Annotated in this window: 207 protein-coding genes, 4 tRNA genes, 1 rRNA gene, 1 other RNA gene and 3 pseudogenes (1 of these 216 running past the window's edge); 85 read left to right on the top strand and 131 right to left on the bottom strand. The window is 71.5% G+C overall.

What is annotated here, in order from left to right; genetic code table 11:
• Window positions 1-719: the beginning of a potassium channel family protein gene (locus ACIA47_RS12505; RefSeq protein ID WP_396707643.1), read on the bottom strand. Its footprint begins 1252 nt before the window's first position; only the first 719 of its 1971 coding nucleotides appear in the window; the start codon lies at window positions 717-719; its stop codon lies beyond the left edge, outside the window.
• A gap of 95 nt (window positions 720-814) precedes the next feature.
• Between ACIA47_RS12505 and ACIA47_RS12500 the strand changes: the two genes are divergently transcribed.
• From ACIA47_RS12500 to ACIA47_RS12485, 4 genes are all read left to right on the top strand, one after another.
• A complete protein-coding gene (locus ACIA47_RS12500) occupies window positions 815-1303 on the top strand; it encodes an MSMEG_6728 family protein (RefSeq protein WP_203123288.1) in 489 nt (162 codons plus the stop codon).
• Window positions 1304-1348: 45 nt separating this feature from the next.
• Window positions 1349-2896, top strand: coding sequence for an FAD-dependent oxidoreductase (locus ACIA47_RS12495; RefSeq protein WP_396707641.1), 1548 nt, complete (start codon window positions 1349-1351; stop codon window positions 2894-2896).
• 67 nt (window positions 2897-2963) lie between these two features.
• The gene (locus tag ACIA47_RS12490) at window positions 2964-4172 is read left to right on the top strand and encodes a hypothetical protein (protein ID WP_203123284.1); all 1209 of its coding nucleotides are present in this window, start codon (window positions 2964-2966) and stop codon (window positions 4170-4172) included.
• A 246-nt stretch (window positions 4173-4418) separates the two neighbouring features.
• Entirely contained in the window at window positions 4419-4862 is a 444-nt protein-coding gene (locus ACIA47_RS12485; RefSeq protein WP_396707639.1) for an HNH endonuclease, read from the top strand.
• A 70-nt stretch (window positions 4863-4932) separates the two neighbouring features.
• Here ACIA47_RS12485 and ACIA47_RS12480 read toward each other — a convergent pair whose 3' ends face one another.
• From ACIA47_RS12480 to ACIA47_RS12465, 4 genes are all read right to left on the bottom strand, one after another.
• Complete coding sequence (locus tag ACIA47_RS12480) at window positions 4933-6483, bottom strand: serine/threonine-protein kinase (protein ID WP_396707637.1); 1551 nt, start codon at window positions 6481-6483, stop codon at window positions 4933-4935.
• Window positions 6484-6561: 78 nt separating this feature from the next.
• Entirely contained in the window at window positions 6562-7077 is a 516-nt protein-coding gene (locus ACIA47_RS12475) for a hypothetical protein (protein ID WP_203123281.1), read from the bottom strand.
• 185 nt (window positions 7078-7262) lie between these two features.
• Window positions 7263-7970, bottom strand: a complete 708-nt coding sequence (locus tag ACIA47_RS12470; protein ID WP_396707635.1) for a hypothetical protein — start codon at window positions 7968-7970, stop codon at window positions 7263-7265.
• 23 nt (window positions 7971-7993) lie between these two features.
• Window positions 7994-8761 carry an enoyl-CoA hydratase/isomerase family protein gene (locus ACIA47_RS12465; RefSeq protein WP_396707633.1) on the bottom strand — a complete coding sequence of 256 codons (768 nt, stop codon included), beginning with the start codon at window positions 8759-8761 and terminating at the stop codon, window positions 7994-7996.
• Window positions 8762-8902: 141 nt separating this feature from the next.
• Between ACIA47_RS12465 and ACIA47_RS12460 the strand changes: the two genes are divergently transcribed.
• Window positions 8903-9454: a hypothetical protein gene (locus ACIA47_RS12460; RefSeq protein WP_396707631.1), complete on the top strand. Its 552-nt coding sequence runs from the start codon at window positions 8903-8905 to the stop codon at window positions 9452-9454.
• Here ACIA47_RS12460 and ACIA47_RS12455 read toward each other — a convergent pair.
• The 5 genes from ACIA47_RS12455 to ACIA47_RS12435 form a co-directional block, all read right to left on the bottom strand.
• Entirely contained in the window at window positions 9442-10086 is a 645-nt protein-coding gene (locus ACIA47_RS12455) for a histidine phosphatase family protein (RefSeq protein ID WP_396707630.1), read from the bottom strand. The two genes, ACIA47_RS12460 and ACIA47_RS12455, sit on opposite strands and share 13 nt — an antisense overlap.
• Before the next feature lie 68 nt (window positions 10087-10154).
• The gene (locus tag ACIA47_RS12450) at window positions 10155-10826 is read right to left on the bottom strand and encodes a DUF998 domain-containing protein (protein ID WP_396707628.1); all 672 of its coding nucleotides are present in this window, start codon (window positions 10824-10826) and stop codon (window positions 10155-10157) included.
• 10 nt (window positions 10827-10836) lie between these two features.
• Complete coding sequence (locus ACIA47_RS12445) at window positions 10837-11256, bottom strand: VOC family protein (RefSeq protein WP_088952055.1); 420 nt, start codon at window positions 11254-11256, stop codon at window positions 10837-10839.
• A gap of 35 nt (window positions 11257-11291) precedes the next feature.
• Window positions 11292-11693: a helix-turn-helix domain-containing protein gene (locus tag ACIA47_RS12440; protein WP_396707626.1), complete on the bottom strand. Its 402-nt coding sequence runs from the start codon at window positions 11691-11693 to the stop codon at window positions 11292-11294.
• Window positions 11694-11874: 181 nt separating this feature from the next.
• On the bottom strand, window positions 11875-12075 hold the full coding sequence (locus ACIA47_RS12435) for a hypothetical protein (protein ID WP_396707624.1): 201 nt from the start codon (window positions 12073-12075) through the stop codon (window positions 11875-11877).
• Between the two features lie 227 nt (window positions 12076-12302).
• On the opposite strand from ACIA47_RS12435, the gene ACIA47_RS12430 reads away from it, so the two are divergent.
• On the top strand, window positions 12303-12926 hold the full coding sequence (locus tag ACIA47_RS12430; RefSeq protein WP_396707622.1) for an ATP-grasp domain-containing protein: 624 nt from the start codon (window positions 12303-12305) through the stop codon (window positions 12924-12926).
• A 6-nt stretch (window positions 12927-12932) separates the two neighbouring features.
• Here ACIA47_RS12430 and ACIA47_RS12425 read toward each other — a convergent pair.
• Window positions 12933-13009: transfer RNA gene (locus ACIA47_RS12425), tRNA-Thr, on the bottom strand.
• Between the two features lie 341 nt (window positions 13010-13350).
• Here ACIA47_RS12425 and ACIA47_RS12420 point away from each other — a divergent pair.
• Entirely contained in the window at window positions 13351-14442 is a 1092-nt protein-coding gene (locus tag ACIA47_RS12420) for a sn-glycerol-3-phosphate ABC transporter ATP-binding protein UgpC (RefSeq protein WP_203123262.1), read from the top strand.
• 143 nt (window positions 14443-14585) lie between these two features.
• On the opposite strand, the gene rlmB is transcribed toward ACIA47_RS12420, so the two are convergent.
• Together rlmB and cysS are read right to left on the bottom strand one after the other, a co-directional pair.
• A complete protein-coding gene (rlmB, locus tag ACIA47_RS12415) occupies window positions 14586-15719 on the bottom strand; it encodes a 23S rRNA (guanosine(2251)-2'-O)-methyltransferase RlmB (protein WP_112582882.1) in 1134 nt (377 codons plus the stop codon).
• Window positions 15719-17134, bottom strand: coding sequence for a cysteine--tRNA ligase (gene cysS, locus ACIA47_RS12410; protein ID WP_396707619.1), 1416 nt, complete (start codon window positions 17132-17134; stop codon window positions 15719-15721). Before cysS ends, rlmB begins: the two co-directional genes overlap by 1 nt.
• A 348-nt stretch (window positions 17135-17482) precedes the next feature.
• Between cysS and ACIA47_RS12405 the strand changes: the two genes are divergently transcribed.
• The gene (locus ACIA47_RS12405) at window positions 17483-18091 is read left to right on the top strand and encodes an IclR family transcriptional regulator (RefSeq protein ID WP_396708222.1); all 609 of its coding nucleotides are present in this window, start codon (window positions 17483-17485) and stop codon (window positions 18089-18091) included.
• A 1129-nt stretch (window positions 18092-19220) separates the two neighbouring features.
• On the top strand, window positions 19221-19631 hold the full coding sequence (locus ACIA47_RS12400) for an endonuclease domain-containing protein (protein WP_396707617.1): 411 nt from the start codon (window positions 19221-19223) through the stop codon (window positions 19629-19631).
• 199 nt (window positions 19632-19830) lie between these two features.
• Here ACIA47_RS12400 and ACIA47_RS12395 read toward each other — a convergent pair whose 3' ends face one another.
• The 3 genes from ACIA47_RS12395 to ACIA47_RS12385 all read right to left on the bottom strand — a co-directional run bounded on the left by ACIA47_RS12395 (window position 19831) and on the right by ACIA47_RS12385 (window position 23448).
• Window positions 19831-21549, bottom strand: coding sequence for a S8 family serine peptidase (locus tag ACIA47_RS12395; RefSeq protein ID WP_396707615.1), 1719 nt, complete (start codon window positions 21547-21549; stop codon window positions 19831-19833).
• Window positions 21550-21740: 191 nt separating this feature from the next.
• Complete coding sequence (locus tag ACIA47_RS12390) at window positions 21741-22436, bottom strand: HAD family hydrolase (protein WP_396708220.1); 696 nt, start codon at window positions 22434-22436, stop codon at window positions 21741-21743.
• Window positions 22437-22482: 46 nt separating this feature from the next.
• A complete protein-coding gene (locus ACIA47_RS12385) occupies window positions 22483-23448 on the bottom strand; it encodes an EamA family transporter (RefSeq protein WP_396707613.1) in 966 nt (321 codons plus the stop codon).
• Between the two features lie 86 nt (window positions 23449-23534).
• On the opposite strand from ACIA47_RS12385, the gene ACIA47_RS12380 reads away from it, so the two are divergent.
• The gene (locus tag ACIA47_RS12380) at window positions 23535-24080 is read left to right on the top strand and encodes a CGNR zinc finger domain-containing protein (protein ID WP_396707611.1); all 546 of its coding nucleotides are present in this window, start codon (window positions 23535-23537) and stop codon (window positions 24078-24080) included.
• On the opposite strand, the gene ACIA47_RS12375 is transcribed toward ACIA47_RS12380, so the two are convergent.
• From ACIA47_RS12375 to ACIA47_RS12365, 3 genes are all read right to left on the bottom strand, one after another.
• A complete protein-coding gene (locus ACIA47_RS12375) occupies window positions 24047-24646 on the bottom strand; it encodes a GNAT family N-acetyltransferase (RefSeq protein WP_396707609.1) in 600 nt (199 codons plus the stop codon). The two genes, ACIA47_RS12380 and ACIA47_RS12375, sit on opposite strands and share 34 nt — an antisense overlap.
• Before the next feature lie 96 nt (window positions 24647-24742).
• Window positions 24743-24925 carry a DUF397 domain-containing protein gene (locus ACIA47_RS12370; RefSeq protein WP_124818937.1) on the bottom strand — a complete coding sequence of 61 codons (183 nt, stop codon included), beginning with the start codon at window positions 24923-24925 and terminating at the stop codon, window positions 24743-24745.
• Window positions 24916-25728 (bottom strand): Scr1 family TA system antitoxin-like transcriptional regulator, encoded by an 813-nt coding sequence (locus ACIA47_RS12365; RefSeq protein ID WP_396707606.1) that lies wholly within the window; start codon window positions 25726-25728, stop codon window positions 24916-24918. The genes ACIA47_RS12370 and ACIA47_RS12365 overlap by 10 nt, the downstream gene beginning before the upstream one ends.
• Before the next feature lie 635 nt (window positions 25729-26363).
• On the opposite strand from ACIA47_RS12365, the gene ACIA47_RS12360 reads away from it, so the two are divergent.
• Window positions 26364-26654 (top strand): hypothetical protein, encoded by a 291-nt coding sequence (locus ACIA47_RS12360; RefSeq protein ID WP_396707604.1) that lies wholly within the window; start codon window positions 26364-26366, stop codon window positions 26652-26654.
• Window positions 26655-26674: 20 nt separating this feature from the next.
• Here the strand turns inward: ACIA47_RS12360 and ACIA47_RS12355 are convergent, their stop codons facing one another.
• From ACIA47_RS12355 to ACIA47_RS12335, 5 genes are all read right to left on the bottom strand, one after another.
• Window positions 26675-28084: a class II fumarate hydratase gene (locus ACIA47_RS12355; protein WP_203122085.1), complete on the bottom strand. Its 1410-nt coding sequence runs from the start codon at window positions 28082-28084 to the stop codon at window positions 26675-26677.
• A 35-nt stretch (window positions 28085-28119) separates the two neighbouring features.
• Window positions 28120-31098, bottom strand: a complete 2979-nt coding sequence (locus ACIA47_RS12350) for an AfsR/SARP family transcriptional regulator (RefSeq protein WP_203122082.1) — start codon at window positions 31096-31098, stop codon at window positions 28120-28122.
• Window positions 31099-31356: 258 nt separating this feature from the next.
• A complete protein-coding gene (locus ACIA47_RS12345; protein WP_203122081.1) occupies window positions 31357-33024 on the bottom strand; it encodes a fumarate hydratase in 1668 nt (555 codons plus the stop codon).
• 125 nt (window positions 33025-33149) lie between these two features.
• Window positions 33150-34598 (bottom strand): PQQ-binding-like beta-propeller repeat protein, encoded by a 1449-nt coding sequence (locus tag ACIA47_RS12340; protein WP_396707601.1) that lies wholly within the window; start codon window positions 34596-34598, stop codon window positions 33150-33152.
• Between the two features lie 72 nt (window positions 34599-34670).
• A complete protein-coding gene (locus ACIA47_RS12335; protein WP_396707599.1) occupies window positions 34671-35174 on the bottom strand; it encodes an Lrp/AsnC family transcriptional regulator in 504 nt (167 codons plus the stop codon).
• Window positions 35175-35313: 139 nt separating this feature from the next.
• On the opposite strand from ACIA47_RS12335, the gene hppD reads away from it, so the two are divergent.
• From hppD to hisC, 3 genes are all read left to right on the top strand, one after another.
• Entirely contained in the window at window positions 35314-36519 is a 1206-nt protein-coding gene (gene hppD / locus ACIA47_RS12330) for a 4-hydroxyphenylpyruvate dioxygenase (RefSeq protein WP_112588126.1), read from the top strand.
• A gap of 195 nt (window positions 36520-36714) precedes the next feature.
• Window positions 36715-37695 carry an RDD family protein gene (locus ACIA47_RS12325; RefSeq protein ID WP_396707596.1) on the top strand — a complete coding sequence of 327 codons (981 nt, stop codon included), beginning with the start codon at window positions 36715-36717 and terminating at the stop codon, window positions 37693-37695.
• The gene (gene hisC / locus ACIA47_RS12320; protein ID WP_203122077.1) at window positions 37692-38795 is read left to right on the top strand and encodes a histidinol-phosphate transaminase; all 1104 of its coding nucleotides are present in this window, start codon (window positions 37692-37694) and stop codon (window positions 38793-38795) included. Before ACIA47_RS12325 ends, hisC begins: the two co-directional genes overlap by 4 nt.
• A 54-nt stretch (window positions 38796-38849) precedes the next feature.
• Here the strand turns inward: hisC and ACIA47_RS12315 are convergent, their stop codons facing one another.
• From ACIA47_RS12315 to ACIA47_RS12275, 9 genes are all read right to left on the bottom strand, one after another.
• On the bottom strand, window positions 38850-39920 hold the full coding sequence (locus ACIA47_RS12315; RefSeq protein WP_396707594.1) for a hypothetical protein: 1071 nt from the start codon (window positions 39918-39920) through the stop codon (window positions 38850-38852).
• A 25-nt stretch (window positions 39921-39945) separates the two neighbouring features.
• Window positions 39946-40488, bottom strand: a complete 543-nt coding sequence (locus ACIA47_RS12310; protein WP_203122075.1) for a hypothetical protein — start codon at window positions 40486-40488, stop codon at window positions 39946-39948.
• A 59-nt stretch (window positions 40489-40547) separates the two neighbouring features.
• The gene (locus tag ACIA47_RS12305; protein ID WP_203122074.1) at window positions 40548-41081 is read right to left on the bottom strand and encodes a hypothetical protein; all 534 of its coding nucleotides are present in this window, start codon (window positions 41079-41081) and stop codon (window positions 40548-40550) included.
• A gap of 69 nt (window positions 41082-41150) precedes the next feature.
• Complete coding sequence (locus ACIA47_RS12300; protein WP_396707591.1) at window positions 41151-41468, bottom strand: LPXTG cell wall anchor domain-containing protein; 318 nt, start codon at window positions 41466-41468, stop codon at window positions 41151-41153.
• A gap of 126 nt (window positions 41469-41594) precedes the next feature.
• Window positions 41595-42851, bottom strand: a complete 1257-nt coding sequence (locus ACIA47_RS12295; protein WP_396707589.1) for a PQQ-binding-like beta-propeller repeat protein — start codon at window positions 42849-42851, stop codon at window positions 41595-41597.
• A 102-nt stretch (window positions 42852-42953) separates the two neighbouring features.
• Entirely contained in the window at window positions 42954-43436 is a 483-nt protein-coding gene (locus tag ACIA47_RS12290; RefSeq protein WP_396707587.1) for an SRPBCC family protein, read from the bottom strand.
• 146 nt (window positions 43437-43582) lie between these two features.
• Window positions 43583-43792 carry a DUF397 domain-containing protein gene (locus tag ACIA47_RS12285; RefSeq protein ID WP_030327888.1) on the bottom strand — a complete coding sequence of 70 codons (210 nt, stop codon included), beginning with the start codon at window positions 43790-43792 and terminating at the stop codon, window positions 43583-43585.
• Window positions 43793-43966: 174 nt separating this feature from the next.
• Window positions 43967-45163, bottom strand: a complete 1197-nt coding sequence (gene fahA / locus ACIA47_RS12280) for a fumarylacetoacetase (protein WP_396707585.1) — start codon at window positions 45161-45163, stop codon at window positions 43967-43969.
• Entirely contained in the window at window positions 45160-46029 is an 870-nt protein-coding gene (locus ACIA47_RS12275; protein ID WP_396707583.1) for a hypothetical protein, read from the bottom strand. Before ACIA47_RS12275 ends, fahA begins: the two co-directional genes overlap by 4 nt.
• Window positions 46030-46123: 94 nt before the next feature.
• Here ACIA47_RS12275 and ACIA47_RS12270 point away from each other — a divergent pair, with 94 nt between their 5' ends.
• Window positions 46124-47290, top strand: a complete 1167-nt coding sequence (locus tag ACIA47_RS12270) for a cupin domain-containing protein (protein WP_203121646.1) — start codon at window positions 46124-46126, stop codon at window positions 47288-47290.
• Between the two features lie 141 nt (window positions 47291-47431).
• On the opposite strand, the gene ACIA47_RS12265 is transcribed toward ACIA47_RS12270, so the two are convergent.
• Genes ACIA47_RS12265 through ACIA47_RS12250 form a run of 4 tightly spaced genes read right to left on the bottom strand, consistent with a single transcriptional unit; the run spans window position 47432 to window position 50207 of the window.
• Window positions 47432-48460, bottom strand: coding sequence for a tetratricopeptide repeat protein (locus ACIA47_RS12265; protein ID WP_396707581.1), 1029 nt, complete (start codon window positions 48458-48460; stop codon window positions 47432-47434).
• Window positions 48461-48470: 10 nt separating this feature from the next.
• Window positions 48471-48956, bottom strand: coding sequence for a 2-C-methyl-D-erythritol 2,4-cyclodiphosphate synthase (ispF, locus tag ACIA47_RS12260; RefSeq protein ID WP_196924679.1), 486 nt, complete (start codon window positions 48954-48956; stop codon window positions 48471-48473).
• 13 nt (window positions 48957-48969) lie between these two features.
• On the bottom strand, window positions 48970-49665 hold the full coding sequence (gene ispD / locus ACIA47_RS12255) for a 2-C-methyl-D-erythritol 4-phosphate cytidylyltransferase (protein WP_203121648.1): 696 nt from the start codon (window positions 49663-49665) through the stop codon (window positions 48970-48972).
• Window positions 49666-49721: 56 nt separating this feature from the next.
• A complete protein-coding gene (locus ACIA47_RS12250) occupies window positions 49722-50207 on the bottom strand; it encodes a CarD family transcriptional regulator (RefSeq protein WP_007073334.1) in 486 nt (161 codons plus the stop codon).
• Between the two features lie 328 nt (window positions 50208-50535).
• Here ACIA47_RS12250 and ACIA47_RS12245 point away from each other — a divergent pair, with 328 nt between their 5' ends.
• Window positions 50536-51228, top strand: coding sequence for a hypothetical protein (locus ACIA47_RS12245; RefSeq protein WP_396707578.1), 693 nt, complete (start codon window positions 50536-50538; stop codon window positions 51226-51228).
• Window positions 51229-51237: 9 nt separating this feature from the next.
• Here ACIA47_RS12245 and ACIA47_RS12240 read toward each other — a convergent pair whose 3' ends face one another.
• The 4 genes from ACIA47_RS12240 to ACIA47_RS12225 all read right to left on the bottom strand — a co-directional run bounded on the left by ACIA47_RS12240 (window position 51238) and on the right by ACIA47_RS12225 (window position 55047).
• The gene (locus ACIA47_RS12240; RefSeq protein ID WP_203121650.1) at window positions 51238-51888 is read right to left on the bottom strand and encodes a hypothetical protein; all 651 of its coding nucleotides are present in this window, start codon (window positions 51886-51888) and stop codon (window positions 51238-51240) included.
• A gap of 31 nt (window positions 51889-51919) precedes the next feature.
• A complete protein-coding gene (locus tag ACIA47_RS12235; protein WP_396707576.1) occupies window positions 51920-52978 on the bottom strand; it encodes a type III polyketide synthase in 1059 nt (352 codons plus the stop codon).
• Window positions 52979-53063: 85 nt separating this feature from the next.
• Window positions 53064-54230, bottom strand: coding sequence for an acyl-CoA dehydrogenase family protein (locus ACIA47_RS12230; RefSeq protein WP_396707574.1), 1167 nt, complete (start codon window positions 54228-54230; stop codon window positions 53064-53066).
• Between the two features lie 43 nt (window positions 54231-54273).
• The gene (locus ACIA47_RS12225; protein WP_396707572.1) at window positions 54274-55047 is read right to left on the bottom strand and encodes a class I SAM-dependent methyltransferase; all 774 of its coding nucleotides are present in this window, start codon (window positions 55045-55047) and stop codon (window positions 54274-54276) included.
• A 46-nt stretch (window positions 55048-55093) separates the two neighbouring features.
• On the opposite strand from ACIA47_RS12225, the gene ACIA47_RS12220 reads away from it, so the two are divergent.
• From ACIA47_RS12220 to disA, 4 genes are all read left to right on the top strand, one after another.
• Complete coding sequence (locus ACIA47_RS12220) at window positions 55094-55933, top strand: UbiA family prenyltransferase (RefSeq protein ID WP_396707570.1); 840 nt, start codon at window positions 55094-55096, stop codon at window positions 55931-55933.
• Window positions 55934-56073: 140 nt separating this feature from the next.
• The gene (locus ACIA47_RS12215; RefSeq protein WP_203121654.1) at window positions 56074-56853 is read left to right on the top strand and encodes a hypothetical protein; all 780 of its coding nucleotides are present in this window, start codon (window positions 56074-56076) and stop codon (window positions 56851-56853) included.
• Window positions 56854-56938: 85 nt separating this feature from the next.
• Window positions 56939-58396, top strand: a complete 1458-nt coding sequence (radA, locus tag ACIA47_RS12210) for a DNA repair protein RadA (RefSeq protein ID WP_203121656.1) — start codon at window positions 56939-56941, stop codon at window positions 58394-58396.
• A gap of 131 nt (window positions 58397-58527) precedes the next feature.
• Window positions 58528-59712, top strand: coding sequence for a DNA integrity scanning diadenylate cyclase DisA (gene disA, locus ACIA47_RS12205; RefSeq protein WP_030327921.1), 1185 nt, complete (start codon window positions 58528-58530; stop codon window positions 59710-59712).
• A gap of 6 nt (window positions 59713-59718) precedes the next feature.
• Here the strand turns inward: disA and ACIA47_RS12200 are convergent, their stop codons facing one another.
• From ACIA47_RS12200 to ACIA47_RS12190, 3 genes are all read right to left on the bottom strand, one after another.
• Window positions 59719-60435, bottom strand: a complete 717-nt coding sequence (locus ACIA47_RS12200; protein WP_396707567.1) for a hypothetical protein — start codon at window positions 60433-60435, stop codon at window positions 59719-59721.
• Window positions 60436-60541: 106 nt separating this feature from the next.
• The gene (locus ACIA47_RS12195) at window positions 60542-61114 is read right to left on the bottom strand and encodes a peptide deformylase (protein ID WP_396707565.1); all 573 of its coding nucleotides are present in this window, start codon (window positions 61112-61114) and stop codon (window positions 60542-60544) included.
• Window positions 61111-61623 (bottom strand): glycine cleavage system protein R, encoded by a 513-nt coding sequence (locus ACIA47_RS12190; RefSeq protein ID WP_396707563.1) that lies wholly within the window; start codon window positions 61621-61623, stop codon window positions 61111-61113. The genes ACIA47_RS12195 and ACIA47_RS12190 overlap by 4 nt, the downstream gene beginning before the upstream one ends.
• Window positions 61624-61719: 96 nt before the next feature.
• On the opposite strand from ACIA47_RS12190, the gene ACIA47_RS12185 reads away from it, so the two are divergent.
• Complete coding sequence (locus ACIA47_RS12185) at window positions 61720-62631, top strand: A/G-specific adenine glycosylase (protein WP_396707561.1); 912 nt, start codon at window positions 61720-61722, stop codon at window positions 62629-62631.
• 191 nt (window positions 62632-62822) lie between these two features.
• Here the strand turns inward: ACIA47_RS12185 and ACIA47_RS12180 are convergent, their stop codons facing one another.
• The 3 genes from ACIA47_RS12180 to lysS all read right to left on the bottom strand — a co-directional run bounded on the left by ACIA47_RS12180 (window position 62823) and on the right by lysS (window position 67846).
• On the bottom strand, window positions 62823-65366 hold the full coding sequence (locus tag ACIA47_RS12180; protein ID WP_203125971.1) for an ATP-dependent Clp protease ATP-binding subunit: 2544 nt from the start codon (window positions 65364-65366) through the stop codon (window positions 62823-62825).
• A gap of 514 nt (window positions 65367-65880) precedes the next feature.
• Window positions 65881-66225: an Lsr2 family protein gene (locus ACIA47_RS12175; protein ID WP_036392792.1), complete on the bottom strand. Its 345-nt coding sequence runs from the start codon at window positions 66223-66225 to the stop codon at window positions 65881-65883.
• A gap of 112 nt (window positions 66226-66337) precedes the next feature.
• The gene (gene lysS, locus ACIA47_RS12170; RefSeq protein WP_396707558.1) at window positions 66338-67846 is read right to left on the bottom strand and encodes a lysine--tRNA ligase; all 1509 of its coding nucleotides are present in this window, start codon (window positions 67844-67846) and stop codon (window positions 66338-66340) included.
• An 88-nt stretch (window positions 67847-67934) separates the two neighbouring features.
• Here lysS and ACIA47_RS12165 point away from each other — a divergent pair, with 88 nt between their 5' ends.
• Window positions 67935-68675 carry a class I SAM-dependent methyltransferase gene (locus tag ACIA47_RS12165; RefSeq protein WP_203125972.1) on the top strand — a complete coding sequence of 247 codons (741 nt, stop codon included), beginning with the start codon at window positions 67935-67937 and terminating at the stop codon, window positions 68673-68675.
• A gap of 24 nt (window positions 68676-68699) precedes the next feature.
• Here the strand turns inward: ACIA47_RS12165 and ACIA47_RS12160 are convergent, their stop codons facing one another.
• From ACIA47_RS12160 to ACIA47_RS12130, 7 genes are all read right to left on the bottom strand, one after another.
• Window positions 68700-69458, bottom strand: a complete 759-nt coding sequence (locus ACIA47_RS12160; protein ID WP_396707556.1) for a type III pantothenate kinase — start codon at window positions 69456-69458, stop codon at window positions 68700-68702.
• Window positions 69459-69475: 17 nt separating this feature from the next.
• Complete coding sequence (nadC, locus tag ACIA47_RS12155) at window positions 69476-70372, bottom strand: carboxylating nicotinate-nucleotide diphosphorylase (protein WP_203125973.1); 897 nt, start codon at window positions 70370-70372, stop codon at window positions 69476-69478.
• Window positions 70369-72063, bottom strand: coding sequence for an L-aspartate oxidase (locus ACIA47_RS12150; protein WP_396707554.1), 1695 nt, complete (start codon window positions 72061-72063; stop codon window positions 70369-70371). Before ACIA47_RS12150 ends, nadC begins: the two co-directional genes overlap by 4 nt.
• A 108-nt stretch (window positions 72064-72171) precedes the next feature.
• Complete coding sequence (locus ACIA47_RS12145) at window positions 72172-73068, bottom strand: septum formation family protein (RefSeq protein WP_203125975.1); 897 nt, start codon at window positions 73066-73068, stop codon at window positions 72172-72174.
• A gap of 96 nt (window positions 73069-73164) precedes the next feature.
• Window positions 73165-73593 (bottom strand): aspartate 1-decarboxylase, encoded by a 429-nt coding sequence (gene panD / locus ACIA47_RS12140; RefSeq protein ID WP_112674301.1) that lies wholly within the window; start codon window positions 73591-73593, stop codon window positions 73165-73167.
• Window positions 73594-73637: 44 nt separating this feature from the next.
• Entirely contained in the window at window positions 73638-74486 is an 849-nt protein-coding gene (panC, locus tag ACIA47_RS12135; protein ID WP_396707551.1) for a pantoate--beta-alanine ligase, read from the bottom strand.
• A complete protein-coding gene (locus ACIA47_RS12130) occupies window positions 74483-75457 on the bottom strand; it encodes a Rossmann-like and DUF2520 domain-containing protein (RefSeq protein ID WP_396707549.1) in 975 nt (324 codons plus the stop codon). Before ACIA47_RS12130 ends, panC begins: the two co-directional genes overlap by 4 nt.
• 298 nt (window positions 75458-75755) lie before the next feature.
• Here ACIA47_RS12130 and ACIA47_RS12125 point away from each other — a divergent pair, with 298 nt between their 5' ends.
• The gene (locus ACIA47_RS12125; RefSeq protein ID WP_396707547.1) at window positions 75756-77042 is read left to right on the top strand and encodes an SAM-dependent methyltransferase; all 1287 of its coding nucleotides are present in this window, start codon (window positions 75756-75758) and stop codon (window positions 77040-77042) included.
• Window positions 77039-78226, top strand: coding sequence for an NADH-quinone oxidoreductase subunit D (locus ACIA47_RS12120; RefSeq protein WP_396707545.1), 1188 nt, complete (start codon window positions 77039-77041; stop codon window positions 78224-78226). The genes ACIA47_RS12125 and ACIA47_RS12120 overlap by 4 nt, the downstream gene beginning before the upstream one ends.
• 18 nt (window positions 78227-78244) lie before the next feature.
• On the opposite strand, the gene ACIA47_RS12115 is transcribed toward ACIA47_RS12120, so the two are convergent.
• The 4 genes from ACIA47_RS12115 to ACIA47_RS12100 form a co-directional block, all read right to left on the bottom strand.
• A complete protein-coding gene (locus ACIA47_RS12115; protein WP_396707544.1) occupies window positions 78245-79852 on the bottom strand; it encodes a hypothetical protein in 1608 nt (535 codons plus the stop codon).
• A gap of 109 nt (window positions 79853-79961) precedes the next feature.
• On the bottom strand, window positions 79962-80966 hold the full coding sequence (locus ACIA47_RS12110) for a glycine betaine ABC transporter substrate-binding protein (RefSeq protein ID WP_203121494.1): 1005 nt from the start codon (window positions 80964-80966) through the stop codon (window positions 79962-79964).
• 200 nt (window positions 80967-81166) lie between these two features.
• On the bottom strand, window positions 81167-81907 hold the full coding sequence (locus ACIA47_RS12105) for an ABC transporter permease (protein ID WP_203121492.1): 741 nt from the start codon (window positions 81905-81907) through the stop codon (window positions 81167-81169).
• Window positions 81904-82590, bottom strand: coding sequence for an ABC transporter permease (locus ACIA47_RS12100; protein WP_203121490.1), 687 nt, complete (start codon window positions 82588-82590; stop codon window positions 81904-81906). The genes ACIA47_RS12105 and ACIA47_RS12100 overlap by 4 nt, the downstream gene beginning before the upstream one ends.
• A gap of 2 nt (window positions 82591-82592) precedes the next feature.
• Between ACIA47_RS12100 and ACIA47_RS12095 the strand changes: the two genes are divergently transcribed.
• Window positions 82593-83597, top strand: a complete 1005-nt coding sequence (locus ACIA47_RS12095) for an ABC transporter ATP-binding protein (RefSeq protein ID WP_203121488.1) — start codon at window positions 82593-82595, stop codon at window positions 83595-83597.
• A gap of 37 nt (window positions 83598-83634) precedes the next feature.
• Here ACIA47_RS12095 and ACIA47_RS12090 read toward each other — a convergent pair whose 3' ends face one another.
• From ACIA47_RS12090 to folP, 7 genes are all read right to left on the bottom strand, one after another.
• Window positions 83635-84066: a hypothetical protein gene (locus ACIA47_RS12090; protein ID WP_396707540.1), complete on the bottom strand. Its 432-nt coding sequence runs from the start codon at window positions 84064-84066 to the stop codon at window positions 83635-83637.
• Window positions 84067-84191: 125 nt separating this feature from the next.
• Window positions 84192-84500, bottom strand: a complete 309-nt coding sequence (locus ACIA47_RS12085; protein WP_203121486.1) for a hypothetical protein — start codon at window positions 84498-84500, stop codon at window positions 84192-84194.
• Window positions 84501-84553: 53 nt separating this feature from the next.
• Entirely contained in the window at window positions 84554-85768 is a 1215-nt protein-coding gene (locus tag ACIA47_RS12080) for an ABC transporter permease (RefSeq protein WP_396707538.1), read from the bottom strand.
• A gap of 119 nt (window positions 85769-85887) precedes the next feature.
• Window positions 85888-86424, bottom strand: a complete 537-nt coding sequence (locus ACIA47_RS12075; RefSeq protein ID WP_203121482.1) for a DUF3180 domain-containing protein — start codon at window positions 86422-86424, stop codon at window positions 85888-85890.
• Between the two features lie 19 nt (window positions 86425-86443).
• A complete protein-coding gene (folK, locus tag ACIA47_RS12070) occupies window positions 86444-86971 on the bottom strand; it encodes a 2-amino-4-hydroxy-6-hydroxymethyldihydropteridine diphosphokinase (RefSeq protein ID WP_396707536.1) in 528 nt (175 codons plus the stop codon).
• Entirely contained in the window at window positions 86968-87336 is a 369-nt protein-coding gene (folB, locus tag ACIA47_RS12065; RefSeq protein ID WP_203121478.1) for a dihydroneopterin aldolase, read from the bottom strand. Before folB ends, folK begins: the two co-directional genes overlap by 4 nt.
• A complete protein-coding gene (gene folP / locus ACIA47_RS12060) occupies window positions 87333-88229 on the bottom strand; it encodes a dihydropteroate synthase (protein ID WP_396707533.1) in 897 nt (298 codons plus the stop codon). Before folP ends, folB begins: the two co-directional genes overlap by 4 nt.
• 345 nt (window positions 88230-88574) lie before the next feature.
• On the opposite strand from folP, the gene ACIA47_RS12055 reads away from it, so the two are divergent.
• The 7 genes from ACIA47_RS12055 to ACIA47_RS12025 all read left to right on the top strand — a co-directional run bounded on the left by ACIA47_RS12055 (window position 88575) and on the right by ACIA47_RS12025 (window position 97072).
• On the top strand, window positions 88575-88889 hold the full coding sequence (locus ACIA47_RS12055; RefSeq protein ID WP_074315118.1) for a hypothetical protein: 315 nt from the start codon (window positions 88575-88577) through the stop codon (window positions 88887-88889).
• A 13-nt stretch (window positions 88890-88902) separates the two neighbouring features.
• Complete coding sequence (locus ACIA47_RS12050) at window positions 88903-89265, top strand: hypothetical protein (protein WP_053654782.1); 363 nt, start codon at window positions 88903-88905, stop codon at window positions 89263-89265.
• A gap of 70 nt (window positions 89266-89335) precedes the next feature.
• Entirely contained in the window at window positions 89336-92776 is a 3441-nt protein-coding gene (locus ACIA47_RS12045) for an ATP-binding protein (protein ID WP_396707531.1), read from the top strand.
• Between the two features lies 1 nt (window position 92777).
• On the top strand, window positions 92778-94730 hold the full coding sequence (locus tag ACIA47_RS12040; protein ID WP_396707529.1) for an MFS transporter: 1953 nt from the start codon (window positions 92778-92780) through the stop codon (window positions 94728-94730).
• Window positions 94731-94735: 5 nt separating this feature from the next.
• Window positions 94736-95284 carry a hypothetical protein gene (locus tag ACIA47_RS12035; protein WP_396707527.1) on the top strand — a complete coding sequence of 183 codons (549 nt, stop codon included), beginning with the start codon at window positions 94736-94738 and terminating at the stop codon, window positions 95282-95284.
• Entirely contained in the window at window positions 95281-96459 is a 1179-nt protein-coding gene (locus ACIA47_RS12030; protein ID WP_396707525.1) for a M23 family metallopeptidase, read from the top strand. Before ACIA47_RS12035 ends, ACIA47_RS12030 begins: the two co-directional genes overlap by 4 nt.
• A gap of 13 nt (window positions 96460-96472) precedes the next feature.
• Window positions 96473-97072 (top strand): hypothetical protein, encoded by a 600-nt coding sequence (locus ACIA47_RS12025; RefSeq protein WP_396707523.1) that lies wholly within the window; start codon window positions 96473-96475, stop codon window positions 97070-97072.
• A gap of 3 nt (window positions 97073-97075) precedes the next feature.
• Here ACIA47_RS12025 and ACIA47_RS12020 read toward each other — a convergent pair whose 3' ends face one another.
• Window positions 97076-97519, bottom strand: a complete 444-nt coding sequence (locus ACIA47_RS12020; RefSeq protein WP_238411090.1) for a hypothetical protein — start codon at window positions 97517-97519, stop codon at window positions 97076-97078.
• Between the two features lie 306 nt (window positions 97520-97825).
• On the opposite strand from ACIA47_RS12020, the gene ACIA47_RS12015 reads away from it, so the two are divergent.
• Both ACIA47_RS12015 and ACIA47_RS12010 read left to right on the top strand, forming a co-directional pair.
• The gene (locus ACIA47_RS12015; protein ID WP_396707521.1) at window positions 97826-100387 is read left to right on the top strand and encodes an FtsK/SpoIIIE domain-containing protein; all 2562 of its coding nucleotides are present in this window, start codon (window positions 97826-97828) and stop codon (window positions 100385-100387) included.
• 37 nt (window positions 100388-100424) lie between these two features.
• A complete protein-coding gene (locus ACIA47_RS12010; RefSeq protein WP_396708217.1) occupies window positions 100425-101135 on the top strand; it encodes a hypothetical protein in 711 nt (236 codons plus the stop codon).
• Between the two features lie 82 nt (window positions 101136-101217).
• Here the strand turns inward: ACIA47_RS12010 and folE are convergent, their stop codons facing one another.
• From folE to ACIA47_RS11990, 4 genes are all read right to left on the bottom strand, one after another.
• Window positions 101218-101883, bottom strand: a complete 666-nt coding sequence (folE, locus tag ACIA47_RS12005) for a GTP cyclohydrolase I FolE (RefSeq protein WP_030328001.1) — start codon at window positions 101881-101883, stop codon at window positions 101218-101220.
• Window positions 101884-101918: 35 nt separating this feature from the next.
• On the bottom strand, window positions 101919-103937 hold the full coding sequence (gene ftsH / locus ACIA47_RS12000; RefSeq protein ID WP_396707519.1) for an ATP-dependent zinc metalloprotease FtsH: 2019 nt from the start codon (window positions 103935-103937) through the stop codon (window positions 101919-101921).
• Window positions 103938-104467: 530 nt separating this feature from the next.
• Entirely contained in the window at window positions 104468-105043 is a 576-nt protein-coding gene (hpt, locus tag ACIA47_RS11995) for a hypoxanthine phosphoribosyltransferase (RefSeq protein WP_112582849.1), read from the bottom strand.
• A 100-nt stretch (window positions 105044-105143) separates the two neighbouring features.
• Window positions 105144-105332 carry a hypothetical protein gene (locus tag ACIA47_RS11990; protein WP_146755403.1) on the bottom strand — a complete coding sequence of 63 codons (189 nt, stop codon included), beginning with the start codon at window positions 105330-105332 and terminating at the stop codon, window positions 105144-105146.
• Between the two features lie 99 nt (window positions 105333-105431).
• Between ACIA47_RS11990 and ACIA47_RS11985 the strand changes: the two genes are divergently transcribed.
• Entirely contained in the window at window positions 105432-106394 is a 963-nt protein-coding gene (locus tag ACIA47_RS11985) for a GlxA family transcriptional regulator (protein ID WP_203121473.1), read from the top strand.
• A gap of 13 nt (window positions 106395-106407) precedes the next feature.
• Here ACIA47_RS11985 and tilS read toward each other — a convergent pair whose 3' ends face one another.
• From tilS to dacB, 3 genes are all read right to left on the bottom strand, one after another.
• Window positions 106408-107400, bottom strand: coding sequence for a tRNA lysidine(34) synthetase TilS (gene tilS, locus ACIA47_RS11980; protein ID WP_396707516.1), 993 nt, complete (start codon window positions 107398-107400; stop codon window positions 106408-106410).
• Between the two features lie 10 nt (window positions 107401-107410).
• Complete coding sequence (locus ACIA47_RS11975; protein ID WP_396707514.1) at window positions 107411-108481, bottom strand: zinc-dependent metalloprotease; 1071 nt, start codon at window positions 108479-108481, stop codon at window positions 107411-107413.
• A gap of 94 nt (window positions 108482-108575) precedes the next feature.
• On the bottom strand, window positions 108576-110045 hold the full coding sequence (gene dacB, locus ACIA47_RS11970) for a D-alanyl-D-alanine carboxypeptidase/D-alanyl-D-alanine-endopeptidase (protein WP_396708215.1): 1470 nt from the start codon (window positions 110043-110045) through the stop codon (window positions 108576-108578).
• Between the two features lie 527 nt (window positions 110046-110572).
• Here dacB and ACIA47_RS11965 point away from each other — a divergent pair.
• On the top strand, window positions 110573-111079 hold the full coding sequence (locus tag ACIA47_RS11965) for an inorganic diphosphatase (RefSeq protein ID WP_091403280.1): 507 nt from the start codon (window positions 110573-110575) through the stop codon (window positions 111077-111079).
• Between the two features lie 31 nt (window positions 111080-111110).
• Here the strand turns inward: ACIA47_RS11965 and eccD are convergent, their stop codons facing one another.
• A complete protein-coding gene (gene eccD, locus ACIA47_RS11960; RefSeq protein WP_396707511.1) occupies window positions 111111-112514 on the bottom strand; it encodes a type VII secretion integral membrane protein EccD in 1404 nt (467 codons plus the stop codon).
• Window positions 112515-112615: 101 nt separating this feature from the next.
• On the opposite strand from eccD, the gene eccCa reads away from it, so the two are divergent.
• The 4 genes from eccCa to ACIA47_RS11940 all read left to right on the top strand — a co-directional run bounded on the left by eccCa (window position 112616) and on the right by ACIA47_RS11940 (window position 119603).
• Complete coding sequence (eccCa, locus tag ACIA47_RS11955) at window positions 112616-116599, top strand: type VII secretion protein EccCa (RefSeq protein ID WP_396707509.1); 3984 nt, start codon at window positions 112616-112618, stop codon at window positions 116597-116599.
• A gap of 74 nt (window positions 116600-116673) precedes the next feature.
• Window positions 116674-118014: a type VII secretion-associated serine protease mycosin gene (gene mycP, locus ACIA47_RS11950; RefSeq protein WP_396707507.1), complete on the top strand. Its 1341-nt coding sequence runs from the start codon at window positions 116674-116676 to the stop codon at window positions 118012-118014.
• A 52-nt stretch (window positions 118015-118066) separates the two neighbouring features.
• Complete coding sequence (locus tag ACIA47_RS11945; RefSeq protein ID WP_203122966.1) at window positions 118067-118858, top strand: phosphatase PAP2 family protein; 792 nt, start codon at window positions 118067-118069, stop codon at window positions 118856-118858.
• Window positions 118859-118895: 37 nt separating this feature from the next.
• Entirely contained in the window at window positions 118896-119603 is a 708-nt protein-coding gene (locus tag ACIA47_RS11940) for a phosphatase PAP2 family protein (protein WP_203122964.1), read from the top strand.
• 19 nt (window positions 119604-119622) lie between these two features.
• Here the strand turns inward: ACIA47_RS11940 and ACIA47_RS11935 are convergent, their stop codons facing one another.
• The 6 genes from ACIA47_RS11935 to ACIA47_RS11910 all read right to left on the bottom strand — a co-directional run bounded on the left by ACIA47_RS11935 (window position 119623) and on the right by ACIA47_RS11910 (window position 124949).
• Window positions 119623-120801, bottom strand: a complete 1179-nt coding sequence (locus tag ACIA47_RS11935) for a MarP family serine protease (RefSeq protein WP_124853405.1) — start codon at window positions 120799-120801, stop codon at window positions 119623-119625.
• A 63-nt stretch (window positions 120802-120864) separates the two neighbouring features.
• The gene (locus tag ACIA47_RS11930) at window positions 120865-121557 is read right to left on the bottom strand and encodes a CoA pyrophosphatase (RefSeq protein WP_203122963.1); all 693 of its coding nucleotides are present in this window, start codon (window positions 121555-121557) and stop codon (window positions 120865-120867) included.
• Window positions 121554-122225, bottom strand: a complete 672-nt coding sequence (locus ACIA47_RS11925; protein ID WP_396707503.1) for a TlpA family protein disulfide reductase — start codon at window positions 122223-122225, stop codon at window positions 121554-121556. Before ACIA47_RS11925 ends, ACIA47_RS11930 begins: the two co-directional genes overlap by 4 nt.
• Window positions 122222-123010 carry an endonuclease III gene (nth, locus tag ACIA47_RS11920; RefSeq protein WP_145789750.1) on the bottom strand — a complete coding sequence of 263 codons (789 nt, stop codon included), beginning with the start codon at window positions 123008-123010 and terminating at the stop codon, window positions 122222-122224. The genes ACIA47_RS11925 and nth overlap by 4 nt, the downstream gene beginning before the upstream one ends.
• Before the next feature lie 41 nt (window positions 123011-123051).
• Complete coding sequence (locus ACIA47_RS11915; protein WP_396707500.1) at window positions 123052-124230, bottom strand: CapA family protein; 1179 nt, start codon at window positions 124228-124230, stop codon at window positions 123052-123054.
• A gap of 11 nt (window positions 124231-124241) precedes the next feature.
• Window positions 124242-124949, bottom strand: a complete 708-nt coding sequence (locus ACIA47_RS11910) for an adenosylcobinamide amidohydrolase (RefSeq protein WP_203122961.1) — start codon at window positions 124947-124949, stop codon at window positions 124242-124244.
• Window positions 124950-125092: 143 nt separating this feature from the next.
• On the opposite strand from ACIA47_RS11910, the gene ACIA47_RS11905 reads away from it, so the two are divergent.
• The 9 genes from ACIA47_RS11905 to ACIA47_RS11865 all read left to right on the top strand — a co-directional run bounded on the left by ACIA47_RS11905 (window position 125093) and on the right by ACIA47_RS11865 (window position 135924).
• A complete protein-coding gene (locus ACIA47_RS11905) occupies window positions 125093-125770 on the top strand; it encodes a Crp/Fnr family transcriptional regulator (protein WP_007466162.1) in 678 nt (225 codons plus the stop codon).
• Window positions 125771-125881: 111 nt separating this feature from the next.
• Window positions 125882-126625 carry a metallophosphoesterase family protein gene (locus ACIA47_RS11900; RefSeq protein WP_396707498.1) on the top strand — a complete coding sequence of 248 codons (744 nt, stop codon included), beginning with the start codon at window positions 125882-125884 and terminating at the stop codon, window positions 126623-126625.
• 198 nt (window positions 126626-126823) lie between these two features.
• Complete coding sequence (locus ACIA47_RS11895) at window positions 126824-127429, top strand: TetR/AcrR family transcriptional regulator (protein WP_396707496.1); 606 nt, start codon at window positions 126824-126826, stop codon at window positions 127427-127429.
• Between the two features lie 37 nt (window positions 127430-127466).
• Window positions 127467-128264, top strand: coding sequence for a TIGR03084 family metal-binding protein (locus tag ACIA47_RS11890; RefSeq protein ID WP_396707494.1), 798 nt, complete (start codon window positions 127467-127469; stop codon window positions 128262-128264).
• The gene (locus tag ACIA47_RS11885) at window positions 128261-129937 is read left to right on the top strand and encodes an acyclic terpene utilization AtuA family protein (protein ID WP_396707492.1); all 1677 of its coding nucleotides are present in this window, start codon (window positions 128261-128263) and stop codon (window positions 129935-129937) included. Before ACIA47_RS11890 ends, ACIA47_RS11885 begins: the two co-directional genes overlap by 4 nt.
• The gene (locus ACIA47_RS11880) at window positions 129934-131130 is read left to right on the top strand and encodes an acyl-CoA dehydrogenase family protein (RefSeq protein ID WP_396707490.1); all 1197 of its coding nucleotides are present in this window, start codon (window positions 129934-129936) and stop codon (window positions 131128-131130) included. The genes ACIA47_RS11885 and ACIA47_RS11880 overlap by 4 nt, the downstream gene beginning before the upstream one ends.
• Window positions 131127-132728 (top strand): acyl-CoA carboxylase subunit beta, encoded by a 1602-nt coding sequence (locus tag ACIA47_RS11875; protein WP_396707488.1) that lies wholly within the window; start codon window positions 131127-131129, stop codon window positions 132726-132728. Before ACIA47_RS11880 ends, ACIA47_RS11875 begins: the two co-directional genes overlap by 4 nt.
• 11 nt (window positions 132729-132739) lie before the next feature.
• Window positions 132740-134737: a biotin carboxylase N-terminal domain-containing protein gene (locus ACIA47_RS11870; protein ID WP_396707486.1), complete on the top strand. Its 1998-nt coding sequence runs from the start codon at window positions 132740-132742 to the stop codon at window positions 134735-134737.
• On the top strand, window positions 134734-135924 hold the full coding sequence (locus tag ACIA47_RS11865; protein ID WP_396707484.1) for an acyl-CoA dehydrogenase family protein: 1191 nt from the start codon (window positions 134734-134736) through the stop codon (window positions 135922-135924). The genes ACIA47_RS11870 and ACIA47_RS11865 overlap by 4 nt, the downstream gene beginning before the upstream one ends.
• 165 nt (window positions 135925-136089) lie before the next feature.
• On the opposite strand, the gene ACIA47_RS11860 is transcribed toward ACIA47_RS11865, so the two are convergent.
• The gene (locus tag ACIA47_RS11860) at window positions 136090-137133 is read right to left on the bottom strand and encodes a hypothetical protein (RefSeq protein ID WP_396707482.1); all 1044 of its coding nucleotides are present in this window, start codon (window positions 137131-137133) and stop codon (window positions 136090-136092) included.
• Window positions 137134-137294: 161 nt separating this feature from the next.
• Window positions 137295-138236 carry a transporter substrate-binding domain-containing protein gene (locus ACIA47_RS11855; RefSeq protein ID WP_396707480.1) on the bottom strand — a complete coding sequence of 314 codons (942 nt, stop codon included), beginning with the start codon at window positions 138234-138236 and terminating at the stop codon, window positions 137295-137297.
• Window positions 138237-138404: 168 nt separating this feature from the next.
• Here ACIA47_RS11855 and ACIA47_RS11850 point away from each other — a divergent pair, with 168 nt between their 5' ends.
• The gene (locus tag ACIA47_RS11850; RefSeq protein ID WP_396707478.1) at window positions 138405-138746 is read left to right on the top strand and encodes a hypothetical protein; all 342 of its coding nucleotides are present in this window, start codon (window positions 138405-138407) and stop codon (window positions 138744-138746) included.
• Here the strand turns inward: ACIA47_RS11850 and ACIA47_RS11845 are convergent.
• The 7 genes from ACIA47_RS11845 to ACIA47_RS11815 all read right to left on the bottom strand — a co-directional run bounded on the left by ACIA47_RS11845 (window position 138733) and on the right by ACIA47_RS11815 (window position 146635).
• Window positions 138733-140229 carry a serine/threonine-protein kinase gene (locus ACIA47_RS11845; RefSeq protein ID WP_396707476.1) on the bottom strand — a complete coding sequence of 499 codons (1497 nt, stop codon included), beginning with the start codon at window positions 140227-140229 and terminating at the stop codon, window positions 138733-138735. The two genes, ACIA47_RS11850 and ACIA47_RS11845, sit on opposite strands and share 14 nt — an antisense overlap.
• 30 nt (window positions 140230-140259) lie before the next feature.
• Complete coding sequence (locus tag ACIA47_RS11840; RefSeq protein WP_203119768.1) at window positions 140260-140763, bottom strand: hypothetical protein; 504 nt, start codon at window positions 140761-140763, stop codon at window positions 140260-140262.
• 126 nt (window positions 140764-140889) lie between these two features.
• Entirely contained in the window at window positions 140890-144537 is a 3648-nt protein-coding gene (locus ACIA47_RS11835) for an adenylate/guanylate cyclase domain-containing protein (protein WP_396707474.1), read from the bottom strand.
• Complete coding sequence (locus tag ACIA47_RS11830; protein WP_396707472.1) at window positions 144534-145370, bottom strand: MBL fold metallo-hydrolase; 837 nt, start codon at window positions 145368-145370, stop codon at window positions 144534-144536. The genes ACIA47_RS11835 and ACIA47_RS11830 overlap by 4 nt, the downstream gene beginning before the upstream one ends.
• Before the next feature lie 124 nt (window positions 145371-145494).
• Window positions 145495-145956: a RidA family protein gene (locus ACIA47_RS11825; RefSeq protein ID WP_396707470.1), complete on the bottom strand. Its 462-nt coding sequence runs from the start codon at window positions 145954-145956 to the stop codon at window positions 145495-145497.
• Window positions 145953-146108, bottom strand: coding sequence for a DUF4177 domain-containing protein (locus tag ACIA47_RS11820; protein WP_007466198.1), 156 nt, complete (start codon window positions 146106-146108; stop codon window positions 145953-145955). Before ACIA47_RS11820 ends, ACIA47_RS11825 begins: the two co-directional genes overlap by 4 nt.
• Before the next feature lie 44 nt (window positions 146109-146152).
• A complete protein-coding gene (locus ACIA47_RS11815) occupies window positions 146153-146635 on the bottom strand; it encodes a hypothetical protein (protein ID WP_396707468.1) in 483 nt (160 codons plus the stop codon).
• Window positions 146636-147216: 581 nt separating this feature from the next.
• On the opposite strand from ACIA47_RS11815, the pseudogene ACIA47_RS11810 reads away from it, so the two are divergent.
• The 3 genes and pseudogenes from ACIA47_RS11810 to ACIA47_RS11800 all read left to right on the top strand — a co-directional run.
• Window positions 147217-147807, top strand: a pseudogene (locus ACIA47_RS11810) (hypothetical protein); the annotation flags it as partial.
• Window positions 147808-147833: 26 nt separating this feature from the next.
• Complete coding sequence (locus ACIA47_RS11805) at window positions 147834-148811, top strand: ArsA-related P-loop ATPase (protein WP_091403358.1); 978 nt, start codon at window positions 147834-147836, stop codon at window positions 148809-148811.
• Between the two features lie 53 nt (window positions 148812-148864).
• Window positions 148865-150016, top strand: a complete 1152-nt coding sequence (locus ACIA47_RS11800; RefSeq protein ID WP_396707466.1) for an ArsA family ATPase — start codon at window positions 148865-148867, stop codon at window positions 150014-150016.
• A 6-nt stretch (window positions 150017-150022) separates the two neighbouring features.
• Here the strand turns inward: ACIA47_RS11800 and ACIA47_RS11795 are convergent, their stop codons facing one another.
• Window positions 150023-150343 (bottom strand): WhiB family transcriptional regulator, encoded by a 321-nt coding sequence (locus ACIA47_RS11795; RefSeq protein ID WP_030328078.1) that lies wholly within the window; start codon window positions 150341-150343, stop codon window positions 150023-150025.
• 407 nt (window positions 150344-150750) lie between these two features.
• Between ACIA47_RS11795 and ACIA47_RS11790 the strand changes: the two genes are divergently transcribed.
• Entirely contained in the window at window positions 150751-153195 is a 2445-nt protein-coding gene (locus tag ACIA47_RS11790) for a penicillin-binding protein (protein WP_396707464.1), read from the top strand.
• 112 nt (window positions 153196-153307) lie between these two features.
• Here ACIA47_RS11790 and ACIA47_RS11785 read toward each other — a convergent pair whose 3' ends face one another.
• A complete protein-coding gene (locus ACIA47_RS11785; RefSeq protein ID WP_396707462.1) occupies window positions 153308-153763 on the bottom strand; it encodes a GatB/YqeY domain-containing protein in 456 nt (151 codons plus the stop codon).
• A gap of 25 nt (window positions 153764-153788) precedes the next feature.
• Between ACIA47_RS11785 and ACIA47_RS11780 the strand changes: the two genes are divergently transcribed.
• Window positions 153789-154682: a metallophosphoesterase gene (locus tag ACIA47_RS11780; protein ID WP_396707460.1), complete on the top strand. Its 894-nt coding sequence runs from the start codon at window positions 153789-153791 to the stop codon at window positions 154680-154682.
• 198 nt (window positions 154683-154880) lie between these two features.
• Window positions 154881-154957: transfer RNA gene (locus ACIA47_RS11775), tRNA-Pro, on the top strand.
• A gap of 72 nt (window positions 154958-155029) precedes the next feature.
• Here the strand turns inward: ACIA47_RS11775 and ACIA47_RS11770 are convergent.
• A pseudogene (locus ACIA47_RS11770) lies at window positions 155030-155504 on the bottom strand (site-specific integrase); the annotation flags it as partial.
• A gap of 1079 nt (window positions 155505-156583) precedes the next feature.
• On the bottom strand, window positions 156584-156976 hold the full coding sequence (locus ACIA47_RS11765; protein ID WP_396707458.1) for a VOC family protein: 393 nt from the start codon (window positions 156974-156976) through the stop codon (window positions 156584-156586).
• A 345-nt stretch (window positions 156977-157321) separates the two neighbouring features.
• Here ACIA47_RS11765 and ACIA47_RS11760 point away from each other — a divergent pair, with 345 nt between their 5' ends.
• The 3 genes from ACIA47_RS11760 to ACIA47_RS11750 all read left to right on the top strand — a co-directional run bounded on the left by ACIA47_RS11760 (window position 157322) and on the right by ACIA47_RS11750 (window position 159590).
• Window positions 157322-157939, top strand: a complete 618-nt coding sequence (locus ACIA47_RS11760; protein WP_396707456.1) for a DUF2625 family protein — start codon at window positions 157322-157324, stop codon at window positions 157937-157939.
• Window positions 157940-158322: 383 nt separating this feature from the next.
• The gene (locus ACIA47_RS11755) at window positions 158323-158616 is read left to right on the top strand and encodes a hypothetical protein (protein ID WP_396707454.1); all 294 of its coding nucleotides are present in this window, start codon (window positions 158323-158325) and stop codon (window positions 158614-158616) included.
• 149 nt (window positions 158617-158765) lie between these two features.
• Window positions 158766-159590 carry a class I SAM-dependent methyltransferase gene (locus ACIA47_RS11750; protein WP_396707452.1) on the top strand — a complete coding sequence of 275 codons (825 nt, stop codon included), beginning with the start codon at window positions 158766-158768 and terminating at the stop codon, window positions 159588-159590.
• A gap of 40 nt (window positions 159591-159630) precedes the next feature.
• Here the strand turns inward: ACIA47_RS11750 and ACIA47_RS11745 are convergent, their stop codons facing one another.
• On the bottom strand, window positions 159631-160104 hold the full coding sequence (locus tag ACIA47_RS11745) for a hypothetical protein (RefSeq protein ID WP_396707450.1): 474 nt from the start codon (window positions 160102-160104) through the stop codon (window positions 159631-159633).
• Window positions 160105-160255: 151 nt separating this feature from the next.
• On the opposite strand from ACIA47_RS11745, the gene ACIA47_RS11740 reads away from it, so the two are divergent.
• A complete protein-coding gene (locus ACIA47_RS11740) occupies window positions 160256-161539 on the top strand; it encodes an MFS transporter (RefSeq protein WP_396707448.1) in 1284 nt (427 codons plus the stop codon).
• 115 nt (window positions 161540-161654) lie between these two features.
• Here ACIA47_RS11740 and ACIA47_RS11735 read toward each other — a convergent pair whose 3' ends face one another.
• Window positions 161655-163361 carry a bifunctional metallophosphatase/5'-nucleotidase gene (locus ACIA47_RS11735; RefSeq protein WP_396707446.1) on the bottom strand — a complete coding sequence of 569 codons (1707 nt, stop codon included), beginning with the start codon at window positions 163359-163361 and terminating at the stop codon, window positions 161655-161657.
• Between the two features lie 279 nt (window positions 163362-163640).
• Here ACIA47_RS11735 and ACIA47_RS11730 point away from each other — a divergent pair, with 279 nt between their 5' ends.
• Complete coding sequence (locus ACIA47_RS11730) at window positions 163641-164438, top strand: alpha/beta fold hydrolase (protein ID WP_396707444.1); 798 nt, start codon at window positions 163641-163643, stop codon at window positions 164436-164438.
• Window positions 164439-164473: 35 nt separating this feature from the next.
• Here the strand turns inward: ACIA47_RS11730 and ACIA47_RS11725 are convergent, their stop codons facing one another.
• Entirely contained in the window at window positions 164474-165124 is a 651-nt protein-coding gene (locus tag ACIA47_RS11725; RefSeq protein WP_396707442.1) for a histone deacetylase, read from the bottom strand.
• 8 nt (window positions 165125-165132) lie between these two features.
• Window positions 165133-165912 carry a phosphodiesterase gene (locus ACIA47_RS11720; protein ID WP_396707440.1) on the bottom strand — a complete coding sequence of 260 codons (780 nt, stop codon included), beginning with the start codon at window positions 165910-165912 and terminating at the stop codon, window positions 165133-165135.
• A gap of 198 nt (window positions 165913-166110) precedes the next feature.
• Here ACIA47_RS11720 and ACIA47_RS11715 point away from each other — a divergent pair, with 198 nt between their 5' ends.
• Complete coding sequence (locus ACIA47_RS11715; RefSeq protein ID WP_396707438.1) at window positions 166111-167520, top strand: diguanylate cyclase; 1410 nt, start codon at window positions 166111-166113, stop codon at window positions 167518-167520.
• 204 nt (window positions 167521-167724) lie between these two features.
• Here ACIA47_RS11715 and ACIA47_RS11710 read toward each other — a convergent pair whose 3' ends face one another.
• A complete protein-coding gene (locus ACIA47_RS11710; RefSeq protein ID WP_203122943.1) occupies window positions 167725-168786 on the bottom strand; it encodes an aspartate-semialdehyde dehydrogenase in 1062 nt (353 codons plus the stop codon).
• A 5-nt stretch (window positions 168787-168791) separates the two neighbouring features.
• A complete protein-coding gene (locus tag ACIA47_RS11705) occupies window positions 168792-170057 on the bottom strand; it encodes an aspartate kinase (protein ID WP_030489892.1) in 1266 nt (421 codons plus the stop codon).
• 259 nt (window positions 170058-170316) lie between these two features.
• Between ACIA47_RS11705 and ACIA47_RS11700 the strand changes: the two genes are divergently transcribed.
• Together ACIA47_RS11700 and ACIA47_RS11695 are read left to right on the top strand one after the other, a co-directional pair.
• Window positions 170317-171105: a hypothetical protein gene (locus ACIA47_RS11700; protein ID WP_396707435.1), complete on the top strand. Its 789-nt coding sequence runs from the start codon at window positions 170317-170319 to the stop codon at window positions 171103-171105.
• Between the two features lie 84 nt (window positions 171106-171189).
• Window positions 171190-171720 (top strand): nitroreductase family protein, encoded by a 531-nt coding sequence (locus tag ACIA47_RS11695; RefSeq protein WP_396707433.1) that lies wholly within the window; start codon window positions 171190-171192, stop codon window positions 171718-171720.
• A 6-nt stretch (window positions 171721-171726) separates the two neighbouring features.
• Here the strand turns inward: ACIA47_RS11695 and ACIA47_RS11690 are convergent, their stop codons facing one another.
• Window positions 171727-172713, bottom strand: a complete 987-nt coding sequence (locus ACIA47_RS11690; RefSeq protein WP_203122944.1) for a DUF5937 family protein — start codon at window positions 172711-172713, stop codon at window positions 171727-171729.
• 77 nt (window positions 172714-172790) lie between these two features.
• Here ACIA47_RS11690 and ACIA47_RS11685 point away from each other — a divergent pair, with 77 nt between their 5' ends.
• Together ACIA47_RS11685 and leuA are read left to right on the top strand one after the other, a co-directional pair.
• Window positions 172791-174062 (top strand): MFS transporter, encoded by a 1272-nt coding sequence (locus tag ACIA47_RS11685; RefSeq protein WP_396707430.1) that lies wholly within the window; start codon window positions 172791-172793, stop codon window positions 174060-174062.
• Between the two features lie 237 nt (window positions 174063-174299).
• The gene (gene leuA, locus ACIA47_RS11680) at window positions 174300-176051 is read left to right on the top strand and encodes a 2-isopropylmalate synthase (protein ID WP_203122946.1); all 1752 of its coding nucleotides are present in this window, start codon (window positions 174300-174302) and stop codon (window positions 176049-176051) included.
• 29 nt (window positions 176052-176080) lie between these two features.
• Here the strand turns inward: leuA and ACIA47_RS11675 are convergent, their stop codons facing one another.
• Window positions 176081-177574: an MFS transporter gene (locus ACIA47_RS11675; RefSeq protein WP_203122947.1), complete on the bottom strand. Its 1494-nt coding sequence runs from the start codon at window positions 177572-177574 to the stop codon at window positions 176081-176083.
• A 107-nt stretch (window positions 177575-177681) separates the two neighbouring features.
• On the opposite strand from ACIA47_RS11675, the gene ACIA47_RS11670 reads away from it, so the two are divergent.
• Both ACIA47_RS11670 and ACIA47_RS11665 read left to right on the top strand, forming a co-directional pair.
• Window positions 177682-178338 (top strand): HNH endonuclease family protein, encoded by a 657-nt coding sequence (locus ACIA47_RS11670; RefSeq protein WP_203122948.1) that lies wholly within the window; start codon window positions 177682-177684, stop codon window positions 178336-178338.
• Window positions 178314-178703, top strand: coding sequence for a hypothetical protein (locus ACIA47_RS11665; RefSeq protein ID WP_396708213.1), 390 nt, complete (start codon window positions 178314-178316; stop codon window positions 178701-178703). Before ACIA47_RS11670 ends, ACIA47_RS11665 begins: the two co-directional genes overlap by 25 nt.
• Window positions 178704-178727: 24 nt before the next feature.
• Here ACIA47_RS11665 and ACIA47_RS11660 read toward each other — a convergent pair whose 3' ends face one another.
• From ACIA47_RS11660 to ACIA47_RS11630, 7 genes are all read right to left on the bottom strand, one after another.
• Window positions 178728-179831 (bottom strand): ABC transporter ATP-binding protein, encoded by a 1104-nt coding sequence (locus ACIA47_RS11660; RefSeq protein ID WP_396707427.1) that lies wholly within the window; start codon window positions 179829-179831, stop codon window positions 178728-178730.
• A gap of 76 nt (window positions 179832-179907) precedes the next feature.
• Window positions 179908-180921 carry an ABC transporter ATP-binding protein gene (locus ACIA47_RS11655; protein ID WP_196920181.1) on the bottom strand — a complete coding sequence of 338 codons (1014 nt, stop codon included), beginning with the start codon at window positions 180919-180921 and terminating at the stop codon, window positions 179908-179910.
• A 66-nt stretch (window positions 180922-180987) separates the two neighbouring features.
• On the bottom strand, window positions 180988-181950 hold the full coding sequence (locus ACIA47_RS11650; RefSeq protein WP_203122952.1) for an ABC transporter permease: 963 nt from the start codon (window positions 181948-181950) through the stop codon (window positions 180988-180990).
• A complete protein-coding gene (locus ACIA47_RS11645; protein WP_124776655.1) occupies window positions 181947-182951 on the bottom strand; it encodes an ABC transporter permease in 1005 nt (334 codons plus the stop codon). The genes ACIA47_RS11650 and ACIA47_RS11645 overlap by 4 nt, the downstream gene beginning before the upstream one ends.
• 85 nt (window positions 182952-183036) lie before the next feature.
• A complete protein-coding gene (locus ACIA47_RS11640; protein WP_203122954.1) occupies window positions 183037-184698 on the bottom strand; it encodes an ABC transporter substrate-binding protein in 1662 nt (553 codons plus the stop codon).
• A 314-nt stretch (window positions 184699-185012) separates the two neighbouring features.
• Window positions 185013-185606: a recombination mediator RecR gene (recR, locus tag ACIA47_RS11635; RefSeq protein ID WP_091403417.1), complete on the bottom strand. Its 594-nt coding sequence runs from the start codon at window positions 185604-185606 to the stop codon at window positions 185013-185015.
• Between the two features lie 8 nt (window positions 185607-185614).
• A complete protein-coding gene (locus ACIA47_RS11630; protein ID WP_007466279.1) occupies window positions 185615-185923 on the bottom strand; it encodes a YbaB/EbfC family nucleoid-associated protein in 309 nt (102 codons plus the stop codon).
• 201 nt (window positions 185924-186124) lie between these two features.
• Here ACIA47_RS11630 and ACIA47_RS11625 point away from each other — a divergent pair, with 201 nt between their 5' ends.
• Window positions 186125-186796 carry a DUF998 domain-containing protein gene (locus ACIA47_RS11625; RefSeq protein WP_396707423.1) on the top strand — a complete coding sequence of 224 codons (672 nt, stop codon included), beginning with the start codon at window positions 186125-186127 and terminating at the stop codon, window positions 186794-186796.
• A gap of 80 nt (window positions 186797-186876) precedes the next feature.
• Here ACIA47_RS11625 and ACIA47_RS11620 read toward each other — a convergent pair whose 3' ends face one another.
• Together ACIA47_RS11620 and ffs are read right to left on the bottom strand one after the other, a co-directional pair.
• Complete coding sequence (locus ACIA47_RS11620) at window positions 186877-189909, bottom strand: DNA polymerase III subunit gamma and tau (RefSeq protein ID WP_396707421.1); 3033 nt, start codon at window positions 189907-189909, stop codon at window positions 186877-186879.
• A gap of 203 nt (window positions 189910-190112) precedes the next feature.
• An RNA gene (gene ffs / locus ACIA47_RS11615) (signal recognition particle sRNA small type) lies at window positions 190113-190202 on the bottom strand.
• A gap of 82 nt (window positions 190203-190284) precedes the next feature.
• Here ffs and ACIA47_RS11610 point away from each other — a divergent pair.
• Window positions 190285-190369 (top strand) — tRNA-Ser (locus ACIA47_RS11610).
• Window positions 190370-190440: 71 nt separating this feature from the next.
• Here the strand turns inward: ACIA47_RS11610 and ACIA47_RS11605 are convergent.
• Window positions 190441-191073: a pentapeptide repeat-containing protein gene (locus ACIA47_RS11605; protein WP_396707419.1), complete on the bottom strand. Its 633-nt coding sequence runs from the start codon at window positions 191071-191073 to the stop codon at window positions 190441-190443.
• 306 nt (window positions 191074-191379) lie between these two features.
• On the opposite strand from ACIA47_RS11605, the gene ACIA47_RS11600 reads away from it, so the two are divergent.
• The 3 genes from ACIA47_RS11600 to ACIA47_RS11590 all read left to right on the top strand — a co-directional run bounded on the left by ACIA47_RS11600 (window position 191380) and on the right by ACIA47_RS11590 (window position 195104).
• Window positions 191380-191934, top strand: a complete 555-nt coding sequence (locus ACIA47_RS11600) for a hypothetical protein (RefSeq protein WP_396707417.1) — start codon at window positions 191380-191382, stop codon at window positions 191932-191934.
• Window positions 191935-192026: 92 nt separating this feature from the next.
• A complete protein-coding gene (locus ACIA47_RS11595) occupies window positions 192027-192521 on the top strand; it encodes a hypothetical protein (protein WP_396707415.1) in 495 nt (164 codons plus the stop codon).
• A 159-nt stretch (window positions 192522-192680) separates the two neighbouring features.
• The gene (locus tag ACIA47_RS11590) at window positions 192681-195104 is read left to right on the top strand and encodes a hypothetical protein (protein WP_396707413.1); all 2424 of its coding nucleotides are present in this window, start codon (window positions 192681-192683) and stop codon (window positions 195102-195104) included.
• Between the two features lie 124 nt (window positions 195105-195228).
• On the opposite strand, the gene ACIA47_RS11585 is transcribed toward ACIA47_RS11590, so the two are convergent.
• Window positions 195229-195870 (bottom strand): TetR/AcrR family transcriptional regulator, encoded by a 642-nt coding sequence (locus ACIA47_RS11585; protein ID WP_203122430.1) that lies wholly within the window; start codon window positions 195868-195870, stop codon window positions 195229-195231.
• 82 nt (window positions 195871-195952) lie between these two features.
• Here ACIA47_RS11585 and ACIA47_RS11580 point away from each other — a divergent pair, with 82 nt between their 5' ends.
• Window positions 195953-196702, top strand: coding sequence for an SDR family oxidoreductase (locus ACIA47_RS11580; protein WP_396707410.1), 750 nt, complete (start codon window positions 195953-195955; stop codon window positions 196700-196702).
• Window positions 196703-196757: 55 nt separating this feature from the next.
• Here ACIA47_RS11580 and ACIA47_RS11575 read toward each other — a convergent pair.
• Window positions 196758-196844, bottom strand: a tRNA-Ser gene (locus tag ACIA47_RS11575).
• A 75-nt stretch (window positions 196845-196919) separates the two neighbouring features.
• Between ACIA47_RS11575 and deoD the strand changes: the two genes are divergently transcribed.
• A complete protein-coding gene (deoD, locus tag ACIA47_RS11570; RefSeq protein WP_203122422.1) occupies window positions 196920-197627 on the top strand; it encodes a purine-nucleoside phosphorylase in 708 nt (235 codons plus the stop codon).
• Between the two features lie 103 nt (window positions 197628-197730).
• On the opposite strand, the gene ACIA47_RS11565 is transcribed toward deoD, so the two are convergent.
• From ACIA47_RS11565 to ACIA47_RS11550, 4 genes are read right to left on the bottom strand one after another with little or no spacing between them, the layout of a single operon-like run.
• Window positions 197731-198930: an ABC transporter permease gene (locus tag ACIA47_RS11565; RefSeq protein WP_396707405.1), complete on the bottom strand. Its 1200-nt coding sequence runs from the start codon at window positions 198928-198930 to the stop codon at window positions 197731-197733.
• Window positions 198930-199613, bottom strand: coding sequence for an ABC transporter ATP-binding protein (locus tag ACIA47_RS11560; RefSeq protein WP_203122428.1), 684 nt, complete (start codon window positions 199611-199613; stop codon window positions 198930-198932). Before ACIA47_RS11560 ends, ACIA47_RS11565 begins: the two co-directional genes overlap by 1 nt.
• Before the next feature lie 8 nt (window positions 199614-199621).
• Complete coding sequence (locus ACIA47_RS11555) at window positions 199622-200713, bottom strand: peptidoglycan-binding protein (RefSeq protein ID WP_203122420.1); 1092 nt, start codon at window positions 200711-200713, stop codon at window positions 199622-199624.
• Window positions 200710-201222, bottom strand: coding sequence for a hypothetical protein (locus ACIA47_RS11550; RefSeq protein WP_238411296.1), 513 nt, complete (start codon window positions 201220-201222; stop codon window positions 200710-200712). Before ACIA47_RS11550 ends, ACIA47_RS11555 begins: the two co-directional genes overlap by 4 nt.
• A gap of 141 nt (window positions 201223-201363) precedes the next feature.
• Here ACIA47_RS11550 and ACIA47_RS11545 point away from each other — a divergent pair, with 141 nt between their 5' ends.
• A complete protein-coding gene (locus tag ACIA47_RS11545) occupies window positions 201364-202020 on the top strand; it encodes a response regulator transcription factor (protein WP_181518658.1) in 657 nt (218 codons plus the stop codon).
• Complete coding sequence (locus ACIA47_RS11540) at window positions 202017-203171, top strand: HAMP domain-containing sensor histidine kinase (RefSeq protein WP_203122418.1); 1155 nt, start codon at window positions 202017-202019, stop codon at window positions 203169-203171. Before ACIA47_RS11545 ends, ACIA47_RS11540 begins: the two co-directional genes overlap by 4 nt.
• 14 nt (window positions 203172-203185) lie before the next feature.
• Here the strand turns inward: ACIA47_RS11540 and ACIA47_RS11535 are convergent, their stop codons facing one another.
• From ACIA47_RS11535 to ACIA47_RS11520, 4 genes are all read right to left on the bottom strand, one after another.
• Entirely contained in the window at window positions 203186-203632 is a 447-nt protein-coding gene (locus ACIA47_RS11535; RefSeq protein WP_396708210.1) for a nucleoside deaminase, read from the bottom strand.
• Between the two features lie 145 nt (window positions 203633-203777).
• On the bottom strand, window positions 203778-204305 hold the full coding sequence (locus ACIA47_RS11530) for a tRNA adenosine deaminase-associated protein (RefSeq protein ID WP_203122417.1): 528 nt from the start codon (window positions 204303-204305) through the stop codon (window positions 203778-203780).
• 117 nt (window positions 204306-204422) lie between these two features.
• Complete coding sequence (locus ACIA47_RS11525; protein ID WP_167362451.1) at window positions 204423-204590, bottom strand: hypothetical protein; 168 nt, start codon at window positions 204588-204590, stop codon at window positions 204423-204425.
• A 111-nt stretch (window positions 204591-204701) separates the two neighbouring features.
• Window positions 204702-205091 carry a hypothetical protein gene (locus ACIA47_RS11520; protein WP_203122415.1) on the bottom strand — a complete coding sequence of 130 codons (390 nt, stop codon included), beginning with the start codon at window positions 205089-205091 and terminating at the stop codon, window positions 204702-204704.
• A gap of 64 nt (window positions 205092-205155) precedes the next feature.
• Here ACIA47_RS11520 and ACIA47_RS11515 point away from each other — a divergent pair, with 64 nt between their 5' ends.
• Complete coding sequence (locus ACIA47_RS11515; protein WP_396707400.1) at window positions 205156-205917, top strand: M23 family metallopeptidase; 762 nt, start codon at window positions 205156-205158, stop codon at window positions 205915-205917.
• 1 nt (window position 205918) lies between these two features.
• A complete protein-coding gene (locus tag ACIA47_RS11510; RefSeq protein ID WP_396707398.1) occupies window positions 205919-206992 on the top strand; it encodes a PHP domain-containing protein in 1074 nt (357 codons plus the stop codon).
• On the opposite strand, the pseudogene ACIA47_RS11505 reads toward ACIA47_RS11510, so the two are convergent.
• Window positions 206875-208090 (bottom strand): annotated as a pseudogene (locus ACIA47_RS11505) (DMT family transporter); the annotation flags it as partial. The gene ACIA47_RS11510 and the pseudogene ACIA47_RS11505 overlap by 118 nt on opposite strands.
• A gap of 130 nt (window positions 208091-208220) precedes the next feature.
• On the opposite strand from ACIA47_RS11505, the gene ACIA47_RS11500 reads away from it, so the two are divergent.
• On the top strand, window positions 208221-209891 hold the full coding sequence (locus tag ACIA47_RS11500; protein WP_396707396.1) for a DUF885 domain-containing protein: 1671 nt from the start codon (window positions 208221-208223) through the stop codon (window positions 209889-209891).
• 153 nt (window positions 209892-210044) lie between these two features.
• Here ACIA47_RS11500 and ACIA47_RS11495 read toward each other — a convergent pair whose 3' ends face one another.
• The 3 genes from ACIA47_RS11495 to ACIA47_RS11485 all read right to left on the bottom strand — a co-directional run bounded on the left by ACIA47_RS11495 (window position 210045) and on the right by ACIA47_RS11485 (window position 213775).
• The gene (locus ACIA47_RS11495; protein WP_396707394.1) at window positions 210045-211466 is read right to left on the bottom strand and encodes a DUF6114 domain-containing protein; all 1422 of its coding nucleotides are present in this window, start codon (window positions 211464-211466) and stop codon (window positions 210045-210047) included.
• A 92-nt stretch (window positions 211467-211558) separates the two neighbouring features.
• Window positions 211559-212182, bottom strand: a complete 624-nt coding sequence (locus tag ACIA47_RS11490; RefSeq protein ID WP_396707392.1) for a DUF6230 family protein — start codon at window positions 212180-212182, stop codon at window positions 211559-211561.
• A 393-nt stretch (window positions 212183-212575) separates the two neighbouring features.
• Complete coding sequence (locus tag ACIA47_RS11485; RefSeq protein ID WP_396707390.1) at window positions 212576-213775, bottom strand: DUF3068 domain-containing protein; 1200 nt, start codon at window positions 213773-213775, stop codon at window positions 212576-212578.
• 111 nt (window positions 213776-213886) lie between these two features.
• Here ACIA47_RS11485 and ACIA47_RS11480 point away from each other — a divergent pair, with 111 nt between their 5' ends.
• A complete protein-coding gene (locus tag ACIA47_RS11480) occupies window positions 213887-215152 on the top strand; it encodes an acyltransferase family protein (protein ID WP_396707386.1) in 1266 nt (421 codons plus the stop codon).
• A gap of 109 nt (window positions 215153-215261) precedes the next feature.
• Window positions 215262-216440, top strand: a complete 1179-nt coding sequence (locus tag ACIA47_RS11475; RefSeq protein ID WP_396708208.1) for a glycosyltransferase family 4 protein — start codon at window positions 215262-215264, stop codon at window positions 216438-216440.
• Here ACIA47_RS11475 and ACIA47_RS11470 read toward each other — a convergent pair.
• Genes ACIA47_RS11470 through ACIA47_RS11460 form a run of 3 tightly spaced genes read right to left on the bottom strand, consistent with a single transcriptional unit; the run spans window position 216425 to window position 220278 of the window.
• On the bottom strand, window positions 216425-216619 hold the full coding sequence (locus tag ACIA47_RS11470) for a hypothetical protein (protein WP_196920206.1): 195 nt from the start codon (window positions 216617-216619) through the stop codon (window positions 216425-216427). The two genes, ACIA47_RS11475 and ACIA47_RS11470, sit on opposite strands and share 16 nt — an antisense overlap.
• Window positions 216620-216654: 35 nt before the next feature.
• The gene (locus ACIA47_RS11465) at window positions 216655-218400 is read right to left on the bottom strand and encodes a hypothetical protein (RefSeq protein ID WP_396707384.1); all 1746 of its coding nucleotides are present in this window, start codon (window positions 218398-218400) and stop codon (window positions 216655-216657) included.
• Window positions 218401-220278 (bottom strand): hypothetical protein, encoded by a 1878-nt coding sequence (locus ACIA47_RS11460; protein ID WP_396708206.1) that lies wholly within the window; start codon window positions 220276-220278, stop codon window positions 218401-218403.
• Window positions 220279-220445: 167 nt separating this feature from the next.
• On the opposite strand from ACIA47_RS11460, the gene ACIA47_RS11455 reads away from it, so the two are divergent.
• Together ACIA47_RS11455 and ACIA47_RS11450 are read left to right on the top strand one after the other, a co-directional pair.
• Entirely contained in the window at window positions 220446-224906 is a 4461-nt protein-coding gene (locus tag ACIA47_RS11455; RefSeq protein ID WP_396707382.1) for an alpha-(1->3)-arabinofuranosyltransferase, read from the top strand.
• On the top strand, window positions 224903-226144 hold the full coding sequence (locus ACIA47_RS11450) for a polysaccharide biosynthesis protein (protein ID WP_396707380.1): 1242 nt from the start codon (window positions 224903-224905) through the stop codon (window positions 226142-226144). The genes ACIA47_RS11455 and ACIA47_RS11450 overlap by 4 nt, the downstream gene beginning before the upstream one ends.
• Here the strand turns inward: ACIA47_RS11450 and nudC are convergent.
• Window positions 226141-227058, bottom strand: a complete 918-nt coding sequence (nudC, locus tag ACIA47_RS11445; protein ID WP_396707378.1) for an NAD(+) diphosphatase — start codon at window positions 227056-227058, stop codon at window positions 226141-226143. The two genes, ACIA47_RS11450 and nudC, sit on opposite strands and share 4 nt — an antisense overlap.
• A gap of 181 nt (window positions 227059-227239) precedes the next feature.
• Here nudC and ACIA47_RS11440 point away from each other — a divergent pair, with 181 nt between their 5' ends.
• The gene (locus ACIA47_RS11440; protein ID WP_396707376.1) at window positions 227240-229060 is read left to right on the top strand and encodes a VanW family protein; all 1821 of its coding nucleotides are present in this window, start codon (window positions 227240-227242) and stop codon (window positions 229058-229060) included.
• Window positions 229061-229127: 67 nt separating this feature from the next.
• Here the strand turns inward: ACIA47_RS11440 and ACIA47_RS11435 are convergent, their stop codons facing one another.
• A complete protein-coding gene (locus tag ACIA47_RS11435; RefSeq protein WP_396707374.1) occupies window positions 229128-229394 on the bottom strand; it encodes a hypothetical protein in 267 nt (88 codons plus the stop codon).
• Window positions 229395-229897: 503 nt separating this feature from the next.
• Window positions 229898-230014 (bottom strand): 5S ribosomal RNA (gene rrf / locus ACIA47_RS11430).
• Between the last annotated feature and the right edge of the window lie 130 nt (window positions 230015-230144).

The following is a 230144-nucleotide window of genomic DNA, read 5'->3' as shown; positions in this document are numbered from 1 at the left end:
ACCAACCGGCGGGCGGCGACCTCGGTGCCCGGTGGCTGACCGGTCGCCTCGGCGAGCACCAGGTCGGCGCCGGCCTGCTCGGCCGGCAGCAGCTGCACCCCCTGCGTCTCGCTGAGGTGCGCCAACGCACAGACCACGTCCTGCGGTCGGACGTCGGCCCGCCGCGCCACCCGCAGCGTCTTTTCCCGATGCTGGAACGAACTCGGGTCGACCTCGTTGAGCGCGGCGGCCACGAAGGCCGGCGCGGCCATCTCGGCGTCGGAGAGCACCTCGACCGGGGCCTTGAGCAGCTTGCGTACGCCGTCGGCGAGGGTGCCGTTGAACATCCGCAGCACCTGGCGGACCCGCTGGTCGACAGCCTGGGCGCAGAGCGCGGCGTGCAGGTTGCCCACGTCGTCCTGGTGCAACAGGGCCAGCCCGGTGGCGCCGGCCAGACCGGCGGCCTCGAAGGTGGCCACGTCCAGCCGATCCGAGCGGACCACGCGGACGCCGCGCAGCCCGGCCACGTCCGGCCCGTTGCTGCGGTAACGCTCCGGCACCACGACGGTCACCCGGGCCCCACCCGTCGGCAGCTCCGATTCGAGCATCGCCCGGGCCACGTAGTAGGCGAGCGCGTCCTTGCCACAGATGACGTAGTGCGGGCGCGGATCACCGACGGACCGCAGCCGCCAGTTCCACTCGACCGCCCGTCGCGCCCGGTCCCGCCACGGCTCCGCCATGCCCGGATCGTAATCAGCACGGCCACGGTGGGCGACCCCGTCCGGATCATCCCGTGACCAGGTATGTCCGCTCCGGCGACGGGTAGAGCAGCGACATGCAGACGTTCCTCCCGTACCCGGGCTTTCTGGCCAGCGCCCGCACGCTGGACCAGAAGCGGCTCGGCAAGCAGCGGGTGGAGGCCATCCAGGTGCTGCGTGGACTCACCCGACCCGGGTACGGCTGGCGCAACCACCCGGCCGTGAAGATGTGGGCCGGGTACGAGGAGGCGCTCGTCCGCTACGGGCTGGACATGTGCGCGGTCTGGACCGAACCGGGGCGGGCCGACACCTGCGCCACCACGATGACCGTCGACCTCGCCGCCGCCTGCGGGGCCGGCGTGATCCGGACCCAGGACGAGCTGGCCCGGGCCGGTGAGCTGCCACCGTGGCTGGGCCGCGACGACCTGCACCTGAGTCACCGCTCGTCGCTGCTGCGCAAGGACCCGACGCACTACCGCCCGCTGTTCGGCGACGACGTGCCGGAGGATCTGGAGTACGTCTGGCCGGCCTCCGACCGCCCCCGCCGATGCCTACCGACCGACTAGGGCTGTGAACAGGCCCTCGAGCCGAAGGTGGGGCAGACTGGGCCCATGGCGCTGTCGCAAGTGGTAGGTCGGCTGCTCGGCGTACGGCAGCACCAGGTGGACCCGGGCGGCGGTGGCGCCGACCGGGTGCCGCGACCGACCACGGCGCTGGTGGTGGGTGGCGGCATCGCCGGGATGTCGGCGGCGGTGGTGCTGGCCGAGCGGGGTGTGGCGGTCACGGTGCTGGAGGCGGCACCCACGCTCGGTGGTCGACTGGGCGCCTGGCCCGAGGCGCTCGCCGACGGCAGCCAGCAGAACGAGCACGGCTTCCACGCGTTCTTCCGGCAGTACTACAACTGGCGGTCCATCCTCCGCCGGGTCGACAGTGACCTGGGCTTCCTCAAGCCGATTCCGGGCTACCCGATTCTCAGCGGGCAGTGGCCGACCGAGGAGTTCGGCAAGTTGCCGCCCGCGCCGCCGGCGAACCTGCTCGCGTTGCTGTTGCGCAGCCCGAGCCTGCGCCTGGCCGACCTGCGACTGATGGATCGGGACGCGGCGCTGCCGCTGCTCAGCTACGACCCGGTGCGCACCTACGCCGACCTGGACGACACCACAGCCGACGAGTTGCTGGCGTCGCTGCGACTGCCGGACCGGGCGCGGGCGATGCTGTTCGAGGTCTTCTCGCACTCGTTCTTCAACCACGAGGCGGAGATGTCGGCCGCCGAGATGGTCGCCCAGTTCCACTTCTATCTGCTCGGCAACCCGGAAGGGCTGGCCTTCGACTGCCCCGACGAGGACTACGCCACGGCGATCTGGGAGCCGCTGACCCGGCACGTGGAGAAGCACGGCGGCCGGGTCCTCACCAACTGCGCCGCCACCGGGGTGCACCGCGATGCCGAGGGCTGGCGGGTGACGACCACCGACGGCGGCAGCCATCCGGCGGGTCACGTCGTGCTCGCCGTCGACCCGCCGGCGCTCGCCGCGCTGGTCGCGGCCTCCCCGGACCTGGCCGAGCAGGCACCCGAGCTGGCCGCACGGATGCCGGCCTTCGGCACCCCCGGCCCGCCGTACGCCGTGGCGCGGTACTGGTGTGACGGGGACGTCGCCGCCGAACGGGCGGTGTTCAGCGGCGTGTCCCGCCAGCCCACCCTGGACTCGGTGACGCTCTACCACCGGCTGGAGAACGAGCCGCGGCGCTGGGCGCAGCAGACCGGCGGGTCGGTCATCGAGCTGCACGCGTACGCCTGCGAGCCCGGCGTGCCGGCCGAGGAGATGGCCGAGCGGATGCGCCGCGAGCTGGTCGCGCTCTGGCCGGAGGCCGGCGACCTGCGGGTCCGCGAGCTGCGGGCCCGGGTGGAGGCGCAGGCGCCGGCGTTCACGCCGGGCAGCCACGCCTGGCGGCCAGGGGTACGCACCGACGCGAACGGCCTCTACCTGGCCGGCGACGGCATCGCCACGCACTTCCCGAGCGCGTTGATGGAACGCTCGGCGGCCACCGGGATCATCGCCGCGAACCACATCCTGCGCGCCGAGGGTGGCGCGGCCGAGCCGGTGCGCTCGATCCGACCGCGCGGACTGCTCGCCGGCAGGCCAAATCGACAAAACACAACATAAGCCACAGCACGCTCCCGTACGCTCGAATGATCAACCGTCGATCGGCCGGGCGGGAGGGCAGCGGGAGATGTCACCACTGCACCGCGTCGGCGCGGAGAACGGTTCGTCGATCGACGAGATCGGCCGCGACGACGCGTACCCGCTGATCCGCGACGAGCGCGCCTGCATCGTCACCGCGCTCCGGCTGGGTTGGTGGATGGCGGACGCCTACCACCACGGGCAGCACGCGGAGCCGCGCGCCTTCGTCGAGGCCCGCCCGGCCGTACCGCCGGCCAAACTCTCCAACCTCACCGAAATGTCCGTCCACCGTCGGATGCGGATGTACCTCGACGGGGTGGACGTAGCCCTGGCCCAGATCGCCGACCTCACCCGGCACACCGGGCCGGTGCCCGACACGTCGGCCGCCCGGGCGCTGCTACCCGACCTGGCCCAGCCTGACCCCGCCGACCCGGTGCCGCTACTGCTCGCCCTCGACGAGCTCAACGTGGAGGTGCTGCGCTGGGCGATGGCCGCCAACCACCGGGTGGGCCTGGCCTACCGACTGGGCCGTTCAGTGGCCGACACGGTCCGAGCCGGTGACTCCGCCCAGTTGCTGCGGCAGTTCGGCGGCCGGCAGATCCAGATCAGCCGGTGGTTGGACGAGTTGGCCAGCGTGCTGCCGCCGTACTCGGCCGCGGTGGTGCGCCGGTCGCTGGCGACGTGGGCTACCGCAGTCGACCGCGCCGGCCACGGGGACCCGACCGAGCCGACGCCCGCCACCCTGAGCCGGGCCTTGCGCGGCCAGGGTGACCTCTGGCGCGACGTGCTCACCGGCGGCCTGCACCCGCGCGACCTGCTCGACGAGGAGGACTACGCGGTGATCGCCCGGAACTTGATCATTCGGGACCGGCGGCTGGTGGCACAGGCGGCCCGGGGCATCTTCTGGCCGGTGCTCGTACCCCTGCTGTTGGTGCTCTTCGCCGTGGTCGGGGTGAGTGCCGCTGCGGCGGCCGGCTCTCCGACCACCCGGGCCACAGTGGCCCTGGTCGGCCTCGGCGCCGGGCTGGCCGCGATCTGGCGGTCGGTCTCCGGGCCCGCGCTGGCCGTAGCCGGTGAGGTCAACCGGCCGCTGCTGGACAGCGAACTCACCGCGCGGATGGCCCTGCGGCTGAACCGGCCGCTGACCACCGCCCAGGTCTCGGCCAGCGCAGCTCCCCGCACCCGCCGCCAGCGGCGTCCCGAGGAGACCGGCCGATCGAAATACGTTGCCCGTGTCTCCCGCGTCGACCTACCGTGAGCGCGCAAGGTCAACCACCACCGCGGGAGCAGCTCATGACGATGTGGCACGTCAGCACCGTGCTGTCGACGCTGCCCGGTGACGGTTACCGAGCGGAAGGTCCCCAGGCGGGCCGGCCCGACTGACGCGTACCCGTACGCGCTGAGCCGCCCCGTCCGACAGCCGGACCGGGCGGCTTCTCGCTGTCCGTCCCCATCGCCTTGTTCGTCGTCGCCTTGTTCGTCATCAGCACGGAGGGAGATCCCGGTGGACGCCGTCCTCGTCATCAACGCCGACCTCGGCCCGCTGCACCGGGTCACTGTCCAACACGCCGTCCGCATGCTCTGCCGTCGGGTGGCCGAGATCCACGAGGCCGAGCCGGACCGGGTGATCGGGATCTTCCCGATGCCCCGGGTGGTGCGGCTGGTCCGCTTCGTGGTCACCCGGTGGAGGTTCAACTCCGGGCCGGCCTGGTCGCGCGCCGGTGTGCTGCGCCGCGACGGCCGGTGCTGCGCGTACTGCGGTGGCCCGGCCTCCACCATCGACCACATCCTGCCCCGCTCGCGCGGCGGCCGGAACACCTGGCGGAACACCACCGCCGCCTGCTACGCCTGCAACCAGCGCAAGGGGGACCGGACGCCAGCGGAGGCGGGCATGCCGCTGCGCCGTGAGCCGGTGAACCCGGGCTGGGCGGCGCTGGCCGGGCGGTGACGGACCGGCCGGCGGGAACGGGGGGCCGCGTCCCGGGTACGTCCCGGGCGCGGCACCCGCCGGCCCCCGATCAGGCGGCGCGTTCCTTGACCTTCGACTTCAGCTGACCATTGGGGCACTGCACCCGGATCTCGCTGCTGTGCTCCGCGGAGGTCAGCTCGACCACGATCTGCTGCGCCGGCCCCGGGTCGTACTCCTCGACCCGGAAATCGGGCGCGAGCACCACAGTGAGCACCTCGACCGACTTTCCCACGCAGCGAGCGGTGACCGTCCCGCCGCGCGCGTCGACGGGTACGCCGGCGGCAGAGGTGGGAGTCGGCGCGGTCGGGGTCGGGGTTGGGGGCGGGCCAGAAGTGGCGCTCGTCGGGCCCGGGACCACTGTCCCGCCCGGAGCGGCCGGGGGGCTGATCCGGGTAGCGGGTGCGCTGTTCCTGGTCGGCGGCACCGCGGACGGTCCGGCATCGGCCGCGTCGGACGACTCCTCGGTGCGGGGCATCCCCACCGTGGTGGTGCCCGGGCCGCTGCCGGGCGGCTCGGCGCTCTGTCCCTGTCGACGATTGCTGAAGTCGCCGAGCGACCCGGCAAGCGCCACCGCGGCGATCACGGCTCCGCCGACAGTCAGAATGGCTCGCCCTCGACGCCACGGCCCGCGCCTCGTCCGCACCGCGGAATCGCCGGTAGGCCCGGTGTCGGTCGGCTCCTTGCCGGTCGGCTCCTTGCCGGTCGGCTCCTTGCCGGTCGGCTCCTTGCCGGTCGGCTCGGCGACGTTTGTCGCCGGTTGGGCGGCAACGGCAGCCGTCTCGGAGGCGGCGCCGCTCGCGGCGGTGAGCAGGATGCGGGCCGCGTCGGCGGCGGACGGCCGGTCGACGGGGTCGCCGGCCAGGCACCAGCGGTAGAGCCGGTGCACCTCGGGCGGTACGCCGTCGATCGGGGGCAGCGGGTCCGGCTCGACGTGCGTGTGCGCGCGGAGCATTCCGGTCTGCGTCTCGGCGGGCCACGGCAACCGGCCGGTGAGCACCCGGTACAGCAGCAGGCCGAGGGCGTACACGTCGCTGGCCGGCAGCACCTCACCGGCCTGCAACCGTTCCGGCGCCAGGTACGCCGGCGTGCCCAGCAGCCGCCCCTCGAAGTCGATCTCCGGTGCGCCGGCGGCTGCCGCGATGCCGAAGTCGAGCACCTTCGCGCCGGTCGGCGTGAGCATGACGTTGCCCGGCTTGATGTCGCGGTGCACCAACCCCTGCTCATGTGCGGCGCTGAGGGCCGAGGCCACCTCGGCGCACACCCGCAGACCGGCGCGCGGCGGCAACGGCCCGGCCACCAACCGGTGTTCGAGGGTGTGACCGCCGAGCAACTCCATCACCACGAACGGGACCTGGACACCGTCCAGCGCCGACTCGCCGTAGTCGTAGACGCTTGTGACGTGGGGATGCGACAGCCGGGCCGCGGCCTTTGCCTCGCCCCGGATCCGCTGTGGGGCGTTGGTGTCCGAGGCGACCAGCACCTTCACCGCCACGTCCCGTTCGAGCACCTCGTCGTACGCCCGGTGCACCACCGACATGCCCCCACTGCCAAGGCGCTCCAGGAGCCGGTAGCGGCCCGCAAGCAACTGATCACGCTGCACGACGGACAGCCTGCCGTACCGGCCTGAGAACCGGGTACCCGGGATCGAAATATCGCGATGAGCGGGAACGGTTTGCGGCTACCGTCCGCTCAGATCCGGATGGGCGCGCAGGAACGCCTCGCCCCGGCGGGCGTTTCGCAGGACCGACACGGTCAGCACCGCCCAGATCACGAGCAGCAACCCGCCGATCACCGCGAAGAACGGCGCGAACCCCAGGAATGCCTGACCGACGCTCGTCATCGCCAACCCGGCGACCAGCACCACGAACCAGCGCTGGTCGACGAACTGTCGGGCGGTCTCCACGATGAGGGCCGGGTCTTCGTCGGCCTCGGGTGTGCCGCGTCGAACCTGCCGTGCCAGCCGCCGACGGTGCGACCAGCTCAAGGCCAGCAACGGGGACTGTCGGGCCGCCCGGTAGCGCCCGGTGCGTACGACCCAGACGACAGCAGCCACCTCGACGATGACTCCGAGAATCACCAGAACACGTCCGACGTTACTGGCCCAGCCCGGCGGCTCACCGTCGAAGATGCCGGTGTTCTGACCACCCATCGCGACACCGACCGCGAGCGCTCCGACCACGGCAGGCAGCAACACGAAACCAAGGATCAGACGGAGGCGCCGTTGTTTCCGCCCGGCCCGGTCCGGATTCATCCCTGTCTCGTCCATGGTGGTCCCCCTATCACCGCGTGGAGCGGATCTACCCATCGACGACAGCGGCCAAAACGCTTGCCAACCGACGGCCGAGTGGTCGAGGTTGCCGAATCCTGCGGTGAGCCGCGCTAGTCGTGCGACTCATGCTCTTCCAGCTCCGGATGCTCGCGCAGGAACGCCTCGCCCCGGCGCGCGTTACGAAGGGAGAACGCGACGGCACCGACGCCCAGCGACGCCAGTATGGCGAAGAGACCGGTGAACAGCGGTGTGAAGTTCAGCAGCGCCTGACCAGATCCCGTGATCACGAAACCGACCATGATCAGCATCTGCCCACGTTGGTTGATCATCATCCGCGCGGTGGCCCGGAGTAGTCCGAAGTCCGCATCGTCCTGGGGCACGCCCCGCCTGACCTGTTGCTGCAGCCTGCGGCTGTCGGACGGGCTCAGCCGCCGCAGCGACGACTCGCGGTCGGCGCAGAACCGGCCGCTGCGCACCAGCCAGATGATCGTGGCGATCGTCAGGGCGAGCCCGGCGAGTTGCAGGACGCCGCCGAGAGTGTTCACCCAGGCCGGCGGGTCGCCGTCGAGGATGCCGGCGTCGCGGCCAACCACGACCGCGCCGACGATGACGGCAGCCGCCAGAATCGGCAGCAGCACTACGAACATCAACCGTCGACGATTGCGGCTCTGCGGTGAAGTCGACATCTCCATGAAGGCCCCCGCCCCTGTTTGGTCCCGGGATACCCATCGATGGTCGTACGACAAACGCGAGCAGCTGCCTTTGCGCCCAAGGCCGGCAGGATTCAACATCGGCTCGGGTGGCTCTGCAGTTGTCATGACACCCGCAGTAGCCGAGGCGCTCAGGCGTCGGTCGGTGGCCGCCAGGCAAAGCGGGGCTGTCGGCGTTCGGTCATCGCCGCGACCCCCTCCCGGGCCTCGCCGGTCGTCGTCACCTTCCGGTGCCACCAGGCGATCCGCGCGGGCTCGGCCCGCTCCTCGATGATCTCCTTCGCGGCGGCGATGCTCAGCGGCGACCGCTGGGCGATCGTCGCGGTCAGTTCGTCCACCCGTGCGGCGAGCCGGTCGGCCGGCAGCACCTCGTCGACCAGACCGATCCGCAGAGCGCGCTCGGCGTCGATCATCTCGGCGGTGAACAGCAGATGCTTGGCGGCGGACGGGCCGACCAGCCGGGCCAGCCGGCGCGTCGTCGGTGCCGGATAGACCAGCCCGAGCCGGGCCGGCGGTACGCCGAAACGGGAGTCGTCAGCGGCGATCCGCAGGTCGCAGGCGACAGCGAGTTGAGCCCCACCGCCGACGCAGGCGCCCCCGATTGCCGCGATTGTCGGCTTGGCGAACCGGGCCAGCCGTTCCTCGGCGGCCACCGCGATGCTGGCGTCACCGGCGTCCAGCAACTCGGCCAGGTCGCCGAGGTCGGCACCCGCGCAGAAGGCGTCGCCGGCGCCGGTGAGCACCAACGCCCGTACGTCGGGGTCGGGCTCCAGCCGGTCGAGCAGTTCGGGGAGCTGACGCCACATGGCGGCGGTCATCGCGTTGCGCCGGGCCGGGTTGCTGATGACAACGGTGGCGACCGGCCCGGCCACCTCGACGGTCAACTCCGCGTCCGACACGTCCGCTCCTTCCCGCGCCACCTGGAGCGACGCCACCAATCTGGCCGCCGACGCCGCGCGCCGGTGCGGCGACCATAACGGCGCAGCCCGCTTCCGGTCGGACGGGGGGAACCAACGGTTGGGGTCGCGCGTCCGACGAAGATGAAACCCGCATCGACGACCGCCGTCACGGTCGCGCTCCTGGCCGCGCTCCTGACCGGTTGCACCAGCGTCGACCGAGCCCCCACCACCACCCCGACCCAGCCCTCGGCCACCACGGCTACCGGCCCGGCCGCCCCGGCCACCGGCACCTCGCAGCCGACCACCGCCCCCACGGTCAGCGTCGGGGCCAGCGGTGTGGCCCCCCGAGTGACGTTGCGAATCTCCGGCGGCTTCGCCGGGCGCGGGGACTCCATCGTCGTCGAACCGGATGGCCAGTGGACTGTGACGGACCGGGCCGGCAGCCGGCGCAACGGCCGGCTCACCCCTGCCGATCAGGGCATCCTGGCCGGGCTGGCCGCCGACCCCCGGCTCGCCACCGAGGCGCGACAGCCGACCACCGCGACCAACTGCTCGGACGTGATGCACTACCGCCTCACCGTGGCCAGCAACGACACCGGGTACGCCGACTGCCCGGCCGACGGGACCCCGCCGACGGCAACCCAGGCGGTGGTCAAGCTGCTCCTGCGGGTCACCGAGTCCTACGTCAGATAGTCCCGGGGCAGGCCAGTTCCCCGCAGCTCCGGCGGTAGGTGGGCCACGTCGTTGACGGCGATCAGACTCGGCGGACCGGCTGCGCTGTACCGGATGACGGTCAGCCCTGCGTTGTGCGAGTTCAAGCCCAGCCACCGCCACTCCGGCGCGTCGAGGGCGTGCCGCACCAGCCAGGCGATCAGGAAGCTGTGCGTCACGACAAGCTCGCGGACCGGTTCGCCGCCGGCGGGTCCCTCGGCGACCGGGCCGGCGAACCGCCGCACCGCGTCCGCCGTCACTCGCGGCCCGTCGACCCGCTCGGCCACCGAGAACTGCGTCAGGAATTCGGCGTACGCGGGCGGCAGGCCAGCCGGATCCGTGTCGTGTGGGAGGTGGTCTCCGGCCAGCTCCGTCTCGTACACCGGAACGTCGGGCAGCGACTTGGCGACCAGCTCGGCGGTCTGCGCGGCCCGGCGCAGCGGCCCGTGGTGTACGGCGGCGAACCGGCGGGCCCGCAGGCGTTCGCCGAGCAGGGTGGCCTGCCGCCGGCCGCGCTCCGACAGGCCGGTATCCGGTTCGCCGACATCCGACCCACTCGGCTCGGAGAGATCCTGCTCGGCGTGTCGGGTCAGGTACAGCAACCGGGTCACCATGGCGCTCACCTCAACACACCGGGAGGTACGAGTTCGACCCCGCACCTCCCGGTCCTGCGGCCGTCGGCTCAGTCGACCCGACCGGACGCCGCCCGCGCGAAGGTGACCGACACCCACAGCCAGCCGGCCGTCACCGCCAGGCCGAACGCCACCATCACGGCCGGAGCCGGCCGGGCGATCAGCGTCACCCAGGCCGCCGCGAAGAACATCCCGGTCACCAGGCTGTACGCGGCTCGACCGCGCGCCCCCTGCCGGGCGGCCCGACGGGCGGCCACCACCGTCGCCACGATCAGCGACACGAAGGCGACCGCCGCCACCAGGAAGTGCAGGCCCCCGTGCCAACTGATCTCACCGGCGCCCCGAGGCGTACCGGCCGGGAACCCGTCGGCCGGGTCGGCGCTGAAGATCGCCGCCCCGACCAGGCCCAGGCCGTACAGCGCGAGCAGTCGGGGCAGCCAGACCGATCCGCTGCCTTCGCCGGTACGGCGGCGCAACGTTTGGGCGGCCAGCACACAGAGCACCCCGGTGACCAGGAACGTGACGATCTGAATCCAGCCCAGCTCGCCGGTGCTCAACACGCTGACCGGGTGGCGACGAAGGTCGAAGCCGTCCCGGGTCGCCGCCTGCACTATCGCCGAGCCGACGAAGATCGGGCCGGCGAACACCCCGCCGATCAACAGCAGGCGGTCCCGACCGACGGCGGTCGGTCGTACCACGGGAAACGCCGCGGCCTGGCTCATCGCCCGCCCCCTACGCCCGGGGGAACATCTGGCCGATGCGGATCCGGTTGCCGAACGGGTCCCGGATGCCGAAGTCGATCCCGTACGGGCGCTCGGTCGGCTCGTCGGTGATCTCGACGCCCTTCGCCACAAGATCCTCGTGCGTCTTGCGGGCGTCGTCAGTGGTCATGAAGAGGTACCCGCCGAGGGCACCCTTGGTGAGCAGCTCCCGGACCTGCTCGGCGGTGGCCGGGTCCAGCGCGGGCGGGCCCGGCTTCTCCAACAGGATCTCGCGCTCCGGGTCGCCGGGCAGGTTGACAGTGAGCCACCGCATGAAGCCGAGGTCCTGGTCGGTGTTGACCTCCATGCCGAGCTTGTTGACGTAGAAGTCAAGCGCGGCGTCCTGGTCGAGGACGTAGATCTGGGAGCGGCTGATCGCGTTCATCGTCATGCCCATGACGCTAGAGGTAGACCGTGACCTGCGGCTTATCCAAAACTGCTGGGTCGGGTCCAGGCTTTGGTGAAGCACGACGGCACGTTGGCCGGCGCGACGCGTTGACGCCGGAAATCCGAGGGCGACTTTCCGACGATCTGCCGGAACGTCCGGCTGAACGTGCCCAGGCTGCCGAAGCCGACGGCGTAGCAGATGTCCGTCACGTCCCGGTCGGTCTCCACCAGCAACGACATCGCCCGCTCCACCCGGCGGCGTTGCAGGTAGCGGTGCGGGGTCTCACCGAAGGTGGCCCGGAAGGTACGGATGAAGTGCGCCTGCGAGACGTGCGCGATCCTGGCCAACGCGGGAATGTCCAGAGGCTCGGCGTACGCCCGGTCCATCGCGTCCCGGGCGCGCAGCATCGCCCGGTTCGACTCCTCCACCGCCCGACTCATCGGCCCCTGTCCCGCTCGGCGCTGCTCCGGCCCCCAGGTTAGCGCCGGACGCTCCGTCGTCTGGTCGGCGAGACAGGCGATCTCGTGCCGGCACCCCTGCCTACCGGTGCGCCAGGAGTGACACGAGCCCTACCCGCCACTCTTCGCCGTCGTGGCTCGTCACGTTCTGGTGAGCGCCGCCCTACAGGGTCTTGAGGGCGTCGAAGTCGCCCCGCATCCGGTTCTGGAGGTAGATGAAGTTGGCCACCACCATCTCAACGACTTCCTTGAATATCATCGTCTGCTTGAACACCAGGTCGTAGGTGCCAACGATCACGTCCCACACGGTGCTGACAATCTCCCAGAGGGTCGACAGGAACGTCTTCCGAAGACGGGTGGTCATCGTCAATTTCGGGCCGTCGCTCGGGCTCAGTTCCACCTTGATCGAGGTAATCCAGCCCTGGTCCGGCCGTACGTGACTATCGGTGCCAATCACGATCCGGCTTCCCGCCGACGGGTCTTTCCCGCCGGTGACCGAGACCGTGCTCTGGAAACGGCGCTTCTTCGGGTCGAAGGCGCCCGTGCCGGCGCCTTCTGCCCTTCGGGCAGGCCGCCGCGCACCGCGTACCGGTGCGCAACCCCTGCGACCGCTGGAGTCCCGCGACCAGCTCGCCGCGGACGTCGGGCGTCGGAGACGGCGCGGCGGTGGTGGCCTGGACCGGTTTCTCGGCGCGCGTGGGCTCCGTCTCAGGAGTGCATCCGGCAGTCACGAGCAGACCGGCGGTCAAGCCCAGCACGAGCACTGTGGTGCTCTCAGAGCTTGCGCTCCACACCGGCAGCCAGTACGCCGCGCACGGCCGGATGCATCTCGGCCCTCCGTCGCCCGCCGCGTTGGCCTTCGGCACCGGTCTCATCGCCGGATTCGGCCACACCCTGCCCTCCGCCGTCGTCGTAGACGTAGGACTGGTCGACGGCTGCTGGGCCGTGATCGAGGCAAACGCCGCATGGGCCAGCGGCACCTACGTAGCGGAGCCAGACCTGGTGCTCGACGTCGTCCTCCGAGCGGCCAGCCCAACAGCTTCAGTCACCGCCCGCGACCAACAGTTCGTCCGACGGCCTCGGCTGACCATTGACGGTCACCACCGGAACCAGGCAAGGCGTCCGAGACGGGCTACCCACCGGACGTCATGCCCTCGTGAGTGCCGTTGCGGTCAACCGGTCGACTCGTGGCAGCGCCACTCGGGAAAGGTCTGATGTAATTGGAGCCCCCGGCCGGGATCGAACCGGCGACATCTCGCTTACAAGGCGAGTGCTCTGGCCAGCTGAGCTACAGGGGCGCGTGCGTCGAGGTCAGCATAGCGACTGACGTCCGGTAATCCCGATCGCGAGGCCTCCCGAGCACGGGAATCGTCAACATCCCGACGCAGACGCCTTTCACACGGCGTCGATTGATGTCTGACCGTGCCTGAGTGACCGGAATGCGTAGCCCGCCTGATGGGCTGGGCGGCCCCCCGCCTTGGCAGCACGGGTAAACGCGTTTACGGTTCACTGACACGGACGACGACCGGGCGCCCCCGCGACCGGGCCGCCGTCCGCTGAACCGGCACGGACACGTGCCGGTTGCTCCTTCACTCGGATCGTCCGGCACGTTCCTGCCGGTGAAAGGAAGCGCTTCACCATGGCTACGGTCACCTATTCCAAGGCGTCCCGGGTCTACCCGGGCCAAGAGCGTCCCGCCGTCAACGAGCTGGACCTCGAGATCGGCGACGGGGAGTTCCTCGTCCTGGTCGGCCCCTCCGGTTGCGGTAAGTCCACCAGCCTGCGGATGCTCGCCGGCCTGGAGGACGTGGACGCCGGTTCGATCTACATCGACCAGCGTGACGTCACCCACCTCCCCCCGAAGGCCCGCGACATCGCGATGGTCTTCCAGAACTACGCCCTCTACCCGCACATGACGGTGTACGAGAACATGGCGTTCGCCCTCAAGCTGCGCAAGACCTCCAAGTCGGAGATCGACCGTCGGGTCAAGGAGGCGGCCGCGCTGCTCCAGCTGGAGGAGTACCTCGGCCGTAAGCCGAAGGCGCTCTCCGGTGGTCAGCGTCAGCGTGTCGCGATGGGCCGGGCGATCGTCCGCGAGCCGCAGGTCTTCCTCATGGACGAGCCGCTGTCGAACCTCGACGCCAAGCTCCGCGTGCAGACCCGTACCCAGATCGCGTCCCTGCAGGCCAAGCTGGGCGTCACCACCGTCTACGTCACGCACGACCAGGTCGAGGCCATGACCATGGGTCACCGGGTCGCGGTGCTGCTCGACGGTGTCCTTCAGCAGGTGGACACCCCGCGGGCACTCTACGACACCCCGGCCAACGTGTTCGTCGCCGGCTTCATGGGCTCACCCGCCATGAACATCAAGACCGTTGCGCTGAACGAGCGGGGTGCCGAGTTCGCCGAGCTGCAGATCCCGCTGACCCGCGAGCAGGTCGAGGCGGCCCGCGCCGAGGGTGGCGACGGCAAGGTCACCGTGGGCTTCCGCCCGGAGGACTGCGAGCTGGTCAGCCCGACCGAGGGCGGCATGCCGGTCGTGGTCGAGCTGGTCGAGGACCTCGGCTCGGACGCGAACGTCTACGGCCACGCCGCGCTGGGTGGCAACTCGGAGCGCTTCGTCGTCCGCACCGACCGGCGCAACATGCCGAACATGGGTGACACCGTGTTCGTCAAGCCAGTTGTCGGTCGCAGCCACTTCTTCCACGCCGCCACGGGTAGCCGGATCTGACGTAACGCCGTACCGACAGGGGCGGTCCGCTTCGGCGGGCCGCCCCTTCGTCGTACCGAAATTGGCTCTTCACCCTGCCTGGGCGCCTGACGACGAAGGCCCCCTCCCGCGCTCAGCGGAAGGGGGCCTTCGGTCGACGTGCGCTACTGCTCGACGGAGCGCCGGCGGGCGACCTCGGCCAGGGCGACCGCCGCCGCCACGCTGGCGTTGAGCGACTCGACCTCGGAGATCATCGGGATGCTGACGGTCAGGTCGCAGGTCTCCCCGACCAGGCGGGAAAGACCGCGCCCCTCGGAACCGACCACCACCACCAGCGGACCGACAGCGGCCTCCAGGTTGTAGAGGTCGGTGTCGCCGTCGGCATCCAGGCCGACGACCATGAAGCCGGCGTCGCGGCACGCCTTCAGCGACCGGGTCAGGTTGGTCACCTGCGCGACCGGCACCCGCGCGGCCGCGCCGGCACTGGTCCGCCAGGCGGTCGCGGTGATCCCGGCGGCACGACGCTCGGGTACGAAGACACCCTGCGCGCCGAACGCGGCAGCCGACCGGATCACGGCGCCCAGGTTGCGCGGATCGGTGACACCGTCCAGCGCGACCAGCAGCGGGGCCTGCTGCTCCAGGGCAGCGGCGACCATGTCCTCGAACGGCTGGTACGCGAAGGGAGGCACCTGCAAGCCGACGCCCTGGTGCAGCACCCCGCCGGTCATCCGGTCCAATTCGGCGCGGCTGATCTCCAGGTTGGCGATGCCCCGGTCGGCGGCGGTCCGGATGATCTCGTTGATCCGGTCGTCCATGTCGATGCCCTGGGCCGTGTAGAGCGCCGTCGCCGGCACGTTGGCGCGCAGCGCCTCCAGCACCGGGTTACGCCCGACCAGCAGCTCCGGGGTGTCCTTGGACGGGTTGGACTTGCGCCCCGGCGTGACGCGGGGACCGGACCGCCCGGTGGGCTTGCCGCCCCGTCCGCCGGTGGCAGCGCCCCGGCCGACCGGTACGCCCCGACCGCCGCCCCGACCCCAGGTGGTGTCCTTGCTGCCGGGCTGACCGATCTTCGGGGCGCGCCCCTCCTCGGCCGCCGCGCGGCGCTCCTTGTCCTGCTTCCAGGCGGTGCGCTGGGGCAGCTTCTCGGTGCCCGAGTAGCCCTTGTGCCACGGCCGCTCGTCCGCGGGCAGGGTGCGACCCCGCCCGGCCAACGAGTCCTTGTTCTTGCCGCCGGTGCCCTTGGGGGCGCCTGCCTTCGACGTCAGTCGCCGGCCACGGCGCTGCGAGTTGCCGGCCATCAGTCCTGCTCTCCAATAGTCCAACGGGGGCCCTGGGGGGTGTCCTCGACCACCACGCCGGCCAGCTTGAGCTGGTCACGCACGGCGTCCGCGGCGGCCCAGTCCTTGCGGCCCCGCGCCTGCGCACGCTGCTCCAGGGCCAGCGCGATCAGGGAGTCCACCACGGCACGAAGATCGTCCGATCGGCCGCCACCGGTCCAGGCCGGGTCGAGGGGGTCGATCCCGAGAATATCCAGCATTGCCCGCACCACGGCCATCGTGGTGCGGACGGTCACATCGTCGCCGACGCTCAGCGCGGTGTTGCCGTCCCGAATGTGCTGTTGCAGCACGGCCAGCGCGGCGGACGTGTTGAGGTCGTCGTCCATCGCCGCGACGAAGCCGGCGGGCAGCTCACCGAGCTGCCCGGCACCGACCCGCTCGGCGGCCCGCTGCACGAAACCCTCGATCCGCCGGTACGCGGTGGCCGCGTCGCGCAGCGAATCCTCCGAGTAGTCGATCACCGAGCGGTAGTGCGCGGCGGCGTAGTAGTAGCGCAGCTCCACCGGCCGCACCCCGAGCGAGTCCACGTACGCCAGGCCCAGCGCGTTGCCGGCGGACTTGCCCATCTTGGCCCCGCCGATGCTCAGCAGCCCGTGGTGCACCCAGTACCGGGCGAACGGCAACCCGGCCGCCTTGGACTGGGCGATCTCGTTCTCGTGGTGCGGGAACGTCAGATCCAGGCCACCGCCGTGGATGTCGAACTCCGGGCCGAGATAGCGCCAGCACATCGCCGAGCACTCGATGTGCCAGCCGGGACGGCCCAGCCCCCACGGCGAAGGCCAGTAGGCGTCCGCCGGCTCGTCCGGTTTGGCACCCTTCCACAGCGCGAAGTCGCGCGGATCCCGCTTGCCCCGATCCGGGGCGTCCCCGGCCGACTGCATCGCGTCCGGAGACTGACCCGACAGCGACCCGTACGCCGGCCAGGACGTTACGTCGAAGTAGACGTCGCCGGAGCCGTCACTCGCCGGGTACGCGTGCCCGTCGGCGATCAACTTCGTGATCAGCTCATGCATCTCGGGGATGTGCCCGGTGGCGCGCGGCTCGTAGGTGGGCGCCAGCACGTTCAACGACCGGTACGACTCGGCGAGCAGCAGCTCGTTGGCGTACGCGATCGACCAGAACGGTCGGCCCTGCTCACCCGCCTTGACCAGGATCTTGTCGTCGATGTCGGTCAGATTGCGAATGAAGGTGACCTCGTAGCCGGCGGCCAACAACCAACGACGCAGGACGTCATAGTTGACGCCGGAGCGAAGGTGACCGATGTGCGGCGGTGCCTGAAGGGTGAGACCACACAGGTAGACCCCCACCTTGCCGGCTTCCCGCGGGACGAAGTCCCGCACCGATCGGGTGGCGGTGTCATACAGGCGTAGCGTCACCGTACAAGGGTAGCTGTCCGTGCCTGTCCGGGTCCGCCGGTGCCGGGTCGTACGCTGCCAGGCGTGGATGCGACCGCACGCTCCGGTGGCTCCGGTGACCCGCCAGCCAACCCCACCGCCCCCGCCGACCCGTCCTTCGAGCGGGCTTCCGGGCCGACCGACGCAACATTCGGATCGTCCGGCGCAGGTGGAGTGCGGGCCGACGTGCCCTTCGGGCGGGCCTCCGGCTCAGCCGACGCGCCCGTCGGGCGGGCCTCCGGTTCAGCCGACGCGGCCTTCGGGCGGACTGAGGCTGGTGCGGGGCGGGCCGACGCGGTTGCGGGGCGGGGCGGGGAGACGTCGCAGACGCTGGACCGGGGGTTGCGGCTGCTGCACCTGGTCGCTGACGCCTCCGGCGGTCTGACCGTCACCGAAGCCGCGAGTCGGCTCGGCATCGGCCGGGCGGCCGTCTACCGGCTGGTCAGTGCGCTGACCGGGCACGGCATGCTGCGCCGCGACGGAGACGGTCGGCTGCGCCTCGGTGCCGGGTTGCTGCACCTGGCCCGACGGGCCCAGCCGCTGCTCGCCGAGGGTGCGCTGCCCGCGCTACGTCGCCTCGCCGAGCAGGCCGGCGCGACCGCACATCTGACCGTCGTCGACGGTGGCGAGGGCGTCGCCCTGGCCGTGGTCGAGCCGAGCTGGACGTCGTTCCACGTCGCGTACCGGGCCGGGGCACGGCATCCACTGGACCTGGGAGCGGCCGGTCGGGCGATCCTGGCCGGTCGCGCCGGGGTGGCCGAGCCGGTGAGTAGCAGCGGAGAGTTGCAGGCCGGGGCGTACGGGGTGGCCGCACCGGTGCTCGGCGTACCCGGCCTGGAGGCCAGCGTCGGCGTGGTCGCGCTCGCCCCGCTGGACGTCGACACGATCGGCCCCGAGGTGTTGGCCGCCGCCCGAGCCATCACCACCGCCCTCAGCTGACCCCTACCGCCGCCCCCACCCCACCGCCCCGCGCCGCCCTGCCCCCACCGCCCCCGCCGCCCTGCCCCCGTGGCTTGATCGACTCGGGTTCACGGAAGTCGCGGTATCCCGAGGCCGGTGACCGCCCGACTTTCAGAAAGGCGAGTGGATCAGCGCCCGTCGACGGCTCCGATGCCTGATTGGTCGGTCGTTCTGGCCGCTGCCATAGCACGATCGGCAGGCGGATTCGTTGTTGTCCACAGGTACAGCGGCATGCGCGGGCCGGGTTTTCCACAGGGGTTTCGGTGGCCAGTCGGTGGTCGGCAGGCTTCTCGGCATGCCCCCACGTCCGCATCGCCCCGATGCCCTGGCCTGGCAGGTCTTCCGCGGCTCCGACGCTGTCCGGGACGGCCTGCTCACCGAACATCAGCTGCGCAACTCTGCCTGGGTGCGGTTGCGCCACGACATCTACGCCGACTCGCGGCTGGACCGTGATCACGCCCTCGCGTGTCGCGCCGCCCTCCTCCGGCTACCGCCCGGCGTGGTGGTAGGCGGCCCGTCGGCCGCCTACCTGCACGGCGTCCAACACGCCGCGAGCTTTACCGACGATGTGCACGTCCTCGTGCCCCGACCGCTGCGGATCGGCCCACAGCGTGGCCTCCGCGTGCACGTCAACGCCATCACCCCGATCACGGCGAGCGAGACCCTCGAGCTGGCCGCGCCATCCACACGACGACCATCAGGCCGGCCACCGAACGCGAGCCGTCCGCCGACCCGAGGACATCAGTCGGCCGCAATCCGACCGCCGGACACAGGACGACCGTCGAGCGCTGGAACTCCACATGATGCAGCGCGACCTACGGGAGTGGACCGCCCACCTACCGGCGGAATGTCACCACGCCCAGCACGGCGCCTGTCCCGCCCGGCCACGGTGTCCGTCGGAGCAGGGGGCATGGTGGTGGCTGGCCGAGGCGATGGGTGGGCGGCGGCCAGCCCGCCCAGGCCCACGGGGCAAGACCTCCCAATCCCCCGATCCGACCCCGGCCGGGCCGCGTGGGAGACGGCTGTCTGGCTCGACCCGGTCCGGGCGGTCGCCATCGTCGACTCGCTGCTCGGGCAAGGGCTGGCCGATCGCGAGACCTTGGCCGCCATGGCTGCTCACAATGCTGACCGGCCGGGTGCGCGCCGAGCACGCTGGGTGTTCGACCTGGCCGACGGCGGAGCCGAGTCTCCGCCGGAGTCAGAGCTACGTGTGCGGTTGGTGTTGGGTGGGCTGCCGCGCCCAGCGGTTCAACATCCGGTACGCCTGCCCACCGGCATTGTTCTGCACCCCGATCTGGCCTGGCCGCGATATCGGGTAGCGGTGGAGTACGACGGGAAGTGGCACTCCGACGTAGAGCAGCTGCACCGCGACCGCCGTCGGCTGAATCAGCTGGTCGCCGCGGGTTGGCTGGTCCTGCACGTGACCAGCCGCCGGCTGCACGGCGAGTTCCCGTCGGTGCTCCGAGAGGTGCGCGACGCGCTGGTCAGCCGCGGCTGGCGGCAGGGATCGTCCAGATGACCAGGATCAACTCGGGTTCCTGGAAACCGCGCCATCCTTCAGACACCAACACCGCGCTTTCAAGGAAACCGAGTCGATCATGACTGGTACCGGACGACGGCCGGTGACAACAGGCCCGGACGAGCCGGGGCCCGGTCGACGAGGTGTCGACCGGGCCCCGGAGGACGGTGGCGGTTGGGCCACCGCAGTGCGATGTGCGCTACGGGCGGGCGTTCGGCTTGAGCGGGGTCTTCACCGCCGCGTAGGCGTCGACGATCCCGTAGCCGTAGAAGCCGTTGAAGTTGACCCCCCCGGCGCAGTACGCGTCGTAGGTCTCGTCCCGGCCCTCGTTGCGGTACTGCTGGAGGCGCGGCTCCGGGCACGCGTGCTCGGCGGCCGTGCGGTAGAGGTGCTGCTCGACCTGGTCCGGCGACATCCCGAAGCCAGTCCGACCCTGCGCCTTGCCGTGCCGGCTGACGATCAGCGCGGCGACACCGGCGGCGTGCGGGGACGCCATCGAGGTGCCCTGGAGGTACGTGTAGTAGCCGCACTCACCGTTGGTTTTGCACTGCTTGAAGACCTCGTTGGCGATCCGGGGGTCGATGTTGCCATCGGCGTCCACCCGTGGGTCGGGGATGGTCGCCGAGATCGGCTCCTCCTGGAGCACCTTCAGCGGGTACGTGGAGAGGATCATGTTGGCCGGGGTGCGGTGGGTGTCGGTGCCGAAACCGTCCCGGAACCAACCGCCCGGCGCGGCGACCGAGATCTGCTCGGTGCCGTAGTTGGAGAAGTCCGACTTCTTGCCGGACGGGCCGACCGACGACACACCGATCACGTGCGGGCCCTCGGTGGGGAGGTCCCAGCAGCTCTCGTTGTCGATCGGGCGGTCATACGGGGCGGCGCCGTAGTCGGGGCTGGTGACGTCGGTGCGGGGTGCACCCAGGTCCTCGTTGTTGTTGCCGAGCGCACCGACGAGGGTCACGCCCTTGTTGTGCGCGAAGATCAGCGCGCGCTTCATCGCCTTGATGATGGCCCGTTGCTCGGCCTGGTCCTCGGGCGAGTCGGCCGGGTTGGCGGTGCAGTTGTAGAGCCACGGGTCGACATAGAACGACATGTTGACCACGTCGATCCCGGACCGGCCGGCGTAGACCAGGGCGTTGACCACCGGGTCGAGGAAGAAGTAGCCGGAGTCCTGGCCACCCTTGAGCTCGACCAGCGAGACGTTCGGGGCGACGCCGGAGAGACCGAAGCCGTTGGCCGCGGCGCCGATGGTGCCGGCCACGTGGGTGCCGTGCCCGCCGTCGTCGGTGCCGACCGGGTCGAGGCAGCTCGGCACCTCGCAGGGGCCGTCCACATCGGTCAGGTCGGGCGCGAAGTTGCGCGACAGCGACCAGTTGAAGTTCGGCGCGATGTCCGGGTTGCTGGCGTCGACGCCGGTGTCCAGTACGCCGACGGTCACCCGACGGTCGCCCGGCTCGATCTTGCGGGCCTTGTCGGCCCGGATCATCTCCAGGCCCCACAGCTTGTCATCGAGCGGATCGAGCTTGGCGCCCTTCCTGGCAGCACCGGCAGCACCGGCACGAGCACCGGCAGCGGCCAGCAGGTGCTCCTGCTCGACCCGGTCCAGCTTCGGCTTGCGGCCGATGGCCTTCTGCTCGGCGGCGCCGATCAGCGTCGGCGCGGCGGTCGCCCGGGACGCGAAGTCGGCCCGGTCGCTGCTGACCTGGAACATGCCGACCTCATCGGACCGGGACACCACCGTGCCGCCAGCTGCCCGGATCGCGGCGACGGCCGTGTCGGTGGCGACGCCATCCTCGGCGACGACGGTGAAGGTCCTGGAGTTGCTCGGCGCGGCGTTGGCCGGCACACCCAACCCCGTAGCCGTAAGTGCCAGCACAGCCGCGGTCGCGACCGTACGGGCGGTGAAGCGCTTGCTCACCACATCGGATCCTCTCGTTGAGGGACGTGGCAGCCATCACACAACAACGATCCGGATTACGCCAGTTGAGCGCCCGTTATGGCCGTGAATCCCGCCAGTTCGAGCCGCACCCCGGCCGCACAGACACAGGCCGCACAGACACAGGCCGCACAGACACAGGCCGCACAGACACCCGCACCGGCCGCCTCGGCCTACACACCTACCGCGTGGACACCCAGATTCGCCAGCGCGGCCGGCAGGTCGGCCATGCTGGAAACTTCGGCGTCGGGTGGGCATCCGAGAGGGCGAGGCAGGCCGAGCCGGTTCAGCCACACCGATCGCAGGCCGGCCCGCCGAGGCGCCACCACGTCGTGCTCCCACGAGTCGCCGACGTACACGATCTGCCCGGCTGGCACCCCGGCCGCCGCGACCACCGCAGCGTAGAACTCCGGGGCCGGCTTCTTGGGCAGGCCGTTCTCGTGCGCGTACAGCTCGAAGGCGAACTCGCCGGCGAGCCCGCACCGTTCGGCGCGGCTGTTGCCGTTGGTGGCGAAACCCAGCGTGTACCGGCCGCGCAGCGTGGCCAGCGCCGGTGGTACGTCCGGAAACGGTCGGGTGAGAGCGAAGCGCTGGGCGAAGAAGAGGTCCGCGATCTCGTCCAGGTGGTGGGCCAGCGCGGCGCGGGCCAGCGACCGTGCCAGTGCGGCGCGCCGGATCTCCGCCACCGGGGCGGCCTTCAGCTCGCCGAAGACCGCGCCCCAGTCCGACTCCAGTTCGGCGAGCGTCACCCCGGCCGCCGCAGTTGTGCGTCGCCGCATCTCGTCAAGGACCGCCACCAGCCCGCCGGTGACGGCTGGACGCAGGTCCAACAGCGTCTCGTCAGCGTCGAACACCACAGTGGTCAGCACAACACCCACCCTCTCACCGCCCGCAGAACTCACCGACCGCCAAACCTCACCGACCGTCCAGCGCCGGCTCGGGCTCGGGCGTGACCGGCGCGGGCGTCGAGGGTGATCCGCGCAGCTCGTCGAGGCGTACCAGGGCGACGCCGGCGACGATCAGCGCACCGCCGAACAACTGCCAGCCGGTGGGCAGCTCGTTCAGGAACAGCCAGGCGATCAGCACCGCGAAGAGCACCTCGGTCAGCCCGATGAACGACGACAGGCGGGGCCCGAGGATCCGGGTGCCGGCGATGCCGGCGAGGTACGCGATGACGGCGGCCACCAGCGACAGCCCGGCAATGGGCACCAACCAGCTGGTGGGCTGCCCGGCGAAGGTGACCTCGCCGAAGGTGGCGTGCAGCGGCAGCAGCCCGGTCAGCCCGATGAGGAGCAGCATGGCGGCGCCGACGGCCATTCCGCCGCTGGCCATGGCGACCGAGGGCAACCGGGGGTCGACCCGGCCGGCGAGCACGAAGTATCCGGCCAGGCCGAACGCCGCGCCCAGCCCCCAGAGCACGCCCACCGGGTGGAAGTCGGCGGTGCCGGCGAGGTCGAGCACGAACGCCAGCCCGGCCAGCGCGGCCACCGACCCGGCGATGGTGAGTCGGCGGGGCGGCTGCCCGTGCCGCAGCCACATCCAGGCCACGACGAGGATGATGCCCAGGTATTCCAGCAGCAGCGCGACACCGACCGGCAGGTAGCGCACGGCGTTGAAGAAGCACACCTGCGCCAGCCCCACCCCGAGGAGCCCGAACAGCCCGATGGCGGTGGCGTTGCTCCGCAGCACGTCCCATTTGCCGCGCAGCGACAGCACGGCGGGGATCGCCAGCACCAGGGCGGCCACGCCGACGCGGGCGATCACCGCGGACTCGGCTGACCAGCCGGCCTCGATGAGCGAACGGGCGAAGGTTCCGGAGGTGGCGAAGGTGACTGCGGCGAGCAGCGCCAACCCGAGGCCGGCAGCAGATCGTGAGTGCATGTCGCGCTCCTCGGGATGGGCACCGTGTCATGAGCAAACTATCCTTGTACTGATGACGCTAGGCGGAAGCCGTGACAGGAGTCAAGTTGCTATTCGCTCATGACACCGAGTGCTCGCTGATCGCCGCCGCGGCGCTGGTCAACACCGCGGGTCGGGACGGTGAGTTGTTGCCCGACATCGCGGCGCTGGACGCGTTCTTCGTCCGCTACTCCTACAGCGGCCGGCACGAGCACACCGAGGCCGAGCTGCGCGCCGTCCGGGAGCTGCGGCCCCAACTGCGCCGTATCTGGTACGCCGAACCACCCGAGATCGTCGCGGTGGTCAACGGCCTGCTGCTGGAACACAAGGCGCTGCCCCAGCTCATCGAGCACGACGACGAGCCGTACCACCTGCACGCCGTTCCCCGCGACGCGCCGCTGGCCACCCGGATCGCGGTCGAAGCGGCCATGGCGATGGCCGACCTGGTCCGTACCGGCGAGCTGAGCCGGCTGCGGATCTGCGAATACCCGGACTGCGACAACGTCGTCGTCGACCTGTCCCGCAACCGGTCCCGGCGGTTCTGCGAGGCCGGCTGCGGCAACCGCGCCGCGGTGACCGCCTACCGCGCCCGCCGGGCCGCCGGCCGTTCCTGACCGACTGTCGCCCACTCCTCCGCCCGCACCTCGTACTCCACCTCGCCCTGCTCGGTGCCCGGGATCGGATCGTCCCACTTGAGGTGGAAGGTCCGCACGTAGTGCAGCCCGGCCTTCACCATCACCCGCCGGGAGCGTTCGTTGACAGCCATCGTCTCGGCCCAGACCCGACGCACCCCGACGGTGTCGAAGGCGTACCGAACCAGCGCCCGAGACCCCTCGGTGGCCAGCCCTCGCCCCCACGTCGAGCGGCGCAGCCGGTAGCCCAACTCGGCCTCAATACCGTTCTCCGACGGGTCCAGCGCGAACCAACCCAGGAACTCGCCGGACTGCCGATCGTGCGCCGCCCACCGGCCCAGCCCGGGATACCTGTCGTACTGGGCCAGCAGCCTCGGCAACTGCTCGTCGCGCACGGTCGCCAGCGGGGTCGCAACGCCACCGGTGAGGAAACGCATCACCTCGGGGTCGCTGTCCAACTCGACCAGCGCGTCCACGTCGGCCATGGTCAGCCGCCGCAACCGCAGCCGCTCGGTCCCCGCCGGCACACCCGCGCCATCGTCACCCATGGCCCGGATCATCCGTCCTGCTCAGGGCCCCGTCGAGCCGTTTATCAAGGCCGGCTGCGCGGAAACCCGACCGCCGTCGCGGGCGAGGCGGTCGGGTCAGCGCGGGGGCGCGACCACGAAGAGCCGCCAGGAGTACGCGTCGACAACGAGCACGGGCCCGTCCGAGTCCTTGCTGTCTCGCACCCCGACCACGTCCCCAAGATTCGTCGCCACCTCGACGCACTGGTCGTTGGAACCACTCCGGCTGCTCTTACGCCACCGGGCTCGGGTCAACTCCACGACTCTGCCACTTCCCTCAGCAACTCGATCGACTCCTGCGGTGGCAACGCCTGCCCGAGGGTAGCTTCCCAGGTCCGTTGTAGACGCAACAGATCCGCAGGCCGGTCGAGTTCTTGGCCGCCGATCTGGCCACCAAGGTAGGCAAGATCGCTATGGTCGGCCACGGTGGCGAGGATGAATGGCCCGTTCAGGCCGGGATACTCCTCGGCCGAACGAGGCACCACATGGAGCTGAACCCGCGGATGCTCGGTCGCCAAGCGCGCCAGGTGCAGAGACTGCTCGCACATGACCTTTCGGCCGCCGACGCGTCGCCTCAGCACCGACTCGTCGAGCACCGCGACTACGTGCGGCGGGCGATCCCCGTAGAGAACCCGCTGACTATCCATCCGGTCCGTCAGCCGACGCTCGACCTCATCGGCATCGAGTAGTCGGTCCGACTCGAAGATGGCACGGGCATAGCCTTCGGTCTGCAGTAGCCCAGGGACATGCAGCGGGTCGAACCATCGCAGCGCCCGCGCCTCCGCGAGGATCGCACGCCAGCCGCGCAGCCAGACCTGAGCCTTGTCCAGGCTGACCAGTTCGGTGGACATCCGGCCGAAGAGGCCGCCGGTTTCCAGGGCGCGGTCGACGAGTTCCAGGTACTTGGCGGTGGGCGGCTGCTGCCCCAGCTCGACGGCGCTGACCATCGACGCCGAGTAGTTGACCGCCTTGGCCAGCTCGTCCTGGCTCCAGCCGCGCCGAGCCCGCGCCCGCCGCAGCTCCGCGATCAGGAACGCCGCCGCCGTCATCTGTCCATCGGCCATGCCGTGCCCACCCTCCACCCCGCCGACGATCATCTCCAGCCGGCCGCCAGCGGCGGTGACACCCAGAACAGGGCGCCTATGACGACGCGGCCAAACCCTTCCGACCGTAGTCGCCTGATCAGCAGACTGTGAAGCGGCGCCGCTCCCCGTCCCCCGGGATCTGCCGGCGCCGCAGGGGACCGCCCGCTCCCCCGTGCCGGGCGGTCCCACCTCCCAGACAGCCACAACCGGAGCAAGCCACGGCCGGAGTGCACCAACCAGGACAAGCGGAGGCGATGCCACAAACGAGTCAGGTCCAAAGCGGCAGCCGTTACATCCAGGACAACGCCGCCGCGTTGGGCGGAACGGCTGTTCGTCACCCGGCACCGCCTCGCCGATCATGGAGTTGCGGTGGGCCACAAAGCGCCCGCCAAGGGCCAAACCGGGCACCACCACTCCATGATCGCCAAGCCCGACCTGACCCTGCTCCGCGATCTTGCAACTTCTGCCCCGACGCAAGGGGCATATCCCCCATGTCGACAGCAGAAACTGCAAGATCGGCGCCGTCCAGGATCGAGCGCGATCTTGGCGCAGGTCGGGGCAGCCCTGCAGCCGCGTCGCAGGTCGGCGCAGCCCGGTCAACGAAAGGCCACAGCATGTCCCGGATCGCCCCGGACGGCAGCGCGACGACACCACGTCGACCGCACCTGCCGCTGCGACCGCTCTGGCTCTGCCGGGTGTGCGCCGCGCCCTGGCCGTGCCCGGTCGCCCGACTCGCCCTGCGCCAGGAGTACGCGCACGACCGCATCGGGTTGAGCATCTACCTGTGCATGGCCCTGCACGAGGCCGCTGCCGACCTGTACCGACTCAACCCACACGACGGCCCCGACCCCGCCGCGCTCTTCACCCGCTTCCTCGGCTGGGCGAGACCACGGCACCTACCCTGACCAGAGCAGGCGAGCCGCGGTCAGGGGTGGGTCATCCGGAGCAGGTCCAACGTCTCGTCCAGCTGGGTCTCGGTGAGCTTGCCGGAGTCGACGTGGCCCCGGGAGATGACCACCTCGCGGATGGAGGTCTGCTTGGCCAACGCCTCCTTGGCGATCGACGCGGCCTCGTCGTACCCCAGGTAGCGGTTGAGTGGGGTGACGATCGACGGTGAGCCCTCGGCGTACGCCAGGCAGACCTCGGCGTCCGCGACCAGGCCGACCACCAGTCGGTCGGCGAAGAGCCGGCTCACCGCGGAGAGCAGCCGGATCGACTCCAGCAGGTTGCGGCCCATCACCGGGAGCATCACGTTCAGCTCGAAGTCGCCCTGCGAGCCGGCGAACCCGACGGTCGCGTCGTTGCCGATCACCTGGGCGCAGACCTGCCGCATCGCCTCGGCGACCACCGGGTTGACCTTGCCGGGCATGATCGACGAGCCGGGCTGGAGGTCCGGGATACGCAGTTCGCGCAGACCGGCGCGGGGGCCGGAGCCCATCCAGCGGATGTCGTTGGCGACCTTGTAGAGGCCGATCGCCACGGTCCGCAGTTGCCCCGAGGTTTCCACCAGCGCGTCCCGCGCGCCCTGCGCCTCGAAGTGGTTACGCGCCTCGCTCAGCGGCAACCCGGTCGACTCGCGCAGCTTGCCGATCACGGCGGCGGCGAAGCCGAGCGGAGTGTTGATCCCGGTGCCGACGGCGGTGCCGCCCAGCGGCAGCTCGGCCAGTCGGGGCAGCGCGCCCTCCAGCCGTTCGATCCCGTAGCGGACCTGGGCGGCGTAGCCGCCGAATTCCTGGCCGAGGGTGACCGGGGTGGCGTCCATCAGGTGGGTACGCCCGGCCTTGACCACCGTCTCGAACTCGGCGGCCTTGGCTTCCAACGCCGACGCCAGATGGGCCAGCGACGGCAGCAGGTCTTCGACGATGAACTGGGTGGCCGCCAGGTGGATCGAGGACGGGAAGACGTCGTTGCTCGACTGGGAGGCGTTGACGTGGTCGTTCGGGTGCACCGGGGAGCCCAGCTCCCGGCTGGCCAGGGTCGCGATCACCTCGTTGGTGTTCATGTTCGACGAGGTGCCGGAGCCGGTCTGGAACACGTCCACCGGGAACTGGTCGTCGTAACCACCGTCGGCCACGTGCGCGGCGGCAGCGGCGATCGCGGCGGCCACGTTGGCGTCGATCACGCCCAGCTCGCCGTTGACCTCGGCCGCAGCGCCCTTGATCTGGGCGAGGGCCTTGATCTGGGCCGGTTCGAGGCCCCGGCCGGAAATCGGGAAATTCTGCACCGCGCGCTGGGTCTGCGCCCGCCACAGCGCCTCGGCGGGCACCTCCACCTCGCCCATCGAGTCGCGTTCGATGCGGTAACCGGTCGCCTCTGGAGTCGTCACGCGTACCATCCTGCCGCGCCCGTGGCCGACTCGCAGATGATCCGTCAGCCCAACTCGGTGAGCAGCCGTTCCACCTCGTGCTGGTCCGGCGACTCGATCTGCCGGAACAGCGCCAGCGCCCGGGTCAGGTGCACCCGCGCCCCCGCCGGGTCGGTCGCCAGCAAACAGCGGGCGATGCCCTCCAACGCCCGACCCTGCTCGTGTAGGGAGCCCAGCCCGGTGGCGTCGACGAGTACCCGACGATGCAGGTCGAGCGCGCTGCTCACGTCCCCCTGATCCAGGATGGCTCGGGCCAGCAGATTCCGCGAGCCGCACTGGCCGATGCGATCCCCCGCCTCGGTCATCGCGACCAGCGCTGCACGATGCAGATCAGCGGCCTCTTCCGGACGGCCGGCCTCCCGTTCCATCATCCCGATCTCGTTGAGCACCTCACCCTCACCGAACCGGGCGCCCATCTGGCGCTTGAAGCGCAGCGCCACCCGCAACAACCGTGCGGCCGGCACCACGTCGCCCATCCGATGCCGGACCATCCCGAGGTGCCCGAGGGCGTTGCCGAGCCGCCGCGTGTCGCCCACCTCGCGGGCGATCCCTAGGTGCCGCCGAGCGGTGCGCAGCGCCTCGTCGTGCCGTCCCCAGAGCAGCAGGGTGATCGTCAGGTTGTTGAGTTCGTTCGCCAGCGCCGTCGTGTCGCCCATCCGCGTCGCCAGCGCCCGAGCAGCGTCGTAGGACTCGCGAGCCCGGCGGAACTGAAAGTTGGCCGCGTACGCGGTGCCCAGGTTGCCCAGGGTGTTGCGGTATTCGTATTGCAGACCCAGGCGGCGGAAGATGTCGAGTGACCTCTCCATCACCCGGATCGCCGTGGGGAAATCACCCAGCCGGTAATGGGCCGAGGCGAGATAGTTGAGCATCATCCCCACCGCCCTGTCGTCACCCAACTCCTCGGCGGCACGCAGGCCGATGCTGTGTGTCTCAATCAGTTCATCCAGGCGACCGCCCTCGAACTGGGCGTGCCAGCAGGCTCTCGCCAACTGCCAGCAGTAGCGGAGAAAACCCTCGGTCTCCGCCAATCGGACCAGGGCTGCCCAGGCGGCCAGGTTCTCGTCGAGCCAGGCTCGACCCTGCTCGGCGACGAGCATGACCAGGTCAGGACGGAGCGGCTCCCCCACCACGATCAGCGAGCGGAGGGCGGAGAGTTCCCTCTCGCGGGCGATCGCCGTGGCGACGTGGAGGTGGTGATCGAGCAGACGCTCGATGCCGCCCCGTCGCTCGACCGTCCGTTCCGGCTCGGCCACCAGCGTCCGCGCGTACTCCCGGACCAGGTCGTGCAACCGGTACCGGCCCGGCTCCGCCTCCTCCACCAGGTGCGCGTCGACCAACTCGTCCAGCAGGTCCTGGGCCTCGGGTAGGGACAGCTCGGCCAGTACGGCGGTGACCGAGTTGTCGAACCGTACTCCCGGGTGCAGGCCCAGCAACCGGAACGCGCGCTGCGCCACCGGCGACACCTGGGCGTACGACAGGGCGAAGGCCCGACCGACGGACCGTTCGCCGGCTTCGAACTCGGCCAATGGATCCGGCCGGGTGCTCAGCCGCTCGGCCAGGTCGGCGATGCGCCAACGGGGTCGGTGTGCCAGCCGGGCACCGGCCAGCCGGATGGCCAGTGGCAGGTGTCCGCAGCGTCGGACGACCTCGGTGGCCGCCTCCGGCTCCGCCGCCACCCGGCCCACGCCGACGACCCGCCCGAGCAACTCGACCGCCTCGTCGCTGTCGAGCACGGGCAGCGACGACGGTCGGCCCTCATCCACTCCCACCAGCCGGCGGCGGCTGGTGATCAGGATCAGGCAGTGCGAGCCGTTGGGCAGCAGCGGCGTCACCTGGTCGGCGGTCGCCGCGTTGTCGAGCACCAGCAGGGCCCGCCGACCGGCAAGCTCGCTACGCCAGAGCGCCAACCGGTCGTCCTGGCTCGTCGGCACCCTCTCGGCGGGCACACCGAGCTGCCGCAGCAGCGTGGCCACCGCCGCGGCCGGCGTCAACGGAGTGCGCTCGCTGTGCCCGTGCAGGTCGATGTAGAGCTGGGCGTCCGGGTAGTCGTCTGCGAGAGCGGTGGCGAGATGCACCGCAAGGGTGGTCTTGCCGCTGCCAGCCATGCCGTCGATGAGCTGGATCCGGGCCCCGGCCTCCACCTCCTTGATCAGGCGGGCCATCGTCTGCTGCCGGCCGGTGAAGTCGCCGATCGCCCGGGGCAGCGAGCGGACCGGAGCGGTCGGCTGCACCTCCCGACCGGCCAGGGCCAGGTCACCGGCGAGCACCCGCTGGTGCAGCTCCTGCAACTCGGCACCCGGCTCGATGCCAAGCTCGTCGGCGTAGGTCCGCCGACCCTCTCGGTAGACCGCGAGCGCGTCGGCCTGCCGCCCGACCGCGGACAGTGCCAGCATCAGTTGTCCGCGCAGCCGCTCCCGCACCGGGTGCTGGTCGAGGGCCTCGGCGAGTTCGCCGATCAGCTCGGCGGCCCGCCCGAGGCGCAGCTCGACGTCGACGCACTCCTCCAGCGCGGTGAGACGCTGCTCGTCGAGTGCCTGTGCACGGCGGCGGACGCTCCGGCTCGGGATTCCACCCAGCGCCGGCCCGCGCCACAACGCCAAGGCGGCGCGGAATTCGGCACGCGCGTCGACCAGGCGACCGGCCGTCGCGGCGGCTCGGGCCGCCTCCACGCCCCGGGTGAAGACCTCGGCGTCCAGGTCGGTCGGTGCCGTACGCACCCCGTACCCCGCCGGGTCGGTGACGATGAGGTCCGGTGCCAGCGCGAGTTCGGTGAAGCGGCGGCGCAACCGTGACACGCAGGTCTGCAACTGCGCCCGGGCGGTGGCCGGCGGGCGGTCCTCCCACACCGCGTCGACCAGCTCGTCGACCGGCACGAGCCGGCCGGTCCGCAACAAGAGCATGGCGAGCACGATCCGGTCGCGCCCGGCGGTGACAGTGGACTCGCCACCGCCCACCCGCAGGGGCCCCAGGATCCCGAACCGCATCTGCTCTCCCGCGTCAGTGGTGCAACTTCCAGCAGCGTAGTCCGGCGGTAACAGACTGCCTCGGTCAGGCGATAGTGATCTGAGAGCGGATCGACAGCGGTGCGCCGCACACTCATTCCGAGTTGTCGGTGACGGCATCCGACGGGGGCGGTGCGCCCGTCCCACCCCAGGGGGCGGGCGTACCGATGTCGGCAGAGCACGGGCGACAGAACGGGCGCCGGGCGAGTTCGCCCGGCGCCCGTTGGCGTACCTGTCGGGTCAGCGACGGCCGACGGTGAGCACCGGCTTGGTGACCTCGGCGAAGAAGTCGTTGCCCTTGTCGTCGACCACGATGAAGGCGGGGAAGTCCTCCACCTCGATCTTCCAGACCGCCTCCATGCCCAGCTCCGCGTATTCGAGCACCTCGACGTGCTTGATGCAGTCCTGGGCGAGGCGGGCCGCGGGGCCGCCGATCGAGCCGAGGTAGAAGCCGCCGTGCTGCTGGCAGGAGCGGGTCACCTGACCCGACCTGTTGCCCTTGGCCAGCATCACCTGCGAGCCGCCGGCGGCCTGGAACTTCTCCACATAGGCGTCCATCCGGCCGGCGGTGGTCGGGCCGAACGAGCCGGACGCGTACCCCTCGGGGGTCTTCGCCGGGCCGGCGTAGTAGACCGCGTGGTCGCGCAGGTACTGCGGCATCGGCTCACCGGCGTCCAACCGCTCGGCGATCTTGGCGTGCGCGATGTCCCGGGCGACCACGAGCGGCCCGGAGAGCGAGAGGCGCGTCTTCACCGGGTACTTCGACAGCTCGGCGCGGATCTCGTCCATCGGCCGGTTCAGGTCGACCCGGACGACCAGCTCGGCGTCGAGAGATTCGTCGGTGATGTCGGGCAGGAACCGCGCCGGGTCGGTTTCGAGCCGCTCCAGCCACACGCCCGACGGAGTGATCTTGGCGACGGCCTGACGGTCCGCCGAGCAGGAGACGGCGATCGCCACCGGGCATGACGCACCGTGCCGGGGCAACCGGACCACCCGTACGTCGTGGCAGAAGTACCGCCCACCGAACTGCGCGCCGATGCCGAAGTTGCGGGTCAGCTCCAGCACCTCCGCCTCCAACTCCAGGTCACGGAAGCCGTGCGCACTCATCGAACCCGCGGTCGGCAGCGCGTCAAGATACTTGGCGCTGGCGTACTTCGCGGTCTTCAGCGCGTACTCGGCGGAGGTGCCGCCGATGACGATGGCCAGGTGGTACGGCGGGCAGGCGGCGGTGCCGATCAGCCGCAGCTTCTCCTCCAGGAACTGCATCATCCGGGTTGGATTGAGCAGCGCCTTCGTCTCCTGGTAGAGGTACGACTTGTTGGCCGAGCCACCGCCCTTGGCCATGAACAGGAACTTGTACGCGTCGGGGTGCCCGTCCGGGTCCTCGGCGTACAGGTCCACCTGGGCGGGCAGGTTGCTGCCGGTGTTCCGTTCGTCCCACATGGTCAGCGGGGCGAGCTGGGAGTAGCGCAGATTGAGCTTGGTGTACGCCTGGTAGACGCCCCGGGAGATGGCCTCCGCGTCGGCACCGTCGGTCAGCACGTGCCGACCGCGTTTGCCCATCACGATGGCGGTGCCGGTGTCCTGGCACATGGGCAGGACACCGCCGGCGGCGATGTTGGCGTTGCGCAGCAGGTCCAGCGCGACGAACCGGTCGTTCGGCGAGGCGGCCGGATCATCGATGATCGCCCGGAGCTGCGCCAGGTGCGCGGGGCGCAGGAAGTGCGCGATGTCGTGCATCGCCTCGGCGGTCAGCGCGGTGAGCGCGGCCGGCTCCACGGTGAGGAACCGACGACCTCCCGGGCCGTGTACGACGTCCACGCCCTCGTCGGTGACCAGGCGATAGTCCGTCTGGTCCGGACCGGTCGGCAGCAGAGGGGCGTACGAGAATGCGGCGGCACTGCTCATGAGCGGCAAGCCTAGGGCAGACCGGTCGATCACTCCCACCCGCCGGGCGGGTGCTGGGACGCCGCTCTCATCCACCAGGCGTGCCGGGCCCGGCCGCCATCCGGATCATCGGGGGAACCGCCCGCTCAACCGTCCTTGCCACCGCCCGGGTCGGGGCAGAGTTCCCCCTTCGGCCCGCAGTCGCCGTTGTTCGGCCCGCCGGGGCCGGGGCCGGGGCCGCCCGGCCCGGGATTCCCACCATCGCCGGGCGGTCGGGCGGGCGAGCTTCCGGACGCGCCGAAGCGGACGTACCCGATCTCCCGCCCTTCGCCGATGATCATCCCCTGCGACCCGACGGCGAGGACGTTCGCCGAGGTGCGCAGGGCGGCCAACTCCCGGCCGGTGCGCGGGTCCAGTGCCGCCAGCCGGGACGGCTTCTCGTCGGCCACCACAGCCGCGTACGGGGTGAGTGCGGCTCCAGCCTTGCCGCTGGCCTGTCGCGTCCAGAGCACCTTCTCCGTGCCCAGCTCACGGGCGACCACCGAGCGCTTGTCGGCGGCCCGGAACACCGCCGAACGGTCGTCCACCGCGATCAACCTGGTGCCCGGCTCACCGACACAGAGCAGCCGTCCGTCGTACCCGTCGATGACCGCCTCGCGGCCGTCCGGGGCGACGCCGATCAGCACGTTCCGCGCACCCTGCGGGTCCTCACGTTGCACGCAGCCGGCGGAGTCGGCGGTGCGCAGGTTGATGCCCGCCCGCTGCCAGGCCTCCTGCCCGGTCGCCGAGTCCCGGGCGGAGATGGCGAAGTAACAGGTGCCGTCCTGGGAGCGGGCGGCGATCCGCAGCAGCCGGCCGCCCACCACGGAGAGCCGCTCCTCCCGGCCGGGCTCGACGTTCTGCAACACCCGGCCGGTGGCGGTGTCGACCACGTGGACCCGACCGTCGACCGGGAAGCCGAGCAGCGGTGGCGCGGCCTCCGCCCCGGCCACGCCGTCGTCGATCCGGGTGGCGGTGAGCCGGCGGGTGCCGCGCAGACCCGGATTGTCGGCGAGCAGGCCGCTGTGCACCCCGGGCAGGAACGCCGTCCAGAGTGGCGTGGTGCCGCGCGGGTCCCAGGCGCTGAGGGTGCAGTCGGTGGCGTCCGTGCACCTGGCGTCGAGGAGCAGGTTGCGGTACGTCCAGACGGCAACCGCGTCATCGTCACGCCGCCGGGTCACCCCGGTCGTCGGGTCGAGCAGCTCGTACCCCTTGACCAGGAGCTTGCCCACGGCCACGACCGGGTCGCGGTCGCCGCCGGCGACCGCCGCCCAGTCCGCCTTGCGCTCCCAGAGCTGGGCGCCGGTGGCCAGGCTGCGAGCCTCGACCCGGGTGCGCTGCTCGACCACGACGGCGTCGCCGGCGATGGTCACGCTGCGCGGAGTGCCGCCGACCCGTTGCTGCCAGACCACGTCGGGCTCGGAGATGGGTTCGCTGCGGTCCACCCAGTCCCACAGGCCGGGGAACGGATTCCACACGCCGGTGGCGGCGAGCGCGACGACCACGGCGAGGCCGAGCAGCAGCCCACCGCGCACGCTCCCCTTCGCCACCCGCACACCGTAGCCACGATCACGGATCTTCCGTACGCCCGCGCCGCCGTGTCGCCGCGCTTTCTGCGCCCGGAGGTGTTACAGAGCCCTTCCCTCGGCCCGAACAGCGCTGCGCACCAGCGGAAGCGTGCGGTAGGGGATCTGCTCGGCCAGCGCGATGATCGTCGAGGCGCGGGTGATGCCGGCGGACGAGACGATCTGGTCGATGACCCGTTGCAGGTCGGTGTTGGAACGGGCCACGATCCGGCAGAGCAGGTCGCTGGAGCCGGTGATGGTGTGCGCCTCCAGCACCTCGGGGATGGCGGCGAGGTGCGCGGTGACCGGGTCGTGGCCGTGCCGCTGACTGATCTCCAGGGTGACGAAGCTGGTCACCCCGAACCCGATCGCGGCCGGCGCGATCTCGGGGCCGAAGCCCACGATGACCCGCCGCTCGACGAGCTTGTCCAGCCTCGCCTGCACGGTGCCCCGGGCCACCCCGAGCCGCCGGGAGCACTCCAGCACCCCGATCCGCGGCTCCTCGGCGAGCAGTTCGATCAAGCGCACGTCGAGCGCGTCGAGCTGTACATTCTGCTCACCGTTCATGAGTGAAGACCATACCGAATGCGCAACCTGACCAGCATTTCTGCTAACAGTTGCCCACTCGGCGCCGGGGCAGCGATCCTCGCCACAAGAACCGACCACGGCGGCCCACAAGGCCGGCCGGTACGCGAGGGAGCCCACCATGACCCAGGCGATCGACCGACCCCAGTCGACCGAGGACGTCGACGTCGACCGGCTCGTCGGCGCTGTCGACCACGACATCAGCCACGACCCGTTCCCGGTCCGGGGCCTCGACCACGTGCACTTCCTGGTCGGCAACGCCAAGCAGGCCGCGCACTACTACTCCACCGCCTTCGGCATGACCTGCGTGGCGTACCGCGGCCCGGAGCAGGGCTACCGGGACCACGCCCAGTACGTGCTGACCAGCGGCTCGGCCCGGTTCGTGCTGACCGGCGCGGTGCGCCCGGACGCCGAGGGCGCCGAGCACGTGGCCCGGCACAGCGACGGGATCAGCGACATCGCGCTGGAGGTCCCGAACGTGGACGCCGCGTACGCGCACGCCATCGCGCAGGGCGCCGCCAGCGTCGTCGAGCCGCACGAGGTGACCGACGAGCACGGCACCGTCCGGATGGCCGCCATCGCCGCGTACGGCGACACCCGGCACACGCTTGTCGACCGGTCGCGCTACACCGGCCCGTTCCTGCCCGGCTTCGTGGCCCGCGGTCCGATCGTGGACCGGCAGCCGATGATCGACGCCGGCATCCAGCCGAAGCGCTTTTTCCAGGCCGTCGACCACGTGGTCGGCAACGTGGAGCTGGGCCGGATGGACGAGTGGGTCGAGTTCTACAAGCGGGTGATGGGCTTCTCCAACATGGCGGAGTTCGTCGGCGACGACATCGCCACCGACTACTCGGCGCTGATGAGCAAGGTCGTGGCGAACGGCACCCGCAAGGTGAAGTTCCCGCTCAACGAGCCGGCGATCGCCCGCAAGAAGTCCCAGATCGACGAGTACCTGGAGTTCTACCAGGGTCCGGGCGCGCAGCACATCGCTGTCGCCACCAACGACATCCTGGCCAGCGTCGACGCGATGCGCGCCGCCGGCGTGGACTTCCTGGACACCCCCGACTCGTACTACGACGACCCGGAGCTGCGCGAGCGGATTGGCAAGGTGCGGGTGCCGATCGAGGAGCTGAAGGCCCGCAAGATCCTGGTCGACCGGGACGAGGACGGCTACCTGCTCCAGATCTTCACCAAGCCGGTGCAGGACCGCCCCACGGTCTTCTTCGAGCTGATCGAGCGGCACGGCTCGCTGGGCTTCGGCAAGGGCAACTTCAAGGCGCTCTTCCAGGCGATCGAGCGGGAGCAGGAAGCCCGCGGCAACCTGTAACACTTGCCAGTGTGACGCAACCTCCGTCGTACCCGACGCCGCCGGTCGGTGGGCCCCGACCCACCGCCGGTGGCGTCGCGCCGCAGCCCGGACCAAACCGCCAGGGGTACGCCCCGCAGTACCGCCATGCCGAGTTCGCGCGAGCAGTCGTCGTTAAGGTGTCCCCGTGAGCGAGCGAAGCGGACTGGTGGCGGCGTGAGCGTTCAACCTGGTTGGTACGTCGACCCCGCCGACACCGAGACCCGGCGTTACTGGGACGGCGAGGGCTGGCTCGGTGCGCCCATTCCCGTCGACGCGACCCCGCCGGACGGCCCGCCGCCGCCCGAGCCACCGCCCGCGCCGGTCACCCCGGCCGCGCCCGCGGCGTCGACGACCCCCGACTCGGCGACCGGCGCGCCGCCCTGGTCACCGCAGCAGGGCCCACCCCCCGGGTACGGCCCGCAACCGGGCCACGGCCCGGGCTGGGGACCGCAGGCTGGTCCTCCCGGCTGGGGTCCGCCGGGCTGGACCCCGCCGGGTGCCCCTCCCGGCTGGGCGCCGCCGGCCGGTCACCCCGGCTGGCCCGGACGACCGCCCGAGCCGCTACCGCACGGCTTCAGGCTGGCCGGCTACGGCCGTAGGTTGGTCGCCCGGCTGATCGACTTCGGCCTTGTCTTCGCACTGAACGTGGTTGTCAACGGCTGGTTCGTCTGGCGCTGGGCGCAGGAGTGGGCGCCGTACTGGCAGGAGGTCTTCCGGCGCGCGGCGCGCGGCGACACCTCCGCCGACGGCCTGCCGATCCCCAGTGAGCAGGCCAATTCTCTGCTGGTGGCGATCCTGCTGATCGCCACCGCGCTCTGGCTGGCGTACGAGGTGCCGACAATGGCCTCCGGCGGGCAGACCGTCGGCAAGCGGGTGATGCGGATCCGGGCGGTGCCGATGGCCGCCGACCAGCCGCTGGGCGTCCGCCGGGCGCTGAGCCGGTGGAGCACGCTGGGCCTGCCGACTCTGCTCTGGTACTGCGCCGGGCTCGGCCTGGTGCTGCAACTGGTCGACGCTCTCTCCCCCCTCTTCGACCACCCCCTGCGCCAGGCGCTGCACGACAAGCGCGCGCAGACGGTGGTCGTCGAGGTCCCCCACCGCACCGATTCCGCCCCCTCGAACGACAGCAACCAGCCCCCGGGAGACACCCCATGACCGACTCCGGACGTCACCAGCCGGCGCTGCGGCTGACCCGCCTCGACCTGGACGCGCTGCCCAGCTACGTGCCGGGGCGCAGCCCCGCCGACCTGGCCCGCGAGTTGGGCCTGCCGGAGGCCATCAAGCTGGCCAGCAACGAGGTGCCGTACGGGCCGCTGCCCGGCGTGGTGGAGGCGGTCACCGAGGCGATCACCACCTCGCACCGCTACCCGGACATGGGTGTGGTCGCGCTGCGCGACGCGCTGGCCCAGCGGTACGGGGTGGACGCCGACCGGATCGCCACCGGCTGCGGTTCGGTGGCGCTCGCCGAGCACCTGGTGCGGGCGACCTGCCTGCCCGGTGACGAGGTGCTCTACGCGTGGCGGTCGTTCGAGGCGTACCCGATCATCGTGGCGACCAGCGGCGCGACAAGCGTGCGGGTGCCCAACGACGCCGGGCACGGGCACGACCTGGCGGCGATGGCCGCGGCGGTGACCGACCGGACCCGGGTGATCTTCGTCTGCAACCCGAACAACCCCACCGGTACGGCGGTGCGCCGGGCCGAGCTGGACCGGTTCCTCGACGCGGTCCCGGACGACGTGCTGGTGGTGATCGACGAGGCGTACCGGGAGTTCGTCACCGACCCGGAGGTGCCGGACGGTCTCGACTACCTGGACCGGCCGAACGTGGCGGTGTTGCGGACGCTGTCGAAGGCGTGGGGGCTCGCCGGGCTGCGAATGGGCTGGCTGGTTGCCCAGCCGGTGGTGGCGGCCGCCATTCGTAAGGTGGCGACCCCGTTCTCCAGCAGCACGGCAGCCCAGGCGGGAGCGCTCGCCGCGCTGACCCAGGTGGCGGAGATGGAGCGCCGCTGCGCCCTGGTCGTCGCCGAGCGGGACCGGGTCACCGAGGCGCTGCGCAAGTTCGTGCCCGAGGTGCCGACGAGCCAGGCCAATTTCGTCTGGCTGCCGCTGGGCGAGCGGGCGGTGGCATTCGGCAAGGCGTGCGAGGCGCGCGGGGTGATCGTGCGGCCCTTCGCCGGGGACGGGGTCCGGGTCACCATCGGCACCCCGGCCGAGAACGACGCGTTCCTGGCCGCCGCGGAGGCGGCGCTCGCCTGAGACGTGTGGTGCCGGGGCCGGTCCGTCAACCCCTACGGACCGGCCCCGGGCGTCTCAGCCGGTCACCGGTTGCCGGAACCGTCGCCGGTGGGTGTACACCCCGAACAGCAGCAGGATCAGCAGTGAGCCGGCCACACCCGAGCCGAGCACCAGTGCCCCGGCGTCGAACTTCTTCGCCGTGGCCGTGGCCGGGGCCGGGGCCTTGCCGAAGTCGACCGAGCCGGTGGCCGTCCGCTTCGTCCAGCCGCTGGCCAGATCCAGCCGGGCCTTCCACGGGCCGTCGGGCAACTGCCGGTCCAGCTTGACCCGTATGGTCGTCCGCCCTGCGAGCGGCAGTGTCCTGGCCTCGGCCCGCAGCGGACCGGCCGCGAGTCCGCTCGGCCCGTCGGTGAGCCGCAGTTCGCCGGCCAGGTCGAGCGCGCGTTGGCCGGTGTTGCGTACCTCGGTCGTGACGAACGGGGTGCCGTCCGCTTCCCGACCGCCGCTGAGCGGGCCCACCTCGAATCCGGAGGGCGGTTCACCGCCGGGCCCGACCGACAGGTAGACCCGGATACCGGCCCGCGCGATCTGCTCCACCATCCGGTCGTTGCCGCTGGTGGACTGGGCCCACACCACCGCGTACCGCTCGCCGGCCTCGGCCTTCTTCGGCACCCGGATGGTGACCCAGACGGTCGCCTCGTCGTCCGAACCCAGCTTGACCTGCGTCTTGTCGACCTCGATCCAACTGCTGAGTTCGTTCTGGGTCCGGTCGGGCGCGAGCACGAAGCCCTTCTCGGTCACGTCCGCCGCCGCCGGGTAGACGTCGACGAGACGCTTCACCGGCGAGACGTTCTCCACCACGATGCGTCGCCGAATGGTGGTGCCGGGATGCACGTGGTCGACGATGTACTTGTGCGCGCGGGTGTCGTCACGCCGATTGACCGGGGCGTCGAGCAGCCGGACGCCGACCGCGGCCGGCACTCCCTCCGGGCTGGCCGAAGGCTTGGGCGACCCGTCTCCCCGGTCCAGGCCCGGCACGTCCGCCTCCACCAGGGACGGATCCTCGGGCGCCGCGCCCGGGTAGGAGCGCGCGTTGGCCGCCGTTGCGGGCAGGGCCGCCGCCCCGGCGGCGACCACGAGGGTCACCGCCAGGGCGAGGGTACGACATGCGTCATGCCACCGAATGGGTGATCACCCCCGTGTAGGTGCCGCCGACCGCGCTGGCCGGGATCGTGATGCGGAGGGTCGGGTTCCACGTCGCGGAGTTGTTGCCGCTGCCGGAGGTCTTGCTGAACGCCACTCGGGGCAGGTTCAGGACGACGGCGTCGGCGGACGTCAGCTGCCCCGGGACGAAGGTGCCCGTACCGGTCGTGGAGATCGCCGGGCCGGACCAGTACTCCACCAGGTTCGGCAGGATGGTCTCCGTGCCGGTGCCACCACCGGTGGTGAACGCGGTGCTGGTGACCGTGGCGGTCCAGGTGGCACTGAGCGCCGACCGGCTGTCGGTGACGGTGACGTTGCCAAGTTGCCCCTGGATGGTGCTCCCGGCGAAGGCCGCGCCCAGGTTGATCGACGGGGGCACCGAGATGTCCAGGTTGGCGGTCGAGACGGTGAAGGTGACGATGGTGTCGCCGGACGGCGCCGCCGCGGCAGGCGCCGCCAGAGCGAGCACTGCGGCCCCGGCGACCAACAGGGTAAGAAGTGGCTTCCTCATGTGGGTGACGTTACGGACCAGGGTTACCCCGAAACCTGAAATAACGGACGAATCACTCATTAGGCGACAGAGTGGGTGATAGTCCCGGTGTACGTGCCCGCCACCACAGTGGACGGAACGGCGATGCGGATCGTCGGAATCCACGACACCCGGTTGTTGCCGTTGCCGGCGGTCTTACGGAACGCCTCCCGGGCCACGTTCAGGGTGACCGCCTGCGCGGCGGTCGGCTGCCCCGGCACGAGGGTGCCGCCGCCGCTGCTGTTGACCACCGGTCCGGACCAGTACGAGACCTGCCCGTTCGAGATGGTCCGGTTGGTGCCGCCACCTCCGGTGATGAAGACCGTCGCGCTCACGGTGGCGACCCAGAGGTTGGGGTTCACCTGACCCCGCTGGTCACGCACCTCCACTGTGCCCAACTGCCCGGTCAGCACACCACCGACGAATCCGGCGCCGAGGTTGACGGCGGCCGGCACGGTGATGTCGACGCCCACAGTCAGGGCAAGTTCGACGGTGCGGGTAGTGGGCGCTGCCTCGACAGGCAGGGCTCCCCCGAGTGCGAGAAGCAGGCTGAGCGGGACGACAATCGGACGCACGACGGAGAGAATATAGTCGTTTGTCCGTTTTGTCGAATACTGGGGCAGCTCAGGTCGCGGCGGTTCGCCTCACCTCGGTCGCCGGCGGCGTGCGGCCAGCCAACCGATGGCCACGAGCGTCGAGCCCACAGCGACGAGGAGTAGCACCGACCCGTCCGAACCGCCGGTGACGGGCAGCCTTCCACCATGACCCGGAGTCGGCGTGTGCGGGTGCCGGGTGGGTTGGGGCGTGGGCGGGGTGACGGACGGCGAGACCGGCACCACCTCGAAGGTGACACGCATGCCGCCCGAGGGCGCGACCCGCACGGTGGGGAACGCCGTCGCCGGCGTCTCGCCCGACACGAGCGTCGGTGCTGTGAGCACGAGTCCCGCGGTGGCGGCGAGCACGCCGCCAATCCACCATCTGGCTGCCCTGTCGCCCACGCGTCGACCCTTCCACCGGAAACCTGAACCGTGAAAAAACTACCTATTACCGGTCAGGCCTGGCGAAAGTTTCAGGGTCGGGTGCCCCGATCAGGTGGCGGCCAGGATCACCGCCTCCGCGGTCAGGTAGTAGCGCTGGTCGTCGCCGTCCGGATCGACCGGCTCGCGCAGCCGTTCCACAGCGACGTAGCCCGCCTCGGCCCAGACCGCTCCGGGCGCCCAGCCCGTGCCGTCCGAGCCGACGTTCAACGTGCAGCGGGAGAGCAGACGGCCGGTCGCCGGGTCGAGCGTCACCAGGTCGTTCGTCTCGGTCAGCAGATGCACCCGGCCGGGCTGGGTGGCGAGCACCCGCGCAGGGCCCAGGCCGGCGTTGCGCCACACTTCGGCACCCGAACGTGTCGACCGGCCCACCGCCGTCCCGTCGACGACGCCGACGGCCTGTTCGCCGACCACCGCGACACCGGCCGGGTCCAACGCGGGCGCGGCCAGCGGCTCGCCACTGTCCAGCAGCCAACCGCGACCACCGGCGTCGCCCGGGCCGGCCGTCCGCAGGGCCAGGCATTCCGACCGGCCGGTACGACATCCGAGCGGGGTGACGACCAGATTGTTCGGGCCACCCGGCGGTCGCCAGCGCTCGCTGACCAGGCCCGTCACGGGGTCCCGGAACTCGATCGTTGCCGGCCCGGCGCAGGCGTCCAGGCCGATCAACTGCCCGCTCGCTGTGGTGCCGATGTCGCTGCGGCAACGGCCCGGCAGGTCGGTCCGCCACAGCTCCCGACCGCTGGACATCTCCACCCCGCTCGCCTGCCTGTCCCCGGTGACCGTCAGCACCGTACGGCCGCCCGCGCGGTTGGCGAGGAAGAGCCCGCTCGGGTTCCAGACCGTGGCCGCGCCGGTGCGCCGGACCACCGCCGTGCTCCGCGCGGGAGCCGGGCCGTCAGCCCGCCACCGCACCCGACCGGTGGACGCGTCGAGCGCGACAAGCCGACCGTCCGACCAACGGCTGACCACGGTGCTGCCGCTCGCCACCACTCCAGTCAGCTCCGCCGGCCAGCGCCGGTACGACCAGTACGGGCTGGTCCGGTACCGCCCGTCGACCGGCCGGTCGGCGTAGACCTGGCGGTGTGCGGCGTACACCCGCAGTCTCCCGTCGACGATCAACGGGGCGACCGGCAGCCGACCGATCACTCCGGCAGCCGGTCGGGCCGCGGCCGGATACTCGGCTCGGGCCACCGTGCTCACCTCGGCCGGCGCGAGCACCCGGTAACCGATGACCGCGACGGCCACGGTCGCGAGCAGCGCCGCGACCGCCATCGCGAGCCGCCGTCGGCCCCTCGGGATCCCCATGCCGCACCTCCGCCCGGCACCCTACCCAGCGGAACCGGCCGGACCCCGCGCAGGTAGCGGTGGCCACGCGTAGAGGCGGCGGCGGAGCTGACCGGCCGGTGCTCAGGCTGCTTCGACGGAGCCGATGGCACCGGCCGCGACGGCCAGGTCGGTGAGATCACGCCAGAGCGCCGCCTCGACCGCCCGCGCGGCCAGCCCGCCGAGCAGCAGCGCCACCACCCGGCCGTACGGGTCGGTCGGCACCGCCTCGTGGGTGACGGTGATCGCCGTGCAACCCCGACGGCGGCGGCGAACCGGCCGCAGGCTCCAGGTGATCCGGTAGTCGGCGCCGGCGCCGGAGGAGCAGAGCACCAGTCGCTGCGGTGCGAGCGCCTCGACCACCAGGAACTCCTCGGTCAACGTGTCGCCGCCGGGCTGGACCCGTGCCTCGCGCCAGGAGGTGCCCGGCCCGAACGAACCCGGGGTGAGCACTTCGATCGGACCGGCTGCGGTCAACCGTGCGGCTCGGCCGGGCAGGTCGGTCAGCAGACGCCAGACGTCGACAGCGTGCGCCTCGATGATTCCGGTAATCGCCACCGTCGACATGACACCCCTCCCGTGTCCCCGACGGTACGCGGAGTGAGGGCCGGGCGGGGCCCCCGGAGCGGAATTTCCACCACCCCGGAGGCCACGCTGTCCGATTCGGCGAGCGCTTCGGCACCGATCGTCGAGGACCGGTGCCGAAGCGCCGGTCAGCGCTCGAAGCGACCGGCCCGAATCGCGCCGATGAACGCTGTCCACCCCGGCGGGCTGACCGCGAGTGTGGGACCGGCCTGGTCCTTGGAGTCGCGGACCCCGACCAGACCATGGACATCGACCAGGTTGTCCGCCACTTCCACGCAGAGCCCCTGGTCGTTCGAGCGGCTGCTGGTACGCCAGACCGCGCCTGCAAGATCGTGCATCGTCGTTACCTCCGTGTGCGTCGGGATGCCCACCGCTGGCGGCCGGGCAGAGCCCGGCTCGGATTGCGCGGTGCAGCAACGGAATCCGGACGATCAACGGATCAACCAGGGCCGGTGATCGCACAGCCGGTGCGATCACGGGTCCCGTGCACGAGACGGATGGTGGGTGCCCGCTCAGCGGGCCGGACGAACAGTGCCGGACACCTCACCGAGGGCGATGGTGGTGCCGTCCGGACCGGGCGCGGTGGCGGTGATGGTCACCGTGTCGCCGTCGTCGAGGAAGGTGCGGCTCTCGCCGCCCACAGTGACCGGCTCGGCCCCGCCCCAGGTCAGTTCCAGGAAGGAGCCGACCTGTCCCCGGTCCGGGCCGGAGACGGTCCCGGAGGCGTACAGGTCACCGGTGCGCAGCGAAGCACCGTTGACGGTGAGGTGCGCCAACTGCTGGGCGGGGGTCCAGTACATGGTGGCGAACGGGGGCTCGCTGACCTGTTCGCCGTTCCACTCGACCGCCAGGCGCAGGTCCAGGCCCAGGTGCGGCACGTCCCGCAGGTAGTCCACCACCGGCGGATCCTGGTCGGGGGCCGGCACAAAGGCGTCGGCGAGGGCGTCCAGCGGCGTCACCCAGGCCGAGACCGAGGTGGCGAACGACTTGCCGAGGAACGGGCCGAGCGGCTGGTACTCCCAGGCCTGGATGTCCCGGGCCGACCAGTCGTTGACCAGCACCACCCCGAAGACGTGCTCGGCGAAGTCGTCCACGGAAACCCGATCGCCCAATGCGCTGGGTACGCCCACCACGAAGCCGACCTCGGCCTCGATGTCGAGGCGTACCGATGGGCCGGTGACCGGGCCCTCGGCGGAGGCCCGCTGCCCGGTCGGCCGGGTCACCGGCGTGCCGGAGACGACCACGGTGCCAGCCCGCCCGTGGTAGCCGATCGGCAGGTGCTTCCAGTTGGGCAGCAGCGGCGGCTGGCCGGGGCGGAAGATCTGCCCGACGTTCGACGCGTGGTGAACGGATGAGTAGAAGTCGACGTAGTCGGCCACCTCGATGGGAAGCAGCAGTTCCACGTCGGCGAGGGGCACCAGCAGCGGCTCCACCGCGTCCCGGTACGCCGGGTCGGTCAGCAGCTCGGTGAGCCGCTGCCGTACCGCCGTCCACTGCGGACGACCCAGCGCCATGAAGTCGTTGAGCACGGGCCGGCACAGCGTGCCGGCGGCCAGCACCAGCTCGGCGGCCTCGGCCGCCGCGAGGTCGAAGACCCAGGACCCGATCCGTACGCCGATCCGCGACTGACCCCCGTTCTGCCGGAACACCCCGTACGGCAGGTTCGTCACCCCGTACGGCGAACCGTCGGCGCCGGTCACCCAGGTCATGCGTCGTAGCCCCCGTTCACCAGCCCAAGCCGGATCAGATCGGTCAGTGGTTCCAGAATGCTGCACGAGCCGAAGCCCACCCACAGGGGGCGAGGCCCCTCCAGCCGTGCCGTCGTCCGCTCCACCAGGGGGCGCGGGTCGACCACGGTCAGCAGCTCGGCGACGGAGCGCACACCGTCACCGTCGGAGGCGGCCAGGGTCGCGGCCAGCACGTTGGCGTAGCCGTGGTGGGTGAACCCGGTCTCCGGGTCCAGGTGTCGGATCGCCTGGTGCAGCCCGGCGGTGAGCTTGAACGGCAGGCCCCGGTCCCGGCAGGCGCAGATCACCGCGGCCAGCTCGGTCGGGGTGGGGAAGAGTTCGGCGGCCAGGCCCCCGGTGCGGAACTTGGCCGCGATCGGCACCCCGTCGGCCCGCGCCGCGACGAGCGCGTCCAGTGCGCCCATCAGCCCGAAGGTCAGCGGCAGCTCGGCGTAGACGGCCTCCACGCCCGGTAGCTCGTCGGTCAGCCGCAGCAACTCGGCGATACCGGGCAGCGGGTCCTCGCCGCGCTTGGCGACCGCCACCTCGACCTGACGTGCGGTGACGCCGTCCGGGGCGAGAAACGACAGCGCGAACGGCAGGTTCCCGATCCCGGTGTCACCGATCACGCCGACCACCAGGCCCTCGCCCGGGTCGACGAGACCGCTCAGCTCACCGGCGGCCACGTCCGACGCGGGGATCAGCAGTGGGCCGACCAGGTCGGCGTACCAGGCGGCGCGGTGCTGGCGGTGGGCGGCCAGGGCGTCGGGCAGCGCGGCGCTGCCCGGCGGGAAGACGGCGGCGTCGTCGACCAGGCCCTCCAGGAGTGCGGGCAGCTGCGTTGACACGGAACAAGAATGTACGGGACGCTACGAGGAACGGACAACAGCGTCCGATTATCGGACGCCTTCGGCCGGTGAACGGGACATATCGGGAGGCGAGATGCCGTATTACCGCAACGTCGGCGAGGTGCCGCGCAAGCGCCACACCCAGTTCCGGCAGCCCGACGGCAGCCTCTACGCCGAGGAGCTGATGGGCCAGGAGGGCTTCTCCTCCGACTCGTCCCTGCTCTACCACCGGCATGCGCCCACCGCGATCCTGGCCGCCGACGAGTTCACCCCGCCCGCGTTCACCCGGGCGCCGAACCTGCCGCTCAAGCCCCGCCACCTGCGCACCCACAAACTGGACACCGGCGGCTCCGACCCCATCCTCGGCCGGCAGTACCTGCTCGCCAACGACGACGTACGGATCGGGTACGTCCTCGCCGACCGACCCTCACCGCTGTTCCGCGACGCCACCGGCGACCACTGCCTCTACGTCGAGTCGGGCACCCTGCGGGTCGAGTCCCCGTTCGGGGTGTTGGACGCGGTCGCCGGCGACTACGTCGTCATCCCCACCTCGACCATTCACCGGCTGGTGCCCACCGGCGACCAGCCCGTCCGGCTGCTCGCCGTCGAGGCGTCCGGGCACATCGGCCCGCCCAAGCGCTACCTCTCCGTACGCGGCCAGTTCCTGGAGCACTCGCCGTACTGCGAGCGGGACGTCCGCGGTCCCGACGCCCCGCTGCTCGTCGACGGCGAGGAGGTAGAGGTGCTGGTCCGGCACCGGCGCGGCTGGACCCGCTACGTCTACGCCCACCACCCGTTCGACGTGGTCGGCTGGGACGGGCACCTTTACCCGTGGGCGTTCTCCATCCACGACTTCGAGCCGATCACCGGCCGCATCCACCAGCCCCCGCCGGTGCACCAAACCTTCCAGGGGCCCAACTTCGTCATCTGCTCGTTCGTGCCGCGCAAGGTCGACTACCACCCGCAGTCGATTCCGGTGCCGTACAACCACCACAACGTCGACTCCGACGAGATGCTCTTCTACACCGGGGGAAACTACGAGGCGCGGCGCGGCTCCGGCATCGAGCAGGGCTCGATCTCCCTGCACCCGTCCGGTTTCACCCACGGCCCCCAGCCGGGTGCCGCCGAGCGTTCCATCGGCGCGGACCACTTCGACGAGCTGGCCGTCATGGTCGACACCTTCCGCCCACTGGATCTCTGCGACGCCGCCAGCGCCTGCGAAGACGAGGGGTACGCCTGGACCTGGGCGCGTTCTGTCTAGTCGCCCTTGGGGTTTCGCCGGAGCCCGCCTCGCTCCGGGCGGTCAGGCTTGATCCCTGCGCGGGTCGGGCTCCGGCGAAACCCCTGACCTGGTCGAGCTGGGCGACGCTAGGAAAGCTCTTGTGGTGCAGCCAGGGCTGGGTCAGCGGATGGCGGTTCTGGTGAAGACGGCGAACTCGGCTACCGCCGTGGTGGCGATGGCCAGCACCAGGGGCCACGGGGAGCCGACCATGGCGTACACCAGCAGCAGCAGTGGCGCGGCGGCCACGGCGTAGATGGCCAGGGCCATCGCGCGGTCCGAGTGCAGCAGGGCGGGCAGGACGGTCCGGGTCAGCCCGGGCAGCCGAGCCGCGAGCTGCCAGACGATGATCCCGCCGGTCAGGGCGGCGAGCACCGCCAGGACGCGGGAGAACCCGTCACCCGCCGACGCCGCGAACGCGACCAGCACCGCCGCCACCAGCGACCAGCCCGCGCCGTAGAGCACCAGGCGGTGCAGCCCGTAGGCGAGGGTCCGTGGCGAGTCGGTCCGGCTCGGGCTGACCGTCACCGCCTCCGCGACGTGTTCCAACGCCTCCGACCAACGGCGCTGCTCCAGCCGCATGACACCCACGTCGTGGCCGGCCTCGCCGATCCGCGGGTCGAGCCGCAGCGCCTCCCGGTAGGCCCGCTCGGCCAGGTCGAACAGGTCCAGGCGGGCGGCGACCAGGCTGAGCACCAGGTGCGCCTGCGGCTCCTGCGGGGCCAACTCGACACCGCGCCAGGCCGCGTTCAGCGCCGGCTGACCGTTGCGAGCGCCGGCAAGGATGGCCGCCGCGCTCCGCTGGGCGTACGCGTCGGCCGGGCCGAGGGCGAGGATCCGATCGGCGGTGGCCGCCGACTCGCTGTAGCGCTCCAGGTCGGCCAGGGCCATGCCCCTGGCGACCAGTGGCGGCAGGGCCTCCGGTGCAGCGGCTACGGCCGTGTCGGCGGCGGTGAGCGCCTCGGCCGGGCGGCCGGCGGCCAGGTGCACCCGGGCCAGCATGGTGAGCGCGTCGACGTCATCCGGCTGGAGGGCCAACCCGTAGGCCAGCTCCCCGGCCGCCTCGTCGTAGCGGCCGAGTTCGGCGAGGAGTTGGGCCCGCTGGACGTAGCCGTCGGCGGCGGACTGGTCGGGAGCGGGGTCGCTGGACATCGCGGCGAGCTTAGGCGGCCGGCGCGTCGTACACCAGGGCCACCGCAACCCCGGCCAACCCTTCCTCGCGGCCGGCGAAGCCGAGCCCGTCGGTGGTCGCCGCCGAGACCGTGACCGGAGCGCCGACCGCTGCGGAGAGGACCTCCTGCGCCTCCGCGCGGCGCCGGCCGATCTTGGGGCGGTTGCCGATGACCTGCACGGACACGTTGCCGATCTCCAGGCCGGCGGCGCGCACCCGACGGGCCGTCTCGGTCAGCAGAGCCACTCCGGACGCGCCGGCCCACTCCGGCTGGCCCACCCCGAAGGCGGAACCGAGATCACCGAGACCGGCGGCGGAGAGCAGCGCGTTGCAGGCGGCGTGCGCGGCCACGTCGGCGTCCGAGTGCCCGGCGAGGCCGTCCTGATCGGGCCAGAGCAGCCCGGCCACCCAGCAGGGCCGGCCCGGCTCGAACGCGTGCACGTCGGTGCCGATGGCCACCCGGGGAACGATCATGATCAGAGGGTACGCGTCAACCGGTAGCGGCAAGCAGATGCTCGGCCAGAGCCAGGTCGAACGGTCGGGTGATTTTCACTGCGTACTCCGAGCCGGGCACGCAGCTCACCGCGATGCCCTGCTTCTCGACCAGCCCGGCGTCGTCGGTGAGGGAGTCACCGGCGGCGGCGTGGGCGGCGCTGAGCACGGCCCGACGGAAACCCTGCGGGGTCTGCACCGCGCGCAAGGCGGAACGGTCGACGGTGCCGAGCACCACCTCGTCGGCACCGACTTCCTTGATCGTGTCGACGACCGGTAGGACCGGGATCACCGCGTCACGCCCGCCACGCACCGCCGCCGCGACGGATTCGACCAGATCAGGTGGGGTGAGCGCCCGGGCGGCATCGTGCACCAGGACGATGGTCGGGCCGGCGGGGACCGCAGCCAGCGCGGCGGCCACCGACGCCTGCCGTTCGGCACCGCCGGGCACCACGATCACCGGGGCGACCGAGGCCAACAGCTCGCGGACGGCCTGCACCTCGGCGGCCGGCGCGGCCACCACGATGGTGTGCACCGACGGAGCGGCGGCCAGTCGACGCACGGCGTGCACCAGCAGCGGCTCACCGGCGAGCAGGCGCAGCGCCTTGGGTCGGCCGGGCCCGAGGCGTACGCCGGCACCCGCCGCAGGCACGAGGACCGCGACGTCACCGCGCGGATTGAGCTGCGCGGTCACGTCGCGGTCCTCGGTGGTTTCTTCACTACAAAGTGGGTACGACGATGCTGTGCGGACTAGGCCTCGGTGAGGACCTTGTCGAGCAGCGTCTCCGCCTCGTCCTTGGTGCTCTTCTCGGCCAGCGCGACCTCGCCGACGAGAATGTCGCGGGCCTTGGCGAGCATCCGCTTCTCGCCCGCAGAGAGGCCCCGCTCCCGCTCCCGGCGCCACAGGTCACGCACGACCTCGGCGACCTTCAGCGGGTTGCCGGAAGCCAGCTTTTCCAGATTGGCCTTGTAACGCCGCGACCAGTTGGTCGGCTCCTCGGTGTGCGGAGCCCGCAGAACGTCGAAGACCTTCCCGAGGCCCTCTTCGCCGACCACCTCGCGGACGCCCACGATCTCGGCGTTCTCGGCCGGCACCCGGACCGTCAGGTCACCCTGCGCGACCCTCAGGACGAGGTATTGCTTAGGCTCGCCCTTGATGACCCGAGTCTCGATTGCCTCGATGAGTGCGGCCCCGTGGTGGGGGTAAACAACGGTCTCGCCGACACTGAAAACCATAGGTTCGAAACCCCTTTCGCTGTGTCTAGGGTAACACGCTCAGGCACCGATGTCTCACCGATGTCCTGACCGTTGGCGCAGCTCAGGGGCCCTGTGAGAGGTCTTGCTTCAGCTTGACAGGCGGTCAAACCGATGGTTCGAACACGCTCCGTAACGCGGAAATGACTGCCCGGTACGGGTGAACAGAACGTCGAGATCAAGGGCTATGCGCTCCTCCCATGGTAGCCCGGCCAGCAGGACCGCGCCCAGATGTAGCGGCAGGAGCACCTGGTGCGCGACCCTGGAGACCGAGCCGCACTCCGCTCTCGAGACGCTTCCAGGAGGTCCGATGGGCAAGCCGGACGCAGAGGGTCACGGGCCAGCCGACGGCCTGCCCGGCCTTCCGCCCGAATGGGGCCGCGTGGTGGTTCCCGACGACGCCTCCGCGCTGGCCGCCGAGGCCGCTCAGGTTCGCCGTGAGCTGCGCCCGGCCGGTAACCTCCCGGGCGGTTACCGGGCCCTGGGCCTGCCGCTGGTGGTCCTGCTGGTGGCGGTCCTCACCACGTTGGCCGGCCTGGTCGCGGTCACCTGGCCCCGCGCCAACCGCGGCACCGACCGGCCGACCCCGGCTCCCTACTCCCCGCCCGCGACCCTCGCCGGTCAGCCGCTGCCCGCACTGGACCTGGTCGACGCGGACGACGCACCCGTGCCACTGCGCGGCCTGCTGCCCGCCATGATCATCTTGTTGGACGGCTGCCCCTGCCCGGACCGGGTCACCGACGCCCTGGCGGCCGCACCCGCCGGCGTCTCCGTGGTCACCGTCACCGGGGGGAAGGCGGTCCCGGCCGGGCCCACCGTCAAGCGGCAGGCTCGCGCCCTGGCCGACCCCGCCGGAGGCCTGCGTTCGTTCCTGGGCCAGCCGGCCCGCCCCGGCGCCGCGACCGCCCTGCTGGTCGACCGGGCCGGCACAGTGACCCGGGTGCTACCCGAGCTGGGCACGATCGAGTCCTACCGGAGCGACCTGAGGGCCCTGGCCGCCTGAGCGGCCCTACTAGCGAGGGGGCAGGGCGACGAGCTGCGCCTCAATGTCGATGGGCCGGTCGACGGCCGACAGCGACACCTGGAACGGCCCGCCACCGGGCAGCACCTCGGCATTGGCGATCATGCCGTCGCAGTCGATCCGCGGCCGGCCGACGATTCCGGCCCCGGTGCTCGTCACGACCATCGTGCCGGGGCGGGTGCACCGGTACTGGAGCAGGTAGCGCGCACCGTGGTTGCTGGCCTGCCGGGTCACTTCCTGGCCAGGGGCGAGGGCCCGCTGCTCCCGCCAGATCGTCTCTTTGAACGGAGGCAGGTCACCCGCGGAGAAGAGCACCCCGGGATCGCCCTCGATGTCGGTGATCGAGCCCGTCGCTGGGTCGATCACCGCCAGCGGGCCGCTTCGCACCCGGAGGACCTCGCCGGTGTTGGGGTCCATCCGCACCGTCAACCGCTCATCGGGCTGCTCAGCCGCGAGGAGACGTTCCAGTGGGGTGCTGACGCTCGGCCCGACCGATGGCACCGCCGCCGCCGAGGGGACAGCCGTCCCGGCAGTCGACGCGGGTGCGGCGGCACGCCACCACCAGCCGCCGACGACCAGGACGGCCACCGCCGCGCCAAACAGCACCACCGAGCGCAGCCGGTCGTCCGCCGTCGCATCCACCCCCCGAGCGTACCGGCCGGGCCGACGAGGTTCAGTCTTGTCGATCGAGCAGGGCGGCGTACAGGGTGAGGCCGGGGCCGAAGGCCAGCATGACGATGCGCCGAGCTGCCGGTGTCGCCCGACCCAACCGGTCCAGGATCAGCAGCACTGTCGGCGACGAGCAGTTGCCGTGCTCGTCCAACGTCGCCCGGGACGCCGCCAGCCCCAGCGGGGGCAGCGTCAGTTCCCGCTCCACCACGTTGAGGATCCGCGGCCCGCCCGGGTGCACCGCCCAACCGTCCACCTCCGAGCTGGTGACGCCGTGCCGGGCCAACAGGTCGTCGACCAGCCCGCGGACGTGCCTCGACAGCACCTGCGGCACCTTCGGCGACAACCCCATCCGGAACCCGGCGTCGGTGACGTCCCAGGTCATGTGGTCGGCGGTCGAGGTGTCGGTGACGGCTGTGACCTCGCGCAACGCGTACCCCGGGCCGCCCGGCACCACCACGGCGGCGACCGCGGCGTCCGAGAAGAGCGCGTGGGAGACGATCTGCTGCGTGTCCACCCGGGCGCTGGACGGCTGGATGTGCAGGCTGGTCAGCTCCGCGCAGAGCAGCAGCGCCGGTCGCCCCCGGGCGGTGACGAAGTCACTCGCCGCGCCGAGCCCCGGCAAGGCCGCGTAACAGCCCATGTGGCCGATGAACATCCGCTGGGTGTCCGCGGCCATGCCCAGGTCCCGGGCGAGCAGGATGTCCAGCCCCGGGGTGGCGTACCCGGTGCAGGAGCAGACGATGAACAGCCCGATGTCGCCGGCGCTCAGCCCGGCCGCGGTCAACGCCCGACCCACCGCCTCCTTGCCCAGCGGCAGCGCCTCCACCTGGTAGCGGCGCATCCGGCGCTCGGTCGGCCAGTCCGAGACGTCCTCCAGCAGCGGATTGACAGCGGCCTGTCGCCGGGTCACCCCCGAGTTGGCGAAGATTCGCTGGGCCAACGACCGGGTGGTGCCGGAGAAGTGCCGGGAGAAGAAGCCCTCCCACAACTCGTCCTGCGAAGCGGACGGCGGCTGCGCTGTCCCGAGCCCCGCGATCACTGGTACGAACACGATCCCCACCTCTCGTCAGATGCTGTCCTCCCCCTGGCCGTCCCACCAGCCACCTCGGCTGGTCGTTCTTCCGTGCGAGCCCGGTGCGGCGGGCTCACCAACGCGGTGCCGATCCGTCACGATCCGGGTCGCCGCCCAGTGCGGCGATGCCGAGCCAGTCGGCGCAGACATCAGACGTGGCCGGGTGCAGCGAGCCGCAGCGGGCGTCGCGGTAGAGCCGCTCCAGCGGATGTCCACGGCGGGTCGCCGAGGTGCCCGCCGCCTCCAGGACCGACGCCGCCACCTCGGCGGCCGTGGTCCCGGCGAGCAGCTTCGCCCGCCACACCCAGCGGTTGGTCTCCTCGTCACCAGGCGCCTCGTCCACCCGGCGGGCCGCCTCGGCCACCACCAACTGCGCGGCGGCCGTCGCCGCGTCCGCCCGACCCAGCCGGGCCCGCACGGCCGGCAGGCCGGCCAGGTTGCGGGCGTTGAGGTGCTCGGCCGCCGCGTCGATCGCCGCACGGGCGACCCCCACGTAGACGGCGGCATAGCTGGCCACCAACCAGTGCGGCATCAGTTGGGCGACGACCAGCGCAAGCCCCTCCACCCCACCGAGCAGCCGGTCGGCGGGCACTGTGGCGTCCAGGTGCAGGTCGTGGGAGGAGGTGGCGCGCATGCCGAGCGAGTCCCAGGTCGGCTCCACGGTCAGCCCGTCGCCGGCCGGCACCAGGAACTGGGAGACCACCGACTGGTCGGCCACGCTGCGCGCCGCCACCAGGTAGCCGTCCGCGTGCCCGGCGCCGGAGCAGAACGTCTTGCTGCCCTTGAGATGCCAGCCCCCGTCGGTCGGCTCGTACGCCGTGGTCAGCTGGGACAGCCGGGCGCCCGCGCCACGCTCGCTCATCGCGACCGCGTACCAGGAGCCCTGCGCCGCCGCGCTGAGCAGCCGGTCGCGGGCGGCCAGCGCCTCGTCCGGTACGCCCAGCGCCTCGGCCAACTCCTCGGTGACCGCGCCCAGTGCGCCGGTCACCGAGGCGTGCATGTTGAACACCAGGGCTGTCGCACCGTTGCCCCGGGCAAGCTCAGTGGCCACCGCGGTGTACTCGGCGAAGGTGGCTCCCAGGCCGCCGAGCGCCCGGGGCACCATCAGCCCGAACAGGCCGGCCTCCCGCAGGTCGGCGAAGTCGTCCACGGGGAAGGAACCGTCCCGGTCATGCTCGGCCGCCCGCGCGGCGAACCGTGGCGCCAACCGGCGTGCTGCCTCAAGCGCGTGCACCGTCATTTCGTCCCCTCCTATGGCGTTCCATACCCCCGCCACGGCCCGACTATCCTTTGCGGACCCCCCGGCCCTGGTAGAGCACGGCGGTGGACCGGGTCGGCACGATGCGCGGCGCGCGGCCGGCGGGCACCGCAGGGGCCGTTCGGCTCGCGCGAGCCCGGCGCAGCAGCCAGGCGAGCATGCCGCCGACCTGCGGACGGATGCCCCGCAGCCGCAGGTCGACGCCGTGCCGGGCGCACTCGGCCACCAGCGCCCGGTCGTCCACGAACAACAGTGGGTCATGGATGCCGCGAGGCACCGTCGGCAGCCGCTCGGCGATCCGGACCGCGACGAGCCGGGCCAGCGCCGTGTCGTTCAGGGTGTCCAGCACCAGCACGCCACCGGGGCGCAGCAGCCGACACGCCTCGGCCACCGCGCGCGGCCAGGCCGGCACGTGCTCCAGCAGCTCACCCGCGGAGACCACGTCGGCGCAGCCGTCGGGCAGCGGCACCGCTGTGGCATCACCCTGGACCACACGCACCCCGTGCTCGGCCGCCTGGACGAGCGCCGAGCGGGTCAGATCCACCCCGACGTGGCGGTAGCCCTTGCCGGCCAGATGTGGCGCGAGCAGGCCGGCACCGCAACCCAGATCGACGAGCAACGCGCCCGGATGGGTGGCCGGCGGCACCAGCGCGGCACGGGCCTCCGCCAGCCAGTGCAGCATCGCGAACGCGCCATCCGGCCGCCACCACTCACCGGCCAGATCGTCGTACTGACGCGGATCGTTTCGCGGCAGCACCCTCGGGCCGGTGGACGCCCCGGCCGCAGCCACGTCTCGCATGGAACCGAGCGTGGCACGACTGCTCGGTAACGACCAGACTTCCCTTATGTCGTCGAGGGTGTTAGGGCTGGTCAGAGCGAGCCATCCGGAACCGGCCGCGGCGGTGACCACGGTGGCCGGTCTGCTGGCCTGGGGAGTGGGCCACCGGCCGGCCGGAATCGTGTCGGTGGTGCTCGCCGTGCTGGCCAGCCAGCTCGCCGTCGGCTGGACCAACGACGCGCTGGACGCCGAGCGGGACGCCACTGTGGGGCGTACCGACAAGCCGGTCGCCAGTGGCGCGGTCGGTCGACGCGTCACGGCCGCGGCCGCCGCGGCGGCCGCGGTGGCCTGCCCGCTGCTGGCGCTGACCACGAACCCGGTGGCGGCGTTCTGGCTGACGCTCGCCCTGGTCTCCGCCCTGCTCTACGACTGGCCGCTCAAGGCCACCGCGTTCTCGGTGCTGCCCTACGCCGTGTCGTTCGGCGCGCTGCCCGCCTTCGTGGTGCTGGCGCTGAGCGGTCAGCCGGCCCCGCCGGTCTGGCTGGTGGCGGCGGCGGCCTGCCTGGGCGCCGGGGCGCACTTCGCCAACGTGCTGCCCGACCTGGCCGACGACGCCCGCACCGGCGTGCGCGGCCTGCCCCACCGGCTGGGTGCCGCCGGCAGCCGGGTGGCCGCGGCGGGTCTCCTCCTCGCGGCGACCGCGACGCTGGTCCTCGGACCACCCGGGCCGCCGTCGGCGATCGGCTGGGCGGCGGTCGGCACGGCCGCCGTGGTGCCGCCGCTGAGCTGGTACGCCGGGCGCTCGGCGATCCGGGCCGGTCGGCGGCCGGTGGCGGCCTTCCGGGCGGTGATGCTGGTGGCCCTGATCGACGTGGTTCTGCTGGTGGCGAGCGGTCGGGTGGTGTGAACGCCACCCGGGCAGGTGGCATTGCCGGGTCCGCGTGCGGGCCTCGATCAGTCCCAACTACCCTGGAGCGCGGTCTGCGCGGGTATGGCCACCGTGCCCGGCGTACGGCCCGGGTGGGGATTGTGACGAGGAGGACCGACGTGACGCGCTCGATCAGGGGATCCCGGCGGGCGGCCCTGTTGCTGTCCGGGATTGCGGCGGCCGGCCTGCTGGCCTCCGGATGCGGCACCGGTCAGATCGCCGAGACGGCCACCAAGGAGGCGTCGGTCCAGGGCGTCGACCTCACCACCAACAATGGTTCCTTCGCCGTGCGTGGCCTGCTGGTGGACTACCCCGGCATCGAGGGTTACCGGGCCGGCGAGGATGCCCCGCTCAACGCCGTGATCTACAACGACTCCAAGGAGACGGTGACGGTCACCGTCACCACCGAGAGCGCCCGCGAGGTGGTGATCAGCGGCGGCTCGGCGAGCCCGTCGCCCTCCGCCTCGGAGTCCGCCTCCATGAGCCCGTCGCCGTCCGGTTCGGCCAGCCCGTCGAATTCGACGTCCGGTTCGCCGAGCCCGTCGGTGACGCCCTCGGAGACCGGGTCGTCCTCGGCCACCCCGTCCGCGCCGGAGTCGGCGCGGGCGTCGGGCTCGGCCAGCGCTGCCGCGCCGGGTCAGCCGGCCCGGATCGAGCTGGCTCCGCTGAGCTACCTTCAGCTCAACTCGGAGGCCACCTCGCAGCTCCGGTTGATCGGCCTGACCGAGGCCCTGCGCTCGGGCCAGAACGTCGTCGTGACCTTCGACTTCGGCAACGGCAACACGGTCACCGGGCAGGCGCCGGTCGCGGTGCCGCTCACCCCGGCGGCCCCTCCGTCGCCGATCATCGAGCGCGAGGGTGGCTACGAGGGCAACGAGGGCGGCACGACCCACGAGTGACCCGACCCGCACATCGACAAACGCCCCGGCGTGGTGACCACCACGCCGGGGTGTTTTCGTCGTACGCGAGGGCTAGCGTCCTGATGTGACCACCTCCCGATCGACCCCTCCGCGTGGCGGCACGGCCGGTGCCGCCCGTGGTCGGTCCGCCGCCCGCGAACCGCGTCCGGCCTACCAGTGCGACGCCTGCGGGCACCAGCCGCCCAAATGGGTGGGGCGCTGCCCGGAGTGCGGCGAGTGGGGGGCGGTCGTCGAGAACACGGTGACCGGCCCGACCGTCTCCGGTCGGGTGGTCAGCTCCCGGATGCCGTCCGAGCCGGCCCGACCGATCGCCACCATCAGCGCCGCTCCGGCCCGCGCGCGTCCCACCGGGGTTAGCGAGCTCGACCGGGTGCTCGGCGGCGGCCTGGTGCCCGGTGCCGTGGTGTTGCTCGCCGGCGAGCCCGGCGTGGGCAAGTCGACCCTCCTGCTGGATGTGGCCCAGCAGTGGGCGGTCGGCGCCGGCAGCCCGTCGCTGGTGGTCAGCGGCGAAGAATCGGTGAGTCAGGTGCGCCTGCGCGCCGAGCGTATGGGCACCCTGCACGAGCAGCTCTACCTCGCTGCGGAGAGCGACCTCGCCTCGGTGCTCGGTCACCTCGACGCGGTCAAGCCGGGCCTGCTGGTGCTCGACTCGGTGCAGACCATCTCGACCACCGGCACCGAGGGGGTGCCCGGTGGGGTGACCCAGGTCCGCGCGGTCACCGCCGCGCTGGTCTCGGTCGCCAAGGAGCGGGGCATCGCGACAGTGCTGGTCGGGCACGTCACCAAGGACGGCCAGGTGGCCGGGCCTCGGGTGCTGGAGCACCTGGTCGACGTGGTGCTGCACTTCGAGGGCGACAAGCACTCGTCGCTGCGCCTGGTGCGCGGCGTGAAGAACAGGTTCGGCGCGGCCGACGAGGTCGGCTGCTTCGAGATGCACGAGGGCGGCATCAGCAGCCTGGCCGACCCGTCCGGGCTGTTCCTGACCCGCTACGCGGAGCCGGTCCCGGGCACCTGCGTGACGGTGGCAATGGAGGGGCGGCGGGCCCTGGTCACCGAGGTGCAGGCGCTGATCGGCGCGACTGTGGCGGGCTCTCCCCGACGCACCGTCTCCGGCCTCGACTCGGCGCGACTCGCGATGGTGCTGGCCGTGCTGCAACGGCGCACCGAGCGGCTGACCCTGCACGACCGGGAGGTCTTCGCCGCCACCGTGGGCGGGATCCGGGTGGTGGAGCCGGCCGCCGACCTGGCGGTGGCGCTGGCGGTCGCCTCCGGCGGCCTCAACCTGGCGATCGCGCCGCACCTGGTGGCGATCGGTGAGGTGGGGCTGACCGGCGAGGTGCGCCGGGTCGGGGCGGTGCCGCGCCGGCTGGCCGAGGCCGCCCGACTGGGGTTCAAGGTGGCCCTGGTGCCGCCCGGCTGCGGCCCGGCCAGCACCGGCGTGGGCCCCGAGCAGATGCGGGTGACCGAGGTCACCGACGTCCGTTCGGCGCTGCACCATGCTGCCCGCGCGTCCGCCGAATGACCCACCGTGCCGACGAGGGCGGCGAAACCGGACAGCACGTCGCAAGCGGGAAACGGTGGAAAGGACGGCATCGTGACACGTCACAGTAACCACGACAGCACCCACCGCACGACAGTCCGTAGACTGTGCCCGTGCCGATCGACCGCGATACCACCAAGCCAGCCGGCGCGCCGCCCCAGGCCCGCACCGGCGCCGTGGGCTCGCCCGCCCGCCCGATCAGCGTGAGCGTGACTGCGGGAGCCGCCGGGAGCGCCGGAGATCCGCTGCGGGCCAATCTCGCCCTGATGGCCCCGGGCACCGCCCTGCGCGACGGTCTGGAGCGCATCCTGCGGGGTCGCACGGGCGCGCTCATCGTGCTCGGCTACGACAAGGTGGTCGAGGGCCTCTGCACCGGCGGCTTCCCACTGGACGTGGAGTTCTCCGCGACCCGGGTGCGCGAGCTGTGCAAGATGGACGGCGCTGTGGTGCTCTCCAGCGACGGCACCAGGATCGTCCGGGCGGCGGTGCACCTGATGCCCGACCCGTCCATCCCGACCGAAGAGTCCGGCACCCGGCACCGCACGGCCGAGCGGGTGGCCCGCCAGACCGGCTATCCGGTCATTTCGGTTAGCCAGTCCATGCGCATCATCAGCCTCTACGTCAACGGCCAACGGCACGTGCTCGACGACTCGGCGGCCATCCTCTCCCGCGCCAACCAGGCGCTCGCCACCCTGGAGCGCTACAAGCTCCGGCTGGACGAGGTCTCCGGCACGCTCTCCGCCCTGGAGATCGAGGATCTGGTCACCGTGCGGGACGCGGTGGCCGTGGTGCAGCGACTGGAGATGGTTCGCCGGATCGCCGACGAGATCGCCGGCTACGTGGTGGAGCTGGGCACCGACGGCCGCCTGCTCGCCCTGCAACTCGACGAGCTGATGGCCGGCGTGGACGCCGACCGGACGCTGGTCATCCGGGACTACCTCCCCGTCGGCCGTAAGTCGCGCACGCTGGACGAGGCCCTCGTCGAGCTGGACCTGCTCGGTGCCACCGAGCTGATCGACCTGGTGTCGGTGGCCAAGGCGATCGGCTATCCGGCCGCGTCCGACGCGCTCGACGCCGCGGTCAGCCCGCGCGGCTTCCGACTGCTGGCCAAGGTGCCCCGGCTGCCGGTGGCGGTGGTCGACCGCCTGGTGCTGCACTTCGGCAGCCTCCAGCGTCTGCTCGGCGCGACAGTGGAGGACCTGCAGGCCGTCGAAGGGGTCGGTGACGCCCGGGCCCGCGGCGTCCGTGAAGGGCTGTCCCGGCTCGCCGAGGCATCCATCCTGGAACGCTACGTCTGACCCGGCTCAGCCGGTGACGGTGAGCTTCACCGGGTCGCTGAGCTTCGTGCCGACCCGAGCGAACACCTGGTACGACCCGACCGGCGGGAACGGCCCGGCGGCCAGCGCGCCGTCACAGCGGCTGGTGTCCCGCCCGTTCCACGGCACCTGGTAGGAGCGCTCGAAGTTCGGCGTGAACGACTGCACGTCCGAGCCCTCGACCTTGCCGCAGGTGTCCGACGACCAGACCTTCTCGGCCCCGGACTTGATGAAGATCTCCTGGAGGTCGGCGCCGACGTTGCGGCTGCACGTCCGGTCCGACGTGTTCTTGATCCTCAGTTGCAGCTCGACCACCGCCCCCCGCTGCACCGAGGTCGGGCTCGCCGACGAGACCACGCTGATCTCCCCGTCGGTGCAGGTGCCGTCGTCCTCCGAACCGGCCGCCGCGCCCAACGGCGGTGTGTTGCTGGTGATCGCCGGGCTCGGACTCGTCGCACCCGAATCAGCGGACGCGGACGACGACGGACCGCCGGTCTGTGGCGTCAGCACCGGCCCAGCGGGACCAGACGTCGCGGCGGACGTCGCCGACGGCGAACCACCCGCCTTCGGCTCCTTGTCGCCGGAACGACCCGAACCGGTACAGGAGTAGAGCAGGACAATCAGGAACAGGAACCCCGCTCCGAGTACGACGGCGCGACGCCGCCAGTACACGGCGGGTGGCAGGGGGCCGACCGTCAGACGCATGATGCCCTCCACCGTAGCGGCGCCGTACCCGGCAGTGCGGCGCGACGCGCCGGAACCGATTCGAGGGGTAGGCCCGACCCTCCACTGAGGACAGTCGGATCACCTGTCACAGGTAGACCTTGCGCTGATAGACCGCGTGCGCACCGGCCACCCGGTCCAGGAAAAGTAGCCCCGCGCAGTGGTCGATCTCGTGCTGCAACGCCCGAGCCTCGAAGCCGTCGGTCACCAGCCGGACCGGCGCGCCGCTGCCCGGCAGGTCACCCTCCACCACCAGCCGGCTTGCCCGCTTCACGTCCCCGGTCAGGTCCGGCACCGACATGCAGCCCTCCCGGCCCGGCTTCCACCGCGTCGCCTCGACCACGCGCACGTTGCACAACACGAAGGTGCCGTGCACCGTCACCGCCTTCGGGTGCCCGGTCACGTCGACGGCGAAGACCCGAGCGCCCACCCCGACCTGCGGCGCGGCCAACCCGACGCAGCCCGGCGAGACCTTCATCGTGGCTATCAGGTCGGCCGCGAGTTGGACCGTCTCCTTTGCCGTGGGGTCGACCTCGTCCGCGGCCCGACTCAGCACCGGATGCGGGGCGGACACCACCGCCCGCACCTCGCCCGGCACGTCCAGCGACTCTGGTGTCCAGTCACCCAGGCCGACCTCCGGCCCGCGCTCCCCGCCGGTCACAACAGGTCCGGGTCCGCTGGCCGGAGGGTGACCTCCACGCCCAGCTCGGCAGCCGTCCGGTGCAGCCGGTCGAGCAGAGTGTCCGCCACACCGGCCGGCAACTCGACCTCCGCCAGGACCACGTAGAGCGCACCGGTCAACCGGGTACTCAGGTCAGTGACATTCCCCCCGGCGTCCACCAGCACCCGCGTCATCGCCGCGACGATGCCCATCCGGTCCGAACCGTGCACCGCCATCACGTACGGCTCACCAGTCGGAGGAACATCACCGTCCGGGGTGACCGCGCGTACCGTCGCCAGCAGTTGGCCCTCGGCGGCCAGCGACGCCAGTGCGGCCTCGACCTCGGCGGCTGCCGGGCCGGTGCAGATGAGGGTCATCGCGAAATGCCCCCGCAGCCGCGTCATCGTGCTGTCGGTGAGGTTCGCGCCCAGTCGGGCCAGCACCTCCGCGACGTCGGCCACGATGCCCGGCCGGTCCCGACCGATGACGGTGATCGCGAGCTCGTTCATGTGCGCATTCTCCCCCGTCCGCCGAACGAGGACGTGGCACCCCGTCCGCGCCGCCCACCCAACGGGAACGCCGGGCGTGACATCATCGACGACGCCATGACTCAACCCGACTTCGCCTCCCTGGTCAGCCGGTGGTTCCAGCAGCACGCCCGTGACCTGCCGTGGCGCGAGCCCGGCGTCACCCCGTGGGCCATCCTGGTCAGCGAGGTCATGCTCCAGCAGACACCCGTGGTGCGGGTGGTGCCGGCCTGGCGGGCGTGGCTGGCCCGCTGGCCGGAGCCGGCCGCGTTGGCGGCGGACACCCCAGCCGAGGCGATCCGGATGTGGGGACGCCTCGGCTACCCCCGTCGGGCGGTTCGCCTGCGCGAATGCGCTGTCGCGATCGTCGACCGGCACGGCGGCCAGGTGCCGGACCGGCTGGAGCAACTGCTCGCACTGCCCGGCGTCGGCACGTACACCGCTCGGGCGGTGGCCGCCTTCGCGTACGGGCAGCGGCACCCGGTCGTCGACACCAACGTACGCCGGGTCGTGTGCCGGGCGGTCGCCGGCGAACCGGACGCCGGGCCCGTCACCCGACCAGCGGACCTCGTCGCCACCGAAGAACTGCTTCCGACCGAACCGGCCGCAGCGGCACTGGCCAGCGCCGCGTTCATGGAACTGGGCGCGGTGATCTGCACAGCCCGGTCACCGCGCTGCACCGCCTGCCCCGTCGAGTCGGTCTGCGCCTGGCGGGCGTCCGGCCAGGAGGCGCCGGCCGGGCCGACCCGCCGACCCCAGCGGTACGCGGGCACCGACCGACAGGTCCGCGGTCTGTTGCTCGGAGTGCTCCGGGACAGCACCGGGCCGGTCCCACACCAGCGGTTGGATCAGGTCTGGACCGACGACGTGCAACGCGCCCGCGCCCTCGCCGGGCTGGTGCAGGACGGGCTGGTCGAACCCGCCGGCACCGACTCCTTCCGCCTGGTCGGTGACGGCCCGTCCCTGCCAACCGCGGACCTCACCACCTGACCCGCCCACCCCGCACGCCGGCCCCACGCCGAACGCCCGGACGCAGCCCTCGAAGGCCGGCCGTCGGGCAAGTGCGACGCAAAGGCCGGCCGGGAGGGCACGAGCGGGGGCGGCGGGGTGATGTGCGGGGGACGCAGAAGGCGGGGCCCCGGTGGCTTGCGCCACCGGGGCCCCGCCCCTTGCTGGTTGTGTTACTCGTCCACGCCTGCGGCGGCGGTGCCAGCGGCAGTGCCACCGAGATCGGCCGGGACGGCGTCCGGAACCTCGACCGGCTTGTCCGAGCCCCGGAAGACGAGCTTGGACTTGTCGATGTCGTCCGGGTCGCCCTCGCAGTCCACCACGACGATCTGACCCGGGGTCAGCTCGTTGAACAGGATCCGCTCGGAGAGGTTGTCCTCGATGTCGCGCTGGATCGTGCGACGAAGCGGACGGGCACCGAGCACCGGGTCGAAGCCCTTCGCGGCCAGGTACTTCTTGGCGTTGTCGGTCAGCTCCAGACCCATGTCCTTGTTCCGCAGCTGACCCTCGATCCGCTGGATCATGATGTCCACGATCGAGAGGATCTCGGTCTGGCGCAGCTGGTGGAAGACGATGGTGTCGTCGATCCGGTTGAGGAACTCAGGCCGGAAGTGCTGCTTGAGCTCGTCGTTGACCTTCTGCTTCATCCGGTCGTAGTTGGACTCGGAGTCCTCCGACTGCTGGAAGCCCAGCGACACCGCCTTGGCGACGTCACGGGTGCCCAGGTTGGTGGTCAGGATGATGACCGTGTTCTTGAAGTCCACGATCCGACCCTGACCGTCGGTGAGCCGACCGTCTTCGAGGATCTGCAGGAGCGTGTTGAACACGTCCGGGTGGGCCTTCTCGATCTCGTCGAAGAGGACCACCGAGAACGGCCGACGCCGCACCTTCTCGGTCAGCTGCCCGCCCTCGTCGTAGCCGACGTAGCCGGGAGGGGCACCCACCAGCCGGGAGACCGTGTAACGGTCGTGGAACTCGGACATGTCCAGCTGGATGAGGGAGTCCTCGCTGCCGAAGAGGAACTCGGCGAGCGCCTTGGACAGCTCGGTCTTACCGACACCGGACGGGCCGGCGAAGATGAACGAGCCCGACGGGCGCTTCGGGTCCTTCAGGCCGGCCCGGGTACGCCGGATCGCCTTCGAGACCGCCTTTACCGCGTCCTCCTGGCCGATGACGCGCTTGTGCAGCTCGTCCTCCATGCGCAGCAGGCGCGAGGTCTCCTCCTCGGTCAGCTTGTAGACCGGGATGCCGGTCCAGTTGCCGAGCACCTCGGCGATCTGCTCGTCGTCAACCTCGCTGACGACGTCCAGGTCACCGGCCTTCCACTCCTTCTCCCGCTGAGCCTTCTGACCGAGGAGCTGCTTCTCCTTGTCGCGCAGCTGGGCGGCGCGCTCGAAGTCCTGCGCGTCGATCGCCGACTCCTTGTCACGACGCACCTGGGCGATGCGCTCGTCGAAGTCACGCAGGTCTGGCGGCGCGGTCATCCGACGGATCCGCATCCGGGCACCGGCCTCGTCGATCAGGTCGATCGCCTTGTCCGGGAGGAAGCGGTCGGAGATGTACCGGTCGGCCAGGGTCGCGGCAGCCACGAGAGCGGCATCCGTGATCGAGACGCGGTGGTGAGCCTCGTAGCGGTCCCGCAGGCCCTTGAGGATCTCGATGGTGTGGGCCAGCGACGGCTCACCCACCTGGATCGGCTGGAAGCGGCGCTCGAGAGCGGCGTCCTTCTCCAGGTGCTTGCGGTACTCGTCGAGCGTGGTGGCACCGATGGTCTGCAGCTCACCACGGGCCAACATCGGCTTGAGGATGCTGGCGGCGTCGATCGCGCCCTCGGCGGCACCCGCACCCACCAGGGTGTGGATCTCGTCGATGAACAGGATGATGTCGCCGCGGGTGCGGATCTCCTTGAGCACCTTCTTGAGGCGCTCCTCGAAGTCACCGCGGTAGCGGGAGCCGGCGACGAGTGCGCCCAGGTCGAGCGTGTAGAGCTGCTTGTCCTTGAGGGTCTCGGGCACCTCGCCCTTGATGATCTTCTGGGACAGGCCCTCCACCACGGCGGTCTTGCCGACGCCGGGCTCACCGATCAGGACCGGGTTGTTCTTGGTACGGCGGGAGAGCACCTGCATGACCCGCTCGATTTCCTTCTCGCGCCCGATGACCGGGTCGAGCTTGCCCTCGCGGGCGGCCTGAGTCAGGTTGCGGCCGAACTGGTCCAGCACCAGGCTGGTCGACGGCGCGGCCTCACCCGGCGCGGCGCCCGCCGCGGCAGGCTCCTTGCCCTGGTAGCCGGAGAGCAGCTGGATCACCTGCTGGCGGACCCGGTTGAGGTCGGCGCCGAGCTTGACCAGCACCTGGGCGGCGACGCCCTCGCCCTCACGGATCAGCCCGAGCAGGATGTGCTCAGTGCCGATGTAGTTGTGGCCGAGCTGCAGCGCCTCGCGCAGCGACAGCTCCAGCACCTTCTTGGCCCGCGGCGTGAACGGGATGTGCCCGCTCGGCGCCTGCTGGCCCTGGCCGATGATCTCCTCGACCTGCTGGCGGACGCCCTCCAGGGAGATGCCGAGGCTCTCCAGGGCCTTTGCCGCGACGCCTTCACCTTCGTGGATCAGGCCCAGCAGGATGTGTTCCGTACCGATGTAGTTGTGGTTGAGCATCCGGGCCTCTTCTTGGGCCAGGACGACAACCCGTCGCGCTCGGTCGGTGAACCGCTCGAACATGCCCTCGTGCTCCTCACGTGCCGTGCGCCTTGATGGTCAAGATCTTGGCGGGGCCGGTGCACGAACGTCCAGGACGGGCGTCCGTGCCTCCTTACTCTATCGTCGCTGACCGACTCAGCTGAGGTCGTGTGTCTCTGCTCTGGGTCGGTTGCACGTCGTTTTGAACAACCGTCCGCGCTCAGGAGGTGTTCCGGTAGCCCTGTCGCTACGCGCAGAGCGAAATCCGACTGGCTCGACGGAAGCCCGATCCGGGGTCCGGAAGCGCTCCGGGAGGCCCGGAGGGCGGACCGGGCGGTCGCGACGAGCGCCGCGCCGGGCCCCTGAAGGAGGTTGTCCACAGGCTGTGGACAGCTGTTCCACTGGTTGTGGACAACGCCGGGGGGCCCGGAATGCTTCCCGGCCCCGAACGGGCACGGCGAACGCCGCCGGATACGGCGACGCCGGCCCGGAGAACTCCTCCGGCCCGGCGTCGGTGTCGCCTGCGGTGGCGGCTGGCCACCAAGCTGCTGACGGATCAGCGCTTCGCGTGGAACTCGTCCACGATCTCCTGCGGGATACGACCCCGGTCCGAGATGTCCTTGCCGGCCTTCTTGGCCCACTCCCGGATTGCCTTGTTCTGTTCCCGATCGGCGGTCGCGCCGCCCCGACCGCGGGCAGCCCGCCCACCGATCACGACACCGCCCCGGCCGACCTTGGTGCCGGCGCCCACGTACGACGCAAATGCATCGCGCAATTTCGCGGCGTTGGCGCTCGACAGGTCGATCTCGTACTGAACGCCGTCGAGGGCGAACTTGACGGTCTCGTCCGCGTCCCCGCCGTCCAGGTCATCGACCAGCTTGTGAATGATCTGCTTGGCCACGTCCCACATTCCTTTCGAGCAGGGTGCTCCTGCTAACGAGAGCACAATAACCCGTGCGCCGCTCGTCGCGTCAATAGGATCCGGTTACGGCTCGGCGTACGCCCGGACGGGACTACTCCTGGCGGACCAACGGGAAGAGGATCGTTTCCCGAATTCCGAGGCCGGTCAGGGCCATCAAGAGCCGGTCGATTCCCATTCCCATACCGCCGGCCGGCGGCATTCCATACTCCATCGCCCGAAGAAAGTCCTCGTCGAGACGCATCGCCTCGTCGTCGCCACGGGCGGCCAACTGCGCCTGGGCGACCAGCCGTTCCCGCTGCACGATCGGGTCGACCAGCTCGGAGTACGCGGTGCCCAGCTCGAAGCCGAGCACGTAGAGGTCCCACTTCTCGGCCAGCCCCGGCTCGCTGCGGTGGGCCCGGGTGAGCGGGCTGGTCTCCTCCGGGTAGTCCCGTACGAAGGTGGGCGCCTCCAGACCGGGAACGACCAGTTCCTCGAACAACTCCTCGGCCAGCTTGCCCGGGCCCCACTTCGGGTCCACGGCCAATCCGACCTTGTCCGCGTACTCCACCAGGCGGGTGCGTTCGGTGCGGACCGTGACCTCCTCGCCCAGCGCTTCGGAAAGAACACCGAACAACGTCACGGACCGCCACTCGCCGCCCAGGTCGAACTCGCGCCCGTCGGCGTGGGTCACCACCGTCGAGCCGCTCACCGCGATCGCCGCCTGTTGCACGAGATTGCGGGTCAACTCGGCCATCGTGTCGTAGTCGCCGTACGCCTGGTACGTCTCCAGCATCGCGAACTCCGGCGAGTGCGAAGAGTCGACACCCTCATTACGGAAGTTGCGGTTGATCTCGAAGACGCGATCGACGCCGCCGACCACAGCGCGCTTGAGAAACAGTTCCGGAGCGATTCGCAGATACAGATCGGTGTTCAACGCATTGCTGTGGGTCACGAACGGTCGGGCTGCCGCGCCGCCGTGCAGCAGTTGCAACATCGGCGTTTCCACCTCGATGAAACCCTGCCCGTGCAGTGAATCGCGCAGACTGCGTACCGCGGCCGCCCGGGTGCGCACCATCTCCCGTGCCTGCGGCCGGACGATCAGGTCGACGTAACGCTGCCGGACGCGCGCCTCCTCGGAGAGGGGCTTGTGGGCCACCGGCAACGGTCGCAGCGCCTTGGCGGTCATCTCCCATTGCTCGGCCAACACCGACAGCTCACCCCGACGGCTGGTGATCACCTCACCGGTGACGCCGACGTGGTCGCCGAGGTCGACGAGGCGCTTCCACGCCTCCAGCCGCTCCGGCCCGACCCGGTCCAGGGAGAGCATCGCCTGCAACTCGGTGCCGTCGCCGTCCCGCAGGGTCGCGAAGCAGAGCTTGCCCGTGTTGCGTACGAAGATCACCCGACCGGTGACCGCGACCTGGTCGCCGGTCGCGGTGTCGGTGGGAAGGTCGGCGTAGCCCGCCCGGACCTGCGCCAGGGTGGTGGTGCGGGGAAAGCCGACCGGGTAGGGCTCGACGCCCTCGGCGAGCATCCGGTCCCGCTTCTCCCGGCGGACCTTCATCTGCTCGGGAAGGTCATCGGCGGGGTCCACTGGCACGGGGTTCTGCTCGATCACGGCACGCTTCCTCGTCACGGAGATACAGGGGGTCAGGCCCGAGCGTACTCAAGCGGTCCGGAGGCCGTTACGGGATAACCTGCCCGTCATGGTCGATCACACTCACGCCCTGTCGTTCGGTGCCGCCGCGAGTGATTACGACCGGTTTCGACCACGTTATCCCGCCGCTGCGGTCCGTTGGGCACTCGACGGGCTGAGCGAAGCCCGGGTGGTCGACCTCGCAGCGGGCACCGGCATCCTGACCCGCGCTGTGCTGGCCCTGGGCCACGCTGTCGTACCGGTCGAGCCCGATCCGGGGATGCGGGCGCAACTCGCCGCCAGCACCCCGGGCACGACGGCGCTGGCGGGCAGCGCCGAGGCCATGTCACTGCCCGACTCGGCGGTGGACGCGGTGCTGGTCGGGACGGCGTACCACTGGTTCGACCGGGAGCAAGCGCACACCGAGATCGCCCGGGTGCTTCGTCCAGGCGGCACCTTCGCCCCGATCTGGAACATCCGGGACGCCAGCGTCGACTGGGTGGCCGACCTGGGTCGCATCGCCCACTTCGGGGACAAGTCGACCAGCCAGATCTTCGGCGAGCGCCCCGACTTCGGCCCCGCGTTCGACGCCGTCGAAAGACGCGAGTTCACGCACCGCACCACGCTCACGCCGGACGAACTGCTCGGCATGGTCCGCACCCGCTCGTACTGGCTCACCGCCTCCACCGACGATCGGCGGCGGGTCGAGCGGGAACTGAGCGAACTCCTGACCACCCACCCCGCACTGGCCGGCCGGGACATCATCGAGCTGCCGTACCGGACGCTGGTGCTGCGCGCCCGGCGGCGCTGACGCCGACAAGGTTTCCGGGCGCCCTCACCGGTTGCGCTCGTAGACCATCCGCAGACCGATCAGCGTGATCATCGGCTCGTGGTGGGTGATGCTGCGACATTCGTTCATCACCAGGGAGGCGAGGCCGCCGGTGGCGATCACCGCCCGCACCTCGCCCAACTCCTCGGTCATCCGCTCGACGATCCGGTCCACCTGCCCGGCGAAGCCGAAGTACAGGCCGGCCTGGAGGCACTCCACGGTGTTCTTGCCGATCACCGAGCGGGGCTTGGTGGCCTCGACCTTGCGTAGCTGCGCGGCCCGGGCGGCCAGCGCGTCGAAGGAGATCTCGATGCCCGGGGCGAACGCGCCGCCGAGGAACTCACCGCGCTCGCTGATCACGTCGAAGTTGGTGGTGGTGCCGAAGTCCACGACGATCGACGGACCGCCGTAGAGGGTGTACGCGGCCAGAGTGTTCACCACCCGGTCGGCGCCGACCTCCTTCGGGTTGTCGATCGCCAACTGCACCCCGGTCCGCACGCCCGGCTCGACCACGACGCTCGGCAGGTCGGCGTAGTAACGACTGAGCATGGTGCGCAACGACCGCAGCGCGGCCGGCACCGTGGAACAGGCGGCCACACCGGTGATCTCGACGTTGTCCCCGGCGAGCAGACCCCGGAACATCAGGCCCAGCTCATCCGCCGTCGAGCGGGCATCGGTCTTGATCCGCCAGGAGTGCACCAGCTTGTCGCCGTCGAAGGTCGCCAGCACGGTGTTGGTGTTTCCGATGTCGATGCAGAGCAGCACGCACGCAGCCTAGACAACTACTCGATGCGCAGGTCCAGCGCGATGTCCAGGATCGGCGACGAGTGGGTCAACGCGCCCACCGAGAGGAAGTCCACGCCGGTTGCCGCGTACCGGCCGGCCACCTCCAGGGTCAGCCCGCCGGTCGCCTCCAGCTCCGCCCGGTCACCCACAGCGGCCACCGCCTCGGCCAGCACCTCCGGCGTCATGTTGTCGCAGAGCAGGAAGTCCGCCCCGGCCTCCACCGCCTCCACCGCCTCGTCGACTCCGGTCACCTCGACCTGCACCGGCACCTCCGGGAACGCCTCCCGGACCCGCCGGTAGGCCGCAGTGATGCTCCCGGCCGCCAGCTTGTGGTTGTCCTTGATCATGGCCACGTCGTAGAGGCCCATCCGCTTGTTGGTGCCACCGCCGGCCCGCACCGCGTACTTCTCCAGCGCCCGCAGGCCCGGCGTCGTCTTGCGGGTGTCCAGCACCATCGCCTTCGTGCCGGCCAGCGCGTCCGCCCAGGCGCGGGTGTGGGTGGCCACCCCGGACATCCGGCAGAGCAGGTTGAGCGCCGTCCGCTCGGCGGTCAGCAGCAGCCGGGTCGGACCGGTCACCGTCGCCAGCACGTCACCGCGGGCCACCCGCTCGCCGTCGCGGGCCAGCACCGACACCTCGACGGTACGACCGAAGCCAGTCACCTCGCCCACCAGCTCGAACACGGCGGCGGCCACCGCCATCCCGGCCAACACCCCGTCCGCGCGGGCCACCAGGTCGGCGGTGTCGGTCTGCTCCGCCGGAATGGTGGCCACGCTTGTGACGTCCAGGAAATCCGGGCCCAGATCCTCGACCAGCGCGCCCTCGATCACCTGCCGCACCAACGCCGCGTCCAGCCCAGCCGCCCGCAACGCCGCCTGCGTCGACTCGATCATGATTTGTCCTCCCATTGCTGCGTCACCCGGCCCTGCGCCCCGACCGCACCGACCAGGTGGCCCAGCCACCGTTCGTCGGCCGTCGGGAAGTCCTCCCGCCAGTGGCAGCCCCGGGTCTCACCACGGGCGTACGCGGCGGCAACCAGCGTCGATGCCACGGTGAGCAGGTTCGTCGCCTCCCAGTCGGCGGTCCGCGGTCGGCCCCGGGCAACGCCCAGCTCGGTCAACGTCGCGGCCGTCCCGGCCAGCGTCGCCGCGGATCGCAGCACCCCGGCCCCCCGGGTCATCGCCCGTTGCAGGGTCGGCGTCACCTCGGCCGGCAGCACCCAGCCCGAACCGCCACGCCAGGCGCCGGTGTCCGCCGGCTGGGCCTGCTCGGGCAGGCCGGCAGCGATGTCCTCGGCGATCCGTCGGGAGAAGACCAGACCCTCCAGCAGCGAGTTGCTGGCCAGCCGGTTCGCGCCGTGCACGCCCGTGCAGGCCACCTCGCCGCAGGCGTACAGGCCCGGGATGGAGGTACGGCCGCGCAGATCGGTGCGGACCCCGCCGGAGGCATAATGGGCGGCCGGCGCCACCGGGATCAGATCGGTCGCCGGGTCCACGCCGATCGCCAGGCAGGACGCCACGATGGTGGGGAACCGACCGGCCAGGAAGTCGCCGCCCAGGTGCCGTGCGTCGAGGAAGACGTGGTCCGCGCCGGTGGCCAGCAGCACCCGGTGGATGCCCTTGGCCACCACGTCCCGAGGTGCCAGCTCGGCCAACTCGTGCTGACCCAGCATGAACCTCTTACCGTCCGCGTCCACCAGGTACGCGCCCTCGCCGCGCAACGCCTCCGAGACCAGCGGCTGCTGCGCGTGCCCCGCCCCGGGCACCCCCGCGCCGGCCGGGGTGATCAGTGCGGTCGGGTGGAACTGGACGAACTCCACGTCGGTCACCGCCGCGCCGGCCCGCAGCGCCAACGCCACCCCGTCCCCGGTGGAAACCGCCGGGTTGGTGGTGGCCGAGAAGATCTGCCCCATGCCGCCGGTGGCGAGCACCACGGCACGGGCCAGCAGCGCGCCGACGCCGTCCTCGCTGCCCTCACCCAACACGTGCAGGGTGATCCCGCAGGCCGGGCCGAGCCCGTCCGGGCCGTCGCCGGGCGCGCGCAGGAGATCCAGCACGAGGGCGTGCTCGACCAGCCGGATCCACGGGTCGCGCTGCACCGCGGCGTGCAGGGCTCGCTGCACCTCCGCGCCGGTGGCGTCGCCGCCAGCGTGCACGATCCGGTCCGCCCGGTGCCCGCCCTCGCGGGTCAACATCAGCGAGCCGTCCGGGTGACGATCGAACTCGGCGCCGATCCGGATCAGCTCACGGAGCCGGGTCGGGCCCTCCTCGACCAGCACCCGGACCGCCGCCGGGTCGCACAGCCCGACCCCGGCGACCTCGGTGTCCCGGGCATGCGCCGCCGGGGTGTCGGCCGGGTCGAGCACGGCGGCGATGCCGCCCTGCGCCCACCGGGTCGAGCCGTCGTCAATGTTGACCTTGGTGACCACCGTGACGTGCAGACCGGCCTCACGCAGGTGCAGCGCCGCGGTCAACCCGGCCACGCCGGAGCCCACCACGATCACGTCGGTGGTCTCCACCCAGCCGGGCGCGGGCGCGGCCAGCAGCGCGGGCAGGGTAGGCAGGTCGACGGTCGGGAGGTCCATCCCCCCAGTCAACCCGAACCGTCCTCGCCCGGGGCGGCGGGGGCGGGACGAGTGTTTTGGGCGACCCCGTCCGGCGCGCGCCGCGCCGCGCCGACCGTCGGGCCGTGGTCACTTCGTCCGGACCGGTAGACCAGCCTGGCCCGCGCCCTTCAGCGAAGCCGTCACCGTACGGTCGCTGAGCCACAGATAGCAGCGGACGCCCCGATCCCCGACCTTCCAGCGCCCCGCCCCTGGCGGACGGACCACCACACCGCTGCGGAAGCGCAGCTTGGCGTCGTCCGGTACGCCCGCGTACCGGGCCAGGACGCTGCGACAGCCCGTGTAGAGCGGCAGCCAGTCGGCGTCCCGGGTCGGGTACGCCAGGTCCGGTGCGCGCCACACCCCGACGAACTCGGCGTCGTGCGGTTTGCCACACTCCACCGGGGTCAACGTCTGCACACCCCGGCCGGCGCCACCGCGAGTCTGCTGGCAACCGAGGCGCAGCCCGGTGGGCCCCTTCAACGCGTCCCGCAGACTGCCCGACCGGACCACCACAGTGGCCGCCGCCTCGACAGTGGTGAGCTCGGTGAGGTCGCAGCGGAACCACCGGGAACCGGCCGCCCACCCCGGCCCGTTGGGCAGCGCCACGGACAGCCGCAGCCGGCCGGACCGCCAGTCGTCACCCACGTAGCCGGTCGCCCGGGTGTCGCACTCGGCGAACGCGCTCCGCAGCTCGGCCGAACCACCCGCCGGAGCGGCCGTCCGCTCGGCCGGGAAAGCCCCGACGTGCACGGTCTCCAGGCGGTGCGGCCCGGCGCAGTCCACCGGCTCATAGCTGGCCAGGCTGACCAGATCGGTGAAGTCGGCGGCGTGACACACACCGGCGGCCGGGGTGAACGCCGACGGTGCCGGCAACGCCGCCCAGTCGTCGGTCAGATCACCGTCCAGGCCGCCGGACCCGGCACAGCCCACCAGCAGCACTGCCGTCACGGCAGCAGCGAACAGGGTCGTCCTGGCACGGCTCATCGCGGCCTCCCCCAGCCACCGACCGGCTTCCGCCAGCGCGCCCAGGGTAACCGGAAATGACCTTCTGGTGACAGACCGGAATCGCGGTACGCGGGATCAGACTCCGGACACGGCCAACGGGCTGGGCACCGGGTTCCCGGCCGTGCCGGGTGCCGCCGCCGCCGGGTCGGCTCCCAACTCGATCACCCGGTTGTCGGCATCGACGTGCACGACCCGTGGCCGGTAGGTCCGGGCCTCGGCGTCGTCCATCTGCCCGTACGAGATCAGGATGACCAGGTCGCCGGGGTGCACCAGGTGTGCGGCGGCGCCGTTGATGCCGATCACGCCGCTGCCCCGCTCGCCCGGGATCACGTACGTCTCCAGCCGGGCGCCATTGGTGATGTCCACGATCGCCACCTGCTCGCCGGGGAGCAGGTCGGCGGCGTCGAGCAGATCCTCGTCCACAGTCACCGAACCGACGTAGTGCAGATCGGCCTGGGTCACCGTGGCTCGGTGAATCTTCGACTTGAGCATGGTCCGCAACATCGGAGTGGCCTTTCGCGGTATCGGTGGAGGGTGGTACGCCCGGGTCAGGGACGCGGGGCGAGATGGATCGCCGCGTTGTCGATCAACCGGGTGGCGCCCACCCAGGCGGCGATCACCAGCCGAGCCGGCCCGGCCACCGGCCCCGGTTCCAACTCGGGATCGGTGAGCACCAGGTAGTCGAGGCGGGCACCGAGCGTACCGGCGCCGAACGCGGCGTGCGCGGCGGTCAGCACCGCCCCTGCGTCCAAGCCGTCGTCGGCGGCTCGCGCGCCGGCCCGCAGCGCGGCGGACAGACTCAGCGCGGCGGCCCGCTCCGGCTCGCTCAGGTAACGGTTGCGGCTGGAGAGGGCGAGCCCGTCCGGCTCCCGGACGGTCGGCACGCCGACCACCTCGACCGGCACGTCCAGGTCACGGGTCATCCGCCGGACCAGGGTGAGCTGCTGGTAGTCCTTCTCGCCGAAGAACGCCAGGTCCGGCTGGGTGAGCTGGAGCAGCTTCAGCACCACTGTGAGCACACCGTGGAAGAAGCCGGGGCGGCTCGCCCCCTCCAGCTCGGCGCCGAGCGGGCCCGGATCGAGGCGGACCTGGGGCTGACCGTCCGGGTACATGTCGGCCACCGACGGGGCGAAGACCAGATCGGCGCCCGCCCGCCGGCACACCTCAAGGTCGGCGTCGAGGGTGCGCGGGTAGCGGTCGAAGTCCTCGTTCGGCCCGAACTGCAACGGGTTCACGAAGACCGTAACCAGCACGTGATCGGCCTGTTCCCGGGCCGCGCGCAGCAGCGTCTCGTGCCCGGAGTGCAGCGCGCCCATGGTCATCACCACCCCGACCGTGCCTTTCAGCCCGGCCCGGGCCTCGGCCAACTCGGCGCGCGTGTGCACCACCTGGGTCATGCGGCCACCTCCCGACCGCTGTCGGCCAGCACGCCGAGCAGCGACTGTGCGTCCACCGGCCGCAGTCGGCCGGCGGCGATCGCCCGGTCGGCGGTACGACGGGCCAGCGCCAGGTACGCGGGGACGGACTCCGGTGCGGTGGCCGCCAACCGGGCCAGGTGCCGCTGCACGGTGCCCGCGTCGCCGCGGGAGACCGGGCCGGTCAACGCGTCGTCGCCGAGCCGCAGCGCGTTCTCCAGGGCGGCCCGCAGCAGCGGGGCGAGCACCTTCTCCGGCCGGGACACCCCGGCGTCCCGCAACCGGTCGGTCGCCTCGTTGACCAGCGTCACGAGGTGGTTCGCGCCGTGGGCCAGCGCGGCGTGGTAGAGCGGACGATCCGACTCGGCCACCCACTCGGGTACGCCACCGAGGTCGGCGACCAGCCGGGCAGCCAGCGGGCGCAACTCCGCCGGGGCGGTCACCCCGTACGAGATGCCGTCCAGCCGGGCCAAGTCGTCCGGCGTACCGGTGAAGGTCATCGCGGGGTGCAGTGCGAGCGGCCGGGCGCCGACCGCGACGGCCGGCTCCAGCACGGCCAGGCCGTGCGCTCCCGAGGTGTGCGCGACGATCTGGCCCGGATGCAGCGCGCCCTGCTCCGCGAGATCGGTCACCACACCGGCCAGTCTGTCGTCCGGTACCGCGAGCAGCAGCAGGTCGGCGGCGGCGTGGGCCACGGTGGCGACCGGGCGGCGGGGCACCTCGGGCAACAGCAGGGCGAGGCGGGCGCGGCTGGCTCCGGAGCTGCCGGAGACGGCGACCACCCGGTGCCCGGCGGCGGCGAGCACGGCGCCCAGCACGGCGCCGACCCGACCGGCGCCAACGACACCGACGGTGAGCAGACGGGAGGTGGCGCGGGCGCCGGGAACGGCGCTATCCCACGAGGCGGGGGGCCCGGGTGGGCCGGCCGGACGCGGGCGCAACGGTGCGCTCATGACGACGATCCAGTCCTCGAGAAGGGGTACCGGTCGTCGCAAGTATGCGCCCGGCCTACCGAACCCGGACAAGCATGTGTGAAAACCTTCACCACCGCCGCAACGCCCCGTCCGCACGCCAGCCCACGCCCCGCCGATATTGCAGTTCGGGTCGCCGAAATGCGTGGAATGTCCCTTCCGTCGGGACAGCAAGTGCAAGATCGCCGGGTTGGACTGCGCGTGCGGGGATCACGAGTCGCCTCGTACTCGCTGACCGTAGGGTCGGCACGGTGACCCACACGCGACGCGGAACGCACTGATGTCGATCTTGTGGCGGGACGCCATGGCCAGCGCCCTCTACGGGCCGGGCGGCTTCTTCGTCGCCGGCACCGGACCGGCCGACCACTTCCGCACCAGCGTGCACGCGTCCCCGGCCTTCGCCACCGCCCTGCTGCGCCTTGTCACGGAGGTGGACGCCGCCCTCGGCCACCCCTCGCGACTTGACGTGGTCGACGTGGGCGCGGGTCGAGGAGAACTGCTCCGCGCTCTGCGGGCGTCCGTCGAGGGCGCGGTGGGGGTTTCCGGGGAGCCCACCCGCTCCGGGCGGTCAGGCTTGATCCCTCCGCGGGCGGGCTCCCCGGAAACCCTGACTCCCACGACCTCCGTCCGTTCCTTGCGGAATGAGCCGTCGTCCGGCACGGTCCGACCGTCGCTCGCGGAGCGCGTGCGCTTCACAGCAGTCGAGTACGCCGACCGCCCGGAGAACCTGCCCGAAGAGATCAACTGGACACCCGAGATCCCAGATCAGATCAACGGAGTGTTGATAGCTACCGAGTGGTTGGACAACGTGCCGCTGGACCTGGCGGTGCACACCGAAGACGGCTGGCGATATGTGCTGGTCGATCCCGGGAGCGGCGCTGAGACGCTTGGTGAGCTGGTCAGCCCTGCTGATCTCGACTGGCTCACGAAGTGGTGGCCCAGCCCCCAAGCCTCGCCCAGCACAGACAGTGGCCCGACTCCGGTAGTGACCTGGACGGACGCGACAAGCGGAAGCGAGTCGGGTTTCCGGGCAGCCCGGCCGGCGGAGGGATCAAGCCTGACCGCCCGGAGCCAGCCGGGCTGCCCGGAAACCCCCCACAGCAACCACCGAGCCGAGATCGGACGGACCAGGGACGAAGCCTGGACGCACGCGGTAAGGAAGATCAGTCGAGGGCTGGCGGTGGCAGTCGACTACGGGCACCTGAAGAAGGACCGGCCCGTGGACGGGACGTTGACCGGGTACCGGGGTGGGCGGCAGGTGCCTCCGGTGCCCGACGGGTCGAGTGATGTCACCGCGCACGTGGCCATGGACTCGGTCGCCTCCGCTGGTGCGGCGGTCGCCCGGTGCGCGTACTCCCTGGTTTTGCAGCGGGAGGCGCTGCGGGCGCTCGGGGCCGACGGCGGGCGACCGCCGCTCAGCCTGGCCGGCACCGACCCGGTCGGCTACCTGCGGGCGCTGGCCGCCGCGTCGGCGGTGGCCGAGCTGACCGACCCGGCCGGGCTCGGCGGGCACTGGTGGTTGCGCCAGCCGGTCGGCATCCCGCTCGGGCCGGCCGTGGCACGATGACGGGCATGACCACCGACGCCGGGGACCTCCGTGAACTGACCGTCGGCACCGGGGCCGGGCTGATCGCCGGCACCGGTGATCAGCAGCTCGGCACCGACATGGTGCTGAACATCGGCCCGCAGCACCCCTCCACCCATGGTGTGCTGCGGTTGAAGCTGGTGCTCGACGGCGAGCGGGTGGTCGCCTGCGAACCGATCGTCGGTTACATGCACCGGGGCGCGGAGAAGCTCTTCGAGGTACGCGACTACCGGCAGATCATCGTGCTGGCCAACCGGCACGACTGGCTCTCGGCGTTTTCCAACGAGCTGGGTGTGGTGCTCGCGGTCGAACGCCTGATGGGCATGGAGGTGCCGGAGCGGGCCACCTGGCTGCGGATGGCCCTCGCGGAGCTGAACCGGGTGCTCAACCACCTGATGTTCCTCGGCTCGTACCCGTTGGAGATCGGGGCGATCACGCCGATCTTCTACGCCTTCCGGGAACGCGAGACCATCCAGGCGGTGATGGAGGAGGTCTCCGGCGGCCGGATCCACTACATGTTCAACCGGGTGGGTGGCCTCAAGGAAGAGGTGCCGTACGGGTGGACCGGGCGGGCCCGGGCGGCGATCGGCGAGGTACGCCGCCGGTTGCCCGACCTGGACCACCTGATCCGGCGTAACGAGATCTTCCTGGCCCGCACCGTCGGCGTGGGCGTGCTGTCCGCCGCGGACGCCGCCGCGTTCGGCGCGTCCGGCCCGGTGGCCCGGGCCTCGGGGCTCGACCTGGACCTGCGCCGCGACGACCCCTACCTGGCCTACGACGAGCTGGACGTGCCGGTGGTCACCAAGACCGCCGGCGACTGCCACGCCCGTTTCGAGGTGCTGCTCGATCAGGTGTACGCGTCACTGGACATTGCCGAGCAGTGCCTCGACCGGGTGGACCGGCTGACCGGGCCGATCAACACCCGGCTGCCGAAGGTGCTCAAGGCGCCGGAGGGGCACACGTACGCCTGGACGGAGAACCCGCTCGGCATCAACGGCTACTACCTGGTGTCCCGGGGCGAGAAGACGCCGTGGCGGTTGAAGCTGCGCACCGCCTCGTACGCGAACGTGCAGGCGTTGGCCACCCTGCTCCCCGGCTGCCTGGTCCCTGATCTGATCGCGATCCTCGGCTCGATGTTCTTCGTGGTCGGCGACATCGACAAGTGACCCGAGCCGCCTGACCGGTCACCGCCAGCGGTCGGTGGGTGGCGCGCCGCCGGCACGCGGCACGTCGTCCTGCGGCGGGTAGCCGTAGCGCTCGTCGACCCGCCGCCGCCCGGTCCGTTCCGGCACGGGTTCCGCCTGGTGGCCGCGTTGGCGCGGTGGGCGCCACTCGTCCGGCACCGGCACACCGCCGACCGGCAGCGCGGGCCTTCCCGGCTCGGCCCGCCGACCACCGTCGTGGCGGCGCGGTTCTTCATACCGGCCGGCGTCCTCGTAGCGGGCGGCGTCCTCGTGACGGCGCGGATCCTCGTAGCGGGCGGCGGCCCAGCGGTCGGCCACCCGGTACTCGGTGCCGGTGGCGTCGGCGTGCACCTCGGCCCGACGTTCGCCGACCCGCAACTCGCGACCGTTCTCGTCGTCGCGGACGGCGGCCCACCGGTCACCGGCCCGCAGCTGCGACCAGTACTCGCCGGTGTCGTCGGCCCGCAGCGGCGGCCCGGGCTGCGGTGCCAGGGCGCCCGCCCGGTCGCGCTGCTCCGACCAGCCCCGATCGTCCGGGCTGTCCCAGGATTCCGCCGCCGCCCTCTCCGGGGTGCGGTGTGACCGGGCCGCCGGAGAGGGCTCGTCGGGCTGGGCGTACGCGTCGCGCCGATCCGTCCACTCCGGCTCGTCGCGGCGGCCCGTCCAGCCCGGCTCGTCGCCGTACCCGGCCCTGGGGTGCTGCTCCGGCTCGCTCCTCGCCCGGCCCGACGGGCGAGGGGGCTGATCGGCGTCGCCGCCCCGGGTCCACTCCTGCGCGGGTGGGGTCCACTGACCGGCGTACCCAGCACCGCCGTAGCGCCCGGCAGGCTCGGCCGGGCCGCCGTCCACCACTGTGTGCCGGGTGGTGACGTGCACGGTCTCGGTGTGTCGGACCACGCCACCCGGCCGGTGCGCCGCCTCGGGGCGGTCGTGCTCCCGGGGGCGAGCTGAGCCGTACGCGGTGGCGGCCGGCCGTTCCCCGCCGTACATCCCGGCGGTGGCCGGCGGCTCCGGGGCCTCCCGGGCGTACGCCGGCTCGTCGTCGTCCGGGTGCTCGGGGCGCCCCCACCGGGGCGCGTCGTCGGGGCCGGACACCCGGGCGCGGCCGGCCGGCGCGTCGCCCCGGTTACGGGCCACCGGCGTGTCGTCCACCGGCGGCTCGACGGCTGCCACCCGCGCTCGCCCGGCGCCTGCGCCTGCCGGCTCGACGGCGGGGGCGGCACCGGCGAGGGCAGCACCGCTGGCGTCGAGACGGCGGCGCACCGCGGCGATCCCCTCCTGGGCCCGTTGCGCCTGATCGAGCGCCTGGTTACCGCGCTGGGCGGCGGCCACGATCTCGCTGCGCAACTCCCGACGCAGCTCCTCGATCTCGTCCAGCAACTCGTCGGTCCGCGCCGAGGCGCCCTCCCCGTCGGGCCGCAACGCGATGGAGAGGCCGATCAGCACCACCGCGAGGATGGCGAGCACCGCGGCGAAACGCAGCGGGCCGTTGCCGTCGGCCACCAGCAGGATCAGCGCCGCCACCGGCGCGAGAGCGACGCCCGCCCAGAAGAGCATGGTCAGCAGCGGTGGTTGACGCCGGACGTCAGAGGTGGCCGGGGCTGGCATGGATGTGCAGCCTACCCACGATATCCACCGGAGGGAACGGGGTCCTCGGGACGCGCGGACGCCCCCGCCGGTCGGAGGCGGGGGCGTCTTCAGCACGTGCGGAAAAGGCTCAGCTGGTGGCGAAGGCGCCATCCGAGGAGAAGATCAGACCCACGCTGATCGAACCGTCGCGCAGACCGCTCTTGGTCAGCGGTCCACCCTGGTCCAGTGAGGAGAACTTGCCGACCGACAGCCCGTAGGTCTTCTCCAGGCCCGGCTTGCAGAACGGACGCTGCTCGCACTCCGGCGGGCCACCCAGCACGGTCGCGCTGCCGGAGCACTTCGCCGCCAACTCGGAGAGGGTCCGCACGCCGTACTTGTCGGCGAAGGCCTGGGTCACCGCGAAGGCGTTCTGGTCCTGTGCGGCGGCCGGGGTGCCGAAGGTGAGGCCTGCCTTGTCGCCCTCGGCCTTGAGCGCGGTCACCGTCGTGTTGATGTCCGGCGAGGAGACCGGCTGCGCGTTCTGGCCGTTGGCCTTGGTGTTGAGGAACTCGGCCATGGTCGCCGCGTACTCCGGGACGACCTGGATCTCGCCCTTCTCCAGGGCCGGCGCGTAGAGCTCCCGGTTGCCAATCTGCTGCACCTTGACCTGGTAGCCGGCGGCGGTGAGCACGATCCGGTACAGCTCGCCCAGGATCTGACTCTCGGCGAAGTTGCCGGCGCCCACCGTGATGTCGCCGCCCGGGCCCTTGGCGATGCCCGCGGTGAGGTTGTTCGCGCTGGCGAACTCCTCGGCCGCCACCTTGGGGGTCTTGCGGTCCTCGTTGACGGCCTTGTTGAGCTGGATCAGCTTCGGGGTGTCGAGCGCGGCGGAGACCTTGTCCAGTGCGGCGATCAGCTGCGGGTTGGCCGCCTTGCTGTTGACGGCGGGAATGACGTTGTCGGAATTCTGGAGCTTCTTGTCGTCCTGTAGAGCGATGAGCTGCTGGCCGGCGACCGGGGCGCACCCGGCGCCGGAGGCGCTCGTCTGGGGTGCGTCGGTGCCGGACGAACCGGCGTCACCGCAGCCGGTGAGGAGTGCCGCTCCGGCGACGGCGCTGATCGCCCCGATCGCCAGACGTGTACGTGCGCGCATGTGCCCGCCTTCCGTGTCCCGGCGCGACCCGTCCCGGGCCGGCCGCGTGTCCGACGGGCGATCCTGACTGTCGGCCGCCCGCGAATGTCCACCCAACATGCTCCGGAACCGACCGACAACTTGGGATGGACTTCGTCACCCCATCGTCACGGATTTGACGGGCGTGGGTCGCCAGCTCGTCGCGGGTTCACCCAGACGGATCAGGCGCTCCCGGTGGCGTCGGCGGCCCGGGGCCGCCTGAGGCGCTGCCGCCCGCGCCGCAACGGCTTGGGGGTGACCAGCCGTTCGACGCCGCCGAGGACCACCTCGGCCAGCAGCGCGAGCCCGGCCACCAGCACACCGCCGGCGACGATCTGCCCGCCGCCGGCCGCGATACCGATACCGAAGCCGGTCCGGATGATCTGGCCCAGGCCGCCGCCGTTGACGAAGGACGCCAGCGCCGCGGTCGCGATCACCTGGACCGCCGCGGTGCGGAAGCCGGCCGCCAGATAGGGCACCGCGAGCGGCAACTCCACCCGGCGCAGCAGCTGTGCGCTCGACAGGCCCATCCCCCGGGCCGCGTCGCGGGCCTCCGGGTCCACCTGCCGAACCCCGGTGTACGCGTTGGCCAGCAGCGGCGGCACGGCGAAGACAGCCAGTGCCACCACCACCGGTGTCTTCCCGAAACCGCTGGCGAAGACGACCGGGAGGATGGTCAGCAGCGCCAGGGTGGGGATGGCCAGGGTGGCGTTGGAGATCAGCACCACGAGGCCGCCACCTCGACCGAGGTGCCCCAACCAGAGCCCGAGCGGCCAGGCCACCAGGCAGCCGAGCGCCACCGCCAGGGCGGAGATCGTCAGGTGCTCACCGAGCCGGTCCAGCATGCCGCCGGGGTTGGTCCAGTTCAGTGGGTCGTTGATCCAGGTGATCGCCTGCCCGATCGGGTTCGCCGCGCCGGTCACCGTGCCCTCCGGGTGGACCAGGGAGTCACCAGTCGGGCAACCAGGATGAGCAACAGGTCGAGCACGACCGCGAGCGCCACGCAAAGCAGTGCGGCCGTCATGATCTCGGCCTTGTAGAGGTTGTTCTGGAAGCCCGCGAAGATCAACTGCCCGAGCCCGCCGTGCCCGACCAGCACCCCGACCGTGACCAACGCCACCGTCGAGACGGTCGCCAGTCGTACGCCGGTCACGATGCCCGGCAGCGCCAGCGGCAGGTCGATCCGGAACAGCCGCCTCCACCGGCCGTAACCCATGCCCTCGGCGGCCTCGCGAACCTCCGCGGGCACCTGGTTGAGACCGGCCACCACGTTGCGCACGATCAGCAGCAGCGCGTAGAGGACCAGCCCGACCAGCACCGTGGTCGCCCCGGTGCCCAGGTAGGGGGCGATGAACGCGAAGAGCGCCAACGACGGGATGGTGTAGACCACCCCGCTGACGGCGAGGATCGGACCGGCGAGCGGACGCACCCAGTACGCCAGCACGGACAAGGGCAGGGCGATCAGCACCGCGATCAACACCGCTCGGCCGGTGAGGGAGGCGTGTTCGCGCACCGCGGCGAGGATCGTGTCAGAGTTGTCCCGCACGTACTGCCAGGAGAACCAGGGGTTACCCGGGTCGGCCCGGTAGCTCAGGCGGAAGGACATACGTGGACGTTACCCCGGAGGCTGCCAGCGTGGCCCAGTCCCCTCGCGCGGCGTCGATCGCGCTGCACGGCATCCAGAAGCGCTACCCGAACGGCACCGAAGCTGTCCGGGACCTCAGCCTGGATGTCCGGGCCGGCGAGCTGGTGGTGCTGATCGGTCCGTCCGGCTGCGGCAAGTCGACAGTGCTGCGGATGATCAATCGCCTGATCGAGCCGACCGCCGGTCGCATCACGCTCGGCGACGAAGACGTCACGAACGTCGACCCGGTGCGACTGCGCCGTCGAATCGGGTACGTGATCCAGAACGTCGGTCTCTTTCCACACCAGACCGTGCGGGCCAACGTGGCCACCGTGCCGGGCCTGCTCCGCTGGCCCAAGGACCAGACCCGGACCCGGGTCGACGAGCTGCTCGACCTGGTCGGGCTGGACCCGACGGAGTTCGGCGGTCGCTACCCGCACGAGCTGTCGGGTGGCCAGCGGCAGCGGGTCGGGGTGGCCCGGGCGCTCGCCGCCGACCCGGTGGTGCTGTTGATGGACGAGCCGTTCTCGGCAGTCGACCCGATCGTCCGGGCCCGCCTCCAGGAGGAGTTCCTGCGCCTCCAGGCCGAGGTGCGCAAGACGATCGTGCTGGTCACCCACGACCTCGACGAGGCCGTCCGACTCGGTGACCGGATCGCGGTCCTCTCCGAGGGCGGTCACCTGGAGCAGTACGACACCCCGGCCGCACTGCTCGGCGCACCCGCCACTGCGTTCGTACGCGAGTTCGTCGGCGCCGACCGGGGCATCCGCCGGTTGGCGGTCACCCCGCTCGACCGGGAGGCGCTGGAGCCGGTGCCCGAGGACGCCGCACCGGACCTGCCCACCGTCGCTGTGGACGGCTCCGCGTACGACGCGTTGGCGGTCCTGCTCACCTCGGGCCGGGACCGACTCCTCGTGACCGACGCCGGCCGGCCGGTGGGCGCGCTCAGCCGACAGCGCCTCCTCGACCTCGGCCGCCCGACCAGCTGACCCCGCCTCGGCGGGGTCCTCGGCCTGCTCGGTCGGGTCAGGCGCGACCACCGAGGCTGGCGATGCCGATGATCCACCCGGTGAGGAAGCCGTAACCGGCACCGGTGCTGGCGTCCTGTAGTGCGCCCAGCAGTGACGGTGCCGGGCCGAGCAGCGCCGCCAGCACGGCGGCGAGCCCTCCGGCCAGCACGTACGCGGCCCAGCCGGAGAAGAACTGGCTGACCGGGCCGGGCACCCGGGCCACCTGGGCGGCGGGCAGCAGGTAGAGCAGGGCCACCGCGAGGACCACCAGCAGCACAGCTCGCACGTCGGCGGCGAACAACCCGCCGGCCTGCCCGTCCGCGTCGAGCCGCCAGGCCGGCCAGGCGAGCAGGCGCGCGTAGAACGCGCCGCCCGACTCCGGGTCGGTCAGGGTGGCGGCCCAGCCGGTGTACGCCGGACTGCCGCAGATCCCGACCAGCAGCAACACGGCGAGCGCGCCGGTGCCGGCGGCCGTGCCGTAGCGGCTGACCGGGCCGGAACGGTGGACGAGCGACGCGATCCGCCCAGGCCCCGAACCGGTGGCTCGGGCGGACCTGGGCTGCCCCGAGCGGCTCAGTGCTTCATCAGGTAGTCGATGAAGGCGGCCCGCAGCAGCGGCGCCGACTCCTCGTAGCCGTGACCGGTCAACTCCCGCCACAGCGCGTTGGCCTCGTCGATCGTCGGGCCGATCGAGTTCGGGGCGCCGTCCAGCACCGTGGCCTCGTCCGCGTTCGGCAGGTGGCGCAGCACCGACCAGTAGAAGCCCACGTCCCGATGCTCCCGGGCCCGGGCGAACGCCCGCTCCCGCAGCTCCTCGGTGGACAGCGCGTCAAGCTCCTCGAACGAGGTTCCGCCCGGGGTGGCGGCAGGTGAGTCGGTCATGTCGCCGAGCCTAACGGTCGAGATCAGCTCCGGCTCGACGGACGCGACGCGGCTCACCGCTCGTCGGTGTCCCACCGTCGCGGGCCGTCCTCCCACCGCGGATCCCGCCAGGGGTCGATCGGTTGGGGCGCGGCCTGGGTCGGCAGCGTGGGAGGCCAGTTGTCGACGGACTGCGGCTGCGGCGTGGCCCAGCCCGAGCTGATCGTGCCGTCGCTTACCGGCTCGGGTCGGTCGGGGCTGCCCGGTCGGGGTCGCCCGAGCGTCTCGACCAGCCGGGTGGCCAGCAACCCGACGCCGAGCGCGGCCCCACCGACCGCCCAGTTGCTCAGCGTCCAGCCGCGCTCCGGCGCGTACACCTGGAAGACGGTGACCAGGCCGACCGCCAGCAGCGTGCCGAACACGCCGCCCCGGCGGCCGTACGCGCTGGTGCCGGCGAGCAGGGCCACGCCGATGGCCAGGACCGTCCAGTCCAGCCCCGAGGTGGGCTCGACCGGCCCGGGGTCGTTGGCGGCGAGCAGCATGCCGGCAAGAGCGGCCAGCACCGTGGAGACGACCAACGCGACGGCGGTCACCACGGCGGCCACCGCGCCCCGCCGACGGGCCGGGTCGGTGATCGGCCGGTACCGGCCGACGAGCCGGCGGATCGCCCGGATCGCGCCGAACAGGCCACCCAGGACGGCCACCGCGGCGAAGCCGGCGAAGAGGTAACCGGCGCTGCTGGTGGGGTCGTAGTCGCCCTGCACCAGCACGGGCGCCGAACGGCGTTCGATGTACACCACCACGGCGGCGGCACCGGCCAGGCTGGCGGCCCAGCCCGGCACGTGCAGCACCACCACGGCCAGCGCCAGCGCCAGCCCGCCCACCGAGGCGACCGCCACGGCCGGGCCGAGCGACGCCGGCAGGCCCCGATCACCCTGCTCGGCGTAGTGCAGGGCGGCCGCCACCGCGATCGGGCCGACGGCCAGGTTCGGCGCGGCCGTCCGCAGACTCAGCCCGGCGGCCAGGGCGAGCAGACCCAGCCCGACCGCGTCGATCAACAGCGTGCGCAGATTGCCGTCGCGCACCGCGGCCGGATCCTCCCGCCAGAGCAGCCAGCTCACGGCGGCCAGCCCGGCCAGCAGCAACAGCTCCCACCCCAGGTGTACGCCGATCCGATCCCGGCCGGGCTCACCGTGGGTTGGGTCGTCGAAGACGTTCTCCAGTACGGCGGCCGGCACCCCAGACGCGGGTTCGGCCGACCGGTCCCGGCCCGCTTCTTCGTACCCCATGACGCCGCCTCCCCAGTGGCCGACCGTCCCCAGTCCGGCGCACGGACGGACCCTGGGCGGCCCTTGCTCTCCGATCGCAGGCACCGTACCCGCGCCCGCAGCCGGGCGTAACCCCCTGCTCAGCGCTGGCCGGGGCGGCTCTCCCAAGGGTCCTGCTCGCGCTCGTCGTCCGGGCGTTCCGGCACCCGGCAGGAGCGCTCCAACCAGAGCGCGGCGCCGACCAGTGCCAGCGAGGCGAGCAGGCCCCCGCTGGCGGCCGGTCGATCATCCAGGGCCGCACGGGTGGTCTCCACGAAGAGCCAGCCGGTGAGCCCCCCGTAGAAGCCCGCGAAGATCGCGGCGGCCAGTGCCGACGCCTTGGCCAGCACCACGAAACGGGCGACCAACAGCGGGTTGACCGGGTCCCGACCCGGCTTGCGCTCGATCCGGCCCCGGGTGTTGATCGCGGCGTACGCCTCCAGCACGGCGAGCCCGGCCAGCGTCACCACCGGCAGCCAGGGCAGGCGGGGAATGCCGCTGTAGTAGAGGGTGCTGATCAGCAGCCAGGCCACCGCCGCCGCAGCCAGGCCGGCCACGACCAGGGTCGAGATCCGGGTGGGGCCCATCCGCGACCCGTCCGGGCCCGACCCGCGGGGTGGGGGCTTCGCCTGCGTCATGCCGGCCGGTTCCGCTCGGTCATGCCGTCGACTCTAACGCCAACTCCGGCCGGGGACGCAGTTCCAACGCCTCGTCGGCCGCGGGGCCGGTGGTCAGCAGGTCCGTCAGCCAGCCGTGACCGGGCAGCCGACCGTACGGCTGGATGTCGATCCACGGACGCAGCACGAAGGCGCGCAGGTGCGCCCGGGGGTGCGGCAGGGTCAGCTCCTCCTCGTCGCTGAGCACCGGCTCGTCGTCGTCGCCCCAGACCGCGATCACGTCCACGTCGAGGGTGCGCGGCCCGAACCGCCGCTGCGGGTCTCGGACCCGGCCGGCCGCTCGCTCCGCGTCGCGGGCCCGCTCCAGCCAGTCGCGCGGGGTCGCGCTCTCGTCCTGCACGAGCACCACCGCGTTGAGGTACGGGGGCTGATCGGTGTCGCCCCACGGTGGAGTCTCGTACACCCCGGAGAGCACGAGCACCGCGTCGCCGAGGGTGGCGACGGCCGTGCGCAGGTGCTCCAGGCGGTCGCCCAGGTTGCTGCCGAGTGAGAGGACCGCCCGGGTCACCGGGTACGCGTCCGGGTCATGGTGACGGCCACGTCGGTGAAGGTGTGCGGCACCGGGGCCTCCGGCTTGTGCACGGTGATCGTCGCGGCGTCGACCCGAACGTCTGCCAGGCAGACCGCGAGGAGCCGGTCCGCCAGGGTCTCGATCAGGTTGACCGGCTCGCCGGTCACCACCGCGACCAGGCGCTCGGCCAGCTCGCCGTAGTGCACGGTCGCGGTGACGTCGTCGCTGGCCGCGGCCGGGCCGAGGTCCAGCTCCAGGACGGCGTCGACCACGAAGTCCTGCCCCTGTGCGCGTTCGAAGTCGTACACCCCGTGCCGGCCGCGCGCCCGCAGCCCGGTCAGCTGGATCCGGTCCGTCGTCATCGCCGTACCCCATGCTCGTGATCGTCTTGCGTTCGCTTGCTGTCGTGCGGCGGCACGGCCAGGCGAGGGCTGCCGGTCGCCGCCCAGACGGCGAGCGCGTCGGCGGTGGCCTGCACGTCGTGCACGCGTACGCCCCAGGCGCCCGCGGCGACCGCCAGCACGCTGGTGGCCACGGTGGCCGCCTCCCGCTGGGCGGTCGGTCGTGGCGTGCCGTCCGCGCCGGCCAGCAACCCACCGAGGTACGACTTGCGGCTCGCCCCGAAGAGCAGCGGGTAGCCGAGATCCAGCAACTCCGGCAGACGGGCGCTGAGTTCCCAGTTGTGCGCGGCCGTCTTGGCGAAGCCGAGCCCGGGGTCGACGATGAGGCGGTCGGCGGCCACCCCGGCGGCCAGCGCCGTGTCGATCCGTTGGGCCAACTCGGCCCGGACGTCGACCACCACGTCGGTGTAGGTGGCCAGCTCGCGCATGGCACGGGAGTGCCCACGCCAGTGCATCAGCACCCAGGGGCAGTGCGCGTCGCGGACCACCCGGGCCATGTCCGGGTCGGCCAGGCCACCGGAGACGTCGTTGACCACCGCCGCGCCGGCGGCCAGGGCGGCCTCCGCGACCCGCGCGCGGGTGGTGTCGACGCTGACCGCCACACCGGCGGCGGTCAGCTCGCGGATGACCGGCAACACCCGCTCGGCCTCGGTCGCGGCGTCGATCCGCTCGGCGCCCGGACGGGTCGACTCGCCACCGATGTCGACCAGGTGCGCACCGGCATCGCGCAGACGGACGCCGTGTCCGACGGCGGCGTCCAGGTCGGCGTACCGTCCGCCGTCGGAGAAGGAGTCCGGTGTGACGTTGAGGACGCCCATCACCACCGGGCCCGAAGCCCGCACCAGATCGGTCACGACTAGACGGTACCGGTCGTGGTGGCGACGCCCTCCGACCCGGGGCAACCCTTCCTGACGTGCTCGTTAGAACAGGTGTACGATCGGTCATCCGGGCAGCATCGGGGAGCCCCTTCGCGGCTTGTCGCAATCCGGGGCGGCCCGTACGCTTTGGAATTGGCCAGCATCGAGATGGCGAAGCTTGGAGGGAGGGCCGAAGCGGGGGAAAACCGCCCAAACCTCGCCACTCTCCGTGGTGAGTAACGAACACAGGGTCGAGAACGCTGCGCCCTGTGGGCACATTTCCCGCCAGGCTTGCCTATTGCACCGCCGCGGCACCGCCGGCCGCGCTATGGGGAGGTTCCAGTGATCGCCTTCGAGCTCATGGAGACGGCGTCGTCCGGCGTCGCCCACGCGCTCTCCACCCTGGCGTCGACTCCACTCGCGGAGCCGGCACCGAAGGGGATCGACACCAACAGTGTCGTCACCTTCTTCGCCAGCAAGATCGCGCCGATCCTGCTCGCCGTCCTGGGCGTCATCTTCATCGGCCGTGCCAGCCGAGGCGAGATCTCCAAGGTGCTGACCAGCTCCGCGATCGCCATCGTCGGGCTCGCCTTCATCGCTGGCGCGGCAACACTCTTCTTCGTCGGCGATTACCTGATCGACCTGATCTTCGAATAGGCGCGTTCACCAGATGCGGCTGCGCACCGACGACGACATCTACCGGGCCCGCCTGGTCTACCTCGGGCCGCCCGGTTACACCCTTCCGGTCCACCTGCCCTACGCCCAGTACGGGCTCTTCATGCTGCTGGTCCCCCTCTACATGTTCATCCACTGGCTGTTCACGTTGACGGTCGAGCTCTTCCCAGCCTGGGAGATCGCGCTCGCCATCGTGACCACGTCGTTCATCTTCCGGCACGTCGACCCCGATCGGCCGGCGCGGGTGGTCATCCGCACCGCGCTGACCGACTGGCGACGCACCCGGGAGCCGGCGGTCGAGCAGCGCGATCCGCGCCTGGTCGGCAGCCGGATCAGGATTCGGGAGGAGCTGGCATGACCGGACGTACGTCGAACGGTCCGTCGCAGGACGCGGGCATGGGTCTGCCGACGGTCGCCGAGGCGATCGCATGAGCCGCTCCTCCACGCCGGGCTCCCCGGCTGGCCGCCCGGGCGCACCGGTCGGTCACCGTTCGCACTCATTCGACTACACCGAGGACGAGGACGAGGTTGCCCCCGACCCCGCGCTGGTGACGTCGCCCGGCCACGGTGCCGTCGGCGTGTTCCAGGCACCCCGACCGGTTCCCCGCCGGACGCCACCGGCCGAGCCGACCGCCGTGTCGGCGGGCGAGAACGCCGACATCGATTCCCCCTTCCTGGACCTCTTCGGCGGCGGGGGACGACCCCCCGCCTCGCCACGGGCCGTCACCGCCGGCCCGAGCACCCGGGAGCAGCCGGCGATCCCACATCAGCCGCCATCCACCGCCAGCCCGGCACCAGCCCGCGCGGTTCCCGAGTTCGAGCCACCGTGGACGCCGGCCGACCCGTCCGGCAACGGCGGCCGACCCGTCGAGCCACGGCACGGAGGCGGCCACCCGGCCAGCGAGTCCCGGGTGCCGCACCAGGCCGGCGATCGACGGCCGATGCTGCGTCCGCCGGACGAGCCCGATCCTTCCACCGGCGGCGGGTCGCCGACGGCGACCACCGGTTCCGTCCGCCGACCCGCCAACACCGTGCCGGGCGGCCGCCCCACAGCGGCGTCGCCGACCCGACCGGCGGCTCAAGCGCCATCCCAGCCGACGGCCGCCGCCAGCCGGTCCACGGCCCCCTCGGAGCAACCGGCAATGATCACGGCTGCGGATCGGCCAGCTCTCGAACCCGCGCCGCGCCGGGCCACCGACTCGGATCGGCCCAGGAGCACCGGCAAGGAGATCGCCGCACCCCGACAGCGCACGGCGAGCCGACCGGACCGACCGATCAAGCCGACCCGGGTTCGCGCTCCAAAGATCAAATTCGGGGATCGGGATCCGTCGGTCGAACTGGCCATCACCGAGATCGCCGGCCACCTCACGTTCACGCCGAACACCGTCACCGCCTGGTACTGGCTGCCCGAGGTCCGCTGGGCGTTCCGGCCGGACGCCGAGCGCGAGGCGCTGCTGTCGGCGATCTCCGAGCAGTACGCCGGCCTGGCCGGCTTCCGCCTGCATCTGCGCCGCACCACCCGGCCGTTCCCCGCCGACGAGTGGGCGCGCACGATCGACACGCACACTTCGGCGCCGCTGCCCGACGTCCCCGGCACCACCGGCTGGGCCGACCACCTGGTCGCCGCCCAACGCCACCTGATGGCGGTCAACCACGCCGAGGGCCAGACCTACCTGGGTGTCACCTTCGCCCGGCGTTCCCTCGGCGACTCGCTCACCGAGCGGCTGCTGCGCACCTTCGGCCGGGGCACCGCCGATGGGGAACGCCGCAAGCTGGGCCGCACCGTGGAACAGTTCGACGAGGTGCTCGGGGCGTTCGGCATGCGCGGCCGGCGGGTCACCGCCCAGGAGCTGGAATGGCTGCTCTACCGCTCGGTGGCGCTGTGCATGTCGCCGCCGAGCACCCTCTCCCCCGTCACCGACGGGCGCTGGGAGCGCGGCGACCTGCTCGCCATGACCGAGCAGGTAGAGCGCTACCGCACCCCGTACGGCTCGACGGTCAAGCTGGTCAACCGGATGACCGGCGAGGAGCGGCACGTGGCCGTGCTCGCGGTCGGCCGGATGGAGCCTCTGGAGATCCCGGAACGACACGAGCCCTGGCTGCACTTCCACGAGCGGCTGCCCTGGCCGATGGAAATCTCCACCCGGGTCGACATCCTCGGCTCCGGCGACTCCTTCCGCAATCTCGAACACCGGCTGCGGATGATCCGCTCGCAACAGCTCGACTACGCCGAACACGGCATCGACGCGCCCCCGGAGCTGGAGCGACTGGCCAAGCGCGCCCTGGTGATCGGCGACGAGATGACCACCGGCCTGCCGGTGGACTCGGCCCGTGCGCACGGCTGGCACCGGATCGCGGTCGGCGGCCGCACCAGGGAGGAATGCCTGGAGCGGGCCCGCCGTCTCATCCAGCTCTACTCCCGGGAGCTGCGCGTCTCGCTGCAGCACCCGAAGAACCAGGACTGGCTGGCCCGCGAGTTCATCCCCGGCGAACCGATCGCCAACACCGGCTACGTGCGTCGCATGCCGGTGCCGTTGCTCGCCGCCGCGCTCCCCCAGGCCGCATCCAACGTGGGCGACCGGCGGGGCGACCTGATCGGCCGAACCGCCGGCACCTGCCGCCGCCCGGTCTTCCTCGATCTGCACTTCCCCATGGAGGTCCGGGAACGCTCCGGGCTCGCGGTCTTCGTCGCCGAACCGGGCGGTGGCAAGTCGACCCTGCTCGGCGCCCTGGGCTACCTGGCCGCCCGCCGAGGTGTCCAGGTGACCCTGCTCGACCCGTCCGGCCCGTTGGCCCGCCTCTGCGCGATGCCCGAGCTGCGGCCGTACTCCCGGGTGTTGAACCTGACCGGCTCGGAGCACGGCACCCTGGCGCCCTACTCGCTCATCCCGACGCCGCTGCGCTCAGAGTTCGGCAGCGGGGCCGCCGGTGACCGGGAGTTCGAGATCGCGGTCTCCAACGCCCGAGCCGAGCGGCGAATGCTGGTCCAGGACATCTGCATGATGCTCGTCCCGCCGCAGGTGGCCAGGGAGGCGTCGACCGCCACCCTCTTCCGGCACGCCGTCCGCCAGGTCCCCGCCGAGGAGACCTCCACCCTGGACGACGTGGTGAGCTGCCTCGGGCGGCTCGACGACGACGCCGGCAAGGAACTGGCCAACCTCCTGCTGGACACCGCCGAGATGCCACTGGCCATGCTCTTCTTCGGCCGACCGCCGGAAGGGCTGCTCGGTGCCGACGCGGCACTCACCGTGATCACCATGGCCGGGCTACGGTTGCCCGACCTCAAGATCGAACGCGAGTACTGGTCGGCCGAGGAAGCACTGGCCCTGCCGATGCTGCACACCGCGCACCGGCTCGCCGTCCGGCGCTGCTACGGCGGATCGATGTCATCCCGCAAACTCGTCGGCCTCGACGAGGCGCACTTCATGGAAGGCTGGCGGTCCGGGCGCTCCTTCCTGGTCCGGCTCGCCCGCGACTCCCGCAAGTGGAACCTGGCCGCACTGGTCGCCTCCCAGAACCCCCGTGACATCCTCGGCCTCGACGTGCAGAACCTCGTCTCCACCGTCTTCGTCGGCCGCATCGCCGAGGACGCCGAGATCGCCTCCGAAGCGCTACGGCTGCTGCGGGTGCCGGTCAACGACGGGTACGAGGCCACCCTGGCCTCACTCTCCGCCGCCGACACCAGCTCGTCCAGCCGGCTCGGCTTCCGCGAGTTCGTGATGCGCGACGTCGACGGCCGGGTGCAGAAGGTCCGAGTCGACGTCTCGTACGTCGAAGGGCTGCTGGACCACCTCGACACGACGCCCGCCGCGATCGCCGCGGCTGCCGGAGTCCTGCCGAGCATCCCCCTGCCGGATCTGGAGGCGTGACATGGCTAGGGCCTGGGCAAGGACCGTGTCGTTCCTGCTCGCCCTTGGCGTACTGGCCGGGGCCACCCTCACCTGGCCGCTGATCGGCGCGGAGGCCGCAGCCGCCGCACCGCCCACCGCCCAGGCCCGCGCCGACCTCTGCACGACCGCGGAATGGCAAGCCGACTTCCGCACCTGCGTGAGGAAGCTAGAAGCGGTCGCCGACGACCAGGTCACTTGCCGCAACGCACCGACACCGGGTACGCCGGACTCCGGGCTCGCCGGTTGGTTCGCCGCCGCGCCCCCGACCGAGGCCGCAAATGGAGTAGCTGGTCGGTACAGCCTCTATGGCTACGGTGGCTACAGCTATAACACCTATGACATCGACGGTGGCTGCGCCTCAAGCGTGCTTCATCCGGACTACAAGTTCACCACGACGATTGCCAATGGTGAGTTCATGGCCGCCACAGCGATCATCGGCGCATCAAATGCGCTCAGAGAACGCGCCTGGGACCCCGGTTCCATGTGGGGATGGGCTGACCCGCTTGTCGAACAGGCGACCAAGGCCGTGTACCAGAAGGTGTTCAGCGTCTTCGGCATCGTCACCCTGTGTGTGGTGGGACTTTACCTACTTTGGCGGTCCCGCCAGTCAGACATGAGCAACGCGATGACCACTGCGGGCTGGGCACTGCTGGTGATGGTCGCGGTCACGGCATTAGCCGCTTGGCCGGTCAAGTCAGCGAACATCGCCGACGGCGCCCTTGTCACCAGTCTCGGAGTCGTGCATGACGCCGTTGGGCCGCAGGCGAAGGAGCCGGACCCAGGGCGATGCATCGATCCTGATCGCTGCAAGGACCTACGAGCCCCTGCCGTCCGAGCCAGCGACACCGCTACCGAGACAATGCTCTACCGGAACTGGCTCCGCGGCGTACTAGGTTCAGCAGAGAGCGAGACCGCGCTCAAATACGGCCCCGCACTCTACGATGCAAAATCTTTGACGTGGGGTGAGGCCAAGTCGATGCGCGCCAGCTCGGCGGCCCGAGACGCGACGATCAAGGCCAAGCAGCAGCAGTGGGCCCGGGTGGCGCAGCAGATTAAGGCCGAAGATCCAGAGGCGTATGAATACCTCCAAGGTGTACGCGATATGGACCGGGTTGGCGCAGGGTTCATCGCCGTGCTCGCGGCCCTACTCTTTGCAATGTTCGACCTGACCGCGTCGCTACTGGTCCTGCTGGGTTTCCTGATCTTCCGGTGGGCGGTGATCGCAGCACCCATCCTGGGCACCGTCGGTCTACTGCGGCCGGCCAGCGCCGGTCTGCGGCGGTTGGCGAACGCCGTGGTCGCCGCGCTGTTCAACATCGCCATCTTCGGCACCGGGGCCGCCATCTACCTGTTCGCCGTCGACCTGATCATGAGTACCCCCACCATGCCGGGCTGGCTTCAGGTGGTGCTGGTGTGGCTCTGCGGGGTGGTCGGATGGCTGTTGCTGCGGCCGTACCGGCGGATCACGCAACTCGGCGGCAAGGACAGCAGCGAAGCGGTCAGTTCGGCTGGGTCCTGGCACCGCCGGTTCTTCCGCGACATGCGTACCGCCGCACGGCTGGACGTAGCCGAGCCGGGCGGCACCGCCGAGCCGGTGGGCGGACGTCGACGGTCGCCCGACGCAACGCAGACCCGGCTACGTCCCGAGGCGCGGCGGGAGGACCCGGCTCCGGTGCCGACCGCTGCGGCGGCCGAGGGCCGGCGCGCGGACACGGTGCGCCCCGACGGTCGAGAGCGACCCGACGAGGCGCCGGCGGAGGAGGGCAGAGGTCGGAGCCGCCCAACCGCCCCGCAACCCCGACGCCGACAGCCAGCAACCTGGACCGAGCCGGACGTTCCGGCTGAGAACCCGTCGTTCGTGGTCTACCGCCCGGGCTCCACCGAGCGAGCGCCGGATCGCACCGGACCTCGGGTGCGCTCAGAGGCGAGGTGACGGTGATGCGACGGGCGTTGGAATTCCTCTTCACCCGGGCGCTGCGCTCCCGACTGGGCGTTGCGCTCGCGATCGGGGTGGTGGTCGTCGGTGTGCTCGGGGCGGCCAGGCTGATCTCCAACCCGGGCGATTCAGCCGATGGGTTGAGTAGCCGTCCGAATGGGCCGATCATCACCGTGGACCCGACGGCCGGCGACGACGGTCTGCTCGACAGCGCGACCCCGCCGACACCCGTGACGTCGCCCGGCGCCCGCACGCCCGAACAGACGGCCGACCGCTTCGCCAAGGCCTGGCTGGGCCGTCCCGGAATGACCACCGAAGAGTGGCAGGCTGGTCTACGGCCACTTTCCACGCCGGCGCTCAGGGACAAGTTGACCGGCGCCGAGCCCGAGAGCGTGCCGGCCGAGAAGGTAACCGGTCCGCCAACCATGCGAGAGCGGACCGAGACGTTCGTCGAGTTGCTGCTTCCCCTTGATGCCGGCGGGCTCCGGTTGGAGCTGGTCACCTCCGATGATGGTTGGCTGGTCGACGTTCTGGACTGGGAGCGGCCATGAGCGACGTTGGTAGCGCCAAACTCCGCCGCGGTCCCCTCCGGCTCGGTGTGGTCGCCGCGGTGCTCACCGGAATGCTGTTTCTGCTCTGCTGCACCGGCGGCACCGCGGCGTTCTTCCTCACCGGACTCGGAGGCGACGACGCCGAGAACGGCGACACCATGGCAGGCATGGAGTGCGGGCCGGTCCGAGCGGTGAACATCGCGGGCAAGCTGCCGCGATTCGCCCAGTACGGCGACACCCAGGTCCGGAATGCCGCGATCATCATCAAGGTCGGCCAAGACATGGGTGTGCCCTCGCGAGGTTGGGTGGTCGCCCTCGCCACCGCGATGCAGGAGTCCGCCCTACGCAACCTGGCGAACAGCGGCGTACCCGAGTCCCTGGCCCTGCCACACGAAGGTGTTGGCGCGGACCACGACTCGCTGGGCCTGTTCCAGCAGCGGCCTGGGTGGGGCACGGTCGCCCAGCGGTTGAACCCCGCGTACGCGGCTCGCAAGTTCTACGAGAAGCTCGTCAAGGTGGAGAGTTGGCAACGCCGACCGCTCACCGCGGTCGCGCAGCGGGTGCAGGTCAGCGCATACCCGGACGCGTACGCCAAGCACGAAGAGGTAGCCAGCCGGATAGTGGACGCGCTGGCCGGCGGTGCGGCCCGCACCGTCGAGATCAACGGCAAGGCGGTGTGCAACGCGGCCGAACGCGGTCAGATCGCTGCCTCCGGCTGGACCGCGCCGATCCCCGGTGGAGTCGGCTCCGGTTTCCGCACCGCCAGCCGACCCAGCCACAACGGAGTCGACATCGGCGCGGCCAAGGGCACCGAGATCCGCGCGGCAGCGACCGGTCGGGTGCTGGTTTCGACCTGCGACGAGGATCACCGCGGCCGACAGGACTGCAACGTTGACGGCTTCCCCGGCAAGGGGGGCTGCGGTTGGTTCGTCGACCTGCTGCACGCCGGTGGCTACATCACGCGGTACTGCCACATGGTGGTTCAGCCCTTCGTCAAGAAGGATCAGATCGTGACGGCCGGTCAGGTGATCGGCAAGGTCGGCAGCAGTGGTAACTCCTCCGGCCCGCACCTGCATTTCGAGGTGCACCTGCAGAACAACCGCAACGCGTCCGGCGCGGTGAATCCGGTCCCGTTCATGCGCGAGCGGGGCGCTCCGCTGCGCGCCGCTGAGTGAGGCCATTGCGGTCATGACCGGACCATTGCCCGATCCGTTCGCCGACCAGCCCGACTGGGCACCGCAGCCGCCCCGACCCCTGGCCATCGTTCCCGCGACCGAGCGGGTGGAGTTACGGGGGCAACGGGTGCTGGTCGGGCTGCCCGGGATGGGTTGGCGGGGCGACCTGCGCGCGGACGACCGGGTGGTGCAGAGCGCCCGAACCTACGTGCCGGTGATCCCCGAGCACGAGTGGTACCGGGCCGAAGCAGACCAGGTCGAAGTGTTCGCGCCGCTGGTGCCGCTGGAACGGGTCTGGGTGGAGACCGTCGGCAGCCGACCGGAGGTGGACGCCGCACGTGACAGCGGTATCCGGTTGGTCTCGCTGGACGGCCCGGCACACCGGACCCCCACACCGGTCTTCGAAGCGGACGCGGTCACCGGTCGGCGGGTGGTGCACGTCGAGGGCGGCCTGGAGCACCGCGACCTTCGAGCGGTCACCGAAACCTACTCGGGTTCCGAAGGAGACATCTGCGTGCGAATCACGCCCGAGGTGGAGTGGTACCGCTGGGCCTGGCGCGGCCAGTCACCAACCACCCTGGAAGTGCCAGTCCATTTGTTGTGGATTGAATGAGAGTCAACTAATCCTGGTGCCAGCACATACACGCCATCCGTCCCGGTTATTCAAATCGAACTGCCACGTGTCCGCCAAGCTCTGATGAACTCCGTCAATTGCGGCGCTCCGCCGAATGACAGCGATAACGGTGGCATCGGTGCCGACAGTCTCAGTAACGACGACGTCTTCGATATTGATCGAAAAAGAGACGCCCAGTTCCTGCTCCCGTCCGGCAACGTCCGCAGCGAACTCATCGACCGAGGGGACAGCACCTTCGCAGGTGAACAAATTCGCTCGGTTCGGTTCGCGGGAGACGAGCGTCGCCTGAAGGTAATTGATGACCGCGACGTCCGGCGTGCTGCGGTCCGGCGTCGAGGCGCGGGTGTACCACACGTAGGCCGTTGCGACTCCGCCGAGGCAGAGCAGGGCGAGCACGCCAGCGACGACAGTGAGCACCGTCCGCATCCGGCGGCGGGGCGGCTGCGGTGCCGGTGTTGCCGGGGCGGGCGGCAGCTGCTCCGACGGTGTCCGCTGGGCCGGTACGCGGGAGACCTGGGAACCGGCGGGGGGCTGCACTGATTCCACCTCCTGAAGTTATCGGCTGGACGCCCCGGAGCCAATGCCTCAGATCCAGCGGATCGTGACGGACCCCTCCCCACCGGTGAGATCCACGACAACACCGGCGCAGCGCCGAGGCACCTCCCGGAGGAGGACCGTCGGCTGGGATACCGTCTCTGCTCGGGGAGGGGTTGCCAACCTCGGGTAGAGGGGGTGGACGCGGTGGCCGGTCCGAAGGCTCGCACGAACCGCGCCGCAGCCCTGCACCGTCGGGCGGCTGCCGTCGCGACCGCGGCTGCCGGGATCCTGGACGAGACGCGGCCGGCTCCGGCCGATCAGCGCCGCCAGTACGAGGTGGCCGACCGGTTACGGACGGCTGCGGCCCTGCTGGCGCCGGGCTGGTCGGGCGCGGCACTGGACTCGCTCACGGTGGGCTCGCCGGCCGGTGATGGTCCGCCGCCGTTCGTTCGGGTCGGTACTGCGGCGCCGTTGGACGACGCTCGTTTCCCCGCGTTGGTGCCGCTTGTCGGCACCGGTCACCTCAGCGTGGACGCTGACGCGCGGGAGCCGCGGGTTGCGGGGTTGCTCCGGGCCGTACTTCTGCGGTTGTTGGGTGCGGCACCGGCGGGTGCCCTGCTGATTCGCGCGGTGGATGCCACCGGAGCTGTGCTGACGCCGTTCGGGGCACTCGCGGATGCTGGCCTGTTGCCGCCGCCGGCGGTGGACGTGGCTGGTCTGCGCGCGGTGCTGACCGAGGCGGAGCAGTGGGTGACGCCGGGGGCGAGTGGGCGACGCCGTCACGATCGGACGCTGTTGCTGGTGGTCGCCGCCCTGCCGGAGTCGACCGGCCCGACCGATCTGGCGCGCATCGAGACGTTGGCCGAGCAGGGGCCGGCCGCTGGGCTGCACCTGGTGGTGGCGGGTTGGCCGCCCGCCGGCCCGTACTCGGCCCGGGCACCGCTGCCGCACACCACTTCGCTGGTGCTGCGGAATGCGTACGCGCTGCTCGGCGATCCGCCGGGGGCCTCGTTCGCCGGGCCGGGCGCCGATTCGCCGGGCGGTCTGAACTCGCCGGTCTTCGTCGAGTCGGACCCGCCGGCAGAGCTGGTCGACGCGGTCTGTCGGCGGCTCGCCGAGCAGGTGGAGGCGGGTTCCCGGTTGGCGTTGGGTGCGCTGCTGCCGCCGACGGGCGGGCGACTGTGGGAGTCGGACTCGGCCGAGGGGCTGACCACTACCGTCGGCGATGCCGGGGGCCGGTCGGTGCCGCTGGGCTTCACCGAGTTGACCCCGCACTGGCTGGTGAGTGGCCGTTCCGCAGCGGGCCGGGCGGCGTTCCTGACCACCGCGCTGCTCGGCCTGGCCGCCCGGTACGGCCCGGACGACCTGGCGTTCTACCTGGCGGATCTCGGCGACGGCGAGTCCTTCGTGGAGTTCTTGCAGACTGAGCGGGACCGGTCGTGGGTTCCGCAGGTGCGCGCGGCCGCGATGGCCGCCGACCGGGAGTACGTCCGGGATCTGCTGGACGAGTTGACGGCCGAGGTGCAGCGCCGCACGGAGGCGGGCGCTCGGGCCGGGGGGCAACGTTTCGCGGAGCTGCGTCAGCACCAGCCGCTGCCCCGAATCGTCTGTGTGGTGGACAATGTGCCGCTGCTCTTCGCCGAGCGGGACCGGCTGGCCGCCGAGGTGGCCGCCCAGTTGGACGGGCTGGCCCGGGCGGGTCGGGCGTACGGGGTGCACCTGGTCCTGGCGGGCGCGGGCGAGTTGGGGCTGAGTGCGCGCGCGGATGCTGGGCATCGGGATTCGGTGCTCGGGCAGTTTCCGGTACGGGTGGCGCTGCCGGGTGGCAGCCCAGTGTTGGAGCCGACGAACGACTCGGCGGCCGGTCTGCCGGTGGGCAGCGCGGTGGTGAACACGGCCGGCGGGCTCGGCGGCCCACGGGGTGCGATCCGGGGTCACGAACGGTTGATCCGTCACCCGGACCCGCAGGATCATCCGGAGGTCGTGGAGAAGCTGCGGCACGAGTTGTGGGCGGCCCGACCGGCCGGGTCGGTGCCGCCGGTGGTCTTCGCGGGTTACGCCCGGCCGCTGCTGGGCAACGATCCGCGCCACCGGGCGGCCCTGGCGGGGCAGGCACACGGGCCGGCCGCTCTGCTGGGCCGGGCGGTGGACGTGGCCCGCTCGACGGTCGCCGTGCCGTTGGGGCCGGCGGCCGGGCGCAACCTCGCGGTGTTGGGGTCGGGCACCGCGGCGGGCGGCCTGTTGGCGACGGCGGCGCGGAGCACGTCGGCTCACCACGCACCGGGCAGTGCCCGCTTCCTGGTGACGGCACCGGATCCGGGCGCCCGGGCCCTGGCGGAGGCGTTGACGGCCGATCTGGCGACCCGGCATTCGGCCGAGTTGGTGGATCTGCCGACGCTGCTCGCGGACGCGGCCGACGACCTGCCGAGGTACCTGGTGGTCTTCGGGCTGGACCGGCCAGGTCCTCGGGAGCTGCCGGTGGACCGGCTTCGGTCGCTCCTACGGGACGGGCCGCCGGCGGGGCGGCATCTGCTGGGCTGGTGGCGTGCGGTGCCGCCGTTCGCCGCGTTGTTCGAGCCGGCGGGCGAGGTCGACAAGCTGGCGGCGGTGGCCGTGCTGGACGTGCCGGTCGCGCAGCTCACCGCGGTCTTCGGTCGGCCGGTCGAGTGGCAGGTGCGCCCCGACCGGGCGGTGCTCTGGGACGGCCCGGACGAGCGGGGCACCGTCCTGGTGCCGTTCGCCGACGAGGCCGGCTGATCAGGTGGCGCGCGTGGAGGGTGTCGAGGTGGATCCGATCGCGACGGTGACCGGCCCAGGGCGGCAGCGGGCAGCTGCGGTGACCGGGGACGCAACGCCGCGGGCGGTCGCTCCCAGCACGGCCTGGACGGAGTATCTTGCGGCCGCCCGCCAGCTGGACGGGGTACGCCGGGGCGCGGCTGCCGCCGCCGGTGAGCAGGCCCGGTCGGCGGAGGCCGCCCGGGAGGAGTTGACGGTGGTCCGTACCGGGCTGGCGAGTCAGCAGGAACGGCTGCGCGAGTTGGGCGTACCGGCGATCTCCCTGGTGCCGTCGCCGCCGGAGCTGACCGAGGCGGCCCGGTCGATGGCGGGTGGCCCGGCGGCCGTCTTGGCGGCGCTGCGGGCCGCGGGTGGCTGGGCGGAGGCGGCGGACGCGGCGCTGGCCGCGCGCCGCCGGTTCCGGCCGGGGTCCTGGCCCGCGCGGGCGCGCAACCTCCTGGTGTACGGGCCGTTCGCGCTGTTGGTGCCGCTGATCCAGGTGGTGGTTCTGGCGGCGACGGGGGTGGGGCCGGCCACCGTGGCGGCGTTGATCTGCGGGCTGCCGATGCCGGCGGTCGCGTTCGTCGCCGGTTGGATCGGCATTGGGCGGTTGTTCCGGGCCAGCCCCACCGAGCGGCTGGACCGTACGGTGCGCTTCGGCGTGTTGGTGTGCCTGGTGCCGGCGGTGCTGGCCACGGCCGGCCTGCTGTTGGCGCTGCTCGCTGGCTGACCCGCCGGGCCGGAAAGCCGCCCGGCCGCAACACTGCCGGGCGGGTGGGAAACGCATCGGCCGGCTGTGGTGCGTCGGGGTGTCAGCGGGGGATGATCAGCGCCATCGCCTCGGCCCGCGACTTGGAGTCCGTCTGCAGGATGCCGCGTACGGCCGACGTGATGGTCTTGGCACCGGATTTCTGGATGCCGCGCATCGCCATGCACATGTGTTCACATTCGAGCACTACGACGACGCCGCGTGGTGCGAGTTTGCTCATCAGAAGGTCGGCGACCTGCGACGTGAGCCGTTCCTGCACCTGCGGCCGACGGGCGAAGACCTCGACGAGTCGGGCCAGCTTGGACAGGCCGGTGATCCGCCCATCGGGGCCCGGGATGTAGCCGATGTGCGCGCTGCCCCGGAAGGGCAGCAGGTGGTGCTCACAGAGGCTCATCACGTCGATGTCCCGGACGATGACCAGCTCTTCGTGGTTGGCCTCGAAGGTGGTGCTGAGCACCTGCGCCGGGTCGACCCGCAGGCCGGCGAAGAGTTCGGCGTACGCACGGGCGACCCGGGCCGGGGTTTGCTGGAGTCCGTCGCGGTCCGGGTCCTCGCCGACCGCGATCAGGATCTCGCGGACGGCCTTCTCGATCCGGCCGAGGTCGACCGCGTCCTCGACGGGGCGGCCGGTCAGTTTGCCGCTGATCAGTCGCGCGGCCACGTAGTCCAGCTCGTCGTCGCCGTCGGGTTCGGTCGCGGAGACGGCCAGCTCCCGGTGTGGGGAGCTGGCCGTCGGGTCGTTGCTCAGTGCGTGCCGTCCGAGTTGTTGGACGGCGCCACGCCACCGACCGACGCCTGCGCGCCGTCGGCCTGGGCCTGCGCCTTGAGCTTGTCCTTCTCCGCAGGGGTGAGCACGGGCGGCTCGGTGGAGGGCTGACGCTTGCCGAAGCCGTTGTACGGCGCCAGCGGCGGGCGCTTGACCACCCGGGAGCAGATCCGCGCCATGTCGGCCGTGGAGAGGGTTTCCTTCTCCATCAGCTCCAGCACGATGTTGTCCAGGACGTCCCGGTATTCCACCAGGATCTCCCAGGCCTCGTCGTGCGCCAGCTCGACCAGTGCCCGCATCTCGCCGTCGATCTCGGCGGCGACCGAGTCCGAGTAGTCCCGCTCGTGGCCCATGTTGCGGCCGAGGAACGGCTCGTCCCCGCTGGTGCCGTACTTGATCGCGCCGAGCTTGGAGCTCATGCCGTACTGCGTGATCATCGCGCGGGCCAGTTGAGTGGCCTTCTCGATGTCGTTGCCGGCGCCGGTGGTCGGCTCGTGGAAGACCAGCTCCTCGGCGGCGCGACCGCCCAGCGCGTACGCCAGGGTGTCGATCATTTCGGCGCGGGTCTGGGTGTACTTGTCTTCGGTCGGAAGCACCAGGGTGTGGCCCAGCGAGCGGCCACGGGACAGGATCGTCACCTTGTGCACCGGCGCGGCGTGCGGCAGCGCCCAGGCGACCAGAGCGTGACCACCCTCGTGGTACGCGGTGATCTTCTTTTCCTGGTCGCTCATCACCCGGGTCCGCCGCTGCGGACCGGCGACCACCCGGTCGATCGACTCTTCCAGCGAGTCGTTGGTGATCGCCCGCTGCTCCTTGCGAGCGGTGAGCAGGGCCGACTCGTTGATCACGTTGGCCAGGTCGGCGCCGCTGAAGCCCGGCGTACGACGGGCCACCGCGTCGAGGTCGACGTCGGGCGTGAACGGCTTGCCCTTGGCGTGCACCCGCAGGATGGCCTTACGGCCCTCCATGTCGGGGGCGTCCACCGGGATCTGCCGGTCGAACCGGCCCGGGCGCAGCAGCGCCGGGTCGAGGATGTCCGGCCGGTTGGTGGCCGCGATCAGGATGACCCCGCCCTTGGTGTCGAAGCCGTCCATCTCGACGAGCAGCTGGTTGAGCGTCTGCTCCCGCTCGTCGTGGCCGCCGCCCATGCCGGCGCCACGGTGCCGGCCGACGGCGTCGATCTCGTCGACGAAGACGATCGCCGGGGCGTTCGTCTTGGCCTGCTCGAACAGGTCACGGACCCGGCTGGCGCCGACGCCGACGAACATCTCCACGAAGTCGGAGCCGGAGATGGAGTAGAAGGGCACCCCGGCCTCGCCGGCGACCGCGCGGGCCAGCAGCGTCTTGCCGGTGCCGGGCGGGCCGAACAGCAGCACGCCCTTCGGGATCTTGGCACCCAGGGCCTGATACTTGGCCGGGTTCTGCAGGAAGTCCTTGATCTCGTACAGCTCTTCGACGGCCTCCTCGGCACCCGCGACGTCCGCGAAGGTCGTCTTGGGAGTGTCCTTGGTGATCATCTTGGCCTTGGACTTGCCGAAGTTGAGCACCCGGGAGCCGCCGCCCTGCATCTGCGACATGAAGAACAGCAGCAGGAGCACGAGCAGCGCGATCGGCAGCAGGTTGACCAGCAGGCTCACCCAGATGCTGTCCGAGGAGACCTTGGCGTCGGCCGGGCCGGTGACCCGGTTGTTCGCCTTGGCGTCCAGCACCTCGTTCCAGATCTGGTCGCCAGCCTGGTACGGGAACTGGGCCTCGATCTTGTTGGTCTCGATCTTACCGAACTTGGTCTTCTGGGCCAGGTCCAGCTGGAGCGTCTGCTCCTTGTCCTGGAAGACCACCTTGTTGATCTTGGCGGTGTGCAGTTGATCGAGCGCAACGGAAGTGTCCACGCGGTGGTAGCTGGGACCACTGGTGAACAGCTGACTGAGCACAACGGCGCCGAGGATGACCAGGATGATCCAGACCACCGGTCGGCGGAAGAAACGCGTACGTTCCATACTGTTGTCGAGCGCCGGAGCGCCCGCATCCTCCTGATCGACGTCCTGACCGTCTGATGGTGTCGCCGCGTTGAGCGGCGGCCGGAGCCGCCGTGCGGGCCGGCCTCGACCCCGAGGCGCGAAAACTACCGCGCCGCGGTCATTCGACGGTACACCGTGTACGCGAGGAGTGAGCTTGCGAGCCCCGCAGTCGTGCACCATCAAAAGACCGTGTACGCCGACAGCGAACCTGCGAGCCCCCGCACTCTGCGCGCCTCCGACATCGACGACACGCACCGTGGGCAGGCCCACCAGCCCCGCAGCCAACGTACGGCGAGTCCGGGTGGAAGCCGGCGTGGCGGGGAGTCCGGCTCGGCCACCCGAGCGCCCGGTCACGCGATCGAGAGGGTCGAGCGCGGAGGAACCTCCGGGCCACCGTGCTACACGGTAACCGCATCAGCTGAGAGCGCGCTGAACGTCGGCTTGATGGATACCGATGCAATTCGGGCTCATGTCGACCGGCGGCCCGTCGCGACGGGTCGGGCCCGGCGTCAGGAGCGGGCGTAGACCTCGGGCTTGAGCACCCCGACGTACGGCAGCTCCCGGTAGCGCTCAGCGAAGTCGAGACCGTACCCGACCACGAACTCGGTGGGGATGTCGAAGCCGACGTACTTCACCGGGACCGGCACCTTCACCGCGTCCGGCTTGCGGAACAGGGCGACCACCTCGACGCTGGCCGCCGAGCGCGACTCGAGGTAGCGCAGCAGCCAGGAGAGCGTGAGCCCGGAGTCGACGATGTCCTCGACGACGACCACGTGCCGACCGGCGATGTCCCGGTCCAGATCCTTGAGGATTCGGACCACCCCGGAGGAGGTGGTGCCCTGGCCGTAGGACGAGATGGCCATGAAGTCGAGCTCCGCCGGCGGACCGTTGCGGCCCAGCGCCCGGGCGAAGTCCGCCATGAACATCACCGCACCCTTGAGTACGCACACCAGCAGCAGCCCGTCGCCCACGTGGGCGTAGTCGGCGGAGACCTGCTTGGCCAGCTCCGCCGTCTTCTCGCGGATCTGCGCCTCCGAGATGATCACGTGGTCGATGTCGGCGTCGTACCAGGAGCCGTCAGCCATGACTCCTAGCCTGCCGTACGTCGGATGGCCTCCGTCGGCGGGGCCGCACCTTTTGGCGCGGTCCCGCCGAGGATTTTCTGCGCAAATAACGCTAATCACATCAGTTGGTGCGTGACCGCCAGCGGCGGCCATCGTCGCTCGGCTTCCAGTCGGCCGAATCGTGGCTGTCGGCGGTGAGGCCGGCCGCCGAGGCGGCGGCGAGGAGGACGAGGAACAGGAGGATGAACAGGAACTCCATGGCGGCGCTCGCTTTCGCATGATTGCTGTGGGTTTCGCCGCCGGTGCGCACCGGACTGAGACCAGTGTGTGACCTCACGAAGCAACCGGACAGTGGCAGGAATGCCATTGGTCATCGATTTACTGCCACCTGTCGGGTTACCCTCGTCACATGCTGCGGTCCGTTGCCGTCCTCGCCCTCGACCAGGTCGCCCCCTTCGAGCTCGGCGTGCTCGCCGAGGTGTTCGGCACCGACCGGACAGCCGACGGTTTCCCCGCCTACCGCTTCCAGGTGTGCAGCCCGGACGGCGCCCCCGTGCGTACCTCGTCCGGCTTCCACCTCACCCCACACGCCGACCTCGGCCCGGTCGACGAGGCCGACCTGGTGGCCATCCCCGCGCACAGCCAGGGCACCACAGTCCCCGGCCCGGTGCTCGACGCGCTCCGCCGGGCCGACGCCCGCGGAGCGCACCTGTTCAGCGTCTGCTCCGGAGCCTTCCTGCTCGGCGAGGCCGGGCTGCTCGACGACCGCGAGTGCACCACCCACTGGCGATACGTGGACGAGCTGCAACGCCGGCACCCGCGCGCCCGGGTGCGGTGCAACTCGCTCTACGTCCAGGACGGTCGGCTGCTCACCAGCGCCGGCACGGCAGCCGGCATCGACGCGTGCCTGCACCTGATCCGCCAGGAGCACGGCTCGGCCACCGCGACCCGGCTGGCCCGGCGGATGGTGGTCCCGCCGCACCGCGACGGCGGTCAGTCCCAGTACGTCGAGGCGCCCATCCCTAAGGCGCCCGAGGCACCCACCCTCGAACCGGTGCTGGAGTGGCTGATGGGCCACCTGGACCGGACGATCACCGTCGAGGAGTTGGCCGCCCGCGCCGGCATGGCACCCCGCACGTTCGCCCGCCGGTTCCGCGCCGAGACCGGCACCACCCCGCACGACTGGCTCACCAACCAGCGGGTGCTGCTCGCCCGGCGGCTGCTGGAGGAGACCCCGTTGAGCGTGGAGGCGGTGGCCGACCAGTCCGGCTTCGGCGACGCGGCAGCGTTGCGTCACCACTTCAGTCGCCGGGTCGGTGCCACCCCGCACAGCTACCGGACCACCTTCCGGGACCGGGCGCACAGCGGCTGAGACCGGCCGCAGGTCAGGCGGGGCGCACCGATGCCAGCCGGCCGTCGCGGCGCAGCACCCGGACGCCGCCGGGCAGGTCGGCCGGGCCCTGACCGTGCCAATCGGTCACCAGGGCGTCCAGGGCGGCGACGTGCCGGTGCGACAGGGCACCGGGCAGCGCGCCCAACTCGCGGGCCCAGGAGTGCAGCACCCGGCCGCGGACGGCGGGAACCAGGCCGAGCAGCGCCGGCACTGACAGCCCTCCGTCGGGGCACCGGGCCGCCGCCAGCGCCGTCCCCGACAACTCGTCGAGTGCGGCGTTGTCGGCGGCCACCAGCCGGGCGGTCCGCGCCAGGTTGTCCACCACGCCCGGCCCGAGCGCCCGCACCAGCGCCGGCAGCAGGTCGCCCCGCACCCTCGACCGGGCGTACGACGGGTCGCTGTTGTGCGGGTCCTGCCACGGGCTCAGCCCGAGCACGGCGCAGGCGCCGCGCGTCTGCTCCCGACCGATCTCCAGCAGCGGTCGCAGCAGTGGCACCCCGCCCAGATCGCGCCGGGCGGGCATCCCGGCCAGCCCTCGTGGGCCGGCGCCCCGGGCGAGCGCGAGCAGCACCGTCTCCGCCTGGTCGTCACGGGTGTGCCCGGTGAGCACCGCTACGGCGTTCTGCTGCCGGGCCGCCTCGGTCAGCGCCTGGTAGCGGGCCTCGCGGGCGGCCGCCTCCGGCCCGCCCGGACGCCCGGCCACTTCCACCCGGACCACAGTCGCCGACGCGAAACCGACCCCTCGCCCCCAGGTGGCCACCGCCTCGGCGCGCTCCGCGGAGCCGTCCTGCAAGCCGTGGTCGACGGTGACGAGCGCCGCGGCGCGGCCCAGCCGCGGCGCCACGAAGACGGTGGCCGCCGCGAGCGCGAGCGAGTCGGCACCACCGGAGCAGGCGACCAGCACCGGACCGCCGGACGGCAGACCGGTCAGGGCGCGGCGGACCGCCACCCGGATCGCGGCCACCGGCGGAGCGAGCGCGGCCACCGGCGGGTGGTCAGCCAGCGGCCGGGATGGTGCCGGCCGGGCCGTGCACCCGGGCGACCCAGGCGTCCGGGTCACCCAACTCCGACAGTCGAGGCAGGGTCAGCGGCGAGTTGAAGATCGAGTTGAACCCGTCCATGCCGACGCGTTCCACCACCCCGTGCACGAACTTGCGTCCCTCGGCGTACTGGCGCATCTTGACGTCCACCCCGAGCAGCCGGCGAATCGCCTTCTCCAGCGGGTTGCCCGCCTCCCGGCGTCGGTTGAACGACGCCCGGATCCGCTCCACGCTCGGGATCACCTGCGGGCCCACGCCGTCCATCACGAACTCGGCGTGCCCCTCCAGCAGGGTCATCAACGCGGTGAGCCGGTCCAGTACGGCCCGCTGTGCCGGGGTCTGCACGATGTCCAGCACGCTGGTGCGGCTCTCCGGATCACGGACCGCGTCGGACAACGTGGCCACCCCGCGCCGCAACCGCTCGACCAGGTGCTCACTTCCGCTGGACGAGGCGTCGACGAACGCCTGCACCTCACTGAGAAAATAGGCCCGCATCCACGGCACCGCCGTGAACTGGGTGCGGTGGGTGACCTCGTGCAGACACACCCAGAGCCGGAAATCCCGAGGGTCGGCGCCGAGCTTGCGCTCCACCTCGACGATGTTCGGTGCGACCAGCAGCAGCTGGCCCGGGTCGGCCGAGAAGACCTCGTACTGGCCGAGCACCCGGCCCGAGAGGTAGGCCAGCACCGTCCCGGCCTGCACCCCAGTGAGCCGGGATCCGATCGCCTCGGTCAACGCGCCCGGTTGCTTGTCGCCGGAGAGCCGACTCACCAGCGGTGTGATCACCTCGCGGAGACCGGCGATGTTGGTCGCGGCCCAGTCGCGGCGATCGACCACCCGGACCGGCGGATGCGCCACCTGCGCCCGCAACCCCGTGTAGTCGGCCACGTGCCCGGCCGCCTCGTCGGTCAGCCGACGCAGGTCACCGACCACGTCGGTGGCCTCCGCGTACGACACGCGGGGGCCAGACTTGCTCAACGCCCCCGCCGTGGCGGCGGCCAGATCCCAGTCCACGAACTGCGCCATGAACCCACCGTACCCGCGCCGCGACACCCCGGCCCGGGCTCGCGCCCTCGATCGACGCCGATGGTGATCGCGTCGCCCCCCGAACCGGCGACGGTCAGCCGCAGCCGCAGCCGGCCAACGCGGCGGCGATCCGGTCCAGTGCCGGCTGGGCGGTGTCCCGGTCACCCGGCACCTTGTCGGTGAGCACCGCAAAGGTCAGCAGCCGACCATCGGCGGTGGTGACCAGGCCCGCGACGGAGTGCACGCCGGTCAGGGTGCCGGTCTTGGCCCGGACGCTGCCCGCGCCTGCGGCGGTGCCCGCGGTGTTGCGGTAGCGCTCGTTCAGGGTCCCGGACCAACCGCCCACCGGCAGGCCACCGAAGACGCCGGCCAGCTCCGGATGGTCCGGACTGGCGGCCAAGCGGATCAGATCGGTCAGCAGCGACGGGCTGATCCGGTTGAGCCGGGACAGGCCGCTGCCGTCGGAGACGCTGATCTCGTCGGCGGGCAGGCCCAGCTCCGCCACCTCGGCGTCCATCGCCGCGGAGCCGCCGTCGAACGAGGCGGGCTGACCACGGGCCATCGCGACCTGCCGGGCGAGCGCCTCGGCCACCAGGTTGTCGCTCTCGCTGATCATGATGTCGACCAGCCGGATCAGCGGCGGAGACTGCACCACGCCCAGTTCGGTACCCGGTGCCGGGCTGGCACCGGCCGCCGCCTGAGGCGGGGCCGCGCCCCGCTTCACGGAGTCGGTCGGCACCCCGAGCAACCGGGCGAACGCCTTGCCGGCGGACAGGTCCGGCTCGGTGAACCGCTGGGCGGACCCGTGCTCGACGCCCGGGTCGGTACGCGCGCCGTCGGTCATCAACGCGGTCACCGCGCCGCCCGAACCGCCGGTGGGGATGTCGTCGTCCCAGCCAGGGCCGTAGACCGGGCCGGAGTAGACCGAACCGTCGACGGTGACACTGGTCGGGGGCGTACCGCCGAGCGCGGTACGCACCTGGGCGGCCAGGTCGTCGAGGCGCGCCGCACCCGGGTAGTAGCCCTTCTTGTTGATCGCGAGGGTCGGGTCGCCGCCCCCGACGATCACCACCTCGCCGGCCTTCGCGCCGGCCACGACACGAGTGGGAATCCGGTAGCCCGGCCCCCGGGCCGCCAGCACTGTCACAGCGGTCGCCAGCTTCGTCACCGAGGCGGGCACGGTGCCGTCGTCCGCCCCCTTGGCGAACAGCGTCTGACCGGTGATCACGTCGGCGACCGAGACGTTCACCCGGTCGCCCAGGGCGGCGACGCCGACCAGTGGGTCGAGCACGGCCCGAACCCCGTCCGGGGTGGGCACCGGGGCGTTCGCATCCGGGCCGCCCAGCACGTCCGACGGGGCGGGTTCCGGAGTCACGCCGACCGCGTTCGGCCCGGACCCGGCGTCGTCGCCCAGCCACCCGGCGACCGGGCCGGGACGGGTGATCACGACTCCGACACTGGCGAGCACCAGCAGGAGCGCGGCGGCCAGCACCACCGGCAGCCGCCTCCGGCGGCGCGGCGCGGCGGGTGCGGGCGCGGGCGCGGCGTCGGCGGGTGCCGGCAACGCGGAGATCGGCGGGCCCACCGGGGGAACCCCGCCGGAGCCGGTCGGCCCGGGACCGAACGACGGGCTGACCGGCGCAGGGCTGACCGGGACCGTGGCACTGCCGCGTGGCGGGCCGCTCACCGGTTGCTCACCGCCTGCTACCGGGAAGTGCCCCCCGTTCGGAGCGGGCGACGCCGGCCCGGCCGGCGGGCGCCAGGGCAGCGGCGGGGGTCGCTCGGGCACCGTCTCCGGTGCCGGGGCCGGTGTTTCGGGAGCCCGTGGGAGGTGCGCCTCCGGCACCGGGACCCGCCCCTTGGCACTGCCGGAGCCGGATCGTCCGGTACCGTGCGCGGAGCCCCCGTCCGGGCGGTAGTGTGAATCTTCCCTCCCCACGACCCCCTCCTCCCCCAGCGAAAATCGGCTTGGGTGACACTACTTCGGTCCGAAGACTATGCGGCGGCCGGAGTCGGCGGGTGGGCATTCACCTGTCCGGAGGGCCGCCATTGGTTCCGTTAGCCAGCGTGGGCAGACGAGGGAGCGTGCAGATGGATTTCGACGTGACGGTTGAGATCCCCAAAGGTCACCGGAACAAGTACGAGGTGGACCACAAGACCGGCCGCATCAGGCTGGACCGCACCCTCTTCACCTCCACCCAGTACCCGGCCGACTACGGGTTCATCGAGGGCACTCTGGGCGAGGACGGTGACCCGCTGGACGCGCTGGTGCTGGTCCCCGAGCCGACCTTCCCGGGCTGTCTGATCCGCTGCCGCACCATCGGCATGTTCCGGATGACCGACGAGAAGGGCGGGGACGACAAGGTCCTCTGCGTGCCCTACGAGGATCCTCGCCAGGAGCACCTGCGCGACATCCACCACCTCGGCGAGTTCGACCGGCTGGAGATCCAGCACTTCTTCGAGGTCTACAAGGACCTGGAGCCCGGCAAGTCGGTGGAGGGCGCGACCTGGGTCGGCCGCACCGAGGCCGAGGCCGAGATCCATGCCTCCTACCAGCGGGCCAGGGACGCCGAGGCGCGCGGCGAATCCATGCACTGATCGACCCTGACGCACCGGGCCCGAGGGCCGCTCAACCGAGCAGCCCTCGGGCCCGGTCGTACAGGTCGAGCACCGCGCAGGCGATCGGCACCACGGCGACCACCAGGGCCGTGTCGGTGAGGTCCGCGATCCTCCCGAGGTACGGCGAGACCGGCCGGCGGGCGTACCCGGTGCCGCTGGCGACCGCCACCAGGGCCAGGGCCGCCCCGCCCAGGACCAGCACCAACCGCCCGGTCTCGTCTGCCCGACCGACCAGCACGACACCCAGCGCCGCGTAGCCGGCCAGCCCGGCGAGCACCGTCGGCACCCGGTGTCGCAGCGCCACGAACAGTCGCGACCGCAGCAGCAGCACGGCCGAGGTGACCGCCACCAGCACCCGACCGGCCGTGCCACCGGCGACCACGAGTACGACCGCGGTGGCCACCACCAGCAGCGCGTGGCCGATCAGCATCCCGGTGAGCATCTCCTCGGTGCGGATCACCGCAGCGTGCACCCGGCCCCGGTCCGGCAGATCCCGCACCCGCTCCGGCTCCTCCGCGGAGGTGGCGGCCGGCAGGGTGATCGGCGGCAGGGGCAGCTTGCCCAGCCGGATGGCCAGCAGTGGTATCACGCCGACGGCGAAGACCAGTGCGCTGAGCAGCACGGCCGCCGTACCGGCCGTGGTCATCAGCAGCCCACCGAGTGCGGCCCCCGCGCCGATCAGGCCGACCGTGACACCGGCCACGAAGACCCGCAGCCAACTGGCCACCCCGAGGAGACCGATCAGCGCCGCCAGCAGCAGCGCGACCGAGCCGCCCAGCAGTTCGGGAGCGCCCACCCAGCGGGCCGGCCCGAACGGCCCGACCGGGTCGCCGGAGCCGACGGCCAGGGCACCGGCAGTGAACGCGTAGGGCAGCGCGTAGCCGCCGAGCGTCGCCCCGGCGACGCCGTCGCCGTTGGCGCGGGAGGCGACAGTGCCGGCCACTGTCAGCACCAGCGCCACCGCGACGGCCACCAGCCAGCCGGTCCGGTGCGTCGGGCCACCGGCGAGCAACGCGAGCAGCCCGACCGCGAGCGGCACGGCGGCACCGGCCAGACCGGCTGCCCGGGTGGCTGTGGGAGACCAGGCGCCGCCCCGGCGGCGAGCACCATCGGCGATCGCCTCGATGACGTCGTCGTACTCCAACTCGGGCCAGTGCGCGCGGGCCGGCACGAGGTGCAGCACCTCACCGTCGCGCACCCCCTGCGGCAGCAGCGCCTGTGCGGTCACCAGCAACGCCCCGTCGGTGCGGCGGAGCACCCAACCGCCGTGCTGCTCGCCGTCGTCGGCCAGCCCGACACCGGCGTGCCGGAGCACGTCGGGCAGCAGCTCAGCCAGGGGCACCTGCTCCGGCAGGGCGACGTCCACCCGTCGTTGCGGCGCGCTGATGGTGACGCGTGCCAGCCCGGTTGTCATCGACTGGTCTCCATATCGAGGGGGATCGGAGGCTGCGCGGACGACAGGACTTTACCTACCATGAGCCAGGCTCGGGTTACCCAGCGCTGTCAGGAGGCCGAGTGTCCACAGTCGTCATCAAGCGCCCGCCGCGCCGACCAGCGCCGGAGATTCCCGCCGGTGAGCTGTCGGTCGACGCACCGCCGGAGATCCCTGTGGTGACCGGCGGGCGGTGGCAGCAGCTGCTCATGCTGCTACCCATGCTCGGCGGCACGGTGGCGATGGCGATGATGTTCGGCCGGGGCGGCGGGGCCTACTCGTACGTGGTGGGCGGCATGTTCGGGCTCTCCTCGTTGGCGATGCTTGTGACGTCCTGGGGCAGCGCCTCCGGCACCCCCAAGAAGTCCGAGATGATGGCCGCCCGCAGGGAGTACCTGCGCCACCTGGCCACGCTGCGGCGGCGGGTCCGGCGGACCGCGGGCCAGCAACGGGCCGGGCTCTACTACCGGCACCCGGATCCGGGCCGGCTCTGGTCGACGGTGGACAGCCACCGGGTCTGGGAGCGGCGCCCCGTCGACCCCGATTTCGCTGTGGTGCGGGTCGCCGTCGGGCCGCAGACACTGGCCACCCCACTGGTCCCACCGGTCACCCGGCCGCTGGAGGAGCTCGAGCCGATGACCGCCGGCGCGCTACGCCGCTTCCTGGACGCGTACTCCGTGGTGCCGGACCTGCCGGTGGCGCTTTCGCTGCGCAGCTTCGCCCGGGTGCACGTACGATCCGCCGGCCGCGGCCGGGCGACCACCCCGACCACCGGCGGGCCACCCACCGGTGACCCGGCGACACAGGCGCTGGTCCGGGCGGTGCTGACCCAGCTGGCGGTCTTCCACGCCCCCGACGAGCTGCTCGTCGCGGTGTGCGCCGGGCCGGAGCGCCGCGCGTGCTGGGAGTGGGTGAAGTGGCTCCCGCACGCCCACCATCCCGGCCGCACCGACGCGCTCGGCCCGGTACGCCTGGTCACCAGCTCGGCCGCCGAGTTGGAGTCGCTGCTGGCCGACGTGCTGGCCACCCGGTCCCGGTTCAGCCCGGCCGGCCCGGCCACCGACGGCCCACACGTGGTGGTGGTCCTCGACGGCGGCGACCTGACCGGTGCCAGTGACCTGACCGGCGACGGCGGCATCGACGCGGTCACCGTGCTGGACCTGGACACCCCGCCGCCCCGACTGCTGGACCGGTACGCGCTGCTGCTGGAGTTGCACGGCCGACGGCTGCACTCGCGGTCGACCGACGGGCACGCCGAGGTGGGCACCGCCGACCAGTTGGACCTGGCCGACGCCGAGGCGGTCGCCCGACGGTTGGCGCCGCTGCGGCTCGCCGGCGCGGCCCGCGGGCCGGACGCCCCGTTCCAGGCCGACCTGGGCCTCCCCGAGCTGCTCGGCCTCGGTGACCCCGAGAGCTTCACGGCGGAACAGGGCTGGTTGCCGCGCTCGGCACGGGACCGGTTGCGGGTGCCCATCGGGGTGGGCGCGGACGGCGGCGCCATCGAGCTGGACCTCAAGGAGTCCGCCCAGGACGGCATGGGCCCGCACGGCCTGCTCATCGGGGCGACCGGCTCCGGCAAGTCCGAGCTGCTCCGCACGCTGGTGCTGGGGCTCGCCGCCACGCACAGCTCCGAGCAGCTCAACTTCGTGCTCGTCGACTTCAAGGGTGGCGCCACCTTCACGTCGTTCGACCGGCTGCCGCACACCGCGGCCGTGATCACCAACCTGGCCGACGCGTTGCCCCTGGTCGATCGCATGGTGGACGCTATCAACGGGGAGTTGGTCCGCCGCCAGGAGTTGCTGCGGCGGGCCGGCAACTTCGCCAGCGTGCGCGACTACGAGCGGGCCAGGGCGGCCGGCAGCCCCCTCGCCCCGCTGCCGTCGTTGCTGCTGATCTGCGACGAATTCTCGGAGCTGCTCTCCGCCAAGCCCGACTTCATCGACCTGTTCGTGCAGATCGGCCGGCTGGGCCGGTCGCTCGGCGTGCACCTGCTGCTCGCCAGCCAGCGCCTGGAGGAGGGTCGGCTCCGCGGGTTGGACACCCACCTTTCGTACCGGATCGGGTTGCGCACCTTCTCGGCACTGGAGTCCCGGACGGTGCTCGGCGTGGCGGACGCGCACGAGCTGCCCCGCTCACCGGGCCACGGCTACCTGCGTGCCGGCACCGACCCGCTGGCCCGGTTCAAGGCCGCGTACGTCTCGGGTGCCGTCCGCCGTCGGGCCGCGCCGGGCGGCGTCGCCGCCGAGGGGGGCGCGCGGCTGCTCACCTTCACCACCCACGTCGTACCGGTGCCCGAGCCGGCGGCCCCGGTCGTGCCCGTCGTGGCGGAGGAGGAGGGCACCAGGACGCTGCTCGACCTTCTGGTGGACCGGCTCGTCGGGCAGGGCCCGCCGGCGCACCAGGTCTGGCTCCCGCCGCTCGGCCAGCCGCCGGCCCTGGACGAGCTGCTCGGTCCGGTCGAGGTGCACCCGAAACGCGGGCTGACAGTGGGCAACCCGGAGCTGCACGGGGCACTCGGCGTGCCGATGGCGGTGGTGGACAAACCATTGGAGCAGCGCCGGGACCTGCTCTGGCTGGCGCTGGACGGCGCTGCCGGGCACGTCGCGGTGGTCGGTGCGCCGCAGAGCGGCAAGTCCACCGCCCTGCGCACGCTGATCTGCGCGCTGGCGCTCACCCACACACCGGCCGAGGTGCAGGTCTACTGCCTCGACTTCGGCGGCGGCGGGTTGGCCGCGCTGCGCGACCTTCCGCACGTCGGAGGGGTGACCGGCCGCGCCGACCCGACCGCCGTACGACGCACCGTCGGCGAGATGACCACCCTGCTGGTCGACCGGGAACGCCGCTTCGCCGAGCTGGGCGTGGAGTCGATGGCCGCGTACCGGCAGCGTCGAGCGGCAGCGGGGACGGCCGGGCAGCCGGGTACCGACCCGTACGGCGACGTGTTCCTGGTGATCGACGGGTGGACCACCATCCGCGGCGAGTACGACGACCTGGAGCCACTCGTCACCGACCTGGCCACCCGGGGTCTGTCGTACGGGCTGCACGTGGTCGCCACCGGGCTGCGCTGGCTGGATTTCCGCCCGGCGATCCGGGACCTGTTCGGCTCCCGGCTGGAGCTGCGCCTCGGTGATCCGGCCGACTCGTTGGTGGCCCGGCGTGCGGCCGCCAACGTGCCGGAGCGCTCCGGCCGAGGGGTGACAGCGGAGGGCCTGCACTTCCTCACCGCGCTGCCCCAGCTCGGTACCGCCGGCGGAGACACCGCCGACCTGGTCAAGAGGGCCGCCGACGGGTGGGCGGGTGCTCCGGCGCCCCGGGTGCGGCTGCTCCCGCCGGTGCTGCCGTACGCCGATCTGGACCTCACCTCGACGACCGGGCTGCGGCTGCCGATCGGGATCGCGGAGGCGGACCTGCGCCCGGTGTTGCTCGACTTCGCAACCGAGCCGCACTTCGTGGTCTTCGGGGACTCGGAGTGCGGCAAGTCGTCGTTCCTGCGCGCGCTGGCCACGTCGATCATCACCCGGTTCACTCCCGAGCAGGCCCGGGTGATCCTCGTCGACTACCGGCGCAGCCTGCTCGGTGCCATCGAGACGCCGCACCTGATCGGGTACGGCACCGCGGCGGCACACACCGCCGACCTGGTCGAGTCGGCCGCCGGTTACCTGGAGCGGCGGGCTCCCGGGCCGGAGGTCACCCCGCAGCAGTTGCGGGACCGGTCCTGGTGGTCCGGGCCGGAACTGTTCGTGCTGGTGGACGACTACGACCTGGTGGCGGCGGGGCCTGCGAACCCGTTGCGCGCACTGGAGGAGCACCTGCCGCACGCCCGGGACATCGGTCTGCACCTGGTGTTGGCACGCCGGTCCGGTGGGGCGAGCCGGGCCCAGTACGAACCGATCGTGCAGCGCCTGCGGGAGCTGTCCACGGCCGGCCTGGTGATGGCGGGCAGCCCCGAGGAGGGTGCACTCGTCGGGCCGGTGCGACCCGGACCGCTGCCGCCGGGGCGTGGTCGGCTGGTCACCCGGCGGGAGGGCGTGCGCCTCGTTCAGTTGGCACAACTGCCGCCGCAATGACCTGACTCGCCGGTTCTTCCCGTGACGGGTGGGGAAACCGGTAATCTCCGATCGTCATGGTTCCGTCGGGATGGATGGCTGAGGATGTGACTGGGGTGCGGTACAGCGGTCCGTCAGCGGCCCGACGAGCGACCGGCCGGGCGCTGCTCGGCGTGGCCGCGGCGCTTGCCGTCGTGGCCCCGACCGCGGCAGCCGTGCCGGTCGCCGCGCCCACGAACGGTGGACAGCTCGCCGGCGCGCCGATGGCATTCGCCCCCGGTGACGCCGTCGCCCGCACCGATCAGGTCCGCGACGAGCAGTGGCAGCTCGACGAGTTGCAGGCCGAGACGGCGTGGCGCACCTCGACCGGCCGGGGTGTGACAGTGGCGGTGGTCGACTCCGGGGTGGACGGCAACCACCCCGACCTGGTCGGCCAGGTGCTGCCCGGCAAGGACCTGGTTGGCCCCGGTGGTGCGCCGGGCCCGGATCCGGTGGGTCACGGCACCACGGTCGCCGGCCTGATCGCCGGGCGCAACGACGACAAGCGGGGTGTCGTCGGCCTGGCACCGGACGCCCGGATCCTGCCGGTCCGTGTGCTGGACGAGGAGAACCGTTACGACGACGCGCTGATCGTCGCCCAGGGGGTCCGCTGGGCGGTCGACAACGGCGCCCGCGTGATCAACCTGTCGCTGGGCGGCAGCGGCGACAGCCCGGCCCTGGCCGCCGCCCTGGACTACGCGTTCGTGCGGGACGTGGTCGTGGTCGCCTGCACCGGCAACCTGGCCACCTCCACCAGCTCCAAGGTCTGGTATCCGGCTCGTGAGCCGGGTGTGATCGCCGTGTCCGGTCTGGAACGCAGCAGCGACAACCTGTGGTCCGGTTCGATCACCGGCCGGGCGACGGTGCTCACCGCTCCCGCCAGCGGGCTGGTCGGCGCCAAGCCGCCCGGCGGGTACTGGCGGGTGCAGGGCACCAGCTTCGCCGCGCCACTGGTGGCGGCGACCGCCGCGCTGGTCCGCTCCCGCTATCCGCAGATGCCCGCGGGTGAGGTGGTCAACCGGTTGTTGGCAACCGCCCGGGACGTGGGCCCGACCGGTCGGGACGACCGCTTCGGGTACGGGGTGGTCGACCCGGTGGCTGCGTTGAGCGCTCAGGTGCCGCCGGTGACCGCCAACCCGCTGGACGACCAGACGTCGCCGGGCGTGACCGGTTTCGGTCCGGCGCCCGGCTCGGCCGACGACGGTCCGGTGGCCGGTGCCGGTAGCGATCCACTCGGTCTTGCCGCATCCGGTCAGCAGAGCCGCTGGACGGCTCGGGCGGCGGGCGGTCAGGACACCTCCGCACCGGAGCAGCTGTGGACCACTGTCGTGCTCCTCGTCGCTCTGGTCGGCGGTGCGGCACTGATGGTGCGCCGACTGCGTCAGCGGACCCGTTGATCGCGACCGACCGGCAGGCCTGACCGGCTGCCCGGCCGGGTAGAACGGACCCATGAGTACGCACCGGCCGCCCACCCTCGCCCCCACCGGTCAGCCGTCCTGGCGGCACCGCCGATTCGACCCCGACCATGCGTTGGGTCTGCGGCTCACTCTCGCCGCGACGGCGGCGTTCCTGGTGCTGGTGCCGTTCGCGCTGCTCACACTGCTGGTGCTCGGCGCCTGGGCACCGCTGCACCGGCTGGACACGGCGGTCACCGACGCGCTGCACGGCTACGCCCAGGATCACCCGGCCTGGGTCGTGCTGATGCGGGTCTGGACAGAGGTGTTCGCACCGATGCCACTGCGCGCCGTCGCACTGCTCCTGGTGGTCTGGCTGCTGCGCCGGGGAGCCCGCCGGCTGGCCCTCTGGGCGGCCACCACCATGGTCGTCGGCGGCTTGATCGGTCCGCTGCTCAAGTTGCTGGTCGGCCGGGACCGGCCGGAGTTGCTGGACCCGGTGGCCCGGGCCGCCGGCTACTCGTTCCCCTCCGGGCACGCGCTGAACGCCACCCTGGCCGCCGGGGTGCTGCTGCTGGTGCTCCTGTCGTACGCCGGCCGGGGGGCGGCGCGGGTGGCGCTCTGGGTGGCGGCGGTCCTGCTCACAGTGGTGACCGGGCTGAGCAGGGTGGCGCTGGGCGTGCACTTCACCAGCGACGTGGTGGGTGGATGGTTGCTCGGTGTGGCAGTGGTCGCGGCTACCACCGCCGCGTTCACCAGTTGGCGGGCACACACCGGTCTTCGGCCGGTCCGGCCGACCCGCGACGGCGTCGCTCCCGAGGTCGAGCGGCAGCCGGGAGCGGCCTGAGGAGTGAGGACGAGGTCGGCCGGGTACTGGCCGACCCATGTCCCAGACCGTGGTCCAGATCGTCCGGCGGGTGCTGCTGCCGGTGTCCCTCCTGCTCGGGCTCATGGTGCTGCTCGGGGTGCTGGTCACCCGGGTGTTCGCCCGGACCTGGCCGTTCACTGTGGAGGACGCGGTGAACCGGGAGCTGGCCGCCGACCGCACCGGCGACTGGAACAACGTCTCGCTGGTGTTCAGCACGCTGGCCAGCACCCAGATGATCGTCGTGGTCACCGTGCTGGTGGCGTTGGCGCTGCGGCTCTGGCTGAAGCGCTGGCGCGAGCCGCTGTTCCTGTGCGCGGCGGTGACCGCCCAGGCACTGGTGTTCCTGCTGACCACGCTGGCGATCGACCGTCAGCGGCCGGCGGTGGAGCACATGGACGTCTCGCCACCCACGTCGAGTTTTCCGTCCGGGCACACCTCGGCGGCGGTGGCGCTCTACGTCGGCATCGCCGTGCTGCTGGCGCTGCGGGCACGGAGCACCGGCGCGAAGGTCGCCTGGTGGACGCTGCTGCTGATGGTGCCGCTGGGCGTGGCGATGACCCGGATGTACCGGGGAATGCACCACCCGAGCGACGTGGTGGCGTCCTTCGTCAATGGCGGCACGTGCGTCGCGATCATGGCCCGTGCCGTGCTGGACCGGGGGCTGCGGTGGGGGCGGGCGAAGCTACCGACCGTTGGCCGTCGCGCCCTGCCTGCTCAGGGCTGAGCAGGCCCGGCAGCGACGCTCAGGTGCACTCGCCGGTGGCGACCTGCCGGTTGCGTTCGGCACCGGCCAACGCCACCGGGCGGGCCTCGGCCGCCGTGACGGCGAAGCCGGTGTTCGGGTCGTCGGACGCCGCCGCGAAGATCACTCCGAGCACCAGGCCGTTGGCGGAGAGCAGCGGACCGCCCGAGTTGCCGCTGCGCACCAGCGCCCGGATCGTGTAGATCTCCCGGGTCACCTCGCTGGACGAGTAGATGTCCGGGCCCTTGATCCGGTCGACGTCCCGGACCCGCGCCGACTGCGCGTTGTACGGGCCGTCGAGCGGGAAGCCGAGCACTATGGCGTCGGAACCGCTGCCCGCGTTGCCGGCGGCGAACCGCAGGGACGGCCCGGGCAGCCCGGGCACGAGCAGCACCGCGAGATCCCGGTTCGGGTCGTAGACCACCACCTTGCCGTCGTACCGCTCGCCGCCCAGCTCCACCGCCACCGAGCGGGTGCCGGCCACGACGTGCGCGTTGGTCATCACCCGGTCGTCCGCGTAGACGAAGCCGGAACCCTCGATCCGGCGTGAGCAGCTGGGCGCGGAGCCGAGCACCTTGACGACCGACTGCTGACCGCTGACCACCACCTGCGAGCCGGCCAGTGCCGGGTCCGGCGGGTCGACCTGCCGGGCCCGGGTGGGCGCGAGGTCACCGAAGACGTCCGGAAACCCGTCGGTGTCGACGGTGTCTTCCAGCGCCGTGGACAGCTGGTGGGCCTGCTCCGGCAGGACCTGGTTGACCACCGTGATCAACGCGCTGTTGCGGACCGAGGCGGCGAGCCAGGGCACCGAGGACGAGCCGAGCGGCACCGCGACCAGCCAGGCGAGCAGGAGCACCGCGAACAGCGAGACGAGCGCCCCACCGACGTCGTCGGCCCGTTTGCCCACGTCGCTGGTGATCGTCTTGCGCAGGTGCGAGCCGAGCCAACCGGCGAGTGCCTGCCCGACCACCGCCAGCCCGAAGATGGCCACCAGCGAGATCAGCACACGGGTGCCGGCGTCCACGAACTGTCTGGCGAACAGCGGCCCCAGCTGGAGACCCAGCAGCAGACCCAGAAAGAAGCCGGACAACGACGTGACGCCGATGACGAAACCCTGGCGGTATCCGCTGATCGCGAACACGAGCATGAGCAGCAGCAGGACGAGATCCACGACGGACACGGGTCAAGCGTACGGGCAGTGTGCCCACCGGATGACCATCGCTTGCGGATGGTGACCGTGCGGTCAGCGCAGGGCGTTCTCGTCGGCGTCGTCGGTGCCGGCGGACGGGGCTGGTGTCGCCCCGGTCGGCGGAAGCTCCACCACCCGCCCGCGCGACCAGGGACGGGCCCAGCCGCCCATCTCGAGCAGGGTGGCGAGCACCCCGGCGGTGAAGCCCCAGACGAGCATCCCGCGCGCCGAGAACGCCGGCCCGATCCAGCCGCTCGGGTGCCGGACCCGCAGTCGGTTGGCCGGATCGACCAGCTCGCTGACCGGCAGGCGGGCGACGTGTGCCACCTCGGCCGGCTCCCGGGGGTGCACCGGGTGCGGGTCGTGCCACCAGGCCAGCACCGGCGTGACCACGAAGTCGCTGACCGGGATCCACAGTTTCGGCAGCTCGGCCAGCACTGTCACGCTGGACGGGTCGAGGCCCACCTCCTCGTTCGCCTCGCGCAGGGCGGTGGCGCGGACGTCGGCGTCCTCCGGGTCGGCCGCACCCCCGGGAAAGGCGGGCTGGCCGGCGTGGTTGCGCAGGGTGGCGGCGCGTTGCAGGACCAGCACGTCGGGACCCGCGCCGGGCTGCTCGCCGAGCAGCACCAGCACCGCGCTCTCCCGACCACCCTCGGCCGGCGTGGTCAGCCGGGTGAAGTCCTCGGCGCGGGCGGTGCCCAGCCGGGTCAGCAACGGCTCGATCCACTCGGGGGGCCGACGGGTCACGCCGGCACCGCCAGGCCGAGGTGCTGGCGGACCAGCTTGGCGAGCTTGGTGTCGTCGAGAGCGCCGCTGGCGTCGATGTGCCGGACCTGACCGTCGGCGTCGACGAAGAGGGTCAGCGGAATGGCGTTGCGCTTCAGCTCGCGCTGTAGCGCCTCGCCCTGGTCCACCAGGATCGGGAACCGGACGCCGAAGTCCTCACCGATGGACTGGGCGCCGCCCCGGCTGTCCCGACTGTTGACCCCGACCACCTGGAGCTGACCGGCGGCCCGCTCGCTGAGGCGTTGGAAGGCGGGCAGCTCCTTGCGGCACGGCGGGCACCAGGAAGCCCACACGTTGATCACCGCCGGCCCGGCCACCTCCCGCAGCACGACGGGGGCACCGCCGGTGAAGCAGGAGAGCGTCAGCTCCGGCAGCGCCGACCCGCCAGCGGCGCGCGCCGTCGTGCCGGACGTTCCGGGCGACGCCGGAATCGCCGTTGCGGAAGTCGCCGTGCCGGAGTTGGGCGACGTGGTCGTGGGCGCCGTGCTCAGCGTGGCGCAGTCCCGGAACGGGGAAGGTCGCTCGGCGGCCGGCCGGGGGGCTGGCTCGTCGTTGGCCGTGCCGCTGGTGCAACCGGTGACGGCCAGCAGCAGCGGCAGGACGGCGAGGGCGAGGCGGCGGCGGTTCACGGCACCTCCGCCGTGATCGCCTGCGCCGGCACCAACTCCGGGTCGACCCCGGCAGCCACCGCGAGGTCACGCGCCCGAGGGCCCTTGAGCAGCTTGGCGGCGGCCGCCGGCTCGGTCGGGCCGGTGCCGTACGAAGGGCAGAGCTTCGCGAGCGTGCAGGCGCCGCAGGCCGGCTTGCGGGCGTGGCAGACCCGTCGCCCGTGGAAGATGATCCGGTGCGAGAGCATGGTCCAGTCGCGCTTGTCGTACAGCGCGCCGATCGCGTGCTCGATCTTGACCGGATCGGTCTCGGTGGTCAGCCGCCACCGGTGGACCAGTCGCTGGAAATGCGTGTCGACGGTGATGCCCGGGACGTCGAAGGCGTTGCCCAGGATCACGTTGGCGGTCTTGCGGCCGATGCCGGGGAGCGTCACCAGGTCGACGAGCCGGCCCGGGACCGCGCCGTCGTACCGGTCGAGGAGGGCCTGACCGAGCTTGAGCAGTGAGTCGGTCTTGTTGCGGTAGAAGCCGGTGGGCCGGATCAGCTCCTCCATCTCGCCCCGGTCGGCGCCGGCGTACGCGGCAGCGCTCGGATAGCGGGCGAAGAGCTTCGGGGTGACCTCGTTGACCTTCTTGTCCGTGCACTGCGCGGACAGGATCGTGGCGACGGCCAACTCCAGAGCGTTGGAGTGGTCCAGCTCACAATGCGCGTCGGGATGCGTCTCGGCCAGCACCCGGCCGATCTTGCGGGCACGGCGTTTGCGCCCGAGATCGGTCTCGCTGGCACCGGGAGGGCTACTGGTCACGACGGTCAGCCTACGTCGCACCCCGGACGCTCCTCGTCGGGTCAGCCGCCGGTCGGCGGCGAGATCTTCCCCTGCCCGTCGAGGCGAGCGCCGCCCTTCGGAAAGTCGGCGGGGCTCAACTCGGTGACCAGGCCCAGGCCCCGGTCGTCCGGGTCCATCGTCGGCTTGCCGGCGGAGTTCATGTACGTGGAGGTGAACGAGCCGCCGGCCCAACTGCCGTCCGGCTTGAGCGACACCTTCAGTACCCCGCCCCAGCCGAGGCGGCCGTCGTTGCTCAGCGAGTTGCCGCCGCCGGCGAAGTTGCCCAGGCTGTACGCGATCAGGCGCCCCTGGTAGAACTCCATCCCGCGCAGCACGTGCGGGCCGTGCCCGACGATCAGGTCGGCGCCAGCGTCGATCATGGCGTGCGAGAACTTCACCGGGTCGCCCCGGTTTTCGCCCAGGAACATCTCCGTGCCGGGCTTCACCCGGGTCTTGTCGACGCCCTCGCCACCCATGTGCACCTGCACCACGACCAGGTCGGCCATGGTGGCGGCCTTGGCGACCACCGCCTTCGCCTTGTCGATGTCGACGAGGCTGTTGGACCAGACGTACGACGAGAAGCCGGCGACGGCGACCTTGACGCCCTTGACGTCGACCACGGTGATCTCGTTCGGCGCGCCGGTGTGCTCCAGGTCGTACTTCTTCAGCGCCTTCTGGGTGTTCTCGTAGCCCTTGGGCCCGTAGTCGTACCCATGGTTGTTGGCCTGGTTGAGCACGTCGAAGCCGGCGTCACGCAGGTGCGCGGCGTACTCCGGCGGAGCGCGGAACTGGAAGCAGCGGGTGGAGTTCGCCCCGCACTTGCCGGTGCCGGTGTCGACCGTCAGCGGCTCCTCCAGGTTGCCCATCACCAGGTCTGCCTTGAGCGCCTCGGTGACCGAGTTGAAGAAGCCCTTACCGCCGGCGGCGGGCAGCCGACTGGGCGCGTTGCCCATGATGATGTCGCCGGTGGCGGAGAGCGAGATCGCGCCACCCTGACCGGCCGATGCGGGCCCGGTGGCCTTCGGGCCGGTCGTGGAGACCGGCGCGCCGGTGCCACCGCCTCCCGCGCCTGGCTGCCAGACGGGTGCCTCACCACCGGGGTCGGCACAGCCGGCCACGAGGAGGGCGGCCAGCAGCGCGGCGAGGCCGAGGGCGACGCGGCGGCGCGGGCGGGACGCGAGGGGTGCGGGAGCGTACATCGCCCGCGACCCTACCGGTCGTTAAACGCGCCGACGACAGCCGATCGGTTGGACTTTGCGCCCCTGAGCTGCTCGGACCACGGCACGACCGGCCGCGAACCGCCGGCGAGCACCGCCGCGTGCACCGCTCGGGCCAGCGGGGCGCCCCAGGTGGAGCGCGGCCCGCCGTACGCGGCCTCCGGCCCGTCCACCGGGCAGAGCACGGTGACCGCGTCGGTGGGCGTACCGGTCCCCGACACCCCCAGCTCGGTGATCGCCTGGGTCTTCGCCTCGGTCGCGGTGGCCACCGCATTCACCAGCGCCGAGTCGGCGAGCCGGGCCGGCACGTACACCACGATGTTGACAGTGCCGACGTGTGGGGCCAGCGCGGCCGGCGTCGGCGCGGCAGCGGGCACCGGCGTGCCGAGCCCGACCGTCGCCCAGGCCCGCACCCCGGCGTCGGTTCGCGCGACCACCTCTGTCACATCGACGCCGGTCAGCAGACCGACGCCGGGTCCGTCGAGGGCCAGCTCGGCGGCGAGCGAGGCCAGGTGGGCCGCGGGGTCATCCCGGTCGTACGACATCGGGACGGTCGCGTTCAACACCCACCGCCGGACCCCGATGCCACCGCCCAGCGGGGCACTGCTGACGGCCCGTAGGGGCACGTCCGCGCGCCAGACGAGCAGCGGGACATGCCGCCCGTCCTCGGCGCGGCTGGTCAGAGTCGGCTCGCTCAGCACGTCGGGCAGATTACGCCCACCGATCAAGATTCCAGGGGCGACCTCTGATTCATGCTCACGTGCGCCTAGACTTGGCGGCGCGCGAGGGGATCAGCGGACGGCGGCCCCGGCCGACGGACGGCACGCGCAACCGGAGGTGCGCAATGGACGAGGTACTGGCCCGCAGCGGGATCTTCCAGGGTGTTGACCCGGAAGCTGCCGAGGCGCTTGCCAAGGAGATGGAGACGATCGAGGTCCGCAAGGGCGAGATCGTCTTCAATGAGGGCGAGCCCGGTGACAGCCTCTACATCCTGCTGTCCGGGAAGATCAAGGTTGGTCGCCGCGCAGCGGACGGCCGGCAGAACCTCATCGCGGTGATGGGGCCGTCGGACATGGTCGGTGAGCTGTCGCTCTTCGACCCGGGTCCGCGTACGGCGACCGCCACCGCGGTGACCGACACCCGGCTGGTGCGGCTGCGTAAGCAGGCGCTGCGGCCGTGGCTCAACAACCGCCCGGAGATCGCCGAGCAGTTGCTCCGGGTGCTCGCCCGGCGGCTGCGCCGGACCAACGACTCGCTCGCCGACCTGATCTTCACGGACGTGCCGGGCCGGGTCGCCAAGAACCTGCTCCAGATGGCGGGCCGCTTCGGCACCCGCGACGGCGGCGTTCTGCGGGTGACCCACGACCTCACCCAGGAGGAGATCGCCCAGCTCGTCGGCGCCTCCCGGGAGACCGTCAACAAGGCACTCGCCGACTTCGCCTCGCGCGGCTGGCTGCGGTTGGACGGCAAGAGCATCATCATCCTGGACCCGGAGCGTCTGGCCCGCCGCGCCCGCGTCTGAGCAGCACCCGACGTCCCCGCCTGCCGTCACCGACGGTGGGCGGGGACGTTTGCCGTCTGCCTGACGCAGAATCGCTGGCCTTCCGGCGGTGCCGGCGGTGAGGGTGGGGCCATGGTGAATCGTGTTGCCGTGCTCTCCGACATCCATGGCGTCCTGCCGGCACTGGAGGCCGTGCTGGCCGAGCCGGACGTCGCCGCCGCCGATCTGATCGTGCTCACCGGCGACATCGCCGCCGGCCCGCAACCGGTCGAGGTGCTGGACGTGCTCGCAGGCCTCGGCGACCAGGTGTGCTGGGTCGGCGGCAATGCCGACCGCGAGCTCGTCGAGGCCCGGGTCGGCCGGCCGGCGTCGATCGAGGTGTCGAACTGGGCCGCCGGGCGGCTACGCGACGACCAGGTGGCCCGGCTCGCCGCGCTGCCGGCGACGGCGACGCTGGAGATCGACGGCCTCGGGCCGACGCTGTTCTGCCACGCCACGCCCCGCGATGACGAGGAGGTCGTGCTCGTCGACTCCCGGATGGCGCGCTGGGCGGAGGTTTTCGACGGTCTCCCCGCCGACGTTTCCACGGTGGTCTGCGGCCACACGCACATGCCCTTCACCCGGCTGGTCGACCGGCGTCTGGTAGTCAACCCGGGCAGCGTCGGCATGCCGTACGGGGGCGCGGGCGCGTGGTGGGCGCTGCTCGGGCCGGGCGTCCAACTGCGCCGCACCGCCTTCGACGTGGACGCGGCCTGCGCCCGCGTGGCGGCGGAGTCGACCTTCCCCGACGCCGCCGCCTGGGCCAACGAGTACCTGCGCTCCCAGCACAGCGACGCCGACGCGCTGACCGTCTTCGGCCCCCGCGACGGCCGCTGAGCCCTACGCCCGGCAGCGGACCAATCAGCGGTGGATCATGGAGTTGTGGTGCCCGTTACGAGCAATGGAACGGCTTTTGTCAACCACCACATCTGCATGATCGGGCCGGGGAGCCGGGAGCCGGGGAGCCCTGCGCGCGCCTGCGGCTCGAAAAAAGTCAGTCTTGACTGTTTGTTTCGTAGGCACCAGGCTGTCTCCGTGCCCACCGCATCGACACGTGTCCCTCAGCAGGAACGCAGCCGCGCCACCCAGGCCCGGCTGCTGGAGGCGACCGTCGACTGCCTGATCGAGCACGGCTGGTCCGGCACCACGACCACCGTCGTCGCGGCGCGGGCCGGTGTGTCGCGTGGGGCGCAACTGCACCACTACCCGACGAAGGCGGCGCTGGTGACGGCCGCTGTGGCCCATCTGGCCGAGCGCCGGGCCGACGAGTTGCGCAGCGAGGCCGAGGCGCTGCCGGCTGGCCCGCAGCGGTTGGACCGGGTCGTCGACCTGCTCGCCGTGGCGTTCACCGGGCCGCTGTTCGTGGCCGCGCTTGAGCTCTGGGTCGCCGCCCGCACCGATCGGGAGCTGCGGGACGCCCTGGTGCCGCTGGAGGCGACGGTCGGGCGGGAGATGCACCGGCTCACCGTCGCCCTGCTCGGTGTCGACGAGCGTCGGCCCGGTGTCCGCGAAGCGGTGCAGGCCACGCTCGATCTGCTCCGTGGGCTCGGGGTGGCCAACCTGCTCAGCGACGACTCCGCCCGCCGGGCCGCCCTGTTGACCACCTGGAAGCGCCAGCTCGTCACCCTGCTCACGCCCTGACCGCCGGCCGCACCGGCCACCACCGACCGGAGGCACCATGGTCGACCTCAGCGACCTGCTCACGGACCTGGCCGACGAGTCCGCCCAACTGGACGCCCTGGTGGCGCCTCTGCCCGTGGCCGACTGGGCGAGGCCGACCCCCGCGCCGGGCTGGAGCATCGGGCATCAGATCGCCCACCTCGCCTGGACCGACCACGTCGCGCTGTTGGCCGCGACCGATCCCGAGGCGTTCTACGCGACGGTCACCGCCGCGCCGGACGTGACCCGACTCGTCGACGTCGGCGCCGAGGAATTCCTCGCCCCGCCGGCCGAGCTGCTCGCCCGCTGGCGGGCCGGGCGCACCGCGCTCGTCGACGCACTGGCCGCCGTTCCGGCGGGCGGCAGACTGCCCTGGTACGGCACGCGGATGTCGGCCACCTCGATGGCCACCGCCCGGATCATGGAGACCTGGGCGCACGGCGCGGACGTGGCCGACGCCCTCGACGTGGTCCGCCCCGACAGCGACCGACTCCGGCACGTGGCGCACCTGGGCGTGCGTACCCTCGGGCACGGCTTCGCCGCGCACGGCCGGGAGGCACCGACGGCGCCGGTCCGGGTCGAGCTGGTCGGGCCGGGCGGAGAGGCCTGGAGCTGGGGTCCGGCGGACGCCGCCGACCGGGTCACCGGGCCGGCCCGGGACTTCTGTCTGCTGGTCACCCAGCGCCGACACCGCGCGGACCTCGCTCTGGTCGCCACCGGGTCGGTCGCCGACGAGTGGCTCGACGTGGCGCAGGCCTTCGCCGGGCCGCCGGGTGACGGCCGGCAGCCGGCCGGCGGGATCGGGGTACGGGCATGATCCGCATCGGCAACGCCTCCGGCTTCTACGGCGACCGGTTCACCGCCTGGCGGGAGATGCTCGACGGCGGTGAGCTGGACGTGCTGACCGGCGACTACCTCGCTGAGTTGACCATGCTGATCCTTGCCCGGGACCGTATGCGCGACCCCGACCTGGGCTATGCGAAGACGTTCCTGCGGCAACTGGAGACCTGCCTCGGCACCGCCCTCGACCGAGGGGTGCGGATCGTGACCAACGCCGGCGGGTTGAACCCGGCCGGCCTGGCCGCCGCCATCGAGAAGCTCGCCGACCGGCTCGGCCTGCCGACCCAGGTCGGGTACGTCGACGGCGACACGATCCAGCGACCGGACGCGTTGAGCGCGAACGCCTATCTCGGCGCGTTCGGGATCGCCGCCTGCCTCGACGCCGGCGCGGACGTGGTGGTCACCGGCCGGGTCACCGACGCGTCGCTGGTGGTCGGCCCGGCCATCGCCCGGTACGGGTGGGGCCGCGACGACCTCGACGAGCTGGCCGGTGCCACCGTCGCGGGGCACCTCGTCGAGTGCGGTGCGCAGGTCACCGGCGGTAACTTCAGCTTCTTCACCGAGCTGCCCGACGGCGGTCACCGGCCCGGGTTCCCGATCGTCGAGGTGCACCCCGACGGCTCATCGGTGCTCACCAAGCATCCGGGCACCGGCGGCGCGGTCACCGTGGAGACGGTCACCGCCCAACTGCTCTACGAGATCGGCGGACCGTCGTACCTCGGGCCGGACGTGGTCACCCGACTGGACACGGTGACGCTGCACCCCGACGGGGCGGACCGGGTCCGGGTCTCCGGCGTACGGGGCACGCCGCCACCGACCACGCTCAAGGTGGGCGTCAACAACCTCGGCGGCTTTCGCAATTCGATGACGTTCGTCCTCTGCGGGCTGGACGTCGAGGCGAAGGCAGCCCTGGTCCGGGGGCAGGTCGAGGAGGCGGTGGGCAAGGACGGGCTGGAGTTCACGCTGGCCCGGACCGACCACCCGGACGCCGCCGACACCGAGGCGGCCAGCGCCCTGCTGCACGTACACCTGCGCGACGGCGACAGGGCGCGGGCCGGGCGGGCGTTCTCGGCCGCCGCGGTGGAGTTGGCCCTGGCCTCGTACCCGGGATGCACGCTGACCACAGTGCCCGGTGACGCGACACCGTACGGCGTCTTCACCGCCGACGCGGCGCCGCAGGACGCGGTGGCGCACGTCGCGGTGCTACCCGGTGGCGAGCGGGTGCCGATCGTCCCGCCGATCCGCACCGCCCCCAGCTCGCAGGACGAGTCGGCCCCGGGTGGCGACGCGGCGGCCGACGGCCCGACCCGACGCGGGGCGCTCGGCGAGGTGGTCGGCGCACGCTCCGGGGACAAGGGCGGAGACGCCAACCTCGGTGTCTGGGCGCGTTCCGACGCCGGGTACGCCTGGTTGCGGGCCTGGTTGACAGTCGAACGGCTGGCCGAGCTGGTGCCGGAGACCGCGCCGCTGTCGGTGCGGCGTTACGAGTTGTCCAACCTGCGTGCTGTCAACTTCGTGATCGAGGGCCTGCTCGGCGCCGGGGTGGCCGCGTCCACCCGGTTCGACCCGCAGGCCAAGGCGCTCGGCGAGCTGCTGCGCGCCCGGATCGTCGACCTGCCGGCCGACCTACCGACGGGGGCGTCCCGATGAGCATCGTGGACACCCCGGAGCGCCGGCAACTACGCGAGCTGACCCGGGCGTTCGTGACCCGGGAGGTGTTGCCGCACCTGGACGACTGGGAGCGGGCCGGTGAGGTGCCCCGAGCGCTGCACGCGACCGCCGCGAAGCTCGGCCTGCTCGGCATCGGCTTCCCGGAGTCGGTCGGTGGCAGCGGCGGTGACCTGCTGGACTCGATCATCGTGACCGAGGAGCTGATCCGCTCCGGCGGCTCGTCCGGGCTGGTGGCGGCCCTGTTCACGCACGGGATCGCGTTGCCGCACATGGTCGCGGCGGCCGGTGCCCGCACCGGTGGCTCGCTGGGCGGTCGGCTCGGTGGCGTCTCGTCCCCGGGCGACGACAGCCTGATCGAGCGGTACGTGCGGCCCACGCTGTCCGGCACGATGATCGGCGCGCTGGCCATCACCGAGCCGGACGGCGGTTCGGACGTGGCCGGCATCCGCACGACCGCCCGCCGCGACGGCGACCACTACGTGGTGAACGGGTCGAAGACGTACATCACCAGCGGGCACCGGGCCGACTTCGTGACCACGGCGGTGTGTACCGACTTCCCCGGCAGCGGTGAACTCACCCTGCTGGTCATCGACAAGGAGTCGCCCGGGTTCACAGTGGGACGTCGGTTGGAGAAGCTGGGCTGGCACTGCTCGGACACCGCCGAACTGTCCTTCGCGGACGTGCGGGTGCCGGTCGCCAACCGGATCGGCGCGGAGAACACCGGCTTCCTGGCGATCATGCAGCATTTCGCGGCGGAGCGGCTGTCGTTGGCGACCCAGGCGTACGCGACAGCGCAGCGCTGCGTCGAGTTGGCGGTGCGCTGGTGTCGGGACCGGGAGACCTTCGGGCGTCCGCTGGCCAGCCGGCAGCTCATCCGGCACCGATTGGCCGAGATGCACACCCGGGCCGAGGCGGCCCGGTCGTACGTGCACGGGGTCGCGGGTCGGGTGGCGGCCGGCGAGCCGGTGGTGACCGAGGTGGCGATGGCGAAGAACGTGGCGGTGGCCGCCTGCGACCACGTCGTCGACCAGGCGTTGCAGCTGCACGGGGGGTTCGGTTACCTGCGCGACGCCGAGGTGGAGCGGCACTACCGCGACGCGCGGATCCTCGGCATCGGCGGCGGCACCACCGAGATCATGAACGAGATCATCGCGAAAGGCATGGGCCTATGACCACCCTGCACAGCGCGGTCGACCCGTCCGCGCCCTCGTACCTGGCGAACCGGGAGGCGTTGCTGGAGCGGTTGACCGAGTTGGACGCCGCGCTGGACCAGGCCCGGGCGGGCGGTGGCGAGAAGTACGTGACCCGGCACCACGCGCGCGGCAAGCTGCTCCCCCGGGAGCGGATCGAGCTGCTGGTGGACGCCGACAGCCCGTTCCTGGAGTTGTCGCCGGTCGCCGCGTACGGCTCGGACTTCCCGGTCGGGGCCAGCGTGGTCACCGGCATCGGGGTGGTCGAGGGCGTGGAGTGCCTGATCGTCGCCAACGACCCGACGGTACGCGGCGGCGCGGTGAACCCGTGGTCGCTGGCGAAGACCCGGCGGGCCGGCGAGATCGCCCTGGCCAACCGGCTGCCCATGGTCAATCTGGTGGAGTCGGCCGGGGCGGACCTGCCCACCCAGGCGGAGATCTTCATTCCCGGTGGTCGGGTGTTCCGTGACCTCACCCGGCTCTCGGCGGCCGGCATCCCCACGGTCAGCGTGGTCTTCGGCAACGCCACGGCCGGTGGCGCGTACGTGCCGGGGATGTCCGACCACGTGATCATGATTCGGGACCGGTCGCAGGTCTACCTGGCCGGTCCGCCGCTGGTGAAGATGGCGACCGGTGAGGTCACCGACGACGAGTCGCTGGGTGGCGCGGCGATGCACGCGGGCACGTCCGGGCTCGCCGACTACCTGGCCGCCGACGAGCGGGACGGCATCCGGCTGGCCCGGCAGTGCGTCCGCCGGTTGAACTGGCGCAAGCAGGGCCCGTCGCCGCGTACGGCGGTGCCGCAGCTACCAAAGTACGACCCGGAGGAGTTGCTCGGCATCACCAGCGCCGACCTGAAGGTGCCGTTCGACCCCCGGGAGGTGCTGGCCCGGATCCTGGACGGCAGCGACTTCGACGAGTTCAAGCCGGCGTACGGGGACGCGCTGGTCACCGGTTGGGGCGAGTTGCACGGGTATCCGGTGGGGGTGCTGGCGAACGCCCGCGGGGTGCTGTTCAGCGCGGAGGCGCAGAAGGCGGCCCAGTTCATCCAGCTCGCGAACGCCTCGGACACCCCGTTGATCTTCTTGCAGAACACCACCGGCTACATGGTGGGCACCGAGTACGAGCAGCGCGGCATCATCAAGCACGGCGCCCTGATGATCAACGCGGTGTCGAACTCGACGGTGCCGCACCTGACGGTGAACCTGGGCGCCTCCTACGGCGCCGGCAACTACGGCATGTGCGGCCGGGCGTACGAGCCGAGGTTCCTGTTCACCTGGCCGAACGCCAAGTCGGCGGTGATGGGCCCGGCTCAGCTCGCGGGGGTGCTGTCGATCGTGGCCCGACAGGCGGCTGCCGCACGGGGGCGCGACTACGACGAGGACTCCGACGCGGCGATGCGATTGATGGTCGAGCAGCAGATCGAGTCGCAGTCCGGCGCGCTCTTCCTCTCCGGCCGGCTCTACGACGACGGGGTGATCGACCCCCGGGACACCCGGACCGTCCTCGGGCTCTGCCTCTCGGCGATCCACAACGGACCGGTGAAGGGCGCCGACGGGTTCGGCGTCTTCCGGATGTAGAGGGGCCACTCATGATCAACAGACTGCTCGTGGCCAACCGGGGCGAGATCGCCCGCCGGGTCTTCGCCACCTGCCGCGCGATGGGCGTGGAGACGGTCGCCGTGCACTCGGACGCGGACGCCGACGCGCCGTTCGTGGCCGAGGCCGACCAGGCCGTCCGGTTGCCCGGTGCCACGCCGGCCGAGACGTACCTGCGGGTCGACCTGATCCTGGACGCGGCCCGGCGCAGCGGCGCGGACGCCGTCCATCCCGGCTACGGGTTCCTCGCCGAGAACGCCGAGTTCGCTGCGGCGGTGACCGACGCCGGTCTGACCTGGGTCGGGCCGCCGGCCACTGTGATCGCCGCGATGGGCGACAAGCTGGCGGCGAAGGCGCTGCTCGCCGAGGCGGGCGTGCCGATGCTGCCGAGTTGGACCGACACCGACGGGATCACGGACTTCCCGGTGCTGGTGAAGGCGTCCGCCGGCGGTGGTGGCCGGGGCATGCGGATCGTCCGGACCGCCGACGAACTGGCCGAGGCCGTCGCCTCCGCGCGCCGCGAGGCGGCCGCCGCGTTCGGCGACGGCACTGTCTTCATCGAGCGGTACGTCGAACGCGGCCGGCACGTCGAGGTGCAGATCTTCGGTGACGCCCACGGTCGAGTGGTGGTCCTCGGTGACCGGGAGTGCTCGATCCAGCGCCGGCACCAGAAGATCGTCGAGGAGGCGCCGGCGGTCGTTCCGGAGCGGGTGCGGACGGCGTTGCACGAGGCGGCGGTGGCCGCCGGACGCGCGGTCGACTACCTGGGCGCGGGCACTGTGGAGTTTCTGCTCGCCCCGGGCGGTGAGTTCTTCTTCCTGGAGATGAACACCCGACTTCAGGTGGAGCATCCGGTCACCGAGTTGTGCACCGGGCTGGACCTGGTGGGGTTGCAACTGCTCGTCGCCGAGGGTGAGCCGCTGCCGGCGGCCCTGCCGGCGGGCACCGGGCACGCGGTCGAGGTACGCCTCTGCGCCGAGGACGCGGCGGCGGGTTGGCGACCGGCCACCGGGACCCTGCACCGGTTCGGCGTCGGCTCGGTGACGGCCGAGTTCGGTGGGCTGGCCGGGCCGGGTCTGCGGCTCGACTCCGGTGTGGTGGCCGGTTCGGTGGTCGGGGTGCACTACGACTCGATGCTCGCGAAGCTGATCGCCTGGGGTCGTACCCGCGCGGAGGCGACCCGGCTGTTGGCCAGCGCGCTGGCCCGGGCCGAGTTGCACGGGGTGACCACCAACCGGGACCTGCTGGTCCGGGTGTTGCGCAGCCCCGCGTTCGCCGCCGTGGAGATCGACACGGGTTTCCTGGACCGACACCCGGAGGTCTTCGCCCCGCTGCTCCCCGCCGACCGGCTGCCGATCACCGCCCTCGCCGCGGCACTGGCCGCGGCCGCCCAACGGCGGGCGACCGCACCGGTGCTTCCCGGGCTCCCCTCCGGTTGGCGCAACGTGCCCGCCGTTCCCCAGACCACCCGCTTCGTCGGGCCCGACGGCGACGAGATCGAGGTCCGCTACCGGTTGGACCGGACCGGCCGGCTCGCCGACTGGTCCAGCATGTCGGCGGCCGAGGAGTCCGCCGAGCGGCCGACGGCATCCACCGTGGCGCTGGTCGAGGCCACCCCGGACCGGGTGGTGCTCGACGTCGACGGGGTTCGGCGCGCGTACCGCGTACACCGGGTGGGGTCGGCTGTCTTCGTGGACGGCCCGGACGGGGCGGCGAGTCTGGCCGAGCTGCCGCGTCTCCCGCTGCCCACCGCAGCGGTGGCGGCCGGGTCGCTGCTCGCGCCGCTGCCCGGCGTGGTGACCCGGGTGCACGTCCAGGTCGGCCAGCGGGTCGCGGCCGGCGATCCGCTGCTCACGCTGGAAGCGATGAAGCTGGAACATCCCGTGCTCGCCCCGATCGACGGCGTGGTCGCCGAGCTGCCGGTGCCGACCGGCGGTCAGGTGCAGACGGGCGCCGTGTTGGCCGTTGTCGACGAAAAGGACCCCCGATGACCTTCGACCTCACCCCCGAGCAGGACCAGCTGCGCGACGCCGTGCGGGCGTTGGGCCGCCGGTACGGTCACTCCTACTTCGTCGAGAAGGCGAGGGCCGGCGAACACACCACCGAACTGTGGGCGGAGGCCGGACGGCTCGGCTACCTGGGGGTCAACATCCCCACCGAGTACGGCGGCGGGGGCGGTGGCATCACCGAGCTGGCCATCGTCTGCGAGGAGTTGGCGGCGGCGGGTTGCCCGCTGCTGCTGCTGGTGGTCTCCCCCGCCATCGCGGCGACAGTGCTCAGTCGGCACGGCACCGAGGAACAGCGCAAGCGGCACCTGCCGGGCCTCGCCGACGGCTCCCAGAAGATCGTTTTCGCGATCACCGAGCCGGAGGCCGGTTCCAACTTCCACCGACTCGGCACTGTGGCTCGCCGCGACGGCGACGGCTGGCTGCTCAACGGCCGCAAGTGCTACATCTCCGGCGTCGACGAGGCCGGTCACGTGCTGGTGGTGGCCCGTGTCGCCGTCGATGACGGCCCAGCCGGTTCAGCGGATGCATCTCCGCAGAAGTTGAAGCCGGCGCTGTTCCTGGTGCCGACCGACGCGGCCGGGCTGACCCGGTCGAAGCTGGACATGGAGATCGTGTCCCCGGAGAACCAGTTCCTGCTCTACCTGGACGACGTGCGGGTGTCCGCCGACGCGCTGCTCGGTGAGTCGCTGGAAGCCGGGCTGCCGGCGCTCTTCGCCGGGCTCAACCCGGAGCGGATCACGGTGGCCGCGATGGGCGCCGGCACCGGCCGGTACGCCATCGAGCGGGCCAGTGAGTACACCGCCACCCGCAAGGTCTGGGGTGGTCGGAGCATCGGCTCGCACCAGGGGGTGTCGCATCCGTTGGCACACGCGGCGGTGCAGGTGGAGCTGGCCCGCCTCATGATCCAGAAGGCGGCCACCCTGTACGACACCGGCCGCGACCTGGAGGCCGGGGTGTCCGGCAACATGGCCAAGTACGCGGCCGGAGAGGCCGCCGCGCTCGCCGTGGACACCGCCGTGCAGGTGCTCGGCGGGGCCGGCATGACCACCGAGTACGGGGTGGCGACCCTGCTCGGCGCCGTCCGGGCCGGCCGGATCGCCCCGGTCAGTCGCGAGATGATCCTCAACTTCGTGGCCCAACACGTCCTCGGTCAGGACAAGTCGTACTGACGTCGCCACGCGCTGCGCGAGCGTGCCGTGGCCGTGGCCGTGCGCCCGCGCCCGGCGCTGCATGATCGACTCGGTTTTCTTGAACTCGCGGTGTCCGAGCGTCGGTGATGCCCCGACTTCCTGAAAGCCGAGTCGATCACGCACGGGCCGACGCCGGTGGAGCCGTCAGGCTGGGGTACGGCAGGCGGCGTCGATGCGGTGGACCGGGCGGACCCGACGACCCATGCCTTCCAACAGCGAGTCCTCGACGTGGAAGTCGTGAATGCGCAGTTGGTGGCGGGGCAGTTCCTCCTCGCTCGGGCAGAGCACCTGGGCGCGGACCAGACCGACCGGGACGTACCGGACGCCGCCCCGTTCTTGAAGGATCACCATGTTGACGTCGTCGGTGGTGACCACGTGCCCGCGTACGTCTTCGGTGGGACCGCTCTCCGGGCCCACCGTGGTGACGGTCAGCGGCAACACCGGTGTGGTGATCACCGGCACCGCGGCCCAGATCAGAGTGGCCAGCACCGCCACCTCGGTCACCGACGCCAGCGGCCGGATCACCATGCCCGGCAGCGGCCCCGCGACGAAGAGCGCCAGCAGCGGGGGCACCACGATGAGCGCCAGCACCAGCCACTCGTCGCCCTGCCGCATCGCGTCGCGCATCGTCGGCAGCATCAGCCAGCCGTACCCGGCGAGCAGCGCGCCGATCAGCAGCAGTCGAGGCACCACCCGCTCGTGCAGCCGCGCCGGGCGCAGTTGGAACGCGGCCACGAACGCCGGCAACAGCAACGGCAGATAGAGCAACGGCCAGGTGATCAGGGCGAGCAGGAAGCTGGCCAGCACCACCCAGGCCGGGGTGATGTCGGCCCAGCGGGCGAAGAGCGGGCGGCGACGGGTGCCCGGCGGAAGTCGATCCGCGCTGACGGCCAGCACTGCGCCGAGCGCGAAGACGGCGACCAGCCCGGTGGAGAGCAGTCGGGCCGCCGTGGTCAGGAAGCCGGCGAGCAGGTTGACCGGCCCGACGTTGGCCACCAGCAGCAGCGTGGTCTGGAGCTCCCCGCCGGCCTCCACACCGAGGCGGAGCACCGAGAAGATCGCGGGTACGCCCACCGCGGCGGTCCAGAACGACTGGCTGGCGCGGGCGCGCCGCTCGGCCGGATCCCAGCGGACCCGCCCCGGCTCGACTTCAGCGACGACCGGATCGGCCGGTTCGCCGACCGGCACTGCGGCCGGCCAGGCAACGTCACCTCGTGCACCAGCCGCTGGACGATCATCGGCCGGCGACGCAGCCGCCGTACCGTCGATTGTTGGCGAGTCGGCGGCGGGCACTGACGTGCGGGGCGGCGGGACCGGCCCGTCGCCGCTGGTGGCGGTCGGTGCCGCGCTCACTTCGCGGGCGCCTTGTCGTCGAAGTCGACGAGCTTCGGCACCTCCAGCGGCTGTGGCTGGCGCTTCTCGGCCTTCAGCCAGGGGCCCAGGGTCCGGTTGTACGCGGTCTGCCAGGGGCTCGCATCTCCGTCGCGGCCCTGCTCGTAGCTCTTCTGCAGGAAGAACGCGACCAGGTCGCGCAGCGCGGGGTCACCGATCGGCACGCCGATGCCCAGCAACTCGCTGGTGCCGAACGGCATGTCCACGATTTCGAACTCCTTGGGGAAGCTGGCCAGGAAACCGGCAAGGATCGACTCGTCGGAGCTGACCGCGTCGTACCGGCCCTTCCGGATGCCGTCGACGCAGTCGCCGACGTCCTTGACCACGAACGTCTTTACCTGGTGCTTCTCCAACTCGGCCTCGGTGGTGGAGCCGCCGCTGGTGCAGACCTTGTAGGCCGGGTCGCGCAGATCCTCAATGGTGCGGACCTTGTCCTTGAGTCGAACCGGCACCATCACCTCCTGCGTGGTGACGAAGTACGGCCCGGCGAAGCTGATCAGCTTCTTACGCTCCTCCGTCATGGAGAAGCTGGACACCACCAGGTCGACGGTGCCACCTTGCAGCGACGGGATGCGGTCCTCGGTGGCGACCGACACGAACTCCAGCCGCTGGTCTCCCTCGTAGCCGAGGGAGGCCGCGACGTACCGGGCGATCTCGACGTCGAACCCGACGTGCTGGCCGTTTCGCAGCTCACCCATCAGCGGCTCGTTCGTGGCGACACCGATGCGGAGCTTCGACTGGCCGTAGATGTGCGTCTCGCGCATCTTCTCCTGCACGGAAGGCAGGTCCGGTTCCTTCCGGCTGTCGCAACCGGCCGCGGCGGCGAGCACGAGAGTGAGAGCGACCGCCAGTGTCGACGCGATCGAGCGGAGCCGAGACTGCGAACTGCCTGAGTTCATGGGCGACCTCGCTACCGAAAGGGCCTGCGGAACACCGAGAGTAGCCGTTCTTGTCGAATCCGTGTGGGTGCGGTGAACCATGTCGAGTGGGTCGCTCGGATCGACGTCGATCGGCGCGGCGGTCGGCTGCGCGGTTGACAGCCGGCCTCGTGGCGACATGCTGGACGGGTGAGCCGATTGTCCAGACCCGATGCGCGCACGGTGGCGGTGCTCGCGGCGCTGGGAGCCCTTGCGCCGCTGGTCATGCTGGTGGTGTGGCGCCGACAGGACCTCCTCGGCGTGGTTCTCGCGCTACTCTGCGTGCTAATGACCATGATCGCCGGGGTGGCGGTCTCCGCCGCCCGTCAGGTCGACGATCCGGAGCCGGCGGACCGGTCGGCAGCCCTCGGGCCGCCCGAGCTGATGCCGTACGGGATCGACGCGGACACCCTCGACGCCCTGGACCCCCGGGACGCGTTGCGTGCGGTGCGTGACCGCCGACGCGGGTCGGACGGGCTCAGCGGCCGGTGAGCGTGGGTGCGGTGAGCGCGTCCACGCCGCGCCCCGCCAGACACCGGTAGGCCCGGTCGATGCTGCCGTCGATCGGCGGTAGCACCTCCAGGTGCCAGCCGGTCGCCTCGGCGATCCCGGTGGTCAACCGGAACGTCCTGGCGCTGCACACCTGCCGCACCGGCTCAGCGGCGGCCACCTCGTCGTAGTCGGCGCCGACCAGCGACACCGGCAGGATGCCCTCGGCGTACGTCTCCCAGGTGTGTCGGCCGGCGCAGGACAGCCGAGCCGCCTCGGCGCGGCTGCCCCTGATCCGCATCGGGCCGAAGCACTCCAGCTCGGGCAGGCACCGGGCACCCTCGGGCAGGGCGGTGGGCGCACCGGTGCCGGTCGCGCAGCCGGGCAACGGCCCGGTCGCCGGTGCGGCGATCTGGGTGGCCGACGGGTACGGGGCGGGTGGTGGCGCCCGGTCGGCGACCCATGCCCCGGCGGTCGCGGAGGCGGCGAGCGCGAGCACCCCGGCGCCGCCGAAGAGCCAGCGCCGCCACCGTCGACCGGCGGGGTCGCTTCGCTGAGTGTCCTCGACGGGCGTTCGGGGCACCGGTTGGCTGGCCGCGTGCGGGCCGGAGAGCGTCGCGGCACCGCTGACCGGAGCGCCGCTGACCGGTGCCGCCGGCGAGCCGAGTGGCAGGTTGGTGAGCAGGTCGTGCAACTCCAGGGCGGAGGGACGCTCGCCCGGATCGTTGGCCATGCCGACGCGCAGCACGTCGATCAGCTCGTCCGGCACCCCGGGCAGGGCGGGGAGCGGTTGGTTGAACATCTCCAGCACGGTGACCAGGCTCGGGTTGCGCTCGGACTGCCAGCGCGGCGGCCGGCCGTGCATCACGGCGTAGAGGGTGGCGCAGAGCGCGTACACGTCGACGGCCGGTGACGGCGGGCTGTGGCTGAACATCTCCGGCGGTGCGTACGCCGGGGTGAGCACCTCCAGGGTGACCGAGGCGTCCCGGTGCTCGGCGAGGACGGCGAGCCCGAAGTCGGCGAGCACCGCCGAGTTGAAGTGCGAGTAGAGGATGTTCGCCGGTTTCACGTCCCGGTGCAGCACCCCGGCGGCGTGCGAGTGGGCCAGCGCGTCCGCGATCTTGATGCCGAGGTCGCGGGCCTCCACCGGGCCGAGCGGCGAGGTGCGCATCCGTTCGGCGTACGAGCCGTCGCAGAGCTCCATGATCAGGTAGGGGTGCTGGTCGACTGTGACCCCCACGTCGAAGAGGTCCACCACGTGCGGGTGGGACGACATCCGGCCGGCCGCCCGCGCCTCGCGCAGGAAGCGGGCCTGATCGCGCTCGCTGTCCAGCGTCCGGTTCTCCACCTTGACGGCGACCTCGCGATCCACGGAGATCTGGGTGGCCTGGTAGACGGTCGCGTACCCGCCCCGGGCAAAGACCCGCAAATCAGTCAGGCCGGGCACGATCGGCACTGGCAGGCCGCCCGTCGGGGTGTCGGTCACCGCTCGAAAATACCCAACCCGACCGATGGCTCAGCGCACCGCGTCCGCCGGAGCCGCACCGGCGGGACCGGTACCCTCCTCGGCGACCGCAGTCGTCCCGGCACCCTCGGACGATCCGACCCCGCCGGCCGGGATGCCCCGCCGGGCGTCCAGACGCAGACCGATGGCGGTGGCCACGGCGCCCAGCCCTTCCCACGCCGCCACCCCGAAGAACCGGTCGGGAGCGATGTCGGCCAGCACCGCGATGGTGAACACGGTGAACGTGACCAGCCGGAAGACCACTGTGAACCCGTAGAACACCCGCCACTCGGTCACCGTGGCGAGCAGGTAGTAGACGCCCATGTTGAAGGCCGCCATCGAGGACGCCAGCAGGAACGTCCCGGTGTGGTCACCGACGGACCGCGTCGCCGGCACCTCGAACCCGAGCATGCGCAGCTGCGCCTCCGGCCAGAGCAGCCCAACCGCGCCCATCACCAGCGCCAACACGCCGAAGACCGCGATGGTCCAGCCCGCGATGGATCGCGGCAGCTTCATGAACGGCCTCCCCAGGCACGGCGACGGTCCCCACTGTGGACCCGTACGCGGTGGTGACACGCTAGCCGCTCCCCCCGACCACCACATCCCCAGAACCGGCAGAACCTGCACATTCCCGGGGGTGGGTCAGACCAGGGCGGTCAGGCGGGCGTGGAGGGCGTCGGCTGCGGCTCGTTCGCTGCGCTGCTCGGTGGCGTACGCCAGGCGGACCGCCTCCTGCGCGCAGGACACCGCCTCCGCCGGGCGACCGCAGGCGGCCAACGCCTCGGCCAGCACACTCGCCGCGATCACCTGGCTGCGCACGTCCTCGGCCGGCGCGGTGACCGCCCGGCGGGCCCAGTCCAACGCCTGCTCCCGCTGACCGTGGGCGAGCAGCGCCGCCGCGTACTGAGCCATCGTCTGGCGGCGGGAGAAGAGCAGCGAGGGTGCGTTCGCAGCGGCCGTGGCCACCGGGGCGAGCAGCCCGACCGCGGTCGCCGAGTCGCCGGCGGCGAGACGGGCCGTCGCCAGCAACACCCGGGGCGCCACCTGCGCCGGGGCCTGCGGGTTGTGCGGCTCCACGGCGGTCAGCACCGCGCGGGCCACCCGCTCGGCGGTCTCGCAGTCGCCCATGTCCAACGCGACGAAGCCGCGCAGTGTGCCGGCCATCCCGGTGAGCAGCGGATGCGAGGTGCGCTCCGCGTACGCCAGGGCGTCGGTGAGCAGGTCCGCCGCGTGCTCCGGCTCGCCCAGGCCGCGCGCCACCACCGCCCGGACCACCAGGGCGAACCCGCGCCCCCAGTCGTCGGACGCGGCGGCGAACTCCCGGTACGCCCGCCGGGCCTCCCGGTCCGCCTCGGCCAGGTCACCCAGCTCGGCCGTGGCGAACGCCGCCACCGCACGCAGCGTGCCCACCGCCCACGCCTCACCGACCCGCTCGCCGAACGGCAGGAACACCTGCGCCATCCGACACGCCTCGCGCAGTCGGCCGGCGAGCAGCCGGGCGAACGCCGTGGTGCCACGCAGCCAGGCCCGCCCGTACGGGTCCTTCAGCTCGGCGAAGAGTCGGGCAGCGCGGCCGAGCACCGCGTCGGTCCCGGCGAAGTCACCCCGGGTGGTGGTCACCCAGGCCAGGTTCTGTAGGGACCACGCCTGCCCGCGTCGGTCCTGCGCACCGAGGCTGACCTGGTACGCGGCAGCCAACCGGCTGCTCGCCTGACTCAGCCGCCCGGCCACGAAGTCGGCCATGCCGAGCCGGCGCATCGCCGTGGCGCGCTGCGTGGGCAGCCGACCCTCGGTGGCGACCTGCAACGCCTCCTGCCAGGCGGTCACCGCCCGACCCTGATCGCCGAGGGTCTCCTGGGCCTGCCCCGCCAACAGCAGGGCGCTGACCCGGGTGGCCTCGTCCCCCGCGTTCGCGGCGATCTTCTCGGCGTACGCCAACGCGTCGGCGACCCGGCCGATCTGGAGCAACGCCCGCGCGTGCACCACCCGATCGGCTGCCGGCACCCCGTCGCGGGCCAGTTCGGTGGCGCGCTCTGCGTACTCGACTGCCATTGCCGGCTCACCGGCGGAGAGCGACCGGCGGGCAGCCCGGCCGAGCGCGGCGACGCCGAGCGGAACCACCGCCCGGGCCGGCGCGTCCGGGCGCAGCTTCACCGCGTCGGCGAGCGTGGCGGCCCGCTCGACGTGCGTCGCCACGAAGTCGTCCCGGGCCTCGTCGGTGAACCCTCCCACCGTGCTTGCCGTGGTCTCGTCCGCCGGCGCCGCCCAGCGGGCCAGCGCCGCGTGCCGCTCGGCCAACTCGGCCTTACTCACCCCGGCGTACGCGGCCTCCCGCATGAGCGGTGTGGCGAACGAGTAGCCGGCACGCGAGCGGTGCAGCATGCGGCGTTGCAGCAACTCCTCGACCGCCCGGTCGAGCTCGACCGCGACCACTGCCGACGGCCGACCGTCGCGACCGCCGCGTTGCTCCCGCATCGCCTCCAGCGCGCCGGTCGGCACCGTGTCACCGGTGACCGCCGCGTCGCGCAGCACCGACCGGGCGTCCGGCGGCAACGCGTCGATCCGAGCCGCGAGCACGGCGGCGAGGTCCCGGGAGAGCAGCCGACTGCCCAGCGAACCCGGCACCAGCCGCCAGCCGGTCGACCCGCCCTGCTCCCGCTCGCCGGAGCCGGACCGATCCACAGCGGCACCTCGCGTCGAGGCGGCACCGCGCACTGATTCGGTGGTGAGCGCGCCCCGTTCGATGAGCAGGGTGACCAGCTCAGCCAGGTAGAACGGATTGCCCTGCGCGGTGGCGAGCAACCGGTCGGTGTCGGCCTGCGGCAGCTTGCCGCCGCCGAGGTAACTCGTGAGCAGCCGGGCCGCGTCGGCACCGCGCAGCGGCGGCAGCGAGTGCACCTCGGCGTCCGCGACCCGGGTCAGCGCGCCAGCGGTACGCACCAACTCGGGGCGGCCGAGCAGCAGCACCAGCACCGGGCCGGTGAGCCTGGACAAGGTCAACCCGAGGGCACTGATCGTCTCGGCGGTGGCGTCGTGCAGGTCGTCCACCACGATCACCAGCGGCGCCTCCGAGGCGAGCCCACTGAGCAGGTCGGCGACCGCGTTCGGCACCACCTCGGCGTCCGCGGCCGGAGTGCCCGATCCGCCCCACTCGCCGCTGTCGCTGCCACCGTGCGGCGGGAGTTCGGCGTAGCCGAGCAGGGCCAGCAGCTGCTCCGTGGCGATCGGCGGCGTCTCCGCACCGGAGCGGGCGAGCCGCTGCCCGAGCCGGCGCAGCCGCTCCTCGACCGCCGGGCGGGTCAGCGCGGTGGATGCGTCGCTGGGCAGACCGACGGCGGCTCGCACCAGATCTGCCAGGGGCGCGAGCCGTCGCCGCTCCCCGAACGCGGCACAGCGCACCGAGAGCACCCGGGCCCCGGTGTGCGCCGCGTACCGGCCGGCACCGACGTCGTACCCGGCGGCAAGGCGCTCCACCTCGGCGGCGAACCGGGACTTGCCGATGCCCGCCTCGGCGGTCATCAGCAGCACCCGTGGGTCGCCCTGGTCGATCACCTCGGCGAGCCGGCCGGCGACCCGACCGATCTCCGTCTCCCGGCCGACGTACGGCGCCTCGTCGCCAAGCCCCGAGCGGGTGCCCGGCGCGTCCAGCAGACCCAGCAGCTCGTACGCCTCGACCGGCTCACGCTTGCCCTTGAGCCGCAGCGGGCGCAGCGCCCGCCAGGAGGAGACGTGCCTGGTGGCCGCAGCGGTGCGCCCACCGGCGTAGACGGCCCCGACGGCGGCGGCGTCGGCGAGCCGGGCAGCGGTGTTCACCGTGTCGCCGATGACCGTGTACTCGATGGCGGCCTGGATGCCCGCGATGACGTCGCCGGTGTTCAGCCCGACCCGCAGCCCGAGCGGCGCGCCGCCGCCCCGCTCGTCGTCGAGCACCCGGCGGACGGCCCGTTGCATGGAAAGGGCGGCCCGGACGGCACGTTCGGCGTCGTCCTCGTGCGCCACCGGGGCGCCGAAGACCGCCATGATGCCGTCACCGGTCAGCTTGTCGACGTGCCCGCCGAACGTCTTCACCGCACCGGCGAGGGCGGCGAGCACCCGGTCGGTGACCGCGCCGACGCGTTCCGGGTCGAGATCCTCCGACCAGGAGGTGAACTCGGAGAGGTCGCCGAAGAGCACGGTGACCACCCGGCGCTCGGCCGCCGGCAACGTGGCGGCGGCCGGCAGCGCGGCACCACAGTTGTGGCAGAACCGCGCGCCGGGAACGGCAACGGTTCCACACACGGGGCAGGTCACATGTGCTCCAACCCACTGACCCCGGGCGCGGATTCCCCGGTGTCGACGCCCAGATATTCCAGCTGGGCACGGACCGACCATTCCGCCGCCCACCAGAGTGAGCGGTCCACGTCCGCGTAGACCGTCGCCACCACGTCGGCGGGGGTGTGGGCGCCGGCGGCGACCGCCGCCCGGACCTGGTCGAGCCGGGCCCGACGGTGGGCGAGGTAGAAGTCGGCGGCGGCGGCGCAGTCGGCCAGCGCCGGGCCGTGTCCAGGCAGCGCCGGGATCCCCCGGTACGCGGACAGCAACTCCAGGCTGCTCAGGTAGTCACCGAGGTGACCGTCAGGATGGGCGACCACTGTGGTGCCCCGGCCGAGGATGGTGTCACCGGTGAGCACCACCCGCTCGTCGCCGTGCTCGACCAGGAAGCAGACCGAGTCGGCGGTGTGCCCTGGCGTCTGCAACAGACTGATGTGCAGACCGAAGCCGCCGAAGTGCTCGCCGGGCTCGGTCAGCGGCTCGCCGCCGATGGTGTGCGCCGGGTCGACGGCGAGCACGTGCACGCCGCCGAGCAGCTCACTCAGCCGGGCCGCGCCCTCGGTGTGGTCGGGGTGGCCGTGGGTGATCAGGATCAGCCCGACCGGGCCGTGCTCGGCGATCCGGGTCAGGTGCCCCTCGTCCGCCGGCCCCGGGTCGACCACGATGCCGGACTCGGCCGCCGGGGCGCGCAGCACCCAGGTGTTGGTGCCGTCGAGGGTCATCGGCCCCGGGTTCGGCGCACGCAGCAGTGAAACCCAGCGGGGCAACTCGTCGGCAAGCGCCGCCACCGCCCCCGTCACGTGCCCGCTCATGGCTGCGATCGTACGACCCCGCCCGCCACACCCCACGATCTTGCACTTGCGGCCCCTGATTCATCCCGGTTCAGGGCTTTCGTCCGGGCAGAAAGTGCAAGATCGCGGGGACGATGGGGACGCGTCAGGCGACCTCGACGATCAGCTCGATCTCCACCGGGGCGTCCAGGGGCAACTCGGCCACGCCCACCGCGCTGCGCGCGTGCCGGCCAGCCTCCCCGAAGACGGTGCCGAAGAGATCCGAGGCACCGTTGATCACAGCGGGCTGACCGGTGAAGCCGGGCGCGGAGGCCACGAACCCGGTCACCTTGACCACCTTCACCACGTTCTCCAGGCCGACCAGCGAGTCGACAGCGGCCAGCGCGTTGAGCGCGCACCGCTGGGCCAGATCCTTCGCCTGCTCGGCGGAGATCCCGGCGCCGACCTTGCCGGTCGCCAGCAACTTGCCCTCGGCCATCGGCAACTGGCCGGAAACGTACACGTGCTGCCCGGACTGCACGGCCGGGACGTAGCTGGCCACCGGCGGCACGACGTCGGGCAGTTCGAGACCCAGCTCGGCGAGCTTCGCGTGCGGACCGTTGCTCACGCCTTCGGCCGCTTCAGGTAGGCGACCAGCTGGTCCGGATTCGGGCCGGGGACCACGGCGACGAGCTCCCACCCGTCCTCGCCCCAGTTGTCGAGGATCTGCTTGGTCGCGTGGACCAGCAGCGGGACCGTGGAGTATTCCCACTTCTGCATCGCTGAAGGGCTCCCTCTCGGTGCGGAATTGTTCGAGGGACAGCCTACGGTCCGCTGGCAGGGCGAGGTACGGGACGCTGCTCCGTCGCGGCCGGCAGCTCCCCGCAGCGCCCTTCGTGCTCGTACCCCTGGGGGCAGCGGGACCGGTCGGGCAGCAGCAGGTCACAGAAGACCCGGTGCCGGTTGTTCTGATCGTCGGCGTTGGAGACGGTGGTCTCGCCGGCGTCCAACTCGGGCAGGAAACCCAGGGACACCGCGACCCGACCGGCCAGCACTGTCGCCGCCGCCAGATTCGGCACCCGGATCGGCAGGTGGATGACGAAGCCCGGCTCGTCGTCCTCGCGGGCCCGCTCGGCGGGCTGGCTCGGCATCCGGGCCGTCTCCGCCTGCTCCGGCATCCGGCGGTACGACCGTTCGTTGATCGGCTGGTTGGTGACCTGCCCGCCGGCGTCGACCACGGACCCGAGCCGGCGGGGCCGGTCGTTCGTCGGGAACTGGGTGCGAGGGATGTTGTCCGCGTCGCGCATGCACTGCCTCCGGTCGTACCTCTCGGACCATGCCTCCGGCCCGGACCCATTCGTCCGTTCCGACCCCCGCACCGGGACGAACGTAGGTCTGTGGCCGCGGTCCCATCAACAGGACGCGCACAAGAGGCCACCAACAGTCACATATGCGACACACCGCAGGTCGGGGGCCCGACACCGAAACCGACGCGGGTACCGCTCACCGGATCGCTGGGCCGCTCGACGGGCAGGGGCGACACCGATCCGGTCATCGACCGCTACCCTTCCGGTCGGACGGTCGCGCAGCGCCCGGCCGCCCGCTCGATCACGCTCGGCGCCAGGGGTGGCGGCGGGCGCCGCACCCCTGGGGGAACGACATGACCCACCCGCCCAGCGGCGACCAGGCCGGCACACCCGCTCACCCACCGGCCCACCCGGATCCCGCCGGTCAGCCCGGCGCGCCCACCATCCCCAGCCAGCCGACCCCCGCTGCACCGCCCGGGCAGCTCGCTCTGCCCGCCTCCCCCGCCCCGCCGGCACTCTCCGCCGCCCCCACCTCACCGGCTTTCCCAGGGCAGCCGAGCGGCCCCAGCCAGCCGGCTTTCCCGGGTCAGCCCAACGGCGCCGGGCAGCCGGAAGGGCCTGGCGGCCCCACCTCGGCCACCGCACCGACGCAGCCGGGTGCCCCGAACCCCTCATCGATCCCCGCTGCCCCGCCGGCCTATCCGCCCTACCAGGGCACGGCCGAGCCGAAAAAGAAGCGTGGTCTGCTGATCGCGGCGATCGCCCTGGTCGTGATCATGGTGCTCTGCGTGGGGGGTGGCGTGGTGGCCTTCCTGACCCTGCGCGATGCCGAGACCGGCGAGGGCGCCAAGGAGCCGGCGGTCGCCGTCGACGAGTTCCTCACCGCGGTCTACAAGGATCGCGACGCGACAAAGGCGGCGGGTCGCGTCTGCGCCGCTTCCCGCGACGACGACAAGATCGCTGCGAAGGTTGCCGAGGTGGAGAAGTACGCCTCCACCTACCAGAACCCGCGCTTCCGGTGGACCACGCCGAAGGTGGACAACCAGACCGGAGAACGGGCCACCGTCTCCACCCGACTCACCATGACCACCGCCGACGAGAAGGTGGCCGACCAGGAGTTGCGCTTCACCGTGGTGCAGAAGACAGGTTGGTGGGTCTGCGAGGTCGCCTGACCGGCCAGCCTGGATAGGCTCGACGGGTGTGTGCAGCTGAGCGTCCGATCGACCCGGCCGGTACCGGGTGGCCCGCCCGCCTCCACGTGGTGACCGGCAAGGGTGGCACCGGTAAGACCAGCGTGGCGGCGGCGCTGGCCCTCGCGCTCGCCGCCGGCGGCCGGCGCACCCTGCTGGTCGAGGTCGAGGGGCGGCAGGGCATCGCCCAGTTGTTCGGCATCGAGCCGCTGCCGTACGAGGAGCGGCACCTGGCCGACGCGCCGGACGGCGGTGAGGTGCGCGCGCTCGCGGTGGACGCCGAGGAAGCGCTGCTCGAGTACCTGGACATGTTCTACAAACTGGGCGCGGCGGGCCGGGCACTACGCAAGCTCGGTGCCATCGACTTCGCCACCACCATCGCGCCCGGCCTGCGGGACGTCCTCCTCACCGGCAAGGTGAAGGAGGCCACCACCCGCACCACCGGGCAGCGGCGCGCGTACGACGCGGTGGTGCTGGACGCCCCGCCGACCGGGCGGATCGGCCGGTTCCTCAACGTGACGGCGGAGACCGCCCGGCTGGCCAAGGTGGGCCCGATCAAGACCCAGAGCGAGGGGGTCGCCGCGTTGCTGCGGTCCCCGATGACCGCGGTGCACGTGGTCACGCTGCTGGAGGAGATGCCGATCCAGGAGACGGTCGACGCGATCGCCGACCTGACCGCCCTCGGCTTCGGCGTCGGGAAGGTGCTCGTCAACGGGGTCCGGCCGCCGCTGCCCGCCGGAGCGGCGGTCACCGCCGCGGAGTTGAAGCGCGGGCTGGTCGCCGCCGGGTTGCCTGCCGATCGGGACATCGTGGCCGGGTTGCACGATGAGGCGCGTGATCAGCTCATCCGGCGCGAACTGGAAGATTCGCTCCGCGCGGACCTGGTGGAGTTGGGGCTGCCGATGATCGAGCTGCCGTTGCTGCCCGACGGGGTTGATCGGGCAGGGCTCGCGACGCTGGCCCAGGCCCTCGTCCGCGCCGAATGACTCACACCTGAGCGCAGCACGGGCGCGCGGACCCACCGGCCCGATACGCTCGATTGGTGCCTTCCGAAGACGCGGCGCCGCAGCTGGACGTCGACCAGATCCTCGCCGACCCAGGCGTGCGGATCGTCGTGTGCTGCGGTGCCGGCGGAGTGGGAAAGACGACCACGGCCGCGGCGCTGGCGCTGCGGGCCGCCGAGCACCACGGCCGGCGCACTGTGGTGCTCACCATCGACCCGGCCCGCCGGCTGGCCCAGTCGCTGGGCCTGACCGAGCTGGACAACACCCCTCGCCAGGTCAAGGGGATCGACGTCGAGAGCAGCGGCGGCGAGTTGCACGCCATGATGCTGGACATGAAGCGCACCTTCGACGACGTGGTGTTGCAGCACACCGACCCGACCAAGGCCGCGGAGATCTTCGCGAACCCGTTCTACCAGGCGATGAGCTCGACCTTCGCCGGCACGCAGGAATACATGGCGATGGAGAAGCTGGGCCAGCTGCACGCCCGGGGCGAGTGGGACCTGATCGTGGTGGACACTCCACCGTCCCGCTCGGCACTGGATTTCCTGGACGCGCCGGCTCGGCTCTCCCGTTTCCTCGACGGTCGGATGCTGCGCCTGTTGCTGGCCCCGGCCCGCACCGGCGGGCGGAGCATGTTCAGCCTGGTCACCGCCTCGTTCGGGATGTTCTCGAAGGTGGTGCAGAAGGTGCTCGGCGCGCAGCTGCTCACCGACCTGTCCGGCTTCGTGGCCGCTCTCGACTCGATGTTCGGTGGTTTCCGGCAGCGCGCCGAGCAGACGTACCGCATCCTGCAGGCGCGTGAGACGGCCTTTCTGCTGGTCGCGACGCCGGAGCCGGACGCGGTCCGGGAGGCCGCCTACTTCGCGGGCCGGCTGCGGGACGAGCGGATGCCGCTGGCCGGCCTGGTGCTCAACCGGGTACACCGCCCGGCGGTTCCGGAGCTCGACGCCGAGCAGAGCCGGCTCGCCGCCGAGCGGCTGACCCAGCTGGGTGGGCATGAGGCCACCGCCGACGTGCTGCGGGCGCACGCGGCGTTGGCTCGCCAGGCGGTACGCGAGCAGCAGGTCGCCGCGCGCTTCACCGAGGCGTTCCCGGCCGTGCCGGCGGTTTCGGTTACCGCGCAGCCCGCCGACGTGCACGACGTCGACGGGCTACGGACGATCGGCGCGGCGATCAGCCGGCCGTGACCGGCGTCAGTTGGCCGCGCTGACGAGAATCTTGTCCTTGCCGGCCTTGTCCTTGCTGTTCTTCTTCATCGCGGCCTCGAACATCTTGCGCCAGCTCGTCACCTGCGGGTGACGACGCAGGAGCGCCCGCCGTTCGCGTTCGGTCATGCCGCCCCACACACCGAACTCGATCCGGTTGTCCAGCGCGTCGGCCAGGCACTCGTACCGAACTGGGCAGCTCCGGCAGATCCGCTTCGCCACGTTCTGTTCGGCGCCCTGTACGAACAACGCGTCCGGGTCCCCGTTCTGACATGCCGCCAGCGACGGCCAGTCAGTGATCATGCCCATGTGTACACGTCCCCCCTTGCAGTACCTACCGACCTCGTCGATGCACGTCAGCCGGCAATTCCCCCCGATCGCCCGGCCTGCCTTCCCCAAGGCGGCGCGGACGACATGTGGCGCTGTCGCCGCCCCCATCATGCTCTGTAGTCGACTGATTACGCAACGTTGTCGACGAAATCCATCATTTCGGACAGTCCCGGCTTCCCGGGCCTTCGACCGCCGGTTACCCCGCCGAGGTCGGCGATAACGCTGCGCCGCCTCACCGAATCAGAGGAGACTCACGCCAGGTCACACGCAACCAAGTACCGGGGGTCGTGCGTTTAGCACAACGAGGGCAGCGCACGCAGGAAATGGGGAAAGAACGCCCCAGCGCCCCTCGTTCCCTACTCGCGTACCCTGTCGAGGTGACCTGGATGCGGAAACGTGACCACAATGTGCTGACCAACGCCGCATCGCTAGCCGTGTGTGGCCTACTGGCCGGCGTGGTGGTCGCTGCGGCGGCCTTCCCCGCGGTAGCGATGTCCGGCCTGGCCGCGAAGGCCGGCGCCGAGACATTCGGTGCCCTGCCCACGGAGCTGACGGTGGCCCGTGCGCCACAGATCAGCTACCTGCTGGCATCGGACGGCAAGACACCGCTCGCAACGATGTACGACGAGAACCGGCGCGACGTGAAGCTCGCCGACATCTCGCCGGCCATGCAGAAGGCCATCATCGCGGCCGAGGACCATGACTTCTACAAGCACAACGGCGTCGACATCAACGGTGTCGCCCGCGCGTTCGTCAACAACCAGAGCGAGGGCTCCGGTCGGCAGGGCGCCTCGACGCTGACCATGCAGTACGTCCGGCTGGCCATCGCCTACTCGGCCACCCACCCGGCGGACGTCGTCGCGGCGACCGAGGACACCAGCGCCCGCAAGCTGCGCGAGATGCGACTGGCCCTCCAGGTCGACAAGGAATTCTCCAAGGACGAAATCCTCACCCGCTACCTCAACCTCGCCTCGTTCGGCAACGGCGCGTACGGCATCTACGCCGCCAGCCAGGTCTACTTCGGTAAGCCACCGAGCAAGCTGAAGATCGAGGAAGCGGCGTTGCTGGCCGGCATGGTCAAGGCGCCGACGACGAACGATCCGACCACCGAGGCCGGTTACCCGCTCGCGCTGGATCGGCGCAACTACGTCATCCAGAACATGGTCGACATCAAGGCCATCACCCAGCAGGAGGCGGACGCCGCCAAGGCGACCAAGCTGGTGGTGAAGGACAAGCGCACTCCGAACGGCTGCGTCGCCGCCAACGTCAACGAGTGGGGCTTCTTCTGCGACTACTTCTACCGCTGGTGGATGGAGCAGGAGACGTTCGGCTCGACCACGTACGACCGGGAGCGCCGACTGAAGAGCGGCGGCTACACCGTCGTGACCTCGATCGACGTCCAGGCACAGCGTGGCGCGGACAAGGCGGTCCGTAAGGCCAAGAGCGTGAACAGCAAGGAAGCGGCAATGGTCGCGGTCGTCGAACCGGGCACCGGCCGGGTGCGGGCGCTCGCGGTCAACCGGCAGTTCAAGCTCGACGACCCGAAGAACCCGAAGAACAAGCTCTCCAGCGACCCCGCGAAAAGCAAGAAGAAGATCCGGGGCAACTACCCGGCGACGGTCAACCCGCTGCTCACCGGCGGCAACGGCATCACCGGCTACCAGGCCGGCTCGACCTTCAAGATCTTCAGCATCGTCGCCGCGCTGGAGAAGGGCATCCCGCTCAGCTACTCGATGAACGCGCCGCAGCAGTTCAAGTCGGAATACATCATCGACAGCAGCAGCCCGGCGGCCTGCAAGGGCACCCACTTCTACTGCCCGACCAACTCCGGCCTCAAGGCCGGCGGCGTGCAGAACATGTGGAGCGCCTTCAGCGCGTCGATCAACACCTACTTCGTCCCGCTCCAGCAGCAGGTCGGTGCGGAGAATGTGGTCGACGCCGCCCGGCGGGCCGGAATCCAGTTCCGGGCGAGCAACGACGCCAAGTTCGCCGCGACCAAGGAAGCCGCCCATCAGTGGGGCGCCTTCACCCTGGGCGTCTCCTCCACCACGCCGCTCGACCTGGCCAACGCGTACGCGACCCTCGCGGCGGACGGCAAGTACTGCGAGCCGATCCCGGTGCAGGAGATTCGGGACCCGGAGGGCAACAAGCTGGACATCGCCAACCCGCGCTGCGAGAAGCGGTTCAGCACGGAGGTGGCCCGGGCCGCCGTCGACGCCGCCCGCTGCCCGGTCGGTGACAACTCCAGCACCAGCAAGTGCGGTGGCAGCCGCACGGCAGCCGTCGTGAAGAACATCGTCGACGCGCCGGTGGCCGGTAAGTCCGGCACCACCGACTCGGAGAAGACGGCCGCCCTGGTCGCCATGACCAAGCAGTACTCGGTGGCTGGCATCATGGCCGACCCGGACTGGCCGCAGACGAACGTCAAGATGAAGCACAAGGAGAAGGACGGCATCAACCCTCCGGTGTACGAGACCCTGCGGGATGCCATGAAGGGCAAACCGCGGATCAAGTTCGAGGAGCCGGGCCAGAAGATCTCCGAGGGTGACCAGCGCAGCATCCCCGACGTGAAGTGCGTTTCGGTGGATCAGGCGAAGTCCCGGCTCAAGGGCGCCGGCTTCGAGCCGGTCGTCTCCAGCGCCAAGGTGCCGTCCTCCTGCAAGGCGGGCGACGCGGCCGGCACCAGCCCGGACGGACGCACGATCAAGGGTGGCGTGGTCACCATCCAGGTCAGCAGCGGCGGCGGCGCGCCGGGCAACACCAACGGCACGCCGGGCGGCCAACCCGGCAACCAACCCGGACGACCCGGCAACGGCCGTCCAAACGGCTGAGCCGACCAGTAGGACACAACGGGCGGGCACCCTCCTCGGGTGCCCGCCCGTTTCGTCTGCCCGGACCAGCGAGCGGCTGCGAGACGTCCTGCCGCGCCGCCGACCCGCTGAGTCAGAGACCGAGCTGTCGGCGTACCTCGGCGGCCACCCGGCCACCCTCGGCCTGGCCCGCCACCGCGGCCTGGGCCGCCTTCATCGCCGGGCCCATCTGGGCCTTGCCGGTGAAGCCGCCCGCAGCGAGCGCCCCCGACACCAGCTCGGTCAGCTCGGCCTCCGAAAGCTGCTTGGGCAGGTAGCGGTCCAGCACCTCACCCTCGGCGCTCTCCTTCGCGGCCTGCTCGGCGCGGCCGGCGTCGGCGAAGGCGGTAGCCGCCTCCCGACGCTTCTTGGCTTCCTTGGTCAGCACCGCGAGCACCTCGTCATCGGTGAGCTCGCGCTTGGCCTTGCCGGCGACCTCGGCGGTGCCAACGGCGGCCAGGGCCATCCGCAGCGTGGAGGTGGTCAGCTCGTCGCGCGCCTTGAGCGCGGAACGCATGTCGGCAGTGAGGCGGTCCTTCAGCGTGCTCATGGACGGTCAAACTACCCTGAACGCCATGCGAAAGCGCACACTATTCCGGCTCGCCGCCGGAACCGCCACGATCGGCGCGGCCACCCTCGCGTACGCGTCGCTCGTCGAGCGCAACATGTTCACCCTGCGGCGGTACGACGTGCCGGTGCTCCCGGCCGACGCGGAGCCGCTGCGCGTGCTGCACCTGTCGGACCTGCACATGATGCCCGACCAGGCACGCAAGCAGCGCTGGGTGGCGTCACTGGCCGCCCTCGACCCCGACCTGGTGGTGGTGACCGGCGACAACATGGCCCACCCGGGCGCGGTGCCCGGGGTGCTGCGGGCCCTGCAACCGCTGCTGGACTACCCCGGCGCGTTCGTGTTCGGCTCGAACGACTACACCGGGCCGGTGTTGAAGAACCCCTTCACCTACTTCCTGCCGGACCGGGAGTACACCGAAGGCGTCGACCTGCCCTACGAGGAGCTGCGCCAGGTCTTCACCGGCGCCGGCTGGGCGGACCTCAACAACGCCCGGACCACGCTGAAGGCTGGCGGCCGACAGCTCGACCTGGTCGGCGTCGACGACCCGCACATCGACCGGGACGACTACCCCTCCGTGGCCGGCGCGGTGTCGTCGTCGGCGGACCTCTCCATCGCGCTCACGCACTCACCCGAACCACGGGTGCTCGACCAGATGGCGGCGGACGGCTTCGGGCTGCTGCTGGCCGGGCACACCCACGGTGGTCAGGTCTGCGTACCGGGCTTCGGGGCGCTGGTGACCAACTGCGGCCTGCCGCGCTCGATGGCGCGCGGCCTGCACCGGTGGCCGGGCTCGGACTCCTGGCTGCACGTCTCCGCCGGCCTCGGCACCCACCCGACCGCCCCGATCCGCTTCGCCTGCCCTCCGGAAGCCAGCATCCTCACCCTCATCCCCCGCTGACCGCCGGTTCGTCGCGCTGCCGCCCGCCCGGCCGCTTCAAGATTCGCGCATCATCAGGGATGTTGCTGCCTCGGCGCGGCGTGAGGCAGCAACATCCCGGAAGTTGTGCGGATCTTGGCCACCCCGGGCAGGGTCGGAGCGGCGGGGGTACCGAGTTTGACCATCGGGGCGGGTGGGCTACTATTTGTCGGCACGCCTCGGGGTGTGGCGCAGCTTGGTAGCGCGCTTCGTTCGGGACGAAGAGGTCGTCGGTTCGAATCCGGCCACCCCGACCAGGTAAGAGGGCACATCCGATCCATGGATGTGCCCTCTGGTGTTTCTGTACAGCAGTGAAGTACAGCAACGGATCACCGCAGGCTCTCCCCCAGGCGCTTGAGTACGTCGCGGGTGGCATCCGAGGCGCCTGCGAATAAATCTCCATCGTCACCGACACCTCGGCGTGCCGGAGCACCTGCATGATGGCGCGCGGATGCACGTCCAGGTCGACGAGCAGCGTCGCGCAGGTACGCCGGAGGTCTGCGTCTTGGTTTCCCGGTGCAGCAGTTGACCGCCGACCCGCTGCAACTGCCAGCCGATCGACAACTCCCCCGCCGCCAGGTCGACGGCATCCTCGGTGAGGCCGAGCACCTCACCCTTACGCAGGCCGAGCACCAGGATCGACACGTACGCGGCGTAGAGCGGATCGCGATCGGCCCGCGCGGATTCCAGGAAGCGAAGCGCCTCGTCGCTGGTCCAGGCCCTGCCCTTGCGTCGTCGGACCGGTGGAAGCTTGACCAGGGCTGCGGCGTTGCGGGTAACCAGTTCCTCGGTGGCCGCGTGTGTAGGGGAGTGCACGCCGGCCGCGTCGGCGAACTGGCGGCCGGTGGCGGGGTTGCGGTTACTGCGCCTCCGGCCGGGGGCGCTCGGGCTCCGAGATGGTTGCAACCCCGTCGGCGCGTTGCGGTCCGTGGATGGTTGCGCGAGCCATCCCGCCAGCCACCAACCCGGGCAGGCCGAGCACACCCTTGCGCGCTTCTGCGATCGTTGGCGGCAGAGTTTGAGTGCCGTTCGTGTCGGCCCTTGCGGGTTCGAGGCAGGTTTGGATGGTCAATGATTGTTCTTGCCCAGCAGCTTCCAGCGTTAGTCGGCGTGATTGTGGGAGCCCTCGCGTCTTACCTCGTTAGCAGCGCAGGAGAGCGAGCACGATGGCGACGCAGCCAGCGGGTCCGCTGGGACGAGAGCCGCATGCGGGTGTATGCCGAGTATGGCGGCTCCGTCAAGCGGTGGGCCTACCTGTCATGTCGCATCGCGGCAGCGCGAGGATTCGACCACTCCGCGGCCCACCTGGCCCCGGAGGAAGGGCTCCCGCTCTTGGCCGCAGCGGAGGACGATCGTGGAGCGCGGTGGGAATCGATGCTGCTACTGGGCAGCCCGGAGACTGTTAGTGCTGCACGTGATTGGCATCAAGCTGTCCACCGTCTCGATTGGTACGCACGAGGGCGGTTGACGGATGCCGAGCAGTGGCGGCCGGCAATTCAGGAGATGGAGAAGTGCCGCGACAAGTACTACGAATGTGCACGAAACGACCTTGGTGTAGGTGGTGGAATGTTACCGCCGCCGGCATGGCCTCCTCGTTGGGTTCCCAAGATCGGGACATGATGCAGCAACCCGAGGTTGAAGCCCGCAGTGCAGGCGGTGGCCCGGCTGCTTCTCGCCCTCATTCTGGTTCGCCTCGTTTATGACCAGAACAACAGCCCGCTGATGACGGGAATAGCCAAGGCGCCGAGGCAGTCCAGAAGCCTGTTCATCACATGACGGGCGGCCAACGCACGGATCTGCGATGAGCGGGGTATCTCGGGGCTGGTACGGAGTGCGGTGATCCGCCCGTGAGCAGCACCGTGGCCTTCATCTGCGCGGCTCGATCAGCCGAGCTGAGTTGGTGTAGTCGAAGCCTCCCAGGTGGTCAGGCAAAACGGGTGGCCAGCCGGATCGGCGTAGACGTAACACTGTTCGCTGTTGGGCTGGAAGGCGTACCTTGTTGCTCCGGCAGCGAGCACGCGGGCCTCGGCGGCGTCTCGGTCCACGACCATGAAGTCGAGATGCATCATGATCGACGAGGTGGGGTCGGGCCAGGCGGGTGGCGTGTATCCGGGCACAGTCTGGAAGTTGATTCGCCCGGCCGGGCTCAGCACGCATGCCCAGCCGTCCCCGGCGTGTGTCAGGGTTCCGCCGGTGATGCTGGCGTAGAACTCCGCCAAGCCGACGGCGTCCGGGCAGTCCAGGGTGACCGCGCTGAGCCTGATCTCGTCGGACATGTCGCCTCCTGTGGTCCGGGCCAGCCGGGTGCTAGGCGCCCGCACCGATACGACGACCAGCACGACGGCGCGCTCGACAAACTGAACGACGTAACCTAACGCAGACGTTGGTCGAGCACACTGATCCAGCCGCGACCCGCGCTCTCGGCTGTCGCAGATCACCTGGCGGACGACTGTCGCACCTCACCCGACGGAGGACAGCCGGGCTGCCGGCGATGTCGGGTCTCAGGACGTACGTGACAGATCAGTCTCGGGACGTGTGTGACACGTCCGGCTAGACGATCTTGTTTGTTTGCGGCAGGCCCTCAGAGTCGCATGGGTTGATCCTCCTGGGAGGCTGAGGGGGTGGAACGGTCTGCGTGGTCCGAGATTTCGGCGCTGGTGGCAGCAGCTCCGTATCCGGTGGAGGTGCTGCCGGCCGATCCTCAGCGGGCGGGAGCATGCCTGGCGGCTCTGGAAATCACGACGAGGTCGTGGCTCGGGGCGGTGGTCGCCAACAGCGGCGGGCTGGTGATCGATCACGGTTGGCTTCGGGTGCTCGGCGGTGGGCACGACGGGTTGCGGGATGTGGCGGCCCAGATAGTCCCGGAAGCTGGTCGTCTTGTCGTCGCTTTCGATGTGATGGGCGGGCAGTTCGCGTGGTTGCAGGCGGAGCCGGGCGCGAGGCCGACGGTGCATTACTTCGGCCCGGAGGACCTGACTTGGCAGGATCTTGAGCTTGGGTATGGCGACTGGCTGGAGGCGATGCTCGCAGGTGCTATGACCAAGTTCTATGAGACCTTGCGGTGGCCGGGCTGGGAAGGGGAGGTGGCCAGCGTCGCCCTGGACCAGGGGATCCACACGTTGCCGCCGCCTTGGACCAGGGAGGGCAAGGATCTTTCGGCGGTATCCCGCAAGCCCATCCGGCTTGCTGAACTCGTTTCGGTTCACCAGGAGTTCGCGCGTCAGCTCGGCCTTCTCTAGATCATGCCCTCCGAACGACGGGCCGAGCCCGGCTTCATCGCGGCGTCCTTCGGGTACGGACGCCAGTGGACCGAGTGGGCGCTCATCCACGTATGTCAGCGCTGGTCGGCCAACCCGGGAATTCCTTCGGGACGAAGAGGTCGTCGGTTCGAATCCGGCCACCCCGACCAGAGGTAAAAGACCAGGTGAGATCTTCTCTCACCTGGCCTTTTCGTCTGCCCCGGCAAGCCCTGTCGACCGATCCCCGTGCTACGACTGCGTGGCTAGCGTCCGCGTATGACTCACCCTCAGACGCCTCAACCGTGGATCCCTCCCAACGGCCCCGCAGGGGGACCCCCTGCAACCCCGGAGGCCGGTCGCGCCACCCCGTCTCCTTTCTGGCCGTGTACGTGTTGGCGGGCCTGGCCACTGTCTGTTGGGCGGGCGCGGCGTACAGCGCCCGGGTGATCTTTCTTGGCCGCGACATGGTCGAGGGCCTGCTGAGCTTCCTCGGGCTGCTCGGGCTCGCCGGGTTTGAAGTGTTCGCGTTGCTGTTCACCATCACTGCCGCCTTCGAGCTGCGCGGGCGCAACTCGCCTCGTGCGGCCCTGGTGGCCGGTCTGGTCGCGGTCACCGGGGTCGTCGCAACGATCGTGTTCCTGATCTGGGTCTCAACGACAGCGAGTACCAACTCTTAGCAACCGGTAACGGCTCTGCCGACCCGGTGACGCCTAGCTGACACCCCCCGACCGGCCTTCAGCTGCCAACATAGGTGTTTTTACCGATCCCCTCGGGGGCAGCCAGCCCTAACGTCAGCGGCACACCACACCGTCCGAGGGGACCACCGATGACCATCGCACCCGATCTCATCGCCGTGAAGGCACGCCAGCAGGTGACGTGGGCCAGCGGTGACTACGGCGCCGTCGCCGCGCTCATCCACCCGATCTCCGAACTTCTGGTGACCGCGGCCGACCTGTCGGCCGGCGCCCGCGTACTCGACGTGGCGACCGGCTCCGGCAACGCCGCCATCGCCGCCGCCCGCTGCGGCTGCGTCGTGACCGGCGTCGACTACGTACCCGACCTGCTGGAACGCGGCCAGGCCCGCGCCGCTGCGGAAAGACTCCCGGTCACGTTCGTGACCGGCGACGCGGAGCGCCTGGCGTACGCCGACGGGTCCTTCGACGCGGTGCTCTCCGTCGTCGGGGTGATGTTCGCGCCGGACCAGGAGCGGGCGGCGGCGGAGCTGGTCCGGGTCTGCCGGCCCGGCGGCACGGTGGCGCTGGCGTCGTGGACGCCGCAGGGCTTCATCGGCGACCTGTTCCGCACGGTGGGGCGGCATGTGCCGCCACCGGCAGGGCTGCGCCCGCCGGTCGAGTGGGGCGACGAGGGCCGAGTCCGCGAACTGCTCGGCGCGGCCGTGGGTGAACTGCGGGCGGTACGCCGGGAGTTCGTCTTCCGTTTCGGCACACCGGAGGAGTTCGCCGACTTCTTCCGGGTCAACTACGGGCCGACGTTGAAGGCGTTCGAGGCGCTGCCCGAGGAACGACGACCGGACCTGCACGCCGATCTGGTGGAGTTGGTCCGCGCGCACAACCGCGCCACCGACGCCACGGTCCGCATCCCGGCGGAGTACCTGGAGGTCGTGGCGCGGCGGACCGTCGACCCGGCCTGACACCCGTCCGCGCCACGCCGTTCAAGGTGGCGCCGGCCGGTCAGTCCTGCCGCTCGGTGCGTTCGATCTCCGCGAACGCGGCGGCCAGGTAGTCGTCCAACGGCACGCTGGTCGCCGCCAACAGGTCGGCCACCAGCAACGGAGCGTGTCGGGCCAGCGCCGACGCGTCCGGCGGTGACTCGTCGCCGTCGGGGTCGTACACGCCCAGCGCGCCGGCCAGCAGGACCAGCACCACGTGCGGGTCGACTTCCGTTCGCCACCGCGTCGACTCCTGCACGCAGCGGGTCAACACCTGGCGGATGTCGTCGCCGGTCAACCCGTCCGGATGGCTCTCCTCCAGCAGCAACCGGACCACCGCGCCGAGCACCAGGCCGGAACGCTCGTCCGCGGCGAGACCGCCGACCGCCTCGTCGTAGGCCTGACCGTCGCGTGCCTGGGCGGCGGCGACGGCCGTCGTAGCGGTCAACGCGATGGCGCGGGCGGTAGCGGGCAGATGTCGCCAGGTGCCGGTCATCGCGCCAGCATCGCAGACCCGGCGGACACCAACCGGCCTCGACCACAGCGAGTGGATCGACGTGGAATTGCTCACCCACCGGTCCCGGTGACCGCGAGCCGTGGCCAAAACGGTTCGCGCGGCGTCAGACCCACCGAACAGAATGCCGGACATGCTGCGTCGTGCCCTGCCCCGCCGTCCGGAAGCTCGTCGACTCCTGATCGGCACCCTGCTGTCGGCGATCGGGCGGGGTCTGACCCTGCCGTTCCTGTTCATCTACCTGACCGACGTACGCGGGCTCACCGACACCCGGGCCGGGCTCGTGATCGGCTGGTACGGCGTGGTCACCCTGGCCCTGTCGCCGCTGGGCGGGACGCTGATCGACCGGATCGGCGCCCGCCGGGTGGTGGTGCCCTGCCTGGTGATCGAGGCGATCGGCACCGGCTCGCTCGCGCTGGTCCACTCGACCGGTTCGGCCCTGCTGGTGATGACGGTGATCGCCATCGGCAGCTCGGCGATCTGGTCGGGGCAGAACACCATCCTCGCGTCGTTGACCGACGACGATGAGCGGCAACGTGTCTTCGGGCTGAACTTCGCCCTGCTCAACCTCGGCATCGGCATCGGTGGCATGACGTCCGGCGCGATCGTCGACACCGCCCGGCCCGGCACCTTCCAGGCGATCTACCTGCTGGACGCGGTGACCTACCTGATGCCGGCGCTGATCCTGCTCACCCTGCCCGGAGTGGGCCACCGACTCGGCAAACGTCGGGGCGTCGACGAGCCGTCGCCCGGTGGCTACCTGACGGTGCTCCGTGACCGCCCGTTCCGGCGGCTGGTGATCTTCGGGCTGATCCTCACCACCTGCGGCTACGCGCAGGTGGAGGTGGGCTTCGCCGCGTACGCGGTGCGGGTGGCCGAGGTGAACCCCCGGGTCGTGGCCTGGGCCCTTGCGGCCAACACCGTGATGATCGTGCTCGCGCAACTGCTGGTCATCCGCCGGATCGAGGGGCGCAGCCGCACCCGGGCGTTGGCCGTGGTGGGAGCGGTGTTCGCCGCCGCCTGGCTGGTCCTCGGCGCGGCCGGCCTGGTCACTGCTGAGAACGCCGTGCTGGCCGCCCTGTGCGTGGTGCTCTGCTCGGCGATCTTCGGTTTCGGCGAGACGATGCTGTCCCCGGTGATGCCCGCACTGACCAACGCGCTGGCCACCGACGAACTGCGCGGCCGGTACAACGCGATGAGTTCGATGATCTTCGGAATCAGCGGTGTGATCGGCCCAGTGACCGCCGGCCCGCTCATCGGCGCCGCCAACGGCATGGTCTGGGTGGCGACGGTGGTAGGCGGCTGCCTGGTCGCCTCACTGGTCGCGCTCTCCCTGCGCCGGCTGCTCACCACCGAGCAGGACGGCCTCGTGACGACCGCCCCGGCATCCCCCGCCCCCGCGCCCACCCCGGCCTGACCCCGGCGATCCTGCCCGAACAGGCGCCGACAGGCACGGGCGCGGGTGAGGGGTCACGGGGACGGGTCGGGCCCCGAAGCTGGTGCTCCGGGGCCCGATGATCGCGGGTCGGCCGTCAGGCGGCGGGGACCTCGGCGGTGGTGCGGATCCGGTCCAGCGTCGGCGCGGAGACCGGCGACTGGGCGGTCAGGTAGACCACGAACGCGTCCAGGTCGATCTGGCCGGTGACCAGGTTCGTGCCGCCGGTGAGGGCGCTGAAGCCGTCGCCTCCGCCGGCCAGGAAGTTGTTCACCGTCACCCGGTAGGTGGCAGCGGTGTCGACGGCGGTACCGCCGATGGTGAGACTGCCCCGGACCACGCGGGTGCCGGCGCACGGGTCGGCGACCGTGCCGGTGGTCCCGTTCGGGTCGACCACGTAGCCCACGGTGGCCGACGGGTACAGGGTCCGACCGGTGACGAACTGCTGCTCCAGGACGCAGTAGAGCTGCGCGCCGGTCAGGTCCAGTGTCACCAGGTTGTTGGCGAACGGCTGCACAGTGAACGCCTCTTCGTAGGTGACCGGGCCGGCGTCGAGGTCGGCCCGGACCCCGCCCGGGTTCATGAAGGCGGCGACCGCGTTCTGTTCGTCGTCGGTGGCGGCGAGCTGCGCGTCGGCGATCAGGTTGCCCAGTGGTGACTCGCCCAGGGCCGTACCGAAGAGGGTTTCCTGGGTCTTGGTGATCGCGGTGGTGGTCTCGCCGACCTGACGGTCGGCGACCGGGCCGAGCACGGTCTTGTACCGGTCGATCAGCGCGGTCTGCCTCGGGTCCTTGGCGACGTCCCGGGTGACCACGACGTTGTTGGCGGACGCGGAGAGCACATCACCGCTCCGACGGTCGATCTTGAGGTCGATGTCGGTGACCAGGCGACCGAACGAGCTGGCACTGGTGACCAGCTTGCCGTTGATGTCGCAGTTGTACGCCTGGTGGGTGTGCCCGCTGACCACCACGTCGATCGACGGGTCCATCCGGTTGGTGATGTCCACGATGGGCCCGGTCATCCCGACGCAGTCGTTGATGCCGCCGGTCGACGCCTGGGTGCCGCCCTCGTGCAGCAGCACGACGATCGCCTGTACGCCCTTGCGGCGCAGCTCGCGCGCGTACCGGTTGGCGGTGTCCGCCTCGTCGGCGAAGCTGAGGCCGGCGACGCCCTGCTGGCTGACGATCTGCGGGGTGCCCTCCAGGGTCATCCCGATGAAGCCGACCTTGACGCCCTGCACCTTGTGGATCGCGTACGGCGCCATCAGCGGCTTGCCGGTCGCGGTCTTGAAGGCGTTCGCGGACAGGTACTGGAAGCCGGCCCCCCGGTACGGGGTGCCGTCGGCGCAACCGTCCACCGGGTGGCAGCCGCCGTTCTGGATTCGCAGCAGCTCAGCGGCGCCTTCGTCGAACTCGTGGTTGCCGACGCTGGCGTAGTCCAGCCCGGCCATGCTCAGCGCCTCGATGGTCGGCTCGTCGTGAAACGCGGCCGAGAGCAGCGGGGACGCGCCGATCAGGTCACCGGCGGCGACCGTGATGGTGTTCTTCTTCTTGGCTGCGGCACGCAGCTCGGCAAGGTGGGTGGCCAGGAATTCGACGCCGCCCGCGGTCTGCCCGGCGATGGTGCCGCTGGACCCGGTCGGCGGTTCGAGGTTGCCGTGGAAGTCGTTGAGGGCGAGCAGGGTGACGTCGACCGGCTTCGGCCCGGCGTCGGCCTGCTCAGGGCTGGTGGCGACCGCGCCGAAAGCGGCCACCGCGAGCGCGGTCAGGCCGACAGCGGCCCGACGCATCCCGGGTATGAACATGGATCTCCTCGTGAGAATCGGCGCGTACGGTGCCTGGCCTCTGGGTCGACCGGGCCGCCGACGGACGCCGTCGAAAGGGTCGCGGATGACGGTGGTTGCGCATGGCCCCCGCCCCGACAGCCTCTCATCCGGACGCCCACCGGTCGACCCGGGCAGCGCATCGGAGCAGCGCGTACGCCGAGGCCGCTATCGATCATCGTTCAACGCGGTCTGCCGGACAACGTCGGACCCAGGGTCTAGAAAGGACGGGACAGCCAACGAGGAGTGGGGGGCGGCATCGTGAGCGGAACGACACCCGCGGCGGAGCAGGTGCGATCGGTCGACGGCACACCCATCGCGTTCGAGCGGTCCGGTGCCGGGCCGGCGGTCGTCCTCGTCGGCGGCGCGTTCAGCGATCGCAACGCGACCCGCGATTTGGGCGCGGCGCTGGCGCCGGATTTCACCGCCTTCAGCTATGACCGTCGCGGTCGGGGCTACAGCGGCGACACCGCACCGTACGAGGTCGGCCGCGAGATCGACGACCTGGCCGCCCTGATCGCGGCGGCGGGTGGTTCCGCCGCGGTCTACGGCATCTCCTCCGGTGCCGTCCTGGCCGCCCTCGCCACCGCACAGGGCCTGCCGGTGACCAAGTTGGTCATGTTCGAGCCACCGTTCCAGGTCGGCCCGCACGTGGGCGTCCGCAAGGACATCACTCCGCAGCTCATCGAGCTGATCGCCGCCGACGACCGGGACGGCGCGGTGGAGACCTTCCTCAGCGCCTCGGTGGGGCTGCCGGCCGAGCAGATCACCGAGATGCGCTCGCAGCCGATGTGGGGTGGGCTGACGGCGGTAGCGCACACCCTGGTGTACGACTCGATCGTCACCGCCGGAGGGCGACTCCCCGCCGACCTGCTGGCGACCATCACCGCGCCGACCCTCGGGGTGGACAGCACCGGCAGTCCACAGTGGCTGCGGGACGCGAGCCGGGCGGCCGCCGAGGCCGTGCCGGGCGGCCGGTCCGTGAGCCTCGACGGCGGTTACCACGACGTACCGCCGACGACGCTGGCCCCTGCGCTGCGCGAGTTCCTGCTCGGTTGACCGCACCGGTGGCTGCCGAGGCGCAGCCCGGCGGATCAGCCGTCAGCCAGCGCCTTGTCGACCAGGGCAGCTACGGCGTCTGGTGGCCAGGCGCCGGCCACGCCGGGCCGGGCCGCCAGGTAGGTGGCGATCCGCTCGGCGGGCCAGTCGTGCGACTCGCGCAGCCCTCGGGCGATCATGCCGAGGTAGATCGGCGCGGGAGGTCGGCACGGCACGGCTGACGCCCTCTCGGGGGCCGTGAAGGTGAGCATCGGAACGCCGTCGCGGCTGCCCGGGCAGATCAGAGTCTCGTACCGCCCCGGGCCGAGGGTGGCCCGTCCGTTGGCGACGGCGGCGTCGATGGCCGCGCCGGTCGCCGGGATCAGCTCGGTCGTGTCGCCCGGCGGGCGGTACATCTCCTGGGCCGCGATGTCGGTGAACTGCTCCAGGGTGACCAGGTAGGCGCGGGCTGCGGCCTCGCCCGGCAGGTGCGGGTCGTAGAAGGCCATGCCGCCGGTCCACGCACCGGACTCGCCGGCGAAGTAAATGCCGCCGGGCAGCGACACGGGCGTCGATCGGCTGGGTGGACGCCGGTCGCGGCAGCCCGGGTACGTCCGCTTTCCGCCGGGTGGGCAGCCGCCACCGATGTACCAGCCCAGCCGGGCGGCGTGCATGTTCGAGCCGTACGAGACATACCAGGCCAGCACGATGATCCTCAGAAGCCGCAGGTCTGCCCGGCGGAGTGGCTCACCTGCACGGTGTGGGTCACGCATCCGCCTGCCTCGACCGAGTGCAGCAGGAAGGCGGTGGGCTCGTTGACCCAACCAATCTGCTCGTCGGCGCTCATGGTGAGCGTGCTCTGCTTCCACGTGCTGGGCGCCACGGTGAGTATCGTGCCCGCGTACGCCGTGGTGACCGGGCGGTGCAGGTGGCCGGCACCGACCCGCACCACGTGCCGGTGCCGGCCGATCACCTCGGCGAGCGCGTCACCGTCGGCGAGCCGGATGGAGTCCGCGACGGGGATGCCGACCGCGACCGGCGGGTGGTGCAGAAAGATCACGGCGGGCACCTCGGGCCGCCCGGCAAGCACCCCGTCGAGCCAGCCGAGCTGCTCCTCGCCGAGTTGGCCACCGTCGCTACCGGGGACGAGCGAGTCGAGCACCACGACGGACGCCGCCTCGTGGTCGACGTGGTAATAGGCCGAGAAGCCGCCGCCGAGCCAGGGTGTGCCGCCGAACGCGTCGAGCAGGGACTCCCGGTCGTCATGATTACCGGTGGTCAGGTGCACCGGCAGCGGGAAGCGGCCGATCACCTCGCGCAGCGCCGCGTACTCGTCGGGCTGGCCGTGGTCGGCCAGATCGCCGCTGATCACCACGCAGTCCGGTCGGGGTCGCAACGCCAGCACCCGGCCGAGCGCTCGGTGCAACCCGGCGGCCGGTTCGGCGGCGAGCAGGCCGCTGGTCAGGTGTGGGTCACTGAGCTGGGCGATGAGCATGGGCTCGCCTCCTCGGTGCCGGGAGGCTCCACGCTATCGGCAGGCGCGGCGTCCCGGGGGGTATGAGTCCACAGGCTGCGTCCACAGCCTGTGGATAGCACGTGTGTACGAAGCCCGGCCGTCCCCGCCAGCGTGAGTACGCTTGATCGAGCGGTTCGGCGTCGGCCGGGCCCCTCCCCTACCTGGAACGACGTGCGAGTGGATCATCAGCGAGTCATCCGTGACGTCACCGTCCGCCTGCCGATGGCGTCGAGCACGCCGGAGGCGTGTCGGTGGACGGTCACCGCGCTGTCCCGCCACACCCCGGCGACCATCTCCGTGCTGCTCGCGGTCCACGACCGCCTGCGCTGCGTCGCGGCGACCGGGGCCTGGCAGGTCTTCGCCACAGTGCCGGCGCGGACCGGCATCGTCGGCCGGGTGTACGCGAGCGGCGCCCCCGCCGTCGTCCCGGACGTCACCGTCGACCCGGACTACCTACCGGTCCGCCCGGATGTGACCGCCGAGCTGTGCGTACCGGTGCTGGACCCGACGGGCCGGGCGATCGGCGTACTCGACCTGCAGTGGAGTGAGCCGACCGACCTGGAGCCGTGGCGGGAGACCGCGCAGCGGCTGGCCGACGGGCTCGGCGCTCGGATCACCGCCCTCGGTGGCCCACCTGCGGAGAGTCGCAGCGAGAAGCTGCTTCGCCACGCGGCGGCGCTCGCCTCCGCGCCGACCGAGGGGGAGGTGATGGGGGTGGCGGCCCGCGCCGCCCGGGAGGTCTCCACCCTCTCCACCGCACTACTGCTGATCGGCGGCCAGCTCGGCCCGTCCCCGGCGACGCCGAGCGACCTGGAGACCCGGATCCGCGCCGAGCTGGCCGCGGCGGGTCCGGCCGCCCTGGACCGGATGGTCGAGCGGGCGCACCGGTACGGCGCCGGGTACACGCTGGGCGAGGCCGGGCATCCCCCGACCGAGGACTACCGCCCGCTGACCCGGGCGGGGGTACGCACGCTGGTCGCCGTGCCGGTCGGGCCGACGGACGCCGGTGGGGTACTGCTGGTCGCCGACGAACGCGCGCTGCGCCCGGACCCGACCACTGTCAGCCTGATGGAGTTGCTCGCCGGGCAGGCCTGGACGAACGTGGACCGGCTGCGCACGCTGGCCCGGCTGCGGGAGCAGGCCAGCTCCGACCCGTTGACCGGGTTGCGGCACACCGGCCCGTTCGGGCAGCGGATCGCGGCGGCCACCCCCGGGCGTACGGCCCTGCTGGCGATCGACGTGGACGGCTTCAAGACCGTTAACGACACGTACGGCCACCAGGCCGGCGACCGAGTGCTGGTCGGGTTGGCCCGGGCGCTGGAGGGGGCGCTGCGGCACGGCGACGAGTTGTACCGGATCGGCGGCGACGAGTTCGTCGCGGTGATCGAGGTGAGCCGCCCGGAGGAGGCGGTACGCATCGCCGAACGGCTTACCGAGGCGGCCCGACGCATCGGCCGCACGATCAGCGTGGGCGTCGCACTGCCCCGCCCCGGCGAAACCCCCGACCGCACCCTCAAGAGAGCTGACCAGGCCCTCTACGCGGTAAAACGCCAAGGCCGAGACGGCGTCCTGCTCTCCGCCGCATAACCACGCCCCCCGGTCCCCCCGCCCCCCGCCCCCCGGGTCCCCCCGGTCCCCACGTCCCCACGTCCCCACGTCCCCACGTCCCGCCGATCTTGCACTTTCGGTTGTCGTTTTGTCGCCCTAGCCCCTTATGCCGGCACAGAAACTGCAAGATCGCCGCAGCGGAGGTACGGGGAGCGCGGGGTGCGGGGGCAGCGCAGCGCGGGGTCAGGGAGTGCGGAGTTCTTTGGCCAGGAGTTCGGCGATCTGAGCGGTGTTGAGGGCCGCGCCCTTGCGAAGGTTGTCGCCGGTGACGAAGAAGTCGAGGGCGCGGGGGTCGTCGAGGGCGCGGCGGATCCGGCCGACCCAGGACGGGTCGGTGCCGACGGCGTCGATCGGCATCGGGAACTCCCCCGCCGCGGGGTCGTCGACCAGGATCACCCCGGGTGCGTTGCGTAGCGCCTCACGGGCGCCCTCGGCGTCGACCTCGGTGGCGAAGACCGCGTGCACAGCGACCGAGTGGGCGGTGACCACCGGCACCCGGACGCAGGTGGCGGAGACCTTGAGGTCGGGGAGGCCGAGGATCTTCCGCGACTCGTTGCGGATCTTCATCTCTTCCGATGACCAGCCGCTGTCCACCGGGGAGCCGGCCCAGGGGACCACGTTGAGCGCCATGGGTGCCGGGAACGGCCCCAGGTCGTCGCCGACCGCCTGGCGTACGTCGCCGGTGCGCGAACCGAGCGCCCGGTCGCCGGCGACCTTGGTGAGCTGGTCGTGCAGGATGTCGACGCCGGACTGACCTGCTCCGGAGACCGCCTGGTAGGAGGCGAGCACCAGCTCCCGTAGGCCGTACTCCCGGTGCAGCGGCGCGACGGCGACGATCATCGCGAGGGTGGTGCAGTTGGCGTTGGCGATGATGCCCCGCGGCCGGTTGCGGACCTGCTCGGGGTTGATCTCCGGAACGACCAGCGGGACGTCGCGGTCCATCCGGAACGCGCCGGAGTTGTCGACAGCGATCGCGCCCCGGGCGACGGCGATCGGCGCCCACTCGGCGGAGACCTCGTCGGGCACGTCGAACATGGCCACCTGGACCCCGTCGAACGCCTCGGGGGTCAGCGCCTGGACGACGAGTTCCTCGCCCCGGCAGCGCACCCGGCGCCCGACGGAGCGCTCGGAGGCGAGCAGCCGGATCTCACCCCAGACGTTGCGCCGCCCGGTGAGCAGCTCACACATCACGGTGCCGACGGCACCTGTCGCTCCGACCACGGCGAGGGTGGGCAGCGCCGTCATCGGCGCTACCTACCCGTCCCCGCGTAGACCACGGCTTCGGTGTCGCCGCCCAACTCGAACGCGTCGTGGATGGCGCGGACGGCGGCGTCGAGGTCGGTGTCCCGGCAGACCACGGAGACCCGGATCTCGGAGGTGGAGATCATCTCGATGTTGACCCCGGCCGCGCCGAGCGCGGCGAAGAAGCCGGCCGCCACGCCGGGGTGCGAGCGCATGCCCGCGCCGATCAGCGAGACCTTGCCGACGTGGTCGTCGTAGAGCAGGCCCTTGAACTTGACCGGCTCCTGGATCTTGCTGAGCGCCGCCATCGCGGTGGGGCCGTCGGCCTTGGGCAGGGTGAACGAGATGTCCGTCCGACCGGTGCCCTCGGTGGAGACGTTCTGCACGATCATGTCGATGTTGATCTCGGCGCCGGCGACGGTGTCGAAGATCCGCGCGGCGGCACCCGGCTCGTCGGGCACCCCGACGATCGTGATCTTGGCCTCACTGCGGTCGTGCGCGACCCCGGTGATCAGTGCCTGCTCCACGGAAAGGTCCTCCATCGATCCGGTGACCATCGTGCCGGTGTTGGTCGAGTATGACGAACGGACGTGGATCGGCAACCCCGCCCGCCGGGCGTACTCCACGCTACGCAGGTGCAGCACCTTCGCGCCGCACGCGGCCAGCTCCAACATCTCCTCGTAGGTGATGTGCTGGATGTGTCGGGCGTTGGGCACGATCCGCGGGTCGGCGGTGAAGATGCCGTCCACGTCGGTGTAGATCTCGCAGACGTCGGCGTGCAGGGCGGCGGCGAGCGCCACGGCGGTGGTGTCCGAACCACCGCGGCCCAGCGTGGTGACGTCCTTGGTGTCCTGCGAGACGCCCTGGAAGCCGGCCACGATGACCACCGAACCCTCGTCGAGCGCGCCCTTGAGCCGCCCGGGGGTGACGTCGATGATCCGGGCGCGGCCGTGCACCGAGGTGGTGATCACGCCGGCCTGCGAACCGGTGAACGAGCGGGCTTCGTACCCCAGGTTGTGGATGGCCATGGCCAGCAGGGCCATGGAGATCCGCTCCCCGGCGGTGAGCAGCATGTCCAGCTCGCGACCCGGCGGCAGCGGGCTGACCTGGTTGGCCAGGTCGAGCAGTTCGTCGGTGGTGTCGCCCATCGCGGAGACCACCACCACCACGTCGTCGCCGGCCTTGCGGGCGGCGACGATGCGCTCGGCCACCCGCTTGATCCGCTCGGCGTTGGCGACGGAGGACCCGCCGTACTTCTGCACCACGAGTGCCACGACGGTGCACTCCCTCCCAGCGACCCTGAGCGTGCCGACGCCGCCGGAACCGGGGCCGGCGGCGCGTGTCAGACCCCATGAGGGTATCCGGCGGACAACGAAGCCGGGTCAGGTGATCCCACCATCCGGCCCGGCCGGGACCGGCCGGGCCGGTCCCACCAGGTCGGACGGGTACGCCGGGACGCCCCGTCCGACACGCCGGAACGAGCCCGGTACGCGCCGGCACCCACCGACCGTCCGCACCCACCAGAATGGGCCGGTGCCCGTCCTCATCCGCTCGGCCGGCCGCGTGCTCGGGCCGCTCGTCCTCGCCCTGCCACCCCTCCTGGTCGCCTGCACCAGTGAGCAGCCTCCAGCTCCGCCGCCCGTCGATCCGGGGCCGGTCGAGGTGGAGGCCGCACGGGATGAGCTGGCCGCGCTGGCCGCGGCGGCTCAGGACCGTCACCTGGTGGCCCAGTACGTCTACAGCCAGGCGGGCAAACCGGATCGCACGATCGTGTTCACCAGCGCGAACGACGGCAGCTGGCGGGTGGATGTGCCGGGGGGTGCCCTGGGTGGCACCGCCGACGTCTCGATGGCCAGCACGGCCGACGGGCTGTTCCAGTGCGCCCTGCCGTCGGCCGGTCACAGTGAGTCAGCGAGCTGCGTACGCCTGGGTGATCGCGACGACGCGATCCCACGCCGGTCGGACCCCCGGGTCCAGCACCTGCTCACCGACTGGCTGAACGTGCTCACCGACCGCCGCGCGCCGTTGGCGGTCGCCCCGGCCAACGCGCCCGAGGGTCTCACCGGCACCTGCTACTCGGTGGATTCCACCTCGGCGTCGCTCAACGCCCCGCTGGATGTGGGCATCTACTGCTACGACCAGGACGGCACGCCGACCGGCGTCCGGACCGGGGCCGGGACGCTGCGGCTGGCCGCTGCACCCGGCCCGGCACCGGCCACCGTGCAGCTGGCCGGCCCGGTGGTGATCGACCGGGAGCCGCTCGACACCGCAGCGCCGCCGACCCCGGACCCGTCGGAGAGCCCGAGCGCGGGAACGGCCTGATCTTCGTCCCGTTACGGGTGCTCTTGCCCACATTTAGTCACCCCATCCTGACGGGCGAATCACCCATACAGGACGATCCGGTGTATGGCCGACCTCACCCCGCTGCTCGCCTACCGCTGGAGTCCGCGAGCCTTCGACCCGAGCGCCGACCTGGCCCCGGAGGAATCCGCCTCGCTACTTGAGGCCGCCCGCTGGGCCCCGTCGGCGGAGAACGGGCAACCCTGGCGGTTCGCCCTCGGCCACCGCGACGACGAGACCTGGAAACGGATCCTGATCAACCTCCCGGTCGACGACCAGATCTGGATCCGGCATGCAGCGACCCTGGTGGTCGGCGCCCACACCGGCCTCGACACCGAGCGGGCCGCGTACGACCTGGGCCAGGCGATCGCCCACCTGACAGTGCAGGCCACCGCGCTCGGGCTGCACGTGCACCAGCTCACCCGGTTCGACCGGGCCGGCCTCTCCACCGAACTCGACCTGCCCGGCGGCGTCCGCCCGTTGGTGGTCGCCGCCGTCGGCCGGCTCGGGGACCCGTTCGCCCTCCCGGCCGAGCTGCGGGCCCGGGAGACCGGCCTGCGTCGCCGCCGTCCGGTCGCCGACCTGCTGCTGCGCTGAGCGGGCTCATCCGCCGCGGCTGGCCCGGAGGAGGACCGCCGCGGCGTCGGTGTTGCGGTAGAGGACGTGCCGACCCTCGCGGGACCGGGACACCAGGCCGGCGCCGTGCAGCGCGGCCAGGTGCTGGGAGACGTTTCCGGCGGACATCCCGGTGAGTCGGGCCAGGTCGGTGGTGGTCAGCGCCGTCTCGAGCAGGTGCAGCAGCGCGGTCCGGCCCGGCCCGATCACCCGTGCCAGTGGGTCGCCGGGCGGTGGCGCGGTCGCCTCCCAGAGCGTCCCGACCGCACGGACCGGGTACGCGCCGACCGGCAGCGAATCCTCCAGCAGGTTCCACAGCACGTGCTGCTCGGTGAACACCGTCGGGTTCAGCGCCAGCCCACGACCGCGGAGGTCGAAGTCCCGCTCGAACGTGTCGTCGCTGATCACCCGGTCGCCGTGCCAGCGCAGGCTCGGGTGGAGCTGCTCGAAGAACCGACCGGCGCCGCTCTCGGCGAGCTGCGCGGCCCGGTACGCCACGTCGGCGTCGAGCAGCGCCCGCATCCGCGGCCAGTCCGGGGCGATCGCCTCGTCATACCAGACCCGCACCGCGTCGACGACCTGCGGCAGCAGCCCGCCGGGGTCGGCGAGCAGCGCCCGCCCGAACGGGCTCAGCGGTTTTTGCCAGGTGGTCGACAGCAGGTCCTGGACCACCACGGCCGGCGGCGTCGCGGCGATCTGGTCGAGCTGCTCGGCCATCTCCACGTTCGGTCGGGCCGCCGGGGTGAGGAAGTCGGGCAGCCAGCGACCCGGCACGGCCAACCCCACCAGAGGTCGGACCCGGTCGGCCACCTCGGGACGACGCAACGTCACCCGGGCCCGGTCGATCCAGGGCAGGTGCACCGCGTAGCGGACCGGGTTGGCCAACGCCCACATGCTCATGACCGTCTCGTTGGCCGGTGACACGGCGAGCCGTACTCCCGCCACGTCGGCCAGGCTGAACCGCAACTCGGACACACGCCCCCCAGGAGCAGGATTCGGTCCAGCCTAAAAGACTCGACCGAGGTGATGGGGACCGGATTCACTCCCCGAACATGGGGACCAGAGAGACCATCCGCACCGCCGTCCGAGACGTCGTACCACCGGCCGGGCTGACCCGCGCCCTGGCCGTGCAGGCCATGGTCTACGCCGTCGGCAGCGGCCTGTTCCACGCCGGCAGCGCCGTCTTCTTCACCCGGGCGCTCGGGCTCAGCGCCGCCCAGGTGGGGTTGGGGCTGTCCATCGCTGCGGGGGTGTCGCTGCTGGGCACGGTGCCGCTGGGTGGGCTCACCGACCGGTACGGGCCGCAGCGGGTCTGGGTGGTGGGGCTGGTGCTCAACGCGGCGCTGTTCGCGACCTACCCGTTCGTGGGCGGCTTCGCGGGGTTCCTCGCCGTGGTGGTGGCGCTGGCCGCCGTGGACGCCGCTGTCGGCGTGGCCCGGCAGGTCTACTCGATCAACGCGCTCCCGCCGGCCGAACGGGTCACGGCGATGGCGTACCAGCGCTCGTCGCTGAACGTCGGCTTCGGGCTCGGCGCGGTGATCAGCGGCCTGGTGCTGGCGGTGGACACGATCACCGCGTACCGGGGAATGGTCTGGTTCATCTCGACGGTCTTCCTCGTGACGGCCCTCTTCGTGCGGCGACTGCCCCGGCTGCCGCAGGTGGCCCGACCGGTGCAGCCGATGAGTCGGCTCGCCGTGCTCCGGGACCGGCCGTTCATGGCGGTGTCCCTGCTGTCCGGGCTGCTCACCGCGCACGGGGTGCTCTACCTGACGGTCATGCCGCTGTGGATCCTCACCCACACCGACGCCCCGAAGACGGTGATCGCCGGGCTGGTGCTGCTCAACACGCTCCTGATCGTGCTGCTCCAGGTGCGGGTCAGCCGGGGCGCGGACACCGCGGCGGGCGCGGCCCGGGCCTCCCGCCGGGGCGGGCTGCTGATCGCCCTGTTCTGCCTGGTCCTGCCGATCTCCGGGGTCACCAGGGGCCTGCTGACCGTCGTGGTGCTGGTGGCTGCCGCCATGTTGCTGATCCTGGCCGAGCTGATCGAGTCGGCGGGCAGCTGGGGGCTCACCGCAACCCTGCCGCCGGCCGACCAGCGCGGTGCGTACGTGGGGGCGCTCGGACTCGGCGTGCAGGTCCAGTACCTGATCGCGCCGGCGGGGCTGACCGCGCTCGGGGTGACCACCGGCGGGTGGGGTTGGTTACCGACGGCAGCGATCTTCGTGCTGGTAGCGGTGGCGATCGTGCCCGCGGTGGCCTGGGCGCAACGGACGCCGAGGCTGGGTGCCGAGGCCGCAGAGCTGGCCATGACCCCGGTCCCATAGTCCGGACCTGCCTTTCCACCCCCCGTTCCATCACGTAGGGTGACCTGGTCATGTGGCAGGCGCTTCTCCTCCTTAGCCGCCGCGACGAGGCCTGACCGGCCGGCACCTCGTCGCGGAGTCGCATCGCGCCGTCCAGCACATCCGAGTTTCTTCTCGGCACCGCCGCGCACCGTCGCCCGGCATCTCGCCGACACCTTCCGATCTGCTGACGCCACATGTTCCAGGGAGCACTCTGAGATGGCTCAACCTGTCACCGACGCTGAAACCGATCCGATCGCCCGGCAACGCCCGAGCCGGATGCCGTACCACCGCTACCAGCCGTACCGGGAGCAGTTCCGGGTCGAACTGCCCGACCGCACCTGGCCCACCCGCACCGTCGAGGCCGCCCCCCGCTGGTGCGCCGTGGATCTCCGCGACGGCAACCAGGCCCTGATCGACCCGATGTCGCCCGAGCGCAAGCGCCGGATGTTCCAGCTGCTGGTCCAGATGGGCTACAAGGAGATCGAGGTCGGCTTCCCGTCGGCCAGCCAGACCGACTTCGACTTCGTCCGGCAGCTCATCGAAGACGACATGATCCCGGACGACGTCACCATCCAGGTGCTCACGCAGTGCCGGGAGCACCTGATCGACCGGACGTTCGAGTCGCTGCGCGGCGCGAAGCGGGCCATCGTGCACTTCTACAACTCGACCTCCACCCTTCAGCGGCGGGTGGTCTTCGGCCTGGACCGGGACGGCATCGCCGACATCGCCACCACCGGGGCGCGGCTCTGCCAGAAGTACGCCGAGATCCACACCCCGGACACGGAGATCTTCTACGAGTACTCGCCGGAGTCGTACACGGGCACCGAGCTGGAGTACGCGCTGGAGGTCTGCTCCCGGGTGATCGACGTGATCGACCCGACCCCGGACCGGCCGCTGATCATCAACCTGCCGGCCACCGTCGAGATGGCCACCCCCAACGTGTACGCCGACTCGATCGAGTGGATGCACCGGCACCTGCCGCGCCGGGACAGCGTGGTGCTGAGCCTGCACCCGCACAACGACCGGGGCACCGGCGTGGCCGCTGCGGAGCTGGGCCTGCTCGCCGGCGCGGACCGCATCGAGGGCTGCCTGTTCGGCAACGGCGAGCGCACCGGCAACGTCGACCTGGTGACCCTGGGGCTCAACATCTTCTCCCAGGGCATCGACCCGATGATCGACTTCTCGAACATCGACGAGATCCGACGAGCCGTCGAGTACTGCAACCAGCTGCCGGTGCACGAGCGCCACCCGTACGCGGGCGACCTGGTCTACACCGCCTTCTCCGGTTCCCACCAGGACGCGATCAAGAAGGGCTTCGACGCCCTAACCGCCGACGCGAAGGCGGCCGGCGTACCGGTGGACGAGCACACCTGGGCGGTGCCGTACCTGCCGATCGACCCGAAGGACCTGGGCCGCACCTACGAGGCGGTCATCCGGGTCAACTCGCAGTCCGGCAAGGGCGGCGTCGCGTACATCATGAAGAGCGAGCACCAACTGGACCTGCCGCGCCGGCTCCAGATCGAGTTCTCCGGGGTGGTGCAGCAGGTCACCGATCACGACGGCGGCGAGGTCGACCCGGCCGCCATGTGGGAGATCTTCGCGACGCACTACCTGCTCGACCACCAGCCCGATCCGACGGTCCGGTTGGCCGGCTACACGATCGGCACTGTGGACGGCAAGGTCGAGATCGAGGCCCAGGTCGGTGTGGGCGGCGAGCAGCGCTCGCTCGCCGCGATCGGCAACGGCCCGATCGACGCGTACGTCAACGCGCTCCAGTCGGTCGGGGTGGGCGTACGGGTGCTCGACTACCACGAGCATGCACTCTCCTCCGGTGGTGACGCGCAGGCCGCCGCGTACGTCGAGTGTGAGGTGGACGGCAGGACGGTCTGGGGTGTCGGCACCGACGCCAACATCGTCACCGCGTCGATCAAGGCGGTCACCAGCGCCGTCAACCGCGCCCGCCGTTGACCTGGGCGCGACACCCCCGAAGTGGCTTCCTACTTCGGGGGTGTCGCGGCGGGCAGTGAATGGCAGGGCTGGGACGGCGGGGCTTTCCGGGGCGGTCGGTGGACCAGCACGAGGGCCAGCAGCGCGCCGGCCACGAGCAGCCCGGCGCACCACTCCATCGCGCCCCGGAACGCGTCGGTCAGCTCGGCCTTCTGCTCGTACCCGCCGCCGGAGAGCCCGACCAGCAGCGGCAGCGCCGCCACCGCGAGCAGACCGCCGGCGCGGGACGCGGCGTTGTTGAACCCGCTGGCCACACCGGAGAACCGGTCCTGCACGGCGGCCAGCACCGACGCGGTCAACGGTGCCACCACCAGGGTCAACCCGATGCCGAAGAGCAGCACCCCGGGCAGCACGTCCCGCCAGTACGACGCGCCCGGTCCGACGCCGCGCAACAGCAGCAGGCCGACCGCGGCCACCACCGGGCCGGTGGCCAGCGGCAGCCGTGGGCCGATCCGGGCCGACAGCGCACCGGCGCGCGCGGAGCCGACCAACAGCAGCAGGGTCATCGGCAGCAACGCGATGCCGGTGCGGAAGGCCGACCAGCCGACCACGTTCTGCAGGTAGACGGCGAAGAAGAAGGTGAAGCCGCCGAGTGCTGCGTAGACGACGACGGTGAAGAGGTTCAGCACCGAGAAGAGTCGGCTGCTGAACAGCCCGGTGGGCAGCATCGCGGCGTCGCCACGCCGCCGTTCCAGCAGGACGAAGGCCACCGCGGAGAGCACCCCGACCACGGCTGCGATCAGCACCTCGGCGGAGTCGAACCCGCGGGCCGGCGCGTCGATCAGGGCGTAGGTGACGCCGGCGAGCGCGAGCGCTCCGAGCAGGGCTCCGGCGACGTCGAACCGCCGACGGGTCCGACCCCGTCCCTCGGTGCGGGAGGCGCTCTCGTCCCGGCTCTCCGGCACCCAGCGCAGGGCGGCCAGCAGCACCAGCACGGCGATCGGCAGGTTGAGGAAGAAGATCCAGCGCCAGGAGAGCGCGTCGATCAGCCAGCCCCCGATGAACGGGCCCAGCGCTGTGGACACCCCGGACAGCCCGGCCCAGGCACCGATCGCCCGGCCCCGGTCGTCCGGATGGAAGCTCGCCTGGAGCACCGACAGCGACCCGGGTGTGAGCAACGCGCCACCGGCGCCCTGGAGGAACCGGGCCGCGATCAGCATGCCGGTGCCCTGGGCCAGCCCGCAGAGCACGGAGGCGGCGGTGAACCAGACCACGCCGATGAGGAAGACGCGTCGTCGGCCGAAGCGGTCGCCGAGCGCGCCGCCGAGCAGCACGAACGCCGCCAGCATCAGCAGATAGCCGTTGACGGTCCACTGGAGATCGGCCACGTTCGCGCCGAGGTCCTGCCCGAGTTTCGGCAGCGCCACGTTGACGACGGTGCTGTCGAGGAAGACCATGCCAGAGGCGAGTACGGCGGCGAGCAGCGTGCCCCGGCCGGCGGTGGTGCCCATCCGGAGGGCGGTCGCCGGTACGGGTGCGGTCATCCCACCAATCTGCCCTGCATCATGTGGGAGACGCCACGAAACGCCGAAACCGTGCCCGGGTACTGTGCGCAATCGCCGGGAGCCCCCAAGCTGGAGAGGTGTCGTCTGTGCGTACCAGATCAGGACCGCGAGCGGCGGTGGCCGCGCTCACCGCGGCGCTGGCGCTCGGCGTGGCCGGTTGCGTCCCGCAGGATGAGCCGACCACACCGCCGTCGAGCGACGGCGGCAACGCCGCGGAGCAGCTGAGCCAGCTCACCGTCGCTACCGCCGGCTCGATGAAGGGCTACAGCCGGGAGCGTTTCCCGCACTGGCGGGACACCGGCAAGAACTGCGATGTCCGGGACAGCATCCTCCAGCGCGACGGCAAGGACGTGAAGCTCTCCGGCTGCAACGTGGTCGGTGGGCGCTGGGAGAGCGTGTACGACGGTCGCAGCTTCTCGGATCCCTCCGACGTGGACATCGACCACATGGTGCCGTTGGCCAACGCGTGGCGCTCGGGTGCCGACGAGTGGGACAACGCGAAGCGCGGCGATTTCGCCAACGACACCACCCGTCCGCAGCTCTTCGCGGTTTCCGCCTCGTCGAACCGGGCAAAGGGTGACCAGGACCCGTCGCAGTGGAAGCCGGCAAACCGGTCCTACTGGTGCAAATACGCTCAGGACTGGGTGGCGGTCAAGCACTACTGGCGGCTGACGGTGACCACCGCCGAAAAGGCCGCCCTGACCGACATGTTGGAGGGCTGTTCAGTGGGGAGCGATTCGTGAGCACCGCCGGGGAGAGCGCCCCGTCCGCCGCCGGCATGACCGCGGACGGCACCGCCGAGACCCCCGCCGCCGTGCCGGGTGCCGGCATGGTCGCGGATTCGGGCGGGGCGGCCGGCCCGCAGGCCCGCACCACCGACATCGTGCCCGGCCCCGGCGGCGTGATGACCGACGAGGTCGGCGTCGTCACCGGTGACCTGACGCTGCGCACCGAGTACGCCGACGGCAAGGTCACAGTGCGGGTGCAGTACAAGGACGCGGACGAGTGGTACGCGGTGACCGGCACGTCGGTCACGCTGGCCGACCCGGCCGGGCTGGACGCGGTGCACGGCGTCGCCGTGGGGCTGCTGAACCGCCCCGAGGGCTGACGAACGCCGGCACCGCGTCCAGTCTCAGACGTACGAGCCGGGCTCGGTGGGCGCGGAGACCACGCCCGGCGTGTCCCCCTCACCCTCGGGTCGGACGATCTGCGCGCTGACCCCGTGCGGGCGCAGTTCGCCGCTGGCGATCTGCTCGGCCCAGTGGCAGGCCACCCGGCTGGCACCGATGTCCCGCAGCACCGGTCGCTCGTCGGCGCAGCGGGTGGGCTGCGCCCACGGGCAGCGGGTGTGGAAGCGGCAGCCGGACGGCGGGTTGGCCGGCGACGGCAGGTCACCGGCGAGCAGGATCCGCTCCCGGCGGTCCTCCACGTCCGGGTCCGGCACCGGCACCGCCGACATCAGCGCCCGGGTGTACGGGTGCAGCGGCTCGGTGTAGAGCCGGTCGCTCGGCGCCTCCTCGACCAACGCCCCCAGGTACATGACGCCGACCGTGTCGGAGATGTGCCGGACCACCGCGAGGTCGTGCGCGATCACCAGGTAGGTCAGCCCCAGGCTGTCCTGGAGTTCGTCCAGCAGGTTGACCACCTGGGCCTGGATCGACACGTCGAGCGCCGAGACCGGCTCGTCGGCGACGATCAGCTCCGGCCCGAGCACCAGCGCGCGGGCGATGCCGATGCGCTGGCGCTGCCCACCGGAGAACTCGTGCGGGTAGCGGGACAGCGCCCAGCGCGGCAGCCCGACCGCGTCCAGGGTCTCGCCGATGATCCGTCGACGGTCGGTGCGGTCGGTGCCGATCCCGTGGGTCTGCAGGCCCTCGGTCAGGATCGACTCGACGTTCTGCCGAGGGTCGAGGCTGGACATCGGGTCCTGGAAGATCATCTGCATCCGGCGACGCATGCTGCGCAGCTTGCCGGACGGCAGCGTCGTCAGCTCGACGCCGTCGAAGCTGACCTCACCGGCGGTCGGCGGGGTGAGCTGGAGCAGCGCCCGGCCCAACGTGGACTTGCCGCAGCCGGACTCACCCACCAGGCCGTACGTCTTGCCCCGCGCGATGCTCAGGTCGACCCCGTCGACGGCCTTAACCTGGCCGACCACCCGGTCGAAGAGCACCCCCCGTTTGATCGGGAAGTGCACCTTCAGGTCGCGCACCTCGACGAGGATGTCGTTGTCACTCACGCCAGCACTCCGCTTCGCTCCGCGCCGGCGCGAGACGCCACGCTGCTGTGCCTGATGGTTCGCTCGCTACGCTCGCTCACGCTGATTCCTCCTCGCGCGGGGCGGGCACCATGCCCGGCAGCGGCTCCGGGTTGACGCACCGGTAGCTCCGTCCGTCGTGCGCGTGCACCAGCTCCGGCGGCTCACCCACACACTCGTCGATCCGACGGGCGCAACGCGGGGCGAAGGCGCAACCGTCCGGCCAGGGCAGCAGGTCACGGACCGAACCGGGAATCGGGTTGAGCTTCTCGCCCCGCCCGGCGTCCAGGCGCGGCACCGAGCCGAGCAAACCCACTGTGTACGGGTGACGCGGCTGGCGGAACAGCGGACGGCGGCGGGCCGTCTCCACCACCCGGCCTCCGTAGAGCACGTTGACGGTGTCGCACATGCCGGCCACCACGCCCAGATCGTGCGTGATCATCAGGAGTGCGGTGCCGGAGTCCCGGACCAGTTCCTTGAGCAGTTCCAGGATCTGGGCCTGGATGGTGACGTCCAGCGCGGTGGTCGGCTCGTCGGCGATCAGCAGGCGGGGCTGGCAGGCCACCGCCATCGCGATGAGCGCACGCTGGCGCATCCCACCGGAGAGCTGGTGCGGGTACTCCTTGAGCCGCCGCTTCGGGTCGGGGATGCCGACCCGGTCCAGCAGCGCCGCCGCCTCCTTCGCCGCGGTCTCACCCTTCATTCCCCGGTGCCGGGTGAGGACCTCGGTCACCTGCAACCCGATCGGGATCACCGGGTTCAGCGAGGAGAGCGGGTCCTGGAAGATCATCGCGATGTCCCGGCCCCGGATGTCCCGCCGCGACCGGTCGTCGAGCTGGAGCAGGTCGGTGCCGTCGAAGACGGCCTTGCCGCCGACCCGCAGACCGGGTTGCTTGGGCAGCAGACCCATGATCGCGAGCGAGGTGACGCTCTTGCCACAGCCGGACTCGCCGACCAGGCCGACCACCTCACCGGCGTCGACCGAGAAGGACACCCCGTCGACCGCGTGCACGGCCCGCTGACCGCGGCGCGCGAACGTGACGGAGAGATCTTCAACTTCGAGCAGTGCCATTACTGGCCCTCCGTTCGCGACTGCGGGGCTCGCAAGCTCACTCCTCGCGCTTCACACATGCCGGGCCTACTTCCGCAGCTTCGGGTCGAGGGCCTCACGCATCGCCTCACCCAGCAGGGTGAAGCCGAGCGCGGTGATGATGATCGCGACGGCCGGGTAGATCGCCAGTGACGGCCGGATGCCGAGGTACTGCTGCGCGTCGGCGAGCATGACCCCCCACTCCGGTACGGCGGTGTCCGGGTTGCCGAGGCCGAGGAAGGAGAGCGCCGCGGCCTCGATGATCGCGGTGGCCAGGGTCAGCGTGGCCTGCACGATCACCGGGGCGAGCGAGTTCGGCACCACGTGGGTCAGTGCGATCTTCGACTTCTTGACGCCGAGCGAGGTCGCCGCCAGCACGTAGTCGCTGTTGGCCTGGGAGATCATCGAGCCGCGCAGCAGCCGGGCGAACACCGGCACCGAGACCACGCCGACCGCGATCATCACAGTGGTCAGGCTGGCCCCGAGCAGAGCGGCGATGCTCACCGCCAGCAGCAGGCTCGGCATCGCCAGCAGCATGTCGATGAAGCGCATCAGGGTGGTGTCGATCCACCGCCCCCACCGGCCACCGAGGCCGGCCGCGGCACCGGAGACGCCGCCGATCAGCGCGCCGACCGCCAGACCGATCAGGGTGGAGACCACGCCGACCAGCAGGGTCTGCCGGGCGCCCACGATCATCCGGCTGAACTCGTCGCGGCCCTGGTGGTCGTAGCCGAACCAGTGGTCGCCGGTCGGGCCGGGGATGGTGCCCGGCTTGATCAGCCCCTCCCGGATGCCGATCGTGTCCGTCGGCGCGTACGGCACGAGGAACGGGCCGACCACCGCGACCAGCACGAAGAGCGCCAGGATGACGGCGCCGACGATCGCGGCGGGGTTACCGCGCAACCGGCGGAACGCCTCCTGCCAGAGGCTGACACCCCGCTCGTCGTCACGGGCGGCCAACTCGGAGAGCCGGTCGATCTTTTCGCGCTTCTTGCCTGGGCTGAGTGTCATCGCACCCTCACCCTCGGGTCGATGAAGCTGTAGGAGAGATCGACCAGGAGGTTCACCAGCACGTACACCACCGCGATGATCAGGATGAAGCCCATCAGCACCGGATAGTCGCGTTGGCCGATGGCCTCGGCGACGAACGCTCCGATGCCGCTGAAGGCGAAGACGGTCTCGGTCAGCACCGCGCCGGAGAGCAGCCCGCCCGCGAGCAGACCGATCGAGGTGGCGACCGGCAGCATGGCGTTGCGCAGGACGTGCCGGCGACGGACCGTCTGCTCGGTCAGGCCCTTCGCCTCGGCGGTCCGCACGAAGTCCTCGTTCAGCACCTCCAGCACGCTCGCCCGGGTGATCCGGACGATGATCGCCAGCGGGATGCTGGCCAGCGCGATGCTGGGCAACACCAGATGCCAGAGGGCGTCGGCGGCGGCGTCCCACTCACGGGTCATCAACCCGTCCAGGACGAAGAAGTTGGTGACCCGGGTCGCCCCGAGTGTCGGGTCCTGCCGGCCGCTGGACGGGAACCAGTGCAGGTTCTCCGAGAAGATCGCTTTGAGCACGTAGCCCAGGAAGAAGACCGGGATGCAGATGCCGATCAGCGAGCCGCCCACGGACGCGTGGTCCAGGAAACGGCCGCGACGACGGGCGGCCAGGTAGCCCAGCGGGATGCCGACGCCGATCGCGATGATCATCGCGGTGATGGTCAACTCGACGGTGCCGGGGAAGCGCTCGATGAACTCCGTGGTGACCGCCCGCTTGGTGGAGGTCGAGGTGCCCAGGTCGAGCTTGATCATCCGCCGTACGAATCGGCCGTACTGGACCAGGATGGGCTCGTCGAGCCCCATGTTGCGGCGGATCGCGGCCCGCATCTCGGGTGTGCCGCGCTCGCCGAGGATGGCGGTCTCGGGGCCGCCGGGGAGTCGGCGGAGCCAGATGAAGAGCAGGAGGGAGAGCCCGAACAGCGTGGGTATCAGCTGAAGCAGGCGCCTGACGATGAACCGGAACACGACGGCCTCGAAGGGGTGCGGAGGGTTGCGGGCGGGCGCTGTGCGACAGCGCCCGCCCGCGTTCCTTGCTGCGTCAGATCAGGACTTACTTGAACTCGGCGGTCGCGTACCGCTCGTCGGTGAGCGGGCTCGCCTTGACGCCGGTCACGTCCTTGCCGAACACGATCGCCGGCGGCGAGTGCGAGATCGGCACACCGGGCAGGAAGTCCATGACGGACTTGTTCAGGGCCTTGTACTTCTCGGTCCGGGCCGCGATGTCGGCGGTGGTGTCCGCGTCCTTGAACTGGTCGAACAGGGCCTTGTTGTTGAAGCCCCACTCGTCCTTCGGCCGGTCGAAGAAGGTACCGATGAAGTTGTAGGCGTCACCGTAGTCACCGGTCCAGCCCAGGAAGTGGATGTCGTGCTTGCTACCCGAGGTGGTGGCGTTCAGGTAGTCCGGGCTCCACTTCAGCGGGATCGCCTCGACGGTGATGCCAACGGCCTTCAGGTCCGCCGAGAGCAACTCGAAGATGTCCTTCGGGTTCGGCATGTACGGCCGGGTGACCTCGGTCGGGTAGTGGAACTTCAGCGTCAGGTTCGACGCGCCGGCCTCGGCCAGCAGTGCCTTCGCCTTGGCCGGGTCGTAGGTGTACTTGGTGACGTCACCGTTCCAGCCCTCGACGGTGTCCGGCATGAAGTTGTCGGCGACCTTGGCACCCGGCGGCAGCTTGGAGGTGACCAGCTGCTGACGGTTCAGGGCGTACGCGATGGCCTGCCGGACGCGAATGTCGGCGAGCTTCGGGTTGCCCTTCTGGTTCATCGCCAGGTAGAGCACGTTGAACGCCGGGCGCGTGAGCATGTTGAAGCCCTCGCTCTTCAGCGGCTCGACGTCGGCCGGGCCAACCAGGTCGTAGCCCTGGATGTCACCGGAGCGGAGCGCCTGCTTGCGGGCGTTCTCGTCCGAGATCGTCTTGAAGATGAGGGTCTTCAGCTTGGCCTTGGCGCCCGAGTAGTCCTCGTTGCGCTCCAGGGTCAGCGTCTTGTTGGCAACGTCCCAGGTCTTGAACTTGAACGGGCCGGTGCCGGTCGGGTGCTCCGTCGCGTACGCCGGGTACTTGATGTCCTCGGCGGTGCCCGCGACGTTGCTCGCGTCGAACTCCTGCAGCGCCTTCGGGCTGTGGATGGAGAACGAGGGGAGCATCAGCGCGGCCGGGATCTTGCTGGAGACCCGGGTGAAGGACAGGTCCACAGTGGTGGCGTCCTTGGCGGCGCAGGACTTGAAGAGACTCGGCGGGAGATCCGCGTTCTCGTTCTTGGCGAAGCCGCCCATGACGTCCTGCCAGTACGCGGTCACGTCCGGGCTCTGCATCAGGCCCTTGGCGTTGTACCAGCGGTTGAAGTTGACGCAGACGGCCTCGGCGTTGAAGTCGGTGCCGTCGTGGAACTTCACGCCCGAGCGGAGCTTGAAGGTCCAGGTGGTGCCGGCGGCGTCCGGGGTCCAGGACTCGGCCAGGCCGGGGGTGACCTTCGTGCCACCCTCCTCCGGTCGGACCAGGGTCTCGAAGACCTGACGCGCGACGCGCAGCGACTCACCGTCGCTGGCGAAGCTCGGGTCGAGCACCTTCGGGTCTCCGGCGACGCCGAAAACGAGGGTGTCCTTCTTGCTACCGCCGGATTTGTCGTCGCGGTTGCTCTCGGCGCAGCCTGCTACCGCGAGGGCCGCGACCGCGATGGCCGCGATCGCGGCCTTCGGCCTGGGTGCACGCATGTGTGCTTCACCTCGTCCTTGGGGGTACGGACAACGTGGTGACAGGGGTCACCGATGGCGGTGACCATAGCTCCCGATGCGTCCACCCGGAAACCGCTGAGTGGACGGTTGGTATCGGATCGTGCCTCAACCGCCGCTTGACATTCGATTCTTAGGTAAACAGCGGCAAAAACCGATCAATCAGCACCCGCGATGCCAAACTGTTACGTCGAACAGCCCCGATGAGGGCACAGGTGTCAGATCACTTCCGGGCAGAGACGCAGCGGTGGCCGGCACCCACACGGGTGCCGGCCACCGGCCGTACGTCAGGGGAGTCAGACCGCGCGGCGCCCCTCGAAGGCCCGGCCGAGGGTGATCTCGTCGGCGTACTCCAGATCGCCGCCGACCGGCAGCCCGCTGGCCAGCCGGGTCACCGAGATGCCCATCGGCTTCACCATCAACGCCAGGTAGGTGGCGGTCGCCTCGCCCTCGGTGTTCGGATCCGTGGCCAGGATCAACTCCCGTACCCCGCCGCCACCGAGCCGGATCATCAGCTCCCGGATGCGTAGGTTGTCCGGGCCGATCCCCTCCAGCGGATTGATCGCGCCACCCAGCACGTGGTAGCGACCGCGGAACTCACCCGTCCGCTCGATGGCCACCACGTCCTTGGGCTCCTCGACCACGCACAGCACCTCATCGGTGCGACGCTGGTCGCGGCAGATCCGGCACTGCTCGGACTCGGCCACGTTGTAGCAGGTCGTGCAGAACCGCACCAGCTCCTTGACCTTGCGCAGTGCGCCGGCCAGCCGGTTGACGTCGGCCGGATCCGCCGAGAGGACGTGGAACGCGATCCGCTGAGCGCTCTTCGGACCCACGCCCGGCAGCCGACCCAGCTCGTCGATCAGATCCTGGATGGCACCTTCGTACATCTGCCGGCTCAGAAACCGGGCAGGCCGAGGCCGCCCATGCCGCCGGCGACCGGACCCATCTTGCGCTCGGTCAACTCCCGGGCCGCCTCGGCGGCGTTGTGCACGGCCGCGACGACCAGATCCTCCAGCGTCTCCACGTCGTCCGGGTCGACGGCCTTCGGGTCGATCTTGATGGCCTTCAGCTCACCGGAGCCGGAGACCGTCGCGGTGACCAGCCCGCCGCCGGCGGTGCCGGTCAGTTCGGCCTCGGCCAGCTCGGCCTGGGCGGCGGCGATCTGCTGCTGCATCTTCTGCGCCTGCTTCAGCATCTGCTGCATGTTCGGCTGTCCACCTGGGCGCACGGGATGGCTCCTTCTCGCACTCGTCTGCTCGACCGCCGCTCAGCCTATCCGCTGGGACCGACCTCGCCCCGCCCGGTGCGTCCGCCCACGCCGAGCCTTCGGGTACGGCTACCCCTACCTCGAACCGGCCATCTGCTGGTAGTGCGCCCATAGCCGTGGCACTGGTCTGCTCGTGGCATGAACCTCAACCGCACCGGCCGGGTCGGCGCACTGTGCTGGCTCGCGGCCGCGCCCATCTTCCTCGTCGCCAGCCTGATCACCGGGCTGCGGTGGCGCGAGCCGGCCTACAGCTGGGCCACCCACAACATCAGCGACCTCGGCAACGCCCACTGCGGCATCTGGGACACCACCCGCCCCCGCTACGTCTGCTCACCGTGGCACCCACTGATGAACACCGCGACACTGGCCACCGCCGTCCTGCTCGCCGGCGGGCTCCTGCTGACCTCGCGGATCCTCGGTCACGGCCCGGTGGTGCGCACGGCCCAGACACTCCTGCTGCTGGCCACCGGCGGATACGCCCTCGCGGCCCTCTACCCGGCCGACATCGACGAGAACCTGCACGTCCTCGGCGCAATCCTGATCATGGGGATCGGCAACATCGGCCTGCTCCTGGCCGGCTTCGCACCACGCAGCACGACGCTCGGCCGGTGGCGACGGCTCACCCTCACTGCCGGGCTCATCGCGCTGGCCGGAACGACACTGTTCGCCGCCCAGCAGGGCCTGGCCATCGGGGTAGGCGGCATGGAACGAGTAGCCGTCCTGCCCTTCCCCCTCTGGGCCTGCGCCCTGGGTGTACTGCTCGCCGAGGCCCCTCGCCCGCGCGATCTTGCACTTCCTGCCCCGACATAAGGGGGCATTCTGCGCAAGACGACGACCGAAACTGCAAGATCGCCGGCCCGGGTTGGCCGGGGCCGCGCGGGGTGGGGCCGCTAGCGGGCGTCGACTTCGTTGATCTTCTCGGCGCCGAAGGTTTCCCGGAGCAGCCGTACCGCCTGCTCCTCGCTCGATTCCCTCGCGGTCTTCTCGTCGATGATCTCGTCCAACGGCTCGTCGCCCGGGTCGAACCCCTCAAAGGCCGGGGCCGCGGCCGGTGCCGCGCCGCCGGGTCGTCCGGCCCGCGCGGGGCCGTCGAAGTCCGGGTCGTAAGGCGGCTCGCCGGCCCATTCGGCGTCCGCGACGGGCCGGGCTGCCGCTCCGGTACGCGCACCGCGCCCCGCCGCCGCCGCGCGAGCCGCGGCGATGGCGCTGCTCACCGGCGCACCACCGGCTGTCGCCGGCTGCCGGGCCGCCGGTGTCGGGTTACCCCGCCCGCCCGGCTTACCGCCACCGGCCGCTGACCCGGAACCGCCTGCTCCGGTGCCGTTCGCGCCACCGCCGTTGGCGCCACCACCGTTCGCGCCACCGCCGTTGGCGCCACCACCGTTGGTGCCGCTGCCGTTCGCGCCGCTCGACGCCGGTGCGGACTGGGAGTTCGACTCGTTTCCGGCCGACGTGCCGCCAGGTCGGGCGGCCTCCGGCCAGTCCTCGTCATCCGTAGCCTCGGCGGCGAGGGCACCGCCGCCGGGGCGGGCCGCCTCCGGCCAGTCGCCGTCGTCGTCCGCCGCCGGGGCGGAGGGCGCTGCGCCCTGCCCACCAGCACCGTGACCAGCGAAACTCACACCGACACCGTCACGCGAAGCCGAGCCGGCAGGGCCGGTCGGGTTCGCGGCGGTCGGCGAGGCGTTCGTCGGACCGGCGGCGGTCGGGGCGCTGGGTCCCACAGTCCCCGGCCCGGCGGCGTTCGTACCTGGCGCTGCGGTCGAGCCTGACCCAGCGGCCGAGCCGGGCGCGGCGCTGAAGTCAGACGCGGCGTTCGAGCCAGGCGCACCGTTCGAGCCAGGCGCAGCGTTCGAGCCAGACGCAGCGTTCGAGCCAGGCGCAGCGTTCGAGCCAGGCGCGGCGTTCGAGCCAGGCGCGTGGTTCGTGCTTGGCCCGGCTGGCGGCGCGCTCGTCGGGCCGGCGGCGCTCGGGGTCGCGGCGTTCGTCGCGGCGGCGGGCGTGTCCGACGTCGCTGGCTGCGCGGCGGGGCGGGCCGGTGCGGTCTGCTGCGTGCGCGGTGAGCCGGACAGCGACACGCCACCGCGCTCGCCGGCCACCTCGCACCGGATCTGCCAGCGCCCGCCCAACTCCTCGTAGAGAGCGTCGGTGAGCACCGCCGCGTGGTCGGCCATCATCTTGGCCAGCACTGTGGACTTCACCGTCAGCACCAGCATGTCGCCGTCGAGTTCGCGGACGACCGCGTCGCGCATCAGGGCGGCGATCCGCTTGTTGGTCCGGTTGACCTTGCCGACCACGTCGGGCCAGACGCGGCGGACCGCGACCGCGTCCAGCGCGGCGGCCGGTGCTCCGGGTCGGGGCGGCGCGGGCGTGGCCGGGTCGGGGAGCACCGCCGACGGTGGCACCACGCGACGCGGGGCCGGCCCGGCGGGCGAGACGGGTACGGCCTGGTCGGCGGGGGCCGACCCGGTCGACGCGCCGGGGGACGCCGGGATCGGCGAGTCGGCCGCCGAGGCGTACGAGGCCGGTGCACCGGAGGTCGGAGCGGGCGAGGCCGCCGGTGCTCCGGTGACCGAAGCAGCCGGGGCGGAGGCGCCCTGGGCCGGGGACGCCGCCGGGTCGACCTCCCACGGCGGTGCGGAGGTCGGGGCGTTCGCAGGTGCCGGGGTGGCGGCAGCCGGGACCGGGGTGGCTTGCTGTGGGCGTACCCCTGGGTGGTTGGTTGGCGCGGAGCTGGCGGCGGCCGACGGCGCGTCGGTGCCACCCAGGGTGAGCCGGCGTTCCATCCGTTCGAGGCGCTGGAGCAGGCCGCCGGTGGAGTCGTCCGCGCCGGGCAGCAGCATCCGGGCGCAGATCAGCTCCAGCAGCAGGCGCGGCGCGGTGGTGCCGCGCATCTCGACCAGCCCGTTGTGCACGATGTCGGCGCAGCGGGACAGCGTGGCCGAGCCGAGCTGCGAAGCCTGGGCTGCCATCCGCTCGATCTGGTCGGCCGGGCCGTCGATCAGACCCTTCGCGGCGGCGTCCGGCACCTGCTGGATCACGATCAGGTCGCGGAGCCGCTCCAGCAGGTCGGAGGCGAACCGGCGCATGTCGTGCCCGGCCTCGGCGACCCGGTCGACGGTGGCGTACGCGGCCGCGCCGTCACCGGCGGCCAGCGCGTCGCACATCTCGTCGATCAGCGCCGAGTCGGTGACCCCGAGCAGCGCGACGGCCCGGGCGTAGCTGACCCCCTCCGCGCCGGCGCCGGCGATGAGCTGGTCGAGCACCGAGAGGCTGTCCCGCATGCTGCCGCCACCGGCGCGAACCACCAGCGGAAAGACCGCCGGCTCGACGGCGACGCCCTCGGCCTGGGTGAGCTGCTCCAGGTACGGACGGACCACCTTCGGCGGAAACAGTCGGAACGGGTAGTGGTGGGTCCGCGACCGGATCGTGCCGAGGACCTTCTCCGGCTCGGTGGTGGCGAAGATGAACTTGACGTACTCCGGGGGCTCCTCGACCAGCTTGAGCAGGGCGTTGAAGCCCTGGGTCGAGACCATGTGCGCCTCGTCGATGATGTAGATCTTGAAGCGGCTGCTGGCCGGCGCGAAGAAGGCGCGCTCGCGCAGCTCGCGGGCGTCGTCGACACCGCCGTGGCTGGCCGCGTCGATCTCGATCACGTCGATCGAGCCGGCGCCGTCGGCCGCCAGCGAGCGGCAGGAGTCACACTTGCCGCACGGCTCGGGAGTGGGGCCCTGCTCACAGTTGAGCGAGCGGGCCATGATCCGGGCGCTGGTGGTCTTGCCGCAGCCACGGGGGCCGGAGAAGAGGTAGGCGTGGTTGAGCCGTCCGCTGCGCAGCGCCTGCGACAGCGGCTCGGTCACGTGCTCCTGACCGATGACCTCAGCGAAGGTACGCGGCCGGTACTTGCGGTAGAGCGCCAGCGTCACTCGTCCCGCCTCCTCTCGACCGAGCCATTCTGCGCCGGTCGGGCGCGGGTGACCACCCACCACCCCGGGCGCCGCGGATGCTGTGCTTGATCCACCGGGCCGCCAGGGCTTGATCGACTCGGCTTCCTGGAAACCGCGGTGTCCGCATGGCCGGGACACCGCGACATCACGGATGTCGAGTGGATCAACCGGCCCACAGACAAAAAGGCCTCCCGTGCACCCGGCAGAGCTCGCTTATCCTTGCTGCCTTCCGGCCCTGGGGAGGTTCACGAGATACCGCCGCACGGGAGGTGACGCCCAGCCTACCCGACCGCCCGTCGATCTTCAGGGGGTGGTGGGGTGGCCCGGCCGACACGGGCCTGTATCCTGGCTCGCGGAGGATTCGCCTAGAGGCCTAGGGCGCACGCTTGGAAAGCGTGTTGGGTTTACACCCTCACGAGTTCGAATCTCGTATCCTCCGCTCGCCTCAGCAGCACGAACGTCAGGGCCGGCCCCAACGGGGACCGGCCCTGAATCGTCTGTGCGGTGACGTCAGCCCACCACCTGGACGTGCTCCGCGCCCTGCGCCGAGAACCACCCCTCCAGCTCTGCGCCGCCGAGGGACCGGGTCGCTTCCTCGTCGACGAGGACCGGACCGACGACGGCACCCTTCGCGCCCTCGAACTGGCAGCCGAACATCCTCGCGCCGGTCAGCACGGTCGGCATGCTCGTGCCGCCGAGCGTGCACCAGCGCAGGCTGGCCAGCTCAAGATTGGCGTCGCGCAGATCGGCCTTGTAGAGCGTGGCGGAGTTGAGAATGGCGTGGCGGAGATCCGCCCCTTCCAGAACGGCATCGTCGAGCTGCGCCGCGAACAGCCGAGCCGAACGGAAGACCGCCTTACCGGCCGAGCAGCCAACCATTTCCGCCTTGGCCAGGTCGGCGTGGGAGAAATCCGCGCCCTGCAGATCGGCGTTTGTCAGGTTGGCGTCGGCGAGGTGGGCCCCCTCGAATCGGACGCCGGCCAGGTGGGAATTGGCGAGATAGGCGCCGACCAGGTCGAGCCGGCTGAGGTCCGCCCCGCGAAAATCAGGAAGATCCCCGGAAAGGTACGCCGTGGCCGAAGCGTCGGCGAACCACTCCTCCAGCGCTTTCCGCGCGTCCGGGCTGTCCGGCCAGCGGGTCACGTCGCCGCTGGCCCGCCTGTATCTGCTCATTGCCGAACACCACCTTGCCGTCCCCACTCCGACTTCCGGAACCTAGCGTGTTCTCGCTTCGCGGTGCGCGGCCGGCAGGGAGCACCCCGGCATCGAAGGTGGCGGCGAAGATTGGCCATGGCCAGGACCGTACAACCGTCGCCCTGCTGGCCGATGCCCACTCATCGAGCAGGGCCCGGCACGTCCACCCTCTGGCCGGTACCGTCCCAGGAACCAACGACGGCGAGCCCGTCGTACACATGTTCTATCCACAGGCTGTGGACGGCGGAGGGCTCGATGGCTTACCAGCTCAGCGCGGTGGTCGCGGACGTTGAACTGCTCCGCGAGCAGACCGCCGAGCTGGATCACGCGGTCCTCGGCGAGCTGCGTCAGGACTTCGCGTTGCTGCCGGTCACCCCACAGTTGGTGATCGAGCTGACCGGGGCGTTGCCAGATTTCTCCACGGACGACCGGAGCTCCGCGCGCCCGTTCGGCCTGGTCTTGTCGACGGCGCTGGCCGAGGTGCTGACCCGCTGGTCACAGTCGGGGCCGGTGGCCTATGTGGAGGCGGAGTTCGGTGGTGGCGTCGGCTACCAGTCGGCAGCGGTGTGGCTGGGCGGGGTGGTGTCCTGGGGCCCACGCTTCGACGACGAGTTGAGCGCGCCGCGCGAGCACTGGCCGATCAACGGTGCGCTGAGTCAGCTCGGCGTGGAGCCCGGCACCTGGATCGACCCGTTCGCCGAACTGGGCTTGCACCTGGAGCGGAACACCGACGGTTGGCTGGCACACGGGCGGCGTCGACTCAGCGCCGACTACTGGGACGAGCTGGTCGAACAGTGGGAAAACCAGTAATCCGGCGTTCGGCAGCAACCTGAACGCTCCCGTTCCGTTGGGGACTGGGGGATTCCATGAAATTGCGACAATTTGCGTTTATCGCCACGCTGTTGACGGCTGCCTCGATCGCGGGCAGCGGCGTACCGCCAACCGGGTCGATTCCGAACCGCCGGCCCGCTGGCAACGTGGAGATCGTCGACCTGAACGGCCTGCGCAACATCGAGTTCGGTGCCACCGAGGACGAGCTGACCCGACGCGGCATCCTGCGTACCAGCCTGGACGCCTGCGGGCCGATGCTCGCCGGCCACGACATGGTCAGCCCGGTCTTCGTGGAGGACAAACTCGTGCTGCTCTGGGTCGGCGACCCGATGCGGACACCGGAGGGCATAACGGCGGGCTCGCCCGTCGACGAGGTCTGGGACCGCTACCCGGAGGTCAGCCGGCTGCGGGCTCCACAGGGGACGCGTCGGCTCGACGGGTTGCTCGCCCGCAGCGGCGACCGCGCGTACCTGTTCCTGCACGACGGGCGCACGGTCCGAAAAACCATCGCCGGGTACGCGGACTGGGCGCGCCGCCTCTTCGACGAGGGCGTCGGCCCCTGCTGAACCGCCGTTCAGCAGGGGACCGACAAGCCGATTGTCGGCTATCGAGCTTCGTGAAATTATCCCTCCGCTCGCGCAGATCGCGCGACTTAAGCGGGGGAGCCAAGCGTGGGTACAACCATGTTCGATCCAGTGTGGAGACACGTCGCGAGGTGGACGGCCGTGGCCGCCCTCAGCGCCGCCGGGGCGGGCCTGCTGGCCGGTCCTGCCACCGCCGCCCCGACCGGCGAACCGTCAGCGCGACCGACAGTGACGACCGAGCAGCCGCGACCGGCCACCAAGCCGGCGCCAGCGCCGGTCGTCCCGGCGGCCACCGAGACCCCGGCGAAGGTCGACAGCACGGCGGCCACCTGCGGCGGACAGCTTCCGCTGGGCACGGTCAAGAACTGCGCGTCGATCGCCGGCGCCGCAACGCAGACGTGGACGATCACCTCCACGGTTGACCAGGACACCCTCTACATCCGGCTCCGAGCAATCTCCGGTGACGGTGTCGGGGCCGAGGTCAAGGGCCCCGATGGCACCCACGCCTGCTACGTCAGCTCATACCTGACGGACTGCGTGCTCGGCGCCGCGGGCACCTACACGGTGACGGTGGCTCTCAGCCACAACACCGGAAAGGGCGCCTACTCGCTGTCGGCAGAGTCGATGCGAGCCCCCTCCACCTGCGCCAATCTGCCCGAGGGCTTCTTCTCCTTCGCCTCGACCGGACGCAGCGGCACGCTGCCCGCCGGCCTGGCCGCCCGTTGCTTCACGTTCAAGCAGCCTGCCGGCACGGTCCTGCACCTGACCGACCCGGGCGGTGCGGAGGACATCCAGGGCGCCATCCTCAACGGGCAGTTCCAGCCGGTCTGCTCGGTGCGCTACCCCACGGACTGCACGCTCGAAGGGTCCGGGCCGTACCGGCTCTTCCTTCAGGAGACCTACGGCAACAAGGCCGCCTACACCCTCAAGATGCCGCGGCTCTCGCGGTCCGTCGGCTGCCCGGCCCTGCCCCTGACCGCATTCGGGGACCCGGGCGCGGCGATCGGGACCGGCACCGTGCCGCCGAACCAGGGCATCAGCTGTCAGTCGCTGCGGGTCACCACCCCGGGCCCGCTGATCGTCCGCATGGAGCAGTACGCGAACCAGTACCTCAACTGGCAGGTGTACGACGAGGCCGGACGAGTGGTGTGCACGGAGTGGGACTCCTCGCGGTCCTGCGCCGCACCGACGGCCGGCAACTACACGTTCGTGGCGCAGAACTGGAACTGGGAACCGGTCACCTATCAGGTGGCGGTGGCCCGGCTCGACCAGTTCGAAGGTTGTGCCGCCCCCACCGGGCTCGGGTGGGACCAGCCGACCCTGACGGTGCACCAGACCTCGGCGGTGCAGACCAACTGCCAGCCGTTCCCCGGCGAGACCGGTGAGCGCGTCATGGTCTACCGGACCCCGGACCGGTACAACGACGTCTCCTCCTGGCTCGTCGACGAGCAGGGCGGCGTGGTGTGCACCGAAACCTCGGAGGGGGAGGACGGTTGCGTCCTTCCGTCGACAGGGACCTTCCGGGTCATCTCCTACCTCTCCCGCTGGGAGTCGGAGGACACCGACCTGACCTACCGGATGCAGGTGCGCAGCCTCTCGGACGCGACCGGCTGCCCGACGGTCACGCCCGGTGCGTACAACGCCGCCCCGGCCGGCCCACTCGGCGCCGTCCGGTGCCGCGTCCTGGACCTCCCCGCCGCCGGCACCTACCGGGTCAAGGCGGTCGGGGAGGACAACTACCGGCAGTACGCGAACGTCTACGACAGCACCGGCCACCGGGTGTGCACGGACGAGTCGTGTCAGGTCCCCACCGCCGGCAGATACACGCTCGTGCTCGGTGGCGGTGCTCCGGACTCGGTGATCGACGAGGGCCTGCGGTACCACCTCGCGGTGTTGCCGTGGTTGCCGGCCGACTGCCGGCCGGCGTCCGACACCGGTTGGCGGGACGCACCGGTACGAGGGCAGCTCACCACCCCTGCGCAGTACGACTGCCTCCAGCTGAGCAGCCCTTCCGGCGCCCTCATCACCGAGTTGCTCCCGGGTGACGCCACCGGAGCCGGCTCGCCCGACGTGACGGTGATCGACTCAACCGGGGCGTTCATGTGTGACTCCTCCTGGGCGCTGCGCCAGTACCACTGCGAGCTGACCGGCCAGGCGCCGTTCGTCGCCGTGCTCAGCTCCCGCGACGGCGCCTCGGACGGGCCGTACTCGCTCGCGTTCGCACGTACCGACGGCCCGCCCGCCTGCCCCACGTTGCCGGCGGGTGCGACGGGTGCCACGGTGAGGACGGGTGCGGACCGGTTCGGGGCCTGTTTCTCGATCCCGGCCGACGCTCGCGCCGCCACGGAGTCGTTCACGTGGAAGCGGACCGACGGTACCGGCGACGCTCGTTTGTCGGTGTTCGACTCGGAGGGGCGTCGCTACTGCGGCCCGACCGGTTACGCGGTCGAGCGGACCATTTCCTGCTCGCTACCTGACGGACCAGTCACGGTGATCCTGGAGGCGGACGGCGTCGACGCCGCGTACCAGCTGACCCACCGCGACGCCAGCAACCCCGGCGCGTGACGGGCGACGAGCCGGCTCTTCACTCGGAGAGCCGGCTCGCCGAACACCACAGCGTCAGCGGCCGAGCGACCGCCAGAAGTCGTACGAGTAAGCCGTCGCGAAATCGCTCGTTCCCAACCTGCCGTCACCGGACAGCGCCCCGGTCGGCGGCCTGCTCGGGCAGGCGCGCCCCGGACGCGGCGACGAAACCGGCGAGCGCGATCTCCGCGGTCTGTCGCAGGTCTTCCCGGCTGACTCCGGCGGCGGCATGCACCGCCTGCCCCTCGGTGACGATCATGACGAAACGGGCGAGCGCTACCGGATCGGCGTGCGCGGGTAGGTCGCCTTCGGCGACGGCGCGGGCGAGCCGGTCGGCGAGGGCACCTTCACCGCCCAGGCGGCTGGTGGCGAGGAACCCGGCGATGGACGCGTTCTCGGTGGAGCAGCTGGTGCCGCCCTGGATCGACAGGCAACCGGCCGGTCGGTCGGTCCGGGTCACGGCGACCACGTTCTCGCGCAGCAGGGTGGCGACCACCTCGTACGCGGTCGGTTGGGCGAAGGCGTCCCGCGCGTACCCCATGTCCTTTTCGGCGTAGAGGGCCACGGCCTTGCGGAACAGCTCCTCCTTACTGCCGAAGGCGGCGTAGAGGCTGGGCTTGTTGATCCCCATCGCCTCGCTGAGGTCGCTCACCGAAGCGCCTTCGTATCCCTGACGCCAGAACACCTCCACGGCGCGTTCCAGCGCCTCGTCGGCGTCGAAGCCCCGTGGTCGACCTCGCTGCGGCACAGCCCATCCTCGCTGCCTGCGTTCGCCGCGGCGGCAGCGACCGCCTGAGCACACCACCACACCCCAACAGAGGAGATCCATCGTGGGACAGCTCGACGGCAAGACCGCCCTCGTCACCGGGGGCAGCACGGGAATCGGCCTGGCCGCCGCCCGCCGCTTCGCCGCCGAAGGCGCGTACGTCTTCGTCACCGGCCGCCGCAAGGGCCCGGTGGACGAGGCCGTGGCCAGCATCGGCGCGAACGTCACGGGCATCGCCAGCGATGTCAGCAAGCTCGACGACCTGGATCGGGTGATGCGGGCGATCGAGGAGCGGGGCGCTGGCCTGGACGTGGTGTTCGCCAACGCCGGCGGTGGTGAGTTCCGTTCGCTCGACTCGATCACGGTCGAGCACGTCGCCACCACCTTCGACACCAACATCTACGGCACCATCTTCACAGTGCAGAAGGCCCTGCCCCTGCTCAACGAGGGCGCGTCGATCGTGCTGACCGGCTCGACCGCCGCCAGCAACGGCACCCCGGCGTTCAGCGTCTACGCCGCGTCCAAGGCAGCCATCCGCTCGTTCGGCCGCACCTGGGCCGCCGAGCTGATCGGCCGGAAGATCCGGGTCAACACCCTGATCCCCGGCTCGACCGAGACCCCCGGGCTGGCTGGCCTCGCGCCCAGCCCCGCGGAGGCCCCCGGGTTGCTGAAGGCCATCGCCTCGAGCGTGCCCATGCAGCGCATGGCACACCCGGACGAGATCGCCAACGCCGCGCTCTTCCTCGCCTCCGACCAGAGCAGCTTCATGACCGGCGGCGAGTTGTTCGTCGACGGCGGCGAGCAGCAGCTCTGACGCGAAACGCCCGGTCGATCCTCGCGGATCGACCGGGCGTTTCTGCATCTCGGAGCGGTGGCGGAGGGATTTGAACCCTCGGAGGGCGTTAACCCTCACACGCTTTCGAGGCGTGCTCCTTAGGCCGCTCGGACACGCCACCGCCGACGAGGGTACAGGACCGCCGGTTCCGACGCCGAACCGGTATCGCCCAGGCCGGCCTGGCAGGATCTTTGCCATGAGTACGCACATCGGCGCGAAGCCGGGCGAGATCGCCGAGCGGGTCCTGATGCCGGGTGACCCCCTGCGGGCCAAGTGGATCGCGGAGACCTACCTCGAGGGCGCCACCTGCTACTCGACGGTTCGGGGCATGCTGGGCTTCACCGGCCGCTGGAACGGCGTCGAGGTTTCCGTCCAGGGCTCCGGCATGGGCATGCCGTCGGCCTCCATCTACGCCCACGAGCTGATCAACGAGTACGGCGTGAACACGCTGATCCGGGTCGGCTCCTGTGGCGCCCTCAGCACCGACCTGCAATTGCGGGACGTGGTGGCCGCGATCGGGTCGTCCACCGACTCGAACATGAACCGGATGCGCTTCGACGGGCTGATCGACTACGCCCCGGTGGCCGACTTCGGGCTGCTGCGTACGTCGGTCGAGGTTGCGGAGCGGCGCGGCATCAGCATGCACGTCGGGCCGATCCTGGCGGCGGACGCCTTCTACACCGACCGGCCCGACCTCTACGACACCCTCGCCGACTACGGCGTGCTGGCGGTGGAGATGGAGTCGGCGGCGCTCTACACGATCGCTGCCCGGTTCAAGGCCCGCGCGCTGACCGTGTTGACCGTCAGCGACCACATCAAGACCGGCGAGAAGACCACCTCGGAGGAGCGCGAGCAGACCTTCAGCCAGATGGTCGAGATCGCCCTCGACACGATCATCGCCTGACCTGTTCGGCCGGCAATACCGCGAAGAGCGTGATGACTGTGTGGCATCAATATGCCTCAGAGTCATCACGCTCTTTCGCATCAGGCCGCCAGGCCGCAGAAAGTCAGACGGCGGCCAGCGCCTCGGTCGGCGCCAGGCGAGCGGCGCGCACCGCCGGGTAGAGACCGGCGAGGCCGCCGATCACCACTGTCGCGCCCACCCCGCCGAGCATCGCCCAGGCCGGCACGACTGTCGGCCAGTCCTGCGACAGCGCGTAGCCCGCTGTGACCAGGATGCCCAGCACCACCCCACCGATCCCGCCGAGCGCGGAGAGCAGCAGCGATTCGGTGAGGAACTGGGCCCGTACCTGACCGCGGGTGGCGCCGAGTGACCGGCGCAGGCCGATCTCCGCTCGGCGTTCCAGCACCGAGATCACCATGGTGTTCGCCACACCGACCCCACCGACCAGCAGGGCGACCGCGCCCAGGCCCAGCAACAGGCCGGTGAACGCGTCGTCGGTCGCCTCGGCGGCGGCCAGCGCGTCCGAGGGCCGGGACACCTCGACCTCGTTCGGCGCCTCCGGGTTGGTGGTCGCGCCGAGCACCGACCGGACCGCCTCGACCTGCGACTCCTGCGCCCGGGTGTAGACGGTGGTCGGGTGACCGTCGAAGCTTAGGTATTCGGCCGCCGCCGCCCAGCCGACCAACGCCGACGTGTCCAACTCCGGGGCGAGCGGTGCGGCGGCGAGGGTGCCGACCACTGTGAAGGGCCGCCCACCCAGCCACACCTGAACCTGCGGGTCCGCCGAGGTGATCCCGAGCCGCTGCGCGGCGGTGGCGCCGAGCACGACCGCCGGATAGCGGGCGGTCGCCTCGTTGAGCCAGGTGCCGGTGGTCACCTCGGCTCCCACGGTGCCGAGCAGGTCCAGCCGGGCCGCCCGGATGGCGATGCCACCGGTCTCCGCCGCAGGGATCCGGTCCGAGCGGTACACCTTGGCGTCGGGCACCTGCCCGGTCGCGGACACCTCGGTCACCGGGCCGATCCGCCCGATCATCGCGATCGACTCCTCGGGCAGTTGGGCGTCCGCGCCGAACAGGGTGGTGCCCGGCTCGACGGTGAGCAGGTTGGTGCCGAGCGCGTCGAGCGCCCGGTCCAGCTCGGCCCGGGACGACGAGGAGATGCCGACCACCGCGATCATCGCGGCGATGCCGATCGCGATGCCCAACGCGGAGAGGAACGCCCGCAGCGGACGGGTCCGCAGCCCCACCCCACCGACGCGCACGACGTCCGCCGGCCGCAGTCGGGCCGGGGTCAGCGTCGCCATCAGCCGACCCCACCCGGCGCGAGGGCCGAGTCGTGCCGCACCGCGCCGTCGCGCATCCGCACCTGCCGGGGCAGGCTTCCCGCGATCTCCCGGTCATGGGTGATCACCACGACTGTGGTGCCGGCCCGGTGCAGATCGTGCAGCAACTCCAACACCCCGGCACCGGAGTGCGAGTCGAGGTTGCCGGTCGGCTCGTCGGCGAGCAGCACCGCCGGCTCGCCGACCACCGCGCGGGCCACGGCCACCCGCTGCCGTTCCCCGCCGGACAGCTCGTGCGGCCGGTGCCCCAACCGGTGGCCCAGGCCGACCCGGACCAACGCGGCCTCCGCCCGTTCGCGCCGCCGCCGCAGCGGTACGCCGGAGTAGAGCAACCCGTCGGCCACGTTGTCCACGACCGGAACGCCGGGAGCGAGGTGGAACTGCTGGAAGACGAAACCGATCCGGGTGGCCCGCAGCGCGGACAACTCCCGGTCGGTCAGCTTCGCCGCGTCGTACCCGTCGATGAGCACGCTGCCCGACGACGGCCGGTCCAGGGTGCCGATCAGGTGCAGCATTGTCGACTTGCCCGATCCGGATGGGCCGACGATCGCGACCAACTCGCCGTGACCGATCCGCAGCGACACGTCGTCCAACGCGACGACGCCGCCGGCGTACCGCTTGCTGACCCGGTCGAGCACGATCACCTCGCCGTTCACGTCGGCACCACCACCGTCGTGCCCTCGGTGAGGCCCGTACCGGTGACCTCCACCCGGCCGTCGGCGAACAACCCGGTGGTCACCGCGAGGACCCGGCTCGCGTCGCCCTCGGCGACCTGGACGCCGTAGCCGCCCTCGGCCAGCGCCAACAGGGCCGCCACCGGCACGGTGAGCACGTCGCGGCGCTCCGAGACGGTGAACGTCACGTCCGCGCTGGCCTGGTCGAAGCCGGTGAGGGCCTTCGGGTCGGTCACCGCGACGGTCACCTCGATCTTCGTCTCGGCGTCGCCGGCCTGCCCGTTGGCGCCGGTCGCGCCGGCCTGGACGACCGTCTCGACCGTGCTGATCGTGCCCGCCACCGTCCCGCCGTCCGGCAGCCGCACTGTGACCTTCGCGTCGCGCTTGGCCAACCGCTGGTCGTCCACATCCAACTCGACGGTGACGACCCGGCTGGTGCCGGTGTACGTGAGCACCGCCTGGCCGGGCTGAGTGAGATCGCCGACGTCGACCTGGTGGCTCTCCACCCGGACCTCCCGGTCGGCGTACACGACCCGCCCCGGCTCGACCCGACCCGTCTCGCTCAGGCCCAGGTCCTCCTGCCAGTCCCGGACGGCGTCCGCGGTGGCACCGGTGTACTCGTCGTCGACAGTGAAGCCGGTGTAGCCCAGCGCTTCGAGGTTCCGCTCGAACTGCGCGACGTCGGGCCCCTCCACCCCGGGGGCGAGGGTCCGGTACGCGGGCAACCCGCCGTAGAGCAGCACCACCTCCTCGTTGTCGACCAGGTAGAGCGCCTTGCCCCGCCGTACCGTCGACCCGGTGGCCGCCAGCGCAGTGACGGTGCCGCTGAGCTTCGCCGTGGCGGTACGCGTCACGCCGTACCCCAGCTCACCGTCCGCGGTCTCCGAGTCGGCGAGGGTCTGCCGGGTGACCGTGGCGGTTGCGGGTGGAGCGCTGCCGGCCTGGGCGCGGCCCCCGTCGGCGCCGCCGCCGAAGCCCACCGCGGCGACCACGCCCACGGCGGCTACCAGCAGGACGACGCCGCCGGTGACGGCGGCGCGCAGGCGCGAGCGTCGGATGGCGCCGGTCACCGGCCACCTCCGAACTGCGGCGCGTGCTGCCGGCACTTCTCCAGCGCGGCCTTCATGGCCGGGTCGCCGATGTTGATCGCATTGCCTCCCGCCCCGATGCGGACCCGCCCGTCGGCGTCCGGGTCCGGGAAGTCCGGCACCCCGTTCTCCCGCATGCACTTGGCCAGCGTCCGCATCTGCTCGGCCTGCTCGGGGTTGAGCTGCGGTCCCTGCCCGCCGTTGGGCAGCTTGTCCTGGCACTTCTCCATGGCCGCCTGAACCTTCTGCTGGTCCACGTCCGCACCGAACCGGAAGCCGGGACGCCCGCCCGCCTCCGGGTCGGGCATGTCCACCCCGTTCTCCCGCATGCACCGAGCGAAGGCGAGTTGCCGGTCCGAGTCGCCGACCGGCGTGCCGCTCGCCGTGGCCTCGGCCTTCGCCCCACCGGCGGTCGCGACCCCGCCGCCGTCGTCGCCTCCCGCGCCGCACCCGGACAGCGCCAGGGCGAGCAGGACGGGGATCGCAAGCATCTGTCGTCGCATGGTGTCCGCTTCCGCTCAGGTCCGGCGCGGTTCGCCGAACGTGACACCCAGTGCACGGCAGCGGGCGTATCCCCGGCGTTACCGTCGACGGTTATGCCGGCGTTACCGCACCCCGAGCACCATGGAGGGGTGAGAGTGCTGGTGGTCGAGGACGAGAACGTGCTGGCGGACGCCATCGCCGAGTGGCTGCGTCGGGAGTCGTTCGCGGTCGACGTGGCGTACGACGGGGACGCCGCGTTGGAGCGGCTCGGCGTCAACGAGTACGCCGTGGTGGTCCTGGACCGGGACCTGCCGGTGGTGCACGGCGACGACGTGTGTCGGGCGATCGTGGACGCGGGCGGGGAGACCCGGGTGCTGATGTTGACCGCGTCGGCGGCGGTCCGGGAACGGGTGGCGGGGTTGGCGCTCGGCGCCGACGACTATCTGACCAAGCCGTTCGCCCTGGTCGAGCTGTCGGCCCGGGTGCACGCGCTGACCCGCCGGTCCCGCCCGGCGGCGCCGCCGACGCTGCGTCGGGCCGGCATCCAGCTCGACCCGGCTCGACACGAGGTACGCCGCGACGACCGGCACGTGGCGCTGTCCCGCAAGGAGTTCGCGGTGCTGGCCGAGCTGCTGCGCGCCGACGGCGCGGTGGTCTCCGCCGAGGACCTGCTGGAACGCGCCTGGGACGAGCACATCGACCCGTTCACCAACGTGGTCCGGGTGACCGTCATGAAGCTGCGCCGCAAACTCGGCGACCCGCCGGTGATCGAGACGGTCCCCGGGGCGGGGTACCAGATCCGATGAAACGGCTGACGATCCGCGCCCGGCTCACCCTCATCTACGGCGGGCTCTTCCTGTTGGCCGGCGTGGTCCTGCTCGCTGTCACGTACGTGCTGGTGGATCAGCGGATGCCGCAGCCGTTCGGGGTGAAACTGCGGGACCTGCCGAAGACCACCCCCACGACGCCCAGCGGGCAGAACGTCGACAACCTGCGCGCCCTGTTGCAGGAGGTGCAGGACGAGGCGAAGCGCAACGCGTTGGAGTCGCTGCTCACCCAGGGCGGTATCGCGTTGATCGTGGTGTCGACGGTGGCGATCGCGTTCGGCTGGCTGCTCGCCGGTCGGGCGTTGCAGCCCCTGCTCCAGATCACCGGCACGGCCCGCCGGATCGCCGGCGCGGACACCGCCGGCCGTGGCCTGCACGAACGGATCGCGCTGACCGGCCCGCCCGACGAGGTACGCGAACTCGCCGACACGTTCGACGAGATGCTGGAACGGCTGGACCGCTCCTTCGACGGGCAGCGTCGGTTCGTGGCGAACGCCTCGCACGAGCTGCGTACGCCGCTGGCGCTCAACCGCGCCCTGGTGGAGCTGGCGGTCACCCGCCCGGATGCGTCGGCGGAGACCCGGCGGCTGGGCGAGTCGCTGTTGGCGGTCAACGAACGCCACGAGCGGCTGATCGACGGTCTGCTGACCCTGGCCGACTCGGAGAACGAGCTGACCGAGCGTACGCCGGTCGACCTGGCCGAGGTCTGCGCGCACACTACCGACCAGGCCGGGAAGCAGGCACCCGACGTGCGGGTTCGGCGGGCCCTGGCCCCGGCGCCCACCAGCGGCGACGCGGTGCTGTTGGAGCGGCTCACGTTCAACCTGGTGGAGAACGCGCTGCGTCACAACCTGCCCGTCGACGGTTGGGTGGAGGTGCGCACCGGGCTGGTCGACGGCCGGCCCACCCTCACGGTGACCAACACCGGCCCGGTCATCCCCGGCTACGACGTCGAGACGATGTTCCAGCCCTTCCGCCGGCTGTCGCGGGAGCGGGTCGTCGGGGCGCGGGGATTCGGGCTGGGGCTGTCCATCGTCCGCGCTGTGGCCCGGGCTCACGGCGGCACCGCCGAGGCGCAGCCCCGGCCGGACGGCGGTCTGATCGTCACGGTCACCCTGCCGCCGGCCTGACCGGCGACCCGGCGTCAGCGGAAGAACGCGCGCAGGACGGTGGCGGTCTCGGCCTCCAGCACCCCGCCATAGACCTCGGGGCGGTGGTTGAGCCGACGGTCCCGCAGCACGTCCCAGAGCGATCCGGCCGCGCCGGTCTTGGGTTCCCACGCGCCGAACACGACTGTGGAGACCCGGGCCAGCACCAGTGCCCCGGCGCACATGGTGCACGGTTCGAGGGTGACCACCAGGGTGCAGCCGTCCAGCCGCCACCGGCCGGTGCGCTCGGCGGCCCGGCGCAGGGCCAGCACCTCGGCGTGGGCGGTGGGGTCGCCGGTCAGCTCGCGTTCGTTGCGTCCGGTGGCCAGCTCGGTGCCGTCCGGCCCGTAGAGCACCGCCCCCACCGGCACGTCGTCGACGTCGGTGCTGACCGTGTCGTCGACGGGTGGACCGGCGACGGCGATCTCCAGGGCGCGGCGCATCCACAGCTCGTGCCGCTGTCGTCGGCCGACCTCGCCCGGGTCGGCCAAACCCTCGTGGGCGCCGGGCCCGGCGCGGCCCACCACGCCGGGGGTCGGCTGGCCCGGTCGGATCGACTCCAGCGACGGATCGGTGGCGTCGGCCGGCTCAGACCTCACGCAGCTCCTCGACCTCGTCGGCGCAGCCGAGCACCTGGCAGATCTCGGAGGTGACGTCCGCCGGCATCATCCCCTCGTGGGTGCAGAGGGTCAGCAGCTTCTGCGCGGAGATGCCCAGGTTGGCCAGCAGGTCGGCGTCACCGACCGGGTCGGCCTCCGGGTCGACGACGGGCTGCTCGCTCTCCTCGTCACCGGTGCTCACCGGACGTGGCTCGTCGTCACCGTCGAGCCCGGTGACCGAGGTCTTCAGGTCACCGACCAGCAGCGCCCCGAGCTGCGACTCCTCGGCGTACGCGGAGTCCGAACCGAACACCCGCAGGTCCTCGCCCTCGTCGAGGCGCAGGATCACCAGGTACGCGTCGTCGCCCTCGACGAAGAGCAGCGACACGTCGGCCTCCTGGTCGACGTCACGCAGCCGGTCGGCAACCTCGTCGATGTCGGTGGCGCCACGCAGGCTGACCTCGGCGGCGGTCCAGCCACTGTCGTCGCGCACCACGGCCGCAGCGAAGTACGACACGGTCCCCCCAATAGCCCTCGACACAGCGTCGACTCGTTACGCGTGCACGTTAGCCGGTCGGGTCGGCAGGTGACCCGTCAACGCCCCGAAGGGCGGGTCATTCCTGACAAAGTCGGATCAGCCGACGACTCGACGGCGGGTGGCGATGAGCTGGCGCAGACGCTCGGTGCGCTGCCGCTGCGGTCGGCTGCGCTGGCGGACCGCCCGGGCGCCCGCCAACTCGGCCAGCAACTGCAGTCGACGGCGATTGCGATCGGGATCCTGCCGGGGAGTGGTCCAGGCCATGGTCCCGAGCGTGCCCAGTCTCGGCGGCCACGTCAAGACGGCGTTCGCTACGCAGCCAACCGGGCACACGGTGCAGTCACCGAGCCCCGTTTCGGGGCCTGTCCGTGCCGGTCACCACAGCGGCCAGTCACCACTGGTGGCCCAGCGGACCGCCACCACGGCGGCCGCGATGCTCCAACCACCCGCCGTGACGATGGCGACCCCGGTGGCCACCCCTCGGTCGCCGTAGCGAACCAGCACCAGGGCGGTGACCCAGGCCAGCAGGCCGGCGAACACCGTCCACCACGCGTAGCTGGCCACGTCGGTGCCGAGCAGGCCGAACAGCAGCAGCCAACCAGCCGCGGCGCCGCCACCGGAGGCGACACCACCGCCGGTGACCGGGTGCGGCTCGCGGTAGGTGGGCCGCGTCGGTGGCCCGGAGGGGAAGAGACCCGACGGGGTACGCGGCACCGGGCGGACGGCACCGAAATCCGGGCCAGGGTCGGGTCGGGCAATGGTCACCGTCGCTGCCCTCCCTCACGCGTGCCGCTCGTGCCCACGGTACCGGCTCTGCCAGGATGACCGGATGTCCTCGCCGACGATCAGGCGCCGCGCTCGTCCGGCGTACCCGATCCTGCTGCTGCTCGCCCCGGTGCTGGCCGCCGGCTGTGCGACCACTCGGCCGGGGGTGCCCGACGGCGCCGCGCCGACGCCACCTTCGGTCTGGGCGACCGCCGACCAGCCGGCGTCGCAGCCGCCCACGCCGGTGGCGACCGACCCGAGCCCCCCGGCGCCGTCGTCGGCCCGGCCGTCGGCGACGGCACCCCGCACCGGGCTGAAGCACGTCTTTCCGGTACGCGCCGACAACGTCGACTACCACCCGACGCACGGGGCGTACCCGGGGACGGATCTCTTCGCCGACTGCGGCGAACCGTTCGTGGCGGTGACCGACGGGACGGTGCTGGAGGTGAGCCGCGTGGACCGGTACCGCAAGCGTGGGCCACAGGGCCCGGACAACGGCGGCCTGTCGGTCGCCCTGCTCGGCGACGACGGGGTGCGCTACTACGGCTCGCACCTGAGCGTCGTGACCAACGGAGTCGACGCCGGGGTGCGGGTCCGCGCCGGGCAGCAACTCGGCAAGGTGGGCCGCACCGGCAACGCGAACAACGTGTGTCACGTGCACTTCGGCATCTCGCCGGCGTGCGCGGGCAAGGACGACTGGTGGATCCGGCGCGGGGTGATCTGGCCGGCGCGTTACCTGGACTCCTGGCGGCGCGGCGGCAACCGGGAGCCGGCCGCTGAGGTCACCGCGTGGCAACGCAAGCACGGCTGCCCGAAGGCACCCTGACATGGCCCGCGCGAGAGATCCCATCGCCGACCTGCGCCGGATCGCGTTCCTGCTGGAACGGGCGAACGAGGCCACCTACCGGGTACGCGCCTTCCGGTCGGCGGCGAAGGCGCTGGCCGGCCTGCCTGCGGCCGAGCTGACCGAACGGGCCGGCAACGGCACGCTCACCGAACTGGCCGGTGTCGGTGACGTCACGGCCCGCTGCGTGGCGGAGTCCCTCGCCGGCGAGGAACCGGTCTACCTCCGCCGGCTGGTGGCGACCGAGGGCAGCGACCTGGACGCCGAGTCCACGGCGCTCCGCGCCGCCCTGCGCGGCGACTGTCACACCCACTCGGACTGGTCCGACGGCGGCTCACCCATTGAGGAGATGGCGCTGGCCGCGGTGGAGTTGGGCCACGAGTACCTGGTGCTGACCGACCACTCGCCCCGCCTGACGGTGGCCCGGGGGCTGACCGCGGAGCGGCTACGCCGGCAGCTCGACCACGTGGCGCAGGTCAACGCGGCGCTGCCCGAGGGTTTCCGGATCCTCACCGGGATCGAGGTGGACATCCTCGCCGACGGCTCCCTGGACCAGGACGACGACCTGCTGGCACGGCTCGACGTGGTGGTCGGGTCGGTGCACAGCGGCCTGAAGGACGAGCGGTCGAAGATGACCCGGCGCATGCTGAAGGCGGTCGCCAACCCGCACCTGGACATCCTCGGTCACGTCACCGGCCGGATGGTGTCGTCCCGACCGGCCGGGGTGACCGGCCCGGGCGATCGGGGGCACCGCGCGCGCACCCGGGCGGAGAGCGACTTCGACGCGGACGCCGTCTTCGCCGCCTGCGCCGAGCACGACACCGCCGTCGAGATCAACTCTCGGCCGGAGCGGCAGGACCCGCCGAAGCGCCTGATCCGCCGCGCCCTGGAGGCTGGCTGCCGGTTCGCCATCAACACCGACGCGCACGCGCCCGGCCAACTCGACTGGCAACGATTCGGCTGTGAACGCGCCGCCCTCTGCGGCGTCCCCGCCGACCGCGTGATCAACACCTGGTCGGCAGAGCAACTGGTGACCTGGACGCACAACCGCAGCTGACCAGCCCCCGGGCGCTGATCGGCTCGCGTTCCTTGAAATCGGGCTGTCCCGGTCCGCCGGACACCCCCGATTTGAAGAAAACCGAGTCGATCACGCACCGGATCGAACGGTGGTCTGTCAGCGGCGGGCGGGTTCGGCGGCGGGTGTGGCGGGAGCACCGACGCCGACGACCGGGCTGCTCCGGCGGCGACTGAACATCCCCTGCGAGACCGCGACCCCGAGCAGCACGATCAGCGCGCCGACCGGTTGGTGCCAGTTGAGTCGTTCGTCGAGCGCCAGAGCACCGATCAGCACCGCGAAGATCGGAATCAGGTATGTGACGGTGGACGCGGTGCTCGCGCCGGCCACCCGGATGTTGCGCATGTTGATCACGAACGCGAGCCCGGTGCCGAGCGCGCCGAGGGTCAACACACTTGCCACCACCCCCGCCGACAGCTCGGTGGGTAGCGGCGGCAGGCCGGCGACGAAGGGGGTGACGATGGCCAGCTGCGCGGCGGCGAGCAGCAGTTGCGCGGTGGAGAGCGACAGACCCGAGTGCGCGCTGCCGGCGACGAACCGCTTCTGGTACGGGATGGCCACGCCGTAGCAGGCCGCCGCACCGAAGCACATGAGCTGCCCGGTGAAGTGTGCGCCGCCGATGCCCTCCCAGACCCCGAGCACCACCAGCACCCCGACGAAACCCAGCCCGAGCCCGACCGCACGGCGCACTGTGAGCCGCTCGGTGCGGAAGACCAGCACCGCCAGCGGCAGCACGATCAACGGCGTGGTGGCGTTCCAGATGCCGGCCAGCATCGACTCGACCCGCTGCTCGCCGTAGCCGAAGAGGGTGAACGGCACTGCCACGCCGAAGGCGGCGACGACGGTCAGGTGCGCCCACACCCGAGGCTCGCGGGGCAGCCGGTCGCGCAGCACGGCGAGGACCACCAGCAGGGTCAACGCGCCGGCGACGACCCGGTAGAGGGTGAGTTGGACCGGGTGCAGCTCAGCCACCCCGACCTTGATGAAGAGAAAGCTGGAACCCCAGATCGCGGCGAGGGCGACAAAGCCGGGCAGCCAGGCACGGACCGGCGCTTTGTCAGGAGTGGTATCGGTGCTCACCCCTGACACTCTGCCGCAACCGTACGACAAAGTCGCGCGGCTTTCGGCCGTCACGCCGTGCCTGAACCCGCAGCTCCAACACGACAAACGTCGGCGACACAGGGGTGGGGTGGTCACGTAGTGTCGCAGCGTGGGACGAATTGATGAACTCGCCAACCGCTACGTGGCCGAGTGGGCGCCGTTGAGCCCCACCGGCGCGACCTTCGTCGGCATCGCCGGCCATGACGACCAGCTCGACGACCTCTCGCCCGACGGCTACGGGGCGCGCGCGGACCTCACCCGCCGGACCCTCGCCGAGCTGGAGGTGACCGAGCCGGAGACCGAATCGGAACGGACCGCCAAGGAGGCCATGCAGGAACGGCTCGGCCTGGACCTCGCCCGGTACGACGCCGGCGAGGTGACCAGCGAGGTCAGCGTGATCACCAGCGGGCTGCACGAGATCCGCATGGTGTTCGACCTGATGCCCACCGCGACCAGCGACGACCAGGCCAACATCGCCGCCCGCCTCAACGGCTTCGGTGCCGCACTCGAGGGCTACAAGACCACGCTGCGCGAGGCGCTCGCCGCCGGTGAGGTCAGCTCGAAGGTGCAGTTGGTCGAAGTGGCCAAGCAGTGCGACATCTGGGTCGACCCGACCGGTGACAACTTCTTCCACGGGCTGGTCGAACGGCTCGGGGCGGAGGGCACGCTCGGCTCGGAGCTGCGTCGGGGTGCGGCGGCGGCGACCGCGGCGACCGCGGAGTTCGGCCAGTTCCTGCGTACCGAACTGGCCCCGCACGGGCGGGACAAGCAGGCCGCCGGTCGGGAGCGCTACGAGCTCGCCTCGCAGTACTTCCTCGGCGCCAAGGTCGACCTGGACGAGACGTACGCCTGGGGGTTCGCGGAGCTGGCCCGCCTGGAGGCGGAGATGCGGGTCGTGGCGGGGCGCATCGCCGGCTCCGGTGCCAGCGTCGACGAGGCCGTGGCCACCCTGGACGCCGACCCCGCCCGGACCATCCAGGGCAAGGAGGCATTCCGGGACTGGATGCAGGCGCTGGCCGACAAGGCGATCACCGAGCTGAACGGCACCCACTTCGACATCCCGGAGCAGGTCCGCCGCATCGAGTGCTGCCTCGCACCGACCAGTGACGGCGCCATCTACTACACCGGCCCGAGTGAGGACTTCTCCCGCCCGGGTCGGATGTGGTGGGCGGTCCCGCAGGGCATCAGCGACTTCTCCACCTGGCGAGAGGTGACCACGGTCTACCACGAGGGCGTGCCGGGTCACCATCTCCAGGTGGGGCAGACCGCCGTCCGGGCCGACCTGCTCAACCGTTGGCAGCGGCTGCTCTGCTGGGTCTCCGGGCACGGTGAGGGTTGGGCGCTCTACTCGGAGCGGCTGATGGACGAGCTGGGCTACCTGGAGGATCCGGGCGACAAGCTGGGCATGCTCGACGGCCAGGCGATGCGCGCGGCACGGGTGATCGTGGACATCGGCATGCACCTGGAGTTGGAGATTCCGAAGGACAATCCGTTCAACTTCCACCCGGGCGAGCGGTGGACGCCCGAGCTGGGCTGGGAGTTCATGCGGGCGCACTGCCGGGTTCCGGACGAGAACCTGCGCTTCGAGCTGAACCGCTACCTGGGTTGGCCGGGGCAGGCACCGTCGTACAAGGTGGGTGAGCGGATCTGGCTCCAGGCCCGCGAGGACGCCAAGGCCCGCAAGGGCGCTGATTTCGACCTGCGGGAGTTCCACCGGCAGGCGTTGGACCTGGGTGCGCTGGGTCTCGACCCGCTGCGCCGGGCGCTGGCCCGGCTCTGACCGGGCGGTGGCTGCGCGCGCCGACGGTACGACGAGTCCGTCGCCCGCGCGCGGCCACGCCCCGAGCCGAGGCTGCTCGCGCGACCGGGCGCTCCACCCCGACGCTGCTCGCGCGACCGGCGCTGCACCCGAGGCCGCTCTGCGGTTGTGCGCTCAGCCGAGGGTGAGTGCCAACGCCGGGCGGGCGGTCAGCGTGTCGCTGGTGACGTACGCCAGGTCGATGGCGGGGTCGGTGAACGTGATCGGGATGGGCGAGGTGATCGGAAGGCCGTCCGGTAGCGGCAGATCCGGAGTCAGCGTGATCTTGATGCCGAGCAGTCGGCCGACGAAGCGGGTCGCGTAGAAGGCCACATCTCCCCGCACGGTCAACTGGTTGGTCGCGTACCGCTGGTTGCGCCCTGCGGGGCCGTCGGCCCGCAGCAGGAAGTCGGTGGTCACCGCCTCCCGCATGCTGAACTTCAGCACCTTGAGGTCGCCCTTCACGGTGTGCAGGTCCGTGACTCCCTCGAACCGCAGCCCGGTCATCCGCACCGACGACCCGGTGAGCTTCGACGGCGTCTGGGCCACCGTCGGCAGGGCCGGATCGGCGGCGATCCGCGGCAGAAGCTTGCCCGGCTGCACCGTTTCCGGCCGGTCGGGTGCCGGCTTGCCGGGCTTGCCCGGGGTCGGCTTGCCAGGGGGCTGCGACGGGCAGTCGGCGGGGCCGGGGCGGGGGGTTGCCGTGCTGGTCGGCCGGGCTGTCGGTGTGGCAGTGGTACGCACCGAGGGGGCAGGGTCCTCTTGGCCTCCAATGCCGAGCAGATCGCCTATCCCGTCCAGGATGTCGGTGATCACGTTGCCACCCTGTCCCGGGCTCGGGGTGGGCGTCGGCATGGCCGCGCTACGGCTGGGCGACGGGGTGACCGCCCGGGGCGGAGTGGGGCAGCCGGTCGAGGCCGGTCGGCTCGGCGCGGCCTGCACCGCTCGGGGCTGGCTGGCCAGACCGACGGCCGCCAGGCCGAGGACCACGAAAGTGATGGCAAAGGCTCGCGGATCAGCGGAATGTCCCGGCCACTCGGGCGGCGCACCCTCGTCTGACGCCCCGCCCCCCGGATGATCGACCCGCACGACACCGCCCTGACCGACACCGCCCGGGTCATCGCCGTTCTGCTCGATCTCGGCCTGTTGCGGGGTGGGCGGTGCGGGGCGGATCGGGGTCCAGGCGAAGGCGAGCGCGCTGCCGACGATGCCGAGCAGCAGACCGACGAAGAAGCCGCCCAGATTGAGCCCGATCAGCGAGTACACCGCAGTGACCGCCGCAACGACCGAGTAGAACAGCCGCTGCGCCGGGGTGAACCAGAGCAGCAGGCCACAGGTCACCAGGATGATCGGGATCAGCAGCGAGAGCAGGCCGGTCGCACCACTGTGGAAGCTGAGACCGTTGAGGGTCATCCGGGTGGAGGCGAACATCTCCAGCCCGGCCAGGGCGATGAGCAGTCCGCCCCAGAACGGCCGGCTGCGCTGCCAGCGGCGAAAGAGCCGCCACGCCTGAACCGGACCACCGGGCCGGGCGTGGGACGGGTTCGCGGTTGTCACGTACTCCTCCTGGCCGAGCAGAGACGGAACCGAGCGGGGATGGGGGCATGGGCCCGGCCCGCGGCGCTGACCACCGCGGGCCCGGGCTCAGCTCAGAAGCACTCCTTGCCCTTGGCGTCGTCACCCACGTTGACCTTGAGTCGGAGGCCGACCAGGTTGAACGTGGCCGCCGTGGTGTAGCGGGACACCTGTCGCAGGTTGGTGATGGTGACGTGGTCGGAGTTCTGGCCGAACGAGCCGGCCTGCGCCGTCGGGTTCAGGTCGGTGGCGTCCCGACCGATCCTGATGTTGGTGAAGGTCGCATTGCCGTTCAACGAGTCCATCGCGATCAGCAGGTCCTTGGCGCGGGCGGGTTCCTTGCCCTCGCCGGCGTTGATGGTGAGCACCACCGGCAGGCCCGGCAGGTCGGCGCGGACGGACTGGCAGAGGCTGTACAACTCGGCGCTGCTGATCTCGGAGAGCGCGATCGGGTGGGCCTGACCGGCCTTCCCGTCCTTGCCCTTCTCGCGGACGATGCCGCCGTACTGCTTGAAGCCGTCGCCCTCCAGGCGGTCGGCGCCGATCTTGAACGTCTGCCCGGAGACCGTGATGTCGGACGCGATCGCGCCGGTCGACATTCCGAAGAGGATGGCGCCGGCAGCCGCCGTGGCGGGCACCATCATGGCGGCGAACCGCCACCATCGGGTACGACCCTGACTGTCTAACCGATCCTGCACGGGTTCCTCCTCGGGTCGATGCGCGCGAGTGGCCGGTCCCGAGCGGGCGGCCACACTGGGAGCCCGCGGTCTGTTACCGGCTGGTAACCATCGGGCTTGATGGTGCACCCGTTGCGGCGCAGGTCACAACCCCCTGATTACAGGGCGGTAACAGGCGGGCGACCAGGCGGAGGTGTGGCATCACAGAAAGTGAACACATCCACCTTCGCAACCCTCCTGTTTGGTGACAAGGCGGGCATGAAGCGGTGGTGGGATCAGCGCAAGGTGACTCTACATTGACTAATTACAATCGAATAACAAATGTAAAGCACGCAGGTCGTGCGGCTTGCCACATGGCCGAGGGGTGGACCGCTTGCGGTCCACCCCTCGGTCGTACGTCCGGTCCTACGCGCGTCAGCGCTGCTCCACCTCGCCCGGAGCCGGACGCTGGGTCGGCACAGTCGGGTCCTCCGACTTCCAGTTGGTCGAAGCCGGCGGGATCTCGTCGGTCAGTGGCCCGCCGACCGGCTGCGGCCTGGGCTGCTCGACGGTGTCCGTGTCGCGGACCGGCTCCTGGTCCACCCGGGTGGGCGTCGGGTCGTCGACCGCCGGCTCGGCGCGGTGCCGGGCCGTCCCACCCTCGGGTCGGGTCACCAGCCACACACCGAAGACGACAGCGATCAGACCGAGGACACCAGCGACGATCGGGCCCCAGAAACTGATCAGGCCGATCTTGAAACGGTTGTCCTTGACCGTCTCGACACTGCGGCTGACCGTGTCGTCGTTGTAGTTGAAGTCCGCGTCGAGCAGCACCGTGGGAGTGCCGGTGTTGGGCTGCAACTCCTTGTGCTGCTGCTCCCGCACGTTCACGTACGAGCCGGTGACCGGGTCGACCCAGACCGTCCGGATGTTGCTGTAGACGATCTGACCGCTGGTGGCACCTGGCGCGAACTTGCCGACCAACGTCTGGAGGCTGCTCTCCGGCGTGGCCAGCACCTCGTTCTCGATCCGCTGCTCGAAGCGGTACGCCTCGATGCCCTTGATCTTTTCGGTGCCGACGAACTTCGCCGGAGTGGCCCGCTTCAGATCACGGTCGAAAATCTGGTAGTCGCGCTTGTCCGTCCCGAACGGGAACTTGTAGATCTGACCGGAGTACTTGACGTTGCCGACCGGAGTCCCGTCCGCCCCGGTCTCGTTGAGCCACTGCTCCTTCCAGGAGGCGGCCGCACCGGAGATCCGGTCGAGAGCGAGTTCGGTGCTGTACTGGCTGACCACCACCTCAGGGCTGTCGGTACGCCGGACCGTCTGGTAGACGTCCCAGATCACCGCGTCGCCCTTGAGGTCCTCGGGCAGCCGGTCCCTGGTGTCGTCCGGCTGGGGAATGACCTCGACATTGGACGTGAGGTCGCCCTGCTGGACCTCGATGGTCGCCGAATCTCCGACCCGGGTGATCTTCAGGAACTTGGCGTTCTTCGCCTCGGCGACGGACGTCGTTGGCTCAAGATCGTAGGGGAGCTTGGTCACGGCAGGGGCCACATAAAACGGCAGCCCGGCCGCGAAGACCAGCAATAAGACGCCAAGCCCGAAGAGCGCGGCGCCCACGCGAAGCTTCACTCATCCTCCTGTAACCTGCCGCCCTACGACCTGTTGTCCGGGGCACCCGATCCTTAACATGGCGGGAGGTTACTCCCCGGTCACCTTCAAAGCGACCCCCTGGATGTCCAGATGTCCACAGCCGCCGCGCCAACAGTTTCGGAGCCTTCGGTAACCGGCCGACTTCCCGCCCTCGACGCGCTGCGAGCAATCGGCGCGGTGGCGGTCGTCGGTCACCACATCGGGTTCCAGACCGCCGTCACCATGAACACCACCTGGGGCGGCTGGCTGGCTCGACTGGACGTCGGCGTCGCCATCTTCTTCGTACTGTCCGGGTTTCTGCTGTTTCGGCCGTGGGCGCTCAACGCCGCGATGGGCCTGGCCAGACCCCGCGCCAAGCGCTACCTGTGGCGGCGAGCCCTGCGCATCCTGCCCGCCTACTGGTTGGCGGTCGTGGTCTGCCTGATCGTCCTGCCGCAGAACGGGCAGGCGTCCGTCGGCGACTGGATCCGCCACCTCACCTTCACCCAGATCTACCAGGCCGGGCAGTTGCGCGCCGGGCTCAGCCAGACCTGGAGTCTCGCCACCGAGGTCGTGTTCTACCTGCTCCTGCCGCTGGTCGCCGTGCTCGCCGTCGGCCGGTCCTGGCGTCCCGTGCGGACCATCGTGATCGTCAGCGGAAGTGCGCTGCTGACCGCGGGATGGCTCACCCTGATGGGGCTCGGCTGGCTCGACACCGCCCTGCACACCATGTGGTTCCCCTCGTACGCCGCCTGGTTCGGCGCCGGCATGGCACTGGCGGCGGCGCACGTCGCCCTGCGCACCGGGACCGCGCCCGTGGCCTTCCGGATCCTGGACGACCTGGCCTCGGCACCGGTCACCTGCTGGGCCGCCGCCGTCGGCCTGATGGCGATCGCGACGACGCCCGTCGCCGGCCCCCGCGACCTCACCGAGCCGACGGCCGCCGAGTTCGGCGTCAAGCTGGCCCTCTACCTCGTGATCGCGGCGCTGATCCTGATCCCGGTGGCCTTCGGCGGGCCGAGCCGGGCCAAGGAGATCTTCGGCAGCTCGTCCGCCCGGTGGCTCGGCGCGGTCTCGTACGGGCTGTTCCTGTGGCACCCCATGGTCATCGAACTCATCTACCTGGTCGACGACCGCCCGCTGTTCACCGGTGGGCTGCTCAACACCTTCGCCCTCACCACGGCCTTCGGTCTGGTCTACGCCGCGGTCAGCTACTACGGCGTCGAGCGGCCCCTGCAACTGCTCGGGTCGCAGGGTCGGCGCCGATCCACCGGGCGTGGGCAGACGCCCGGGACCCCCGCCACCGACGTGGCCGCACCGGCCACCACACCGCCGACCGTCGCGGCTGGCACGCCGGTGCCCACGGTCGGCGGGTAGCGCCCAGCGCTGGCCCATCGGGGCATTGCCGGCCGGCACACCAGCCCCTAATGTGACGCGGGTCGCTAAATTACTTGAGAGTAGGGTTCGCGTGGAGCGTCGCTTCGGCATGCCCGGACACGTGTTGTTCCTCAACTGGCGAGACACCCGCAACCCCGAGGGTGGCGGTTCCGAGGTGTACGTCGAACGGATCGCCGCCGAACTGGTGGCGCGCGGATTCCGCGCCACTCTCTTCTGCGCCGCCCACAGCCAGGCTCCCGCCGACGAGGTCAACGAGGCGGGCGTACGGCTGGTGCGGCGCGGCGGCCGACACAGCGTCTACCTCTGGGCGGCACTCTGTTACGTCGCGGGCGCGCTGGGCATCGGCCCGCTGGCGGCCCGCCGCGGCGGCCGGCCCGACGTCCTGGTCGACGTCTGCAACGGGTTGCCGTTCCTCGCCCCGCTGTGGGCACGACGCCCGGTGGTCAAGCTGATCCACCACGTGCACCGCGAGCAGTGGCCCGTGGTGCTTCCACAGTGGGCGGCCCGGTTCGGCTGGTGGATCGAATCGTCGCTCGCCGTACGCCTCTACCGGCGGTGCCGGTACGTCACCGTCTCTGAGGCGACCCGCCGAGAGTTGGCAGTGCTCGGCGTGCCGCCGGAGCAGGTCTCCGTGGTGCACAACGGCACCCCGGCGATGCCCCACACCGACGCCGAACGGGCGACGTTCCCGCTGCTCGTGACGCTGAACCGACTGGTGCCACACAAGCGGGTGGAGGTGGCGCTGCGGGCCGTGGCGGCCCTCGCCGACGAGCTGCCCCAACTACGTCTGGTCGTCGCCGGCCAGGGCTGGTGGGAGTCGCACCTGCGTGAACTCGCCGCGGAGCTGGACATCACCGAGCGGGTGGACTTCCGGGGCTTCGTGACCGAGGAGGAGAAGGCCGCCCTGCTCGCCTCGGCCTGGGTGGCCCTGACCCCGTCCCTCAAGGAGGGCTGGGGGCTCACGATCGTGGAGGCGGGTTCGGCGGGCACCCCGACGGTGGCGTTCCGGGGAGCGGGCGGAGTCGCCGAAGCGGTCGTCGACGGGCGTACCGGCCTGCTGGCCGACGACATCGACGACTACCTGATGAAGGTGCGCACGCTCCTGCACCAGGATGAGCTGCGGCGGGAGATGGGCGCCCAGGCCCGGGAGCACGCCGCCAGCTTCACCTGGCAGGCCGCGGGTGGGCGCTTCGAGGCGATCCTCAAGGGTGTGGAGTCGCCCCGCCCGGTGCAGCAGCGGGGCGAGCCGTCCTACCTGTCGCCGTAAACCGCGGGGGCGTACGGGTCCTTCTTACCGGCGCGCTTGGCCGCCTCCGAGACGAGCTTGGCCTCCTTCGCGGCCTCCTCGTCGGTGGCGGTCGCGGCGGCCGAGATCCCGCCGAGAGCCAGGATCCCCAGCAACGCCGCCACCAGGCCAGACACGACCAGGGTCAAAGCTCTACGCATGCCAATCCTCCAATGGCGAGACGTGCGAGCGGACGTTACCACGCGGTAGCTCGCCGGTGTAGTGCCGAAACGGCGGCAGCGATGACCACCAGAAGGGCAACGCTGAGGGCCGCCACCACCGCCAGTCGGGCCGGCCCGGACCCGCCCGATTCCCGCACGGTCGCCGGGTTGCGGTACAGCGTCAGGAACGGTCCGTCGTGGACGCGCTCCAGGCCGCCGAGCACCTGAGAATCCACCTCGCCGGAGACCTCGTGCTGCACCAGGACCCAGCGCACCCCAGTGGTCCAGACCGGCCGCCCCTCGGCCAGCGCCTGGCGCATCTCGCGCACGCGCGGGTTCTCGCCGGCCACGGCGACGTCGCCGACCCGGAGCGTGTCGTCGGTCAGGACCGTCCCCGGCAGGTAGCGGGGCGCCGGGTCCAGGACGACCCGACCAGGGTTCCACGGGTACGCCCGATAGGCGCTCAGCGGCAACGCGAGGATCTCCCCCGGTTCCTCCTCGATCTGCTCGGTCACCCGCTGCCACTCCGCCGGATAGCTCACCGGACGAAGCCGACCGGCACCGCCGAACGCGAGGTCCGGCAGGACCGCCACCGGCAGGAACAGCAGCCCGACCAGGACCACCCCGGCCACCTCCCGGTCGACCCGGGCCACCAGCCGTTCGGCCCCCAACGCCGCGCACACCACCAGCAGCAGGGCGTACGGCGCCAGGAACTTCTGCCCATCTCGCAGCAACCCCGCGCCCGGCAGGTGCACCACCGCCCAGCGCAGCGCGGCATCCCCGCCGGGGAGCAGCCCGAAGGCGGCGAGCAGACAACCGGTCCCGACGAGCACCGCCAGGCGCGGCGCCCCACCCGCGGGTAGCCGGCGCCGCAGCAGGCCCGCACCGACACCGGCCAGGATCAGCAGCACGAGAGTCGCCACCGGCACCAGGGGCGCCGCGCGACTGGCGGGGGTGGCCTGTGCGCTCCAGATGCCACCGGTGCCGGCCAGCGCCACCAGCGGGCCGGCCCAGTTCTCCGAACGCGCCGCGAACGCCGCCACCCCCGCCGGGTCCGAGGAACCCCCGGCACCGGTGACCAGGGCCGCGACCACCCAGGGGGCGTTGAGCACTCCGACCGCGGCCAACGCCTGCCGGGAGCGGTGCGGATGCATCCGCTGCGACACCAGCAGCGACCGGGGCGCGCGCATCCGGTCGGACGTCAGCACCAGCACCGTGCCCAGCGCGATCAGGCCGCCGGTCGGCGTGATGGCGGCGGGAGCGGCGGCGAGCACCACCCGGGCGAGCGCGCCGTCGCGCCCGGCCCGCAGGTCCAGCGCCGCCCGCACCAGCCAGGGCAGCGCGGCGTACGCGAGCAGCACCCCCCACTGCCCGATCAGCAACCGCTCGGCGAGGTACGGCGACCACGCGTACGCCAACGCGGCGAACAGCCGGACCGCGCGCCGTTCGGTCGGCACCAACCGGCCGGCGCCGACCGCGGCGAGGAAGACCGCCCCGGCGAGCGCCAGCCGCTGCACCAACCAGCCCGGCACGAGCTGGGTGATCAGCGAGACCAACGCGTCCATCGGCACCGCCCGGGGCAGACTCTGCGCCGGGGCGACGAGATCCCAGGTCAACGGCTGCCGGGGTACGAACACCATGTCGTACAGCAACGCGTAGCCGGGCGCCGCCAGCGGGGCCAGCACCACCACCGTGACCGCCGCCGCGACGGCGTACAGCGACAGCGTGTCCCGCGCCCGCCGAACCGGTGCGGCCTCGACGCCGTCGGTCGGCTCAACCATTCACGACGCCGGCACCGCCCGGCCGACGGTGATCAGCTCGGTGCACACCCCGACCCCTGGCGTCTGGACGGTGACCTCGACGGCGTCCCCCGCACCCTCCAGCAGGAAGAACAGGTCGTTCAGCCCGCGCCGCAGGGTGATCTCGCGCGTGGCGTCCCCGAGCCGGAACAGCGCCGTCGAGTCACCCGAGCTGAGATAGCCGAAGTGCACCACGTACGGCCACTCCACCAGGTACCCGTCCAGCGGGATCCGAGTGGGTCGGCCGCCCTGGGCCAGGTGCCCGCAACCGTCCACCGGACCGGGCACGATCTTCCGACCCTGGACCACTACCGGACGGATCCGGCCGAGGTCATCGAACGTCGACGGTCGCGCGGCCTCCGTCACGAAGGTGGGTCGACGCTCGGCCGGGCGGAAGAAGTGCGACTGGAGATTGTCCGGCCAGAAGTAGCCGGCGATCACCCGGTCCGGGACGGCGGTGTCGAAGAAGACGGTGCCCGGCGGCGCGGCGGCGAGCTCGGCCTGCGTCGTCGCGAGATAGTCCCGCCCGTACTTCGTACTCCAGTTGTCCCCGAAACGGGCCGTGCTCCACAGGGTGCCCACGCCGATGGTCGCCAGGACGACGATCACCGAGACCAGGCCGACAGCGAACGCGCCCGGCTCCCGCAGGACCGTCGGCACCGGCCACGCCGACACCTCGTCCTCGTCGGTGTCCTTGATCCCCAGCAGGGCCGCACCGACACAGATCGCGGCGACCAGCACCACGTCGGCCACGTACCGGGGGACGACGCCGACCAGTGGGCCGAGCGGCCCGCCCAGCCGGGTGATGGCGAAGAGCGCGGCGACCAGGCCGAGGTAGGAGGTGAGCAGCAGCCAGGCCCGGCCGGCCGACGGACGCCGCCGGACGGTGACCACGACGAGCGTCGCCAGCACCGCCCACGACAACCACTTGGCGATGTCGTACGGGTCGACGAGCGGGGGACCGTCACCGGCGTAGCTCCACCGCCACGGACCTCCGAGCAGACCCGGCACCACGGTCTCGCCGACCAGGTCACCGAGGAAGTTGAGGACCGGACCGACCGAGGTCGGGTCCCGCAGTTCACCGGATGGCCGCGTCAGGTAGAACGCCAGGTATCCCCCCGACAGCGCGCTGAGCATCAGCCAGGCCGGCCAGTGCTGGCGGACCGCCGTCGTGACACTGCGCAACACGCCACCGGACGTGAACAGAAAGACGGTCAGCAGGAACAACAGCGGCACGATCAGCAGGGACTTGGTGTCGAAGAGCAGGCCGAACACCAGCCAGAGCGCGACCGCCACGAGGTGCCGCAGGCGACCGGTCCGCACGTACCGGACCTGGGCTGCCACCGCCATGACCAGGGCCAACTGCATCGGCAGCACGAGCAGCCCGACCAACCACAGCGAGGAGACCTCAAGCGTCAGCGGGCTGAACACGAACAGGCACAACGGGATGAGCAGGCCCCAACCGGGCCGGAGCAGATCGCGCAACAGCCGGTAGAGGGCGATCCCGGTCGCCGCCTGACCAACCGCCAGCAGCAACACCCACGGCCAGGTGGCGAAGCCCGCCGCCCGCACCATGGCCCACGCCACCAACAGGCCGCCGGGCATGAGGTGGTTGTTGAACGTACGCAGGAGATAGTCCGCGTCCAGCCCGGTGTCGAGCACCTGGGCGGCGATGACGAACTCGTCCTGCGAGAACCAGCCACGGGTGGCGAGACCGGCGCGCCAGGCGACGGACACCGCGATGAGGGCGATCGCCACGGCGCGGACGGGGTCGGCGCGGAGCCATCGGCCGATCGGCCCGGGCCCGTCGCCGTCGGACGCGACGCGTTCCGGATGCGTCTCGGCCTCAGCTTCTGGCATTGACATGGTCGGCAGCCTGCCACACGCTTACACGCCGTGGGGACGGCCGTTCTCCCGATAACGCCACCGCAGCGCCCCTGGTCGCCCGTCCGTGCCCGGTCCGGATAACGTCGCGCGACAGTCGTCGGCTGCAGGTGCGCGTCCGGCCGGTGAAGACAGGAGCCGAAATGCGTGCAGAGGTGGCCAGTGGCGCCGCTCCGGGGTCCAGCCGGAGCCGGCACACGGCCCGACGGTTCCGGCACCTGGTCATCTGCATCGCTCTCACCGCCCTCGCCTTTCAGCAGGCCCCGGGCCAGGTCGTCCCCGACACCAAGGTCGACCTGAACGTCAACCCGACCGGGTGGCTGCTCCGCTCGCTGCACCTGTGGGACCCCACCGGCACGTTCGGCCAACTACAGAACCAGGCGTACGGCTATCTCTGGCCGATGGGCCCGTTCTTCCTGCTCGGGTCGGAGTCCGGTCTCGCGCCGTGGGTGGTGCAGCGGCTGTGGTGGGCACTGCTCTTCTGTGTCGCCTACCTGGGGGCCGTGCGCCTGGCGGGCCGACTCAACATCGGAACGCCCGCCGGGCGCATGATCGCCGGCGTCGCCTTCGCGCTGTCACCGCGCATCCTCACCCAGCTCGGCTGGTCCTCGGTGGAAGCCTGGCCCAGCGCCGTCGCCCCCTGGGTGCTCATTCCACTGGTCGGTCTCGCCGCCGGCACGCGCCTGCGACGCGCCGTCGCCGCGTCAGCCCTCGCCGTCGCCTGCGCCGGTGGGGTCAACGCCACTGCCGTGCTCGCGGTGGTGCCACTGGCCCTGCTCTGGCTCGCCACCATTCAGCCCGTACGCCGCCGGGTCACCGCCATCGCCGCCTGGTGTGGCGCGGTGGCCCTGGCCACCGCGTGGTGGTTGGTTCCGCTGCTGGTCCTCGGGCGGTACAGCCCGCCCTTCCTGGACTACATCGAGACCGCCCGAAACACCACGAGCGTCACCGACGGGGTTACCACCCTACGCGGTGCCTCCTACTGGGTCGCCTACCTGGCCTCCCCGTTCGGAGCGACCATCCCGTCCGGTGCGCGACTCGCCAACGAGGCGGTGCTGGTCGCCGCCACCCTGGCGGTCGCCGCACTCGGTGTGCTCGGGCTGTCCCGACGGGGGATGCCGCACCGCCGGTTCCTCATCACCGGCCTGGTGCTCGGCGTCGCGCTGGTCGGTCTCGGGCACGTCGGTGACCTGCCGAACATCCTCGCCGGGCCGCAGCGGGAGTTCCTCGACGGCGTCGGCGCACCCCTGCGCAACGTGCACAAGTTCGACGTCCTGCTCCGCCTACCCCTGTGCCTGGGCATGGCGCACCTGATCGGGCTGGTCGTCCGGGCGGCGCGCACCGCGCCCGCGCGGCATCGTCCGCGAACCGTCGCACGCGCCTGGCTGACCGCTGGCGCCGCGATCGTCGCCGTCACGGCGGTCGCCACGCCCGCACTCGCGGCCGGTCTCGCCACCCCGGGCAGCGTCAAGGAGGTGCCCGGCTACTGGCACGACGCCACCGACTGGCTCGACGCGAACACGGGGCGCGGACGGGTGCTCGTCGTACCCGGGGCGCGTTTCCCGTCATACGACTGGGGCAACACCACCGACGAGATCACTCAGCCGCTGCTCAACAGCCGGTGGGCGGTACGCAACGCCATCCCCTTCACCCCACCGACCACGATCCGCCTGCTGGACGCGATCGAGTCGACGCTCGCCACCGGCGCCGGGTCGACCGGCCTGGCGGACCTGCTGGCCCGATCCGGAATCAGCCACGTCCTGTTCCGCGCCGACCTCGACCACGGCCGCTCCGACACGGCCCGCCCCGCGGTGGTCCGGCAGGCGCTGGAGCGCTCGCCCGGGTTGACCCGCGTCACGTCCTTCGGCCCCCTGCGCGGCGGGCCCTCGTCCCCCGACGAGTTCCGCGACCACGGGCTCGACGTGCCCGTCCGGGCGCTGGAGGTCTACCGGGTCGACCGGCCCGTCGAGCCGGTGGTCGCCTACGACAGAGCCGCTGTGACCACGGTGGTCGGTGGCCCCGAATCACTGCTCGACCTCGCCGCGGCAGGGCAACTCGGCTCGGCGCCCACCGTCCTGGCCGGCGACGCGTCGACCGCCGACGTCGCCGGACCGGTGGCGATCACCGATGGGCTGCGCAGGCGGGACGTGTCGTTCGGCGGACTGCGTGACAACACCTCGCAGACGTTGACCGCCGACGACACCTTCGAGGTCACCGCGCCCGCCCACGACTACCTGCCCGAGTGGGGTGCGGAGCACTCCACCGTCGCCCGTTTCGAGGGCATCAACGCGATCCGCACCTCCACCGCCCGTTCGCAGGTGGACTCCCCCGGCGGTGCCCGCCCCGAGCACCAGCCGTACGCGGCGATGGACGGCAACCCGGCGACCTCCTGGCAGTCCGCGCCGTACTCGCCCAGCGACCAGCAGTGGATCGAGGTGGGCCTCGCCAATCCGACGACGGTCACCCGGGTCGAGGTGTGGTTCGACCTGAAGGCCGATGCCCTGCCCACGACGGTGACCGTCAGCGCCGGGTACGAGAGCAGCACCATCGAGCAGTTCAGCGACCACATGGTGTTCGAACTGCCCGGCGTCCACGCCACCCGCGAGGTCCGGGTCTCGGTCGACAGCGCGTACGACCTGCGCCCGTTCGGAAACGGCTCGGTCGGCATCGCCGAGATCAAGATTCCCGGCATCCAGACCAGCCGCACGCTGGTCCTGCCCACCGCACCGGACACCGACCGGCCGGCGACCGTCGTCGTGTCCGCGGCACCCACCACGCCGGCCTGCTTCTCCGTCGACGGGCACCCGCGCTGCTCCACCGACGCCATCCGTGGTTCCGAGGACGGGTCCACCATCGACCGGACCCTGACCCTGCCGACCGCCGGCGCGTACGACGCCAAGTTGTGGGCGCGGCCGACGGCCGGCCCCGACCTGGACAACGCCCTCGACAAGCTGGTGACCGACGCGCAGCCGCTGCGCCTCGCGGCGCAGATCAGCGCCTCCTCGACGGCCGTGCCCGACCCGACCGGCCGGGCCGGCGCGGCGCTCGACGGGAACCCGGCCACCAGCTGGTCACCGGCGATCGACGACGAGGCACCGATCCTGCGACTCAAGTGGCTCAAGCCGCAGACCATCACCGGGCTCCGCTTCTCGGTCGACGACAAGACCGCTGCCACCCGCCTCGGCAGTGTCCGGGTCGTTGGCGACGACGGCTTCCGCAGCAGCCTGCTCGGCGACGACGGGCTGCTCCGCCTGGACCCGCCGATGCGGACCGACGAGATCACCATCCAGTTCCTCGACAAGCCGTCCGCCACCAGCACCGACCCGTACAAGTTGCGGTTGCCGGAGCGGTTGCCCATCGCCGTCGGCGAGGTGACAGTGCTACCCGGAGCACCCACCGTCGGACCGCGCCTCGACACACCCCTGTCGCTGGCCTGCGGATCGGGGCCGACGCTCCAGATCGGCGCGGCGCGGGTGACCACCACGCTGCGCGGCACGCTCCGCGACCTGCTGGAGATGCGCGAGATGCCGGTGACGCCGTGCGGCCGGAACACGCCCCGGCAGCTTGACCTGGGCCGCGGGGAGCACCGCGTCATCGCCGCCCCGAGTCAGCTCGCCTCGCCCACCAGGGTTGCCCTGGTACCAAGGACGGCCACCCCGGCCTCGGCGACCGCCAGCGCCACCGAGATCGAGTCCTGGGCAGCCACCGAGCGACGGGTACGGGTGGCCAGTCACCCCGTCGACCGGGTGCTCGCCGTGCGGGAGAACACCAACACCGGCTGGCAGGCCACCCTTGGCGGGCGGACGCTGAAGCCACTGGTGGTGGACGGGTGGCAGCAGGGCTGGATCCTTCCCGCCGGCGCCGCCGGAGAGGTGCTGTTGCGTTTCGCCCCGGACACGCCGTACCGGGCGGGGCTTCTCCTCGGCGGCATCCTGCTCGCGGTGGTGGTCCTGCTCGCGGTGGTGCCCGCCCGACAGCCCACCGGGCGAACCTCGGCGACCGCCCCACCACGCGGCCGACGCCGGGTCACCCGCTCGCTGCCGCTGCTGGCCGTCGGGGCTGCCGCGCTGGTGCTGTGGAGCGGCCTCATCGGCGGCCTGCTGGTCGCGGCGGGATTCATGCTGGCGGTACCCGGCCCACGCCGCCTGCCCTGGCCGGCCGACCCACGTCGGGCCAGGACGATCAGCCGGGCCGCCGAGACCTGGCTCCCGGGCGCGCTCGTCCTGCTCGCCGGTTGGTTGTACCTCGACTCGACGCGACGGAACACCGACGCGCTCGTGCAACTCACGATCGTCGTTGCCCTGGGCGCCCTCTGGCTCTCCACCGCCGCCCGACGACGCCCGGTACGCCGGCCCACGCCCACCGCCGGGACCTCAGCCGTTGCGGCGGCTGCGCTGGTCGCGCAGGGACCGACGCCGTACCCGGCCAAGCCGGACGGTACCGAGCCGGTTGCGGCTGAGCGCGTTGCGGCCGAGCCCGTTGCGGCCGAGCAGGACGCCAGCGAGCCGGACCCGGCCGAGCACGACGCGGCCGAGCCGGCGAGGCCCGGCCAGTCGGCCGGGCCAGCCGACGGGCAACTTCCGACCTTCTCCGAGATCACATGAGTCTCCGACGACCCGTCCGTCGGGAGACGACGGCCCAGACGGAGCTGACACGCGGATGGAGTACGGGCCTCGGCGCTGCTGGGGTCAGCGTCACACTGGCAGGGGTCCTGGTCAACGGCCTGGCGTACCTGGTGCCGGTCCTGGCCGCCCGGCGGCTCGACCCGGCCGACCTCAGCGCGCTCGCCGCCGCCCTCGGTCTGGTGGCCATCGTCGGTGTACCAGGGCTCGGCCTGCAACTGGCCGTCGCCGTACACCGCGCCCGTCACGGCGCCTCCGACACTCGGCGGCTCACCGCGGTCACCGCCGCAGTGTGCGCGGGAACCCTCGTCGCGGCGACACCACTGCTGGTCACCGCCCTGGATCTCCCGGTCGAGATGCCCGCGCTGCTGGCGGTCACCACCGCGGCGATCGTGCTCTCCTCCCGGTCCCTCGGAGAGTTGCAGGGTGGCCAGCGCTTCGTACGACTCGCCGTCGGGATGGCCCTGCTCGCCGCCGGCCGCTACGGCGGCGTGATCGCCGGGTTGCTGCTCGGCGCGGGACCGACCGGCGCGCTGGCGGTCGGCGCGTTGACCGCTGCCCTCACCCCTGTGGTGCTGGCCCGACTCGCCCGTGAGCCTCGACGGTCGTCCACCGCGCCACGGCTGACCGTCGCTCAGGTCGTTGCCGGCTGCGGTGCGACCCTGGCGATGCTCGTCGTCTCCTACGCCGACCTGCTGCTGGCCCGGCAGTTGCTGTCCCCGTCGGATTCCGGGGCGTACTCGGTCGGCACCGTCCTGAGCAAGGGCGCGCTCTGGGCACCGCAGGTCGCCGCCGTCCTCGCTCTACCGCGGCTGGCCCGGGGTGACCGGCGCAGCCGAACGGTTGCGCTCGCGGTGACAGGCGGGTGTGGCGTGGCACTGGTCCTCGCCTCGACGCTCGCCGGAGGGCTCGCATTCCGCCTCGCCGGTGGGCCCGACTACGACCACCTGGGCCGGTATGCGCCCCTCTTCGCGGCGGTCGGTGCGCTCTACGCGGTGACGTTCGTGCTGCTCAACGACCGTCTCGCGGCCGGCGCGCGCTGGGCGGCGGCACCGCTGTGGGTGGGCGTGGCCGGCCTGGTGGCCGTCACCGCGACCCTCCGGCCCCACACCGTCCCCGACCTTCTCCTCCTGGCCCTGGGCACGGCCATCGTCACCACCGCGCTGATGGCGGTGACGGCCCGTCGGCCCGCTCCGGTTCCGGCGGCCCAGCCCGACTAGCCCTCCGCGAGCCAGTCCGTCAGCAGTCGGTGGTCGATCGAGTCCACCCGACCGAGCGAACGACCCGAGGCCACCCGGTCCCGCAGCTCCGCCCGGGTGAACCAGCGCGCCTCCAGCAACTCCTCGCCGTCCACGCGTACCTCGTCGGTGGTGGCGGTGGCCCGGAAGCCCACCATCAGGCCGGCGGGGAACGGCCACGCCTGTGACCCCTGGTAGGTCACGTCGGTGACGGTCACGCCCGCCTCCTCGCCCATCTCCCGACGGACCGCGTCCTCCAGGCTCTCGCCGATCTCGACGAAGCCGGCCAGCGTCGAGTACGCGTCCTCGGCCGCGCCCGCATGCCGGGCCAGCAGACAGCACCCCGACCGACCGGGTGCCTCGACCAACACGATGATGGCCGGCTCGATCCGGGGAAACAGCAGACGTCCGCACTCCGTGCCGGTGCAGGTCCGCAGGTGCCCGCCGCCGTCGGCGACGGCCGGCGCGCCGCACGTCCCGCAGAATCGCTGCTGCCGGTGCCAGTGCAACAAACCCCTGGCGTACGCCTGGACGGCCGCGTCGCCGGGTTCGAGCCGCCCGACCAGTGCCCGCACGTCGACGGACCGCACCGCACCGGCCATCTCGACGGCGGACCGCTCGGGGAGTGCGGAGAGGTCCGCGGCGAACACGGCGGCCTCCCCGTCGAGCCCCAGGAAGACGGTCTCGCCGGCGGCGGACCGGACCAGCGCCGCGCGCTCCGCGCTGAGCCGAACCGGCCCGTGCCCGTCGACGAGACAACGGTCCCGCCACATCGGCAGCAGCACGGTGGTCGACTCGGTGAGCAGCGCGCCCAACCGTGCCGGATCGGTGCGCAACGGTCCCGCCCGGTCCAGCGATCCGCCCCCGTACGCCAACACCCGCTCCGCAGTGCCCACCCGGTCACCGTGCCACGTCGGTGGTCGGCCGTCGGCACCGCCCCCGGACCGGTGCGACACGCCGAACGACACGCGGGAGCAGCGCCTGGTGGGCGCAGCCGACGAGGACGGCCGAGCATTCGTTACCGTAGGTGCCTCCGGGAGGGAGGACCTCCCGCGGCACCTGGCGATCGAGGTTGCAGTGACGCTGTACGGCGAAAACAGTCCACCCGCCGACGACCGGCCCACCGTGCAGGTCACCGCGGTCACCTGGCCGGACGACGGAGCTGAACCGGTCACCACAGCCGCTCCCGGCGAGCCGGACGGCGGCCAGCGCCGGCCGCGTCGGGTACGCATACTGCTCGCCGCCGGCATCACCGGTGGCGTCCTCGCCGCCGTGGCGGGTGCCGGCGCCTGGGCGTACGCCGGTGACGTTCCCCGTGGCACCAGCGTGCTCGGCACCGAACTGGGCGGCCGGAGCCGCGCGGACGCCGACCGGGAGTTGCGGGCGGAGCTGGACCGGCGGGCGGCAACGCTCGCCGCGCCGCTGAAGGTCACCGTCGACGGGCGCACCGCCGAGATCAACCCCGCCGACGTGGGGCTGACCGTCGACGTGCCGGCGACAGTCGCGGCAGCCGCCGAGGCCGACGCCCACCCGGTCAGCCGGTTGGTCGGCTCCCGCACCGTCGAGCCGGTGGTGACCGTCGACGTGGGTCGGTTGGACGACGCGCTCCGTAAGCTGCTCGGCAACCAGGCCCAGGGCATGACGATGCCGGCGATCACCTATCAGGGCACCACGCCGAAAGTCGTACAGCCCAAGCCCGGGCTGGCTCTGAACCCGGAGCGTTCCGCCGAGGTGGTCCGCACCGGCTGGTTGGCCGGCGCCCCGGTCACCGTGCCCCTGGTGGAGACCCACCCGGCGACCACTCCGGAGGAGTTGGACCGGATGGTCAGCGAGCTGGCGAAGCCGGCGGTCGCCGCACCGGTCACCCTGCGCACCAACAAGGGTCAGGTGACGATCCCGCCCGCCGCGATCGCGAAGAGCCTCCGGTTCGGCGCCGACAAGACTGGCAAGCTCACCCCCTCGGTGGACGTCAAGCGGCTGCGGGCCACGCTCGGCGACAAGCTGGCCGCCATCGAGGTGCCGCCGAAGGACGCCACGATGACGATCTCCGGTGGCCGGCCCACCACCAAGGAGGGGCGATCCGGGCAGCAGCTGGACACGGCAGCCCTCAGTCGAGACCTGCTGGCCGTGCTGCCGAAGGCGGACGGCCGCGAGGTGACCGGCGAGTTGAAGCCGACGCCGCCGGAGCTGACCGGGGAAAAGCTCGCCGGCCTGGGCATCAAGGAACGGGTGTCGACCTTCACCACCCGCTTCACCGGGGGCATGGCCTCGTCGCGCAGCCAGAACATCGCGACCATCGCGAGGAAGGTGGACGGCACTGTCGTGCTACCTGGGAAGACATTCTCGCTCAACGGGCACACCGGTGAGCGCGGCTACGCCCAGGGCTACCGGGACGCACCTGTCATCCTCGACGGCAAGCTGGTGCCGGGCGTCGGCGGCGGCACCTCGCAGTTCACCACCACGCTGTTCAACGCGACCTACTACGCCGGCCTGGAGGACGTCGAGCACAAGCCGCACTCGTACTGGTTCAACAGGTACCCGGCGGTCATCGAGTCGACCATCTTCTGGCCGAATCTGGACTTCAAGTTCCGCAACAACACCGAGTACGGCGTGCTGATCGACACCTCGTACACGTCCAGCACGATCACCGTGTCGATCTGGAGCACGAAGATCTACGACAGCGTGAAAACCGAGTACGGGCCGCGGCGCAACATCACAACGCCGAAGCAGATCCACTTGGCTCCCGGTCCCTCGTGCATCGAGACCAACGGCATCAACGGCTTCACCCAGGACGCCTTCCGGATCATCAAGAAAGGCGGCGTGGTGGTCAAGCGGGAGAAGTTCACCTGGCGCTACGACGCGGAGCCCCGCTACGTCTGCGGGCCGAAGACGTCCTGAGGCCGCAGCCGCGCCGGGTCGACCGTGCTCTGAAGCGGCCCTGCACCGGGTCAGCTCAGCTCTGGGGTCAGCTCAGCTCCGGGGTCAGCTCAGCGGCGTTGCCGCCGTACCCATTGCGCTTGCCGCCCTGCGGTGGCATCGGCACCGTGCGAGTCTCCTGCACCCGAATCTCGGCCCGGAACCGGTGCGCCGCGGGATGCCACATCTCCTCAAACGGACCCATGACCTCGCCACCGATGCCACGACGACGGACCCGGGCCGCGAGCCACCAGAAGATGCCCAGGACCGCCGCCACGCAGCCCGCGAACACCACAAATATCAGGGCCTCATCCACAGGCCGAGCCTAGCCCGCAGCGCCAGGCCCAGGCCTGAACCGCCGCGATCTTGCACTTTCGGTCGCCGAAACGCGAGCTTCTGGGCCAGTTTGTCGCCGCAGAAACTGCAAGATCGCGGGGTGAGCGGGGGCCCGGGGGCAGTGCGCGGGGGCAGACCCCAGACCCCCAGACTGCTGACCTGCTGACCTGCTGACCGCAAGCTCGCTGACCGCCGCTTGGGCCGGCTGCAAGATCGCGCAACATCCTGGTTGTAGTGGTGTCCGCACGCCCTGAGGCCACTACATCCTGGTTCGATCGTGACCTTGGCGGCTTCGGGGCAGCTCGGCCCCCTGTTCCCGGTCTCACCGGGTCATCGTTCCCGGCCTCACCGGGTCATCGGGGTGGCCCGCGGTATCAGGAAACCCGAGCCGATCAACCAGGGCAGGGAAACGTAGGAAGGGAATGCAGGAAAGGGAAACGCAGAAAAGGCCACCCCATTAGGGGTGGCCTTTTCTGGAAGATTGTCCGGCGGCGTCCTACTCTCCCACACCCTCACGAGTGCAGTACCATCGGCGCTGGAGGGCTTAGCTTCCGGGTTCGGAATGTAACCGGGCGTTTCCCCTCCGCCATGACCGCCGTAACTCTATGAACATATCAAACAACCCCGGCACACCTTCACGGGTGTTCGCTTGTTCAGAGTTGCACAGTGGACGCGTAGCAGCTTAGTAGTCAAGTCCTCGGCCTATTAGTACCGGTCAACTGAACCCGTT

Source organism: Micromonospora sp. NPDC051227 (genome assembly GCF_044455385.1).
GTDB lineage: Bacteria > Actinomycetota > Actinomycetes > Mycobacteriales > Micromonosporaceae > Micromonospora.
This window is presented reverse-complemented; position numbering and strand designations above follow the sequence as displayed.

Coding starts and splice junctions, on each gene's coding strand:
- ACIA47_RS12150 (WP_396707554.1), bottom strand. CDS start 72,063: ATGGACCTCCCGACCGTCGACCTGCCTACCCTGCCCGCGCTGCTGGCC.
- ACIA47_RS12500 (WP_203123288.1), top strand. CDS start 815: ATGCAGACGTTCCTCCCGTACCCGGGCTTTCTGGCCAGCGCCCGCACG.
- ACIA47_RS11940 (WP_203122964.1), top strand. CDS start 118,896: ATGTCCCAGACCGTGGTCCAGATCGTCCGGCGGGTGCTGCTGCCGGTG.
- ACIA47_RS12440 (WP_396707626.1), bottom strand. CDS start 11,693: ATGAGTCGGGCGGTGGAGGAGTCGAACCGGGCGATGCTGCGCGCCCGG.
- ACIA47_RS12360 (WP_396707604.1), top strand. CDS start 26,364: ATGTCCCGGATCGCCCCGGACGGCAGCGCGACGACACCACGTCGACCG.
- hisC (WP_203122077.1), top strand. CDS start 37,692: ATGACCGACTCCGGACGTCACCAGCCGGCGCTGCGGCTGACCCGCCTC.
- ACIA47_RS11735 (WP_396707446.1), bottom strand. CDS start 163,361: ATGTTCATACCCGGGATGCGTCGGGCCGCTGTCGGCCTGACCGCGCTC.
- ACIA47_RS11780 (WP_396707460.1), top strand. CDS start 153,789: ATGCGAAAGCGCACACTATTCCGGCTCGCCGCCGGAACCGCCACGATC.
- ACIA47_RS11695 (WP_396707433.1), top strand. CDS start 171,190: ATGGCCGACCTCACCCCGCTGCTCGCCTACCGCTGGAGTCCGCGAGCC.
- ACIA47_RS12190 (WP_396707563.1), bottom strand. CDS start 61,623: ATGAACGAGCTCGCGATCACCGTCATCGGTCGGGACCGGCCGGGCATC.
- ACIA47_RS11720 (WP_396707440.1), bottom strand. CDS start 165,912: ATGCTCATCGCCCAGCTCAGTGACCCACACCTGACCAGCGGCCTGCTC.
- ACIA47_RS11510 (WP_396707398.1), top strand. CDS start 205,919: ATGGCCCGCGCGAGAGATCCCATCGCCGACCTGCGCCGGATCGCGTTC.
- ACIA47_RS12200 (WP_396707567.1), bottom strand. CDS start 60,435: ATGCGTCTGACGGTCGGCCCCCTGCCACCCGCCGTGTACTGGCGGCGT.
- ACIA47_RS11855 (WP_396707480.1), bottom strand. CDS start 138,236: ATGAACTCAGGCAGTTCGCAGTCTCGGCTCCGCTCGATCGCGTCGACA.
- ACIA47_RS11535 (WP_396708210.1), bottom strand. CDS start 203,632: ATGCGCCGCGCCCTGGAGATCGCCGTCGCCGGTCCACCCGTCGACGAC.
- ACIA47_RS12470 (WP_396707635.1), bottom strand. CDS start 7,970: ATGACAACTGCAGAGCCACCCGAGCCGATGTTGAATCCTGCCGGCCTT.
- ACIA47_RS12075 (WP_203121482.1), bottom strand. CDS start 86,424: ATGACGCAGGCGAAGCCCCCACCCCGCGGGTCGGGCCCGGACGGGTCG.
- ACIA47_RS11795 (WP_030328078.1), bottom strand. CDS start 150,343: ATGGGCATGATCACTGACTGGCCGTCGCTGGCGGCATGTCAGAACGGG.
- ACIA47_RS11785 (WP_396707462.1), bottom strand. CDS start 153,763: ATGAGCACGCTGAAGGACCGCCTCACTGCCGACATGCGTTCCGCGCTC.
- ACIA47_RS12120 (WP_396707545.1), top strand. CDS start 77,039: ATGACGGGCATGACCACCGACGCCGGGGACCTCCGTGAACTGACCGTC.
- ACIA47_RS11540 (WP_203122418.1), top strand. CDS start 202,017: ATGAAACGGCTGACGATCCGCGCCCGGCTCACCCTCATCTACGGCGGG.
- ACIA47_RS12225 (WP_396707572.1), bottom strand. CDS start 55,047: ATGCGAGACGTGGCTGCGGCCGGGGCGTCCACCGGCCCGAGGGTGCTG.
- ACIA47_RS11750 (WP_396707452.1), top strand. CDS start 158,766: ATGACCATCGCACCCGATCTCATCGCCGTGAAGGCACGCCAGCAGGTG.
- ACIA47_RS12080 (WP_396707538.1), bottom strand. CDS start 85,768: ATGGGGTACGAAGAAGCGGGCCGGGACCGGTCGGCCGAACCCGCGTCT.
- ACIA47_RS11975 (WP_396707514.1), bottom strand. CDS start 108,481: ATGGCGCAGTTCGTGGACTGGGATCTGGCCGCCGCCACGGCGGGGGCG.
- ACIA47_RS12385 (WP_396707613.1), bottom strand. CDS start 23,448: ATGCACTCACGATCTGCTGCCGGCCTCGGGTTGGCGCTGCTCGCCGCA.
- ACIA47_RS12265 (WP_396707581.1), bottom strand. CDS start 48,460: ATGTCCAGCGACCCCGCTCCCGACCAGTCCGCCGCCGACGGCTACGTC.
- ACIA47_RS12125 (WP_396707547.1), top strand. CDS start 75,756: ATGTCGATCTTGTGGCGGGACGCCATGGCCAGCGCCCTCTACGGGCCG.
- ACIA47_RS12375 (WP_396707609.1), bottom strand. CDS start 24,646: ATGGGTGACGATGGCGCGGGTGTGCCGGCGGGGACCGAGCGGCTGCGG.
- ACIA47_RS11900 (WP_396707498.1), top strand. CDS start 125,882: ATGGTGAATCGTGTTGCCGTGCTCTCCGACATCCATGGCGTCCTGCCG.
- ACIA47_RS12250 (WP_007073334.1), bottom strand. CDS start 50,207: ATGGTTTTCAGTGTCGGCGAGACCGTTGTTTACCCCCACCACGGGGCC.
- ACIA47_RS11565 (WP_396707405.1), bottom strand. CDS start 198,930: ATGGCGACGCTGACCCCGGCCCGACTGCGGCCGGCGGACGTCGTGCGC.
- ACIA47_RS11630 (WP_007466279.1), bottom strand. CDS start 185,923: ATGCAGCAGATGCTGAAGCAGGCGCAGAAGATGCAGCAGCAGATCGCC.
- ACIA47_RS11875 (WP_396707488.1), top strand. CDS start 131,127: ATGACCACCCTGCACAGCGCGGTCGACCCGTCCGCGCCCTCGTACCTG.
- ACIA47_RS12100 (WP_203121490.1), bottom strand. CDS start 82,590: ATGTCCTTCCGCCTGAGCTACCGGGCCGACCCGGGTAACCCCTGGTTC.
- ACIA47_RS11820 (WP_007466198.1), bottom strand. CDS start 146,108: ATGCAGAAGTGGGAATACTCCACGGTCCCGCTGCTGGTCCACGCGACC.
- ACIA47_RS12335 (WP_396707599.1), bottom strand. CDS start 35,174: ATGAACGGTGAGCAGAATGTACAGCTCGACGCGCTCGACGTGCGCTTG.
- ACIA47_RS11740 (WP_396707448.1), top strand. CDS start 160,256: ATGCTGCGTCGTGCCCTGCCCCGCCGTCCGGAAGCTCGTCGACTCCTG.
- ACIA47_RS12025 (WP_396707523.1), top strand. CDS start 96,473: ATGACCGGACCATTGCCCGATCCGTTCGCCGACCAGCCCGACTGGGCA.
- ACIA47_RS11830 (WP_396707472.1), bottom strand. CDS start 145,370: ATGAGCGGGCACGTGACGGGGGCGGTGGCGGCGCTTGCCGACGAGTTG.
- ACIA47_RS12295 (WP_396707589.1), bottom strand. CDS start 42,851: ATGGGGATCCCGAGGGGCCGACGGCGGCTCGCGATGGCGGTCGCGGCG.
- ACIA47_RS11675 (WP_203122947.1), bottom strand. CDS start 177,574: ATGACCGCACCCGTACCGGCGACCGCCCTCCGGATGGGCACCACCGCC.
- mycP (WP_396707507.1), top strand. CDS start 116,674: ATGGCTGAGGATGTGACTGGGGTGCGGTACAGCGGTCCGTCAGCGGCC.
- ACIA47_RS11600 (WP_396707417.1), top strand. CDS start 191,380: ATGGCTTACCAGCTCAGCGCGGTGGTCGCGGACGTTGAACTGCTCCGC.
- ACIA47_RS11765 (WP_396707458.1), bottom strand. CDS start 156,976: ATGTCCGACGAGATCAGGCTCAGCGCGGTCACCCTGGACTGCCCGGAC.
- ACIA47_RS11455 (WP_396707382.1), top strand. CDS start 220,446: ATGCGTGCAGAGGTGGCCAGTGGCGCCGCTCCGGGGTCCAGCCGGAGC.
- ACIA47_RS11550 (WP_238411296.1), bottom strand. CDS start 201,222: ATGCTTGCGATCCCCGTCCTGCTCGCCCTGGCGCTGTCCGGGTGCGGC.
- ACIA47_RS11885 (WP_396707492.1), top strand. CDS start 128,261: ATGATCCGCATCGGCAACGCCTCCGGCTTCTACGGCGACCGGTTCACC.
- ACIA47_RS12030 (WP_396707525.1), top strand. CDS start 95,281: ATGAGCGACGTTGGTAGCGCCAAACTCCGCCGCGGTCCCCTCCGGCTC.
- deoD (WP_203122422.1), top strand. CDS start 196,920: ATGAGTACGCACATCGGCGCGAAGCCGGGCGAGATCGCCGAGCGGGTC.
- ACIA47_RS11710 (WP_203122943.1), bottom strand. CDS start 168,786: ATGACGGCGCTGCCCACCCTCGCCGTGGTCGGAGCGACAGGTGCCGTC.
- ACIA47_RS12355 (WP_203122085.1), bottom strand. CDS start 28,084: ATGGTACGCGTGACGACTCCAGAGGCGACCGGTTACCGCATCGAACGC.
- ACIA47_RS11840 (WP_203119768.1), bottom strand. CDS start 140,763: ATGAAGCTGCCGCGATCCATCGCGGGCTGGACCATCGCGGTCTTCGGC.
- hppD (WP_112588126.1), top strand. CDS start 35,314: ATGACCCAGGCGATCGACCGACCCCAGTCGACCGAGGACGTCGACGTC.
- ACIA47_RS12450 (WP_396707628.1), bottom strand. CDS start 10,826: ATGAGCCAGGCCGCGGCGTTTCCCGTGGTACGACCGACCGCCGTCGGT.
- ACIA47_RS11890 (WP_396707494.1), top strand. CDS start 127,467: ATGGTCGACCTCAGCGACCTGCTCACGGACCTGGCCGACGAGTCCGCC.
- ACIA47_RS12050 (WP_053654782.1), top strand. CDS start 88,903: ATGCGGCTGCGCACCGACGACGACATCTACCGGGCCCGCCTGGTCTAC.
- ACIA47_RS12350 (WP_203122082.1), bottom strand. CDS start 31,098: ATGCGGTTCGGGATCCTGGGGCCCCTGCGGGTGGGCGGTGGCGAGTCC.
- ACIA47_RS11640 (WP_203122954.1), bottom strand. CDS start 184,698: ATGCGTGCACCCAGGCCGAAGGCCGCGATCGCGGCCATCGCGGTCGCG.
- ACIA47_RS11790 (WP_396707464.1), top strand. CDS start 150,751: ATGCGGAAACGTGACCACAATGTGCTGACCAACGCCGCATCGCTAGCC.
- ACIA47_RS11745 (WP_396707450.1), bottom strand. CDS start 160,104: ATGACCGGCACCTGGCGACATCTGCCCGCTACCGCCCGCGCCATCGCG.
- ACIA47_RS11865 (WP_396707484.1), top strand. CDS start 134,734: ATGACCTTCGACCTCACCCCCGAGCAGGACCAGCTGCGCGACGCCGTG.
- ACIA47_RS12040 (WP_396707529.1), top strand. CDS start 92,778: ATGGCTAGGGCCTGGGCAAGGACCGTGTCGTTCCTGCTCGCCCTTGGC.
- ftsH (WP_396707519.1), bottom strand. CDS start 103,937: ATGGAACGTACGCGTTTCTTCCGCCGACCGGTGGTCTGGATCATCCTG.
- ACIA47_RS12285 (WP_030327888.1), bottom strand. CDS start 43,792: ATGCACGATCTTGCAGGCGCGGTCTGGCGTACCAGCAGCCGCTCGAAC.
- ACIA47_RS12115 (WP_396707544.1), bottom strand. CDS start 79,852: ATGCCAGCCCCGGCCACCTCTGACGTCCGGCGTCAACCACCGCTGCTG.
- panD (WP_112674301.1), bottom strand. CDS start 73,593: ATGTTGCGGACCATGCTCAAGTCGAAGATTCACCGAGCCACGGTGACC.
- ACIA47_RS11460 (WP_396708206.1), bottom strand. CDS start 220,278: ATGCCAGAAGCTGAGGCCGAGACGCATCCGGAACGCGTCGCGTCCGAC.
- ACIA47_RS11515 (WP_396707400.1), top strand. CDS start 205,156: ATGTCCTCGCCGACGATCAGGCGCCGCGCTCGTCCGGCGTACCCGATC.
- ACIA47_RS11965 (WP_091403280.1), top strand. CDS start 110,573: ATGGATTTCGACGTGACGGTTGAGATCCCCAAAGGTCACCGGAACAAG.
- ACIA47_RS11450 (WP_396707380.1), top strand. CDS start 224,903: ATGAGTCTCCGACGACCCGTCCGTCGGGAGACGACGGCCCAGACGGAG.
- fahA (WP_396707585.1), bottom strand. CDS start 45,163: ATGACCTGGGTGACCGGCGCCGACGGTTCGCCGTACGGGGTGACGAAC.
- ACIA47_RS11475 (WP_396708208.1), top strand. CDS start 215,262: ATGCCCGGACACGTGTTGTTCCTCAACTGGCGAGACACCCGCAACCCC.
- ACIA47_RS11915 (WP_396707500.1), bottom strand. CDS start 124,230: ATGTACGCTCCCGCACCCCTCGCGTCCCGCCCGCGCCGCCGCGTCGCC.
- ACIA47_RS11480 (WP_396707386.1), top strand. CDS start 213,887: ATGTCCACAGCCGCCGCGCCAACAGTTTCGGAGCCTTCGGTAACCGGC.
- ACIA47_RS12435 (WP_396707624.1), bottom strand. CDS start 12,075: ATGACCACCCGTCTTCGGAAGACGTTCCTGTCGACCCTCTGGGAGATT.
- ACIA47_RS12085 (WP_203121486.1), bottom strand. CDS start 84,500: ATGACCGACTCACCTGCCGCCACCCCGGGCGGAACCTCGTTCGAGGAG.
- ACIA47_RS11655 (WP_196920181.1), bottom strand. CDS start 180,921: ATGGCACTGCTCGAAGTTGAAGATCTCTCCGTCACGTTCGCGCGCCGC.
- ACIA47_RS11870 (WP_396707486.1), top strand. CDS start 132,740: ATGATCAACAGACTGCTCGTGGCCAACCGGGGCGAGATCGCCCGCCGG.
- ACIA47_RS12035 (WP_396707527.1), top strand. CDS start 94,736: ATGCGACGGGCGTTGGAATTCCTCTTCACCCGGGCGCTGCGCTCCCGA.
- ACIA47_RS12145 (WP_203125975.1), bottom strand. CDS start 73,068: ATGAGCCGTGCCAGGACGACCCTGTTCGCTGCTGCCGTGACGGCAGTG.
- ACIA47_RS12185 (WP_396707561.1), top strand. CDS start 61,720: ATGACTCAACCCGACTTCGCCTCCCTGGTCAGCCGGTGGTTCCAGCAG.
- rlmB (WP_112582882.1), bottom strand. CDS start 15,719: ATGGCCGGCAACTCGCAGCGCCGTGGCCGGCGACTGACGTCGAAGGCA.
- ACIA47_RS11625 (WP_396707423.1), top strand. CDS start 186,125: ATGAACCTCAACCGCACCGGCCGGGTCGGCGCACTGTGCTGGCTCGCG.
- ACIA47_RS12270 (WP_203121646.1), top strand. CDS start 46,124: ATGCCGTATTACCGCAACGTCGGCGAGGTGCCGCGCAAGCGCCACACC.
- ACIA47_RS12365 (WP_396707606.1), bottom strand. CDS start 25,728: ATGGCCGATGGACAGATGACGGCGGCGGCGTTCCTGATCGCGGAGCTG.
- ACIA47_RS12110 (WP_203121494.1), bottom strand. CDS start 80,966: ATGCGCGCACGTACACGTCTGGCGATCGGGGCGATCAGCGCCGTCGCC.
- ACIA47_RS12165 (WP_203125972.1), top strand. CDS start 67,935: ATGGTCGATCACACTCACGCCCTGTCGTTCGGTGCCGCCGCGAGTGAT.
- ACIA47_RS12045 (WP_396707531.1), top strand. CDS start 89,336: ATGAGCCGCTCCTCCACGCCGGGCTCCCCGGCTGGCCGCCCGGGCGCA.
- nadC (WP_203125973.1), bottom strand. CDS start 70,372: ATGATCGAGTCGACGCAGGCGGCGTTGCGGGCGGCTGGGCTGGACGCG.
- ACIA47_RS11685 (WP_396707430.1), top strand. CDS start 172,791: ATGGGGACCAGAGAGACCATCCGCACCGCCGTCCGAGACGTCGTACCA.
- ACIA47_RS11470 (WP_196920206.1), bottom strand. CDS start 216,619: ATGCGTAGAGCTTTGACCCTGGTCGTGTCTGGCCTGGTGGCGGCGTTG.
- panC (WP_396707551.1), bottom strand. CDS start 74,486: ATGACCCAGGTGGTGCACACGCGCGCCGAGTTGGCCGAGGCCCGGGCC.
- ACIA47_RS12245 (WP_396707578.1), top strand. CDS start 50,536: ATGGGCAAGCCGGACGCAGAGGGTCACGGGCCAGCCGACGGCCTGCCC.
- folB (WP_203121478.1), bottom strand. CDS start 87,336: ATGACGACGGACCGGATCCAGCTGACCGGGCTGCGGGCGCGCGGCCGG.
- ACIA47_RS12020 (WP_238411090.1), bottom strand. CDS start 97,519: ATGCGGACGGTGCTCACTGTCGTCGCTGGCGTGCTCGCCCTGCTCTGC.
- ACIA47_RS11880 (WP_396707490.1), top strand. CDS start 129,934: ATGAGCATCGTGGACACCCCGGAGCGCCGGCAACTACGCGAGCTGACC.
- ACIA47_RS11525 (WP_167362451.1), bottom strand. CDS start 204,590: ATGGCCTGGACCACTCCCCGGCAGGATCCCGATCGCAATCGCCGTCGA.
- ACIA47_RS12290 (WP_396707587.1), bottom strand. CDS start 43,436: ATGTCGACGGTGGCGATTACCGGAATCATCGAGGCGCACGCTGTCGAC.
- ACIA47_RS12400 (WP_396707617.1), top strand. CDS start 19,221: ATGGCTGCTCACAATGCTGACCGGCCGGGTGCGCGCCGAGCACGCTGG.
- ACIA47_RS12460 (WP_396707631.1), top strand. CDS start 8,903: ATGAAACCCGCATCGACGACCGCCGTCACGGTCGCGCTCCTGGCCGCG.
- ACIA47_RS12230 (WP_396707574.1), bottom strand. CDS start 54,230: ATGACGGTGCACGCGCTTGAGGCAGCACGCCGGTTGGCGCCACGGTTC.
- recR (WP_091403417.1), bottom strand. CDS start 185,606: ATGTACGAAGGTGCCATCCAGGATCTGATCGACGAGCTGGGTCGGCTG.
- ACIA47_RS11985 (WP_203121473.1), top strand. CDS start 105,432: ATGCTGCGGTCCGTTGCCGTCCTCGCCCTCGACCAGGTCGCCCCCTTC.
- ACIA47_RS12310 (WP_203122075.1), bottom strand. CDS start 40,488: ATGAGGAAGCCACTTCTTACCCTGTTGGTCGCCGGGGCCGCAGTGCTC.
- ACIA47_RS12180 (WP_203125971.1), bottom strand. CDS start 65,366: ATGTTCGAGCGGTTCACCGACCGAGCGCGACGGGTTGTCGTCCTGGCC.
- eccD (WP_396707511.1), bottom strand. CDS start 112,514: ATGACAACCGGGCTGGCACGCGTCACCATCAGCGCGCCGCAACGACGG.
- ACIA47_RS12445 (WP_088952055.1), bottom strand. CDS start 11,256: ATGACGATGAACGCGATCAGCCGCTCCCAGATCTACGTCCTCGACCAG.
- ACIA47_RS11465 (WP_396707384.1), bottom strand. CDS start 218,400: ATGGTTGAGCCGACCGACGGCGTCGAGGCCGCACCGGTTCGGCGGGCG.
- ACIA47_RS11945 (WP_203122966.1), top strand. CDS start 118,067: ATGAGTACGCACCGGCCGCCCACCCTCGCCCCCACCGGTCAGCCGTCC.
- leuA (WP_203122946.1), top strand. CDS start 174,300: ATGGCTCAACCTGTCACCGACGCTGAAACCGATCCGATCGCCCGGCAA.
- ACIA47_RS12420 (WP_203123262.1), top strand. CDS start 13,351: ATGGCTACGGTCACCTATTCCAAGGCGTCCCGGGTCTACCCGGGCCAA.
- ACIA47_RS12130 (WP_396707549.1), bottom strand. CDS start 75,457: ATGAGCGCACCGTTGCGCCCGCGTCCGGCCGGCCCACCCGGGCCCCCC.
- ACIA47_RS11815 (WP_396707468.1), bottom strand. CDS start 146,635: ATGCGCGACGCGGACAACATCCCTCGCACCCAGTTCCCGACGAACGAC.
- ACIA47_RS11650 (WP_203122952.1), bottom strand. CDS start 181,950: ATGACACTCAGCCCAGGCAAGAAGCGCGAAAAGATCGACCGGCTCTCC.
- ACIA47_RS12345 (WP_203122081.1), bottom strand. CDS start 33,024: ATGAGCAGTGCCGCCGCATTCTCGTACGCCCCTCTGCTGCCGACCGGT.
- ACIA47_RS12495 (WP_396707641.1), top strand. CDS start 1,349: ATGGCGCTGTCGCAAGTGGTAGGTCGGCTGCTCGGCGTACGGCAGCAC.
- ACIA47_RS11905 (WP_007466162.1), top strand. CDS start 125,093: ATGGACGAGGTACTGGCCCGCAGCGGGATCTTCCAGGGTGTTGACCCG.
- hpt (WP_112582849.1), bottom strand. CDS start 105,043: ATGGCTGACGGCTCCTGGTACGACGCCGACATCGACCACGTGATCATC.
- ACIA47_RS12455 (WP_396707630.1), bottom strand. CDS start 10,086: ATGGTGACCCGGTTGCTGTACCTGACCCGACACGCCGAGCAGGATCTC.
- ACIA47_RS12490 (WP_203123284.1), top strand. CDS start 2,964: ATGTCACCACTGCACCGCGTCGGCGCGGAGAACGGTTCGTCGATCGAC.
- ACIA47_RS12220 (WP_396707570.1), top strand. CDS start 55,094: ATGTCGTCGAGGGTGTTAGGGCTGGTCAGAGCGAGCCATCCGGAACCG.